The following is a 201776-nucleotide window of genomic DNA, read 5'->3' as shown; positions in this document are numbered from 1 at the left end:
GTTTTGTCATTGAACACCTCATTTACGGTGGAGACTTTACCACCTAATTTGGTGTCCGGGATCATTAAACCACTACATATGTTAAAGCTATTGTAGTAGTGTGGGTATTTTGTTCTATGGATCGCAAAAAATATAATAATTCAATGTATTTCATATGTTTTGTGAATTTCAACCGCAAAAATAATTGAGACATCATGCATGTTATGCAACTATGTGCTTGTTCAATATGCGACATTGAATGTGATTATGATTTATTAAAAGTGAAGATATCATATAAATATAAAGTAAATTCAATCAGGTATATTGTTAGTTGAAATTATATATTTGTATTCACTTTAGAATAATCATTGATTTTTATCATGCTATATAAAGGAAATAATATGTTTGATAATGTTGTAAAAATTCTGCGTCAAAAAAAATCGAAAAAACAAGATTTTAAAGTACTAAATGAAAAGGAAATTGAAGTGATTGTTGGTGGATACAATCGCAAAGATCATAGTCGCGGTGCAGGTAGAGATAAACCAGGTTTATAATAAATAAAAATCATAGGCACTATACCATAGTGCCTATTTTATGTTTTATATCTTAATGTAGAATGGATCATGAATACGGAAGTTACAACTCAAATATTTGATAAGATTCAAATTATAGTGAAGGTTTCAGAAAGGTGTAACCTAAATTGTAGTTATTGCTATTATTTCAATGGATCTGACCAAAGCTATAGGCAAAGGCCTGCCATTTTCAAAAAAGATGTCGTAGAAAAATTAATCTCCGATCTATCAAATATGATGATGTCTGGAGTAAAAATAAATAATCTAGATATTGTATTTCATGGAGGAGAGCCTCTTCTCTTAAAAAGAAAGTATCTTAAAGAGATTTTGGAAAACTTCCGTTCTAAATTTGAAAACAAGACAAACTTGACTTTTGGTGTTCAAACCAATGGAACACTTGTTGATCAATCGTTTATTGATCTTGTTAATGAATATTCTATTGGTGTAGGTGTTTCTATCGATGGCAACAAGTTTATTCATGATAAATTTCGAGTTTATAAATCGGGTCGTGGGAGCTTTGACGATGTTGTCCGAGGAATAAAGATGCTTCAGGAGGGGATTGATCTGAATAAAGCTCCAGCTGTTGGTGTAATTTCAGTAGTTTCAAATAAGGAAGATCTCCTCAGTACTTATAGCTATCTTGTTGATGAGATGGATATCGAACGTATAAGCTTTTTATATCCAGATGCAACACATGATGAGTGGACATCTGATACATTTTTTGATGTAAATAATCTTGGTGAAGCTCTTTTAGGTTGTGTAGAAAAGTGGTCAGAAAAACCTGAAATTGCGTTCAAGAATATTAATGATTATCTTGATGCTTTAAGAAACTATGATTACATTGAAGATGAAAAAACGATGACAATTGAATTGAATTCGATTTCTAAAAGTCAATTCACACCATTTAGAATGGTTATTGTAAGAAGTGATGGTGGGCTTTATCATTATGATAGATTCCTACCGGCTGAAGCAGATAAACTTCTAGCTGCTAGTGATGAAAGCAATATTAGAAATATTTATTTTCTAGACTATTTAAACTCTAATACATTTGTGGAGATAGATAGAATATATAAAAATAAACATGAAAAATGTGATGCTTGCCTTTACAAAACAATTTGTGGAGGGGGAGATCTACAACACAGATACTCAATAAAAAATGGTTTTAATAATCCCAGTATATATTGCAATGATATAAAGTATCTTTTTGATAAAACTAATGAGAAACTAATAGCATCAGGATACCCGGAAAATGAAATCAAAGAGAAACTTGGAAATAGATTTTTAATTTGAGTAATACGTAGTCAGAAGATTTCTTAAATAATTTGAGGTTATCATTATAGTGGGATAAGAATTTTCTGGTTCTTATTTCTACAGAGGGTATCATCTTGATTGAATTTTATCGATGCCAGATGGAATGAATTTCATTGGGGACAGTAATTATCGTTATACATATGTAGTAAATCATAAATGATCGCTATTGATTTGATGAGATAAAATCATTCTTTGACATAGGAAGCATTAAAAATTATTAAATCTTTTCTCAAACATGGTTTTGATTTTCAATTGTCTTATTATGATGTTGTAATCGTTCAGACGTTATTATTAGACATTGATGGTTATTTTTCTACTTTGATGGTTTTTACTGAGTAAGTTAGGCAAGGGGGTATTTTTTCGAATAATTGGAAAAATATTGTAAATTTTATCTTATTCACTTTTGAGTGGAAAATTAGAAATTTAAACAGGATTAAACATGACAGAGAAATCTTTCGAAGTATTGAATGTATGAAAAAATAACGAGATTTTTACGGCGTTTCGCTCTAATGGTTTTGCCATCGTGTCAATTAAAACTGATAATGTAAAGCAAGTAAATCATGGGATTAGATAATAAACAAGAGAGTCTTTTCAGGCCTGAAGTTTTTGAGAACGAACAGTATCGGCTATGTGGTACTATTAATTTAGCAAATTCACATAAAACAAGATATATATTTGTAGTCGTTTTAATTTTATTTATTTCGATTTTGTTTTATGTTCTATCGTTTGACTATTCTAGAAAAACAGTTGTCCATGGTATGATAGAAAGTAGCTCGGGGATTATAAGAGTTGAGCCAAGGTATAATGGGGTTGTTAATAAGATCTACATTAGAGAAGGTGACTTGGTTAATAATGGTGATAACCTTTTCTCTATCGTATCTGAAGACTATTATGATGATACCTCTTACCTAAGTTTATTATTATTCGAACTGAAACTTCAGGAGGGGAATTTAAAAAATGAAATTAAGCGTAATCAAGAGCTTCTTTTGAACTTTAAGAAGCTAATAAAAGTGAAATTGGAAGCAGCACGAACGGAAAAATTATATTTTGAATCTCGGATTACCCAACTGAATGAACAGTTAATAAATAAAGAGGAAATTATAAATTCATCATATGAATTGCTGCAGGATGGTTTAGAAAACTCTCTTGATCATTATATATTAATTGATGAATTAATAGAGTTGAAACTGAGGATAGAGGAAAGCAATTTTGCATTGCGATCATGGCAGTCAAAAATAAGCAATATTGAAATAGAATCATCTGATTATGAGATTAAAAATAGAAAAAATGAAAATATTATTCTCAATCAATTGTCGGATGTTAAAAAGGAAATATTAAAATTAAAAAATAGTGGTGAAAAAATCATAAAGGCAACTAAAAAAGGGCTGGTGAGTTCGGTCAATATCAATGTTGGAGATTATATTGATGAAGCCAGTTCTCTGGCAATGATTATACCCTATGGTTCTAAACTGATTGCAGAGTTAGAAATTAATACCCAATCGTCGGCTTTTATTGAAAACGGAGACACAGTTCAACTTCAAATTGATGCTTTTCCATATCAAACATTCGGTTTTATCTATGGTAAAATATACTATGTAAGTGATGCCGTTCATTTTAAGAAACTGGAAAGTTCATCTGAACCTTATTACATTAGTAGAGTTATGATCGATAAACCATATTTAGTAATAAATTCTCAAAAAGTATACCTGAAAAGAGGTATGAAGGTTAAGGCAGATATTATTCATGAGAAAAAGACTGTTTTTAAGTGGATTATTGATAACTTTAGCTCAATTAGATTTGATAAAAACTAAAGTCCATCGTCCTGATGGGTGGGGAAATCAGTTCCTGGATCAGTTCCTGGATCAGGTCTGGAGTATATACCATCTTTGATTTTTTCGTTATTTCTACAACAGAGGAATGAACAGCAACAAGAGCAGATATGAGAAATAATCATACGTTTTCTGGCTTTACCAATATAATATTTGGGTTTCCAAAAAAATGCTCTCACGCACTAACTGGAACATTTTCAAGTGAAGTACGTAATCGCATTTATAGATGTTTTGGTAGTTTTAGCTGTCAAAGAGTCAAGCTGAATAAATTTTGTTTATTTATTGAAAAATACTACTCAATTGCTATTTGATTTGTTAGGAACGGTTAAAGGCCGTGCGGGTATGAGGGTTTTAAGAAATTTAAAAATGTTTGAAAAAGACTTACTGAGTAATCATTTTTAGTAAAGGCTATAGTGTTGATATAGCTGGAGTTAGCTAGGAAATCATTTGGGCATACGTGAAATATCTGGAACAGGTTGAGAACCAGTAAGAAAGAACTCAATTTCTTTGGGTTTATCTTTGAGTAAATTTGTTTTTTTAGCGAGCAAACCATTGTCCCGTTTCAAGGGGAAAGCAAAACCACTTTTTGAGATGGTGGGTCTTGATCATCAATATTTTAAGGGATTTACACCTATATGGGAATAAATTTATCAATACACAGGAAACTTCCAATAATTCAGCAGTCTGAGGTTGCAGAATGCGGTCTGGCTTGTATTGCGATGATTTCATCTTATTATGGGAATCGAATGGATTTGTCCTATCTTCGTTCACATTATGCAACAAAATTTAATGGGATGAATGTACAGCAGTTGCTTGATATAACGGAGAAAATTGGTTTTTCATCGAGAGCTATACGATGTGAAACTGATCAAATTGAAGCGGTTGAGCTACCATGTATAGCTCATTGGAACATGAATCATTTCATTGTTATAAAAAAAATTGGAGTAAATAAAGTTAAGATTCATGATCCAGCTTTAGGAATAAAAACAATCTCTCGAGATGAGTTTAGTCGGTGTTTTACTGGTATAGTTGTAGAGTTGATACCGACAATTAATTTCAAAAAAAATGATTATAGAGATAAAATTAAGCTAAGTCAACTTTGGGCAAGTATTAAAGGTGCAAGAACAAGTTTTTTTTATTTAATAAGTCTTTCATTTATTATTCAAATCTGCATTCTTGCATTCCCTTATTATTCTCAATTCGTGATAGATGAAGTAATTACATCAAATGATAAAGGTATGTTGAAAACTGTTGCTTTTGGATTCGGGATACTACTTTTGTTTCAAGTTTCAGTATCCGTATTTAGAAGCTTATTGATTGTAAGGGTTTCATCATTGTTAAACTTACAATTAGCCATTAACGTTTTTAGTCATTTGTTAAAATTACCGATTAATTTTTTTGAAACAAGGCATACTGGAGATTTGGTATCAAGGTTCAACTCTTTAACATCCATAAAAGAAATTCTATCACAGCGAATTGTAGAAGTTATTGTCGATGGATGTATGGCTTTGTGCACTGTTGTTTTAATGTTTTTATATAGTCCTTTTTTAGTACTGCTAGAAGTTTCAGTCATTTCCATTTTTGTATTCTCAAGATTAGTAACAATATCCTATTTAAAGCAAAGGCTTAATGATATTATTGAATCAGAGGCTTCTGAACAAACATTTTTTATCGAAACCATACGAAATATTTCAGCTATTAAGCTTTTATCCTCCATTTCTAAAACTAAAAATAAATGGCAAAACCTCTACACCGACGTTATAAACTCTGAGATATATCGTTCTAGAATTGAAATTTTCATGAAAAGCTCTCAAGATTTAATTCTTGGCTTTGAAACTATATTGGTTATGTACATAGGAGCTGGATTAATTTCAGATGCCGAAATAACTTTAGGTATGTTTTTTGCTTTTATTAGTTATAAGTTGATGTTTACAAATTCTATGGTTAAAGCTTTTGACTCGATATTGGAAATTAGGATGATGAGTGTGCATCTTAAAAGAGTTTCTGATATCACTAATCAAGGTCATGAATTATATAGACATGGTGTTTTGCCATATGAGCCATGTAGTGGTTCTCTTGTTCTTGAAAATGTTTCCTTTCGTTACGGTAAAGACGAGCCTTATCTTTTCGAAGGTATTTCATTGTGTGTAAAATCGGGTGAATCTATGGTAATAACAGGAGAGTCGGGGGGAGGGAAGTCAACTTTACTTAAAATTATGTCAGGTATCTTACAGCCAACGGAAGGTCGAATTTTAGTTGATGGGCGTGATATTAATAAAATTGGTCTTGATAATTATCAGAATGATATAGCTGCGGTAATGCAAAATGACTCACTTCTATCTGGTACAATCATTGAAAATATTACCTTTTTTGACTCAGAACCAGACTATGAACATGTTATAAATTGTGCAAAGGTAGCCAATATACACGACCATATATCTTCCTTACCTATGGGGTATTACAGTGTCGTCGGTGATCTTGGAAGTAACTTATCAGGCGGTCAATCTCAAAGAATTCTACTCGCGAGAGCTTTATATCGGAGACCAAAAATACTTTTTTTAGATGAAGCTACAAGCGCTCTGGACATAGATTGTGAAAAATCTGTGTGTGCTGAGCTATCTAAGCTTGATATGACACGCATCATGATAGCTCATCGAGAGGAATCAATAAAAATGTCACATAAGAAATTAGAGTTGAGTTAATTGTTTTACTTCAACCAGACCTGACACTTCACTCAGAATGAGTGACTCATTTTGATTAAAGATACTAAATCTGAAATCAAATAAACTAAGAGGTAATTTTCATACATCATAGCAGAACTCAGAGATTTTTGCGTAAAGTTGGCATCCTAAATTCAGCAGAAACACTCGTAAAATCACAGCTGGTTAAAATGGATGGTATTGAACTAATTAGTCAAAATTGTAGAATATTAACTTCAAGAATCGTGCAGCTTAGAGTCAGTGTGTTCAATATTTTGTGTCTTTCCTACAGGAGCGACACATGATCGCTGAAATCATGAAGTAATACACATGTCATACACGCTTCAGACATGTGTTGGTCTTGTGGTTGATTCGATTTTCATTGATTCGACGGCGGATAAATCCGCCGTCTGGGATTGTTCTGTGTTAGTCCAGAATAATATGCGGGATAAACATCGATGTATCTTTGGTGATATAACCTACATCTTCACGAATCGTCAGGCCTGCCGGTTCATCATTAATCAGCCAGCTGCCAATCAGCATATGGTGATTCCCAAAACGCGGGAGTTGCGTGTATTGCTGAACGATGTAGCCTTCTTCCCCATAGGGGCCGGGCTCGTGTTGCAGCAGTTCACCACCGCGATGCACACTGATATTTGAGCCTTCCCGGCTGAAAATCGGTTTCTTCACGAAATCAGTCAGGCTGGCAGCCTTCGGATCATCGGAAAAGTAGGATGCCAGCAGGTTCGGATGATTCGGGAACATTTCCCATAACAGCGGCAGAATGGCTTTATTCGAACTGACGCTCTTCCACATGGGCTCCAGCCAGTTCACATTGGCCGTTTTCAGATATGCGGCATATTCTTCCCGGAACATAAACTCCCAAGGATACAGTTTAAACATCCAGCGAATGGGCGTATCGTCCAGATCGGTAAATTCGCCGTCTTCATTCACGCCGATATCTTCCACGTAAACAAACGAAATCTTCAAACCGGCTTCTTTGGCACAGTCTTCCAGATACTGAACGGTATCTCTGTCTTCAATGCTGTCGCGGCAACAGGCAAAATGCAGTGTTTGTCCCGGCTGATAGGTGCCTAAGGTAGCCATCCGCTGAATCATCAGTTCCTGAATCAGGTTAAACTGATCGGCACGTCTTGGTAGTTTGCCGGCATTAACCTGATCTTCCAGCCACAGCCATTGCCAGAAGCTGGCTTCATACAGGGACGTCGGCGTATCACTGTTAAATTCAAGTAATTTTGCCGGTTGTTTGCCATCGTAGGAAAAATCCAGTCGCCCGTACAAGCTGGGCGCTTTTTGTTTCCAGGAACTGACGATGAGATCCCACATGTTTTCCGGGATCTGGAATTTTCTCAGCAGCGCTTCGTCTTTCAGGACCTGGTCGACAGCCTCCAGGCTCATTTCATGCAGTTCAGCAGTTGGTGCTTCCAGTTCTTCTTCAATCTGTTTGAGACTGAACTGGTAGTAACGGTCTTCCATCCAGTACGGCTCACCGTCCAGCGTATGAAAGCGAAATCCAAATTCGTCGGCGAGGTTTTTCCAGTTGGGGCGGGGAGTAATGGGTACCTGAATCATGCTACTGCTCGAATATGAAAAACAGAGCGACATTATTGTGCGGCTCTTCGCAGAAAGCAAAGTCTGCTCGTGTCTGTCAAGACTGACTTAGATCCTGATCGCATTCCATTGAACGCTTTATACATTACATATACAATCCGTATATCAATCATATAATATCGAGTCAAATCATGGGAATCGTGAAAATCTCGGATGAACTGCACGAGGAAATCCGGAAAGCCAGTCAGATGATGTCACGCTCAATCAATGCCCAGGCTGAGTTTTGGATCAAAATGGGTCTGCTGGCGGAAATGAATCCTGACCTGACCTATAACGAGCTGATTCGGAAGTTGCTCCTCAGCGACGCGGAATCAGTCCGGGAATTAATGCATGAACAAAATTAATCTGAAAACGGCCGAAGAAATTGAACTGATGCGGGAATCCGGCCGGCTGCTGGCTTCGGTCTTCAAGATGCTGGATGACTATATTGCAGCGGGCGTCTCGACGATGGCGATTAACGATAAGGTCGAGACTTTTATTACGGGCGAGCTGGCTGCCAGACCTGCCAGTAAAGGTCAGTATGATTACCCATATGTGTTGAACACCTCGATTAACGAAGTTGTGTGCCATGGCATGCCGGATGAAAATCGTGTGCTGAAGTCTGGCGACATCATCAATGTGGATATCACGCTGGAGAAAAACGGATTCATTGCTGACTCCAGTAAAATGTATTGCATTGGCGAAGTTGAACCCCGTGCCATGCGCCTGGTGAAATGTACCTATGAGGCCATGTGGCAGGGAATTAAACAGGTGCAGCCCGGCGCGACACTTGGCGACATTGGTTATGCGATTCAAAAGCATGCAGAAAGCCATGGTTATTCTGTTGTTCGTGAGTATTGTGGTCACGGGATTGGTCGAGAAATGCATGAAGACCCGCAGGTACTTCACGTAGGCCATCAAGGACGCGGGCTGCGCTTACAGCCGGGAATGACGTTCACCATTGAACCGATGATCAATGAAGGCACGTTCAAAACCAAAACGAAGAAAGATGGCTGGACGGTGGTTACGAAAGACAAAAAATTGTCGGCGCAATGGGAGCACACGATCCTGGTGACAGACACCGGCTATGAAGTGCTGACGCTCAGAGCGGAAGAACAAAGCATCTGAACAATTGCTTCGACATGGCTACAAAATAATTGACCAGGCAGCCCATCGTTCTATCCGGCTGCTTTTTTTATACCGTCGAAAAACGGATCGTCTTGAAATTTATCCTTAAAGTCAGCATTGTGCTCAGAATTGAGCACAGCATCAGGGAGTACGATGATCATGTCTTTTTCATTCACCACCGAACCGGCGGATGACGATCTGCTTGCGATTCGTGAGGGATTGCGCGCGCATAATCTGCCACATCTTAGTCAGATTGAGCATCAGCCAGTGGCATGTTTTTATCAGGACGAACAAGGCCAGAAATTGGGCGGGATCAGCGGCGCGGTTTGGGGGAACTGGTTGCAGATTGATTTTCTTTGGGTGGACCCAAGCTTGCAACATCTGGGGATTGGCGGCAAATTACTGACGCAGGTTGAGCCGTATGCCAGAGCACAGGGCTGCCACTCTGTTTTGCTGGATACTTTCAGCTTCCAGGCGCGCCCGTTTTACGAGAAACAGGGCTATCACTGCGTGATGACGCTGGAGGATTTTCCGCGTCATTCGAATAAACATTTCATGATGAAATCGCTTGTGGATGAATGACATGGTATCGATTCACACAAAACGCCTGACCATCTGTCCGCTCACGGAATCAGATACAGATTTTATTTTTGAGCTGTATAACACCACTGGCTTTAAACGTTTTGTCGGAGATAAACAGCTGCATTCGGCACAGGATGCACGCCACTATCTGACAAAAAATCTGATGTCGATGTACGAAACGCCCGGGATGGGGCTGTTTCGGATTGCGTTGCAAGGCGATGATATACCGATTGGTATCTGCGGCCTCATCAAGCGAGACAGTCTGGATGATATCGATTTGGGTTACGGCTATTTACCTGCTTTTGAAGGGCAAGGATACGCCTTCGAAGCGGCAGAGGCGATGATGACCCTTGCTCGTAAGGAAATGGCTTTAAGGCGGTTGGTGGCAATCACGGATTCAGCGAATGTCCGTTGCATCAGCCTGCTGACCCGGCTGGGATTCAGTTTTGAGAAAAATCAGGAATCCTTGCCCAATGGCGGGTATCTGGCTTTATACGGTATTGCACTGTGAGAGAAGGAGGACGCGGTGTCTGAACAGATGACAGAGAAAGAAAAGATGATGGCCGGGCTGGAATACAATGCCCGGGACGAAGCATTGGTCAATGATCGCAAGCAAGCCAAAATCATGTGTCACCGCTTTAATCTGGCTGACCCGAGCGATATGGCGGCCCGGATGGCGATTCTGGCTGAGCGGGTTCAGTTTCGTGGTGATGCCCATATGGAGCCGTCTTTCTATTGTGATTACGGCTATAACATTGAGCTCGGGCCGAATTTCTACTCAAACCATAACCTGACGATTCTGGATGTGTGTAAGGTGACGATTGGTGAAAATGCATTCATCGGGCCGAATGTCATGATCTCTGCGGCGACGCATCCGATTGATCCGTTGGAGCGACTGAAAACCGAAGACGGCGCACCGGTGTGGATTGGTGATAATGTCTGGCTGGGCGGGAATGTTTCTGTTCTGCCGGGGATTCGTATCGGCCATAACTGTGTGATTGGCGCGGGGAGTGTCGTGACCAAAGACATTCCGGATAACTGCGTTGCGGCCGGTAATCCCTGCCGGGTGATCCGAACGATCACGCCTTCCGCGAAGGCAGAAGCACTGGCCGACTGACCGGAAAAGAAGCCGCTGAAACAGCGGCTTTTCTTATTGTTTCTCAGGCGTTTTCCAGCACGGTCTCGGTGCGGACTGTGGTTGCGATATGGTTCAAAATCATGTCTGCGGCTTTCTCGGCAATCGCAATCGTCGGTGCGTTGGTATTCCCGCTGATCAGCGTTGGCATGATGGAGGCATCCACCACACGCAGTTTTTCAATGCCGTGGACCCGGAGCTGGTCATCGACGACGGCCATTGGGTCGTGCCCCATTTTGCAAGTCCCGACCGGGTGGTACACGAGGCCAATATGCTGTCTGATTTTCTCAAAAATGGCTTCGTCGGATTCTGCCTCAATCCCTGGCGCCAGCTCATCTGCCCGGTACGTATCAAAAGCAGGCGCAGCCAGAATTTTACGGAGCTGACGGATCCCATTGACGAGCACCTGCTTATCTTCTTGATGGGCAAAGAAATTGAAGTCGATTTCCGGTTCAGCCATCGGGTCGGCAGATGCCAGCCTCACTGTCCCTGTGCTTTTGGGGCGCAAAACACAGACATGGCAGGAATAACCATGCTGAGACATGAGTGACAGATTGCGGCCGCAGTCATCAAACAGCAGCGGCAACATGTGCAGCTGAATATCCGGGCGATCCAGTTCATCACGGGATTTGATAAAACCACCGGCTTCAGAAATCGGGCTCGCCAGCTTTCCTTCTTTTTTCAGCATATATTTCAGAGTATCAGGCACCATGCGTAACACACCGCCGACAGAGGCGGTGATGCCGTCTTTTTTCCTGCTTTTCACCAGCACACAGGCGTCGACGTGTTCCTGCAAGTTGTGACCCACACCCGGCAAATGAAGTTTGCAGTCGATGCCGTGCTCAGCCAGATGTGCCTGATCGCCAATACCTGACAACATCAGTAACTGAGGCGAGTTAATCGCGCCGCCGCTCAGAATAATTTCTTGCCTGACGTGAACTGAATGCGTCTGACCTTTATTCAGAAAGGTAACCGCGACCGCCTGTTTATTCTCGATGGCTATGCTTTGTACCCTGGCTTCGGTGATCACAGTCAGGTTGGGGCGCGCCATTGCTGGTCGCAGATAGCTGCGTGCGGCCCCGCAGCGCTGACCGTCTTTGATCGTGTACTGATAAAACCCAATCCCTTCCTGCTCCGGGCCATTGAAGTCCGGATTATATGGAAAACCAGCTTGCTGACCCGCTTTCACAAACGCATGATTTAGTGGGAACTGCGCCGGAAGGTCACTGACATAGAGCGGTCCCTGGTCACCATGAAGTGCGTCGCTGCCCCGTTCGTTGCATTCTGCTTTTTTAAAATAATGGAGTAAGTCATTGAAACCCCAGCCCTGATTGCCGAGTGACGCCCAGTGATCATAGTCCTCCTTCTGACCGCGGACATACAACATCGCGTTCACTGAGGAACTGCCGCCCAGAACTTTCCCTCTGGGGACAAAAACAGGTTGTCCCTTTCGCAGGGCCGGGTCTGATTTGGCGTTGTAAGCCCAGTTATACTTTTTAGAAAACATAAAACAGGCAAAAGCGCCGGGCGTGCTGACCAAAGGGGTCTTTTCAGAAGGGCCGGCTTCCAGCACCAGAACTGAGTATTGTCCGCTTTCGGATAAACGATTGGCCAGTACACATCCTGCTGAACCTGCGCCAATCACAACATAATCGTAATGAGAATTCATTGTGCCTCCTTGCGAGTATCGTTTGAGAAATTATCAAAAATTTAACAAGCAGAGATATGCCACAGGCGCCAAATGATTATCTTCAGAGACGAATTGATATTTATTTCAGCCTCATGACAAAGAACCAGTGCAAAATCATGATTTTATGCGTAATCGCTTGCGTATGCACCGGATCACATTTCTGGACAGTTATTCAAAATCATCAGTGCAACATCATGCATTGGGCATTAGGATCACTTTGTCTCTTCGTAGATCACGATGTGAAAAAGGATGTCACTGTGCTGAAAGTTATTTCCAGATTCGTAGCCGCGACTTTGTGGTTACTGATCGCTGTTGCTCCTGCTTTACTTGGATTATTACTCGCCGGACCTGTGTGTCTGATATTAGGTGATTTAAATTTACCGATCGTTGCCAGCTTCACCGTGATTGGTTTCGTGGTTGGGGCTGTCTGGGCGGAACGGGTCAGAACCGGTATGGGCCTGTCAGAATTCTGGGGCAGAGTGATGGCAAATCCAGAGTTAGACCGCTATTAATTCATTCCGGGACGGATGATGAAACGTGCTCTGCTTTTCCTGACACTGCTTGGCATTGTGCTGCCTTACGGTGCTTTTTTACCTTGGCTGCTGGAACATGGCCCGGATCTTCCCCTGTTTTTCAATCAAGCGATCGCGAATCCTGTCACCATATTTGCATGGCTGGATGTCCTGATTTCAGCGGTGGCTTTACTGCTGTGGATTGTGGTCGATGGCCAGCAGCATCAGATCCGTCATCGCTGGCTGGCGGTGATTGGAACACTGACGATTGGCGTGTCCTGTGGTTTACCGTTTTACCTGTACCTGAGAGTCAGCCAGCGTCAGTAATGCTTTGAATCGTTGGTTTGCTCTTGTGCTGTCATCGGAATCAATACTGTCTGTGTAAAATTCACAAACCATGGTAAATATAAGCACAAAAACCAAAGCTCCCGGTGATTCCATTTCTTTCTGTGATGCTCAGAAATTCCTGAGTTTGCGCGCAATCCATCGTAAATGAATCTGAGTTTTCCCTTTTCCGGAGAAAGCCATATAGGATAGTGAAGATGAATTGCAGTACTGATGATTGGGTATCAACCGAAAGCAAGGAGTGAAAGCGATGTATGAAATGATCGTTGGGCTGGATGTAACCGATGATGAAGTTTATTCAAACTATCGTCATGCCATGAAACCTATTCTGTCTGCTTATGGCGGGAGTTTTGGTTACGATTTTCAAGTGTCTGAAGTGTTGTTGTCTGAGGTGACTGAACCTATTAACCGCGTGTTTACGATTCGTTTTCCCAATGAGTCCCGTAAAAACGAATTCTTTACCGATCAGGACTATGTGAAGGTAAAAGAGCAATTTTTTTCGAAGTCTGTGCGGCATACAACAATTATCGCCCGCTTTGAATCTGATGCGTTCTGATGATAATGTTTTGAGCATATTCTCTGCTGGTGAGATCTCAGCGATCCCACCAGCTTTTTATTTGAGTCGGTAAAGGGAAAGCATGGGTTCAGAGAAAGTCGTGCTGATTACGGGGGCCAGTCGGGGGATTGGCGCAGAATCAGCGAAATTATTTGCCCGGCAAGGATATGCTGTTTGTATTAATTATATTGCCAATGCAGAAGCAGCAGAAAAAGTCAGACAAGCCATTCTTGAAGAAGGCGGCATATGTATCATGGTACAGGCTGATGTTTCAAAAGCTGATGAGGTCAACCGGTTATTTGAAACGGTTGACCGGGAACTGGGGCGTCTGACGGTTCTGGTGAACAATGTGGGTATTTTACAGACTCAGTCGCGCGTTGAGGATATTTCAGAAGAACGCTTTTTGAATGTATTACAGACCAATGTGATGAGTTGTTTCCTGTGTTCAAAAGAAGCAATGAAACGGATGTCGACGAAGCATGGCGGCTCCGGCGGCAGTATTGTGAATGTGTCTTCAGGTGCATCGAAAAGCGGCTCACCGAATGAATATGTTGACTATGCAGCATCGAAAGGGGCGATGGATAGCTTTACCCGGGGACTGGCCTTGGAAGTCGCGCAGGAAGGCATCCGGGTGAATGCTGTCAGACCTGGTCTGATTTATACCGACATTCACGAGTCTGGTGGCGAGGCCGAGCGGGTTGAGCGTCTGAAATCAGTGATTCCTTTGCGCCGCGGTGGTCAGGCAGTCGAGGTTGCTGAAGCCATTTACTGGCTGGCATCAGAGAAGGCTTCATTTGTGACGGGCAGTTTTATTGACCCCTCTGGCGGGCTCTGACGGCTCAGATTCAAGCTGTGAAAAAATGTGAATCAGATGGCAAGTGGCAAAGCGGGCAAATGTTGATTATATAAAGTAGGGCAGATGATGCGATCTCACAGCATCAGGAGGTCTGACATGCAAAGTAAGAATATTCGAAACTCGTCAGCGTTATTTTTTGCCCTGATTTTAATGTTTGCAACGCCATTGCTTTGGGCGCAAGAAGAAGCGCAACCGGCAAAGCCATCACTCTATGAACGTCTGGGAGGGCTGACTGCAATTTCGGTCGTGGTCAATGATCTGATCGATCAGTTAGTGATTGATGAAACATTGAATGCGAATCCGGCAATCGATGCATCCCGGAAACGGGTCCCGCCGCCTTATCTGAAATATCAGGTGACATCGATGGTTTGCCAGGTGACAGGCGGCCCGTGTACTTATACCGGTCGCGGGATGAAAGAGGCCCACGCTCACCTGAATGTGACGGAAAAAGAATGGAATCGTATGGAAACGATTTTCAAAGAACTGATGGTTAAATATGAAGTCCCGGCACAGGAACAGAAAGAACTGCTGGAGATTGTCGCTTCAACAAAGGCCGACATAGTGACCAAATAATTGCAAGAACCCAGCTCAGGCTGGGTTCTTTTTTTGATGCGTATTTTTTGAACGTTCAGTCGCTTACGCTACTTTTGCCTCAAAATGCTTCCCGAGCAGAGCGTGATAGAAGTCCTGATCGGACAGGATCCCAACCAGTTTGTTTTTGCCGCCCTTTTTGTCTTCGGTGAGTAACACGGGCTGACCGGTCCGATAGCGGATTTCCAAGGCGTCACGCATGGAAATGTCCGGACTGGCGGTCACAATCTGTTCCTGCGTCAGCCTCTCCAGATCATCCCCCTGTCGCCAGCTCTGCAGTGCTAAATCCTGCTCCTGGCGGCTAGCTGCCAGAATTTCACCGGCTTCATTGGTATTCAGACGAGTGCCTTCATGGCGGTTCAGGATCAGCATGTCTTCCAGGCTTTCCAGTTCGCTGGTTGGCGTCATCAGTGACCGGCCGCGCAGCACATTCAGCGGATTGGTGTGGGCTACGAAGTCTTTCACATATTGAGTGTTTGGCTTCAGGACAATCTCTTCCGGCTTGCCATGCTGAATCAGTTTGCCGGACTCCATAATGGCAATGTTGTTACCAATCTTCAGGGCTTCATCCAGATCGTGGCTGACGAAGACAATGGTCTTGTTCAGTTTACGCTGAAGTACCAGTAACTCATCCTGAAGCTGGCTGCGGATCAGCGGATCCAGTGCTGAAAACGGTTCATCCATCAGCAAGATGTCGCTGTCCATGGTAAAGGCACGGGCCAGACCGACACGCTGCTGCATCCCGCCGGACAGTTCGTGCGGGAACTTGTCTTTCCATTCAGCCAGACCGACCATGTCCAGTTTTTCCATCGCACGGCGACGACGTTCAGTCTTGCTGATGTTCTGCATTTCCAGACCAAAAGCTGCATTATCCAGTACGGTCAGCCAGGGCATGAGGGCGAATTTCTGGAAAACCATGGAAATTCGCTCGGTTCGCATGTGACGCAGCGTGTTCGCATCGCAACTGGCCAGGTCGACCATGTTGTCGCCGTCCTGCACTTCCAGTGTGCCGCGTGAAACGGTATTCAGGCCGTTAATGGCACGCAGCAGGCTGGACTTCCCGGAGCCGGACAAGCCCATCAGCACACAGATTTCGCCTTCTTCAATATTCAGGCTGACGTTATCGACTCCGACCACATCGCCTGTTTCATCGATAATTTCCTGACGGCTCTTACCCTGATCCAGCAGTGCCAGTGACTGACCGGTATTTTTACCGAAGATGACGTCTAAGTTTTCAATTCGAATGGCAGTCATGTTCAGCCCTCCTGATTTTTGCTGGCCGGGGTTTTACACAAGCGGTCAAGGATGATGGCAACCAGAACAATCGCCAGTCCCGCTTCAAAGCCCTGAGAAATGTTGACCGTGTTCAGGGCGCGGATGACCGGTTTACCCAGACCGTCGGCACCAACCAGAGCCGCAATCACCACCATGGACAGTGACAGCATGATGCACTGAGTAATCCCCGCCATGATGTTTGGCATTGCCGCCGGCAGTTCTACTTTGAACAGCAGCTTGGAACGTGTTGCACCGAAGGCCTGACCTGCTTCCAGCAGTTCTTCCGGTACACGGCTGATCCCCAGATAGGTCAGTCGAATCGGAGCAGCAATGGCAAAAATAATGGTGGAAATGAGTCCCGGTACAACCCCCAGACCGAACAGCACCAGAGTCGGAATCAGGTACACAAAGGTCGGAATGGTCTGCATTAAGTCCAGAATCGGACGCATCAGGGTATACAGCCACGGGCGATGTGCCGCCATGATGCCAATCGGCACGCCGACCAGCACGGAGATCGAGGTTGCGGTCAGAACCAGAACGAAGGTCTCCAGCATTTCCTGCCAGTAACCCAGATTCAGGATCAGCAGCAGCGCTGCGACAACAAAGGCAACTAGCGAAAAACTGCGATGCAGGGCCCAGGCCAGGGCTGCGGTCATCAGGATGGGGACCGCAGGCGGCATCCACTTGAAGACATCGACCAGCATCATGATCAGAGATTCCAGGCTGTAGGAAATGGCGTCGAAGAAACCGGCCGCATTGAAAGTCAGCCAGTCGACCAGGTTTGCCATCCATTCACCCAGTGGGATCTTATGATCGGTAATAAAATTCACAATAACTCCTTAAAAGGGGTACAACAAAAGCAGTCGCAGGCACCGGCATTCAGGCGCCTGCGGGAAAATCAGATATTCAGATACTTCTTCACGGCATCAGTCCCGTTGCTGCCGTCAACGGACTTCACGTTTTTCAGCCATTGATCCAGAACTTCCGGATGTTCTTGCAGCCAGGCTTTTGCCGCCGCAGCCGGTTTCATCTGGTCATCGAGGATGTCACCCATCAGTTCGTTTTCCATGTCCAGGCTGAACTGAAGGTTTTTCAGCAATTGGCCCACGTTCGGGCAGGTTTGCATGTAGTCTTTGCGAACATTGGTGTAAACACTGGCGCCGCCGTAGTTCGGACCGAAGAAATCGTCGCCGCCATCCAGATATTTCAGGTCGAAATTGTTGTTCATCGGGTGCGGTGCCCAGCCCAGGAAAACGACCCATTGTTTGCGGTTCACGGCGCGTTTTACCTGAGACACCATGCCCGCTTCACTGGATTCCACCAGACGGAAGTCTTTCAGTTCGAAAGCATTTTTGTCGATCATGTCCTGAATCAGGCGGTTGCCGTCGTTGCCCGGCTCGATCCCGTAGATGCGGCCCCGGAATTTGTCCTCGAACTTCGCCAGATCGGCAAAGCTGTGCACACCGGCATCGTAGACATATTTGGGGACGGCCAGCGTGTATTTGGCGCCTTCCAGATTGGCCCGGATCGTTTCGACAGTGCCGTTGTCACGGTATTTGGCGATATCGCCTTCCATGGTTGGCATCCAGTTCCCCAGGAAGACATCAATGTCGCCGTTTGCCATCGAGGAGTAGGTCACCGGTACAGACAGCAGCTGTGTTTTGGTTTGATAGCCCAGACCTTTCAGGACTTCGCTGGTCACGGCTGTGGTTGCGGTGATGTCGGTCCAGCCAACATCGGAGAAGCGGACGGTGTCGCACTGAGCGGCTATAGCCGGTGTACCCGCGGTGAGTACCGTGGCAAGTGCCGTAAATTTGATGGTTTTGTTGAGTGTCGTCATGACTTGTCCTTGATCCATGTTCGTTGATGTCGCCTCGTGTCTGAATGAGGCATGAGTGAGTCGGGCCAGCCGGATGACTGAAGACAGTCCTGCGCTGGCCCTGTCGTGGTTCATTTCACCATCGACGGAGTTTCTGATTCCGGACCAGTGCTTGCCACAGCGGTTTCCGGCATGGTATTGCGCTGGCTGGTTTGCCAGTTGTCTGCAATCCAGATCGGCACTCGGGCAGCCGGCAGGGCGGGTTTGCCCAGAATCTTGTCAGCGGCTTTTTCCGCGACCATGATGGTCGGCGCATTCAGGTTGCCGTTCGGAATGGTCGGGAAGACTGAGGAATCAACCACGCGCAGGTTGTTGATACCGCGGACCTGACAGTCACGGTTCAGCACTGCCATGGCGTCATCATCGCTGCCCATTTTGCAGGTGCAGGACGGGTGATACGCACTTTCGACGTTTTCACGAACCCAGGCATCAATCGCTTCGTCGCTCTGAACGGTTTCCCCCGGCTGGATTTCCTGACCACGATACGCAGACATCGCTGGCTGAGTCAGGATCTCGCGGGTCAGACGAATGGTATCCCGCCAGTCCTGTTTGTCCTGTTCGGTGCTGATGTAGTTAAACTCAATCCCCGGTTTGGCTTTCGGATCGGCAGATTTCACCCAGACGCGGCCACGGCTTTCTGGCTTGTTCGGGCCGACATGGACCTGAAAACCATGACCGTCAAAAGCAGCCTGACCGTCGTAGCGCATGGCGGCCGGCAGGAAGTGATACTGAATGTTGGGCCACTTCAGTCCGGCACGGGAGCGAATGAAAGCGCAGGACTCAAAGTGGTTCGTCGCACCCAGACCATCTTTGAACAGGATCCAGCGTGTGCCGATCAGCCCTTTGCTGATCAGGCCCAGCTTGCTGTTCAGTGTGACTGGCTCTTTGCACTCGTACTGGAAATATACTTCCAGGTGGTCCTGCAGGTTTTCCCCGACCCCCGGCAGATCGTGTCTGACCGGGATCCCGGCATCTTCCAGCACGGCTTTCGGACCGATTCCGGACAGTTGCAGCAGCTGCGGAGAACCGACAGAACCCGCTGACAGAATGACCTCTTTGCGTGCTGAGGCTGTTTGCACTGTTCCGCCACGCTCAAACTCAATGCCGGTTGCCTGCTTGCCTTCCAGCAGCACTTTCCGGCTCAGGACACCAGTCAGAAGCGTCAGGTTGCTGCGTTTCATGGCACGGCGCAGGTAGGCATTCGAGGTCGAGGCACGTACGCCGGAGTCGACCGTCATGTGCATCGGACCGAAGCCTTCCTGCTGATAGCCGTTGTAATCGTCCGTGGCCGGATATCCTGCCTGCTGACCGGCGTCAATAAAGGCCTGATACAGCGGATTGAGTGCCATATCGTTGCCGTTGCAGGTCGCCACCGGACCATTTTCGCCACGGTAAGCATCCTCGCCATCTTTCCAGTTTTCGGCACGACGGAAATACGGCAGGCATTCACGGTAGCTCCAGCCTTCCGCGCCATGTTCAACCCACTCGTCAAAATCGCAGGCATGACCACGGACATAAACCATGCCGTTGATGGATGAGCTGCCGCCCAGCACCTTACCGCGCGGACAGTGCAGCTGACGGCCATCCAGACCAAACTCCGGCTGGGTCTCAAACTGCCAGGCGTATTTGTCGCTGTTCATCGGGTACGACAGTGCCGTTGGCATCTGAATGAAAATACTCTTGTCACTGCCGCCGGCTTCCAGCAGCAGGACCTGATGCTCTCCGCTTGCTGTGAGGCGGTCTGCCAGCACACAACCTGCTGAACCGGCACCGACAATGATGTAATCAAATTCTTGCTTCATGGCGTTCCCTTTACGTCTTTTCGCGTTGGCTTGGAGTGTTTTTTCCAGATACGTGATTACGGGTAAGGGCATTCAAGATCACCCAGCTCAATCAGCACGCTTTTGGTCTGGGTATAGTGGTTCAGCGTTTCCAGGCCGTTTTCACGTCCGATTCCGGAATGTTTGTAGCCGCCAACCGGCATTTCCGCCGGTGAGCCGCCCCAGGTATTGATCCAGCAGATACCGGCCTCAATCCGGGCAATCAGACGATGTGCGCGTGACAGGTTTTGCGTGAAGATACCGGCCGCTAGTCCGTAGTCGGTGTCGTTGGCACGGCGGATCACTTCGTCCTCATCACGGAAGCGCAGCACAGACATCACCGGCCCAAAGATTTCTTCTTTCACTTGCGGCATATCATCGGTGCAGTCGGCAAAAATAGTCGGTGCGACGAAGTTGCCTTTGTCCAGACCGTTTTCCGTGACGCGATGACCACCGGCCAGCAGGCGGGCACCGGATTGTTTTCCGGCTTCAATAAAGCCCAGTACTTTTTCCAGATGCTCCGTAGAGATCAGGGCACCAATTTGGGTGCTGATGTCGCTCGGGTCGCCGACTTTCAGCCGGGCAGTGCGTGCTGCCAGACGATTCAGAAACTCGTCGTAAACAGCATCGTGTACGAAGACGCGGGTGCCGTGAGTACACACTTCGCCCTGAGTGTAGAAATTCGCCATCATGGCAGCGGAAACGGCGTTATCCAGTTGCGCATCATCAAAGACAATCAGCGGTGATTTACCGCCCAGTTCCATCGTGACGTCTTTCAGTGAGCCTGCCGCATCGGCCATCACTTTTTTTCCGGTGCCACATTCACCCGTGAATGATACTTTGGCGATTTCCGGGTGACGGGACAGCATCTGGCCGACGCGGTAGTCGCCCTGAACCACATTAAATACGCCGTCCGGTACTCCGGCTTCGGTAAAGATTTCTGCCAGTTTCAGGGCAGTCAGCGGGGTCTCTTCGGAAGGTTTGAAAATCATGACATTCCCGGCAGCCAGTGCAGGGGCCGATTTCCACATCGCGATTTGAATCGGGTAGTTCCATGCGCCGATCCCGGCACAGATCCCCAGCGGTTCACGGCGGGTATAGAAAAACTGACCGTGGCCGAGATCCTGCTGTTGACCGGAGACACTGGCGGCCAGACCGGCGTAGTACTCAATTACATCCGCACCGGTGACGATGTCGACTTCCAGTGCTTCCTGCAGTGGTTTGCCCGTATCCTGCACTTCAAGTGCAGCCAGTTCATCATTGCGTTCACGCAGTAAAGCAACAGCTTTCATCAGAATCCGGCCGCGTTCCGCACCGCTCATCGCAGACCAGATTGCGAAGCCTTCTTTGGCTGAGGCAATCGCGCGTGCCATGTCAGCTTCTGATGCCTGACCGATCTGAGCGATCACTTCGCCGGTCGCTGGATTGCGGGTTTCGAAGTACTCGCCTGAAGTGGCTTGCGTGGCTTGTCCGTGAATGTACAGGGATGTCATCGTCATACTGCTTCTGTGCTCCTGTGTCATGTCTGACAGGCTGTTTCAGCCTGTGTTCGTGCTGTGAATACTGGTCTTACTGAGACGGTGCCAGCTGTTTTTCCAGATAATCGGTAATGATGGCCTGTGCTTGGGAAGGACTGATACCGCCCGGTGTCAGTGCGCCGCGCAGCCAGATCCCGTCAATCAGCGCTGCGGTGCCCTGAGCGACAAAAATCGCCTTATCAGCGGGCAGCACCTGCTTGAGTTCATATCGCAGATGGGACAGCAGACGCTTTTCGTTCACGCGTTGTAAGCGGTGCAATTGCGGGTCATGCATTGCCTGCGCCCAGAAGGCCAGCCAGGTTTTGACGACCTTGTTATCCACCTGATAGCTGTCGAAATTTCCGGCGACGATGGCTTTGATTCGGCCCGGTACGTCGTGTTTATCGACTCTCGCTAAGTGTTCCATCACGGTGTGAGAGAGCTGGCGCAGGACAGAGCGCATGGTTTCCTCAAGTAAGCCGTGTTTGCCACCGAAATAGTGGTTGATAATGCCGGGTGAAACCCCGGCTTTTTTGCTGATTAGAGCCACGCTCGCACCTGCCAGACCCACTTCATCAATCGCTGCCATGGTGGCGTCGACCAATTGTGGTTTGCGGATTTCCGGCATTCCGATTTTGGGCATGATCTGTCCCTAATTCTTTTTTGATTGAACGTTTAATTAAAAACAAAATGTCACATTGATTGATCAAAGTCAAAAATTGTTTAGGGTTGTAATGTTTAGTTGTGTGTTTATTTTGTTTGAGTAATCAATGTAAACCACTGTTTTTTAGCTGATAACAATGATTTAAACCGTATGAATTTTCCCGTGACATGAAAATTTGATTTGCAGTCAAATCTTTCCCGACTTTGAGTCAAATCTCGATTCTGAAAAAGTTCATAAAAATCACAAACTTTGTTTCTATTTTTGGTGATCGTGACGATTTTTAACTTAGTTTTGACAAATCTTGTCTGCCTGTTTTTGACAATACCTGCGTTTTTTTGCTGACAAAGAAGAGCACCAAAATGCAGAATTCAAGAACACGATGGAAAAAACACTGGCCGTTACTGTTTGCTTTGACGCTGGCCGGATGTGGCGGCGGTGGCAGCTCAACATCAGAAACAGCAGCCCAGGACCGGGAACCTGTCACTGAGAGCAGTGAAACCGGCGGATTACAACCGGATGAATCGAAGAGTTCAGACCCAGTTCAACCGCCAGCCAATACCGTGGCGGATCAGACCATCGAAGTTGATGGAACAACTTACACTGAGCTGGAAAAAGCCGAAGCGGCCATTCAACCTGGCAGCAATGTTGTCATTGGGAATGGTATCTATACCCGGGGTCTGGAGATTCTGCGGGACAATGTGACGGTCACCGGCAGCGGAAACACGCATTTTCGGGGGGCACAGCTGAAGGACAAAGCCACCTTTATTGTGGATGGCGATGATGTTCGGATCGAAAACATCGAGTGCAGTCAGGTTACCGTTCCGGATCAGAACGGGGCTTGTGTGCGTCAGCAAGGTCGCGATCTGGTGTTGTCCCGGGTGTTCTTTCACGACAGTGAGCAAGGGATCCTTTCGGCCCCCGGTACGGGCAATCTGACGATTGAGCACAGCCGGTTTGAACGGTTGGGCAAAGCGGGCCGTGCTCATGCGGTTTACAGTAATAACGATAGTCTGACAATTCGGTACAGCCGTTTTCACAGCTCGAAAGACGAAGGGCATGAAATTAAAAGCCGGGCGCAGCGTACGCTGATTGAATACAGTGAAATTGCATCGATTAACGGCGACGACAGCCGGCTGGTGGATACTCCGAACGGGGGCGAGCTGGTGATCCGGAACAGTGTGCTGGAGCAGGGGCCGAACTCTTCAAACCGTCAGTTAATTGGCTTCGGTCTGGAGTCTACTTATGACGCAACAAAATCGAACCGTGTGACACTGGAAAATAACGTCATTGTGCTGGACCGCCAGGCGGGTAGTCAGTTGCTTGCCCTGCCTTCAGCCGGTGGCTATCAGCAGGATGTCCGTCAAAACGATGTGGTGGGTCAGGCGCCGGTGGATAAAGCGGATTTGATGCCGGAAAATACGTTTTATGAGAGCCGCGCAAAGTATGGTGTGGATGCATTTCCGGCGTTGCCGGATATGGGTTTCTAGCGCTGTTTGACTGAGATTAAAAAAGTGCTGTGAAAATTGGCAAAAAACGTCTAATCCCGGTGAATGACCGGGATTTTTCGTCTTAAAAATCAGAAAACTCCCCATCTGCACGAATGCTACTGTTTTCATTAAGCGGAATGCACCGCCAGTTCCTCGACGAATAACAAAAATGCAGTGGTTAGGCAGGGGTGACATCATGAAAAATGCACATGTCTTTTTATGGGCAATCTCATTATTTGTGCTTGCGGGATGTAACCACAATGACAGCACACCATCGGACAGCAATGCGCCGCCAACTGCCATTCCCGGAGATGGTATCGGTGATAATCCGGGAAATGTGCCGGGGGATGGTCAGACACCCGGTGATGATAACCCGACGCCGGATCCGGGACCGGAACCTGAGCCCCGAGTGGATATTGACGGTCAGCCTCTGCCGGATACGGCAACCAATCCCGACTATGAATCTTACGTTGCCGGACAGCCGGAATACTACACCAGTCTGTCCAGTACTGAGTTCCATAACATTCGCTTCACGAGTGTCGCCACACAGGACAATACCCCGCGGGATAACGAGCTGAGTAATCCTGTGGCCAAACTGGGGCGGGTACTGTTTTATGATGTTCGTTTGTCTGCCAATAATACCGTTTCATGTGCCTCATGCCACCAGCAGGAACATGGCTTTACGGACCCGGCTCAACTGAGCACGGGCTTTGAGGGCGGTCATACACGCCGGAATTCAATGGGGCTGAGCAATGCGAGGTTTTACGATTCCGGCCGGTTCTTCTGGGATGAACGGGCTGCAACCATGGAAGATCAGACCCTGATGCCAATTCAGGATTCCGTGGAAATGGGGATGAATCTGCTCGATCTGGAGACTAAATTAGGCCAGACCAGTTTTTACGGCCCGTTGTTTACAGATGCTTTTGGTGATGAGGCGATTACCAGCGACAGAATCTCCCGGGCATTATCGCAGTTCATGCGTGCCATGGTGAGTTATGAATCGAAATTTGACCTGGCGGTACAGGCTGAGCTGAATAACGATCCGACACCGGTATTGAGTGATCAGGAGCTCAGGGGGCTGGAGTTATTCGATACCTTGAACTGTACCAGCTGCCATACAACCACAGCTTTTGTGCTCGACCGGAATCATAACAACGGCTCTGTCAGCAATAATGACCCGGATCAGGGCGTTGGGGGAAATCTGGCGGGTTTCTTTAAAACCGGTTCGTTACGCAATATTGCGGTAGGCGCACCTTATTTTCATGACGGTCATCTGCCGGATCTGATGTCGGTCGTGGAGTTTTATAACAGTGGCATTAACAATCACACGAATCTGAGCCCGGATCTGCGGGATCGTTTTGGCCGGCCAGTCCGGATGAATCTGTCCCAGGCCGATAAAGCAGCGCTGGTGGCTTTCCTGGAGACTCTGACCGACGAAGGTTTCCTGTCGAATCCGATCTTCAGTGACCCGTTCCCGCCCCCTGAAGAAACGCCGGATGCGTCAACCACGCCTTAACCAGCATGATCAGCATGGTTGAAGCAGCCCGTCCCGCAGAAGAGACGGGCTGCGCCCGGGATTGGGCCGGTATCCGTCAGCCAATCGTTAAAGGTGTTGCCGGATATCGAAGATGAGTTGTCTTCGGACTGGCCAGCAGGTAGGCCAGTGTCAGCGGCCCCAGCCGTCCGGCGAACATCATGAAAATGATGATGCACTCGCCTTCCGGTGACAGTGCTCCGGTGAGTCCCCTGGATAAACCCACGGTTCCTAATGCGGACACCGCCTCAAACACGACATCCAGAAAAGGAGCGTCTTCAGTCAGCGTCAGCAGAAAAATTGAAAGCCACACGGCAGCACAGGAGATCAGGGTGAGTGCCAGTGCTTTCTGGACGGTTCTGGGCTGAATCTGACGCTGGCACAGGTTGATGGCATCCTGCCGCCTGAGAAACTGCACCGTTGCAACCAGCAGTACGACAAAAGTGACAACTTTAATGCCGCTGGCGGTGCTGAGGGAGCCGCCACCGATGAACATCAGCAGTAGCATCAGGACTGTGGTGGCATCTTCCAGTTGATCGATGGGGAGGGTATTGAATCCTGCGGTTCTGGGCGTGACGGCCTGAAACCAGGCGGCCAGCCATTTACCGGACTCAGACAGCGGGGCCAGTGTCGCACTGTTATCCAGTTCGATCCCGTAGATGGCCAGCAGAGCAAAGAGATTGATGAATACCGTCCCCCCGATCATAATCCGGCTGTAGAGACTGAGACGTTGCCAGCGCCGTTGTCGCCACAAGTCCATCCAGACGGTAAAACCCAGACCGCCTGTAATGAAGAGTCCGGTAATCGTCAGGTTCACGACGGGGTCATCAACGTAGGGCATCAGACTGTCCGGGTGAAGCGCAAACCCGGCGTTATTGAATGCAGAAATGGTGTAGAAAAAGCCATGGAACAGGGCCGTTGTCCAGCCCAGTTCAGGTTGCCAGTGCAGGGCGAGAATCAGCATACCGATCGTTTCTGCCGTAAAAGCAAAGATCAGCACAGATTTCGCTGTTGTCACCAGCATGGACGTGTCGGTCTGATTAAATGCTTCTTTGGCGATGTGTTGCTGAAGAAAGCCGATTTTTCCGCCTAGTGCAATCAGCGTGACGACGGCAAATGTCATGATGCCAAGGCCACCCAGCTGAATCAGTAATGCAATGATGATTTGGCCGAACAACGTGAAGGTACTGCCGGTATCGACAACGACCAAACCTGTCACCGTTACTGCTGAGGTGGCCGTAAACAGGCTCTGCAGCCAGCTGATAGGCGCTGTGGTTGCGAAGGGCAATTTTAGCAGTATTGCGCCGGACAGAATCAGCAGCAAAAAACAGCCCGATAAAATCACGGGTGGCGCGGCTTGTATTTTGACGGCCGCTTTGGGTTTTCTCTCCAGCGGAGAGACAGCAGGGTGCCATTGGATCATTGTGTTATACCAGTCTGGGTGCCAGCGCTGCTAAAGCCTGACGGTGCCCGCTTAATAAAAGAATATCTTTTTCAAATAAAGCCATATCATGATCAATGACCGTAATATTTTCTTTTCCGCGTTTAATTAATAACGGTCGAATACTGTCGCCCAATCCTTTGATTAAATTTCCAATTGTAAATGTCCGGTGTTTTTCCTGAAGATGAACTTCAACAATATATTGGTCATGACCCAGAGAAATATAATTATTAATCATCGGGTAATGTAAGGCCTGCGCGACCCGGACTCCCATCTCTTCCTCCGGATGAATAATACGGGTGACACCCAGTTTTGAGACGATCGCATGGTGTGCCACGGTATTGGCTTTCACCCATAAAGCTTTGACTCCCAGTTTTTTCAGACATAAAGTGCAGAGCAGACTGGCTTCCATATCTTTACCGATCGCAACCAGAACCGCTTCACTGTTTCCTAAATTTAATTCTCTTAATGCGTTCTCATCCGTCGCGTCGCAAATCACGGTCTGGGTGAGTTCTGAAATATATTTTTCTGCAATTTTTTCATTGAGATCAATACCAGTCACGGTATGACCCAAATGAATCAGTTCCAGACTTGCAGCCACACCAAAGCGACCGAGTCCAATGACGGTAAAATGTGCCATATTGTTTCTCTTTATGTTTGGATGAAACGAAATGAATTACATGGAAGTTTCAGTTATTTCCTAATAAGCGATAACCAACCCCGGGTTCTGTTTGAATATATGTCGGATTGTCTGCATCATCCTGAAGTTTTTTTCTCAGATGGCTGACAAAATTACGTAAGTAATGGGTATCTTCTGCGTGGGTATTCCCCCAGATTGTGACCAGCAATTCTTTCTGTGTGACTAAACATCCCCGCCGTTCGGCCAGCATGTGCAGCAGCCTGAACTCTTTTTTCGATAATGAGAGCTGATTCCCGTGCAGGTAGACCTGATGGTTTTGACTGTCAATCTGCAATCCCTGAAAGTTCATCACATGAGCCTCAGTCGCCGCCTGGCGCAGCTGGCTGAAATCGCGAAGCAGAACATTGATACGGGCAATCAGGGTTCTGATGCTGAACGGCTTACACAAATAATCATTAGCCCCGGCGTCCAGAAGTTTAATCATTTCATCTTCTTCATCCCGGGCGGTCAGCACCAGTATCGGGACCAGGCTGGTTTCTCTGATCGTCTTCAGCAGCTCATACCCATCGACGTCCGGCAGTCCGAGGTCGAGAATGATCAGCTCCGGTTGAGACTGGCGGAACAGGTTTAGTCCTTCAGCACCGGTTCCGGCACCCGCGTAGCTGAATCCTTCGGCTTTGAGGGAGATCCGGATGAAACGTTGGATTTCAGGTTCATCATCAATCACCAGAATCTGTGCAAGCATGATCAGTTTCCTTCAGCCACGGGCAGAGTAATCCGGACGGTACAGCCAGTCTTCGTCGGTAGCATTTCAACGTCACCGCTGTGTGCATGGATGATCCCCTGACTGACGGTTAAGCCCAAACCTGCGCCGCCTTCCCCGCGGTCGCCTTTGCGGGAAGAGTAAAATAATTCAAAGACCCGGCGGCGATGTGTATCGGTCAGGGGGCTGCCCTGATTCTCGATATCGATTTGCAGGCTCTGATTGGCAGACCGGACTTTGACATTGACCGGCGAGCCGGGAAGTCCGTATTTCAGGGCATTATCCAGAATATTGTGGATGGCCTGCTCGAACAGGGAAGCCCGAATGGCAACTTCAGGTAACGGTGTTGCTGCACTCAGTTGAATGCGGGCCGGGTCAACCCGGTCTATCAGTGCCCGGAGCACTGGAAGGACAGGCTGAATGTCCGTTTGCATGGCAAGTTTTCCGTGCTGAATCCGTGTCGCCTGAAGCAGATTTTCGATATACCGGTGCAGGCGATGGCTTTCTTCAATGGCGGCCTGTAACAGCTCGTCCTGTTCTTCCTGTGCCAGACGTGACTGGTAATCCTTCAGCGTGCTGAGATTACCGAGAATGCCTGCAAGCGGTGTTCGCAGGTCATGGGACACAGAAAGCAGGATACTGCTTCGTAACTCTGCCTGTTCAAGCGCCTGGCGTTGCTGTCTGTATTTGATCGCCAGATGGCTGGTTAAAATGGCGATCAGCAGGAAAACCATCAGATTGAAAATGTCTGATGCATTGGACATCTGCAGTGAAAATCTGGGCTCAGTGAAAAAATAATTGAAGCACAATGCGCCTGCCAGACCAGCAAATAATGAATCAAAGCGGGTCGAGAACAGGGCTACAACTACCACCCCTAACTGTAGGATCAGCAAAATACCGATCTGAGTTGCCAGGAGGGTATTCAGTCCGTAGGCAGCACCGACCGCGAGCGTCATCACAGACGATGGCAGGAATAATTGTCTGATTTTTTCAGGTTGCAGAATCTGGTGCCAAAAACTCATAGGATAAACAGCTGATGAGGAAATCTTGTGTTCACTGTAACGAAAAATGCATCAGATTGGGCGTAAAAAAAACGTCATTTTTTCTTTTTTCTCATGTGGTTATGAAAGCGTTTCCTTGCAGGTTAATCGTGAGCTGCCTGCCGTGCCGGGGGATAACAGACGCAAAAAAACCAGCCCTGAGGCTGGTTGAATGTTTGAAAGTCAGTGAAGGCCAGTTCGAGTATTGGCTTATTTCACCAAGACTGCTTCCGGCGCCGATTCTTCCAGATCGCAGCCAATGAAGCCGCCGGTCTGATGGGCCCAAAGATGGGCGTATATGCCGTTCTGGCTCAGCAGTTCCTGATGGCTGCCCTGTTCGATGATCTGGCCGTTGTCGATCACAATCAGGCGGTCCATGGCGGCAATGGTCGACAGACGGTGTGCAATCGCGATGACGGTTTTGCCTTCCATCAGCTGATATAAGCTTTCCTGAATGGCCGCTTCGACTTCAGAATCCAGCGCGGAAGTGGCTTCGTCCATCACCAGAATCGGTGCATCTTTCAGCAGGACCCGGGAAATTGCAATCCGCTGACGCTGCCCGCCGGAGAGCTTCACGCCCCGCTCACCGACCTGTGCATCGTAGCCGACGTTGCCGTGCGGGTCAGACAGCGTTTCAATGAACTCATGGGCGTGCGCCTGACGGGTTGCGGCCAGCAATTCAGCTTCGCTGGCTTCCGGTTTACCGTACAGAATATTTTCACGAATCGAGCGGTGCAGCAGGGATGTGTCCTGCGTGATCATACCGATATTGCTGCGCAGGGAATCCTGGGTGACGTGGGCGATATCCTGCCCGTCAATGCGAATGGTGCCGGATTCCAGATCGTGGAAGCGCAGCAACAGGTTCACCAGCGTCGATTTACCGGCACCGGAGCGGCCCACCACGCCAACTTTCTCGCCGGGTTTGATGTGCAGGGATAACTGTTCAATAACGCCTTTGGCTTTATCGCCGTAGTGGAAACTGATGTTATCGAACTCAATGCCGCCTCGTGTGACTGCCAGCGGACTGGCATTGTCTTTATCTTCGATGCTTACGGGTTTAGACAGCGTTTTCATGCCGTCGACAACCGTCCCCAGGTTTTCAAACAGCGCGCCGATTTCCCACATAATCCATTTCGACATGCCCTGAACCCGCAGCGCGATACTGATCCCCACCGCGATGACACCGACGGTCACCGCACTGTTCATCCATAACGTGATGGACACCGTTGCAATGACAAACAGCAGCAGGTAGTTGATTGCATCCACACTCAGAATGAGCTTGGTCGCTAGACGCATCTGGCGGTACACGGTATCCAGAAAGCCTTTCATGCTCTCTTCAGCGTATTCTGTTTCGCGGTTGGTATGGGAAAAGAGTTTGACCGTGGTGATGTTTGTATAACTGTCGACAATCCGTCCGGTCATGGAGGAACGGGCGTCGGCCTGCTCGGTGGCGATGGCTTTCATTTTCGGTACAAAATAAAACTGAATCCCAATATAGGCCAGCAGCCAGACCACAATCGGCACCATCATCACAAGGTCCGCACTGGCCATCATCACAATCATGGCCGTGAAATACACACTGATGTAAACCAGCACATCCACCAGTTTCATCACGGTTTCCCTGACGGCCAGGGACGTCTGCATCACTTTGGTTGCCAGTCGCCCTGCAAAATCATCCTGATAGAAAGAAACACTCTGACGCAGCAGATAACGGTGTGCCAGCCAGCGGATGGACATCGGGTAATTGCCCAGCAGGCTTTGGTGCATAATTAAGGAATGCGCGAGTGCAAGTGAAGGGATCACCACAACCACCAGCAGGCCCATCGTCCACAGCTTGCCGCTTTCTTCCGTCAAAAAAGTGTCGGGAGAATGCTGAGCCAGAAGATCAACCAACTGACCCATAAAACCCAGCAGCGACACTTCAACAATGGCAATGCAGGCGCTCAGCACAGACATGATAATTAATGGCCAGCCGAACCCCCGGGTATAAAAGCGGCAAAACGCAAACAGGCTTCCCGGGGGTTGCCGGGGCATTTCGTCCGGGAAGGGAGCCGTGAGTCTCTCAAAAAACTTGAACATAAATGATTGATTCCAAATGTGTAAGTAATTCAGATGTCGCTGATAGGAATATCCGCAAGTGAGCGGAAAGTATTGAAAGTTTTGGGCTGTTCGCCCTAGTCTGTATTTGTTAACTGTTGTCAGCGAGACTTAAAAAATCAGTATTTAGATAATGATGCACGAGTTCAATGAATGCAAAGTGAATGGAACTGAAAATAATGGATAATCAGTCATTACAGATCGTTTCATTGCGGTCCGGGATGGAACATCGCAGTGACAGCGTGCTGGATATCAGTCTGCGTGGCGGGCAGCATCTGGCGTTGTCCGGTCGTTCAGGCAGTGGAAAGTCCAGTCTGCTGAAAGTGCTCGCGGGTCTGTTGCCTGCGCAATCGGGCTACTTTTCCTGGCAGAGTGAAGTGATTCAACCCGGTAATTTACGCTGGTGGCGCCAGCAATTTTGTTATCTGCCTCAGTCCCCTGTGATGGGCGCTGAAACACTGGCTGAGGCGATTCGTTTGCCGTGGCGGCTGAAAGCGGTCAATGGCGGGATGCCTGATGACAATGCCTGCTGTGAAAGTCTGCGGTCACTGGACATCCGGCATGATTTGGACAAAGCAGTGGCTGAACTGTCCGGCGGAGAACAGCAGCGGGTCGCCATCGTACGTGCGTTGTTGATGGAGCGGCCGGTCTGGCTGATGGATGAACCTACATCGGCGCTGGATCATACCAGCCGGGATATGGTGATGGCCTTGCTGGCGGCAAAGTCGCTGACCTGTGTGTCGGTTTCACATGACCCGCACTGGCTGGAACGCGCGGATCAGGTTGTCGACATGGGGGAGCGCCATGGATAGTGCGGTCAGTCTTTCTAATTTATCGCTGGCGGCTTTTTATCTGCTGTTGCTGCTGCCGTTGGGGGTGTTTTACCGTTGGCGGCTGGGTCTGAGCAAAGTGGCTGTCATCTCAGTATTGCGGATGACATTACAGCTTGCCGTTGTCGGGATATACCTGCAAACCCTGTTCAGTTTTCAGCATCTGGGACTGAATCTGTTATGGCTGAGTGTGATGGTGCTGGTGGCTGGTTTCAGTATCTGCCGCCGTTCGGGGGTGCCGCTGGGAAAAGCAACAGTTGCCGTGATCGTTGGCTTGCTGGTCAGTTTGCTGGTGGTGTTGCCCCCGATGCTGATTGGCTTGATTCATGCGGATCCCTGGTGGCAGGCGCAGTATCTGATCCCGGTGTCCGGAATGCTTCTGGGAAATGCACTGACAGCCAATGTACTGGCGCTGGAACGCTGGTATAGCAGCCTGAAAGAGAAAAATAATGAGTACCAGTTTTATCTGGCGATGGGAGCTCCGCACCCGATGCTGCCTTTTCAGCGCGAAGCCGTTAAAGCGGCCCTGACGCCGCAGCTGGCCAGCATGAGTACGCTCGGGATTGTCGCCTTACCCGGAATGATGACGGGCCAGATCCTTGGCGGCACCGAACCGATTCTGGCGGTGAAATATCAGATCGCGATCATGATTGCCATTCTGGTGGCGGTGGCGGCCAGTGTGGCTACCACCCTGAGTGTGATTCGCCGGTTCGCCTTTGATCGCTATGGCCAGCTAAAGCTTTAAGGTGCCAGCTGGTCCTCAAGCCAGCGGATAAAACAGTCAATCGCTGCGGACTGCCGGTGGCGGATCAGGTAATAACCGGCATTGGCGGGCAGCGGCGAAAACGGGGAAACCAGTTTGCCTTTACTGACGTCGTCTCCGATCAGGGCCTGCCGGGCCATCGCCACACCCAGTCCGGCTTCTGCGGCCGCCATGGCCATGTCGGTGCGGTTGAAGAAATGTCCGCGTCGGCTGTCCGCCGAAATCTGCATCGCATCGAACCAGTAACGCCATTCGGTGTCCCGTTCGGCATTTCGCCAGGGCATGGCATCATGCAACAGGGTGGCGGCTTTCCAGGCCTGCGGTTGCTGCCAGTTGAATTTCGCCTGATAGTCCGGACTCATGACCGGTAACAGGAATTCAGCCAGCAGCAGGCTGGTCTGGCTGTCCATCTGAATGTCATCATCCCGCCGATAATCAATCACCAGATCGCAGTCGGTATTCTGGCTGTCGACCAGTGCGCCGTCGGCAAAGGTCTGGACGTTGATTTCCGGAAATTGCTGATAGAAATCATGCAGTCTGGGGACCAGCCATTTGAAAGCGAATGAGGGGGTGAGTTTCAGCCGGATTTCCCCTTCAGCCTGCAGCCCTGGTTGCAGCGCATGAATGACGGCTTCTATCTCTTGCAAGCTGCGATGAACAACCTGGTAGAGCTGCTGACCCTGCTCTGTCAGGGTAATTCCCCGTGCGTGACGCAAAAACACCGCAAAGCCGAGCTGTTGCTCCAGTTGCCGGATCTGCTGGCTGACCGCGCCTGTCGTGACATGTAATTCCGTGGCTGCACGGGTGAAGCTTTGTGTTCTGGCGGCGATATTAAAGGTTGCCAGGGCAGCCAGTACACTACCTTTTACAGCAGACATGGTTTTTTCTCCGGGTTGCACTCAGATATTTTCAGCCAGCCTTGAACGATGAGTGTTTAGTTTGGCTAAAGGCTGTTGTTAATAATTATCGATTGTTAACCCGGTGTAAATACCGCAATCTGCGCTTTATTTCCTGTGACCCGTAATTGTTCAGAAAAGAGAGTAAATGATGGAAGTGATTGTATTGGGAAGTGGTGTCGTCGGGCTGACATCAGCCTGGTATCTGGCTCAGAACGGCCATCAGGTGACGGTGATTGATCGTCAGTCCCGCAGCGCCGAAGAAACCAGTTTTGCCAATGCCGGTCAGATCTCCTACGGCTACTCTTCTCCCTGGGCTGCCCCCGGGATCCCCGCCAAAGCGATGAAATGGCTGGTTCAGAAGCATGCCCCGCTGAAGATCAAACCTTCGCTGTCGGCGGATCTGTACAGATGGATGGGAAAAATGCTGGCGAACTGTAATTACGTCAGCTATCAGCGGAATAAATCCCGGATGCTGCGGGTGGCGAACTACAGCCGTGAATGTCTGATCGAATTGCGCAAACATCATGCTTTGAGTTATGAAGGCCGTCAGCAGGGCACCTTGCAATTGCTGCGGACTCAGGCACAGCTTGATGCGGTCGGCAAAGACATTCAGGTTCTGGAAGAAAGCGGGATTCAGTACGAGCTGCTGGATGTTGAAGGATGTATCCGGGCCGAGCCTGCACTGGCAAAAGTGCGGGAGAAAGTTGCGGGTGGCTTGCGTCTGCCGAATGATGAAACCGGAGATTGCTATAAGTTTTGTCAGCAATTGACTGCACTGGCAGAACAGGCGGGCGTGAAATTTGCCTTTAACACTCAAATTCATGGGCTGCGCCACGAACATGGCCTGATTGTTGCCGTCGACACCGATAAAGGTGAGTTCAAAGCGGACGCTTACGTGGTGGCGATGGGCAGCTATTCAACGGCTATGCTGTCGACCCTGGGCTTACAGTTACCGGTGTATCCGGTCAAAGGTTACTCACTGACCATGCCGCTGAAAGACAGTGACGGCGCGCCGGTTTCTACGGTGATCGATGAAACTTATAAAGTCGCGATGACCCGTTTTGACGATCGGATCCGGGTGGCGGGTACTGCGGAACTGGCGGGTTTCAACCTGCACCTGACCGAACAGCGAAAAGAAACGATCGCGATGGTTGTTGATGATCTTTTCCCGGAAGGCGGCGATCTGAACAAAGCGGAATACTGGACCGGATTACGTCCGATGACGCCGGACGGTACGCCCGTGATCGGAAAAACCCCCTTTGAGAATCTGTATACCAATACGGGGCATGGCACATTGGGATGGACAATGGCTTGTGGCTCCGGTCGTTTGCTGGCTGATATTGTCAGTGGGAACGATACAGATATCGATACTGATGGGCTGTCGATTCACCGTTATCTGCACAACACACGTTAAACCTTCTTTTCTGGTTCCGGTCAGCGAATTGCTGGCCGGATGATCCTGCCAGTTTTCTTCCTGATTCTGACAGCGGGTGGCCATTTCCCCGCATTTGCTGCCAAGCAGCCGTTCTGCAGTGAAAGACTGCTCTCACAAACTTCAGCGAATCAATCACATCGTATTGAATATAAATCGTAGATATGAGACGGGTTGTAGTATATGTTTACCGCCAACCATAGTCTTTTGCCGAATCACATGTGGGTTTCACAGGGTAAATAAAGCAAGGTTACCCGCCGCACTATTTCAGGAAGAACAGGAGTGGTGTGTTGAAAGATTACCAATGCGTGCTGTATCGAAGGACAAAGGGTTCGCATTGAAAGGTTCGGCACATTGAGAAGCCAAAAGAAAATCAGGAAAGAAAAGTCCATGAATAAACGTTACGTTATGCCTGCCGGTGTGGCATTACTATTAACCCTTTCTGGGTGCTCTGCGATCAGTGAAGAAGAGTGCCGGTTGGGAGACTGGTATCAGATTGGTCTGGTGGATGGTCAGAGCGGTAAGAAAAGCTATGCTGCGACTTACAGTGAAGAATGCGCAGAATATGGCGTCACGGTTGACTTAAAAACGTATCTGGATGGCCGAAAAGAAGGGCTGAAGACTTACTGCACTTATGAAAATGGCACGCTTGTCGGTCAGGCAAATCAGAGCTACGAGAATGTTTGCCCGGCTGATTCAGCGAAGGAGTTTCTGTCTGGGTATACCCCATACCACAATCTGGCCGAAGCCAGATCGAGACTGAGTTCGATTGAAAGTACTGTGAACAGCTACAAAGAAAAACTGGGTGACACACAGCTTTCGAAAGACGATAAAAAAATGTTCAAAGCATCCCTGAAGTCTGCGAAATCGTCTCAGGAACGTGCAGAGTTTGAAGTCAACCGCTTTGAATATGAACTGGCGATTCATAAAATTGACCGTGAGATCGGTCAGATTCATCAACAGCTGACAGTTGATAATATCTCCGATGCACAAAAATCAATGCTGAATCAACGGCTGGTGAAACTAAACGATAAACGTAAATTCTATGACACCTTGTCGACAACAGAAAACACGATTCAGAATATTAAGAACATTGCTGATATGTTCTGATCGGTTGATTGAGTCTGCACACTGAGTTTTGCTGACGGAACAGGGACCACACATATGGTTTCTGTTCCGTTTTGTTTTGAAGGTGAAACTCGCCGGGTGTGATGCAGACGGTTTGCTGAACCGGGCTCGAAACAGTTTCCCGGTCCTTAATGAATGATGCCGTATTCAGCGCAATGCGAAGGCAATTTTCGTTGCAGTCGCATCCCTGTGACAACTGTTCCCTGGCCTGATGACGCCATATTTGAGTAACTGCTTACTTTCGAATTTCAGGAGTCAGTTATGTCGAAAGATATCAACGAAGCGATTCAGACGCATTATGCTCATTCGAACATCGAGGATGTGATTTTGTCGGCACTGGAAAAAGCGGGAAAAGATATCAGCCGGCTGTCATTGGATGATTTAGCCCCGGTTGATGAGTTCCACATTCGGGGGCGTGCGGCAACGCTTGAACTTGCACAGGCAGTTGGTCTGAGTACGAATTGCCACGTTCTTGATGTCGGTAGCGGCATTGGTGGGACTTCTCGTTGTCTTGCGAAAGAGTTTGGCTGCCGGGTCACGGGGATTGATTTAACCGAAGAGTACTGCCGTGCAGCGAGGATGCTTTCTGCGAAGGTCGGGTTCACTGAACGGATTGATTATCGCCAGGGGGATGCGACTCAGCTGCCCTTTCAAGATGACACCTTTGACGTGGTCTGGACAGAACACGTGGCGATGAATATTTCCGATAAGCCCCGTTTGTACGGCGAGATGTACCGGGTACTCAAGCCGGGCGGGACAGTGGCGATCTACGACATTCTTGCCGGTACGTCCGGCCCCGTTCTGTTTCCTGTGCCCTGGGCGCGCACACCGGAGACCAGTTTCCTCGTACAGCCATCTGAGTTACGTGATCTGCTGGAGCAAGCGGGATTTGAAATCTCAGGCTGGTCAGACACAACCGAAGCCGCCTGTGAATGGTTTACTGCCTTGATCACCAAAATACAGCAAGAGGGACTGCCGCCGCTGGGATTTCATTTACTGATGGGACCTGAGTTTCAGCAAATGGCTCAAAATCAGGGGCGTAACCTGAAAGAGGGTCGGATAGTGCTGGCGCAGGTTGTTGCCAGAAAATAAATATCCGGGCGAAACAACAAGGCGAGCCAATGTGGATTGATGATATTTTTCATCACGATACCCGTATTCATTTCAGTCAGAGAGATACATGGAAGTCAAAATTGCAACGCTGTCTGATACAGCACAGTTATCGGTTCTGTTTCATGCCTACCGACAGCTTTCTGTCAGTTTAGATAACGACCAACCTGAAGCGGCTTCGAAAGACTGGATCGAAGCACGAATCCGGCATCAAGATGCAACGTTCTTTATCGCTGAAGATGCGGGAGAAATGATTGGCTTTGCCACTTTATATCAAAGTTTCAGCTCAGTTTCTCTGCAGACATATTGGACGCTGAATGATCTCTATGTTGTGGAGAAAGCAAGAGGCTTAGGTGCTGGTTCCGCCTTACTGGCTGCAGTAGACGCCTATGCACTGGCGACGCACTCAAAGGGGATCGCACTGGAAACTGCTTGCGAGAATGTCGCGGCACAGCACCTTTATGAGGCTCTTGGTTATCTGGAGAACACGAAATATAAGCAGTATTTCAAAAAGTCATTGGATAAACAGAGCTGACCTTTTGCAGAATCATTGTCGTGAATATCTCAGTCGCTTTTCTGTTTCAGGGAGCGATGTTAAAGATAAAACCTGTGTGGGTCACTTATCGGGGAAAAGCCTATCGGGTAAGTTTGCTTTCTCTCTTTATGCTGTCTCTGGAATTGGATTGAGATATCAGATTAGTGTTTTTTGCCTGTGAACAACGAAAGTGTCTCGGTACCATTCAGGCAAATATCATGACAGGATGTATAAAAACAAATGACAGAAATTAAATTGACCCGGAAACACCTTCTTGTTGGTCAGCGTGCTTTTACGTTGAAGCGAATTCAATCGGTTTGGGTCCGAAAGCTGACCTGGAAATGTCAGATCACCCGTATGTTGGCCATCATGTTTCAGTATTCTGCCGTTGGCTGGGCAATTCAGTACTGGCTGATGTTTCCTGAGGGCTGGGGGCTTATCTTGCCGTTGAGCCTGATCGGCATTGGTGCTCTCTACTATCTGGTAACCCTGAGACGTTTTGAATTAAAGGCGCTACTGACTGCAGTTGATGAAACCGGTGAGCAGCCGATTACGCTCGCAAGCTCAATGACAAAGTCTGGCTGGGCTGGGTTCAAAGATTTTGAAGCGCAGTTTCAATCAAGATCATGAATATGCCCAGTGAAGATTGAAATATTGATGGGTGTTTGTGATTGATAAATCCGTGTTCAAGGTATTTTTTAGTTTGAACGCGGTTATTCAGTCTCAATTAAAACAAATGAAAACCTGGCTGTTTTCATGAGAAATATTTATAGGTTATGGTTAGTGACTTAAAAAATGATAGTTCTTAAAAAGTAATGAATGATGGTTCATGATAAATTTTTTTAACTTCATGTTGTTTCATTAACTAGTTTCCAAGCTATGCAGTTAATTTTGTTGGAAGAATGTATAAAGGTGGCATAGCACGGCCAAATTGAAATTATTTATACTAAAATAGTTAAGTTTGAGCTGAAAATCACATCGCTTCAAAATTAACTGAAATTAAGCCATATACTCGCTAAGTTTCAGCGTTTATTATTTGATTCTTATGAATCACTAAGTGTCAATGACTCTGTTGTATTGAATGAGCCAGAGTTGGTCACATGAGGTCAGCAAAAAATAAAAATTGGTTGTTGGTGTGATTTTTTATAACAAAGTACCTTGGGGTTTTAATTCAATGGAAAATGTGCCATCAAAAACACTCGCCCATGGTGAGACGGAGCATCAAGATGACATACTCCGAGTTGGCTTGTCGCCGCTTCCTGTAACGACCGGTCGAAAACCAGTCTCAATCAATCAGTTTGTAGCAAAAAACAAGGAAGGCACTTTAGATGTCCGTTTAGTGAATGCTGATGTCCACATGATCCAATTGTTTTTTGTGATGATAATTAGTTATTTAGTGATGCTAACATGGCTCTGGAGCGCTGTTTCATTTGATATGTTATATGTGATAGCGCCAACCTTTCTTATTGTTACTGGCGTCATTTCATTTGGAATTATTGATGTTATTAAAATACAGATAGGGAAAATTTCAGAAAGGCTCCCAATTCGTTTTCATGCACAGAGGAATGAAGTGTTATTTTTTTGGGTAAAGACTAGTCATAATATACCAGAACGACCAGATTTGAATGGTGGAAGCATTATAGAATTTTATCCGATGATGACGATAATTTGTCTGATGGGCGGGTCGCTTTTTGCATTGACGGATGTTAAGCGTGGTGAATTTAGTTGGATATTTTATATTGGGGTTGCAACGTTGATTATAGGGATAATCCCTACATATATTACAATCAAACCTTGGATTCAATACTTCAAAGCCAAAAGAGGCTTGAAAACATCCGTGGAATTATTCGCTGTGCCTTGGGAGCAGGTGTCTGTTGAATATCAACGAGGTGATGGAGTGAATCCGTGGGGCATGATGAGCCTGCAAAACCTAACCTTTAGTGCGCCAATTCCCGATCATCCTGAGCAGGAAAGAGTGCTTTTCAGTATTCCGGTGTACTCCAAAGAAGAAGCCCTCAGTTTGTATGAGCTGTTCAGAGAATATATGGAAAAAGGTGCGTCGGGGATTGAGCATACCGCAGCGGGTCACATCTCGGATCATCGGGGGGAATATAGCCGCGAGGGCTATCGCCAGCTGATTCGAAAGCGCATGCGAGAGACACCGTTTATTTTTCCTTTCTGGTGGATTTTGAATGTGATCACCTTGCGTTACTTTGCTCACTGGTATCTGGAGTATCTTATCGATACATTGCAGGAAAAAGCGATGGCGCGGGAAGATTTTATTACCTGGTCACAGCCGATCCCTGAAGCTGAATGGCGTCCAATGTCTCCAGAGCTTCAGGCAGCAAATGCGCAAGTGGAAGCCTTATATGCACAGGGGCTGCGATGGGACAGTGATGAAGTGCAAGAGGTGATTCAGCAATATCATCACTGAGTTTGATTTCTTCCTTAACAGGCGATTGGCTTTTTTGAATCGCCTGAATTTTAATCCAACATAGTCTGGTTCATCTGTGACGAAAAAATTACGCCCGACCATTCCTGTTGCGGAATGGAAACTGGCAATTCATTTACAAGCGACTCTGAATCTTCAAAATCAGCCGGGAGTGCCGGCAGATAGGTGTTTGTGTGCATGGTGCGCGAGATGGAAAGCTTGCTGGCGACAGGTACTGCCCGAAAATTTACAGGCGCAGCTAAACCGGGCTGGAGTTGATTTGACACATCCGACCGATGTATATGCCTTTGGAGCGGATGAAAATGAACCGAGCATTCGTGTGATTTACCATGCTGTTGGCAAGGTGCTGAATGGTCCGAATCCGTGGCAGAGAACGGAGACGGGCAAGCGCTTCATGTATCGTACATTGCGTCAGGAACCTCATGTGGCTTTGCTGGTGTATCCGCAACGCCAGTCAGATATACAGGCTCCTGTTCTGAAAGACCGATCGGCTGGCGAATTGATTTGTTTCGACTTTCGGTTGGCCTTGCCAAATCAGGTCTCTCAGGCACCAACGGCGCGCTGATTTTTGAACGTGGTGGGTTTGATTGTACGACAGTTGGGCATTAGAATCCTGCTGCGTGATTTATTCGAAGCATACTGATGAAACTGATCCCACTGTTAAAACAACCTCGTATTCACTGACGCATGAGTCTCTGAAATAAACATACCGCCGCAGTGGAGGTTTCCCCTGTGGCTGTCACTATTTGAGCTTATGAGGTCGTTCATGAGAGAAAAACATTGGTCGAAAGTGCAGTTATTGCATGAAGTTGTCACGAATCCGAATATCACCATCAAAGGCACCCACAGTTATTACAGCGACTGTTGGGATCACGGCTTTGAAGAATCTGTTGTCCGTTACCTCCACGGAGATGAAATCAGTCGTCAGTGGGAGCCGAAATGGCCGATTGATAAACTGTATATCGGCGATTATGTCTGCATTGCATCTGAAGTCATCATCCTGATGGGTGGGAATCATACCCACAGAGCCGACTGGTTCTGCTTGTATCCGTTCATGGACTTTATCGAAGAAGCTTATGTCGGCAAAGGAGATACTGTGATTCACGATGGTGTCTGGCTGGGGATGCGGTCAATGATCATGCCGGGTGTGACGATTGGAGAAGGGGCGATTGTCGCGGCCAACAGTGTCGTGACTCAAGATGTCGAACCTTACAGTATCGTTTCTGGGGCTCCGGCAAAAATCGTAAAATATCGTTTTGAACCGTCCGTCATTGATGAACTGATGGCGTTCCGGATCTATGACTGGCCGCCGAAGAAATTTGAATCGCTGAAAAGATATTTATGTTCATCTGATCTGACACAATTAAAACAGGCTGTTGCAGCATACGATTTATCTGTTCATCATTGCTGACAATCATCTGTAACTTGCTGGGGATACGATGGTGTTCCCAGCCTTCTGAAATATTTCTGAATTTTGCTGAATCTGAACTTTGCTGAAGACAATGCTATTGCCTGCGCTTGAATTGTATTTCTGACGTTAAATCGCTTTTTCATTTTTTAGAATATTCTGATTTGAAACCCATCGGCATCTGTTCGGCAGCAGGAATACAAGAAGAAGTTTTTTCTTCACAGAAAAGAAAATAGCACACCTAAAACACCCAAAAAATAAATGTAACAACTTGTTTCTGTGTGAAGAAGGTCGTAAAGTTCAGCGGCTATTAATTTCGCAGAAATCCGCTTTGATTGATTCAGTGTCTGACATGAGTATTCAGCCATCTGGCCTGAGCTATTCAGTTGCAGCCTGTTATTTCAATGAAGGTGAGATTCATGATGGAGTAAAAATGAATATCAAACACTTTGTTGTCCCTTTGTTCCTACTTTTTTCGATGACTTCTTTTGCAAAGGACACCGCTGAACTCACTGAAGAAGAATATGTTCAGTGGGCTCAGGAAACCTGGGATTCGCTGAAACCACAAAAGGGTGACATTCCGTTATCCGCCGCAAAGGCGACACTGCATATCCCAGAGGGTTTTTATTACCTTTCTCCGGGCGACAGTGAAACCGTGCTGGTGGATGTCTGGGGGAACCCGCCAGGGCAAAATACGCTGGGCATGATTTTTCCTGGGGACATGACACCTTTCGACCCGAATGCCTGGGCTGTCACAATCAGCTATGAAGAAGACGGCTATGTGTCGGACGAAGATGCTCACAAGATTGATTATGACGACATGCTGGATCAGATGAAGTCAGACACTGCAGCAGCAAGCAAAGAGCGTGTGAAGCAGGGATATGAAGCCATTGAGCTGGTTGGCTGGGCAGCTTCGCCTTTTTACGATGCCAGTGCGCATAAATTGCATTGGGCAAAGGAAATCAAGTTTGGCAATGAGGACGTGAATACCCTGAACTACAACATTCGGGTGCTGGGTCGTCAGGGCGTTCTGGTGATGAACTTCATTGCGGCGATGGATCAGAAACTAGTGATTGAGTCAAAACTGGATGATGTTCTGGCACTGGCAGAATTTGATAACGGGGCGAAGTATGGTGATTTTGACGCCAGCATCGATAAAGTTGCCGCTTACGGTCTGGGTGCTTTGATTGCGGGTAAAGTTGCGGCGAAAACCGGCCTGATTGCTGCCGCTTTGCTTCTGTTTAAGAAGTTCTGGATCGTGATCCTGGCTGCGGGCGGTGCGCTGATCAGAAAAGTATTTCAACGCAAGTCATCTTAAGTCGTTCGCTGTTGGCGTCAGCGACTGACGGACACGGGTATCGCTTATCTTATGATGAGGCCGCTGGTTTAACAGCGGCCTTTTTTTGCCTGTCCGGGTGGGCAGAATCCACCGGTGCTGTGGCTGTGATCGTCATGATAATCGCCATTGGTAGAGGCTTTGATATTCACACCATCCACATTGCCTTCCACACGCGTCAGTTGGCAGCCAGTCAGAGACAGGCTCGCAGCCAGCAGGCCAAGCAGAGTCAGCTTTTTCATTATTGTCGCCATCGTACTGGAAAAACGGGCACTCTAATGGATTCATTCCGGAAATGTGTTAGCCGATTGTCAATTATTGGTAAAGTGCGGACTGAGTGCTTTTGGCAGGATAATATGACACTTCTTTCAAACTTTAGTTTTCTTCTTGAAGCAAAATTCCGAAAAGTCCTTGTAAACTGATAGTAACCTTCTTCATTCACTGCCTTCAGGAGGCAAATTATGAAACGGGTTTTTTATATCAGTGATGACCTGGATGAACTTGAGCTGGTTGAACATGAGCTTGAGTTAAGTGGCTTTACAGCGCCGCAGATTCATGTGCTCAGTAACAAAGATGCTGAAGTCTCCAGCCATAAACATTTGCATCCGGTGCAATCAGTGATGCGGAATGACGTGGTTCACTCCACCGAAATTGGTGCAGTGATTGGTGTGATCGCAGCTGCAGGTATTTTAATTGCGGCTTTTGCGTCTGGTGTGACGGATGCGGTCGGTTGGGCGCCATTTATTTTACTGGCAGTAGCGATGCTGGGATTCATTACCTGGGAAGGGGGCCTCTTTGGCTTCCAGGAACTGCATTATCAGTTCCGTCGCTTCAAAAATGTTCTGAAATCCGGCCAGCATGTACTCATGGTTGATGTGGAACCCGAGCAGGAATTGCAGCTGGCCAGCATTACACTGGCACACGATAAGCTGAAACCTGCGGGCACAGGTAAATCCCCGCCGCACTGGCTCGTCGTGATGCAGGAGAAATGGCAACGGATGATGAAAACATTGCCTTAAGAAGATTAACTTTAAAACATTGCCTCAGACTTCTTGCTTCAGAAACTTGCTGGCAATGCAGTCTGCCGGGCCATCAGCCGCCCGGCAGACTGAAAAACCATTCTCTTAATGCATAAATATAACTGGCCTCACTCACCATCAGTCCCACCAGGACCAGCAGCACTAATGGGGGGATGAAAATGGTGTATACCAGTGCCAGGCGTTCCCAGCGCATATGCATAAAGACGGAAGCGATCAGTCCGGCTTTGAGCAACATGAAGAGGACGATCAGGCTCCAGCGCAGTAAACCCTGCAGGTGAAAATAATCGACCAGGTAAGACAGGGTACTGAGGAGAAACAACAAGGCCCAGACTTTGAGATAAAGGCTGATGGGGTGCTGTTGTTTGGCCGGTGTTTGGGTGAGTTCTGCGTCTGACATCATAACCTCCCGGATTCTCAGTTTGGCCTACCACAGATAGAAAAATGCAAAGATAAAGACCCAGACCAAATCGACGAAATGCCAGTACAGTCCGGCGATTTCGATGATTTCATAGCGTCCTCCCTGAACACCGGCAGCCTGGGGATCGACCTGTTTCTTCTCATATTTACCCAGCGCAACCCGGATGGCGACAGTGGTCAGGTATATCACCCCGACACTGACATGCAGACCATGAAATCCGGTGATCATGAAGAAAGCCGCGCCGAACTGGGAAGCGCCCTCCGCATTTCCCCAGGGCCGGATTCCTTCTGCGATCAGTTTGCTCCATTCAAATGCCTGCATGCTGACAAAAGTGACTCCCAGCAAGGCGGTGACCAGCATCAGGAGTGCGGCGGAAAAGCGCTTGCGCTGATAGCCGCAGTTCACGGCCATAGCCATGGTGCCGCTGCTGGTGATCAGCACAAAGGTCATGATGGCGATCAGAATTAACGGAATTGAATGGCCGCCAATCGTCAGGGCGAACACTTCACTCGGCAGGGGCCAGTTTTCGGTGGTGGTCATACGCACTGACATGTAGCCCACCAGAAAACAGCCAAAGATAAAGGTATCGCTGAGCAGGAAAATCCACATCATGGTTTTGTTGGCAGAGACCTGAAATGCCGCTTTGTCGGCGGCATAGTCTTTCACCACACCGGTCCAGCCGCTTGAGGCCGCGAGTGTGGGGGCCTGAGGTTGTCGGGTTTGACTCATGACTCAATCCTCATTCGGTTGCGGGGGCAATACGCTTCAGGTGAAACGTAACAGTCCCAGCAGAAATAACCAGATGAACAACAGAAAGTGCCAGTACCGGGCGCAGAAATGTAACCAGATATGCAGGTTATCCCGATGTCCCTGCCATACCTGATACACCACAATGGCCAGCGCAATGACACCGCCAGCCACATGGATGGCATGTAATCCGGTCAGCAGAAAGAAAAAGCTGTTGGCCGGGTTCGTCTGAACGCCCTGGTGAATACTGATCAATGCCTGCCAGGCCCAGAGCTGCGCCAGAATGAATCCGACAGTGAAGCCGACCGCCAGCAGGAGCTCTGTCTTACAGGCAGCAAGTGAAGGCAATAACCGGGCTTTACGGGTGGCAAAATGCAGGGTGATACAGCTCAGCACGAGCAAAGTGGTACTCAGGAGCAACTGCCAGGGTTCATTGAGCGGTTGCCAGTCACTGACTTCATGCCGGATGTAATAGGCCAGGGTAAAGAGGGCGAAGAGTGCACTGATCACACCCATCAGAATCCACAAACCGGTGGAGGCAACGGTTAACTTGCTTGCTGGCTGGTAACGTGCATCCGGCTCCGGACTCAGATGCCCGGAAGCCAGGGTTGAAAAAACAGGTTTGTTGCGGCTCATGTTTCAGACTCCCCGGGCTGCGGCTGTACATCCGGCATTTCTTCCGTATCCGGCGGCTGATTCTGCGGCAGAAAGTCTTCTTTGGCACCGGGCACGTTAAAGTCATAAGCCCAGCGGTATACTACGGGTAACGCTTCGCCCCAGTTACCGTGCTTCGGCGGTGTGTCCGGCGTCTGCCATTCCAGCGACGTTGCCCGCCATGGGTTACTGCCGACAGCCTGCTCATGGCGATAGCTCCAGTACATATTGAAAATAAAGAGTAACTGGGCGGCACCAACAATCAGCGCCGCCACGGTGATGAAAGTATTCAGATACTGTGCGGATTCGGGAATAAAGCTGTAATCCCCGTAGGCATAGTAGCGTCTCGGCATGCCCATGATGCCCAGATAGTGCATGGGGAAATAAATAGCGTAAGTACCCAGAAAGGTGATCCAGAAATGGATATGGCCCATGGTACTGTTCAGCATGCGGCCGGTGACTTTAGGATACCAGTGATACAGGCCGCCAAAGATTGCCAGAATCGGTGAAACCCCCATCACCATATGGAAATGTGCCACTACAAAGTAAGTGTCCGACAGCGGTATATCGACGATCACATTGCCCAGAAACAGGCCCGTTAATCCGCCGATCACAAAGGTACTGATGAAGGCGAGGGCAAACAGCATCGGCAGCGTCAGATGAATATCACCCCGCCAGAGCGTAAAGAGCCAGTTGTAGACCTTGATGGCGGTGGGAACGGCAATGACTAAGGTAGTGATGGCAAAGAAGAAACCAAAATAAGGGTTCATGCCACTCACATACATATGGTGTGCCCAGACAATGAAACTCAGGGCGCCAATGGCCAGAATGGCCCACACCATCATTTTGTAGCCAAAGATATTTTTGCGGGCATGAATACTGATGAGATCCGAGACAATTCCGAATGCGGGCAGGGCCACGATGTAAACTTCCGGGTGGCCGAAAAACCAGAATAGATGCTGGAACAGAATCGGGCTGCCGCCGCCGTGGTCGCTGAGCTGTCCCATTGAAATGACCGCAGGCATGAAAAAACTGGTGCCCAGCAACTTATCGAACAGCATCATGACAGCGCTGACGAACAGAGCCGGGAAGGCCAGTAATGCCATGGCTGACGCTGTAAATATCCCCCAGACAGTTAACGGCATCCGCAGCAGGGTCATGCCCCGGGTCCGAGCTTGCAGGACAGTAGTGACATAATTCAGGCCGCCCATCGTGGCTGCAATGATGAATACAGCCAGCGAGACCAGCATCAGGACGATCCCCCAGTCTGTGCCGGGTGTTCCCGGCAGGATGGCTTGCGGTGGGTAGAGCGTCCAGCCAGCCCCGCTTGGCCCGCCGGTGACAAAAAAGCTGGCGATCAGAATCAGCGAGGCGAGCAGGTAAAACCAGTAGCTGAGCATATTCAGGAACGGGAACACCATGTCCCGGGCACCCACCATCAGCGGGATCAGATAATTCCCGAATCCTCCGAGAAACAAAGCGGTCAGCAGGTAGACCACCATGATCATGCCGTGCATGGTCAAAGCCTGGTAATAGGCATTGGCGTCGATGAAATCAAACGTCCCGGGAAACCCGAGCTGCAGCCGCATCAGCCAGGACATGACCAGAGCAATCAGGCCCATGAAAATGGCCGTCAGTGAATACTGAATGGCAATGACTTTATGATCCTGGCTCCAGACATATTTGGTCCAGAATGATTGCGGGTGTCCGTAACCGTGTGTTGTTGTTTGTTCAGTCATATCCCCTCCGCCGCGTGCACTACTGCGCCAGTGACCGGATATAAGCGGTCAGGGCCTCAATTTCCTGATCATTGAAAGTGTAGACGGGCATTACCGCCGGGTAACCTTTGACCAGCTCAGCACTGGCCTCAAGAATGGCACGTCGCAGATATGTTTCATCCACCTGTTGACGGGTATCGTCTGACATGGTTTCGGTTTTTCCGTACAGGTTCAGCCAGGTTGGCCCGATACCGGGTTTGCCGTCGTGACTGTGGCAGGCGATGCAGCCGTTCACTTCAGAAAGCTTTTTGCCCATTGCAATGAGGTCTTCTGCGGAAAGTGTGCCGGTTGCGGTTGCAGACTCAGCGGGCTGCTGTGTCTGGGCAAAGGTAGGCTGCGCTGCCAGCCAGCGGCCGAATTCTGCTTCATCTTCAACAATGACACGGCCACGCATATTGAAATGGCCGACACCGCAAAGCTCAGCGCAGAGAATATCGAACTGGCCCTGCTCAGTCGGTCTGAGCCAGAAATGGGACACTGTCCCCGGGACCAGATCCATCTTTGCTCGGAACTGAGGCACATTGAAATCGTGCAGGACGTCTTTTGAACGCAGCAGCATCTTATGCGGCGCGTAGAGTGGCAGATGCAGCTCGGGGGTCAGGATGATGCGATCGTCGGCACCCGCCGGATCATCCGGATCGAGGCCCAGCGGATTGGTCGCGGACACAAAACGCGCATCACTTTTTCCCAGCTGCTGGTCGTCGCCGGGAAAGCGAAACCGCCAGCGCCATTGCTCACCGACGACCTCAACAATGCGTGCATCATCCGGTACATTTACGAATTGCCCGTAGACCAGAAGCCCCGGTGCCAGCAAAGCTATAATCCCGACGGAAGTGATGCCGATCAGCCAGGCCTCCAGCTTTTTACTGTCCGGCTGAAAACGGGACGTTCTGCCCGGTTTATGGCGAAAACGGAAGATCAGCCAGGCAAGGATCAGATTCAGAATGACGAAAAAAGCCCCGGTGATGATGAGTGTTAAATTCAGGGCATTGTCGATTTCGCCCCAGTTTGACGCCGCCGGCGTCAGCCACCAGGGACTGAGAAAATGAAACAGAACGGAAGCAATAACAATAAAAATCAAGGTAATGGCGATAGCCATGCAACACCTTCAACCGAAACTGGTCGCATCCTTGAGAAGAACACAAATCGGTAAACCGAACCCTGGAAGTTATTTATTTCGCGCAGTTCAAGTGCTGTTCACGGTGTGGCATTCATGAAGATTGCCGTGACAGATCATTATATTGATTAAAATCTTAGTGGACTTCATCTCGCTCTGCGAGTCATGGGTGGGGAATCTTTCATTTCAGTTCGGAAATGAGAACCCCGGGCTGAACCGAAAAATGTTTTATGATGAATGTGATGACTCAGGACGAATAACCTGTTTCTCAATCAGTTAATTTCCCAAAAATGAGGAGGGGATGTGGCAGGCGCAAGTTTACTAACGTTGTTGGATGATATTGCAACCGTACTGGATGATGTTGCGGTGATGAGTAAAGTTGCGGCAAGAAAAACCGCAGGTGTGCTGGGTGATGATTTGGCTTTAAATGCCCAGCAGGTTGCCGGTGTACGTGCGGAGCGGGAGATCCCTGTGGTTTGGGGGGTCGCGAAAGGCTCGTTTAAAAATAAGTTGATTCTGGTGCCGGCGGCATTGCTGATTAGTGCCATCGCACCTTGGCTCATTATGCCATTACTCTTAATTGGCGGTTTGTATCTGTGTTTTGAAGGCGCAGAGAAAGTTGTTCATCAAATCATGCACGGTGGCGCTGAAGAAGAGCTGAGAGATCATGATGAATTACCGGAAGGTCAGAACCTGGAGGAATACGAGGCCAGCAAAATAAAGGGCGCGATCCGGACCGACTTTATTCTGTCTGCTGAAATCATCGTGATTGCATTGGGTACCGTTCAGGGCGCTTCTCTGCTGACACAGCTGACGGTGGTCAGTTTTATTGCAGTACTGATGACCATTGGTGTTTACGGGCTGGTGGCCGGTATTGTGAAACTCGATGATGGCGGTTTTTATCTGGTGAAACGCTATAAAACGGGTCTGGTCAATGCGTTCGGAAAAATGCTCATCACAGCGGCCCCTAAACTGATGAAAGTTCTGGCCGTTGTCGGTACTGTGGCCATGTTCCTTGTTGGTGGCGGTATTGTGGTTCACAGCGCGCCTGATTCTCACCATTGGCTGGAAATGCTGATGGAACGCCTGCATAATTTTCCTGGCGTGAGCTGGCTGGTTCCGATGCTGACGAACTTGTTTGTGGGTGTCGTCGCGGGTTTGCTGGTTCTGGGCGCGGTTTCGCTTTGGCAACGGTTGCGCGGGAATCGAGCAGCATAAACCTCTGAGTTCAGGTATGCTGGAGACAAACTGAAAGCGAATAATTAAGAATTAGCATGACAATGAAATCTCGCAGCAGACCTATTTCTGTTCTGAGCCACCTGCCTTTGCTGGTGGCTCTGGCGTTTCCATTCGGTGCCGCAGCTGAAAGTGAGACCGAAACACCGATCGTTGCTCAGTCCCAGACAGTTGGCCCGATTCTGGCGGATGCTTTCGAGCAGTCTGGCAGGGTGTGGAAGCGTAACGCGATGGCTTACGCCCGTTTGCCTGTCCGAAGTGAAATTGGCAAGGCAGTGACGACCTTCACATTAGATGGGGAAGGGAAACCTGCTGCCGCCTCTGAAGCTGAAATTCAGGAAAACAGTGTGATCGTTCGGGAAATGAGGCCGATTGTTGGTGCCGTCTACCGTGAATATCTGATGTCCAGAGAGGCATGGTTCGAGGTATACGGCTTAATGGCGGATACCCTGACATTCCACAGTTATCAGTCAGTCCAAACACTTCGTGTCCTCACTGTCGATGAGGCCCTACTGGCTGCTCTCGGGAGCCAGAATGGTCAATCGGTACAACTCAATTCCAGTGATTTTCCGGGAGCCGGGGCCGATTCGGGCAGTCACACTCAGGTGATAACATTATCATTAGGTGACAGGGTCACTGATTCAGGTGTCATCGTCTCACCAGAGGTTTTGGAAAAGGACTATTCCCCGCAAGACATTGCACCGGAAGCATAAATGATCACAACCAGCCCGAGCGGCTGGTTTTTTTTTGCCGTTTTCATCCTTACGGTCGATCGGTTGGAGCTATCGCTGGCAGTCTCTTACTTCTGATGGATACTTTGCTGTGCTTGAGCTGTGATCACACCGAAAGGCTGACCATGAATTTAACTAAAATGATAATTTTTACTTGAATGATAATAGTTATTATTTATTCTAGTGTGATTCACACGAGATGAGTTTTGCCCGAAGCCGGGTGAAATGAGAATTCATGAGAGTTTGGTGGACATGTCGACAGCGTTGGAAATGGATCAGAGAACGGAACATCAGAGTTTTCCTGGCATCATTGCCCGGGCGGTTCAGCCGCAGCATCTGATCCGGTTGTTCCATGACGGGGAGCGTCTGATTCCTATCATGAAAGGCGTTGAGTCACCCGACACCCTGTTCTCTATCACCCGGGACGGGCAAAATGATCAGTTGTTAGCCAGCCTCTATCAGTACTGGCAGCAAAATTATCCGGAAGCCGGGCAACCTTACTGGACAACCCGAAGCTGGTCGATGCTGACCTGGCAGCCACTGTATCTGGCTTTTGTCTGTGTCTATAGTGTGCAGGCGGTGCCGCCGCTGAGCCAGATTGTGCAGCAGTATAACAATGAAGGCTGGGTGGCTGGTTACAGCTTCAGTCAGAACAGTAAGTGGTGTGAGGGAAACACGCAAAAGCTGATTCAGTGCGCCGGGCGGGAGCTGGTGGATCTTTATGAAGAACTGCGTGAGCAGATGGAACAGCATACGCGGATTCGTCCCGGTTTTACCCGTCAGTTACTGGCTGATACCGTGATTGCAGTCCTGCTGCGTTACCACAATACCTTGCCCGAACGCTTGCCTGCAGACGTTGTACTGCAACATGCGGCTTGGTGGCTGGAAAGTCTGGGTCTACCAGGGAAACATATCAATACTTTATATTGTTCAGAAGAAGGCCAGTGGCAGCAAATGAGAGTCAGCTGCTGTATGCATTACCGTCGGGATGATGGGAAGTACTGTGCCAATTGTCCGAAGAACAGAATCTAAGCGTTAAGACATTCAGAACAGCATTAATTTTGCTGGAAATGACATAGAAAAAAGCCGGGGTCGTTCTGCAACCCCGGCTTTTTTCAGATCAACGCGACTGCATTAACCTTCAATTTCTGCGTTGTGATAAACGTTCTGGACGTCGTCACAGTCGTTCAGCATGTCGAGGAACTTATCGAATGCTGCGACATCGTCACCCGTAACCGGATGCATGGCTTGAGGTACGAAAGTGATTTCTTCAACTTCCATGGTCACGTCAGGCATTGCGTCAGACAGCGCGTTTTTCACTTTGAAGAACTCGGTGTGCGGTGCAAACACTGTGATCACGCCGTCTTCTGCTTCAATGTCTGAAACATCAACGTCGGCCATGATCAGCGCTTCCATGACGGCTTCTTCATCGTCACCCTGGAACTGGAAAACAGCCTGATGATCGAACATGTGTGCTACTGCACCCGGTGCACCAATTTTCGCGTTGTTTTTCACAAAGCACTGGCGAACGTCCATATAGGTGCGGTTGTTGTTGTCTGTCAGGCAGTCAACAATTACAGAACAGCCACCCGGGCCGAAACCTTCGTAACGTGCGGTTGAGAAGTCTTCACCGCCGCCACCGCTTGCTTTATCAATAGCTTTTTCGATCACGTGACTCGGCACCTGATCTTTCTTTGCTTTTTCCATCAGACGGCGCAGAGACAGGTTGCTGTCCGGATCTGTACCGCCGTTTTTGGCGCTCATGTAGATCTCTTTACCGTATTTGGAGTAGACCTTAATTTTTGCGCCTTGAGTTTTAGCCATTGAGGCTTTACGAACTTCGAAACTGCGTCCCATGGGGAATCACTCTCTGTAATTGATACTTTCGATAGGTGGACTGATTTTATCAGCAGCCCCAGTCCTTAGGCTAGTACCAAGTTGCAACCTTGTTCCAGTAATGCTGGCTAAGGGGATATCAGTCTGGTACTGAGCTGTGAACGGAAGCTATGTTACCTTGTTTTTGCGGTGTTTTAGGAATGCTGACTACAAAAATCAGGCCGTTAGTGATTAAAAATAGCACAAAACCATAAAAAACATTCTTTTTGGTTCAAAAAATAGACATTTGAACATCTTGGTGCTTTACAGTAAAAAAAGAGCTGGTATTATTCACCGCACTTACGGAGAGATGGCTGAGTGGTTGAAAGCACCGGTCTTGAAAACCGGCATACGTTAATAGCGTATCTAGGGTTCAAATCCCTATCTCTCCGCCAATTTCATCAGGTTGGCATCGCCAGCATGATAAAAAATTGGAGCGGTAGTTCAGTTGGTTAGAATACCGGCCTGTCACGCCGGGGGTCGCGGGTTCGAGTCCCGTCCGCTCCGCCAATACACGAAACCCGATGCGAAAGCGTCGGGTTTTTTGTATCTGGCGTTTGATGAAAAGTGCTGCGCACTTTAGTCGCGGGCCGGATTGCCGGACCATCGAGTCCCGTCCGCTCCGCCAATACACGAAACCCGATGCGAAAGCGTCAGGTTTTTTGAATCTGGCGTTTGATGAAAAGTGCTGCGCACTTTGGTCGCGTGCCGGATTGCCGGACCATCGAGTCCCGTCCGCTCCGCCAATACACGAAACCCGATGCGAAAGCGTCGGGTTTTTTGTATCTGGCGTTTGCTGAAAAGCGCTGCGCACTTTGGTCGCGGGCCGGATTGCCGGACCATCGAGTCCCGCCTGCTCCGCCAATACACGAAACTTGATGCAAAAGCGTCGGGTTTTTTGTATCTGACATTTGCTGATAAGCGCTGCGCACTTTGGTCGCGGGCCGAATTGCCGGACCATCGAATCGCGTCCGCTCCGCCAACACACGAAACCCGATGCGAAAGCGTCGGGTTTTTTGTATCTGGCGTTTGATGAAAAGTGCTGCGCACTTTGGTCGCGGGCCGGATTGCCGGACTATCGAGTTTTGCCCGCCCGGCGAACATAGGATGCTTCAGCCGAATTTCTGGAGCTTTTTGCTGAGACAGAGAATGATATCTGCCCTCCGGCTGGAAAATTCGCGGCTGTGTTCTGTAGACAAATAAAAAAGCCCCGGCTTGCTGGCCGGGGCTTTTTTGTCAGAGAGCACGTGATCATCTGCTCACGTGCTGCAAGCTGTATCTAGAGGCATTAAAGTTTGAATCGTCTTACCAGCTTATCCATCTGATCAGAGAGTTCTTGTAACTGATCACTGGAAACATTGAGCTGGTTCGCGATATCAGCCGTTTCAGCAGTTAAATGGTTGATATCTTCAATATTGCGGTTGATTTCCTGCACGACAGATGACTGCTCTTCAGTCGCAGTAGCGACCTGAATGTTCTGAGAGCTGATCTGGTCAATATACGACACAATCTGAATCAGAGACTCGGTTGCAAGGTTGGCTTTGTCAGCGACGGTCGCACCCTGTTCACGTCCCTGAGAGATAGCGTCAACCGCTTTGGTTGATTCGCTTTGCAGGCGGTTGATAACATCCTGAATTTCTTCTGTCGAGTTTGCTGAACGAGATGCCAGATTTCTGACCTCATCGGCAACAACAGCAAAACCACGACCCTGTTCACCGGCACGAGCCGCTTCAATGGCAGCATTCAGAGCCAGCAGGTTGGTCTGTTCTGAGATGCTGCGGATGGTATCCAGAATGACACTGATATCTGTCACCTGTCTCGCCAGCGCTTCAATTACACCGGTTGTGTCACCCAAATCATTGCTGAGCTCATGCATTTTTTCTCTGGCATGCTCGACAACATTGGTACCATCCTGAGCCTGTGTAGTGGCTTCTTTTGCAATATGTGCAGCTTGCGCAGCGTTATTTGCAATTTCATTCACAGTTGCGCCAAGTTCGTTGATGGCCGTTGCAACCTGAATGGTTCTGTCACGTTGTGTCACGCAGTTGTTCTGAGTGGTTTGTGCCGTGGTGGCAACGGACTGAGCTGTCAGTGCCAGGTTTCGGGAGCTCTGCGCGACTTCTTCAACAGAATGATGAATCTTGGCAAAGAAGTTATTCAGTGTATCGCTGATCGCCGTTAATTCATCTTTGCCGCCGAGATCAATACGAGTATTGAGCGACATATTCTTTTCTGCCGTTTGAATCGTCTTCTGCAAAGTCGATACTCGGGTTCTCAGATTCTGAATGATGACGAAAGAAATGAAAAATGAGATCGTGAGCGCAATAATAATTAATAAAACCAGATTGCGTTGTCCATCTTCAAAACTTTGCTGTGCTTCTTCATTTAAGTTTTGAGCCTGAACAAGCAGCGTATCCAGAATTTCATGTGCCTGTTTGCGCATCACGCCGTAAGAAACGGCATATTTACGGTAATAGCGATAAGCTTCTGATGTATTTCCAACTTCGAGCGCATTCAGCATCGGGTTTAATTCCGTCTGAATCATGGTTTCGAAGTTTCGTTGCAGCGATTCGGCAGCTTTTTTCAGTTCCGGCTTCACCTGTGCAGCAACGGACTGTTCCATCGCGGCACGCATCTCCGGGATATCTTCATCACGGGTTTCTTTAATGCGCTTGAGAACACCTTTCTGATCCTTTAAACCGTCAATTTCCTGGAACAGCATCATGTCGATGCCTACCCGCATGCGAGGGATTCGTGAGGCGGCTTCTGCCATGGCTCGCATAGGCGTGGCAGTGTTCAAATATAGGCGTTCTGAACGTTCACCAATCTGAGACATACTCAGGTGACTTAAAATACCTACAAGCAATAAAATGATGCAGGGGAGTAATACCGACAGAATTAATTTGGTTCTTAATGTTAATGTGTTGATAAACATAACTTTCTCTTTTTAATATTTATGGGGCCGCTGCAATCATCAGTATTGAATGTTCAATGAATAAGCATACCTTTTGAGCTGGTTGTTATACCCTCATCCTTCCCAGCCCGGCGAAGTAAAACATTTTCCTGTTTAGATGATGCGTCTGCTTTGTCCTGTATGAGTAAATCTGATGATAGTATTTATCATTTTTTATATTTTAATTATCTGGAATTGTTTTAAAAGATCAGTTGATTGTTACAAATAAGTAAAACATGCCGTGTTGCCAATGAATGATTTAATATTTTTATCATTTCTTCATTTCACTTGATATGCTCCAAATGTTTTATTACTCGGGGATAGATTATTTTTTATTTAAAAATAATGAAAAGTTGGCTGAAGATAACAAATTAAGATGTGTGCCGGTTTGGCTTGTCCCAGAGATGACTTGTACTCAGATTCGCGACTGCGTCTGTCAGGGATGAAAAAGTTGAGCCCGACAGGAATGTTTGTATCGACTGTTTACTTACCAATGAATGCCTGTTCTTCACTGGTGTATCCGAGACGCCAAACACGGTGTGGGCATACAACTTTCCCTTGTGGTTGCCTCCAACCTGAGAGACGCATTCGCGTTGAATGTCTGAGAATTCAACAGACATTGGACGACAGGGCCCACCTTGCGGCAGCATTCAATATTTCTATACAAAAAAGCCGTCCTTCTCAGGACGGCAAAGAACGTGCTGACAACAATTGCGATGTCGGGGTCTCCAGCAGAGTGGACAGCTGGGGGCTAGGTTATCCCGGCAAAGCCTGGAATCGGACAACAGCCGCATCCTAATGCGATGACGACTCGGCAAAACCTCATCAACACTAAAGTTTAAATTCTGTTTGCGCTGCCGCAGACTCGAATTTTGTCTTCTACGATGGCCCGCATTGCATCCATACCCGGGACGAGATACTGTCGCGGATCGTTAGCATCCGGATGCTGGTTCAGGTATTGCTTCATCGCGTCGGAGAAGGCAATTTTTAGTTCTGTCGCCACATTAACTTTACTAACCCCTAATTCGATACATTTCCGGACATCGGCATCGGGGATGCCGGATGCGCCATGCAACACCAGCGGAATATCGACACATTCCCGGATGGCAGCCAGACGAGCAAAATCCAGTTTTGGCTCAGATTTGTATAAGCCGTGGGCCGTACCAATCGCGACGGCCAGAGAGTCGATCCCTGTGCGTATTGCAAATTCTCTTGCAGAGGTAGGATCGGTGAGTTGAGCGTCGGCTTCATCAATAATCAAGTCGTCTTCCTGGCCGCCCAAGAGTCCCAGTTCTGCTTCTACACTCACGCCAAGTTTGTGGCAGAAATCCACCACGGATTTCACTCGTGCAATATTTTCTTCGAACGGGTAGTGTGAGGCATCAATCATGGCAGAGCGGATTCCTGCCTCAACTTTGGTGCGGATATCTGCGTTATCTTCGTGATGATCCAGATGCATCACCAAGGGCAGCCGATGCTTTTTCGCAGCAGACTTGCAGATAGAGATCAGGTACTCCACTCCGGCATGTTTATATGTACCGGGGGTTCCTGCCAGAATGACAGGCGAGCGAAATTGGGCTGCGGTTTCGACGACCACCTGAACGGTTTCCAGGTTATGGATATTAAATGCGGGCACAGCGTAGCCATGGCGTTGGGCATCTTGCAGCATTTCATGAGAAGAAATCAGGTACATAAAGCAAGCTCCTTGCGGCAGGGCTGACTACCGCGTGATTTGAAAAAGAAAGACCAGTTGAAATACATTTATTGAGTGCGCGTTGATTGCGGCGATGCCGTCCAGACCTGACGGCCATTGACCCAGGTTGACATCACCTGATAGTCACTGCTCAGGGCGACAAAACTGGCAGATTTGCCGGTTGCGATACTGCCGAGACGTTTGTCGATGCCCAGCAGACGGGCCGGAATCAGGGAAGCCATTTCGATGGCTTTTTCCAGAGGTTGCCCCACTTCATTCACCATGGTTTTGATGGCTCCGATAAGTGATAAGGTACTGCCGGCCAGACCACCAGCGGCAGTCCGGACCACCCCGTTCTCCATGGTGACTTGCATCTCGCCCAGTTGATATTTTCCGTCCGGCATACCTGCAGCGCGCATGGCGTCACTGATTAACACCAGGCGATCCGGGGCGCATCGGCAGCAAATGTTCATCACGGCCGGGTGTACATGGTGGCCGTCGGCGATCAGTTCGATGGCTGCTGTGTCATGGCTCAGCCCGGCTCCGGCAGTTCCGGGCTCGCGGTGATGCACTCCTTTCATACCGTTGAAGCAGTGCACCAGACCATCGGCACCGGCATCGAGTGCCGCGCGGGTGGTGTCGTAATCTGCATTTGTATGGCCAAGCATCACGTTGATACCTCTGGCTTTCAGGTAACGAATCGCTGACAGTGCACCAGGATTTTCCGGAGCCAGTGCAACCACTCTTAAACTGCCTTTGCTCAGGGTAATCAGGTGATTTAATTCATCCGGTGTTGGATCACGGAACAGTGATTCCTGATGTGCCCCTTTGTTTTCGGGGGTGAAATATGGCCCTTCCAGATAACTGCCCAGTAATTCGGCACCACCAACACCTTGTGCCTGAGACCGTACAACCTGACGAAGTGCTGCTTCAATGTCTGTCATGGGGGCTGTGATTGTCGTTGCCAGAAAAGCGCCGACCCCCTGACTGGCCAGATACTGTGAAAGCGTGTCCAGTGCTTTGTGGCTGGCATCCATCACATCCACGCCGGAACCGCCATGAACGTGAGTGTCGATCAGGGCGGGGATCAGGATTTCCGCATCCCATTCAATAGAATCTTCCGCTGAAGCGATTGGCTCGATCGCTGTAATTCGGCCTTGTGCAACATAAACCGCGGTATGTCCCAGCCAGCCTGACTCAGTCAGCAGGCGGCGTGCGCGGATTGGCTGTGCGGTTATCATCTTAAATGCCCTCATTGGCACATTCGGCGCGAGACCTGTTCGCCAGCTCATCTGCCAGACTGGTCATGCCGCGATGGCCGCATTCCAGTGCCTGAACTCTGAATTCTGCAGGAGTAAGTTCATCCCGTTCCAACATCATTTCGAGGATCATCTGTAGGTTCGCGCCTGTAACGACTTCAGCATCGTTTCGCGCCATGACCAGTGTGGATGCGACCCGAAAAGGACTGCCACCCAGCAGATCAGTGATAAACACAATGCCGTCACCGGTATCCACCTGCTCCAGTGCCGCTTTAAATTGTTGTTCCAGTAATTGGGTGGTGGACTCTGGCGGAAAATCGATAGCGATCACTTGCTCTTGTTCGCCTAAAACCTGCAGCATGGCGGCTTCCATACCGCTGGCAAATGCCCCGTGGCCACTCATAATCACACCTAACATAACGACTTCTCTCCGTTGCAAAGGGATGGGCCGCTCAGGCGGCCCTGTTTTTACTCGGGTTTACAGAAATCCGGCAAATTTTCCGGTAATACCCAGGACGACAGTGATGATGATCAGACGGATCGGACTCCAGCCGCGTTTCACCAGTGCGTACATTGCCAGGGTGTACATCAGTGGCAGGAATGCTGGCATCAGCTTGTCAATCACGCCTTCCTGAACCTTAACCACCGCATCACCGGCAGTAATTTCAAGCGTGGTGCCCAGACGGACATAAGTTGCGACCAGCGCACCAATTACGGTCATCCCCACGATGGATGCGGCGTGGCTGACTTTTTTGGTGTTGGCTTTAATCAGCGGAATTGCAGCAACCCCCATGCGATAGGCATAATGCGCCAAGCCGAATCTCAGGCCGAAGTGGACGATGTTAAACAGCAGGAAGAAGACCACTGCGCCCAATATTGATCCTTGCAGGGCGAGGTCGGCACCAATCCCACCGCAGATAGGCAGCAGAGTGAGCCAGAACATGGCATCTCCGATCCCGCCCAGCGGTGCACCAACGGCAATTTTGGTGTTCTGGATACTGCTGACGTTCTGCTTGGAACGCTCCATCGCCAGCACAATTCCCATGACAAAAGTCACCAGAAATGGGTGAGTATTGAAAAATCCCATGTGGCCTTTCATCGATTTGGCCAGATCGGCTTTATTGGTGTGGATCTTTTTCAGTCCCGGAAGCAAACCGTAGAGCCAGCCGGAGGCTTGCATGCGTTCAAAGTTAAAAGATGCCTGCAAGAGCAGTGAACGCCATGCCATTTTGTTAATGTCAGATTTCGTCAGTTCAGCACCGATGGTTTTGTCCTGATATTCATCTGCCACGGCTTCCTGTATTTGGTTCAGGTCAATATTTTTGTTAGATCCCATCTTCCAGTTCCTCTTGTTGTCCCTGTGCAGGCTCGCTTTTACGCATAAAATCAATCAGTGCCATCGCCAGTGCCGCAGCGGCAATCGCCAGAACCGGCAGTTCAAGCCAGGCTGCGCCGACAAATCCAAGAATGAAGTAAGGAATGTAGGCATTTTTCATCATGATTTTCATCAGAACCGCAAAACCGATAGCTGGCATGATGCCCCCTGCAACCCCTAAGCCATCAATCAGAGTTTTCGGCAGGGCTTCAACAGCAACTTTGGCGTGTTCTGCGCCTAAATAGATAGGCAAAAATGCCCACAGGAAGTAAAAGGTACCCAGCACGGCCAGTGCAAAGTAGTTCACCCTTTCGATGCCCTGTGTATCTGCGTTCTCGGCCATTTGGTCGCATTTGGACATCACTGGTGACATGGCTGAGAACAGGAAGGTGATTCCCATTTGCACCGCAACCGCAAATGGCACTGCGACTCCGACAGCCACTTCGGCCTCCACACCAGAGGAGATGGCAAATGCCGCACCAACAATGGTGCCGATGATGACGTTTGGTGGCTGGGCACCAGCCAGCGGAGCCAGTCCCATCCAGACCAGTTCAAGGGTACCGCCCACCAGAATACCGGTTTGCAGATCTCCGAGAATCAGACCTACCAGCGGCCCCAGGACCACAGGTCGGTGAAAATGGGTTAACCCATTGAAGAGATCCAGTCCGGCGAAAAATGCCAGGATCCCCAGCATCAACGCTTGTATCAATCCTATTTCCATCTTTCAGTTCCTTTTTATTTCTGCAGGGTCTTGCTAAAGCAGGGTGAAAATGTCAGTGGCTGGCTCTGTCGGAACCCCCTGCACTGTGCAGGTCACCCCGAGGTTTTTCAGTGCGTAAAAGCTTTGAATGTCTTTGTCATCGACGGAGACCGTTTTGTGGATCTGATTCTTTCCCTCGATGAAGTGCATATTGCCAACATTCAATTGGCTGATAGGTACGCCGCCTTCGACCAATGTGAGAAAGTCGGTTGGATTTTTCGCCACAATCAGAATCTTTTGCCGGTCAGCTGCGTTGTGAATGGTGTCGATCACTTTTTGCAGCGTCCAAAAGCGGATGCCGATTCCGTCTGCAATGACCATCTCCATGAGACTTTGCTGGAGTTCATTCCCGGCAACATCATCATTCGCAACAATGATCAGGTTGGCGTCGGTAAATCCGGCCCATTGCACACCGACTTGACCGTGTACCAGGCGCTCATCAATTCGGCTCAACACAATATTTGGCATCTTTAGTTCCTTCTAAATGAGTTTTGATATGGATAGATAGTGACTCCCTGAACCACACGGTTCACTTCACCGCTCGGACACGGGTTGTCCGGGCTGATCGTCATGTTGACCGCGCGGCTGAATGCATAGATTTGAGCCACCAGCAGATAGGGAAAGCACAGGGTTGCATCATTCGCATGGAGTGTGGCGGGGAGAAACAGGTGTTCACCCTGGCTGATCACGGGATCGGGCTGGTCGGCGATGGCGATGACCCGACGCGCCTGTCCGTCGTTACGCAATTCTGTGAGCAAATCTAAATCGTAGCGGCGGGTGTACGGGTCATTGGAGATGAACACCATCACCAGACTGGAATCGTCGATGACCGATTTTGGCCCGTGGCGAAAACCGACGGGGGAATCGAAACTGACCAGAAGCTTTCCTGCCGTCAGTTCCAGCAATTTCAATGCAGATTCCTGAGCGATACCCTGTAAACTCCCGCTGCCCAGATAAATCACACGCTGGCAAGGGTCATCGGCCAGCCCGCAGATAAAGTCCAATTGCTCCGTCAGCATGCGATCGCAAACATCAGCCACAGGCGCAAAGGATTCGGGAGTGAACTGATCCGGATGAAACACCGCCAGTGAAGCCAGCATCATGTTGGTCAGGCTGCTGGTCATCGCAAAACTGCGGTCATTGGTTTCCTCTGGCATCAGCAGCGCCAGCGTGTGGTCATCGGTCAGGCTGCGCTGATACAGAGCGCCTTCCTGATTACAGGTAATCACCAAGTGAAAGCAGTGGGGGAGTAACTGACTGGCCAGCTCGACTGCAGCCACGCTCTCCGGGCTGCAACCCGAGCGAGCAAAAGATACCAGCAGAGTCGGACAGGGTTCTGCAAAATACTCATTGGGATCCGTTACGATGTCGGTGGTTGCAATGGCTTCAAAACGGCGGCGGGTCTGACCTGACAGATAAGGGGCCAGAGCGCGACCGGCAAAAGCTGAGGTACCGGCTCCTGTCATGACGATACGCAGATCGGGCTGACTCAGCAAAGGGGTCAGAAACACATTGATCTGCTCCCGCTGCTCGCTGACACTGGCCAGCGTTTTTTGCCAGCTTTGAGGCTGTTGGCTGATTTCGCACGCGGTTGCTTCACCACCAGCGGCTTGTAGTGCTTGTATTGAATGACCTAGATACATCGTTCTCTTCTCTTTAAGCAGCATACTGTTGGGGAGAACAGGCTGCGGCGTAGACCTCAGTGACCTGCATAATTTTGTCGAGGATCAGCTCGCGCGCCTGATTTGTCAGATGTCCTTCACGAATGCGTTGATACTGGACCGGGAAATACTGACTCAGCAGGGGCAGCGGTATCGGCATTTCGTTGAGATTGCTGAGTAATTTGTCCAAACCTTCGCCGACTTTTTCATCCGGCCAGTAATAACGGATCCGATCGGAATAGCTGTAGCTACGCGCCAGGCGCTGAATGGCGGCATCACCCTGGTAGTAACCCTGCCAGTATTCCGGTTGAGCATGCATTGCCTGTTCCAGAACCTGACGCAAGCCAGAGCAATGGCGTGCCGCAACCAGCTCTTCTTCAACACAGGCCAGAGCAAACAAGGCTTCACGCAGAGCGAAGGTCAGTGCCGGACCGACTTTGAGAATGGCGAAGTGATCACGCACTAACTGGCGGTAAGCGTGTTCAGTCTGGTAATCCGTTGAATGTGCTTCAAAAATTAAATGGTCGTATTGTTCAACCATGTGACTGAGGGGCGCTGCTTTCTCTGGCTGATAGTCGATCACGCCTACGTGGTCGAATTCGACGCCGGGCTGAACGACCAGACCAATCACCCTGGACTGAACATGAGATAATCCGACGTTGGCAAAAGCTTCCCAATGTGCCTGAATGGTCCGCCGGGCAGCTTCGGGGGTTGTAACTGCCAGCTCATCCAGTGTTTCATGAGCTCCGCCGGGCACAGGAACTTCGGTGCCAATGACGTAAACGAGGTCGCTGTGGCCGAAGGTAGCGATACAGGTTTGTTCTGCGATGACTGCCAGCCGGGCGGCTCTGGCAGCAACCGTCTCATCAGTGAGTGGCACCGGATCATCTGCGCAGGACATACTGCAATCAAGGTGGATTTTTTTAAATCCTGCTGCGACGTATGCTGCTATCTGCGCTTCTGCTTTGATCATGGCGCAGCTGCTATCTTCTTTCTGCCAGCGGTTTGGTCCGAGATGATCCCCCCCTAAGATCAGTTGGTGCCTGGGGAAATTGAGCCTTTGGGCGATCGAAAAAACAAACTCTTGAAAGTCTTCAGGTGTCATGCCGGTATAGCCGCCCGTTTGATCGACCTGGTTGGACGTTGCTTCAATCAGCAATACGGAGTTGTTTTTCAGGGCCTGACGAATAGCCGCTTCGATGACAAACGGGTGCGCCGAACAAACGGAATAGATACCGACGGCTTCACCACGCTTATGCTTTTTAATCAGATCCAGCAAAATATCCATGAGCCCGCTCCATCACGAGATTGATTGAAATTGATGTATCAATGAACCTTTCGATTCGTTTCGCAATAACCTACCCCCAAACAAAACGAAAGGAAATAAAAAGAAAATGAAATTATGATCTCACGCAAATTCAACATGAAACAGAATGAGAAAGGAATGGAAATAGCTTTTCTTTACTTTTGTTTCGATTGTTCGTGCGTTTTAACTTTGCATGCTGCATACCTGATAGACTTAATGAAAAGGAAACGAAAGAAAACAAAAGGTGCAATGCTTTCTTTTTAACCACTGAAGCCGTATACTCAAGCGCAATACTTGAACTAGTCGAGAAGACCATCACCATGAAAAGCACGAGCGAAAGGCGTGAACAGACTTTGGGTATGCTCAGGAAGCAAGGAAGTGTCCAGGTTGCTGAGCTTGCTGAACAGTTCAATGTGTCAACCGTTACGATTCGCAATGATCTTGCCTTTCTGGAAAAACAGGGAATGGCAACCCGCTCTTACGGCGGCGCTTTCCTGAATGAAAGTGAAGCTCCGTTACCAGAACATTCAATTGAAGACAAAAGGCAGCTCTATCGCAGTGTCAAAGATCTGATTGGTCAGGCAGCCGCTGCGATGGTGAATGATGGGGATACGATTATTCTCGATTCCGGAACTACAACGAACTGTATCGCTGCCCATCTGATACATCATGACAATGTTATCGCCCTGACTAATGGCCTGAATGTTGCGAATACGTTGGTGGATGCAGAGGGCGTGGAAGTGATTGTGCTGGGCGGGCATTTACGCCGTAAATCTATGTCTTTTTATGGCAGCCAGGCTGAGCATGCGCTGGATAACTACCATTTCAACAAGTTGTTTCTCGCGGTGGATGGGTTTGACCTGAATAAAGGCATTACAACTCACAATGAAAACGAAGCCCGGCTGAATCGCCGGATGTGCGAAGTTGCCGATGAAATTATTGTTGTGACGGATGCCAGTAAATTTGGTTGTATCAGCCTGCACAAAATTCTTGAACCCGGAAAAGTACACAAAGTCATCACCGACAAAGCGATTCCAGAGCGTTACCTCGACGGGTTACGTAAGGCCGGAATCGAGGTGGTTCTGGTGGATGCCTGAAAACTGCTGACTGCAAGTCATTGAAATTGTTTTTCAATGCTGAATAACCCGGTGAAATGCAGAGCCGGAGACACTGCATTCAGAACGATGATATATATTTATCCTGTCCCCCTGAGCTACGGAAGTTACGGGGGATTGTTTTGATTGTCTCATTCGCGGTAACAATCCTTTTGATTTTTCAGGACTAATCATGCGGTTTGTTCTGTCATACCTTACTTCTCACAGGTTTTGATTGATAAACACGGAGAAGCAAATGAAAAACATCAAGGGCCTTACATTATTCACCACACTGGCTCTTTTCGGTGGCGGAGCCGTAATTGCACCCCAAGCGGTCGCAGCTGAGACTTCAGTACGGATTCAGGCAACCAAAGGCAGCATTGCTCGTTATCAGGTTGGTGACGCACAAGTGATTGCGCTCAGCGATGGCAGTCTGCCATTGGATGTGCACCAATTGCTGAATGGTGCTTCTGAAGCGGAAATCAACTCCCGGCTGGCATATGCATTTCGCACAAACCCGCATGAAACTTCAATCAATGCCTATTTGGTCCTGACAGGTGACCGGGTTGTGCTGATTGATACCGGGGCCGGTGAGCTGATGGGAGCGTTTGGTGGCCGGTTAACCGACAGCCTTGCCCTTGCCGGATATACCCCGGATCAGGTGACGGATATTTTGATTACGCATCTTCATCTTGATCATGCGGGCGGCTTATCTGCCAAGGGGCACAGAGTATTTCAGAATGCTACAGTGCATGTCAGTCAGTCGGATATGGATCGGTTTCTGAACCCGGCCAATCTCAGCAAAGGTCTGGAAAAAATTGATCTTGAGCGAAGCCAGAAGACCGTCGGGCTGTATGATTCGCAGGGCAAAGTCCGGCCTTTCCTGGGAGACACCGTATTGTTTAATGGCATGGAAGCGGTGTCGACGGCCGGTCATACACCTGGTCACAGCTTGTATCGATTTACCAGCGGCGGTGAAAGCATCGTGTTTATTGGCGATATGATTCACGTCGGGGCTGTACAGCTTCCCAAACCGGCAGTCACGATTCAATTCGATGTGGATCAAAATCAGGCCAGAGCACAACGACAAAAGCACTTTGCGCAACTGGCGAAAACACGTCAGCTGATCGCTGCCTCGCACTTAAATTTCCCGGGGGTAGGCTACTTAAGAACTGCATCTGAAGGATATGAGTGGGTACCCGCCGCTTATAAAAACCGGGACTAAACCGATCTAACTGTGAGCAAGTGATACTTGGGTATCCTTGCTCATCGCATTCGGAAGCCGGGTGATCAGGAAATCCAAAAATAGTCTGACTTTGGGCGGCAGCATGCGGGTATGGGGCAGCAAAGCATACAGAGAAAAGTCCGGGCCGGTCCAGTCGGGTAATACACGCTGAATCTGCCCGCTTTGGATGAATGGTTGCATGCGCATCGCAGAAAACAGACCGATTCCCTGACCGGACGTCAAATGATGGACGAGTAACTCCGGATCAGACGCAACAAGGTGCGGCTGAATAGGCGCCGCATACGTGGTGTCACCATGGGTCAGTGGCCATGCAAAGCCATCAGCGGATTTCATCAGGCTGGTTGCCAGCGCGCGATGCCGTATCAGATCTTCCGGATGTGCAGGTTCACCAGCCTGTTCGAGATAACCGGGACTCGCATAAAGATGCATGGGTAAAGGGCAGCATTTCCGGGCAATGAGTTGAGAATCCGGAAGTGCACCGCGCCAGATGCGAAAGGCGATATCCAGATCATCGGCCACCAGATCTTTGATGTCGTGGCTCATCACCACTTCCACCTGAATGTCCGGGTAGTGCTGCTGAAATTCACTGATAATCGGCGACAGCACATGATGGCTGAGCCAGTAAGTCGCTGTCACCCGAAGCCATCCCTTGGGAGCCGATTGCATCAGTGTCACCGCTTCTTCAGCAGCCACCAGTCCTTTGGCGAGGTGTGCGCAGTGTTCGAAGTACAGCTTTCCGGCTTCTGTTAAGCCGAGCTTACGCGTTGTGCGTTTCAGCAGTTGTGTACCGAGACGTTCTTCTAATTCTTTCACCTTCCGGCTGACCCGGGCTTTAGGGACATTCAGCGCCTTTGCCGCCGCAGTAAAACTGCCTTGTTGTACCACTTTGACAAATGCAAATGTATCGCTGAAATCCGGCAGCATCTTCTTTCCTTGTATAACGTCATGATTGGATTGAATCTATTGAATGTACTGATTATGAAGGAAAAACGATAGCTTTTACCTGCGATTGAACCGCAAAAGATGGATGTGAATACAGCTCTGGGAAAGAGGTGAAATGCGGTGGTTGTTCAATGCCTCAGAAACAAACCATGAAGGGTTTTAGCACCCGAAAAATCTGGTAGAATTTTGGGAGCTGAAAAAATCCTTTCAGAACAGTGAGATAAGCTTAGAGTGTTCCCCGTGAATCGGGCATGAATTGTGGTTGCTTTTGTCATTGGCAAAGTAATTGGGGCAGCGAGTTACTGGGGTTCAGTTGTTGTTGTGAGCAGGAGCTTTCAGGGATACAGCAAATATGTCGCGCATGAGTCCGGAGTTTCCTTTCTCATGGTTTGATGCGATGAAGCGCGAAGTTACTGGGATATGCATATTCCCCTGTGCTATCAGTTGAGAGCACAGGGGGGGAAAGAGAATAGTTCAGCTTGTAAATTCTTTCTAGCGCTTTGGATAAAGGTCTAGCTGAGTAAGTACATGTCTAATACTAAATGGTTCCGAATACTGGGCCTGAATTTTTAAGATTTCAGACTTTTCTATTCCCTCTAGCCGCTCGGCAAATGTCACATCCAGCGGGGTTAAAATCTCTTCGTAGTCACTTTTCAACTCAGTATTTTTATCGTGTGCAATAGCAGAGCGAAGGAGTTCGGTTTCTTCAGCTGTGCAAATTCTTTGGTTATAATTGTACAAATAACCAATGACCGATTTCTTGTCTTCCAGGGTTAGTGAATCAAACCATGCATTTTCAGGAAAATCGGCAGTATTGGCGCGTGCGATATCAGTGCAATGCTCATATTGAGCATCCCATCTTTTAGCTGCCTCTGTACTCTTGATAGAAGACTGTGCACAGCCAGTAAAACTGGTAAGCACAATAGTAATGGTAAATAAGTTACTTAGCTGCTTCTGAAACACAATTCCAAAACCTCTGTTCATCACCTGTGGTAAAGATTTCCTGTTCATAAGCAATCATAAAAACTCGGTTTCGAGTTGTTTTTCCTGCTCCTGACATAGCCTTAGCTAATGTATGCCAATCATGCTCTCTTACAGTAACTAGCTTTTCAAATGGGCTGGTTGTAACGCTTGGTGTACCAAAAATATAATAAAACGGCGTTGCAGCAAGAACTCCTGCTAATAGATTTCCTTGATCAATAACTTCACGAATGTCAGAAATAGCCCGCTTACTTTTCGGGCCAATTTTGAAGTTATTGATATCACACATACCTAATCTAGCCATATAATACCCCTGATAAAGCGGGAAGTTTAACATACTATTTTATTGCATTTTCACTAAAAAAATAGTCAAATCAACTGATTTAATAGTTAATTTTCAATGATTAAAACTACTTGGTTCTTCAGCGAACATACATGCGGGCTGATCACTTTACAGTTTTTCAGCTATTGTCAGGTAATGTCCGCATCAATTGAACAACTGCTCATCTGTGTGATTTGGAGTAAGGTAAATCTGCAGAAGTAGAATGTGGTAACCAGAATACCGTTCTTTCATCTGGGCTAGATCTTCTTGACCTTATCACCACTCACCTAGATATCGCCCACTTCAACCTGATGCAATTTCCACTAAAACAATTCACCACAATGAAATGCTATCGCCACCACAAAAATTAATTGTGTTGTGTGCTCAAATTTTTTATGCGCTGAACAAAGATGATTTTACTTGCGCGCCGCTATCATGAAGATAGCCAATCCCGGTACATCACAGCTGATATTGCCACTAGGCAATAATGAAACCATCCAGCGTATCTTTGGCTGTGCTGCTCAATGAGCAAAAGCGGAGGACGTATCATTTGGTGATGGCTTCAGTAAGCCCTCACTTGGATGAGGGCTTTTTCTTTCCGGCATGATTCAGAGAACGGCGATGCACTGGTTCACGTTAGGCTAAGCCTTGCCTTTCTGATTGTTTTCATTTTCAAGCGCTTTCCTGGTGATCTCCTGGTACAGGTGGATCATGCCCGCGGCCAGGGTTTGCCATTCGGGGTGGCGTTCCACAAGAGGCCTGATGCGCTGAGCATCATCCAGGACTTCTTTGAGAAACTGAATATCAAGCTCATTGAGGGTTTCGCCATCATCGACCCGCTTTTTCATGGCTAATGCTCTGGGTAAACGCTGGGATTCCATACGTTCAGCCAGTGCCTGTATAATCCCGGCCTCTTTCTCATTGTTATCCATAGAAGTACCTGTAAATCGACAGAACAGATGAGATGAGTGTAGTCACTGTTTTTGAGAAAGTGCATGCCGGACGAAGAAATGGCCGGTGGCAGATGGACGTTGAGATAATGACAGACGCTGAGTCGCTTTTATTTGGTAAGCTCTCTGTCAGTAAAGAAACGGGGATATATCATGAGTGAGCACGCTTTATCGCTGGTACTGGCATTGAATATTGAGTTGCCGGATCGTGATGCACAGATTAACGCGGCGGTGAAGGCGGCGGAGAAGCAGTTCCAGCCGTTGTTTTATGAACTGGCCTGGACAGATGATCCCCACATGACGATAGTGCCTGACTCGATGATGATCAAAGACATTGCGATCGAGGGTGTAAAGGTCACTGTGACCGTGGACTTTCGCTGGTCTGTTTTTCAGGCTTGTTTGCTCACCGAGCATCTGACTGAAAACGAAGCGAAACTTCAGTTTGAACTGGTGGGGGATTCACTGGTGATGAATCAGGCTTTTCCACCGCGCTGGCGTTACGATATCTGATCGCAGACCCAATTCGCTTAGAACAGGCATCTTAAATTAAAAACAGACATCTTAAAAAACACGCCTCACAAGATGAATGACTTGCGGGGCGTGTTTGCTGTTGGGTGGGCCTTTATTCCATTACGGTTTCCGTTCCCGCTTTCTCGGTCTGCGGTTGTTTTTTCGGGGTGCGGAGCAGAAACACCAGCGGCACGGCAGCCAGAGTGACCCACATCATCAGCCGGAAATCCTGCAAGTAAGCCAGTAACGCTGCCTGCTTCGTCACTTCACCATTGATGGACATCAGTCCCTGTGGTGTCGACAGATTGTATATCCCGGCATCAACGGCCTGATTCAGGGCAAAGTTGAATGGTGTGATGTAATCGGCGAAGGCGGCATGATTGGCTTGTGTCTGCTGGGACAGGTAAGTGATCACCACCGAGATGCCAATACTACTGCCGATATTTCGCATCAGGCTGAAGAGGGCGGTCCCCTCACTACGGTATTTGGGCGCCAATGTTGCAAAAGTAATGGTCGAGAGAGGCACGAAAATAAAGCCCAGCCCCAGCCCCTGAATCACACCTGTGCGGACAATGTCCCAGCCACTGATATTGAGATCAAACAGCGTGGTTTCCCACAGCGACAGGGTGGTCAGCATCAGGCCAAGGAAAATTTTGTACCTGGGATCAACCCTGCCGGCAAGCTTGCCGACCGTGATCATCGCAATCATGGTGCCGACACCGCGCGGGGCCAGCAGATAGCCGACATCCAGGACCGGATAACCCAGTAAACTCTGCATGAAGGGCGGCAGCAGGGCCATGGTCGCAAGCAGAATGATGCCGATGATAAAGATAAACAGCAGTCCAATCCGGAAGTTACTGTCGCTGAATAATCCCGGTTCGATAAAGGGCGCTTTATGGGTGAACATATGCGCGATGAACAGGTAGAAACAGCTTCCGGTCAGAATGGCTTCGATGATCACTTCCGGACTGTCGAACCAGCCCTGTGATTCACCGCGGTCGAGCATCATCTGTAAGGCACCAATCGCCAGACTGAGAATGGCGAAGCCGAACAGGTCAAATTTCCGGGATTTGTCGATAGCCGTTTCTTTCACGTAAGCGGCAATCCCGAACCAGGCCAGCAGACCAAAGGGCAGATTGATGTAAAACACCCAGCGCCAGTTGTAGTATTCGGTCAGCCAGCCTCCCAGCGACGGACCGAGGATCGGCCCCACCATGACGCCAACGCCCCACATGGCCATTGCTGAACCATGCTGTTCGGTCGGATACGTATCCAGCAACACAGCTTGCGACAATGGGACCAGGCTGGCCCCGAACACGCCCTGGAGCAGACGGAACAGCACCAGTTGCTCCAGCGACTGTGCGGCACCGCAGAGCATTGAGCTGATGGTAAAACCGACGACCGACCACAGAAAAATACGCTTCTGACCCAGCTGGGCGCTCAGAAAACCGGTTAATGGCATACAGATGGCGGCAGCCACAATGTAGGAGGTCAGGACCCAGGAGATTTGATCCTGCGTTGCCCCCATTGCCCCCTGCATGTGCGGTAGGGCAACGTTGGCAATTGTGGTATCCAGCGCCTGCATAATGGTTGCCAGCATCACTGCAAGGGTGATGAACCCCCGGTTGGCGGGCTCAGCAGATGCTGTCTGGATGTGCTGACTCATAGAGACAGTCCGAGGAATTTACGGTGGTACTCGGTATCAATTTCAACCACTGTGCTCAGACCGGCACGCAGTGCAGGGGTGTCTGCATCAGGTGTGATGGAAATACGCACCGGAACGCGCTGAGCGATCTTAACCCAGTTCCCCGTCGCATTCTGTGCCGGGATCACCGAGAACTCTGCGCCAGTGGCCGGGCTGAGGCTGTCGACGGTACCGGTCCAGCGGGTGTCCGGGTAGGTATCTACATGGATGGTGACTTGCTGACCGGGTCTGACATGTGTCAGATCGGTTTCTGTAAAGTTGGCTTCAATCCAGGGAGAAGTACTGGCAACCAGCGACATGACCGTAACTCCCGGGTTCAGGTATTGTCCCGGTTTCGGCGGCTGGCCGACGATTCCGTCAACCGAAGCTTTGACCGTTGTACGCGCCAGATCCAGTGTGGCACGGTTTAACTGGGCGAGGGCGGCCATATATTTCGGATGAGACTCGATCGGCGTCTCGAGGCTGCCGCCCATGGTCTCTGCAATGCGCTTCAGATCCAGTGACAGGGTATTGATTTCCTGATTCGCGAGGTCAACTGACTGTTGTGCCAGATCGAAGTTGGACGTCGAAACATAGTTTTTCACCGCCAGATTTTTCTGACGCTTCAGTTCTTTTTCCGCAAAAGCCAGCTTGGTTCGGGCCAGAGCAATTTCTGCCTGCTTTTCTTTGTAGCTGGCTTTCAGAGCAGCCAGATCCGTTCGGACCTGTGCCAGATCTGCCTTAGCTTTTGCGACCGACACTTCAAATGAAGCCGGATCAATGCGAAAAAGCGGCTGACCGGCAGTAACCGACTGGTTTTCTCTGACCAGGACCTGCAGCACCGGACCGGACACTTCAGCGCTCACCGGCACTTTGTCGGCTTTGACATAGGCATTATCGGTTTCGACATACCGGCCACCTTTCAGATAGAGGACACTGCCGCCGAGCAGGGCAATGGCAGGTACGACAACAAGCAGCAGAAAGCGTTTTTTGGAACGTTTGGGTGGCGGGCTGAGTTGCTCTGTTTGGGAAATGTTGCTCATGGAAGTCTCCAACTTTCGGTCAATAGCGGGCTGGTTACAGCGAGGTCATGTTATCGCGCATTTTCTGCAGGGCGGTCGCTACGGTGGTTATCTCATTCTCGGATAGCCCGGCCAGCGCATCCTTCTGAATGCTCTGAATCACGCGGAGGATTTCATCAAGAATTGGTTGTGCCGTCGGTGACGGATACAGCTGGTAGGCCCGACGATCTTTGGGATCCTGACGGCGCTCCACCAGCGAGGCATCGACCAGCAGATCAATCAGCCGGACCAGTGAGATGGGTTTGATCTCCAACATGTCTGCCAGCTCAACCTGCCGAATGCCCTGAAACCGGGCGATATAGTAAAGCGCCCGGGCCTGAACCATTGTTAATGCTTGATCTTTAAAACGCTTTTTAAAGAGTTTCCGCATCAGACGGGTCAGATCGGTCATGACAAAACCAAGGGTATTCGGGTTCATCCGCTCAGCCTCAAATAGTAAGTATTGCGTATTATGTGTAAATATTACTAAATGTTTCAATCCGTGAGCAGAAAATTGATCCGTCAGGGGATGGTTTTGGGGAAGTCTGTCCCGGGTATAACAGGGCTGAAAATGCACGCAATGATTCTGCATGCCAATCACAGGTATGACCTTGATTCGTGTGGTTAAGATGTTGTGATCAGCGGCGACGAAGAATCAGACTGCCGGTCGGAGCATGCGGCGCCAGAAACCAGGGGTGGGGGGTAACATCCATGCCGATCCGGCTCTCGTACTGAGCTTCCGCGTCCAGCAACGGGGTGTAGTCCCTCATGGCTTTTGAACTGGTATAAACCAGCAGATAGCGGACGGGCGTGCTGTAGCGCGATATCGGAATTTCCAGTTCCAGCCTGTCAGGTTCCTCTACGCTGAAAGGCTGATAGCGGTATGCGGTCAGACTGTCAATCAGCAGAAAATCTTCAGAATAAAGCTGTACCTGAGGTGGAAAGACCGTCTGGCTGACCAGGCTGGTCAGAAGAAGGTCCTGTCGGCTGATGGCCGGACTCAATTTGATAAGCTTGGTAAAGCTGCGGCCGGAAGAAAGCTCAATAATGACATCTTCATGAGTCAGCCGGAAAAGAACGGGCAGCTCATCGCAACAGGGCAGGGACGGCAGATTTCGGACTTCCGTGAAATAACGTTTTGCTGTGGCTAGTTGGTCTCTGTCCTGGCGTGCCTGGGAAACGCTGATGTTAGTGACGCCATTTACGGTGTCCGGAGAAAAGCTGTCCGTCAGCGAACAAGCTGACAAAGTCATTACCAGAAAGAGGTAAGAAAGGATTCGCATACCGCCTCAGGCTGATCTGGATTTATGTTTAAACATAGCAGTTGGCCTGAGGCTGAGCATAATTTGAGCGTTGAAGCTTAACGGGGAACGCCATCATTTCAGATGGCATTCCTGAGGCTTTTGCAAGCTGTCGCCGGAGCCTGAGGTTAAATCCTGAACGTTTGTTGACAGTTCCTGCATTTGTAGAGGGCACGGCAGGTGAGCTTTCTCCAAAGCGTTCGTTTTATCCGGTAAATTTGAGGATTGTCGCAGCACATGATTGGCTCTCATTTTTCTTTATTTTGATAATCAGCAGATTACAGCCAGACCTGTCGTGGATTTGTGACTTCGGTCACTATCAAAAAAGGGTGACATAAAGCTGACTTTATCGTGACATCATCTTGACGGATGGGTGCGAAATATTACTTTTATTGTCAGCGGTTGTCTGAAAGTTGAGCGACCAACGGGAGTTGATACTCCCTTGGGCTACATATAGACAGGTTGAAAAGAAAGGAAAAATAGAAATTCAGAACCGTTTCAGACTTTGGTTTTCTTATGGCAGCTTTTGCATAAGTAGACCGCTTTGCAGGTAATCCGTTGCCAGATCCCACGCTTTACCCTCATTAAATTCGGCTTATCGCAACACATGATTTAGTCCTTATTGTCGTGTTTTTTTGACGATATACGAATTGTAATGCAATTTGTTTACTAAATTAAAGTGATGTCTCTCGCAAAAGCCAGGGTGGTGGCAAAAAAATGTTACTAAAATCGTCGGAAATTAGCATTTTTATTCAGATGCTTACAAGGGGTGGTCAAAATATTGACTTGGTGATTGCATAAATAATCCGGGCTTTCTTCTGGCATTTTATCCTGGCGGTAGTTTTTTATTATCCCAAAGCGAGCCAGAGCCCCACACCCATCATGAGTGTGCCGGCAATCCGGTTCATGAAGCGAAGATTGTCTCCCCGGCTCAGGAACAGCCGTAAACTCCGACCGCCATTCGCATAGACCATCAGCGCGATGAACTCGGTCAGCAGGATGATACTCAGCAGACCGGCCATCTGAGGTGCAACAGGGAGTTCAATATTGATAAAAGGTGGCAGCAGAGAAATCATAAATGCCCAGCCTTTAGGATTTGCAATTGCAGTGATAAATCCCTGAGAGATGAGTTGTCCGCGCTGGGTTTCGGTTGGAGCATCCAGATTCATTGACATTTTTCCGCGATTCCGCCACATGCTGACACCCAGCCAGATCAGATAAGCGCCGCCAATCCACTTCAGCAGATGGAAAAGCTGCGGATAATTCAGCATCACTGTGGCGACACCCATAACGGCGGCAATGGCGACCAGTGCCACGCCCACCAGTTCGCCCAGCATCATCCAGAGTGTCCGTTTGACACCAATACTCATGCCCAGTGTCATTGCTAATGTCATACACATGCCGGGCGTAATGGAGACAAAGAAAAAAGTCGGTATAAATGCGCTGAGTAAGGTGAAATCTAACATATCGTCAAGTGGCCTCAAGATGCAGGGTTCAGAGCCCCGTTCGGGAAGAAACAGCGGTCTCCAACAAAGAAGATGATGTTGAAGTGGGTGATTCTTTTTCGTGAGCTGGTGATGAAGCGAGCATATTGAGGTTATCCGGCTTTATCAATCAATTTGTAAACGATTCATTCGCTCATGCTATGAGAAGGCTGACTGGCAAGTCTTTGTAAAAGAGGCTCACTGGCGCTGACAGGATTGATTCCAGATATACCGGGACATCGTGCCCCGGTCCGCTGTGTGATGGAAATATTCAGATCTTTCAGAAACAACGTTCCAGGTGAGCGTCAAAACGTGTCAGGTCGTTTTCAATGTCCGGATTCTTCAGGACGTCGTAACAGACAAAGGTTTCCAGTGGCGTCATACCAAAGAAACGAAAACTCATATGAATCGGGAAAAACAGGTCATCGACACTTTTGCCCTGAAACAGATATTCATCCGGGTTGCCGAATGCTTCTGCAGGTGCATTGAAGGTCAGTGACAACATGTATTTTTTCCCCTGAACCGTGCCGCCAGTGCCGTAATTTTTCTTCGGATCCGCCGAGGAACGGCCGTCGCCGGTACAGAGTGAGCCGTCCATTCCGGCGGTATAGACTTCATCCATGTACTTTTTAAAGATCCACGGTACGCCCATCCAGAACACTGGTGTTTGCAGAATGATGATGTCAGCCCATTTGTGGTTCTCAACTTCCTGTTGTACATCGTAATCATTTTCCATGGTCACGACGCGGGTCTGGTGGCCTTTTGCGGTGAGTAAAGTGGCAGCACGGTCCATCAGCGTCTGGTTCAGTCTTCCTTCTGAAAATGGATAGGCCTGATGGGCATTGATAATCAAAATATTGCTCATGTCACGTCTCCTGGCTTGTTCTCTGTAATCAGTGTGATTTGTGGTTTATTATGGTAACCACAAAACTTTAATCAACTAGTATACTTTTAGTAACCTAGTTGTTTCGGAGGCGTTTTCTATGGGAAGTTCAGTAAAAACAGATACTAAAGGCAGAAAAATTGTGCTCAACGAATGTAAGGAGCCCTGTTCTGTCGAGAAAGGGATGCGGCTGATCGGGGGGAAGTGGAAAGGCACAATTCTTTATCATCTGAAAGATGGACCTGTCCGGTTTAATGATCTGGCCCGGATGCTGGGCGGGGCGAGTAAGAAAATGATCGACCAGCGGTTAAAAGAACTCGAAAGTGAAGACATGGTGGTCCGCAAAGTGATCAGTGACCGGCCAATTGCTGTCAGTTACGAGCTGACCGAGTTTGGTCGTTCGGCTCTGGATATTCTTGAGCAGATCCGGCTTTGGTCTGAGAAATACAATGTCGGAAAGAAGGTAAAGCCGGTTGCGGTGAGTGCCTGACGGGACTTGCTGAGCAGCAGGGTAGGTTTTATGAGGCCTGGCGAAAGACCTTGATAAATACTTATGGCGGCATAGATATTCAATAGATTGAATGGTTCGTGTGATTTTTAGACATTTACCGCAGAGGATGGTGAAAAAATTCATACTTTGATGACAAAGTGTTCACAATTTATATCACTGTTATTATATTGGTCTGACCGAGATGTAAACGGACTTATCACTGATGAAACTTTCCATTGCAAGGAAGCTTCGGGTCAGCTTCTTATTTTTGACTGCCTTGTTTCTTGCGGCAGCCATCCTGCTTTACCTTCAGATCACCAAGGTTGAAAACCATGCCAGCTCGCTGCTGAGTGTGGATTTACCGACGGTCGATGCCAGCCGCTCATTACAGCAAAATGCCGAATTTTCGTTATCCAGTTTGCGGGCGTATATGCTGGCAGCGGATGAAACAAGGCAGGCTAAATACCGGCAGCAGCTTGATGACGCTTTTGCCAAAGTCGATGAAGAACTGGTTCGATTGCAGAGCCATGTGTCACAGGCGCAGTTTGCTCAGGTGAAAGCTGACTGGGATGCGCTCAAAACCAGCGAACTTGCCGTTGCTGAGCTCAGTCATCAGCCTGAAAACTTACCTGCGCACCATCAGTTGCAATTTGAGGCTGCCCCTTTGGCTGAAGTGGCGCTGGATCAACTTCAGGGGATGATCAACGAAGAAGAAAGCATCCCTGAAGGTGAAGCACGCAAGCGTCTGATGAAGCTGTTTACCGACGCTTATACTTCTCTGTCGAATGGCTTGGGTGAGTTGCGGGCATTCCTCATCAATGCAAATCAGGACAATCTGGACAAGTTCGAAGAATATATGCGTTCGCACAATCGCGCAGTTTCTGAAATTGAACGCAAAAAAGAAAGCCTGACAGAGAGTCAGCAAGGGCTGTGGTCGCTGTTTAAAGAAATGCAGGACTTATATTTGCCGATGGCGACAGATGTGGTGATGCAGCGGCAGGCGCAGGACTGGAATAAAGCCAATTATCTGATGGAAACTGAAACCCTGCTGGCGGTAGAACAGCTTGCACAGACGATTGAAGCGGTCGTGCGTGAGCAGCAGGCTGTTGCCGCACAAAGTGGAGAAGCCATCGGCAGCAGTGTCCAGAAAGTCGTGATGTTGCTGATCGCGATCAGTGTGATTGCCAGTTTGTGTTCTCTGGTGATCGGGACCTGGCTTGGCCGGGATATTGGGTCGCGGCTGGGCCGGGTGGTTGAGCGTGCAGAACAAATTTCCCACGGCGATTTTTCTTCCCGGGCCATGGAGAATAAAGGCTCGGATGAAATCGCAACCCTGATAGCGTCTGTGAACCGGATGTCTGTATCGCTGTCAGGGCTGGTGACCGGGGTTTCGGACAAAGCGCAGGCTGTGAATGCCAGCATGGATAAACTGCTGGTGACAAATACGGATACAGCGGGCGAAGTGACTGATCAGGCATCGCGGATCAGCTCGGTCGCAACTGCCATTGAAGAGATGACGGCGACGGCCCATGAAACCGCTCAGAATACTCAGTCAGCGTCGGATGATCTGGCACATTCTGCTTCGTTGCTGGCCAGCGGAGAAGCGGCATTGATGCGAAATCACCAGACAGTTTCTGAACTGAATACGCTGGTGGCGCAGGCTAGTGATATGGTGCTGCAGCTCAGCGCTGACAGTGACCGGATTGAGCATGTCACGGACGTGATCCAGAGCGTTGCGGAGCAGACAAACCTGCTGGCTCTGAATGCTGCCATTGAAGCTGCACGTGCCGGTGAACAGGGGCGCGGCTTTGCGGTGGTGGCAGACGAAGTGCGTTTGCTGGCACAGCGGACAACGGAGTCGACCACTGAAATCAATGCAATCGTGGATGCGATTCAGTCTTCAACTCAGCATGTTGTGAAAGTGATTGAGCAGAGTCAGTCTCTGGTCAAAGTCGGAACGGAACACACGGCAACCGCTAACGAGATGCTGAAAGATACGGTCCGGTATATGGAAGAGGTGTCGCAGAAGGTGAGTGATATCGCCGTCGCCACTGAGCAGCAGTCCAATGTGTCTCAGTCGGTGGCTGAGTTAGTCCACCAGCTGTCATCTTCTGCCGATGACGTGTCCGGTAACTGCAGTGTTGCAAATCAGACATCGCAGTCCATCAAATCTCAGGTTGAGGACCTGAATCAGGCCATGAAGAAATTTACGGTTTAAAAGATTGTGCTGCAGATGGACAAAGCCCGGCAAATGCCGGGTTTTGTGTGTTTGAAGGTAGCTGCTGCTCAGAGTTTTTTCATCCGTGAGACTTCGGTCGGCGCTGCCAGCCATTGTGTAAATTTTTGAGCGACAGCTTGTGTATGTGCTTCCTGATGATGGTTTTCCAGTGCGTTTTTACTGATCCATTCCTCGTAGAGATAAATATATCTTCCGCATTCAGACGTATGGATATCAAACCGGATACAGCCGGGTTCCTGACGTGTCGCATCCAGCATACCGAGGAGTGCTCGTTTGGCTGATTCAAAGAACGTTTCATGAGGGGTGATTTTTGCAAAGACAAATGTATTTTCTGTCGACATAGGCGCTCTGTTTTGGGTGATGAAAATGGGGCAAGCGCTGAAAATATCATGATAAAACTGAGAGTTTCAACCTGATGCTTATGCTCTCGCAACGGATTGAAGCCCTCATGGTTCACAGGAGCTGATGGTGGCAAGTTGTGTTTCAGACGGAATCTAAGACGAGCACACAAACCATGCGCTGGCGCTTGCTGTGATGTACGCTTCCTCGTGCCAATCCAGTGGCTCCAGGTAAGGGGCTGTACGGATATCGCCTTTGAATTTTTCTTTAATCAGCACTCTGACTTTTCCTTTGTCTGCCTTTTGTACGGTCCCCCGGTAGGTATAGCCCAGACTGTTTCTGTCTGGTTTTTCGTACAGACATACCCGTTCACCGATACTGGTATAAATATGTTCACTCTCTTCAGTCCAGGTCCCATTGGTGCCGGGTGCTTTGCGGGTATTGGTCAGGAGGACTGTTTCAGGAGGGAGATCAATCAGCTGACGATCGGTTGAAAAGGGCAGATAACCCAGTGCGATAGCAGACAGATACCATTCATTGTCAGGGGCGCCGTTATTTTCAATCACTTTCAGAGTAATGAAAGGGCCATCCAGACAGAGATCAGCCCATTGTTCCGTACTGCTGATGCTGGCGTAAAAGTAGGGGCGTTCATCTTTCGTGTTGGCATCGGCGACACACCAGGAGCCGGAGTCCAGATGAATCATCCGGCCGTGATTGGCGTTGCAGACCTGTTTGACCATGTTTTGATACTGGGCAATGTCTTCGTGGGCTTGTGCCGGTGTATTGCTGCAATAGCGATAGGTATATGAGTAGGCACTTTTCGGGTAATACATGCCTTTGTCGACGACTGCACCATTTTCACGGCTTTCACTCTCTGAGATAAAGTCCTGTGTGGTGCGATACATACTGTACTGGCTGCCAAAGCCCAGTGATGCGGGCAGGCTGCTGCAGCCTGAAAGGATAAGTGCGCAAGAGAATGTGCGGAGCACAAGAGAAAGATGCCTTTGCATGCCGTAACCCCTAATACACGAAACATATTCTTATTATGCTGTTTTCTAGTATAGGAAAGGTCAGGAATTTTTGAAGAATTACAGAGGGTAAGAAGTGGCACGGTCAGGGTCTGAGCCCGTGCCACATAGGCGGATTATTTTGTCAGTGCCTGATTCAGCCACTGGTCAAAGCGAGATTTCGGTAATGCGCCATTCAGGGTATCGACCAGTTGACCCTGTCTGAACACCATGATGGTCGGAATACTGCGGATACGGTACTGAACGGCCAGCTCTTGCTGCGCTTCCGTATCAATTCTGACGAAACGAACCTGATCTTTGCGTTCTGCGGCTACGTCTTCAAAGATTGGTGTGAATCCGACACATGGGTTACACCAGGGGGCCCAAAAATCAACGACTACAGGCTGCTCACTTTGCAGTAAAGCCTGGAAATTTTCTGAGGTTGCATCAACGGGTTTGCCGTCGAGCAGGGATTCTTTACAGTTTCCGCAGGTTGCTTTGTCATGAATGCGTTCAACCGGAAGACGGTTCAGTCCTTGGCAATGCGGGCATCGGGTCGTAATTGTTGACATTGTAAGTTTCCATTGTTTGCTGGGATAAACTCAATGTACTGATTTTAGGCGGTTCAGAAAAGAGGTATGCAACAATTTGTGCAATCGGGGAAATCAATGGATAAAGAAGGCGAACACAGGCTAATGCCTTTTCAGTACATTAGCCTTGATGAGTAAAACCCAGGATAAATAACCTTTGTATATACCGGGCTTAGTGGAGCAGACCCAGCTCTTTTGCTTCTTCGATGGTTAGCCCGCATTCGCGGATGTCACGGAGCATTTCAATACGTCGGCGGGCAGCAGCTTGTTGTTGTTTGTTCCCTGTAGCTTTTGCCGGGGTCGCCGTTTCGTCTTGCTGATCCCACTTGGTAGTGGCATCAGCCATGTCAGAAAAATCAAGTGAGTTGATAGACACAATTACCTCCTAAAAGCACTCTGCGTCGAGATCACGCATATCTTTATCAGAGCTTTCTCCTCGCTTCAAAGCAGATAAATCGTGCTTTGTGAGCAAAAGCGTATTTGCGAGATGAAGTCGCCTGCAGGATAAAATACTGCTTTGACAGATGATCATTTCGGAGTATCTTCCGCAATTCGGGCCTGTGATTATCGTGCTGAATAAATCGTCGGCCTGAATCAAAAGAAGCCAGTGATGAAACTGGCTCCTCGGTGTCCTGAACCCTGCAATATCAGCGCAACTGCGCCATGACCGGCCGGATAGCGGCCAGAACATCCTGACCGAAAGCCAGGCTGCGTTCCGGTGACCAGCCATAGAAGGCGTCTGGTTGAAGGTTGTGATCCTTGAACGGCATTTCCACCGTGAATGCCAGACAGTGAAATTGTTCCCCGACCCAGGCGGTTGCCATGCTCAGATTTGCCTGTCCCGGAGCATCCTTGTCATAACCATAGTCGTCCTGAAATTCCGGTGTAATGGTCAGCAGCGCTTGTTTGAAGTTGTTTTCCAGCCGGGCATGTCGTTCATCGTAAGACGGAATTCCTTCACAGCCTGCCACGAAGTTATACGGAATGGCTTCATCCCCGTGAATGTCCAGAAACAGATCAACCCCTGTCTGTAGCATCCGTTCGCGTACCAGGAAGACTTCCGGGCTTTTCTCCAGACTTGGCGACTGCCATTCCCGATTCAGGTTGATCCCAGCGGCATTGGTCCTCAGATGGCCGCGAATGCTGCCGTCCGGGTTCATGTTCGGCAAGATGTAAAAGACGGCCTCATCAAGCAGGGCGCGCCCGACCGTATCGGTTTCGTCCAGCAGGCGTTGCATCAGACCTTCCATGAACCATGACGCCATTGTCTCTCCCGGATGCTGGCGTCCAATGATCCAGATTTTCTTTTTTGAATCCCCAGGTTCGCCGATGGTCAGCAGGCTGATGTCGTTGCCGTCCAGAGTGCTGCCCAGAGTTTCCAGAGTGCAGTTGTAGTTCATCTGGGCCTGATGGAGCAGATCCTGGTGCCGATCACAGGAATAAGGCGCAAAGTACGCGAAATACATGGAGCACTGTTCAGGCATTACCTGAAAGCGCAGGGTGTCGCCATCAAATTGGGCCGGCACACGAAACCATTCTTCCCGATCATATGACGCAACGACATCGTAGTCTTTCCAGCCTTCCGGATAGGCCGATTTTGCTAAATCCAGTAATGCAAAATTGTGTTCGACTTGTGCCTGCGTTTCCAGACGGAAGTAAAACCACTGGTAAAACTCCGACTGGTTATCTTTGTTGATCTGAAGCCGGATGTCATCCGGTTGTTCGGCCTTTACGATACAGATATTGCCGCTTTCGAAGTTACTGAAAATTTTCATCACACTGAACCTTATCGGGCAAACGGATAGCACAACTATAGCAAGTCTGTAGTCAGTCTCACGCCAAGCCGTTAAGCTGTGCACACAGAGAGCAAGATGACAGGTCGTGAGAAGGTGACATTACATTATTCTTCCCGTGCACTGATTCAGGTGCAGGATAAGATACTTTTGGTCAGACGGGTTGGAGACAGGATGAGTTTTCTGCCCGGCGGGCATGTTGAACTGGGGGAAGCTGCTGCGAAAGCGCTGGCCAGAGAAATTGAAGAAGAGACCGGGATGAAAGCCAGAGTTGGCTCTTTGATCGGCGTGGCTGAAAATGACTGGCTGGAGAGTGGTCAGCAGCAGGCAGAAATCGCACTTGTATTTCAGGCTGAACTGGCTGGGGTTTGTGAGGCCATGCAGATTGATTCCAAAGAAGCGCATCTGGAGTTTTTCTGGGCGGAGATTCGCGCATTGGATGAACACCAGCTTTATCCGGTTGCCTTGCGTGAGCTGATACGGGAAGGCATGAGCCATTATCAGGGTTTTGTAGCTTCCGATCTGGATAAGTAGCCTGTTTTCCTAGCAAAAAGGTTTGATTCACAGCAGTGAAAACAGGTTTTGATGGCTTATTGAGCACTTGAACTTTTTTTACTTTACAGCCGGGCCATCACCACGTATTATTCGCCGCACTTACGGAGAGATGGCTGAGTGGTTGAAAGCACCGGTCTTGAAAACCGGCATACGTTAATAGCGTATCTAGGGTTCAAATCCCTATCTCTCCGCCACATTCGAAGAAACCGCTGAACTATCAGCGGTTTTTTTTCGTCTGAACTTCGGCACACAGAGATAGGGTGAAGAAGCCTGGTTGGGTTCAGCCGAGCGCAGCGAGACCACGTTGCCTTCAAGCAACGCCCGAAGGGGCGCGAGCTTGCGAGCGATAAATCCCTATCTCTCCGCCACATTTAAAGAAACCGCTGAACTATCAGCGGTTTTTTTTCGTCTGAATCTTCGTCAGAGCCATGATATCAACGCCATGGGTGATGCTTATACCGTATCGTGAATGACTGCCTGAAAAGCAGCCATCATTTTCATGAGGCGAATACGTTAGTCTGACATTAAGTTTTGCTCCATTGCAGCTCTGGAAAGAAAATTCAGATTCATGGCGCTGTGAGGTTTTAATGCCAAGCGTTCGTTCGCGAGAGCTTGCGCAAGATTTCTCATACCGCCTCGTAGAGCTGCCTCTGTCAATGTCAGATCGATGATATCGCGCTGAGCATGACTGCCACCGAAGCGATTCGAGATGTAACGCGTACTGTAGAGCTGCTCTGCAGCGGCTTGATAGTCCCCATTCCAAAACGCCTTAAATCCTTTCATCAGAGGCAATCCAATTTGATGAGCCCATATTGCGACCTCCTTCGACGAGCGACTCTGTGACTGGAAGAGGGTCAGGAGCCGTTCTACGTCTGCATCTCGTCCAGCCCCCAAATAGGCCATCACGGCATGCCAGTCATTGAATGGGTACAGTTTTCCATCCGCATGTTGATCCCACTGATTCGCCAGCTCCTGCCAGCGGTTACCCACCTTGCAACCCAATAATTCCAGTCGCCACAGCAGTGCTGAGGCGTCCACCATGTCCAGGGCAACACTGCTGCGATCCTCACGAACTGGTCCGTCATAGAGTGCAAGCGCTGTGTCGAACTGACCCAGATCAAGATAATAAAGTGCGAGGTGCCACCAATTATGGACTTTGAAAAAGTTATCTTCACCAGACCAGCAGGACTCTCTGGTCGTCATCCAACCGATGCCGTCCTGGACACGTCCCTGCATCTCCATGACATGGGCCACGGCATGGTGTGCCCAGCAATCAAGGGGTTCCATCTCAATCGCCTGACGTCCGGACTCCTCTGCTTGCGCATAATGACCACATTCCTCTAACCCAAAGGCGTGCATGCCAAGCAGGATGGCGTAACCCGGTATCTCAGGAGACCACTGACGTAATACACGCGCGATTCTGTCACGCAGGTTTCTGGAATTTGCCCGATAGAAATCGATCAAATGGCCAATCTGCAAGCCAATCAGGTCGCGTGGGTAGGTGATATTATGGTGATCTAACAGGGTGGCTGCCTTGCTCCAGTTGCCTTTAAGCAAATGATTCAATGCATTGATATGGGATTTTTCTCTTTCATTGACGGGTAGTGCCTGTGCTTTTTCAAGCATTCCCTGAGCGGCACTTATCGAGCTGGGCTCTGTCGCCATCGCGCACAGATACGCTTTGAGTATATAAGCCATCCCAAAACATGGCGCTTGCTCAATGGCACGGTCTAATAAATGAAAAGGATCACCGCGATAAAGGTTGAAAGTCGTCACAGCCCTGTCATAGAGCTGTACCGCTTCTACCGACGCGCCTGACAAGTTGTTACCTTGCTGATCGGATAACATAACTGAACCCCCTGGGTGGACTGCTGCTTGTAGTGCGAATCCCACCTAAGTGTAGCCAATTGCAAATCGATTCTTCCGTTGATGCCGGGGAAGATGCCGTCTGAAATCAGTGAACACTGACGTGCGGACTCTGATCCGCTCTTCTCTGAATCACTGTTCGCTTATCTGGTTTGGGCATAAGCTGTTGAGAGTCGAGCGCTTACCTTGACCGGATCTGCTGTTGATTCAATGATCGCGAATGAAAATGTCAGAGGCGGGATGTGTATAACAGCGAACGCTAAAGTATTGATATTTTGAGTGAACATTTTTGTGTTCTCTGTTTCAAATGAAAACTGTCGATTCAACAAAAAATCACACCTAATTTTTAAATTTTATTTCCATTCAATGAATTGCTTACTGTTGTCTTATATTCTCACAATTGAGATATCTGTATTTATTTGTCAGGTAGATAATTACAGGGATTGAGTGATATAGGAAAGCAGTCATGAGTCGTCATCCTCAGTTAGTGATGTTTTCAGATAAAAGCATTCATTGCGATGCACTCTGTAATGTATTGAGAAAAAGTGGTGGATTTGAGCTGTTACAAATCAGCGATGTTCAGCAATTGGAACCTCTTGTAAATCAAGGGAAGGTCATCCTGATTGTTGATACGCAAGCATCTGAAATAATGACAATTTATCATCTGATTCAAAGTCACTGGCTACGGCCAGATAAAATTGTTTTGTTTAATGTGGGCGACCATTATGATTTTCGCTACGTCTTAAAATGGCCTCAGTGCTGCGGCGTACTGACTCAGGATGTCAGCTATCATCATTGGCTGGAAGGATTAAGTACAGTTGCTTCCGGTGAATTTTGGTTTACGCGGAAGGTCATGGCAGATCTCATTGCCTCTTATCGTAACCAGGGAAACTTTGAGGCACAGAAACGAGAAAGGAAAGCGCTGAGTTTAACGAAGAGAGAAGAAGATATTTTGAAGTTAATCATTCAGGGAGAAAGTAATGCAAAAATTGCAGAATCTTTATTTGTGAGTGAAAGTACAGTGAAAACGCATTTGTATAATGCATTCAAGAAAATTGATGTGAAAAATAGAAGGCAAGCCCGGGATTGGGCACGAGAGCAATTATTGTTTGAATATTAGTTTTTTTGTTTTTTAATAAGGGAGCTTGTCTCCCTTTTTTTATGTCTGTAATTCTGTTTGTATCAAATGATTGATTTTTAATTTATTGATTTTAAAGTTTATTTTTAACGTGTAAATCACTTCGAACTTTATATTTGATGTGAATTGTTTATGAATCAGTTTGTTAGGTTTGGTCGTTATTTGTTCAGGTTTAAATCATACTTTTCTCATACTTTGTTTCGGGAACAACGATCTAAAATAAAAATAAGCGAACGGGAGATGGTGTGGGGAAGATGGCAAACATCAAAATTCATAAAAATAAGTTGGTTTTGTTGCTGTGCTTAATATCTTCAACAGCGATGTCCGGTGAAGCGGTAAAATTGAACTTGAAGGGTAAAATCAGTCAGAAATGCAGTATTTATAACATGTCAGACCTGATTGATTTGTCTAAGAGTGAAACAAAAATTGTAGCTTTTAAGTTTTACTGTAACTCACCATTTGATATTTCAGTTTCATCACAGAATGGTGGGTTGAAAAACGGGAATTACTTGGTTCGATATCACTACGCTTTGGATATTCCAAAGGCCGGAGTAAGCATTTACGGTGATAGCGAGAAAAGTGTTATCAACTCAAAGATTGTGAATGTGGAAAAAATTCCTTTCGAAAGCAGAGGAGAGATAAAGGTCAGTTTGATTGATAAGCTTGAAATGTCTGGGCATTATCAGGAAACACTGAAAATAAATTTATATCCAAAAAGTTTTTTATGAATGCTGAATGTGCTGTATCCATTGAGTATTCATAATTTCAAAGCAGTAAAAAACAATAAAATATCCTTAATGTATGTAATTAGCAGTTATGGAGTATGTTATGAAAAAGTTCATGTTATCTGCAGCAGCTGTAATCGTTCTTTCTTCTCTGTCTATGTCTGTGAGTGCTGGTGAAAGTTCACACGGTCCTCGTGGACCACAGGATGGAAGAAGCTGTAATGGTGATGTGTGTGATTTGAAAATTATCGCAGAGGTTGAAGAAAAATGCTTCTGTTCATTCGAAGGCCATGACTATGTCAACCTGGGTAAATTGAATGCATGGCACTCAACGACATCTCAGCCTAAAAAACTGCGCATTTACTGTAACACACGTAAAGCAGATGTTCAGGTCAGAACAATGAACGACGGTCTGAAAGGTCTCCATGATCACTACGGTGATGAAGATGTCGATTACGTTATCAAATCTGGTGGCTACCAATTTGATACAAACGCTGATGGTCACAAAGGTTATCAGATGTTTGCGAACAACTTCATGGGCGATTACCTGAATATCGTGATTCAAAGCAAACCATATGACTTCAAGAAAGTAAAACCTGGTTATAAATTTGATACGGCTTACTTCAAAGTAACGCCAGTGAAATACTACTAATACCGTCATGGCTTGAAAATCAGTGGGAGCATTGCTCCCACTTTTTTCAAAAGGAGGATGTATGCGTTGGCTCGTTTTGTTGTTGCTCTCTTTTAAATGCTTTGCCTTCGGTATTATGCCGGTCACTGTGGAAATTGGCGCATCAGGCAGCAAAGCACAGCAGAAATTTGTTGTTTCGAATCAGTTTGAAACACCATTACAGGTCGAAGTGGTCCCGCTGCAGTTAGAGTGGAAGGACGGCGCCTATCATGCAGTCCCTGCAGACGAAGATATTCTGATTCTGCCAGACACAGCAATGATTCAACCAGGCAGCAGCCAGGCGGTGATGGTGAGATATCTTGGCGAGCCGGATTTATCGCGTTCCAAAGCTTATGTCATTCAGTTTAATCAGGTGATGACGGAAAACAGTCAAACTGAACAAACGGACGGAAGTCTGGTTTCTATGGCTGTCAGTTATGATGCTGTGGTCACTGTTGCTCCGAATAAGGCGATTTCTGACCTGCAACTTGCCAGTGCCAAATCGTTAGGCAATGGGAAGTGGGAAGTCCTGATTGAGAATGCCGGTAATAAACATGGCTGGGCAACCAAAGCGGATTGGGTGATTCAGACGGATAAGGGACCTGTGACAATTCCGGGCAAGGAAATTGCGAATCACATCGATGCAACTTTTTTTCCACCACTGAGCTCAACCAAGACTACATTTAAGTTAAACAAAGACATAGTCATTAGTAAGCAATTATCGCTTGAAGTGAAAAACACGAATTAGCTTGCAGGGGAATGGGAATGAAATGGATTTTCATCGCGCTTTTGTTCGGTAGCGTCGCCGGTGTATGCCATGCGTTGGAAGTTGGCCCGCTGGTCCATGAAATCCAGTCCGATTCTCCGATGCGAAGCAGCAAGGTCACGGTCAGGAATAATTCTGCCAATACCCAGCTGGTTGATGCACAAGTGATGGCGTTAAATTTTGACAAGAGCGGCTTTGTGGCCGCTCCAGTCAATGGTGATGAAATTATCGTTACGCCACCAGCCTTCAAACTTGAACCCGGTCAGATTCAGTCATTTATGGTGGTTTGGGCTGGCGGCCAGTCACTGAAACAATCTCGCAGCTACAGCGTGCAACTGTCAGCGCTCAGCCAGAAAACTGGAGCGCAGCAAAACAATATTTCGATTCTGATTAATTACAATGTGATTGTGCATGTATCCAGCACCAAACATGTTGCAAATATTTCAACCCAGCCAATTCACGTCAGCAAATCTGATAATCTTGTCAATTTTACGGTTGATAACCTCGGCACCAAATATACCAAATTAAGTAATTACAACCTCCGGTTCAAAAAGAATCAAAGCTCAAAACCTTATGTGTTGACCGGCGAACAGATTGCCGGCAGTGATTACGATGTTTTTATTCCGGCGAAGCAGGCAACTGAAATTCACTTGCCGAATATTCTCTTTTCTGGCCGGCAGTTTGAGCAGGTCACACTTGAGAAGAGGTTGCCATGAGGTTGAGACTCTGTGCATGCTTCATCGCGATCATGACACTGTTTTTCAGGGTGTCCGATGTCTGTGCAGCTACGGATCTGGTCACCCCCAGAGTCATCACTTTTACCAGTCTGCTGAACTTTTACGGCCAATCCGTAGGGGAAGTCATGGTAAAGGTCACCCCCAAAAAGGAGCTGTTTATCAAGTACGACACGCTTGAACCCTTTTTGAAGCAAAAGCTGAATGAAGAGGCATTTTCAAAAGTTCAAACTTCAGTCAAAGACGGGTATGTGAACAGTGCAGAGCTTGCGACGCATCAGATTAATGTTGATCTCAGCTCAACCACTTTAGAAACGACAATTTCAATCCCGAAAGAGTTACTGAAAGACAGCGGGCTTTATCTGTTTCAGAATGATGAAGCGGTTGGGAATGCTGCGCAGGCAGATGATATCAGTGGCTTTGTGAATTATTTCTTGTCGGGCAGTTATCTGACCGGCGGAACCAATGGAGATAACTGGTTCTCCAGCAATGTGATAGAAACAGGTCTGCGTTATCAGAAATTTAATCTGTTTAATGATTTCTCACTGGACTTCGATGACGGTGAAACGGATTTTTATCGTTTATTATCCCAGCTCACTTATGACTTTCCTGATGAAGGAACGCGAATTACTTTGGGGGATTTGTCGTTTCGGGCTTTCGGATTTCAAAGTGGCGAGAGCATTCTGGGGCTGAATATCAGCCGTGACTTTGGGGTGATTCCAACGAAAAACGTCCGCCCGATAGCCAATCAGCAGTTTGTCCTGGAGCGTACGTCATCTGTCGATGTGTATATTGACGGTATCTTAATGCGCAGTATTCGTCTGGCTCCCGGCGCTTACGATATCCGGGACTTACCTTTGACGACGGGGGTCAACAATATTCAATTGGTGATCACCGATCCTTCCGGACGGCAAGAAGTCATCAATTTTAGTATCGCGACCGGGATCAGCTTATTGGCTGCAGGGGAATATGAATATTCGGCCTCATTAGGGATCGACAGCGAGCTTTCAGACAACCAATTAGAATATGAAACCGATGATTATATCTTTTCTGTCGGGGGAGATTACGGGATTACAGAATCCTGGACGGCAGGATTAAATTTTCAGGCACGAAAGAACATTCTCCAGCTCGGTGCGACAACGGGGTTTGGGACAGATCTGGGTTTGTTTGGCGTGGAAGGGGCAGTCAGCCAGCATCAGGTGCTGGACACCGGATTTGCCTTACGTTTGAAATATGATGCTTTTTTTGATTCCGATGACCATACGCTGAATGCACAGTATGAATATTTTACATCGAAATTTACGACCATCAGTGACAGCAGTATTGATAATTTTGTAGAAAACCCGAACGGTGTCGAGCATCGTTTTGATGTGTTCTATAACTATCTGTTATCAGATCGGTTGTCTGTCGGCATGTCTGCAAATGCACGATATTTGTACGGGAATAATTTTGACTATGCCCTGACGCCGTCGATGGCTGGTGTCTGGTTTGATACACCGGCTAGCTGGAATATTCGCGTCACCTATGAAGATGATGAAGATCCGGATACGGATGAGTGGCGATTTTTTGTCTCAACCTCGATACCGATTGGCTCATGGCTGAATCCCAATCATCAGATGAGCGCGAGCTATGACTCGGTCGATCAGCGTTCCCAGCTCAGGTATAGCTATAATCAGAACACCGGCACGGTGGGTGGTGTTGGTGTTTTTGCATTGGCTGAAAATAACCAGGATGAAGATTTTGTCGGCAGCCTATCGGCGAACTATACGGGGAATCGCTATCTGCTGACCCTTGATCACGACAGTCTGGTTGATATTGACGGTGAGTATTCAACCGTCAACCGTCTGGGCCTGCAAGGTGCGGTTGCATTCACCGGCAGTCATGTTGCGGTCGGCCGTCCGATCAGTGATGCCTTCGCCATTATCTCGGTCCATGATTCACTGGGGGAAAGTCCGGTCATGGTCAATCCGGAAGTGGATGGCAGTTATGCGGTACACTCTGATTTCATGGGCCCGATGCTTTTACCGGATATCGTTTCCTACCGTCCTCAGCGGATCGACTATGACGTTGAGGACTTACCCGTGGGTTATGACCTTGGTGAAGGCGGATTCAACATTAATCCGGAGCATGGCAGCAGTTATAGTTTAACCATCGGTTCTGATGCAAATATCACAGCACTGGGTTATTTGTATGATGCAGAAGGGAAAGCTGTGCCGTTAACCGAAGGTAAAGCAGTCCACCAGAATGATGCTGATTTTTCTGTGGTAGACTTTTTCACGAACAGTAAAGGACGCTTCGCCATTTCAGGACTGAAACCAGGCCGCTATAAGGTCAGTGTCTACAGTAAACCCCCGCAGGAATTTAACCTTTCAATCCCTGATGATGCAGGCAACATCATTCGATTGGGTGATATAAGGGTCAAAAGATGAAATTAAAACCGTTTTTGATGTTGTGTGCCCTTGCAGTATTTTCCGGCAGTCCATGGGCTGCACCGAACTGTAATCTTTCTCTGCAGAACATTCGGCTGGAGAACACCGGTAAGAATGTGATTTATGACATTTTTGAAGCCGGTAGTTTTTCACTGATACAGAATCATCTTATTGATATTAAAAATAATAGTAGTGATTTAACCTGCGATACCGTGGTGCTGATTCAGCCCAAGCAGAATTATTTTTCGGGCTCTCAGCGCGGACAACGGCTGGAATATCAGATTCTGGCGGCAAAAAATGCGGCTTCGATTTATGAAAATGGTTTAGCCATTGTGGTCAGAAACCTCAAGCCCAAAGAAAAAAGAACACTTTCCTATCAGCTCAGGTTTGCTTCGGGGCAGTATGTTTCCCATGGACAGTACCAGAACCTGTTTGACTATACGGCCGTTGAATACCCATTAAACAGAACCAATATTTTTGACGAGACGGAGCATGACTTCCAAGTCAGGGTCAATAAAACAGCAAAAATCAGCTTATGGGGAACCAATGACCGGCATCAGTACACCGTTGATTTTGGTGAACTGGAAACGGGAAAAACCCTTCAGATCGCCCCTCAGCTTCTGGTTCAAAGTACGGCGGATTATTCCATTGATTTTCAGTCTGAGAATTATGGTCATCTTCGCCACCGTTCCGGGGATACCAAGTGGGATGTGGACTACGACTTTTTTGTGAACAACCGTTCCGTACCCTTGGCAGCAGGCGGACACAGCGTGAGTTTCAGGCAACCGGCCAGCGCGGTTGGAGACCGGTATTCGATGATGTTCCGGATCGGAAATGTCAGATCAAAACCTGCCGGACAATATGAAGATGTCATTACGATTACCGTGACACCATCGCTTGTTCATTAGGCCCGCTTGCCGTCTGTTTAAGACAATCGTAAAGGATTCGGCCCTGTCGGGGCCGATCAACCTCAGTAACTTGCCTCCAGTCTCAATAAGGGACAGCACCAGCCCGGCGTTTGCGTTTTACTCATAAAAAGGTTGAGGAACAGGGGCCGGGTCTGGCTCCCGTAGGTGTGTCTGCGGCACCAGAATCAAGTGTTGAATCGTCGTTCGGGCGACCTATGTGAAGTCTGCGTCTGATGAAGATAATGACTTCAGATTGCTTTAGCTGATCAATTCCGAACAGCGTCACGGTGGATGCAGCGCGGGTAAAAACACAATTGGAGGCAGGTATGAGCCAGCTAGAGGCCGTATCCATTGAGAGCTTTAAAAAGCACTTTCAGGGAAAAATTGTTCTTCCCTCAGATGATGATTACGATGAGGTTCGTCAGATCTGGAATGCAATGATTGATCGAAAACCAGCCATCATTGCACGCTGTATTTCTGCGGAATGTGTTGTGCAGGCGGTCAATTTTGCGCGTGAGCATGATCTCCTGCTGTCTGTCCGTGGGGGAGGACACAACATTGCCGGGAACGCTGTCTGTGACGGCGGCTTAATGATTGACATGTCCCTGATGAATGCTGTGCATGTGAATCCGAATACACAAAGGGCGGTTGTGGAACCTGGTTGCACCCTTGGCGATGTGGATGCTGCGGTGCAAAAACATGCTCTTGCGACACCGCTTGGAATCAACTCGACTACCGGGATTGCCGGTCTGACGTTGGGCGGTGGTTTTGGATGGCTGAGTCGGCTTTACGGCATGACGATTGACAACTTACTTTCTGTCCATGTTGTTACCGCGAACGGTACCCAACTGAAAGCCAGTGAAACTGAAAATGCCGATCTGTTCTGGGGTGTGCGGGGCGGCGGCGGTAATTTTGGTGTGGTCACTAGCTTTGAGTTTCAGCTTCATCCAGTCGGCCCTGATGTGCTGAGCGGGTTGATTGTCTTTCCGTTTGATCAGGCGAAGTCAGTGCTGACTCAGTTCGCTGAGTTTACGGAGTCTATGCCGGAGGCACTGAATGTCTGGATGGTCACCCGTAAGGCGCCACCACTGCCATTCCTGCCTGAAGCAGTTCACGGTAAAGAAATCGTCGCGCTGGCTTTGTGTTATTTCGGTGACCCGGCTGAAGGTGAAAAACTGATTGCGCCTTTACGCAGTTTCGGAAGGGCATACGGTGAGCATGTCGGTGTGCAGCCTTATAGTGCCTGGCAGCAGGCCTTTGATCCTCTGTTAACCCCGGGCGCCCGGAACTACTGGAAATCACATAACTTTACCCACTTATCTGAAGGCGCCTTAGATGTTCTGATTGAATACGCCGGAAAGCTGCCGTCACCCCATTGCGAGATATTTATCGGTACGATCGGTGGGCAGACAACTCAGGTGGCAGCGGATGCAATGGCCTATTCAAGTCGTGATGCACGGTATGTGATGAATGTTCATGGCCGTTGGGAAACACCTGAAGAAGATGAAGCCTGTATTTCCTGGGCGCGAGAGTTTTTCTCGAAATCAAAACCTTTCGCCAGTGGCGGTGCCTATATCAATTTCCTGACGCAGGATGAGAGCGATCGCGTTGAATTTGCTTATGGTGAAACCTACGCACGATTGGTCGAGCTCAAGAAAAAATATGATCCAAACAACCTTTTCAGAATGAATCAGAATATTAATCCGGGCAGCTGAAGCGTCTTTAACGTGAAAGCCCGCCAAATCTGGCGGGCTTTCAGTGGTTTGTTTTGACTGAGCAAGGTGTTGCGGCCATTGTTATGTCAGCATCAACACCGCATGCAGCAGGATAACGCCTGCAGTCAGTCGGCTTCGCATCGGCTGATATGCTTTGGGGTTCTCTTCCCCTTCCGTCTGCCGAATCAGTTTTTCTGCAAACCAGACAGCCAGATAACCCAGTGCCAGGAGTCCGGCTGCTGTCACGCTATGCTTATTGCCCTGCAAAATTGCGCCCCAGGCCAGCAGAACAAACAGATTGCTCAGAATCAGGGCATTCCGGCTGAGTTTGTGGGCCATATGATCAATGGCGTTGCCCCATAAAATTCCGGACAGAAAACTCAGAATCACGGCACTGTAGGCGATGAACATCTGTTGGCCGGACAAGTTGAACAGCCTGATATCCGTCATAGCCAGCATCAGGGTGATCAGAAAAGGCAGCAGGCCGAGATAGCCAAGCTGTTTCATCAGAGAGTCAGGTGTTTGCATCATATGTCCTCAGGTGATGAATCACCGGCTGATCCGGGATGATTTTTCCTTCATAAATATAGCTTCAGTCAGTGTTTCATGCGCAGTTGCGACCGTATCGGCATCATAAGAAACAGATACAGCCGGAAACCCGAAAGTATTTATTTTCCGAATACTGACTATTCAGTTTTTTCATGCATTGGCGGGGCCTTTGAAACGTATAGTGATGGGTTTCAACGGCTGGTTGTGCTGTTGGTTCGGACGAAAGTCGCGTGATGCAGGATGCGCTGATGCTTCTCTTCGGGCATCGTTTTTCATAAAAATTGAGCCGGCCTAGCTTGGCCCGATTTCGTGACAGAAGCTTCCGCCAATGTATGAAGACTCAGCTACAGTTAGACCAGCAGAGAACGAGAATCACTGAGCAAAAGCGTATGTAACACACGGCAGGCATATCCGAACCGGTATTGCAGCTTGCCAGAGCAAGTATTTACTGATTGGAGAAATATGATGAAAGTTCTGTATTCCACAAAAGCTACATCTACTGGCGGGCGTGACGGTGCTTCGGAGACTGAAGACGGCAAACTGAAAGTGCAGTTGAGCACACCGAAAGAGCTGGGCGGAGCCGGCGGCAGCGGCACGAATCCGGAACAGCTCTTTGCGGCGGGTTATTCTGCCTGTTTCATCGGAGCAATGAAATTTGTAGCGGCACAGGATGGCATCAAATTACCGAATGAGCCCAGCGTGACAGCGCAGGTGGGGATTGGTGAAAATCCGAAAGGCGTTGGCTTTGCAATTGATGTCGAGTTACATATTTCGCTGCCGGATCTGGAGAAGGATGAAGCCAGGGCGTTGGCAGAAAAAGCGCATGAAGTTTGCCCTTACTCAAATGCGACACGTGGCAATGTTCGTGTTGAACTCGTGATCGTATAACGAACATTTCATAATTTTAACGGGCTCAATTGAGCCCTTTTTTTGTTTTCAATTTTTTGTTTTTAATTTTGGCTGGTGGCGGAGTCAGAGATGTTTTTTATTTAAATATCTGCAAGTAAATTATAATTAACTTTATTAAGTTTGAGCCATTCAGACATAAGGCGACGATGCGGAGGAAATATTAAATGCCAGTTTTTTTGATATTAAAAAAACTGCTGATATAAAAACGACTTAGCCTCGCCATTAATATTTGTGAGGAAGGTCAAATAAAGTTGAGGGTTTTCGTTCAGCCCTTTGCTGGCGTGGCTTGAGGGTGTGTTTCGTTATGAGCTTTCTTATAGTCAAAATGACTTTCTTTACCCTCAAAAAGTCGGAATTGAAATAGGCTATTGAAATGCTTTATAAGAGAATTCTAAACTCAGCGCATCGAATCATTTTATGGCTGGTATTTCCCTTTGTCTGAGTCTGATAATCAAAAAGTGTCTGCGATTGATAGTGTGATTCATCGTGCGCTGATTAAAAAAAAGAAACGTCAAAAGGAATTGGAGCTTGCAAGCAAACCTTCTCTTGAGGAAAGCCTGCGGGCCAGGTTCGATATTCTCGAAACAATGACCAAGCCCGGTCGCGGCACGGTTGTGTACAAGCTGGCCGATAAAGATGATCCCAATAAAGTCATTTGCTGTAAGTCCGTCATCGAGCGTGGAAACGAAGCAGCAGAGAATGCATTACTGAGTGAAGCAACAAAGCTTGAGGTCTGTCAGCACCCGAATGTTGTGAAATTCATTAAGGTTGGCCACGAATTTACCACCCCTTATTTTTTCATGGAGTGGGTCAGTGGCGAGAATCTGGCCCAGAAAGTCAGCCGTCACAATAACGGTGGCTTTCGTGCAGATCACATTGCCTGGCTGATTTATCAACTGGCCGGTGCGCTGGATTATGCCCACACCCAGGGTGTGTGTCATCTGGATATCAAGCCTTCGAATGTGCTGATTGGCGCAGACGATGCTGTTCGTCTGGTTGATTTTGGTGCTGCGCAATATGTCGGTGAAAGTAACGAATATGTCGAGGCCAGTCTGAACTACGCCTCGCCTGATTATGTACGTACCGGAGTCGGACAACCTGAAGATGATGTTTATTCACTGGCTGTGATGGCGTATTGCCTGTTCCTCGGGGTAACTGCCAGTGCAGATATCGGCATGGTTATTCAGGGCCAGAAGCGGCCGGTGGTGATTCCGCCGCATGCATGGAAAGCCATTAAAACCGTGATCACCAAACCCCGTTATCACGGCTATTCGCCGATTCAGTTTGCGCAGGTGCTGGGTCAGATTGATACGGATACACCGCTGTCGAATGCACCGATTTTCAATAACATGCGAAATGCCGACCTGGTTCTGAGTAAGAAAAAGGTCCATGCATTCAGTGCCATTGAGGGCTGGAAGTCGCTGGAAATTACCCTGATTGGCGCCACTTTGGTGTTGGTTGCTTTCCTGGTGCTTCGCAATGTTTTTTCTTTTGCGTTCGATATGAATTCAGGAACGCCGGTTCAGCCAGCCAGTTTCACCTACGACGGCCAGATCTTCCAGCCGGATGATACGTCCTGGTTTACCTACCAGTTTCTGAATGAGTTTACATCTGAGACACCAGAGCTTTCGAAAACGGCGGTCTCTGTGGTTGAAGCCTATGACCGGAAAAAGTCGGAACGTGAAAAACAGCTGTATCAGCACCTGAGTCCGGTGTTTGAGGATGAGCGTCAGGCTGAGACGACACGACGTGAAGAACTGAATGCGGTCAAAAATGAACTGATCACCATTCGGCGTTTGATGCAGGGCGGACAGCCGGGCGACAGTGTGCACATTGAAAAACAGCTCTCCAGTGCTCAGGCAAGGATCAATGCGCTCCTGCAAAACGAAAGTTTATACAGTGAAAATGCAGTCACGCCTGAGGAAGCCCTGAATTTGCTGGAGGTCGGCGATGCGGTGTTTGCCCGGAAAGCGTTTGAATCTGCCTGGCAGAAGGCCACGGCTCAGGCTTACTACTATTCGCACGAAGTCCGTTATGAGACGGTCGTGAAGGTACTGTCGCGCGTTTCTGTCCTGATGGATGAAAGCAAGTTCAAAGATGCCTCCAGCCTGATCGAAAGTGCACAGGAAGTATTCCCGGAAAGCAAGGATATCCGCCGGATGGGTGCCTTACTGTATGCGCGCCGCGGGGAATACATTCTCCAGCAGTCGCTCCACTCAGATTTAGTCGTGGATAAAAGCATTATTCAGCAGGCGTATCAGGACGTGAAGACGTTTGCGCCGGAACGACTGGAGCAGGTGAAAGCACAGCTGAAAGAAGAAATTGCGCAGGGGAGTGAATCCAGATTCAAAGCCGGTGCGCTGAGTATCAATGCCAAAAATGTAACGTCCATTGTTTTACCGGATTGGGAGTGGGAAGCATGAGTGATTTAAATACTCGGCTGGATGCACTGTTGTCTCCAATCAGCGCGGACCAGCCTGTGGGTGAGGATGCCCGCTATGAGCTCTGCTATGAGCTGATGGAAGCTGAAGTGAAGAAGTTCGGCTCATTGTTTGGTGAAACAGTTGACTGGATGGAAGTGGAGAAGCAGGCCGAGATTGTTCTGCTGCAGCACAGTAAAGATCTGAAAGCCATGGCGTATATCGCCCGTGCCTGGGCGGAGCATTATGGCAGTGCTGGCCTGAAAGCCGGTCTGGTCTTGCTGAAATCCGCTCTGGAACAATTCGGGTCTGCTCTTTATCCGTCTCGGGCCAGAGCCCGGGATAGCGCCATTGAATGGCTGGACAAGCAAATCGAGTTGGTCGCGCCAAAACTGAAGAACTCGTCTTACGAGGATCTGGATACGAGTTCGGCGCTGTGTCAGGACATTGGCTTCTCGATGGGCGAGGTATTCGAAGGGTCGGATGTCTCAATGGTGAGTGCCCGGGATGCTTTGGCAACCCAAAGCCGCAGTATGGGCGCTCCGGCAAAACCGGCAGTACAGTCTGCGCCTGCTGCGAAAGAAAAACCGGCAGAGCCTGTGAAGCAAGCTGAAGCGGCGCCGGAACCTGTTGCGCCGCCGTCAAAATCGGCCAGACCGGTATCCAGACCGACAGCGGCACCGAGTGTCTCGCTGAGTGGTGACACCGATAAAAAATCGCTGGAACAGATGGCTGAGCATCTGCTGCACCAGGACCCGGCATTGCCGCTGGCTTATCAGGTTGGCCGGTATCTGACCTGGATGGCCGTGGATGAGTTGCCGCCACATGACGGTGACGGAAAAACACCGCTGCGTCTGCCGGTGAGCCAGGACACCATCAGTGATTATGAGGCGGCGCTGTCAGCCAAAGCTGTGGATGAACATTATCGCCGCCTGGAGAAAAGTCTTCGCAATACGCCGTTCTGGCTGACCGGACACCGTCTGATTTCGGAGATGCTGAAGCAGATGGCGTTTGTTCAGGCAGCCGAGGCTGTCCGTGAAGAGACACGTCGTTTTATCTCCCGCCTGGAAGGCGTGGAATCCCTGTCATTTGATGACGCAACCCCATTTGCCGACGAGGCAACGAAACAATGGCTGGCTGCTGCACCTGCGGGTTCCGGCAGTGCAGTCAGTGAAGGGTTGTCTGAATTACTGGGCGATCTGGACGGCGACAATCTGGAAGGTGCTGAGCTGGGTCAGTTACTGGTTTCAGCCTCTTCTCAACTGGATGCCGCTCAGTCCGGGCGCGCCAGATTTCTCTTACATCTGCAACTGGCCAAATTACTGCACAACAATGGTCTTCACAGTCTGGCGCTGCCACATCTGGAAGTCATCTGGCCAGAAAGAGAACGGGTTCATTTGAGTTACTGGGAACCGCATCTGGATGCAGAACTGGAGCAGTTACTGTCTTCAACACTGACTCAAATTTATTCACGGGAAGAAGCCTTTCCCGGCAAGTACAGAGAATGGCTGAAAGCCGTTCATTAACATATAGCTGCTAAGTAAGGACAAGTTATGTCTAAAGATGGTTCAGTCGCTCCGAAAGAGCGAATTAATATCCGATACGTACCCGCTACCGGCGATGCCCAGGAAGAGGTAGAGCTGCCCCTGAGTATGATGGTCGTGGGTGATTTCACCGGCCGCGACAATGAAACACCGATTGAAGATCGTGATCCGATCAATATCGACAAAGACAACTTCAACGATGTGCTGAGTGCGCATGCACCGAACGTCAAAGTGAATGTAGCTAACCGTCTGAGCGATGAAGAAGGCGCACAACTGGGTGTTGATCTGACCTTCAAAAATATGAAGGACTTCTCTCCGGAAGCGATTGCCCGTCAGGTCCCGGAACTGGGCAGTCTGCTGGAACTTCGTGAAGCACTGGTGGCACTGAAAGGTCCGCTGGGGAACGTACCTGCTTTCCGTAAGCGCATTGCGCAGGTGCTGCAGGATGAAGATTCACGCAATAAACTGCTCAGCGAACTGAGCATCAATACGAACAACGAAGAATAAGCAGGTGCCGAATGACAACTGAAGCAATGACACCGGAACAGGATGCACAACTGGTTGAATCCGGTTCTCTGTTAGACAGCATTTTAAACGAAACCCGTCTGAAGCCATCAGAAGATGGTTTTGATGTGGCGAAACGTGGTGTGGAAGCGTTCATTTCTGAACTGCTGAGCAAAAACATCTCTGACAAAGTTGACCAGTCGCTGGTTGATCTGATGATTGCTGAAATCGATCAGAAACTGTCTGCACAGGTTGATGAAATTCTGCACGCAGAAGAATTGCAGGCGATTGAATCTTCATGGCGTGGCCTGAAGTATCTGGTTGATCAGACGGATTTCCGTGAAAACATCCAGATCGAAGTGATTTCTGCGAAGAAAAATGAAGTGCTTGATGACTTTGATGATGCACCGGAAGTGGTGAAATCGGGTCTGTATAAGCAAATTTATACCCGTGAATACGGTCAGTTCGGTGGTAAACCGGTTGGTGCTGTGATCTGTGATTTCAAGATGACGGCTGCATCACCGGATATCAAGCTGATGGAATACATGGCAAACGTGGGTGCGATGTCTCATGCGCCGTTCATCACGTCGGCGGGTCCTCAGTTCTTCGGTGTCGACAGCTATGAAGAGCTGCCAAACCTGAAAGATCTGAAGTCGGTCTTCGAAGGCCCGCAGTACACTAAGTGGCGTGGTCTGCGTGAACACGAAGATTCCCGTTACCTGGGTCTGTGTACCACGGGCTTCATGCTGCGTTCTCCGTACTCGGTTGCAGATAACCCAATCAAAGCATTTGATTACAACGAGAATGTGTCTGCGAGCCACGACCATTATCTGTGGGGTAACTCGGCGTACGCACTGGCTTCACGTATTTCCGACTCATTCGCGAAATTCCGCTGGTGTCCGAACATCATCGGTCCTCAGAGCGGTGGTACGGTGAACGATCTGCCGGTTCATAACTTTGAGTCCATGGGCCGCATTGAAACCAAGATCCCAACTGAAGTGCTGGTTTCTGACCGTCGTGAATTTGAACTGGCGGAAGAAGGCTTTATTGCCCTGACCATGCGTAAAGGTTCTGACAACGCGGCATTCTTCTCTGCTAACTCGGTTCAGAAGCCGAAGTTCTTCGGAAATTCTCCGGAAGGCAAAGATGCAGAAACCAACTACAAGCTGGGCACTCAGCTGCCGTACATGTTCATCATCAACCGCCTGGCGCACTACCTGAAAGTGCTGCAGCGCGAGCAGATTGGTTCGTGGAAAGAGCGTACCGACCTGGAAATTGAACTGAACAAGTGGATCCGTCAGTACGTGTCTGATCAGGAAAATCCACCAGCAGAAGTTCGTGGCCGCCGTCCGCTGCGTGCTGCAAGAGTTGAAGTTTCCGATGTTGAAGGCGATCCGGGCTGGTACCGTGTTTCTCTGGCGGTTCGTCCGCACTTCAAATACATGGGCGCAAGCTTTGAGCTGTCTCTGGTCGGCAAACTGGATCAGAACTAATTGAAGGCGAGCGGTCGCTGTCAGGTAAGCATCTCGCTTATCCGCCAGCAGGCCGCTCGATATGATTTATGGATAAAGGTTACCGGTTACTGGAACGGATCGAGCTGGGGGAACCCAAAAACAGTTACGATGCTGTGGGCTCGACGCAACACCTGATTGAATCAATTCACAATCACCTTGCAGATTTGCTCAATACCCACACGGGTAATGCCATGATTGCCAACGATTACGGGCTGCCGGACTTTAACGATGTCCTGGCGGACAAATCGAATATTGTCAGAGAAATCAGAAACAGTGTGAAAAGCACGATTGAGAAATATGAACCCCGTTTATCCGCCGTTGTTGTCCGGTATATCCCCCATGTGGACAACCCACTGCAGCTGAATTTTGCTGTCAGCGGTGAAGTGCTGCATAACGATAAGAAAACCATGATGAATATCGACTTATCCGTGGGTGTCGACGGTAAGTTTTCTGTTTAGAGACGACGAACATGACCTATAGCAAGTATTTCCAGGACGAGCTCTCGTTTCTCAAAGAAGCGGGTTCCGAGTTTTCAAAAAGTCACCCGCAATTAACCAAATTTCTCTCAGAAAGCAGTAACGACCCGGATGTTGAACGTCTGCTGGAAGGTTTCGCTTTTCTGAATGGTAAGCTGCGTCAGAAGCTGGATGATGAACTTCCGGAACTGACTCAATCCCTGATCGCTCTGCTTTGGCCGCACTATTTGCGTTCAGTGCCTTCGATGTGTATTGCTCAGTTCAGCCACCATGCGGGGAGTCTGTCGCAAAAGACGACGATTACGCGCGGGCATGAAATGGCCAGCAGGCAAGTGGATGACACGCAATGTGTTTTCCGGACCTGTTACGATGTTGACCTGTTTCCGCTGGAAATTAACTCGGTCACACAGCAAAACACACGATCGAACAGCCACCTGAATGTGACACTGTCGACAGACAGCGGCTCAGAGCTATCACGGATTGGGTTAGACTCCCTGCGTTTCCATATTCACGGGGAGTTGCACGTTTCCCGGATTTTGTATTTGTGGCTGTTCCGGTACCTGGACAGTGTTGATGTGCAGCTGGCGGGTGGCGGAAGTAAACGGCTGCCTGCATCCTGCATCAAGAAAGTGGGTTTTGCAGATGATGAAGCCCTGCTGCCATACGGACCGAATTCATTTTCCGGTTACCGTCTGGTTCAGGAGTATTTCTCAATGCCTGATAAATTCATGTTCTTTGATGTTGAAGGACTGGAATGGCTCAAAGGGGTACCGAATCAGAACACCATGAGTCTGGTGTTTAATTTCTCCCGGTCTCTGCCTTCGGAAGTCACCATTCGCGAGAAGAACCTGCGGTTGTTCTGTACGCCCGTTGCCAACCTGTTCGAGATGGACGCGGACCCGATTCGTCTGGATCACAAGCGAACGGAATACCGGGTCCGGCCTCAGTCCACGAGACAGCAAAATCATGAGGTTTATTCCGTGAATCAGGTACGGGGCTGGAGTCAGGAAAACCGCCGTCAGGTTGATTACCTGCCGTTCGAATCCTTCGAACACCAGCTGGGAATCGACAGCCAGCAGCATTACTACAATGTCAAAGTGGCGGAACATGTTTCCGGCAAAGGGCTGTCTCATTACATTTCCTTCTTTGATCATAACGCCGGAGTGGCGAATCTTGAGACGGAAACTGTGCTCATCAAGCTGACCTGTACCAATGGTAAATTGCCGCAGCGTCTGGCACCGGGTGATATTGCTTTTACCACGCACAAATCAACGAACTATGCGGACTTTAAAAACCTGACAAAACCGACGGTGTCTGTCAGCCCGCAGATTGACAGCAGCCTGCACTGGCAGCTGATTGCCAATATGTCGCTCAATTATTTGTCGTTGATTGATGCTGATGTGCTGAAAATGATGCTGAGTATTTACGATTTCCACTCGCGCAGTGACCGTCAGTCTCAGCGGGCCTCGGCCAACCGGTTAAACGGGATTAAAGCTATCAGCATGAAGCCGGTCGAGCGGATCTTCCGCGGGCTTCCTATTCGCGGGAATTTGATTGAGCTGCAAATGGATTCCTCCATGTTTGCCAATGAAGGGGACATGTATTTGCTGGTGTCGATTCTGAATGAGTTTTTCTCGCTGTATTCCAGTATCAATTCTTTTTCTGAGCTGGAAGTCGTGGATGTCAAAACCGGTGAAATCTACCGATGGAATGGCAATCAGGGTAAGCAGGCAGTGATATGATCGACAAGATTCAACAAGCCAGCCATGAGTTTGCTTTTTTTCAGGCTGTTTATCTGCTTGAAGCGAATGCCAGGAAGCAGGAGCCGGCACAGTTTAAATCGGCCGGTCTGGCGAAAACGCAGTCTGAGGAGTTTCTCCGCTTTCGTATTTCTCCTGAACTTGGATTTCCGCGCGCTGATATCGCGCAGTTTGAAACTGTGCAATGGAGTCACCGTGAGGTGCCCAGCCTGACGGTGAACTTCGGCGGACTGCACGGGACCGGTTCGCCGCTGCCAACCGCATACACGGAGAAGCTGGCCGGCAGAGACGGCGAGGATAATCCGGTCAAAGATTTCTTCGACTTCTTTCATCACCGTTATTTATCGCACCTTTACCGGATATGGAAAAAGTACAGATACCATGTGCGTTACGAATCCGGTGCCGTCGATCCGTTGTCCCGCAATCTGTTTAACCTGGTTGGGATATCCTCTGAACTCAGTGACGAAAGTGACTTTCATTTCGACAGGGCAAAACTGCTGTCTTATATCGGCCAGCTGTCCTCCAGAACCCGGTCACCCAATCTGGTTTCCGGGGTGGTGGCGCACTGCTTTAATCTGAAAAAAGTCAGCATTGAGCAGTGGGTGCCGCGCAGAGTCAAAATTGCGCCCTCACAACTGAACAGTCTGGGGCATGTGAATTGTGTTCTCGGGCGCGATTATCACCTGGGTGACCATCTGATCGATATTACCGGGAAGTTTAACCTGGTGTTTCATGATCTGAGTTTTGAGGAATACTGCCACTTTTTACCCGGCGAGCAGGGGAATATTTTGCTGAAGGAACTGATGCGTTTCGTCTTGCGCGACCCGATGGCCTGGGATTTAAAAATGGAAGTGATGAACGACGATCTGCCTGCCAGCGTGTTGGGTGCGCAGGGGGCGAACCGGCTTGGTCAGGTCAGCTGGCTGGGCAATGTACAGGGTGACAAGCAGACGGTTGTCGTCATTGGCGCTGTCTGAGTATGGATACAGCGACACCCGGCTGCCGGCGTTGAAGGGGCAGTCGGGTGTCGTGGTTTTTCTCGTCAAATCTCGCCAAACGCGAACGTTTGCCGGGATGACACTTACCGGCAGATCGGGCTGTGGAATACGACGGTTGTATGCAGCTCTTTGATACCCGGAATATTCTCGGCTTCATCACACAATTCATTCATGACATGTAATGAAGAAGCTTCCAGCAGCGTAATAATATCGAACCCGCCGCCAACGACACTGATGGTCTTGATTTCAGGGATCTCTCTCAGGCTGTCACACACTTTCTTTTTCCAGCCATTCTTACATTTAATCAGCAGGTAGCAGCTGGTCAGGTTGGCGCTTTTCTGTGTCCCGATTTTCGCCGTATACCCTTCAATGACACCGGATTTCTCCATACGGGAAATGCGTTCAGCCACTGCGGTTCGTGAAAGGCCCACACTGCGGGCCATATTCGCGATAGATTCTCGTCCGTTAATCAGCAGACTCGACAATATCTTCCTATCAATCCGGTCTACGGTGTTGCTGTGTAAAGTACTCATTATCTTTATTCTCGACTTTGATTAACCTAGGCTACCAACTTACTGAATCTGTTCTGGGACAGAGAAGTTGTATAATTCTTGCAGCAGGAATGGGTTATTAGAATTTGACGGTTTGACTTTCACCGTCATATGACGTCCTGAGACAAGAATGTCAGCATTGAATCCACCATCGGATGTTGGCTCGAGTTGTGCCTCGTTCAACAGCCGGAAGATAGACCAAAATCCCTCTTTTGCGATTCTGTGTTGTTCTCCGCTTGATGTAATGTCCTGAATGTTTACGTTCACGAAAAACTCATTACTTGCCGGTGGCCAGGCAAACTGCTTACTTTTTGCCGGACCGTGGTAGTAATCCAGTGACTCACCCCCGAAATCCAGACTCGCACGAATGGCGCTGGAATCCAGATCGATGAAGCGCGAACTGAAATCAATGTTGAACTTGTTCGAGGTCGGGTCAAACAAGACGTTCTTGATCATCGTATAGTTCTTCATCTGGGTGATCATTTCCTGCGACAGTCGCAGGGTTTCACCGTCGACACGCTTCGCCTGCCACAGGTTGGTGTCGTAAAACGGAGAAAGATTATCTTTAATAAAGCCGTCCATTGTGCCCTGTGCGGCAAAGAACTCTTCGAAATCGGTCAGTGAGATCTCTGTTTCTGCCTGCTTGCTGAACGGATACTTATTCTGTCCGACCAGGGCAAATTTGCTGTAAACGTTACTGGTCCACAGTTCCTGAATCCCCAGCTCTGACTCGGTCAGCAGTGTGGCCCAGGCCTGATGAGCAATTTCGTTCAGCCAGCTTTTCACCGGCTCCGGTGTTTTCTGTGCGATTTGTTTCAGGCGGACAATTGGATCCGCATCCGTTTCACGCATCCGGGCTTTCGCTGCCGCCAGAGCTGCCTGCTGCACATTCGGGGCATCCGTAATTTGCTTCAGGTAAGCCCGGAGGTTACTGAGCGAACTGATGACTTGATCCCAGGGGGCCTGAGAATTTTCTGTTTCACTGGTCTGCAGGTTATTGATGACGGCAAAGGTTTTTTCTACCCGGTTCATCAATTCGTAATCCGGCTCAATGGCTTTCTCAGCTGTAGCTTTCAATGCATCAACCGCTTGGTTGAGACGCTGATCTTTCGGCGCAAGTTGTGCCAGTGCAGACGTATCCGGCGAATATTTTGTATTGGTATACAGCAGATTCAGGATCGTACTCAGCGGTGATGCCGGGCCGGACATAATGTCGATGGCATTGGTCATATCGACGATATTGTCGAATTGCTTAAAGCGCAGATCACTGATGGCCGTCCGCCAGATGTTAATGTAGTCATCGGTATATTTACGGCGAACTTTCGCCTGAAATGCTTTCAGTTCTTCTTCCGACGGCTGGGTATTATTCGACAGCCCCAGCACCCAGTTATCGGCAATCAGGTCTTGCGACAGTGATTCAGACAGCGGGCGGTAGAAGGTTGTAAAACCGGTAGCGGTATAAATCTTGTTGATGTTCAGTTCATCCTGGTGATTTTTCTCCATGTCGAAAATTTCACCAAAGTTAAAACCGATTGCTCTTGGAATACTGAGCTGACCAAGGTCTGCATCCCGGCCGCTGTTCAGAATCTGGCTGTAAGCAATATCAACTTTCGACTGAGACAGCAGCTCACGGCGTGTGGTCCGCACCAGATCCCAGTTAATGTTGTGCGACGGGAAATTGGTTTTGAAATAAACTGCCAGATAATCTTTGATGTTGGCGTAACTGCCGTCTGTACCAAAATCATCAGCAACAATTCTGGAGATCGATTTCAGCAAAAAGCTGTAATCACGTTTATCACTTTCGCTCAGCATCAGATACGTCTTCAGCAGGTGCAGTTTCTCCTGATGAGACAGACGGCTCTGTGCCAGTTCCTGACTGATATGCTTTTCAATCAGGGGCATCAGTTGCAGATGAATACTGTCCAGCAGATGGCGATAAGCAATCTGAGTGGTTTTGTCGAGTTTATCGACATTGATATCAATGATTTTCTCATCTAGTAAACGACTGGCATCGACCCAGGCCTGATACAACGGCTGAATCCCGCTGGATGTGAGCGCCAGCTGCCTTTTCAGGTTGGCCTGAGCGTCATCTTCTGTCGGATTTTCTGAAACATCGAGTAGTTGGTTAATGATCGAAATGTTCTGTTGGGTGGTTGTCAGGAAATAGTAACCACTTACACCCAGCAAAGTGACACAGGCAGCCATTGTCATCCGGCTTTTGCGGATCAGTTGTTTGAGATGTCGCTTGTTCTCACCGGCAAAGTTGGCCTCTGGCAGCACCTGTTCATCAATAATAAAACGGGTGAACAGCGGCGATTCCGAAAGCTGGTCATGCTCGGAAGCAATCATCGGGACATTGAAATGGTTGCTGCAGCCTTTGGCCAGCAGGTTGTATTTCCGGCCACCCTGATGACTGGAAGTGAAATAGAGGCCACGGAGATCCACCATATGGAAGCCGTCTTTTTCCAGCCGCACTTTATTCAGCGTGTCCCGGACCAGACCATGGCAGAGCTCGAACTGTTTCGGAAAAGTGACCAGCGCACTGTTGTTGATCAGAGAACGTTCCATGGCGGCACAGTCCAGTGTGCTCTGCTCCATCTTGCTCAGAATGGCATAAAAACCATTGTCGAAGATGTCGTTGATTGTGCCCTTGGCATCTTTCAGAGAAATCGTCAGGTGTTCTAACTGGGCCTTCAGCGGGCTGAGTGAAACGAATTCCTTGAAGCCTTTCAGCTTATCAATTTTCGACAGGAACACATACGCAGGCAGGGCGCTGTAGGTTCTTTCTGTAATATCACTCAGGCGGGTATTGATGATATCCAGAATATATTCACGCTGTGTATCTTCCTGTGTGATCAGAAATTCCAGATCAACCACATACAGACAGCCAGCGAAAGGCTTTCTTGGCTTGATGCTGATGATTTTATCCAGAAATGCTTTCCAGAGCATCTGGTCGGTATTAGATGTGTCCTGATAGATCAAACGGGGGGCAGGCTTGATAAAAATCGCCTGATCAGATTCATACCAGAGGAAATAATCCGTCTGGAGCGTGTTTTTCTGATCAATGGGTTTGATCGCATGCGAACTGGTCAGCAGAGACGTTTTCCCTGATTTTTTATTACCAAGCATCAGGTAGATTGGCTTATGGCTGGACCCTTTCAGCAAAGAAGCAAGCAGACCTTTCAGCGTCTCTTCTTCGGTTTCAATATCGCTGTTTGAACGTGACTTACGTTTTTTGACCTCGTAACCGATCAAAACGATGATCGCCGCTGTACAGACCAGGGCAATCGGACCCCAAGTCAGATAATGACTGAAAGGTAAGTCCATCACGAAATAAGAGAATAAGCCGTACAATACAGAGAGCAGCACAGCAGAGAGTATAATAAATACCCTCGGTGTTTTGAGTGTTTTAATCAAGATATAACCTGCCAGTTTTTGTTATTGGTTTTGTTGTTCAAATTGATTTGATATTTCCATCAGGCGGTATTGGTAAGCGCTGAGCGTTTTTTGCGCTTTGATAATATCCTCACGCTCAATGTGACCTTTCTCCAAATAATCAAGGCGACCAAGAAACGGAAAAAGAGTATTACTAAATTTATAGGCCGCGGTGATGTTGTCGCTTTCGTCGACTAAAGCGGCGTTGGCAATAATCGTTCGTGCACGTTTGAACTGGTCGTTTATGGCCTGATAGTCACTGGCCAGCGCTGTTTTTCCTGCCTGGTACTGAGACACCGCAGTTTTAGCCGCAATGGAATCCGGATAAAGTGAATTCACATGATTCGCCAGTGCTTCCAGCACCTGATGGTTGTAAACACGTTCAGGATAGGCGGTCCAGTCCTGCATCAGTTCACTGGTACGGGTCAGTACTTCTTCCTTCAGGCGGTTTTTGAAGTATGGCTCCGCATGGATCAATTTTGAGGTGATCTTCTCCAACTGCACTGCAGAAGCCGCCGGGATATCTCGCTGATACAGATACTGACGAACAGCAGCAATTGAAAACACAAGACAGCCCAGGATAAATACAGTTGCAAGCCAGTAACACCAGGCGGGAAGTCTGGGTTTGGTTTCAGTTTCTTTCGCTGTATCCTGCGCCGGTGTTGCCTCTTCGGCTGTTTCAGCCAGTGGCTGCGCAGTACCTTTACGCTGGCGGGATTCTTCTTTCTCAGCCAGTTCTTCGAGGTGATCTTTCCACTCGGTGAATTGTTTGCGTACAGGCCCCAGCGATGGTGCCTGCTTGCCCAGCTGGTGTTGCAGTTCCTGTTCCAGACTGAGTGCAAAGCGATGTCCGGCCTCAACCAGCGCCAGGTCTTTCAGGCTGACTTTGATTTTTTTCAGCGCAGTGGGAAGCTGTTCAGCAACCCAGTCAAAAGACTGAACCCGGGCATTGGGTTTGTCGGCACTTGGAAAAGCCGAATGCCAGTACACAATGCTTAGATCGTTCAGCACATTTAAGCCGACGACGGCACCTTTTAAGCCATCGATGCGGCAGGCAGCAACACAATAGTAGCTCGCACACCGAAAGTCTTTGCTGTGTGAGGTTAACAGTGTTTCGGCCGTAGAATAGATCTCCTTCCATGGTGCAGGGGATACAAAACTACTCAGCCGGTTTACATTTCTTTTGAGATCAGAAAACAGATCCAGTGTACGCGGATCTTGGCCAACGGGCGACTGCGCCGATATTGGCCTGAGTGCAATATCAGTGAATTTCATGGTAAATAGCCAACTTCAAAAGTAATAGAAACTGAAAGTTTTACGTTTGGATAGTCCTTTCCAATCGCTTACTTAAAGTTTAATTTATTAGTAGATACTAAATTATAAGGCGGAAAAATTTGTCTTTTTGTTAATACCTTTCGTATTTAAAATTGTTCCATCATTCTGCTACAGGCGTTTTGTCGCTTTATGCAGTCCATTTTAAAATATCGAGGTTCATTTTCACGGAAACCCCTTGAATTGAGAATATTTTAAGCATAACGGGCATACGAAACTAAGTGGATGATTTGTTTACTGGCTTAAGATCACAAAAGATATAACGATAATGGTTTATCTGTTTGTTTTTATTCGTTTTATTTTGTGTTTTCTTTGTTTTTGACATTCCTCTGACAAAGTGAAAAGGCATTTTGTGTCTTAATTAAATCCTTGTTTTTTAAGAGGTAAAATATTATTGTGACTTTTGTTCCATATGTGAGGGCTTATATTTAGTGTTAACAACTTGAGTGTTTTGGGAATAATTTCACATTAATTAAAAACCATAATTTCTTTATCAGTTTTGAATGAGCTCATTTCCGGATGCGAAGTGGGTGTTAAATCGACAACAATCTCAGTCAAAATGAAAATATCCATAGTTAAATTAACTGAATTTCATGACGGCACAATTGAGCCCTTGAATTCATTATTTCATGCGTTTATCTTTCAGATGTTTTTAATTTAGTGAACGCGAACATTATGAATCGTCTTCAACATTCAGTCTGTTTATTCATCGGTTTGATACTTTCTGCTCCGGCTTTATCCAAAGGCGAGCGTTTTGGTGTCACGGCTGCTTATTATGATTTCACTTCAAGTGCCGAAGAGGGCGAGTCAGGTGAAAACCAAAGTATGCGATGGGGGCTTGTGCATACCCGGCCCATTGATGATAACAGCGCACGCTGGCGCTGGTGGTTTGGCCTGAATTATCTCTCCGACAATATTCCTGCACCCCAGAATGGTATCTATCAGGAAGTGGACAATTATGAATTCAGGGTATTGCCTCAGTATGCGTTTCCCGTCACCAGCTGGTTAACGCCTTATATCGGGGCGGGCATCTCACTGGCATACAGTGAGTATTCAGAGCGTTGGTATGTCGATTCCGATGAGTTCAAATATGGCACCCAGTTGCAGGACAATAATGCCTTTGAGGCTGGGTTGTTGCTCAATGCAGGGACCGTCCTGAAAATTGGCAGTAATCCTGATGCACATTTGCAGTTGGTACCTCAGGCAACGCTGATCATTCCCGTCAATAATGGCTTGGGCGGCGTTGAATTTTCCTTATCGTTTCTTTTCTGATTTTTGCTTATGACGCATAAAACGCTCATTCTCACCGTGAACAGCGCCCCTGACGAGTATACAGGGGTCAAAAAAATGGAATTTGACAGTCTTGGGGGCAGCATCGGCCGCAGTGCTCAGTGCTTTTTCCATCTGGAAGATCATAACAAGTATCTGTCTGGTACTCATGCGCTCATTACCAGCTATAACGGTGAGTTCTACCTGAATGACATCAGTACCAACGGGACTTTCATTAATGACAAGCGAGCCCTGAAAAATCAGCCTTCTGCGTTGCAGGAAGGGGACACGGTGTCATTGGGGCGTTATGAGCTGACGGTCAGCTTCGAGAATGAAATCCAGCATATCAATCTGGCAGAAGACATTATGCCGGAGATGAAAAGCAGCGACCCCGTTGAATCACTGAATGTCGTCTTGCCGCCCAAAGCCGAAGAGTTTGCTGAAGGGACCGTAGAAGAGCTCTTTTTTCCGCCGGATGAAAAGGCTGACACCACCGAGCCCTTGTACCATCTTCAGGAAGAAGAAGATGAAGCGGAAGCGCTGATTGAAGATGAGATCCCTAAACCTGAAGTGGATTACACACCACCGCACCGGCAGATGCTGGATGACAGTGAAAGTATTCATTCCGAAATGGACGTGCCGAACCTGATTCCGGAAGACTGGAATTTTGGTGGTGAACCGGTAGTGTCCGTGCCGAAACCGGTTCAGAGACCGGTACAGCGACCAGCACCACCTCAGCCTGAAATGCGTGCCGAGCGCATCCCGTCCCATCCGCCGAAACCTGAAAAACCAGCCCCGATTGCTGAGCCGGCTGCCCTGGGTTTACTGGCTCACACTGAAATGTCGCCCCTCTCTGGCAGGCAGGCTGAATCTGCTTTTCTGGACGGGTTGGGGATGTCGCCGGAGCAAAGACAGCTTTGCGATGAAAACTGGTACCGGCAGATGGGATTATGTTTGCGGGGCTGTCTGGATGCGATGACATCCGAGCTGCGCCAGTCACTGGCACTGGCTGGTGAGGCCGATGAGTCTCAGGCCCATTTGCTGGACAGCATGCTGTCGCTTTATCAGCAGTCCATTCTTGAACCGGTTGAACTTGTTGAGCATATCCATGAAGAGCTGGACACGCATCGGGCTCGTCTGAACCAAGCCAGAAAATCGCTGTTCATGCAGCAACTGACGTCACTCTCCCCTGCAGCTTTCGAAGCAGAACAACAGGAAAAAGGCGGCGGCTGGCTGAAGAAGCAGCGTCTCTGGAGTGCGTATCAGGACCATTTTGCACAGCAGCAGTCGGATATGCAGTCTGAAACGCAAGAAAGCGCTGATGCGAATCTGGCAACCAAGTACAGGGAATTATTACAGGGGCAAAATGCGTAATTTATTGTTGGGTTTAATGGTTGCACTGTCTTTGTCTGGTTGTGCAGTGTGGGAACAGTTTAAAGATACTGCCGGATTGATTCCGGAAACGGCTGAAATTGAAGTGCACATCACAACGGACAAGAGTCTGAATGTCCGGCCGAACGGATCATCGTCACCGGCAATCTTGCGGATTTATGAACTGTCTTCGCCAGTGCTGTTTCGCAGCCTGGATTTCTTTTCGCTGTTTGAGAATGACAAATCTGCGCTGGGTGATGAGTACATCAAACGCTACGAATACCAGTTAGAGCCGGGACAGGAACTGACCGAATTTCTGAAACTTCAGCCGGAAACGCGTGCGGTCGGATTTGCGGTCGCATTCCGGGATATCAACGGCACCAGCTGGCGCACCATTCACACGATAGAAGAGCGTAAAAGCTATTTTCTGGACGTGAATCTGGTGAATAACGTGTTGTCGGTAGAACGCACGAAAGGTGTAGAACAGATTTATTTCTAAGGAAGTTATTATGTCATTGTATAACCCTGTGGTCTGGCAAGACGGCATGTTTATGAAACCGCAGCACTTCCAGCAACTGGACCGGTTTCATTCCCAGCAGATGAGTTTGTGTACGGCGTTGAGTTCACCGCTGAGCTGGGGCATCAGCCGGCTGGAGATCAACCACGAATTGCTGAAAATGGGCAAAATTGGTGTAACGGTTGCAGAGGGGATTCTGCAGGACCGTACGCCGTTTGCGTTACCGGCGGAAGCGCCTGCTCCGTCAATGCTTGAAGTGGACTCGTCGACTGTCGATAAAGTTGTGTATCTGTGCTGCCCGCTGCCTTCTGAACAGGGCGAACTCTATACCAATGCCGGGGATGGTGCACGTTATTGCCTTCAGGAACAGCAGGTCGTGGACTGCCTGTATGACAGTGAAGACACCACTACGATTCACGTCGGCAGTCTGAATTTCCGTCTGATGCTGGAGAGCGACGATCGCTCGGCATACACGTCAATTGCAATCCTGAAAATCTCTGAAGTGAAAAGTGACGGGACAGTCGTTCTGGATGATAAGTTTATCCCGACTTGTCTGGATATCCGCGCCTCAGCAGTACTGACTAAATTTGTGACTGAATTTGCATCACTGCTGAAGCACCGGGCTGAATCCATTGTGGCACGCCTGGGTGTGGTTGATCAGCAGGGCGTTTCTTCTGTTGCTGACTTTATGTTGCTGCAGGCGGTGAATAAATTAGAGCCGCTGTTCTGGCATATCGGCAGTCTGGAAGGTGTTCATCCTGAAGCGCTGTATCGTGTATTGCTGCAGGCAGAAGGTGATCTGGCAACACTGTGCTCATCCTCACGTCGTCCTGAAGCCTATCTGCCTTATAACCACGGTGATCTGACCGAATGTATGTGGTCGCTGATCAGCCGGAACCGCAGCAGCCTGACCGTCATGTCTGAGCAGCGTGCCATTCCGCTGGTGCTGAAAGAGCAGGGCTATGGTGTTCGGGTGGCCAATATCGCCGATCGCGACATCATTGAAACCACCACCTTCATTCTGGCCGTGAAGGCAGATGTCACGCTGGATGTCCTGCATACACGCTTTGTTTCTCAGGTGAAAGTGGGCAGCCTGGAAAATATCCGTGATCTGGTGAACTTCCAGTTGCCGGGCATTGCAATTAAGCCAATGCCGGTTGTGCCGCGACAGTTGCCTTATCATGCCGGCTTTACTTACTTCGAACTGGACAAGGCATCTGAAGAATGGAAAGCGCTGTCTTCTTCTTCAGGTATTGCGATGCATGTTTCGGGAGACTTCCCGAATCTGGAACTGCAGTTGTGGGCGGTTAGATTATGAGTCCGGCAGACGATGATGTAACGGTCGTATTATTTCAGTCGGAGCCGGGCAAACCGATGGAGGTCATGCCCGCTCCGGAAGTTCCGCGAAATATTGCAGTGAAACAGCTGGAAATCAAGAAACTTGGTATTAACCAGCTGGTGGATGAATTCACCTGGGTGCTGGCTTGCCTGACCTGCATCCCATCGATTCCCTGGCTGGATGACCCGACAGCTTTGCGGGAGCAAATCAGCCGTGAAATTCAGGACGCGGAAAAACGCCTCCTGCTGGCGAACACGGATCGCGCTTCATTGCTGGTGATGCGCTACTGCGTGTGCTCGGCTGTGGATGAGGCCGTATACAGTCAGGAGTGGGGCGAGAAAAGTAACTGGAGCACGCACAGCCTGCTGGCTGAATTTCATAATGAAACGTCGGGCGGCGATAAGTTTTACACCATCCTGGACAGACTGCGTCAGGATCCGAAACGTTACCGGCATCTGATAGAGTTTTTGTATTTTCTGCTGCAGGTTGGTTTTAAAGGCAAGTTTGGTCGTGTCGAACGAGGCAATGAAAAAATTGCCGATATTGCTGATACGGTTTACCGGCTGATTAAAGAAGATCGACTGGTTGATCAGGAAAAGCTGCAGTTAGTGAATATGAAGGCGGCCTCCATCAGCCGACCGCTACGGCGAGTGATTCCCCCCAAACTGATTGTCGGGCTGACCGTCACTTTACTGGCAGCGATGTATGCCGCAACGTACTGGGTGATTGACTTTAAGTTTAATCAAATCCTGAGTTAAACCGATTCATTGATGTTCAGAAGACTGTTTGCTGAAGCGCGACTTGTTCGCGCTTTTTGTTTTTATAAATAATTGATTTTGTTCATTTTATTTGAGCTTTGGTCGCATCTGACCATGGTCTGATCTTCTAAAGAATCTTGAAACATGGAAAGCAAAATGATCGAACATGTACACACGAAAAAGTCCGTCGCCAAAATCGTTGGGGGTGTTCTCTGTCTGGCTGTCATTGCGGGCATGGTTAATAGTTCCATTTTAATGACGGATGCGGGCTATACCTATGTTCATCAGAACAACCTGACGGGTGAGCTGGATGTTTTTACCACCCCGGGTATTCATTTCAGAACGCCGTTTCTTTCTAAAATCACCATGTATGATCAGGTCATTACGGTCTCATATGGTAATAATCTAGGTGAAGATTCCCGGCAGAGCTTACCTCCGGTACGTGCAAGTTTTGCGGACACCTATGTCGGAATGATTCCTGTGACATTCAGGTTCAAACTGTCGCAGAATCCAGAAGCGATCAAGAAAATGCACCGTGAATTCAGAAACAACACCAATCTGATTGATGCACTGCTGGTCAAAAACGCAAGAAACGTGACCGTGATTACGGCGACACAGTACACGGGCGAGGAATTTTTTCAGGGCGGTCTGAACCAGTTTAAAACGCAACTGGATGATCAGCTCAGAAACGGCATTTATATGACGGAACGACGCAAAGTCGAAGTTGAAGAGACTGATCTGGCACCGGTAGGTGCGAGTCAGAGTAATGCAAATCAGCTCCAGCGCACAAAACAACTGGTCTGGAAAACGATCCCGGTTCTGGATGAGAAAGGCGTTCCGCGTCGTCAGGAAAACCCGCTGCAGCAATATGGGATTGCGGTTACGCAAATCACGATTGGAGATCCGAAACCGGAAGAGCAGTTAGAGAAACTTCTGGCGGATAAAAAGCGTCTGGTGGCGGAGCGCATTCGTGCCATTCAGGAGCAGGAAACCTCCAAAGCGCTGTCTGATACAGAGCAGCTGAAAAAAGAGATTCAGCGGACACGCGCAGTTCAGGATGCCGTGCGTAACAAAGAGTTAGTGACAATTTCTCAGCAGAAAGAACTGGAAATTGCGAAGGGGGCCGCTGACCGGAAAATTCTGGATGTTCAGAAGAAAAAGGAATTAGCCGAAGTCGAAAAACAGAAAGAACTGGCGATCGCGAAAGCGAATCTGGAAATTCAAAAAGCCAATGCTCTTGCGGCAGAGTATGAAGCGAAAGCAATCCTTGCAAAAGGCCGTGCAGAAGCTGAAGTCTTGCAGGCGAAGTATGATGCACTGGGCGCCAATAAAGCTGTTTATCTGGCGGAATTGAACAGGGACGTATCGACCGCTCTGTATCAAAACCTGAAGAACTATAAAATTGAAATGCCAAAAAACTACTTTGGCGGGAATGACAGCGGTAAGCTGACGACCAATCTGGATATCATCACCGGACTGGGTGCGCTGGGTATTTTAGATAAATCTGAACAATATGCGGACGGTGAAAGGAAAGAGAAGAAAAAACCTTGATGGTTTGAATCACAACTTTAACTTTCGCTAAAATTCAGGGCACGACGAACAGGGTTCATTTCTGTTTAGTCGTGCTTTTTTATTTTCAGCCAAAGAACCATCCTTGTTTTTGTGAATCAATATCACACATGCATATCTGGCCGGAATGAAATCAGGCAAACTCAAACAGATTGATTTCGCTTAATGGACATTGCACTTTGCGTTGTAGTTTTACCTAAATTAGGGAGTATTACTGTCGCTTGGTTGCATGTCACAAAAATTAGATTTATACGTTACTTTTTCGTGAAATCCATCTGAGGAAAAGCGTCATTTTGGCCTTTTCAGGTTCAGGTCTGGCTGTTTTTATGAATGAAATACCTGTCATTGTGACGGTTGATCCAGTGAAAGTGAAAGTATAACTTGTTGTTTTTACTGGATTGTCTTGTTTTCTGGAGTGAATATAATGTCAGGTTATTGACCTATAATTCAGTGTGGCTATTGTGTTTAGACGAATCACTCTATTTCTGCTTATTGTATTTCTCTCTGCGTGTGGCGAAGAAAAAACCTATCCGGAATATCCGAAAGATCGCCAGCAGGGGATTATCAGTGGTGTGGTGTTTGATGCTGCGGTATCGAATGCCAAGGTGAGCGTCTATGAATTTAACAATGGCAAACTGGGCCGTTTATTAGCGGCCACGAATACCAATCCGGATGGTCGCTTTTCAATTGCTCTGACCTCCAGTTCAGCGCCTCTGTATATTGAAGCTGCAGGTGGCGGCTATTTAGATCCCCATTCAAAAAATGTGGTTGTTGTGAATGACCGAGGTCCGCTGAAATTTCGTGCGTATGTCAACTTTGTTGAAGGACAAAGCCGAAATGTCATGCTGACACCTTTAACGAACATTGCCGCAGGTCTGGCTGAATATAATATTCAGCGTTTAGGTCAGCAGACTGCAGCAGCAATTGATTCGGCAAACGCAGCGGTCAACAGCCAGTATGGATTTGATGTGTTTTCTGTGGAGCCTCTGGACATCTCGATGGGGAATTGGAGTGCGACGGCCACGCAAGGGCATCAGTATGGTGCTTTTTTGCTGGCTTACTCTTCTCTGGCTTATGAGATGCTGCAGAAATCGGGCGGCAGTGACAGTGAAAAGGTCATTTATACCTCCTTTAATCTGGCAGATTTACAGTATCGCGACATCAGAGCAACCGGTCAGTTGGATGGCTGGTCTTTAGATGAGATTTCTGCACTGCCGACGGCGCTGTCTTTCGGTCTGCAGCGACTGACCGTCGATTACTATACCAACACTTTGGCACAGCACTTACTCCGTGTTGTGAACAATACGGACCTGAACGTCTCGGGTACCCCTTCCAGTGATTACAGCCTGCTGGTCAACCGCCTGAACAATGCTTCGGGTGGTATTTATGCGCCGCGTGCGCCTGTCTCTATTGATGATGATGCACCGGAAGTGGCTCGCTTTGGCAATGAAGTGCTGTCCGGCGCTGGTCTGGTTTCTGTGAAGGTGACTGATTTCATCGGGATTGAGTATGCAGAAGTCTTCTTACAGACCAAAACGGCAGAAAACGGCTGGGGAGAGCCTGAGAATTGTAAGACGGGTGTGTCTGCATTGTGCAGTGTGGAATCGGAAGCGATCGAGAGCGGTGTTCGTGAAACGCTGGTAGTGACAAAAGTCAACACGCGGGAAATCGATAAATTGTCGGCGGAACCGGTTGAAGCCCGTCTGGTCCTGAAAGTGGCGGATGTTCTGGGAAATGCCGATGATGCACAGTACGTGCCATTCAAATGGGACAATATTGCTCCGGTGATTCATGTAACTTCACCGGCGACGTTTAACCCGGTCAACAAGGCATTCTATACCCTGACCGGAACCATCAAAGATGCAGGTTCAGTGATTTCAAGCGCGACGATCGCTGTGAATGCCGGAGCGCCGGAAGTGTTGAACTGCACGATGCAAAAAGATCCGGACACTCAGGAAGATGTTTGTGCATTTACGCAAAACTTCGATCGGGGGTTGTTCATTGGCGGACAGACCACTTTCTTCCTCACCGCAACGGATGGGAATGGGAATAAAAGTCAGGAACAGCACCTGATTTTGTCGGATACAACAGCACCCACGCAAAGCGTCGCGTTTCCTGAAGTCGCAATGAAGTTCTTCGACGCAGATACCGGCGAGTATCAGGACAACCTGACGCAAGAATATTTCCAGGATCTGTACGGAAAACAGTACCTGAACTTGAATTATGCTTATGCCCAGCAAGGGCTGAAAGGCGTCCATCCGGAAGTCGATTTTGCAGACTTTACGACGCTGGTCCTGGATCAGAATCAGATTCCCTATCTGACGCTGAGTGTTTCTGACGCAACAGGCAACTCAGAAGTGACCAGTTCTTCGGCTGAAGAACTGAATGTCATCGTGACTTATGAAGCCGGTAAGATTGGCGAATCGGCGAAAATCACCCGAACGGTGAAAAGTAGCCTGAACCAGATTCCGCATGAAGTTTACCCGGCACCAGACGCTGACGGGCGTATCAGTGAAGCTCACTATTTTATTCCGTTCGTCAAAGAAATTTTTGGGGCAGATTTTGCCCGGGTTGATGAAGGCTATGCGCAAACCATCACCATTGTGACAGAAGACGGGTCTGGCAATACCTCAGTCCCTTATAAATTCCAGTTTAAATCAACCTTCAATCTGCCTACGATCAAGGTGACGTCACCGTATATTAACGCAAATGCGATCGTCGAACGTTTAAATGGTTCCGGTCAGTGGGCGTCCGTTGCGTCGTGCACCATGCTGGCTGAACCCGCGAAATCAGGCGGCGGTACACTGAAAGATACGGCCAGCTGCCAGATGCACTCACAGTTTTCAGGTGAAATTCACCGGGTCACGGTGACAGGCAAAGCTGATTTCTACAAATGGAACAAGAAGTCGCTGACTCAATTGGATCTGACAGTTGATCATGGTTTGCGCAGTTATGGCATTGTTGGCGGCGAGTCTGGTGACCGTGAATTTATCGTCACGGAGCTGTCGGTCTTTCAGTCCGGATTCTTTGATTACCTGTTTGATAAATCAAATAAAACACAAGGGACTGCTCAGGGTATTCTCTCGGATGTGAATGCCATGTTTGGTGAGCAGACCAGTCAGTTCTTTGGCTTCAACCCAACGACAACCTATTACGCGAATAATGATGAGTTGCTGACGATTCCAAACCCGCCGTCCAATAAATATCTGTACCGTTTCCTGCTGGAAGCCATGGGCGATATTGCCAACGCGAGTGCGGTTCAGAACAGCACGGATCTGGCAAAACTGTATTACACCGATATCGTCGGAGACGGGAAACCGGATGGGAAGAATGCTGCCGGTCAGCAGCTGTATTTTGCCAATGACCCATTGGGCGAAAGTTATTACCGCGAGAAACTGGGCGAGCATTTCTACGACTTTGTGAAAACAAACTTTACCGGCAAAGTCGATGATAAAGTGGCGATGTACTACGCCAACCGCTTCGCGAAAGCAGACCCGACGCTGCAAAGCCAGAAGGTCTTTAACTCGCCTGTGGAAGCGGTCGATCAGGAACCACCAGCGGTCAGTTTGGATCCGCTGGCCAGTAATGCCATTCAGTTATTCAATAAGTGGTATGTGAGTGGGGATCTGAGCGCGATTGTGAATGTGACCGATCCTTCCGGCCTGGATAAAAGTGCACAACCCACCAAGCTGGAATTGTTTTGGGGGTTGGACACGGAGACGAATGCGACCACGCCAACCGGGATCACGGTCAATAAAATTGATAACGATGCTTACACAGAGAAGCATCAGTTTGGTTTAGACACGGCCAACGATTATCCGGGCATTGCCCGTTTGGATCTGCTGCTGAGTGCGACCGACCGTGAAGGCAACAGCCATGGCTATAATGGCCAGGCGAAAAAAGCGACCATCTTTATCATCGATAACGATCCGCCGAAATATACCTTCATTCCGCCGTTTAAAGCCGACAATCTGCCGGACAATACCTATATCAACACCAACTTTAAACAAACCCTGAAGTTTGAGGTGGATGAAAGAGTGGGTGAGGATCCGGCCAAGCGTCGTTTCATTTTCCGTAACGGGACGAAAGAGCGTGTGGTGACGCAGGAAGAATCAAAATCTGAGAGTAACACCGTCACCATGTACCTGTGTCTGGATACGCAGTGTGCCGATGATCTGGAAATTCCGAAGCCGGTACATCTGGATGCCGGTTCGTGGACGCTGATCACCGAAGGTGCGGATAAACTGGGCAATTTCATTCCTGCCACCGATCCGAATGTCGGACGTTTCCGGGTGAATGTCGATTATCAGGCACCGGAAGTGCTGGATTCTGATGTGGAACTGCTGGGCGGTAACAGCGAGTGGTCGCCACTCGCAGTGCTGAATAATGGTATCGGTAATGTCAGTGCATTGGGGGATATTGAACTCAAACTGCATACCGGTGCGGGACTGATTGATCTGGCGCCTTGTGGCACGGATTGCTCAACGGTGCCGGCCTATTTGCTGGGTGAGAAAGCCAACACCAAAATGCAGCTGGTCGCAAAAAATCTCGAGCATGGTAAAACCTACACGCTGTATATCACAGCGAGAGATACTGCTTACCCGCCGAATCAGGGTGAGGGCACTTTTGCATTCAAGATTGACAAAATGGGGCCAGCGATCGCGACGCCTACGCTGAAAGACGGTACAGCACCTGAGTTGTCCGGCAATATCATGGGCACGAATTTCATCGCCAATATTGCCAGCATTACCGATGATTCCAGTGTGGAAAATATCAGCTTCTGGCAGGAACTGAGCGCCAGTGACGTCAAACTGGTGGAGCCGTTCAAGCCGGAAGGGCTGACCAATATCAATATTGATCTGCAAAAGGCGAATACGTCGCTGATCAATATCAGCGAAGGTCATCAGATCAAAGTCTTTGTCAAAGCAACGGATAAATATGGCTTCGAGAGCCGCTCAAATGCGGTCTCAACTTACTTCGATAATGAAGGCCCGGCAATCACACTGAACAATTTTGATGAAGTGAATGATTATGTTGAGCCAGGCTATGTGTTCGGTATTTCCGTTCAGGACGAGGGCACAGATCCAATCAAACCGGGTTCAGTCGTTTACTGGACTTACACCGGTACAACGCCACCGCCGGGTGTGGCTGGCACGCAGCCAACCAATCCAAATGAGATTGAAACCAATATGCAGCAGGATTTCACCCTGAAAATCAATGCTGAGGATATTCGTGGCAATCTGCAGGATAAAACAACCTTTGCCATTCAGGTCGATACCACACCGCCTGATGCTTCGCTGACCGCGCGCTATCAGAGCGATAATAAAGAAATTTCTCCGGCGCAGACCATTACTGAAGCCGGGACGATTGATCTGTACCTGGATGCGATCGATCCGGAAAGTGGCATTGATAAAGTGGAAGCAACGCTGTTTCGCGTGGGGACTGAACAGGGAGAAACGATTGTCTTCAGTCCGGTTGCAGGCAACGAAACACAGCGTAAAGCCAGTCTGAATACCCAGATTGCCAACGATGGTAAATATAATCTGGTGGTGGATGTGTACAACAAAACGAAGGTGAACAAAGGCAGACCACGTCAGAAAAGAACCGTAGTACGACCACTGACCGTTCAGCGTGAAGGTTACAGCCTGACCGTTCTGAAACCAGCGAACTTCGGTACGTCTACGTTTGGTCAGAGCCTGAAAGCTGAATTTGGCATTCAGAATGCAGAAGGTGCAGTCCTGAATAAACTGGAATGCTGGCTGCGTGAAAATTACACCAGCGACAAAGCTCCGGAGAACGATACATCGGGTTACTACAAGGTATACACCAATACCGCTACGCCAGTGTGTCAGTTCGACAACATTGATCGCAATATGGCGAATAATCCGGTATTGATTACGCTCACCACAGCGAGTAATAACGCCAAAGTTGATCAAATCTTCTCGTTCAATATGGTGGATATTGATGCGCCAGTGATCGCGAATAAAGACAACTTTATGCTGAAGAAAGAAGCTGTGGATACGGTTGATGGTGTGAAAATGCTTTCTTTGAGTATTACGGTCACTGATACCTTATCTGGTATGGATGACACCGCATCTGTGAAGCTTTTGAAAGGCTTGAAAGAGTACGAGCCGACGGCTATTCAGCGCAGTAACGGCAATAAGACGATTACATACACATTTACTGGCAAATATAATGATTTAGTCCGTGGTGGTGATATTGAACATTTTGTGAAAATCAATGGCCTGAAAGATATAGCAGGGAATGCAGTTCTGGATGTGGATTCAACCATTAAATTGTATGTACCAGATACAATGCCAACAGTCGTGATCACGGATATGAAAAACGATGATTATATTAACTCTAAAACATTGATATTCAGCTTGAAAATAGGTTTAGGGCCTGAGGCAGGACTCGGCAATGTCGTAGTTGAATTAGGCGGAACTAACACGGGTAATACTAAAACTGACTTCAATACTGAGCCAGGTAATTTTGGCAGCAATGTAAATGAATGTGTTGATGATCCTAGTTATCGATGCACTACTTTTACGGGACAACTTCCAGCAGATTATGTAGCGACTGATGTACCAGTCTTGGTAACGGTGAGTGACTCTTGGGAAAATCTAGCTGTGGCTAAGCTGTCACTAGGCATCGATCAGGCTCCTCCAGTCATTGAAGATGCATATAGTATTGGCTCTGATAGCAATGGTAATGTGTTAATGAGATTCGATGTTTCCGACGAAGCAAGTGGCCTCAGTCAGGTGAAATATGCAATAAAAGGACTTGGTGATACTATCGTTGTAGATAAATACTCTGGAGATGACACTATTGAGCAACTGACATTTGACCCTGCACTGCTGGGTAATAATGACAGTTTCCGAGTTACTCTCACTGCATACGATAAAGTGGGTCAGAAGGCATTAAAAGATTTCACCGTCAATATTATCAAGCCGCAAGCGACGCTGGAACTGCTGGGTGCGCAGAAGAAAGATTCGAATATAGTGCTGGCGAACAATACGCAGACATTCAACATCAGCACAGTGACAGATCCGAATTCACGTGCAGAAGTGAAAGGCTACGTGGTGACACTGGATCCACAGGCTGCGGGCCTGAGCCCAATTACGCTGACCGGCACATTCAATGGTCTGACAACGGCGACTGAGATTGCGACTCTGACAGAAAGTATGCAGGGGCCGTATCACCTGAAACTGTCGATTCTGGATAATCTGGGCCGTTCACTGCCAAGCTATACCCTGAAGGGGGAAAGCTCTCCGGTGACCATCTCGCCACTGATTGTTGATATGGCAAGACCGAATATTCTGAATGTTCAGGTAGTGCAACAGGCTGTCATGCCGACTGTGGATGGCAAATACACCATTCGCTTAACAGCCAATATTCAGGATGCGAACCTGAACAGTACCAAGGTGGTGGCAACACTGAACGGTGGCACGAACCCGTCTGATTACACCAAGCCGTCGGAAGCGAGCGGCGTGTACACCTTCGACTTTAAGGCAGCCGTAGGCACACATGATCTGATGATTAAGGCCACTGACTATGCAGGCAATGAAGTCAGCACTCCGTACTCTAATTTTGTTGTGGAGCCGTGGACAGTGCCTGAGGTTGAGATCACTCTTGATGACAGTAATCAAAGCGAAGTTGGTGGAAATAAAGTTGTTTGGTTTTATCTTAATTTCACAGAGTCTGTGAAAGAGCTAACGAAGGACGACTTAATCATTACCTCTTCAGCAGGAGGTAGTGTCGGTTATATTGATGAATTTTATTCGAATAGTAGAAACGACACTTGGACAGTGAAATATATAACACCTAATGGTGTTGATGCAGATATTAATATCACCTTGCCGGAAGGTAGTTATGCTGCTGCAGATGATGGAATGGTTGGTAAATCTGACAGTCTTGGAATTAAAGTGTTTAGCTCTCCATTGGTCGCACAAATTTCATTCCCGGATGGTAGCACTACAGTTACAAAAGGGCAGAAATTGAAAGTTAAATTTACATTTAATCGCTCAGTTCCGGGTAGTATTACACCAACACCTGAAAATGCTATATTATCTAAAAAGTGGACTATCCTGCAGACTAATCCAGAACGGACTGAGTTTGTATACGAATTAGATTCAAATAAATTAAATCAAGGCGTTCAGAGCATCGGTGTTCAGGCTGGCTATGAAGATAAATACGAGAATTACGGCCAAGGAAAAACAGCTAATATAATTGTTCAGTAAGTAAAAAAATCACCGCCATCCGGCGGTGATTTTTTTTCTCCCCCACCAACAGCACCCGAATCTCCCTTCAATTAACCCTTAAACTCACTGGATATTTTTTCGCCGCTCCCGTGCCTCATCGGTGATCTTCAGCCAATGAAAACTACATATGTGTCTTGGTATATTGAGTTCATGTGGCCATCAGTATATGCACTGTTGCTCATATTGGTTTTACATATTCGAAGAGATGAACAAATGAATAAAAAAACGTTGCTCGCCTCACTCATCATTACATTTTCTGGTCATGCATATGCTGATAATGATTATTATGAAGCGCCAATTTCATCCGGAGAATTCAGTACTGCGTCAGGTTCATCGACTGTTGCATCGGGGAAAGGTAGTACGGCCTGGGGGAATATTTGCCAAAGCGACCGGTGACTATTCGACAGCCTGAGGGTTTGGTGCACAGGCGAAAGGGGATTATGCAACTGCTTGGGGTAGTGGTCATGCAAAAGAGAAGCTCTCTACGGCTTGGGGGGATGGCGCGCATGCCATCTGAATCAACTCAACGGCAATAGGTACTAATATGGTCGTCACCGGAGAGAACTCGGTCGGTATCAGTGTGGGTGATCCTGCTCGAGGCCATGATATTCATGGAGAATAAGTGGCGGAGAATAATACCTTTGCTGTTGTGGGGGGCAAAATGAAGCTATGCAATGGTGCCGTTGTATTTCCGGATACATGTATTGATAATGTGCAACAGATGATGGTCGATAATGAAGATGCCGGTAAATATAATCGAAAATTGATCAATCAGCAGGCGGAGGAAATTAAACTCTTAAAAGCTCAGCTCCAAACCCTGACGCAACAAGTCCTGGCCCTGAAATAAAAAACTGCCGTCTTTGGTTTTGATGTGCAAAGACGGATAAGCATAGGGTGAGTGTCGAGTTCTGAAGCGCTGCGAGTCACTTCACCCTTCCTCAAGAAATATATGCACTCGTGTGCTTATTTTGTTCTGGCGTTCTATACCTATAGAGAAATCCACAAACAACGTCAGGTGACTTATGAATCAGCCCGTTTCGAATATTAATCAATTAAAACCGAAACATGGATATGTCATTAACCCGCCGTCTCGCGGTGCTTATGCGGTTGAGCAAGGCTGGTGGAATTTAGGGGAGTGGCATGTTGTTGAACTGGAAGGCGGTAAAAACTTTCCTGCGCAAGAAGGTGGTGCCGCATTTTATGAATCGACCGATGTCAATAGCTTTCAGCCTCCGGTTGATGGTCTGATTTTGAGTGGTGGTCATGAAGATGTTCGCCAGAAACTGAACTATACAGATCAGCAATTGCTCGCTGAAGGCAAAACGCCCTGGCCGCGCTTGACGGTTCCGGCTTCGAAAGTGATTGATATTGAGTGGCGTTATACCATGGCGCATAAAACCCGTGGCTATGTTGCTTTTATTACCAGAGACGGCTGGGATTCAGATCAGGTGATTACCCGCAACCAACTGGAGTCAAAGCCATTTTTTGAAGATATCTACCCTGAAGCACCTTATTGGGAGCATGATTTACCTGCGAAAATTCATCATCAACTGGTGTTACCTGATCATAAACAAGGTCACCATGTGGTGGTTCTGCTTTGGCTGGTTGCTGATACAGGCAATGCCTTTTACCAGACATTTGACTTTGATTTTGGCTGAGTCTGGAACCAGCTAAAGTCAACTATATTCAGGATGGTTTTATCCTGAAAAATCGAGGAGATGAATGTTCATCTCCTTTTTTTGTCAGTCTGGTATGAAGCAGAATCCCGGACTCTGCGGGACCACTCCCTTTCGGGAGCAGACTAAGGCATGATTTCATACTTTTTAATCTTATGGCTCAGGGTGCTGAGCGGCACCGCCAGAGATTCTGCAGCTTTACGGGTTTGCCAGTTGAAGCGTTCCAGCGTTTTCATGATCACCGTGCGCTCATACTGAGTGACGGAATCTTTCAGGGAAGCCATATCCACTTCAGGAAGCGTACTGTCGAACACACTGTCATCCGGGATGTCTGCCTGAACGTCCGGAATAAAAGTGTCTCCTTCACCGAGCTCAATGGCATCGACGGTTTCGAAATCAGATAACAGCACAGCCCGTTCAATGATATTTCTCAGTTCACGGACATTGCCCGGGAAAGGATAATCCATCAGGCTCTGTCGGGCTTTTTTGCTGATGACCGGTTCGCTGTCCAGTCCCAGTTTCTGGCTGGTGAGAGTAATAAAGTGTTCAGCCAGCGGCAGAATGTCAGCCGGACGCTCCCGCAGTGGTGGCAGAGTGATCGGAAAAACATTCAGACGATAAAACAGGTCGGCGCGGAACTCGTTCTTCTGAATTTTCTCCTTCAGATTACAGTGAGTTGCTGCCACAACACGAACATCGATGCTGCGTTCTTCACTGCTGCCGATAGGGCGAATTTTACGTTCCTGCAATACGCGCAACAGTTTTGCCTGCAATAACAATGGCATATCACCAATTTCATCCAGAAACAGCGTGCCGCCGTCGGCAGCTTCAAACAGACCTTTTTTGTCTTTATCAGCGCCGGTGAATGCTCCTCTTTTATGACCGAATAGCTCTGATTCCAGCAGCTGTTCCGGGATTGCCGCGCAGTTCTGCGCGATAAAAGGCTTCCCTGCCCGGTCCGAATTTTCGTGAATATAGCGGGCAATCACTTCTTTTCCCGCTCCGGTTTCACCCCGCAGCAGGACATCAACCGGCAGGGCCAGAATACGCTGTAAACGTTCAAGCACCTGACGCATGGGATCACTTTCGGCAATCGGGCCATTGTAGTCGGCTTTCTTCCGGGCTTTCAGCTGCTTGTTTTCACGGTTCAGGGCCGCGTTATCAGCTTCCAGACTCCGCAGACTGGTGTGATAAGTATCCAGCAACATTGCCTGACGAATACTGGTGCCGGCGAGTTTGGTAAAGACAGACAACGACTGTTCATCTTCAATCAGACACAAATCGAACAGTACCAGTAGGCCGACCGTCAGATTCTGGTGATCTTTCAGTGGCCAGGCCAAGAGATTGGCGCTGTGCAAATCCATTGCTGTTTCGTTCTGGTAGATCGCATCGCAATTGTAGCCGGAGTAGGCATACAGATCGTTGATCAGAACAATTTCGCCCGTGGTGATGGCATAGCCAAACGGATCATTTTCTTTCAGCAGTTCCAGCTGCAACGGTACCCAGGGGTGTTCCTGCAGTGGCTGTTCGTGCTTGTGCACGCTGAGGGGAACCAGTGCCTGTCCGGTCTGGTCCAGCACGTACATGATACCGTGCCGGGCCTGTGTCAGCTGACGCGCCGCTGCCAGGATGGCGTCCATGGTGGACGCCAGCTGGGTACGATCGGCCAGAGTCTGACTGATGGCCAGTAACAGGTTACTGAGTTCTCCAGAATTAACTGAAGGCATACTCGATCATTCCTTGTTCATCGACGGAAATCGTCAGTGTGGTATGGGTGCTTTCCTCACCCTGATGCGACAGCAGCTCGGTCGACAGCTGAGGCAGTAACTGACGGTTAATGACCGCATCAATGTTACGGGCACCCGTTTCGCTCAGGCGGCAGTGGCCCAGTACGAAATCGACCAGATCCTGTTCGAAGGCCAGTGTCAGATCATGGTGTGTTTTCAGGCGCTCGCCCAGTTTGCCCAGTTTATGCTTGATGATGTCGGTCATCGCGTCATCAGCCAGTGGCAGATAAGGGATCACATTTATTCGGGCCAGCAGAGCTGGTTTGAAGTAGCGATTCAGTGTCGGACGAATCGCTTCACCAATTTGCGACGCCGTGATGTCGTCACTCTGCTGAGACAGTGCTTCAATCTCCTGTGTCGCCAGGTTACTGGTCATCAGAATCAGGGTGTTCTTGAAGTCAATCGCACGGCCTTCACCGTCGTTCAGCACCCCTTTGTCAAAGACCTGATAGAACAGGTTCATGACTTCAGGATCGGCTTTTTCGACTTCGTCGAGCAGGACGACGGAGTAAGGACGCTGGCGAACGGCTTCCGTCAGCATGCCGCCTTCACCATAACCGACATAGCCCGGAGGTGAGCCGATCAGCCGGGAAACGGTATGTTTCTCCTGGAATTCCGACATATTGATGGTGGTCATAAAGCGCTCACCACCGAATAACTGATCGGCAACCACGCGTGCGGTTTCGGTTTTACCCACACCACTCGGGCCGACCAGCAGGAATACACCCATCGGTGCATCCGGGTTCATCAAGCCGGCTTTCGCTGCACGAATCCCTTCACTCAGGGAATCAATGGCGAAAGGCTGCCCTTTGATGGCGCCAGACAGAGAATCGCTCAGATTCAGCACAGAGGCGGATTCATCTTTCAGCACTTTCCCGACCGGGACGCCTGTCCAGTCTGCGATGACCTGACTGATTTCAGCCGGACCAACTTCAAAGTGAACCAGTGCTTCATCACCGCGGCATTCGTCGAGTGCCCGCTGACAGCGTAGAATGGCTTCGCGGATCGACGCTTCGTCCATGTCCACGGTTTCCTCTGCGGCTTCGGTTGCTTCAGAATCAGCGTCAGCCTCTGCTTCACCGGTCGCGATATGTAGCTTTTCGCGCAGACTGATCATTTCATCAATCAGCGCTTTTTCTTCTGCCCATTGTGCGGTCAGTTCGGCCAGTTCTTCTGTCAGTTCGACAATCTGGCTTTCGATGTGCGGGATCAGCGTGGCATTTTTCTTATCACCGGTTTGCTGAATTTCGTCACGTTTCAGACCGTCCAGTTCACGTTGCAGTGAGGCAATCTGTTGTTGCAGACTTTCAACCGGGGCCGGCGTTGAGCGCAGGCTGATGTTTACACGGGCACAGGCCGTATCCAGAACATCAATTGCTTTATCCGGGAGCTGACGACCTGAAATATATCGGGAAGACATTTCTGCCGCACAGGCAATTGCATCATCACGGACATAAATATTGTGCGCTTTTTCGTAAGCCGGACGCAGACCACGGATGATCAGTGCGGCTTCTTTCGGAGAGGGCTCATCCAGTTTGACCAACTGGAAACGGCGGGCCAGAGCCGGGTCTTTCTCGAAATACTTCTTGTATTCCGACCAGGTCGTGGCAGCAATAGTTTTCACTTCGCCGCGGGCTAGTGCTGGTTTGAGCAGGTTGGCTGCGTCACTGCCGCCAGCCTGGTTTCCGCCGCCAACCAGTGTGTGTGCTTCATCAATAAACAGAATGATTGGCGTGGGTGAGTTCTTCACTTCTTCCAGCACACCGTTCAGGCGTTTTTCAAATTCACCTTTCACGCTGGCGCCAGCCTGCAGTAAGCCCATATCCAGGCCAAACAGCTCTACGCCTTTCAGAATATCCGGCACATCGCCTTCAACAATCTTCAGGGCCAGGCCTTCAACCACGGCAGTTTTACCAACGCCGGGCTCACCAACGGCAATCGGATTGTTTTTACGGCGACGGGCCAGAATATCAATGATCTGGCGGATCTCGCGGTCACGGCAGAACACAGGGTCAATTTTGCCTTCGCGTGCTTTACCTGTGAAATCAATGGTGAACTTGCTCAGTGCCGAACCTTCCTGACGCGGCTCACTGCTTTCTGTGCTGGCAACCTGAGCCTCAATCGACTCCGCGGTAAACTGGTTGAAGTTGCGTTTCAGGGTTTCACTGTTAATCGGTTCGAACAGTTCCTGAATGTCATGTTGGCCGTAGCGGACCGGGTTTTTCACCAGTGTCAGCAGCAGAGCGCCGGTACGGATTTGCTGATGGCCCAGATCAATGGAAGACATCAGCCAGGTTTCCTGCAGCCATTCAATCAGCAGGGCAGAAAACACCGGTTTGCCGCCTGCGGCTTTTGCACTGCGCTGTAAAGAAGCATTCAGTGACTGGCGAATTAAATTTTCAGAGCAGTCAAAACTCGCCAGAATACAATCAAAGTCACTGTTCGGGCGTTCAAGCAGGCTCAATAAATAATGTTCAATCGATACTTCTGTTGAACGTTCAGACACAGCAAGTGCGGCTGCATCTTCCAGAGCAACTTTTGCAATGGGATGCAGACGCTGAATCAGAGAAGCTAAATTTACGTTAATCATAGGTCCATCAAATTCGAGTCGTGGAAAGCCTTGATTATAATCAGATTCAAAAATTGCTGACGGCGGAGACAAGGGCTCTAAGTGGCTGTATTAGTGACTATTTCATGGCTGAATGACATTCCGCATAGGGACATTCCAATCAGGCGTTTCGAAGTGAGCTTTCTTGTAGGAGAAATGAAAGTTTGTCCTGTGAAATTCACGGATATTCAAAAGTGTGGCAGGGGTTTCAGAATTTACTAAATAAGCGTGTTCTGTCGGGAATTTTTAAAAATGGATAGTAATAAAAAGAGAGGAAGAGTAAAGGAGAATATGATGTTCATATTTAAAAATGAATTTCTGAAAAATGAGAAAATATTCTAATAAGTTAGACGGATTTCTTGGGATTATCGTAATGATTAATTGTAAGTTGTTGATTTAAAATAACTAAAATAGTTGGCACAGTGCTTGCTTTGATATTGGCATCGCAATGATTAGCGATATGTTCAAACTAATCAAAACAATTGAATTTGAAACTGAAAGGAAAGCGATATGCCAACTCCAGCTTATATGTCGATTCACGGTGAAACTCAGGGCCACATCACGAAAGATGCTTATACTGCAGATTCTGTAGGTAACACCTGGCAGGAAGCACACGTCAATGAATTCCTGGTACAGGAACTGGACCACGTGCTGACTGTACCACGTGACCCGCAAAGTGGTCAGCCAACGGGTCAGCGTGTTCACCGTCCGATTATCGTGACGAAGCAACAAGACCGTACTTCACCACTGCTGTTCAACGCACTGGTCAGCGGTGAGAAGCTGCCAGAAGCTTACATTAACTTCTACCGTACTTCGACTCAGGGTAAACAAGAGCATTACTACACCATCAAACTGATCGATGCGCTGCTGGTTGATATGCAAACCCGCATGGCACATTGCCAGGATGCAGCGACTTCTGACCGTGTGGTTGAAGAAGTGCTGAAACTCACTTACCGCGCAATCGAAGTGACGCACGAAGTGTGTGGTACTGCGGGTAACGACGACTGGCGTACGCCGCGCGAAGCTTAATCACGCAGATTGGAACAGGGGCCTTGTCGGCCCCTTTTGTTTTAGGTTAACCGCCCAAGTTGCATCAGGTAAAAGCAATGAGTAATCAGGTTCAATTTTCGTTTTCAATCGAAGCTGCAGAACACGAATTCCGCGTAGAAAGTTTTGAAATTAAAGAGCGTCTGTTTCAGCCTTTTGAAATGAAGGTCTCATTACTTTCACGTGATGCAGATATTTCACTCGATGATCTGGTCCGTAAAGCCGGCGTACTGAAACTTTTTGGGCAGGGACGCGATGTTTCCCGTTTGTTCCACGGTATTGTCAAAGAAGTGCGGTTTCTCGGAACCGGCCGCCAGTTCAGTCGTTACGAGCTGATTCTGGTACCAGAATTGTGGTTCCTGACCCAGCGCCAGGACTGCAGGATCTTCCAGGACCAGACAATTAACGAGATCATCGAATATGTGCTGACCGATGCGGGTGTGACGGCATTCCGGATGCTGGCTGATGTCGGTGAGAAGCAGGAATATATTCTGCAATACCGCGAGACCGATCTGGCATTTATTCATCGTCTGATGTCTCAGCACGGCCTGTGGTATTTCTTTGATCATACGGAAACCGGCCACGAGCTGGTGATCGTCGATAAAAATGAACTCCTGAGTGAACTCCCCAGTACAGCAGACAATGCAACACTGGTTCCTGATGCCGGGGAACATACTATTCTGTTTCATGGCGACTCTGGCGGTGTGCCGGATCGCGAGCATATTTTTGATGCGGATTTTGGCAAACGTGTCCACACAGGCTCGGTGTCGCAGTCAGATTATAACTACCTGACGCCGAGAACGAATCTGATGACCAGTGTGGCACAACTGGATGAATCAAAAACGTATACGGATCTGGCCATTTACAATTACCCGGGCCGGTACGACCAGCAACCACACGGTAAATCGCAGTCGGATTATCGTTTGTCTGCGCATAGAATCTCCGGGACCGAACTGAAAGCCACGGGCTGTGTGATGCGTTTTCTGCCCGGTTACAGTTTCCTGCTGGAAGGTCACCCGCGTCAGTCGCTGAACCGTAATTTCATCCTGCTCGAAGTGGAGCACATCGGCCATGATCCCCAGGTTCATGCCGAAGAAAACAGCGGCGAACCTACCACGTATTACAACCAAATCATCGCATTCCCGGCAGAAATGACATACCGGGCGCCTGTGTTGTCACCCCCCGTCGTGGATGGCCCGCAAACGGCTGTCGTTGTGGGTCCGGCGAACGAAGAAATTTACACCGATAATCTGGGACGGGTGAAAGTGCAGTTTCACTGGGATCGTCATGGTGTTTTGGATGAACATTCAACCTGTTGGGTTCGCGTCAGTCAGACCCTGGCGGGCCCTGACTGGGGCGCCGTGGTATTGCCGCGAATCGGCCATGAGGTCGTGGTGACATTTTTGGATGGTGATCCTGACCGACCGCTTGTCACCGGCACTGTATACAATGCGCTGCACCTGCCGCCGTACCCGTTGCCTGAACATAAAACAAAAACCGTTCTTCGTACACAGACTCATAAAGGCACCGGATTTAACGAAATCTCGTTTGAAGATGAAGCCAATCAAGAGGAAATGTACTTCCATGCGCAGAAGAACATGTGTACCCGAGTGCTCAACGATCGGTTTGGCGAAATCGGGCAAGATGAAGAATTGATTGTTGGCCATCAGCAAACCAATCAAATTCTGGGGAACCAGAAGGAAACCATCGGCGGGAATAAAACTTCGTTGATTGAGCAGACGTTTGTCGAAGATGTGGCAAAAGATGTTGTCATCACTTACAACGCGAATGAATCTGTCAATATTGCTCAGGATCAGACAAGAAAAGTCCTTGGTCATCAGGATAGTGAAGTCGGTAAAGACGATCGGTTAGAGATTAGTGAAAATCAAGTGACTACGGTTCATGCATCCCGCAACCTCAACATTGGGGGGAATCATGGGTTCAATGTGGATAGTCAGTTTGCACTCAGTGTCGGGAAAAATGTATCAGTTACTTCCGATGGTCAGACAACCATTATCAGTGCGGATGAAATTCAACTGCTCACAGGATCATCGGGTATTGTTTTAAAAAGTGACGGGAAAATTCTGCTCTCTGGCCTCAATGTGACCCTGGATGGGGTGGATAAACTGAATGTTCAGGGTGGAAATGTAAAGATAAATCCGGGCCAGGAAACACCACTGCATACGGATATTCCAGTCGCAGCAGCGGTACTTGCTCAGTTTAATGATGAAACCCACCTTCTGGAGTCAACTTATGCGATTGAGCATCTTCAAGGGCTCACAACAGTTTTTGATCGTGAAAAATTTGCTATGTGGCTCAGTGGCGTGTTTGGGTACAATATTCCACCTGAAGCTTATCTTGGCTTATTTGAAGACCTGCAAAATGGAGCATTCGAGAATCCGCCAATTGAAGTGACTTTAGGCAACATTGCTTTTTATGACAATCTTCAGCAAACGATTTTTGTCGGGAAGGGACTGATTCAGGATGCGATAGAGAGTCAGGATCAACAAAGTAAAGGAAAGCTGCTGGCCATTCTCGTTCATGAGTTCGGACATCACATCGATTATTCTCTGAGAAATGTTTACAGCACATTGGGCGGTGATGCGATGCTTGATGAGGGAGCAGCATTCGCAGCGATTCTTGGCAACCTGAATATGCGGAAACAATCATCAACCCTCATTGCGCAGTACACGGGTTCGCTGGGAACACAATCAATTTCGTTGGAATATCCAGCACTGCATGCGGCGCTCAAAGAGCAGAGAAATTATATTGAAAATGATCAGAAGAGCCAGAATGGCGATCGTGAATATTTCTCGGCAGGCGGCACAGCTGAGCAAGCACTGAAAGGTAAATATGGCCACCAGTCTGTCGAGTTGGTTTTACTGGAATATTTTACTGAACAAGAAATTAAGGCAATTTACTATGGAAACTGGCTGCGGGATTACTCACAGGTCGTCGATCCCAAGGTATTAGACCTGAATCTTAACTTACTCATACAACAGGCGGTAGAAACAGATCTGGGTCTGGACAAACTTCGCAATGAACTGTCATCGTATTTAAAAACAATCGCAGACACGACAGAATCACTGAAAAAAAGTGCAATTCAAGGACTCAATACCGCTCGGGTATATACACAGCGATTCAGTGATGGTCTTTCTGATTTTGCAGATGATGTATCCGGCAGATTGTTTGGATACTCAGAAACATTGAAACAGCAAAATGAAATCCTTGAGAAAAAGCGGTCAGATTTAGAAAAAACAAAGGATAATTTATCTGCTGATAATGTGAAAAGCCGTGTGAACATTGAGCATGCGATTGAAAGCAATCGACAGCACCTGGAATTAATGGAGTCTCTGCAGGCTAAAGTTAAAGCTGGCAATACTCAGCAAAAATCTGCGAGTCAAAGTGCGCAGGTAGGGCTGGACAAATCTTCACAGGAAATCTCCCTGCTCGAGACAGAAAAGTTTTTTGCAGAGCAAGAAAAGCATATTCCTGAGGCTCAGCAGAAGATTCAGGCATTGGAAGATCATATCGATTCCGCATTCAATGCAACGAAGGAAATTGCAGCCCAAGAGGTCGATGATCCATCAGGCCTTACCGGTGGTGGTAAAACGATTGGAAGTAAAGGCATCTCTCATGAGGCACTGACCCAAATTGTTGAAATTTTGGCAAGAAAAGAGTTTCCAATGCTCTTTGCTCAAGAGGATAATTCTCCTTATCGATTAACCCCAGAGAAACTGGGTGCTTATTTGCCTAAAGAACACTTGGATAATCCTCGAGGCGTTACAGCACCGGAAAATCCTGAGTATGCGAATATTTTCAGAGGGGATTATCAAGCGATCGAAGGCGAGATTGACTCTGGGAAGTGGTATAAAAACTACTTTAAACAGTCAATTGAATATGCCAAGAGTCAGCTTAGACTTGCTGTTTCATCGGGAAGAACACCGGAAGGTATGATTCATTTTGGTCAGGCGCTTCATGTGATGGAAGATATCTTCGCGCATTCTAACTTCGTGGAACTGGCACTCAACCGAATTTTGAAGGAACTTCCCGGTTTATCCGAAGATGAGCGGCGGCATGTGAATGATTGGGTTCAGGCTGTACCAGTCCAGAGTGCCGATCAGACGGCTCAGAACATTCGTCCTCTGACAACCGGTGTGTTTGGTGCCTCCGATACTTTAGTGAGTTTGCTGTCGGTGGTTGAAAAAACGAAGGATCACAGTCCGGAAGTGGAAGAGGCACATTTTCAAACTCAATTAAGTATTGCATTAATTTTAATGCAAGATTATGCGCCAAATGCCGTTGAAATGATTTATGATGCTTTCGGCTTGGAATATTCAAGCGAGGATGAAAGAAAAACGGCTGAGCAAGCCCTTGAAAATGCCAAAAAGCTCGATGAGTTATCTTATGATTTCAGAGAAAGTTATCATGCGGTGATGGAGGCAATGTTTGGCTTTATTAATCGATTGACTGCTTTGCTGGCTCGTCAGGCGATGGAAGCAATGAAGAATGCACAGGATGATAGTTCCCCGACGGACCCGACTCACACACAATTGGCAAAAGATCCGGACGATCATCCATTGCATACGATTGCAGCAGAAGCTGCCCGTGAAATGGTGCGGACTTTTGGGGAGATCATGAGTGAAGTTTGGGATGGTGAAGAAAATAGTAATATGCTCCTGTCATTAGTCGATGATTTCTTTGTTCACCCTGAGCATATTTCGCCAAAGAGCCCGGGGCATATACAAAATGTATATCATGTGATTGCCGAATGGGCTGCATCAAGCCCCGTTCAGCTGAATCAGGCGAGAAGCTATCAGGGCCATCTAGAGCATGAGTATCTTAAATTGAAACAGCTTGCTGAAATAAATGATTATCAACTGAAATTTACGACGGATCTGATGAAAAAGGTGAACCCATGATATCAACACATCCTTGTTCTTTTTTTGCAAAAATATTGGCGGTTGTGGCTGTTTTTTTCTCAGCAACGTCTTATTGCCAAACAGGGATCACGAACACCAGCGATCAACCCGTTCGTTTGGTGATTACTCCAGAATCCATCACCTTTGATGGTAAGCCATTGCGTTTTGAAGAGCCCCTGAAAGATTGGATTCAGGTACTGGGGGACAATTATATCCAAGGTGAGCGCGATTCGGTTGCTGCATTTAAATCTAAGAGGTTTATCTACCCTGAGTTAGGGATTGATCTTGAAGTGCAAAGAAATACAAAATCGCCTAGTTCTGACTGGGTAAATGGACAAGTAGGTACGCTGAATGATCCCATGAATCGATATATTGTTGATGTGAGGATCAGACTCAATCCAAAGAACCAAATTGATCCTCCTCGCATTAGCGAGGAGAAATTTAAAAACCATCCATATAATACGATGTTTGCAGATTATGCAATCAATTTTTATGGTGCAATTGTTGATCGAAATATTCAGAAAGAACAAGTGCTTAAGTATGGTTCAGGAACTCAAATGGATCAGCACTTTAATTTAGTTGGAGCCAGTGCTTCTGAGACGCATGATGCATCGATCGCGTTTCATCATTTCTGGGGACAAAAGCCTGAATTAGCCGTTATGTTAACTGTTTATCCATCTTTGACGTTAAAACATGAAAATGAAGTGAAGTACTTTGGCCAGATTGTTTCCCGGTAGTCTATTTGGCGGTATGGAGGAAAGGGTGATCATGATATCAGGCACAGGTTTTCATGTTCGCCTAAAAGTGTTCTCTCCCCAAATATTGTCTGTGGTGTGTATGTTGCTCTCTGCAATCTCTGTTTGCAAAGCAGAGAGCGTGAACACCAGCGATCAACCTGTTCGATTGGTGATTACTTCAGAAACTATCACTTTTGATGGTAAGCCACTTCGTTTTGAAAAGCCCCTGAAAGATTGGATTCAAGTACTTGGAGACATCTATATTCAAGGCGAGCGTGATTCGGTTGCTGCATTTAAATCTAAGAGGTTTATCTACCCTGAGTTGGGGATTGATCTTGAAGTGCAAAGAAATACAAAATCGCCTAGTTCTGACTGGGTAAATGGACGGATAGGCATATTGCAGGATCCAATGAGTCGGTACATCACTGATGTGAGAGTTTACCTTACCCCTGAAGTGAAGATGAACCCAGATGCTATTGAACTTAAATATAAAAATCATCCATTTAATACAATGTTTGCAAGTTATGCCATCAATTTTTATGGTGCGATTGTTGATCATTCAGTAAAAAAGGAAAATGTCATCCGATATGGTGAAGGTGTCGCCATGGATCGGCACTTCAATTCGGTTGATGCTAATGTATCTGCGACACATAATGCTACTCTTTTGTTTGATGATTTCTGGGGAAGAAAACCCGAAGCTCCAGTGATGTTAGAGATTTATCCATCCTCAAAATTAAAATACGAAAATGAAGTGAAGTACTTTGGCCAGATTGTTTCCCGGTAGTCTATTTGGCGGTATGGAGGAAGGGTGATCCTGATATCAGGCACAGGCTTTCATGTTCTAGCTCCCCAAATATTGGCTGTGGTGTGTATGTTGCTCTCTGCAATATCTGTTTGCAAAGCAGAGAGCGAGAACACCAGCGATCAACCTGTTCGATTGGTGATTACTTCAGAATCCATCACCTTTGATGGTAAGCCATTGCGTTTTGAAAAGCCCCTGAAAGATTGGATTCAAGTACTTGGAGACAACTATATTCAAGGCGAGCGTGATTCGGTTGCTGCATTTAAATCTAAGAGGTTTATCTACCCTGAGTTGGGGATTGATCTTGAAGTGCAAAGAAATACAAAATCGCCTAGTTCTGACTGGGTAAATGGACGGATAGGCATATTGCAGGATCCAATGAGTCGGTACATCACTGATGTGAGAGTTTACCTCACCCCTGAAGTGAAGATGAACCCAGATGCAATAGAAATTAAATATAAAAATCATCCATTTAATACAATGTTTGCAAGTTATGCCGTTAATTTTTATGGTGCGATAGTTGAACATTCAGTAAAAAAGGAAAATGTCTTCCGATATGGTGAAGGTGTCACCATGGACCGGCACTTCAATTCGGTTGATGCTAAAGTCTCTGCGACACATAATGCCACTCTTTTGTTTGATGATTTCTGGGGAAGAAAACCCGAAGTTCCGGTGATGCTAGAAATTTATCCATCCTCGAAGTTAAAATATGAAAATGAAGTGAAGTACTTTGGCCAGATTGTTTCCCGGTAGTCAATTTTTCGGTATGGAGGAAGGGTGATCATGATATCAGGCACAGGCTTTCATGTTCGCCTAAAAGTATTAGCTCCCCAAATATTGGCTGTGGTGTGTATGTTGCTCTCTGCAATCTCTGTTTGCAAAGCAGAGAGCGCGAACACCAGCGATCAACCTGTTCGATTGGTGATTACTTCAGAAACTATCACTTTTGATGGTCAGCCACTTCGTTTTGAAAAGCCCCTGAAAGATTGGATCAACGTTCTAGGAGAGAACTATATTCAAGGCGAGCGTAATTCAGTTGGATCATTTGATGCTTGGCGTTTTATCTATCCTGATTTAGGGACCGACCTGGAAGTACAGGGAAATAATAAAGCACCCCAATCTGACTGGGTGAATGGACAAGTAGGTACGCTGAATGATCCCATGAGTCGATATATTGTTGATGTGAGGATCAGACTCAATTCAAAGAACCAAATTGATCCTCCTCGCATTAGTGAGGCGAAATATAAAAGCCATCCATACAATACGATGTTTGCAGATTATGCAATCAATTTTTATGGTGCAATTGTTGATCGAAATATTCAGAAAGAACAAGTGCTTCAGTATGGTGCAGGAACCCAAATGGATCAGCACTTTAATTTAGTGAGAGCCAGTGCTTCTGAGACACATGATGCATCTATCGCGTTTCACCATTTCTGGGGACAAAAGCCTGAATTAGCCGTTATGTTAACAGTTTATCCATCCTCAAAATTAAAATACGAAAATGAAGTGAAGTACTTTGGTCAGGTTGTTTCCCGGTAGTGATTGGGTTTGTTCGGGTACAAAGAAGGAAACGTGATATCACAGTAATCAATGTAACGAGTCCAAATTAACCGGCCAGAGTTTTTTTGAAGCTCAGTCACTGCAATCATCACCAAGTTTGCAGTTATTGCAGATGCGGGCAGTATGTCTATATTCCTCATTTCTACCCGTCCTTTCTTAAATGATGTCGTATGCTTTTCGGGTTTTAGAATATTTTGATTGGAGACCTGATCTCACTTTCTCTTCAACCTCTCTAACCAAGCGCCTTTTCTCTTTCTCAGCCCCATTTTCTTTGAACCGACACCCCATCACGAAGCACCGAACCTCACATTCAATGATGATTCGGGTAAAACCACAGGTTTCCAAGAATTGAGAAATTTTTCTAAGAAATTGGATGCCAGGACGGCTTACTGAAATTGCTGTTATTATAAGTGATTGATTTTTATGTTAATAAAAGTTGGCATGGCAGTTGCAATAATAAAATCATCGCAACGTTTAGCGATATGCTCAAACTAATCAAAATAATTGAAATTGAAAGGAAAGCGATATGCCTACTCCAGCTTATATGTCGATTCACGGTGAAACTCAGGGCCACATTACAAAAGATGCGTACACTGCTGACTCTGTTGGTAATACCTGGCAGGAAGCTCACGTCAATGAATTCCTGGTACAGGAGCTGGATCATGTACTGACTGTACCACGTGACCCGCAAAGCGGTCAGCCAACGGGCCAGCGTGTTCACCGTCCGGTTATCGTCACTAAACAGCAAGACCGTACTTCTCCGCTGCTGTTTAACGCACTGGTCAGCGGTGAGAAGCTGCCAGAAGCTTACATTAACTTCTACCGTACCTCGACTCAGGGCAAACAAGAGCATTACTACACAGTGAAGCTGATCGATGCGCTGCTGGTTGACATGCAAACCCGTATGGCTCACTGCCAGGACGCAGCAACTTCTGACCGTGTAGTTGAAGAAGTACTGAAGTTTACTTACCGCGCAATCGAAGTGACGCACGAAGTGTGTGGTACAGCAGGTAACGACGACTGGCGTACACCACGCGAAGCGTAATCACGCTGATTGGAAATGGGGCCGCGTTTGGCCCCTTTTGTCTTAGTTGCATCAGGTAAAAGTAATGAGTAATCAGGTTCAATTTTCGTTCTCAATCGAAGAAGCAGAACACGAATTCCGCGTTGAAAGTTTTGAAATCAAAGAGCGTCTGTTTCAACCATTCGAAATTAAGGTGTCATTGCTTTCACGTGATGCAGATATTTCACTCGATGATCTGGTCCGTAAAGCCGGTGTACTGAAACTTTATGGCCAGGGACGCGATGTTTCCCGTTTGTTCCACGGTATTGTCAATGAAGTTCGGTTTCTTGGTACTGGCCGGCAGTTCAGTCGTTATGAACTGATTCTGGTACCAGAACTGTGGTTTCTGACTCAGCGTGAAGACTGCCGGATTTTCCAGGGTCTGACGATTCATGAAATCATTGAGTCAGTGCTGGAAGGTGCAGGTGTGACGGCATTCCGGATGCTGGCCGATGCGGGTGAACAGCAGGAATACATTCTGCAATACCGCGAGACCGATCTGGCGTTTGTTCATCGCCTGATGTCTCAGCATGGTTTGTGGTACTTCTTTGATCATACGGAAACCGGCCACGAGCTGGTGATCGTGGATAAAAATGAACTCCTGAGTGAGCTTCCAAGTACTGCAGACAATGCGACGCTGGTGCCGGGTGCCAGCGAGCATGCCATTCTGTTCCAAGGTGATTCTGGCGGTGTGCCGGATCGGGAACATATCTTTGAGGCTGACTTTGGTCAACGGGCACACACAGGCGCGGTGTCGCAGACGGATTATAACTATCTGACGCCGAAAACCAGCCTGATGGTGAATGTGCCAGAGTCTGATGAGTCAGAAGCGTATACCGATCTGGCGATTTACAATTATCCTGGCCGTTACGGCCAGCAGCCCCACGGTAAGTTGCAGTCGGATTATCGCCTGTCGGCGCTGAAAATTTCCGGTACTGAACTGAAGGCAATGGGCTGTGTGATGCGTTTTCTGCCGGGTTACAGCTTTGTGATGGAAAGCCATCCGCGTCAGTCGCTGAACCGGGATTTTATCCTGTTGGAAGTGAAACATGTCGGTCGGGATCCTCAGGTTCATGCAGAAGAAAACAGCGGCGAACCGACCATTTACTACAACGAATTCAAGGCATTTCCTGCCGAAATGACCTACCGCGCGCCTGCATTGCCTGCGCCTGTGATCGAAGGCCCGCAGACAGCCGTCGTGGTAGGTCCCGAAAACGAAGAGATCTATACCGACAATCTTGGCCGGGTGAAGGTGCAGTTTCACTGGGACCGACTGGGGAGCATGAATGAGCACTCGACCTGTTGGGTGCGTGTCAGTCAGACGCTGGCTGGACCCAACTGGGGGGCAGTATTCCTGCCGCGTATCGGTCATGAAGTGGTCGTGACCTTCCTCGAAGGCGACCCGGATCAGCCATTGGTGACCGGCTCCGTTTATAACGGGTTGCACCGCCCGCCTTATGATCTGCCGTTGAAGAAAACACGAACCACACTGCGATCTAAAACCCATAAGGGTGAGGGATACAACGAAATCAGCCTGGATGATGAAAACAATCAGGAAGAGTTGTATCTGCGGGCACAGAAAGACATGTCCGTAAAAGTGCTGAACGACCGTTTCGAACAGATTGGCAACGATGACATGCTGACAGTAGCCCGTCATAAAACCAATGAGATTGGTCAGAATCAGAAAGAAACTATTAAGGGCACGAAAACGACTGAAGTGAAGGGTACCTTCACGGAAACTGTCGATGGTGATGTCACGGCCACATACAACAGTAACGAATCTGTGACGGTTGTGAAGAATGCCAGCCTGAAGGTGAACCAGAACCGCACGACGGAAATCGGAAAGAACGATGAACTGACGGTGATGGAAAACCAGACGCTGACGGTGCATGGCTCACGTCAGACGCAGGTTGATAAAGACAACAACCTTAATGTTGACGGAAATTCGACGCTCACAGTCACTGGCAATATTACTTCTGAGTCAAAGAGTACGACCCAGATTATCAGTAAAGACAAAATCGTCCTGAAAGCCGGTCAGTCGCAAATTGTGCTGAACAGTGATGGCACGATCCAGGTGACGGGCGTGTCCATCACGATTAATGGTTCAGATAAAGTTGTTGTTCAGGGCGGAAAAGTATCGGTGAACTAATGCAAAAACAGCAGACGCAACGAAGTCAGTTCTTTGAAACAGGTGCCGGGGAATCCCCGGCGTCTTTGCATCCCCGCTTCGGCCGGATTCTGGCGATTGAGGGGGACTGTGTCCGTGTGACTTTCGATGGCTGCGACATGCCATCGGGCATGGCTGCGCGACTCGGTCGACAGTTCTCGGTTGCTGAGCTGGAACTGGCGAGGCAAAACGCGTTGTCCTGCCGGGTTGAGTTTGTTGGTCAGGATCCGAATTTACCGCTGATCTCGGATATCTTTTTTTCGATCATAGAACAGCGGGATGAGCTGGTTCTCAAGGCAAAAAATATCCGGATTGAAGCCGAAAACGAGTTAGTTGTCGCCAGCGGCGAAGCACAAACCCGTTATGAAGCCAGGCAGAAACGGGTCACGACGGAAGGTAAGTATATTCATAGCCAGGCCGAGAAATCCCAGAAGATTCAGGGTGCAATCATAGCGATTAACTGACGGATGCTGACATGATGAACAGTCTGATTAAGCCGGAAACGCCGGGGTTTGCCAAGTTAAAGGATGAGGATATCCAACAGCTGGCCGCCCGTATGAAACAGGCGATTGAACAGGCCAATGCGACGTCGCCGGGGATTCTGCGTTTTGCCAGAGAAAAAGCAGAAACGGCTGCAACAGAAATTCGCTTTTTACTGATGCAGCAAGACCGTGCTTTCAATGCCGGGCTGCCGGATACATGCAGTCATTACTACCATTTGGTGAACCGGAAACTGAACCGGTATCTGGCGGTATTGATTGCTTTGTACCGGGTAGAGCCGGGCTATATCCTCTGGCTGGCTGACATCTACCCTCAGGTGTTGCTCTGGGTACTGACCTCAGCTGATCTCGAATCACTTGATGCGGAAGCTTGCGAACTGGCACTTTTGCTGACGGAGAAAATGCCGGCGAAACAGTGGCAGCAAGTGGTGACCCTGGCGACTGCTACAGGATTGCCGCTGATATTGCAGTCGGCTGCGATCAGCGAACTCAATCAGGCCGAGCCTGCGATGCAGGCATTGATCCGGCGGAGTGAACTTACTGAAACATTTGCCTCACTGTGTATTCGTGAAGGAACGGACAAAGTCAGTTTGCTCGCTCGGTATCATCTGGCCCGGATGGGGCAAGAGGCGGGGATCAATTGGATCAACGAGCACGGTCATCCGTCCAAATCACTTTTCACCCATCTGCTGGTCCGCAAAGACAAAGTCGCCTGGCTACGGGGTGAATTGCTGCCGCAGGCGGACTATCTGACCGACGTGTCAATATATGCCATTCTCAATCGCCTGCCGGAATCGTTTGAACAGCCTGATTTTCAGCAGGATGAACGGGCTTATCTGAAGGCTGCTCTGGCAGGGGATCCGGACACCGTCCAAACCATGATTGAAGCGATCCGGCAGGAAGATGATGACACGCGTCTTGAAAACTGGGTCCATGCGCTGACCCTGATCCTGGGGGAGCTGCTACCGGTGCGGGTGTCTGAGTTAGGTGTGAAATATGACGGCCAGCAAGCGGCAGACATTCTGGCGTACTGGTGGCAGCACAACCATGGCGGGTACACCTTGTCTCCGATGATGCGGATGGGCAGCGCACTGAGCTACACCAGCAGTATTGATGCATTGCGCAGCCAGTCGTTACCGGCTGAGTTCCGGACCTGGGTCTGGAAAGAACTCTGTCTGAACGGTGGTATTTATGTGGCTTACGATCCGATGAGCTGGCCGGAACGTCAGCGCCGCGCGATTTACACACTCTCCAATAACACGACTGCCGCAGAGCGGTATGACCTGAGGATACGCGATGCAGCTGTGGGACGTTGAATCTTCTTTGCCTTATGCCACGAAAGGGCAGTTCGTCCGGGATCATGACGGACAATCTGTGTGGGTCGTTTGCATGAAGACCGGCTGGCAGCTGGTGGGCGGACAATGGCAGCCGCTCAAATCTCAACCGGACATCTACTCCACACCGGTGTTTGCAGGAGAGCCCGGATTTTCTGCATTGCTGGCTGATCAGGATTTTGTGGTGACCAAAGCCAACACGGATGTGCTTGTCAGCGGCCATGCCAGAAGTTATGGCAAAACGCCCGTCACGAAAATGAATTGCCGCCTTTTAATCGAAGGGCACATTGATAAAACGCTGCTGGTGCTGGGGACACGTCAGTGGATCACTCAGGCCGGTCAGGTGGGCGTGACCGTGCCCGCTGCCTTTATCGAACAACCTGTGTCTTCTGCACAGACCATAGGCGGCGAAGATGAAAGGAACCGTGTTGGCTGTGGTGTCGCGCAGAAAACTCAGAATTTGTTGACGCAGCCGGTCCCGTCTGTCTTTTACCCCGGGCAGGACTGGCAACTGGAAGCGTCGAAAATCAAGCCTGCCAGTTTCGGTCCGATCGCTGTGTTCGATATGCCCCGGTCCAAACTGGCGGGTACCTTTGATGATGCATGGGAAGAGGAGCGCCGCCCGCTTTATCCGGTGGATTTCAATCCGGCGTTTTATCAGTCTGCACCTGCTGATCAACAAACCAAGGGTTTGTTAGAAGGGGGAGAACGGCTGATTGTCTCCGGCTTCAGCCACGAAGAAACGCTGTATTTCACCGTGCCGAGACGCAGTTTTGAAGCGCAGGCCGTTTTTGGTGAAAACAAAGAAAAGCAGGCCATGGCATTACACACGTTATCGGTGGATGCCGATGCACTGATTGTTACGGCAACCTGGTCAGCCGCTTTCCCGTGTCAGGGACGGGAAGCGCAGCTCATCAATACTGTCATTTCTGAAGAGAAGGCCACTGTATGAGTGCTACATCAGCAAGATATGTGCTAAGTGCAGACGCAGTAACGGCTGCCGGATTTAATCTGGATGTGTCTGTTGCTGTGGCGCAAGCCAATCTGGATATGTATGAAACCCGCATTTTGGGCGAGGGCGATGAAAAGGCAACGGTCGCTCCCGTCTGCTATCTGGATACAGAAGAGAGCGTGACCGACCGATTGCTGTCGCTGCTGACTTTGCTGGTGAATCAGCTGACGGTTCAGCTCCCGGGTAGTCTTTCGTCGGTGCCCCTGTATGTCCGGATGCCGGATGCTGTCACGCAGCGCATGCTCGATGAGTGGCTGGCGCAATTGCAGCAGGATGAAGATTCCCAGAAAACAATTTCCCGTGTGGTACTCAGCCATGTCTCCGGCCATCAGCATTTTTCAGAGGTACAGAAGGCACTGAATGATGAGGAAGTTCTGATTGCAGTATCCACCGATTCCCCGATTGCCAAACTGGATGAATTGTCAGAACAACAGTGGCTGCAAACGAATCGTCAGCCGTGGGGCGTCATTGCCAGTGAAGGTGCAGCCGGTGCAATACTGGCCAGCCGTAGCTTTGTCGAGGCCATGAAAATCAAACCGCTGGCTGTGCTGGACAGCTGGTGCCATGAGCCGGGTGAGGACTTCCGCCTGATGTCCCGGGTTTTACGCAGGCAATGTAAAACCGTGGACGACTTTGGTTTGCTGTTCAGCGACATGACTAACCTGAGACAACATCAGGAAGATTATGGTTTTGCGATTGGCGCCCGAGGCGAACGGCTTGTGAATCCGGAGCAGATCATACTCAGCCATTCTCTGTGGGGCTATCTCGGCGATGCTTCCTTGTTCGCCACGCTCGCGCTGGCTGCGCATCACAATAGCCAGCAACTGATCCGAAGTTTGTTTCTGTTTGGTGCGGTCAGCAGCCGGGCGATGCTCACCCTGTCCTTAACTGAAATACCGAAACCTGCCTGATAAGCAGGGAACTTATTGTGTGTGAAGAGAAAAACTGAATTTTTTGTCCCAATGCCACAAAGTCACGTAATGAATACGGGCAGAGTATTAAATCAGTTGATTAGGTCTTTCAATCTGTTAGGTTTTTTCGCTGTACGTCTGGATGATGGTACACATTGTTCTTTCAAGAACGGAAAACCAAAAGTGAATCCTGGCTGGTGTAATTCTGAATCTGGCATTAGCACCCGCAGCCAGCAAGATTGCATGCAAACAACGCTGCGGAGACTGTCATCTCGATGTGCTGTCTACAGAGACTGAATGACCAATCAGATTGCCGAAAACTCTTCTCACACCATATAACACGTAGCCTGATGTTCTGTGAACTGAATAACAGGCCTGTTTCCCTCATGTTGTCTGTCAGAATGTCTGTCGTTTTGTGCACAGTATTTTCCGGCAAACAATATGATTCTGCTTCGCCATTGCGATAAAAAACGAGAAGATTCATATGGAAATAGTGAGATATGTAAAGGCGAATTACACGCCACTTGAAGACATCACCCCATTGCCGCGTAATGTCGTGACTCAAGCTGTTGAACCTGTGCCGGATCATAAACTGGTGGTTGAACTGGCCGGGCAGTGGCAGGGGAACTGGGCTCACTTTCAGTTAGCGAAAACTGAAAAGCAGGCAAAAAAAATTACCCGAGCCGTAGCCGACGTAAAAAATGGACACCGAACCCTTGCAACGTTTCAGGGACTAGAAAATGAACCGAAGAACTTGTATCTGGTATCGCCTTTGCGAGGGATGCCAAACCCGCTGACATTCTTATTGGCTGAGAACCTGATGCCAGTTGAAAAGGAAGCAGAAATGGACGAATGGGACACCGTATTGATACCCGTTCGTGCACTGGCTTATCTGGATGGCAGTAAAGATAAAAACAAAGCAGCAGAGCTGAAAGGCGGCTACTTGTATGTATTTTGGAAAGGCAAACTCTGGCGAGAGCTGAAGGTCAATGAGAGTGGTTATTATCAGGATATTGATACTGAGTATTACCGGGCCAGAGACAAACAGGAACGCCAGAACCAACAGCCTGTGATTGAACACCGGGAAGCTGACGGATTTGATATCCCTCAATTTTGGGTGCCTTATAAAATTGCGGGTGAGGTTCAGGAAGGGGAAAGTGGACTGAACGTTGTCTATTCACCAAGACAGATGAGTTTCAGAGAGCTTGAAAAACTTGAATCTTCATCTGAAGAACTCACGAAGAGAGCTACATCATTAGATGAGTTAAGCATTTACTCTGATTCTAAAGGGTTTCCAGAGCAGGAAAACTCGCAATCAATAAATTTGGCAAAAGTTTCATCTGAAAAATCTAAGAGAACTTGGATTAGTTCCTCAGATGCAATTATTAGCCAATATCAGGATAGTAATACGCCAGTCATATTTTTAACTGGCTGTTCAAGTTATGGGAATGGGATTGTTCTTCAGGATCAGTATGGAAATCCATATTCAGACTCTCAGTATGAGATTAAATTTGGAGATGAAAAAGTTTCAGGGAAAACTAATGAATTTGGATTTGTTCCATTCAATTTTGAAACCGATGAACAGCAGGTGATTGTTTCATTTTCTCCAGATAAAGACGTCGAACATATACAACATAGAATGGCTGTTAATTTAAATCAGATGGCGGATGATAGCGAAGTAATTGGATTGCAGCAAAGGCTTTCAAATTTAGGTGTTTATTATGGGAAAATTGATGGGGAATTTGGAGAAAAAACAAAAAATGCAATTAAAGAAATTCAGTTCTCTCATCAATGTAAAATAACCGGTGAGATTGGAGACGAATTAAATAAAATTATAAAAGACATTGAGTCTTACTAAATAGGGTTTAATTATGAGCTTAGAAATTTATCAAGTGAATTTTGACTTATCACTTAAGGATGTTGAATATAAAAACATCCTACTAGTTAAGGTTGAAGATAAAATAAATGAATTAATATCAGCTGGGTATGATAATAATGTTCTTATTTTTAGGGCTGAGTATTTTTGTAAAATAATAAAAGAGGAAATTATATCTATCGAAAGATATATTAGAAGAACTGTAGAAAAACATAAAGGTATTAATCCATACGAATATTATCAGCAGGATTTAGAAGAGAATATTGATATTTTAGAATTTCGTAGTGGTGTTTATAAAAAAGAGTTTGAAAAATGTCCATTGATTACGGATAAAAATGGTGAAATTTTAGACCCAAAAGATTGGTATCTTGACACTAAAAATGCAACATTTCCTAAATGTTTTGTGCCTAAAGTAACAAAGACTATTACACAGCATAAAGAAGTTGATGGTGTTATTCCTACAACAGTTGCATCATTTGAAAAGAAATGGGACTACAGCCTCACACAATTTTATTACGCTGATGATGAGACCATAATTAAAGACCGTTTTATTTTATATTGGCAACTTGATGATGATTACGGACTCAATTCTGCTGGGTATAATACATCAAGATTAAATACTGCATATATAAATAGCAATGGTGAAGCGACAAAAATAAGCGCTGAATCATCATTCTTAGTTACTGAAGAAACCTCAGAATCAGATTGTTTTATTTTGAAGAAATTAATGCATCCAAAACATTTGTTAAAGGAAAAAGATCGCTATTACTATAACCTAACAGAAAGTCGTATTAATTTGAGTAATCGGACTGCATTCATATTATATCCATTGGATCAAACTGTTTTTAAAACAAAACCACTTCATGAATTATCAAAAATAAAAGCACCAAGTTATGTGAATGATAAAAATCTTCAAGACAGGAAAGTTATTTTTGAGGGTGAATCTGAAAGAGCACCAGCAAGAATATATTTGCATTGTACTTTGCCTGAATGGAATCACCGACTTCGTAAAGTGTTAGGTGAATTACAAATGCAAATCAATGAGTATAATTTAATTTGTGCGCCACACTATAGCAAATTGAATGCACTCAGTGATATGGAAGATCTACTAGAACTGCATCAACGGTTTGGTACAAATTACGATCCGAAAAACAAGAAAATTGAGAAAGAACTGATAAGTTCTATTAATAAACTAAGTTCAGCGATTAGAACTGCTATAGAATGTCCTGAAGATAAACATCCAACTTTTGAGTATTATACGCAGAAGAAGCATATTGATCTGAAAGCAGAAGAGCTGTTCTACCTCATAAAGTCACCAGCTCTGTACGCGGAATTAAAGAGTTATATTGAAAGTTCTGCAGATGAAGAATCATCTGAAGTGAAAATGCACACTGGTCCATATATGGAAGAGGAATATGGTTGGCATGCAATTTTTGAAACAATTGCCGAGTGCTATGCTGCATTGTCTCATTCGGAAATATATGGAGATAAAATTTGGAATGAAGATATCAATTTTGGAATAGAAGTTCTTGCAAATTTTTCAGGAGATAAATCCTATAAAGAAATTTGTGATCTCTGGTTTGGTGTTTTAAACGCAAGTTATGTAGAAAATGATGAAGATATACCCGAGTATTTAAGTTCACAATATGAAAGCTTAAATGAATTCGAACCAGATAATTCAAATAATCATGACTCAATATTTTCTTTGATAGTGTCAAATTATGAATCACTATTAAAACCTTATCTCGGTCATGTAGTTCCAGGTCCGGGGGCACCTTGTACTCTGCAGGTTGTATTAAGCTGCTATCAGCCTTTTATCTTTAATAAAATTAAACAAGCATTAACTAATGATGCTACTTATCATATCAGACTTTTAAGAAGTGTATTATGTGTATTCAATGTTTTAAATCCTAGAGATGGTAAAACAAAGTTAGCAAATGGCTTGATGACAGTCACAGATTTTTTTAAAGCATTTGTTGTAACTCGATCGATAAAGAGATCTAATCTTCGTGCATCAGATACCTTGAGAGAAATTAAGGTTTTTATTGAGAAAGCAAATGAGAGCGAAGGTAATAGTAAAGCTTTCTACGATGCTATTAACCAAAAAAAGCCAGTAGCAACTGCAGTTGGTAAATCAATTTACACTATGTTTAATTTGACCCTGAGCATACAGTCTTTGCAAGCGCTCTCGGAGAAAGCTAAACTTGAGGGGTGGCCATCTGAACGGATATATTTAGAGTACCTTAATGGATATTTAGACATTACAAATGCAGTTGGATCGTTTAGTGGATCGACGTCTATGGCTATAGCTGCAGTAATTGAGAGGGCAAAATTTAGTGCTTACACGGGGGGGCTCGGTAAAAACTTATTAAAATTTGGAAAAAATATATCAGCATTATTAGATAAATTAGCAATACCTTTGGGAATCGTTCAAACCGTTGTTTCTTTGTATTATGTGGCTGAACATTTAGAAAATGGTGAATATAAGGAAGCTGTCCTAGCAGCAGGTAGTGCCGCTTCAGGTTTACTCTTAGTCTCTGGTTTTATATTGAGAACAGGCGTTTTAATACCTGTAGCCGCCATATTGGGGCCAGTTCTCGGAACAATACTTATTATTGTTGGTACAATTGTAAGTGTTCTTTTATTAGCTATTGAAATAGCTGAGTTATCTTGGAATCTCTTATCAACCAATTCACAATCATTGCTTGAAGAATACTGGGTTAAGTTTCAATCAAAATTACCAATGTTGAAAGTAGATGTTTTAAGAAAATATGAACTTTTACCAGTTTCAATTGACATGAATAATGGAAATATCGTTAGCATGCGAGCAAATGAATTATATGACACAGAGTATGACATAATTAAAATATATAATTCAAACCCATACGAGATGTATAAGTTATATGGATTAACTAAAGATTTGATTAATATTGTTGATGATCTGCATGTGAAAGAGATAATATTTGATGAAGGTGTTAATCTTGGGGATTTGAGATGGCAGGCTGTTATACCTCTTTATATTAATAACAAATATGACATTGAAGAAATCAGGAATCTTGTTGATTTTGAAATAAATGATTTTGATGGAATAAATAAAATTGATAAATTGATTGAATATTATGAATCTGTAAAATCAAACGAAGAGATTGATCAGCTATTATATATTGATGATAATGGAAATGTGTTTAATACAAAAATATCAACATTACTAGAAGTTGGAGCCTTCAATCCAAAGAACTATGAAGATTTCTATGGATCAGAACTTTGGTCTCATAAATATTTCTTCCGCGAAATTGATATTGTTGCAAAAAAAAGAAATGTAATATTCGATATATAAATATTCTATTATCATAGATTAATTTCCTATCAAAAGGTGGCTCATGCCACCTTTTCCATTGAATTATCTTTTAATATAAATTTATTTATGCCATAATGGTTATTATTGAAAGTATTGGTGAATAGTATGAGTTTATTAAAACGATTGATACCTTTATTTATTTTGTTTTTATCTCCAGTCGCAATTTCAAATCAATTAGATTTATCTAATGTTATTAATTCTAGTGGTGTTATTAATGGAAGTGATGATATTAAGTTAGTTAAAGATATTATTTCAAAAAAAGATTATTCTGTTTTCATTGATGGAGAGAGTATTAATATAGAAAGATTTATGTCTAATTATGGTGATGCTAGGTTTGAAAAATTTCCCAAAGTAAAACCTCAAAGTTATAAAAGAACAGTTTCATTTCAGAGTCTAAAAAATACTATTGTACTCAACAGAAATGGGCAAGTCATAATGCTGAGTATGAAAAATCCAGATTTATCTGAATTTTTACAAATAAGTAAATTTAAAAGTCTAGAGTCTTTGTATATTTATGGGATAGATTTTGACAGGCCTCTAGATTTGTCTCAATTGCAAGAATTAAAATATTTTGATTTAGCTAAATCAAAATCGACAAAGATTATTTTTTCTAAGAAAAATAACTTGAGAACGGTAAGTGTTTCATATTCTGAAGTTAAAAAATTAGTTGGTCTGGAATCTTTGTATGGTCTTGAATCTCTAGAGTTGACTTATACAAATTTAAGACATTTAGATGGTTTGGATAACTTGAAAAACCTGAGAAGAATTAATGTTTTCCGTATTGGGAAAGATTTCCATGATAAAATTTCTTTTGACAATCATAAGAAGATGGAATATATAGCTGCACTTGGTGTAAATATATCAAAAATAAAACAGGTTGAGAGTCTGAAAGAGTTAAAATATCTAACTTTACTTGAAGTGGATAATATGGATGACTTTGAACTTCCTAGAAAACTGGAGTCGTTGTTAGTGAGAGGATTGAATTCAAATATTTTTCCTCAAATAGAAAACTGCAAAAATCTGAATTTCTTAATGATCACTGATGCGAAATTTTCTTCGGTACCAGATTTGAAATGGTTAAGTAAGTTGAAGGAAGTTAAACTGGAAAATAATCAGCTGACTGATATTTCTGGTTTAGGAAAGTTAGAAAACTTAGAGGAGTTACATCTTAAAAATAATAATATCACTAAAGTATCATATCTTTCTGGACTTAAAAAACTGAAACTTCTCGATTTGGAGGGTAATCAAATTAAATCTGTTTCTGGATTTAGAGAAATGCCTTCGTTAGAAGTGGTGAACTTTGAAAATAATCCTGTTGAAAGTGTAGATTTCGAGATGGTGGATCAATTTAAAGGTGTAACATTTAACATCTCAGAAACACCATTCTACGAATCTTCTACGCTGAAACAGAGGAAAAGACTTGGTATGTATTATTAATTTTACTAAATGTTTCAGTAAGGGTGTTTGTAGTTCTGTGCCAGCGTAAATTACAGATCTACATATTGCTCACCCTGCCCGGGAAGTGGATGCTCAATTGAGATTACGTTAGGTTCCTTTGCACTGGATGCGTCCACTTCTCAGAGGCCCCCAACACATCCGAATTGGTCGTGTAGATGGTCCGCTGGATCTGCTTGGGAAATTTCAAGTATTCCGACAGATTTGGCTCTGGATTTGATGATTAACGGGAACAGCTACCCCCATTTCACTCCCTGTTCATCAAGCGCTTAGCACGTTGCGTTCTGTGTTGCTGCCATGCAGACACACTTGAGATCCGACATAAAGCTCTTATGTTTTTGCTGGCGACAAGCTTCATGGATTCGCGGATCTTGTAAATTTTAGACCTGCACTTCTGTCTTGGGAAAGTTGGTTTCAATGGCTTTCGGGAAGCCTTTTAGACCATCTACCGTGGTGATCCGGGACGTGGTTTTTCAAGTCGTCAGAACACTGAGCCAGCAATATGGGCCCTCATTTTCAGAACGATACAATCTCAGCTGCTACTTTTCTGTTTTCTCATTCCGTTGGAAAGCCCAGATTGTGTAGTGCTTTCAATTGAAAGGTGTCTCCCTCTTGGCTGAATGCAACGATGCCAGCTTATTCGATGGGGAAACATTGATGAAAAAGGTGAGGCTATCATGGAAATCATTGTGAGAGTGAATGGATGTCATCAACACTTTGCTGTTGTAATGAGATCAGGTCTGAATTGGAAAGCAAAGTCCATAATAAATCGATTGCGTACGTGTGTCTGACCAATTCAGGCGGCTCTGATGATTCATGTAGCTGGTTGGTCAACAGCATGCATCGGTGATTACTGCGCTATTGAATGCTAACCGTCAGTTCGGCGCTTCTTTAGTATTACTGCAATGGCGATGGTGATCCGAATGAGCGAAGATAGGACGGCTGCTATCTATTGGGGCATTGGATTGGTGTTCTTGGCTCACCTGTTTGCCTTTCTTTTGACGGGTATTCTGGCTAAACGTCAATTTTTTAGCCGGACAAATATTACATGGGCACGATTTTTCGGGGGATATATTTGAGGAAATAGTTGTAATGATATGCAGTATATCACTAAATTAAACCATCAAAATCCAGTATACATATCTATAGCTGTGTGGAATCGTTATATTGAGATGATTTAAATTGATAGGTATATTGTTGATTCAAGATATTTATTAGAATGTTGACATGGGTCTGAGCGGACCATAGAAATTATTTGAAAAATCCGTAAGGATGAGAATGAAAAATTTATGATATTTCACAACAGACATTCTAAATAAACAATGTCAAGAATAAGAGGTTGAACCTGCTATTCTTCTGGTAATACATACCGTCGAATAAAATAACAGCGCGAGTTTAGATACCTTTGAATAGCATAGAAAATGTTTAGGGAAGTCTCCATGAAAAATAAATTATTGGTTTATGGTTTGGTTGCTATCTGCCTTGGGTCAATGGCATACCCAGCCTGGAAGATGATTGAAGAGAAGTTAGCTTATGATGAGGATTATCAGAAGCAGCTGGATTTAATTGTCAAGGCAATTGAATTAAAGCATTGGAAATCAAAAGGTGATGTCATCTCTTGGAGCCTAAGCGTAAATATCCCTAAAGAATTAGGGTATGAAAATTGGGATGAAAATAATGAAATCCCAAGAGTTTTGTTTAAAGCAAGAAAAAATGGAGATGATTATTATAATATTTATTCGATGGGAGTGGATGGAAAGAATGTCAAACTTATTGCAACTCATGATGACTTTGGATCAAGTGTTTTACCCTTTGGCTATTTTACTGAACCTAATCGCTCTCCTGATGGAAGATATATAATTTCCACATCATATAAAAATGGGTATGGTTGCACTCTTTATGATTTGAAGCTTAGAAAAGGTAATGAGGTTACCTCGGGACGATGTTTTGTAGAGTCATGGGATGACGATAGAAAAATAGCGTTAATTAATAATGATGGTGAGACAGCACAATTGACACTAGAATCGCAAGAGGTTATATATTTTAAAGTTTTATATAGTTATGATTTTGATGATGCAAATAATAGATTTTTCATTATAAATAAAGAAAATAAGGCTATCGCAAAAGTAAAAAACAACAACGATTTTTTACAGTCTGTACAAGGTGATGGAGATCAGATTATTTACGATATGCCTGGGTTCAAAAACCCCAAAAGAGGGAGTTATCTTTCTGCTGAGTGCAAATCTGGTGGATCTTTTGGAGTGAAAGATACTTTATTTACCTGCAACTATGATAGACAGAATTTGGTTTACAATATATATGATTCAAATGAACCTGAAAAAATTTTAGGGAAAAGCTTAGGTTTCCGAGTGATAAAATCGGGTGCCTGGGGAATGCAGGATGGAAGCATATACCGAGTAATTCAAAAGGAGGAAGATACACCTCTCACGAAAATAAATTATATATATGATGCCGGTGAAAACTATGAAATAAAAGTTTATGATGATTTATATCTGCCTAAAGCTATGCAGGATAAATTTGATGAAGTCAATTTGTCAGACTATTTTCCAAAGTTGCCATCAGAAGATGATTATAAAAAAACGCTATTATATTTACTGTATAAATAAATTTATCCAAATATATGATTTGGATGGTTTTAATTTTAAAAATATCAGTATTAAATAATGTAAATGATAGAATTTATTGACTGAGTAAGTTGAGAGAAAATGATAAAAAATATAATATTGAGTGTTTTAGCTGGGATACTGATATCCGGTTGTGAACAAGAAACGATGACATCTTCGAATGCAGAGCATAGTTTAGCAGAGCAAAGCACGACACTTGATAGTAAGCCTTTGAAACCCATGAGTATTGTCGAACAGAAAAATGCGCAGCACTGGGATGATGGCCGAATCTATATCACGGAACATAACTATATTAGCTATCAAGATAATAATGGTAAGCCCAAATACTATGTTTTTAAAGCCAAAGAATGGCCGCGTGAAGACTTAAGTAATGAAAGTTCATATGATTTACCTCGTGTTGTTTTTCGCTGGGATAATGGTGAGGGTGAAACAGATGATTACTATGAAAGAAAAGATAAAGTCTGGAGTATCAAAACGGATGGGACTGATTTGCGTCTCGTCGCTGATGAGTTTGATGGAAACGTTCGTTTGATGAGGATGTCACCGAATAATCGATATCTTGCTTTAGCGTATGCCAATAGTGATGGTATGTTTAAAGTGATTAAAGACCTGAAAACGGGTGAGTATATTGAGTTAGGTAAATCACGTGGGTACCCAGAGTTTTTATGGGCTGAGGACAGTAGTTATCTGTATTTCACAGATCAATGGCAGGATTGGAAATATAACCTGAAAACATCTGAAGTAGAAGAAGTAGAAGTTCAATATAATGAATACTCCGTCATTTATGATGGGAAAAGATATGTTGTGAATGATTATGGTGTCGTTGTTTATGATGAGAAAACGAACGAGTGGTTATATGCTGTTGGCGTAAATCCGGATGAGAAATCACTTGGTAAATATAAATTTATAAAAAAATCAATTAGTCCAACAGGCCGATATGCATGGGGGGAAAGTGGTCGGAAACGTTTCCTGATTGATATGCATACTAAAACATTTAAATATGAAGATATAGAAGATAGGAAAATGGGGAAATTCAATAATTTCGAGATCATTGGATTAAATGCTAATTATGTAAGGTATGGCGCGGCAATACTATTTAAATTAAACGACAAGAAAGAAATTGACAATAACTATAAGTCTTGGGTACAAATATCTACTGGCCGTAGTGCTACAGATGCTTCACTTTATAATGCTTTTGCAAATAATGGCGAATTTGTAAAAGATGACGAGATCTTTCAATAAGCCATGAGTGAGCACTCCCTTCAAATGCTTTTATTTTTTGGGGTGCTGATTCACGCGCGCGAATCGCAATGACTGGTTTGCACAGTTTCAGCCAGATTCCTTGTATCAACTTTTTGTCGCGGTCGAGAATCAAACCGTGACGGGTTTTGCTTGCAGCCAGCAGTACCGGCCAAGTCCGGCTTTTTCGGAAACGGTTGAAGTGACCATTTATCTCCATCCGGATGCAAAAGGAAAAGGCACAGGCAGTGCACTCATGGCTGCTTTACTGGATACGCTGGCAAGCCAGCCGGTGCGTTGTGTACTGTCGGGGATTGCTCTGCCAAATGATGCCTCTGTGGCTTTACATCAGAAGTTCGGATTTAAAGAGGTCGGTATTTTTCAAAATTACGCCCAAAAAAATGGTGAGTTTATCAGTTCGCTTTGGATGCAAAAAACTGTTTTGAAATCGACGCATTGTGAATGCTGAGTTGTAGTTTCGTTGCCAAGCTATACTCAATCCGATTGCATCAAGCAGTCGCCGTCCGACTTCAGAATGAACCTGACGAGGGGAAAGAGCATGAAATATACAGGTAGCTGCCACTGCGGAAATATTGCGTTTGAGGCCGAAGGCGAGATTGAGGAAGCTTTGGCATGTAACTGTTCTATCTGTCGGCGTAAAGGATCGTTATTGTGGTTTGTCCCTCGCAGTCAGTTTCGTTTACTCACGCCCGAGAGCGCAGCAAGCACTTACACCTTTAACAAACATGTGATTCAACATCGGTTCTGTCCGACCTGCGGAATTCATCCCTATGGTGAAGGCAAAGACCAGCAGGGAAATGCTATTGTCGCTGTGAATATCCGATGCCTGGATGAGATCGATTTAGACGTCATTCCAGTGAAGTATTTCGACGGTCGTACATTGTAATCCATATTGGCGGATGTGATGATGTGTCCCATTGCACAAGGAAGATGGGGCAAATGATGAAAGCAATTGAGTCCATTTCCCGTTGGTTTGAGGCGGTGAGGTAACCGCGATGCGGGAAAAACCACAGAAAAAGGAATTTTCAAAACTCTGGCGTCCGGCACGGATACCAGAGGTTGAGCTATTGTCGGCTTCGTTTCAGCAGTTTGAATTTTCACGGCACTGGCATGATGAATTAGCGATTGGCGTGATTGAATCGGGTGCTGAAGGTCTTTTTTATCGGGGTAACAATATTGTTGTCCCTCAGCACCACGTGGTCGCAATTAACCCTTCCGAGGTTCATACGGGGTTCGCCGGATGCGAGCAGGGATGGCGTTACCGGATGTTCTATTTCCCGCCTGAATTTATCTCGGGCTATTTTGATGCCAGCGAGAAGCACGCAGAGCCTGTGATAAATACCTCTTTAATCGATGATCCTGCTTTATTCGGGCGGCTTTTGCAGTGTCATATTGCACTGGAAGTTCCCAGTCTGAATTTAACGCAGTCGTCGTTGCTGACACTCGCTCTCGAGCATTTGTTCACTCAATACGGCACGGCGAAGCCCGCACATGAACTTGCGGGTCAAGCGCAGAACCGGACAAAACAGGTCAGAGATTATCTTCATGACCACTGGCAGGAGAATGTTTCTTTAGAAGCGCTTGAAGCCGTCAGTGGCCTGACAAAATATCAACTGATCCGCTATTTTAAAGCGCATTACGGGCTGACACCGCATCAGTTTTTGCTGCTGCTGAAAGTGCAGAAAGCCAAAGGGTTGCTGATGAGCGGACACAGTTGTGTCGATACGGCACTCAGCTGCGGCTTCTTTGACCAGAGCCATTTCACCCGCAACTTCAAGCGTGCTTTCGGGGTACCGCCGAAGCATTATCTCGTCTGACGCCTGGCCTGCAATTTTGTACAAGAAGGAATGACCGGCACGCAATACCATGCATTCACTGTTGAATCTGGAGGTGAATGAATGAGTTTTTTATTGCTTTGGTTAGGGGTGATGTTTCCTTTGGTCTTTAGTCCGGGGCCGGCCAATATTGTGTTTGCGGCATCGGGGGCCAGTGTCGGTGTCCGGCGTTCCATACCTTTGTTACTGGGAATTGATACTGTTTTCCTGATGAAGTCGCTGTTGATCGGTCTGGGATTAGGCGCACTGATTCACGAAAATCCGCTGGTTTTGCAACTGTTACAGGTTGTCGGGGCCTGTTACATCATGTATCTGGCAAAGGGATTTTTAAAAACCAGTTTGCACACGGCGAATGGACAAGTGAAACATCTGGGATTTACCGATGGGGTGCTTATCCAGTTGCTAAACAGTAAAGGCTGGTTGCTGGTGTTGCTCATGTTCTCCCTGTTTTCGGAGAAAGCGCAGCAGGAGTTCGGCGAGCATGCGATTTGGGTGCTGGTTGCATGGCTTGCTGTGCTGAATATATCGATGCATCTGGTCTGGATTTGGGCGGGCGGTTTGCTGGCGAAACTTTCCGGGAACCGGAAAAACCAGAAAATTCAGGGACTCATCTATTTTGCTTTGATGATGGTTGTCGCGTTCTGGCTGCTGGTGGATAACCCGCTTTGGCAGCAGCTGATCCCAGTGGGCTGAGCGTACTAATAGTTCATTTCATCGCAATCGGATACGCCAATTGCATCCGTGCTCAAACCGTTTATAGTGCTGTGAAACAGTAAGAACTCAGTCGGTTGAAGGGGAAGGGCTATGTTTGCTGATTACGGCGTATTGAATTTTTGGGCTTATGTGGTCGGGGCCATGTTTATCGTCCTTTTGCCTGGCCCTAATTCATTGTTTGTACTGAAAACCGGAATGACCCAAGGAATCCGCCCGGGATATATGGCGGCCTTGGGTGTTTTCATCGGAGATGCGGTGTTGATTTTCTGCGCCTATGCCGGCGTCGCGACCCTGATTCAGACCACGCCGATCCTCTTCACACTGGTACGGTATCTGGGGGCAATCTATCTGTTGTTTCTTGGCGGCAAGATTGTCTACAGCGCTTTTCAACCCGGTGAATCTGAGGAGGCCTTACCTGCGACAGTCGGAAAGCGGGTTTTTCGAAAAGCCCTGATCCTCAGTCTGACCAATCCGAAGGCCATTTTGTTTTACGTGTCTTTCTTTGTGCAGTTTATCGATATGACGTACGACAGCCCCGCAATTCCATTTATGATTCTGGCGGCGGTGCTGGAGGTGTTCAGCCTGATTTTCCTCAGTGTCCTGATTTTTGCCGGCTCGTATGTGACCCGGTTGGTGAAAGCCAGCAAGCGGGCCCGACAACTCGGCAATACGCTCATGGGGACACTGTTTATCGGTTTTGCTGCAAGGCTGGCATTATCGAACGCGTGAGTATGTGAACGTTTGAACGTTGAATTCAAGGCTCAGGTGCAATCCCCCTGAGCCTTTTTTATTTGTTCTGTTTTGCGATAAGCAGGCGCTTATCTTTCTGAGGACTTGTCGGCCTGGATATCGTTTTGACGCTGTTTGCCAAAGAACAGCTGTTTGAGCCAACTGTGACCGCTGACCAGCACAATTCCGGTGATGACCATGGTTGCGCCGTACACAAATCCGGGCTCGATAGCTTCGTCCAGCAGCCAGGCCCCCAGTACAACCCCATACAGTGGTGTCATGAATGACAGCACCCCTAAACGGGAAGCGATGTAAGTATTGAGCATCCAGAACCACAGCAGTAATCCGGCAAAGGAAATGATGAACGTCTGAAATGCGACGCTCGCGATTGCCAGCGGCGTTGGGTTGATCTGAGTCTGTCCCATGATGAATGCGGCGCCAACCAGAATCACAAAGGCCATGGTCAGCTGATACAGCAGAGTCTGTTCTGAGGAGATCCGGGCCAGTTTAGTACTGCGGATCAGAACTGTCGTCGCGCCCCATGCCAGCCCGCCAAGCAAGGCAAGAAAATCGCCCCAGAGCTGGTCTGGCTGTGAGACAGCCACACGCGCTTCCGAATGCAGAAGAAACGCAATGGCAATACCGCCAAAGGCCAGCAGAATCCCTGCCCATTGTGCTGGTGACAGGCGCTCTGAATCGATCAGGAAATGGAGCATCAGCGCACTGAATACAGGCGATGTGTACAGAAACACCACCGCGTGAGCGGCTGAGGTGTAGCGCAGCGCTTCTCCGAGGAACAGGTATTCCAGTGCAAACAAGGTGCCGACCAGAAGACCCGGTTTCCAGTTGCCATCGGCGAAAAACAGGCGCTTGCGCCGTAGTACGACATAAAGACAAACCAGAACGGCGGCAATGCCAGATCGGATGCCAATCTGGAGGAGCGGTGCAATGTCGTCGCCGGTAGCTTTCAGGAAAATTTGCTGCAATCCCATGACAAAACAAAACACCACCATAATACTCACTGCGGTGGTGTCGACTGGCTTCCGCTCGTTCATGCAATCCTCTACTGCTTCTTAACATCCTGTTCACAGTATGCGTTGTCGTGATTCAGGGATATAGCTAGAATACGACAACTGATAACGATGAAATGACAGAATGATTGATGAGCATTCCCGGAAAGCAATTTCACAGCCCGCCATTCAGCACAGAATTACCCGCGCCGGTAGTGTTCCGGACGGCCTGCATGCCGGCTGATGCCGCGTATCCGGTTCATCGACACCCGTGGGGAGAATTTGTGTATTCCTTCAGTGGTATCATGGAAGTGAAGATCGGGAATCGTCAGTATCTGACGCCGTCTCAGTACGGTCTCTGGCTGCCGCCTGACGTTGAACATCAGGGACTGAATCGCTACGAAGTGACGCATTGTTCTCTTTATATCGATGCAAGCCTGTGCGGGCGCATGCCGGAAACGACCTGTGCGCTTGAAATCAGTCCGCTCATTACAGCGATGCTGGAACATCTTCGCCAGACCCAAACCACTTTGCCTTATTCCGAGGCACAAACCCGGTTATTAACTGTACTGGTGGATCAGCTCGGTGACGCCACGCCGCTGGGCAGTTATCTGCCAACCTCCACGGATACGGCGCTGAGTAAAGTACTGAGCTGGCTGGAAGCAGATCCCGGCAGTAATGCCTCACTGACAGAATTCGCCCGGCAGGCGCACACGACGGAACGTACCCTGATGCGGCGTGCGCAAAGAGATCTCGGAATGCCGCTGTCGGAATGGCGGCAGCGATTACGCGTGGTCAAAGCCATGCCCATGCTGGAGGCTGGTGGGAAAGTTGAAAACATCGCTCACGATCTCGGCTATGCCAGCGCCTCAGCCTTTATCGCAATGTTCCGTCGTCTGATGGGTGTGACCCCGGACGAGTACCGGCGAAACTTGTGAGTGGAGGAATTGGGGGGACTCTGCTGGTTCTTCTTTGATCATATAGCTTTCACGATCACTTTCACCTTGCTCTCGCTTTTGTTTGGCAATTGCCAAGACTTCATTCATAATTACTTAAAATTACTTAAGCGGTTGTGGGTCAATGACGCAGGAAGAACGTCTGATTCACTTAACTTCGCTGGTCGAACAGCGAGGCAAAGTGACTTTGAATGATATTTGTGAACAGTTTTTAGTGTCGCGCGATTCCGCACGCCGTGATTTGGTGAAGCTGACGCAGCAGCCGGGCATTCAGCGGATTCGTGGCGGTGCAGTCCGGGCTGCGGTCAGTGCTCATCTTGAGCCCTATGCTGGAAAAGTGCTCAGTGAAGCGAAGCAGCGTCTCGCGCGATATGCGGCGACACTGGTGGAAGCAAATGACACTTTACTGCTGGATACCGGTACGACACACACTGTACTGGCAAGTCATCTCAGCCAGCCATCGACTGTTGTCACGAACTCCGTCGATATTCTCCAGCAGCTCGCCGGGAATCCGGACGTCAGTGTCCATCTGCTGGGCGGGCAATTTGATACCTTCCACCGTGCCATTTTGGGGGCACAGGCAGAAAAACAGCTTGCGGAATACAGAGTGAATAAAGCCTTTATCGGCGTCTGCGCATTGTCTGAACACGGGCTGTCGACCAACAATGAACAGGAAGCTTCGCTGAAGAAAGCCATGATGGCTCAGGCCCAGCAGGTCATTCTGGTCTGTGAACAGCACAAAATCGGGCAGGACAACTTTCACCATATCTGTGCACTGGATGTGATTGACGTACTGATTACAGATCAACCCCTGACCACCGCTTATGCCGAACTTTTTGATCACCATGAGATTCAGGTGATTGTGGCAGGCACAACACAAGGACAACGCTGATATGTTTGATGCTCCCGTAAAAACGGCCGTTGTTGGCTATGGATTTTCTGCAAAAACCTTCCATTTGCCTTTTATTCAGGCGCTGCCGGCGCTGGAACTGACCGCAATCAGCAGCAGTCAGCAGGTGGCAGTCCAAACCGATTTACCGGGTATCACCTGTTACAGAGATGCCGACACGATGCTGGTGGAAAGTGATGCGGAGCTGGTGATCATTACCGCGCCGAATGACGTTCACTTTCGCCTGGCAAAACTGGCGCTTGAAAACGGCAAACATGTGATTATTGAAAAGCCTTTTGTCACGAAAGTGGAAGACGGGGAAACGCTGATCCGACTGGCGGAAGAAAAAGGGCTGGTGCTGAGTGTGTTTCATAATCGCCGCTGGGACGGTGATTTCCTGACGGTGAAAAAGCTGATCGATGAAGGCAAGCTGGGGGAAGTGAAACATTTCGAATCTCATTTCGATCGTTTCAGGCCGGTTGTTCGCCAGCGCTGGCGAGAGCAGGCGCAAGACGGCGGTGGGATATTGTTCGATCTGGCGCCGCACCTGCTGGATCAGGCGCTGGCCTTATTTGGTGCACCGCAGGCATTGACCGCACAGTGTGAAATCATGCGCCCGGGTGCAACAACCATCGATTATTTCAATCTGGTGTTGCATTACCCTGAGCATTTTGTGCATTTGCATGCCAACCTGTACAGCCCGGAACCAAACCTGCGATATAAGGTGCTGGGTACGCATGGGAAATATGAAAAATACGGATTGGATCCGCAGGAAGAGTACTTGAAAGCTGGCGTGAAACCTGAGTTGCCAGCCTGGGCTGAGGAACCCTCTTCACACTATGGTCAGTTCCATCAGGAAACGGGCTCACAGGTGATTCCAACCGAGCTGGGCGGCTATCAGCATTTCTTTGCTGGTGTGGCGAATGCTATCCGGCTGGGCGCTGCGAATCCGGTACCGGCGGAGGAAGCTTTGCTGAATATCAGACTGATTCAACTGGCGCTGGAAAGCAGCAAGCTGGGTCAAACCATGAAGGTGGACGCATGAGCCTGACACTGGAAGTTCTGGCGGAACAAGAAGTCAGTTTACAGCTGGATTATTTCAGCCATGAAACAGCCTGGGCGTTAGGCTGTTTGCTGAAAAGCAGTGCGGAAGCGAAACAGGCTGCTGTGGCCATCGAAGTCTATGGTTTCGGGCAGGTGTTGTTTTCGTATGCGATGCCGGAGACCAGCGGCGATCATCAGGACTGGATTCGCCGGAAACGGAACAGTGTGCTGCGGTTTGCCAAAAGCTCTTACTATCTCGGGCGTTATAATGCTCAGAAACAGCGTGAGTTTGAAAGTCAGCCGCACATTGATGCGAGTGAATACTGTGCCCACGGCGGCTCCTTTCCGATCCGTGTGAAAAACGGCGGACTCCTTGGGGCTGTGACGGTTTCCGGTCTGCCCCAGGAAGACGATCACCAACTGGTGACGGAAGCCCTGCGATCGATTCAATTGCAACAGCACCCTTGATCATCATGCCGCTCAACCGGGCGGCTTTTCACTGGCAGACAATTCTGCTTTCTTGTTCCTGTATCACAGAATCATGACTTATGAGTCAATTTGCCTATCGGTATCAGTTCGGGTGAATGTAATATGTATCTGAAATTAATGAGAATAATGAAAGGAGTTTCGAATGCAGTGTCCGAAGTGTCATTCGAATTTTGAACATGTAACAACCCCGCTGGGCGATATTGAGCGTTGTACCGCTTGTAAAGGTTTGTGGCTGGATGCCTATGAAATTGAAAAAATGAAACCTCTGGCGGATACCGTGGACATTGGTGATGCGAATATTGGAAAGTCATTCAATAAAATTGATCAGATTGAATGTCCGGTGTGTCCCAACAATCAGTTGCTGAGGTTAGTTGACCCGAAGCAGCCGCATATCTGGTTTGAAAGCTGCCCGACGTGTAAAGGACGTTTCTATGATGCGGGTGAATTTAAAGATCTGGCAAAAATTGATTTGTCGGACTTCTTCAAGAAACTGTTCACAGAAGAACGCCGTTAATGCAAATATTGTAACGATTATCAGCAAAGCCAATGGCTTTGCTGATTTTGATCCGGAGGCCGGGAATGGACATTCATCAGGAAACAGCGCTGACAGCTCACATCATTCATGCTTTTACCGGCCGTGCTTTCCGTGAGAAATGCGCGAAAGGGAACCCCGCGGCTGTCGTAATGCTTAAGAACTGGCCTTCTGCGCAAGCTTTGCTCCGGATCAGCCAAATTTTAGCGCAGCCTGTGACCGCGTTTCTTGTCGAACGTGCTGAGGGATATGACATTCGGTGGTTCAGCCCGGATGCGGAAATTAACTTGTGCGGTCATGGCAGTCTGGCTGCTGCTGTGTGTATTTTAGAGACTGCAGAGGAGGACACCGTGTCCTTGTTCAGTCCGCATGGCAATGTGGTGATTGAGCGTGCAGCCGATCGTGCAGACGATGATATGCGGAACAGTTACCGTATGAAAATGCCAGCCTGGCAAGGGACACGCAATCAGCAAAACTGGCAGGATGCTCAGAGGCTGGGGCTGACGCCTGCAGATGTGTTCTCGACCCGCGATTTAGTCATCGTGCTGGACAGTGAACAACAGGTCCGGGATTATCAGCCAGACTTCACTCTGATAAAAAACCTGAAAAACCATCATGCTGTGATACTCACGGCATCTCAGGGCAAAAGTGGGTATGTGCTGCGAAACTTTGCCCCTAAGATTGGCATCAATGAAGACACAGCCACAGGCTCGGCACAATGTTCGCTGGCCCCTTATTGGCTGGAAAAACTGGGACAGGAAGATTTGGAAGTTCATCAGCTCTCATCCGATGGCGGGTATTTTCGGGTCTCGCCAGCACAGGAGGGCCTCCTGTTCACGGTACAGGCTGAGAAGAAAGCGACGGTGAGTATTGCTTAGCGATATCAGATGCCCGCTTATTGATTTGGAAGACGCGACAGGAGGCTGAATGCAAACGCTGGAAAATAAGATCCCCCCGCTTTTGGTGATGGGGATAATCGCGATCATCATGGGTTTGCTCGCACCATATCTGCCATCAATGGCGTTGGGCACCGTCCCATCGACGAGCATTGCTTTGCTGATTGTAATCTTTGGCTGCTGGTTCGTCGTTTCTGGTGTCAAAGAATTCAGAAAAAGTCAGACGACAATGGATCCACGACAGCCGGAAAAAGCCTCTGAGCTGGTTGTTTCTGGGGTTTACCAGCGTTCCCGGAATCCGATGTATGTTGGATTTGCAAGCCTGCTGGTGGCACAAGCCGTTTTCCTTCAGTCACCTTTTCTGATTTTCGGGGTGATCGCTTTTATTCTTTATATGAATCGTTTTCAGATCCTGCCTGAAGAGCGCGCGATGATTCAGTGCTTTGGAGAAAAGTATTTACGATATCAGATGACGGTCAGACGATGGCTGTAAGGGGAGTGCATGATGACTGGAAAAATGCTCTCTGGAGATAGGGCTGTATTTCAGCAGCCCTGAATATCAGTTCGCTCAGTTTTGAATGCTCAGAATTGTGATTGGTTTAAATCCGGAATTACCACACCAGGTTTCAATGGGTTCTTTGGGGAAAATATTTGCGGTTTTCTTTCCGGTCGACATCATGTACATCGATAAAGAGAGAAAGTGGTCAAACTTCTTTTCACCCACAACGCTTTTTTGAACCAGATACCAGTCGCCCCCGCTCATTTTTAATGCGAAGTCTTCAGCACAATAATAGATTTGTTCGATGGTTTGATTCGCCCAGGTATTTGCATAAGTAAGTGGGGAAAGAAGGCTTAAAGCTATCGCGAACGTCATTTTTTTAAATAGAGATAACCTTGATTGTCCTTTGTCTGTAAATATTGATTTGAGGATATTTCATGAGTCAGCTTGTCTGAAAAAATTTGAATGATAAACGACTATTTTGATTTCATGAATGGAGGTTCGTCATACCATGATCAATGATTTAATATTCTTGAAAATGAGGGAGGAGAGTTACAGTTTATTTTTGGCTGTCGTTTTTATTACATGACCACTTTGAATATTATCAATTACAGGTGCATACAATCTAATTTAAATCGACTCGCAATTTTTCAGACATCTCTCCGGTTTGTTTCTTACCCTGCCAGACTCCTTAGTGCATATCATGCAACTGGAGAAAAAATAATCATGAAAAAGTTAATCACGCTAGTGGCTTTATCTTATCTCACAAGTCAGGCTGCATTCGCACACGACTTGTATCCGGCGGTTGCGGGTTCATCCGTACCGCAACAAATCAAACAACAGGGTATTCAGGTTCAGACGGTGGTATCTGATGCCGATTTTGTGTTCAGACCTTATCAGCATCCATTTGATGCCAGCACTTTCTTTGAGACTTATGCGCCGAACTGGTTGTCGCTGGAAGAAACGTTAATGCATTGGAGTGGTGCAACGGGTGTTGATCCGCGAGTCATTCTGGTGACTCTGCAGTTATCGGAACACTGGGAGCCGGAGTCTGAAATCACTGACGCTGAAGTGACGCATATCAAAGCCGCAATCAAACGAATCGCGAATTACCTTTCACAGTATTTTTATCGCTATGCCGCAGACACGAAGTTGCCCGCGAATGCTTCGACACTCTCGATTCTCAGCACTCTGAACGACAGTCAGCTGGCGCCGGCATGGTCAAAACAATATATCGCATGGTTTGGTGAACCAGCACCAGCGCTTGAGAGTCAGGCCAGCCATGCTGAAGCAAGGACGCTGAATGCGGTTGCGCCTCCTTATGGTTTCATGCAAATGCCCTGGCGCCAAGGGTATAACTGGGTGCCGAATGGCCCGCATGCGCACAGCGGTTCTGGCTTCCCGTTATCTTCGATTGATGTGTCCTACGACTGGCCATCCTGGGGTGGGGCAACCTACAGTGTGACAGCCGCGCATGATGGATACGTCACTGTGCTGTCCCGTTGTCAGGTCCGTGTAACCAATTCCAATGGCTGGGGAACCAACTATTACCACATGGACGGGATTCAGGTCTCGAACGGACAGTGGGTGAACAAGAACACCAAACTTGGTGTCTATGCCAGCCAGAAATCGGTTGCGCTGTGCGAAGGCGGTTCATCAACCGGACCGCACCTGCATTTCTCACTGCTATATCAGGGACGTTTCCAGTCCATGCAAGGCAGCAGTTTCGGGCCGTATCAGGTGCAAACCGGACGTTACAGCTACGACGATAATTGTAACTACAGCTGGCTGGTGGATAAGCGCAGCAACCAGAAAGTGTGCTTCTGGAATCGGATTGATAACCCGGCGATGTGACAGGCTATTTCAGCTATCGTGGCAACAAAACGGGCATCGGAATATCTTGAAGGTGTCTGTACGTCAGATAGACGGGGCGGAAGTCGTGCCCCGTTTAAGTCTTTTGCTACAGACAGGTGATGTACTCTCTCGAAGAGAAAATCAGAGGCAGAGATTTAGATAAGAGAAAATGGCGTATCGTCGATTGTTTTGACCGGAAAACCAGCTTCATCCATCCGTATTTTTATCTGCGACCCAGACCCCTGCTTTTGCGGATTTCACCAGCTGTGACACAGGTAATGGCTTAAGGCGATTTAGTTTTCGTCGAAAAACCCAACGCATCAGAAAATAAGGCCAGAAAATGAAAAGTGAAGGGGTATCCCCTCGGGACCAAAATAGGTTTCGTTAACCGGGCTCAGACCTACGTTAAATCGCAAGGAATATGCATTGAGTCATTCAGCGCCTTCGTTTCCATCGACGCTTAAATCAAAGTTAATGAAAGTGCAGGGAGAGATTTTTCTGCATCGACCGAAGTAAACTCAGCAATGAAATGGATAACCTCAGACTCTGTATTCATGTCATATCTCCCTGCTGCCAGACCGGAAAAGTGTAGTTCAGTTTACCGAGGGCGATAAAGAATATGAAGTCGCAGGTGGGCTGTTTTAGTCTGATTACAAGAGGTGATAACGGTGATTGAAAATCAGTCTGGCGGTTTGACAAATGACGCCGAAATAAAATCCCCCGGCATTGCCAGGGGATGTATTGCTTATTTTTTCAGAGTTTTCGGTGCGCTGGTCCGGTTACGGATGGCACGTTGTAAACGCATCCGGCGCTCAGCAGCAGACTGATCCGGGTTGTTGGTACGGCTTTTACGATCCCGGTATGCCGCTTTGGTGCTCAGTTTTTCGATCAGAGCATCGCGTTTCGCCGGCTCGTAGCCTTCCAGAAGCACCCGGCGGATACGTTGCTTGATAATCTTTTCTACCTGCAACAGAGTCAGTTCTTCTTCGCGGCTGACGAAGGAAACCGCATGGCCCTGCTGTCCGGCACGTCCGGTCCGGCCGATCCGGTGGACATAGTCTTCCGCCAGGAATGGCATGTCATAGTTCACGACATGCGGCAGACCCTGAATATCCAGTCCACGGGCAGCAACTTCTGTGGCAACCATCACCCGGGCCTTGCCTGTGGTGAATTCTTCCAGTGCACGGCGGCGGGCACTTTGCGCTTTATCCCCATGACAAATCACGGCTTTGATGCCGTCCAGTTTCAGTTCCTGGACCAGCTCATTGGCTGTTTCTTTGTAGTTGACGAAAACCAGAACCTGCTGCCAGTTCTTTTTACCGATCAGTTCAGACAGTAATTCGCGTTTCCGATCTTCATCAACCGGGTAGACAACATGCGCAACAGTTTCTGCGGTTGAGTTTTCCGGAGTCACCGAAATACGTTTTGGCTTTTGCAGAATTTCTCCGGCCAGCTTGTTCATCATGCCGGAGAAGGTTGCGGAGAACAGCATGGTTTGCGGGTGTCCCTGAATACCGCTCATCATGGTGCGAATATCGCCGATAAAGCCCATATCCAGCATCCGGTCGGCTTCGTCAAACACCAGAAATTCCAGGTTCGCCAGCGACACATTACCCAGCTCGATATGTTCCAGCAGGCGGCCAGGTGTGGCAACCAGGATATCGACACCAGTTTCCAGCAGTTTTTCCTGGCTGGACATCTTTTTGCCGCCAAAAACAGCAAGTACTTTTAAGTCGAGGTACTGACTGTAATCAGAAATATTGCGTGCAATCTGTTCTGCCAGTTCACGGGTTGGCGCAAGCACCAGTGCCCGGGTACTGAATCCTTTACGTGGTTTCGGCTGGTCCGCAATGCGCTGAATGATTGGCAGAGAAAAGGCAGCCGTTTTGCCCGTACCAGTCTGGGCATTCGCCAGAATATCTTCGCCGCGACGGGCAGCAGGAATCGCTTTCTGCTGAATTGGGGTCATTTTTTCATAACCGCACTCATCCAGTGCGCGAACAATTTCCGGAGCAAAATTTTGTGAAGCAAAAGACATCTTAGATTCCTACAGACGGTATACCGAACGAAACAACCTTCAGGTTAGATGATTCCGTTTGGTATGACAGACCAAAACCGGGGATTATAGAGCAATAATTATCGTCTGTGGCAGCAGATTTGCGTATTGGCTGAAAATTTAAGCGGAAGTCGTGAAAACTGGCCGGGCATCCCCCGGCCATTATCAGGCTTGCAGCAGCAGAGGAGGATTGTCTGTAATGATGATATCAACGCCCCATTGATAAAACTGATCAACGAGCTCTGGCTGATTCATGGTCCAGATATGCAGATCCAGCCCCGCTTGTTTAATCTGGTTCGCCAGCGGAGCATTCAGTAAATGGTAATCCAGATGCACGCTGAAGAGTTCAAGCTGATCGGCTAAAGCAAAGAGATTCTTGGGCAGCTTCTCGCAAATCAATCCTCTGCGAATATGCGGCATCAGTTTCTGACAATGTGATACGGCATCTGCAGAAAAACTGGAAAGCACCAGTTCATCGGCTGAAATACCATTGCTGGCAATGGTATGTGCGACTTGCTGAACCAGAAGTTCAGTTTCATGGTCGTCGTGAACTTTGATTTCAAGGTTCAGATTCAACCCGTACTCATGGCAGGCATTGAGCGCTTCGTCCAGCGTCAGAATCCGCTCATGGGTAAACTGAGGTCCAAACCAGCTGCCGGCATCCAGCGCTTTCAGTTGGGCAAGATCGAGTTCCCGCACTTTTCCGCGGCCATCGGTGCAGCGGTTTACTTTTGCGTCATGGAACATGACCGGAATAAGGTCAGCACACAGTTGGGTATCCATTTCAACCCACTGAATGTGACTTCTGGCTGCTTCCTGCAGCCCGGCAAGTGTATTTTCTGGAGCCAGCGCAGCGGCTCCGCGATGTCCGGAAATCATAAGTATTCTGTACCGTTGAAATCAATAAGGCCGGAGAAACAGGATCATTGAACCTGAAGTATGCGCCTGAAATATAACAGTTCGATGACGAAATGGAAGTGCGTGTCTCAGCGCCCGACCGTGGCGCTGCCCACATAGCTTCCCAGTTTGACAAAGTATCGCTGGTTACAACTGCTGCACTGAAATTTGTGGCTGTTTTTGTGGACAATTTTGTCGAAAAAAGACCGGCGAATTCGCTGAGGCACACTTTTGCTTTTGCAGTGAGGGCACATAAGCATCACCTTTTTTATGAAACGATGGTCGCATTTTAGGTGACCAATTGAGATTTTATGAGAGATGAATCACAAAACATTGTTGCATATTAAGCATGATGTTATTTAAATACCTGCATACCGAGCAAATAGTATTCAGGTTGTCAAAAGAGCGTCAGGCATTATCAAGATCTGTGAAAGCGAGTCAGGAAGTGTGATACGATGCGCCCACTTGATGACTGCGGCAGCCTGCCCCCTGTGAACAGCGGTTCCCCGGCTTGCGCAATAATGATGAAAAAATGAGGAATTTCAGTATGAAGCTGACTGTGCTGGATCAGGCATTGTTTGACCACTTGTATCGTGACATTCGAGAGTTTCGCACGACGTTTGATCTGGACATTGAGAGTCCGTCGACTCTGAATGAGCAAATGGATCAGCTGCATACTTCACTGGCAGTGGAAGAGCTGACCGAACTTGCAGAAGCAGATTCTCTGGTTGAGCAGGCTGATGCAATTGTGGATTCAGTTTATGTACTGATGGGTCGTCTGGTGCATCTGGGTCATGCACAGCTCGAAGAAAACCTCGGTGTCAGTTATATGATTGATTTGCTGCTGCAGATTGCACAGCGTCTGAATATTGATTTTGTACCATGCTGGGATGAAGTTCATGCCAGTAACATGAGTAAAGTCTGCCGGAATGAGCAGGAATTTTCTGAAACTCAGGCTTACTATGCCAAGCAGGGCGTTGAGATTACGGGCAGTCAGAAAGGGGATTACATCATTGCGAAGTGCGCAAAAGATGTTGAACTTGAAGATAAAGTGATCAGAAAAGGTAAGGTATTGAAATCTGTATACTATCGCCCGGCTAATCTGGTGAAAATTGTAACTAACTAATAACACTTTTTCATTATTCCTTGATCCCTGCGGCATTGCGGGGATCGTCTGAAAGACTCCTGCTGGACAGGCTTCGCACTGTTGACCGAACGCTTTACACTACCTTTTTTAATCTGATGAATGTTGCTTATGCTCCGACGAAATGCCGCTGATCCTCAGCACTCAGGCGCGCTGTCGCGACAGCTTTTTTCCATGACCTGGCCGATGATGTTCGGCGTCCTTTCCCTGATGAGTTTTCAGCTTGTCGACAGTGCCTTTATCGGCCAGTTAGGCGTTCTGCCACTGGCGGCTCAGGGTTTCACTCTGCCGATGCAGATGATCATCATCGGCCTTCAGGTCGGATTGGGCATTGCGACAACAGCGGTGATTTCCCGGGTGCACGGCAGCGGGGATGAGAGACGTGCCCGGCAACTGGGTGGTCTGGTTGTCCTGACTGGCGCTGCCATTGTTGCTTTGATAGGGGTTTGCATCTGGCTGTTGCGTGGCCCGATTCTGACACTACTGAGCGCCCCAAGTGATGTATGGCCTTTGATTGACGCCTACTGGCCCTCATGGCTGATCAGCAGCTGGTTTGGCGCCATGGTGTATTTTGCATACAGTTTGTGCCGGGCGAATGGCAATACTGTGCTGCCCGGTATCATGATGGTTGTGACCAGTGTGCTGAATATGATTCTGGATCCCATTTTCATTTTCACCCTGGATTTGGGGCTGGTTGGAGCTGCACTGGCAACGATCGTGGCATTTGGGATCGGGATGCTGGTGATGTTTCCGGCTGTGATTCGCCGTCACTGGATGACGTTCAACTGGTGCGGGCTGAATATTCTCAGTTCCGTCAAAGAACTCATTCACATTATGGCACCGGCCATGCTCAGCCAGTTGATGCCGCCACTGGCTTCCATGCTGGCGACAAAACTGGTGGCTGGTTTTGGGGCCGCGGCGGTTGCTGCCTGGGCTCTGGGCTCCAGACTGGAATTCTTTTCGATTGTTGTGGTTCTGGCGTTAACCATGTCTTTGCCGCCCATGGTTGGCAGGTCTCTGGGGCGTCAGGATATGCCTGCCATCACAACGCTGATCAGACTGGCGGTGAAGTTCGTCTTTATCTGGCAGCTAGGGATTGCGGCTGTTCTCCTTGCCCTGTGTTTCTGGTTACCGACATTACTCAGCAGTGACCCATCAGTCCGTGAAATACTTACGCTTCACCTTCAGTGGGTGCCCGTGAGTTTGGGGCCTCTGGGAGTCTGTATGCTGATGGTTTCCGTCAGTAATGCGCTGGGCATGCCAATGCGTGCGCTGGTGATTTCCTGCCTGCGGCTGTTTGCCTGTTTTCTGCCGTTGATCTGGCTGGGAGCATCAATGGGCGGTATCAAAGGTCTGTTTATTGGCGCGATGTTTGGTAATCTTGCCGCCGGGATCATGGCCTGGCTCTGTTTCCAGCAGGGCATGCAGCGGGTGGTGGCGAAGTTCACACCGCGGGTGATGGCAGAATCAAACGGATAAAAACGAATCTAACCTGGAGTAATCATGAGCGGTATTTTTCCGGCAAACAGACAGCGTTTTCAAGGGATCAGTTATCTGGATATCGGACAGGGGCCAGTGCTGGTTCTGGGGCATGCTTTTCTTTGGGACAGCGGGATGTGGGCACCTCAGCTCGAGCGTCTCAGCCAGAATTTCCGCTGTATTGTGCCGGACTTTTGGGGGCATGGTGAGTCAGAACCGGCGCCTGCGGCCAGTGCGACTTTAGCCGATTATGCGCAGGTGGTGTGCGGGCTGCTGGATCATCTTGAAATTGAAACGGTTGGTTTGATTGGCCACTCAATGGGTGGCGGCTGGGCCATTGAACTTGGAGTTCAGGCACCGGCCAGAGTCAGGATACTCGTCCTGATGGACAGTTTCGCTGGTCTGGAACCGGAAGTCGCGAACCTGAGATATCAGGCGATGCTGCGTGAGGCCGGGGACAATTTAAGTTTCAGTTCCGCAATGATTGATACATGGACATCATTGCAGTTCGGTCATGATGCAGAGTATTTACATCCAGAGCTTGTTGCATCGTTTCGCCGCAGGCTGGAAAGCTGTCAGGGAGCGCAGGTGACTGCTTTAGCGCAGGCGGGGAGAATGTGGTTTGGCCGTCGGGACAGCTTTGAGGATGCAGAAATGTTTGCGCTCCCTTGCCTGCTGATGGTCGGAGCTGAAGATCGCATTCGCACTGTGCTGGAGTCCAATCTCATGCATGACGGAATTACAGGCAGTCAGCTTCAGGTCATTCCCCGTGCCGGGCATTTATGTCCGCTGGAGCAGCCTGAAATCGTGACAGAAGGGCTGTTGAACTTTTGTCAGAAAGTGATGGCATAACAAGATCATACAAAGGAATGAACATGCTAGGGATGGTCATCCGGCTTTTTCCGCTTTGGGCCGTTTTGTTGTCGGGATATGCCATGGTATATCCGGCTTTTTTTATTGAGATGAAAACGGCAATTGTGCCCTTGCTGACGGTTGTGATGCTGACCATGGGGTTAACGCTGAAGCCGTCAGACTTTCTGGATGTGGTGAAGAAAAAGCGGGCGGTGAGTGTTGGTGTGTTGCTTCAGTTCACTGTCATGCCCATGGTGGCTATCGTGGTCAGTCTGGCGTTAGGGTTTAATCCTGAACAGACCGTGGGCATGGTACTGGTGGGCAGTGTTGCCGGGGGAACCGCATCCAATGTTATCTGCTATCTTGCGAAAGGCGATGTCGCGCTTTCGATCTCCATGACCGCGATTTCAACTTTACTGGGGGTGTTTCTGACGCCTGTGCTGACCGGCGCTCTGGCCGGGCTGAGTGTTGAAGTTCCCATGGGGGCGATGCTGCTGAGTCTGGTGAAAATTGTCCTTTTGCCTGTTTTGGGCGGGGTGCTGCTGAACTGTTATGCTTCAGGTGTCACGACCCGGCTGGCTCCGGCGCTTCCTTTGCTGTCTGTATTTGCAATTGTGGTGATTATTGCGATTGTGGTGGCACTGAATGCAGGTAGTCTGGTACATGTCGGACCGGTGATGGCACTGGCTGTCGTTCTTCACAACAGCATTGGTCTCGCTGCTGGTTATTTCGCTTGCCGCCTGCTGGGTTTTAATGAAACCATCAGCAGGACGATTGCGATTGAAGTGGGGCTACAGAATTCTGGTCTGGCAACTGCATTGGCCATGAAGTTTTTCAGTCCGGTTGCAGCGATTCCGGGAACCCTGTTCTCTATCTGGCACAATATTTCCGGTTCTCTGCTGGCGGCATACTGGTCGAAAAGCAGGGCGGATAAATCTGCCGGGCAACTCGCAGGTTAAAATTGCGGGATAAAATAAGACGGGCATCGCGGATAATGTGGCAAATGGCAGGATAAATCTCTCCGTTGTGCACTGACATCGTCAGTGCACTCTATTTCCTTTCTCGTACTGTAAGCTCCAGATTCTTCTTGAATGGTATTGTGATGCCGCTCTGGCACTCATTGATCCTGAAATTGGGTCTCTGGCAAGCGACAGATATTTCGTACTGTTCGTCATTTCGTTATTCGCAATGCTTTCCAGCCATGAATTCCGCCTTCTATTTTATGTTGTGATGTACGAATGCGTACAGATGACAGCTGGTACTCTGAAATCAGATAGGGTAGAAAGACATCCTGTATCGATAATCTATGTGACAGCGTCACTATTTAATGTGGGGAAGATCTGGAAATGCAATCGACACATCGCGCTCTGATGGTTCAGGGGACAACTTCAGATGCAGGAAAAAGTGTATTGGTTGCCGGTTTATGCCGGGTTCTGGCCAGAAAAGGGATTCAGGTCGCGCCATTCAAACCACAGAATATGGCGCTGAACAGCGCTGTGACGGCTGATGGCGGGGAAATTGGCCGAGCGCAGGCGGTACAGGCGTTTGCCTGTGGGATTGAGCCTACGGTGGATATGAATCCGGTCCTGTTGAAACCAAACACGGATACCGGCGCCCAGGTCATTGTTCAGGGCAAAGCCGTACAAGACATGGATGCTATCGGCTATCAGGGTTACAAAAAGTTTGTGCTTCCCTCGATTCTCGATTCGTTTTCCCGTTTACAGCAAGATTTTGACACCGTCCTGATTGAGGGGGCGGGCAGTCCGGCAGAAATTAATCTGCGTGAAAATGATGTGGCAAACATGGGGTTTGCTGAAGTGGCGGATGTCCCAGTCATCATTGTGGCGGATATCGATCGCGGCGGGGTTTTCGCGCATTTGTACGGGACGCTGGCATTGCTATCTGAGTCAGAACAGGCGCGGGTGAAAGGCTTCGTGATTAACCGCTTCCGGGGGGATATTTCGCTGCTGCAGTCCGGACTGGACTGGCTGGAGGAGAAGACCGGGAAACCGGTGTTGGGTGTTTTACCTTATTTACACGGTTTAATGCTTGAAGCTGAAGATGCCATTACGGTCGAACAGGTGACTAAGGTTGCCAGGCCGTTGCAGGTTGTTGTTCCGGTACTGACTCGGATCAGCAACCATACTGATTTTGATGTGCTGCGGATGCACCCGCAGGTGAATGTGCATCTGGTGGGCAAAGGGCAGCCTTTACCAGCGGCTGATCTGATAATTATTCCCGGCACAAAAAGTGTCCGGAGTGATCTGGGTTACCTGCGTGAACAGGGCTGGGATCGGCAGATTGAACGCCATTTGCGCCTGGGCGGCAAAGTAATGGGGATCTGCGGGGGTTATCAGATGCTGGGTGAACTGGTTGCAGATCCCAACGGACTTGAAGGCGATGCGGGTCAGAGCCCGGGGCTGGGTTATTTACCGGTTCAGACAGTGCTGGAGCCGGAAAAACAGCTGAAGCAATCCCGGGGCACGTTAACGTTGCCGGGGCAGGCGCCGGTTCGAGTGTGTGGTTACGAGATTCATGCCGGGGTAACTTCGGGTGTCAGCGCTGATGCTGCCCCTGTCCTGCTGGAGACGCAATCAGGATCTGTGATTGAGGGGTCTGTGGGTTTACAGGGACAGGTCTTCGGAACTTATCTGCATGGCGTATTTGATTTGCCGGAAGCCTGCAATGCGATCCTGACCTGGGCCGGGCTGACTGACAGCCAGACACCTGATATGGCGCAAATCAAGGCTGAGAATATTGAAAGGCTGGCTGATGCCATTGAATCGCATATGAATTTGGCCGTAATCTGGCCGGAGTGGCAATCTGTTTTTGAAGCAGCAGAAGAGTGAATCAAATCAATCTGCTGCATATGCGTGAAAGCTTAGTAAATCATGAGGATGAACAGAGAAAAATCTGCACAGAATTCCAGGTTTGTATGCTCAGTCGTCTGGGACATACAAAATCAGGCTGAAAGTCAGCGACTCAGGCTGTAATTCATTTTCAATTACCGTTTGCACATGCCGGTTGAAGGCGATAAGTTAAATGGCTGTTGGAGTAGATGATCGGCCTGATACTGACCATATCAGGCCAGCACATGTTATTTGGAAGTAAGCAGTATGCATAAAACAGACGACGTAAGAATTAAAGAAATTAAAGAATTATTACCGCCAGTGGCTGTGCTGGAGAAATATCCGGCAACTGAAAATGCGTCTGAGACCGTATTTCAGGCCCGTCGAGCGATTCATGATATTTTGAATGACGAGGATGACCGCCTGCTTGTCGTTGTCGGTCCGTGTTCAATTCACGATCCAAAAGCTGCGCTTGAATATGGCTCCCGCCTGAAGGAACTTCGCGAAGAACTGAAAGATCGTCTGGAAATTGTGATGCGGGTTTATTTTGAAAAACCACGCACCACGGTCGGCTGGAAAGGTTTAATCAACGACCCATACATGGATGACAGCTTCCAGCTGAACGATGGCCTGCGGATGGGACGTAAACTGCTGCTTGATCTGACCGATATGGGCATGCCGACGGCGGGTGAGTTTCTGGATATGATCACGCCACAGTATATGGGCGACCTTATCAGCTGGGGTGCGATTGGTGCCCGGACGACTGAGTCTCAGGTGCACCGCGAGCTGGCTTCTGGTCTTTCCTGTCCGGTTGGCTTCAAGAACGGAACGGACGGAAATATTAAAATTGCCACGGACGCGATTGGCTCTGCCAGCGCGCCGCACCATTTCCTGTCAGTGACGAAGTTTGGCCACTCTGCGATTGTATCTACAGCTGGTAATGAAGATTGCCATATTATTCTGCGGGGCGGGAAAGAACCGAATTACAGCGCATCGCATGTGAATGCCGTGATTGAACAGCTGGAACAGGCAGGTCACCGCCAGAAAGTGATGATCGATTTCAGCCATGCCAACAGCCTGAAACAATACAAACGTCAGATGCTGGTTGCTGAAGATGTCGGCGAGCAAATTGCTCAGGGTAATCAAGCAATCTTCGGCGTCATGATTGAAAGCCATCTGGTGGAAGGTCGTCAGGATATTGTTGACGGAAAAGTCGAGACTTACGGCCAGAGTATTACCGATGCCTGTATTGGCTGGGAAGATACTGAGCAAGTTCTGCGTGAACTGGCTGATAAAGTGGCGCAGCGTCGTCAGAGAGCCTGATCTGATTTTGTGATTGTAAAGCGAGGAATTGACCGGTTCCTCGCTTTTTTATTGTTGTCAGCCCCGCGATGGCGGGTATTGTGCAAACATTTCTCCGACCTGTTCCTGAATAAAACTCTGCCGTGCTGACGGCGTCATGCTTTCTGACAGTTGTCGACGGGAAATCGAACGCCAGATCACTTTATTTGTTTTATTATCAATCAGCTCGACGATCAGTTTGCCGTAGGTATATTCACGAAAACGTACCGGCGTTGAATAGGCAATACTGCTGTATCGGTAACCCACACCAAATCCGACGGATGTGCCGTATGAATCGAAATCCGTCATTTCCCGGATGTAAGGATTTACGGTTAGATCAGCCTTTCCCTCACCCTCAGCAGGTTGCAATCCTTTATAACGTAACTCTCGTTTGATGGTTTCTTCCAGTCGATCCTTATCAAGGCTGACAATCGAGGATTGAGGCACTTCGGCGAACTGATAAGTGTGATACTGGCTGAAGTCCACGCTGGCATTGTAATCAGTCGCAACTTTAGCGCTGCATCCGCCCAGCAGAATCAGGAAACAGGGAACAAGGCTCAGTAAGGCTCGCATATCATTGTCCTCGTTGTCCGAAGGTTATCTGAACGGTACCCGCCGGATATCCGTACAGTTATCGTTTGTTTTGAGTATAGCGTTTCCGCCGATTCTATAATCAAGGCACTGAGACAGTCGTGACAGGAGTAACGCATGAGATGCGCTTTCGTTTGCCTTAGCGTGGCACTGTTCATGGCTGGGATACTGGCGCATCAGCTGTTTGCGGCTGATGAACGGCACCATCACCCGCCGATGAATATCATCAGCCTTTCCCGTGATTTCATCCGGCAGACGACTGTCATACCGCCAAATTCCCCAAAAGAGTCACCACAAGATTCTAGTCGAGAGTCCTGGCGAGAGTCACTCCGGGCAGATGCGCATGAAGATTCCCTCATCCCTGGAGTGCTGATTCATCCGGTGGAGGGTTATATTGAGTTTGAGCGTGCCTGGTGTTTTTCAACGCGATACTCAGATGAAGACTATCAGGCGCAGATCAGCGCACTCTGCCATCAGCTGGATGGACGAATGCGAGGGGAGTGGTGTACGGAAAACGTATCTGAGAATGCGCTTTTCAGTGCATCGTTCGGGACAGAGGGCTCAGTGTGTCAGGCTGGCGGCATCATTGCTGTGATTCATGCGTATCGGCCATTGTACTCATCACAGGACAAAAAATGGCAGTCTTTTGCAACCATCATGGGTTATCAATAATCGCATTGGGCTCAGAAGCTGAGTTTGTGAAATACCGGGATGTTTTTTTTCATTCTGTCTGTACACTTAACTGGACTGACCAGATATTTCACAAGGATGTAACATGACAAACTGGCAACGCCTGAAAATCACAGAAAGTGAGGGGATTGTAACGGTAGCACTGAACCGGCCGGAAAAGCTGAATGCACTGGATATTCTGATGTTCCAGGAGCTGGATAAAGTCAGCCGCTTGCTTCGGACACGCAAAGACATCCGGGCCGTGATTTTGACCGGAGAAGGCGGAAATTTCAGCAGCGGGCTGGATGTGAAAAGTGTGGCAACTTCGCCGAAAAAGGTACTTGGTTTGCTGAAAAAATGGCTGCCGGGGAATGCGAACCTTGCGCAGCGTGTGTCCAGAAACTGGCGACTGATTCCTGTGCCGGTTATTGCGGTGATTGAAGGACGTTGTTATGGGGGCGGTACACAGATTGTACTGGGAGCCGATTTTCGGTTCACGACCCCGGACGCAGAGCTTTCGATTATGGAAGTCCGCTGGGGGCTAGTGCCCGACATGGCCGGTTTGTTGTCGCTGCGTGAACTGGTTGCCAAGGATGTCGCCATGAAGCTGACCATGACCGGAGAAATTATTTCCGGGGAACGGGCACAGCAGTTAGGTCTGGTGACAGAAATCCACAATGATCCCTTGAGTGCAGCGCAGACATTTGCGTATCAGCTGTGTCAGGCATCCCCGGATGCCATTGCAGCCATTAAGTCCACGACAAACAAGAGCTGGGTCCGGAGCGAACGAGCTTTGCTTGCCAAAGAAACCTTCAGTCAGCTACGGCTGATCCTGGGGAAAAATTTCAAAATTGCCGGTATTCGTCAGCGCAATAATCCTGACAGGGCTTATCAGAAGCGCCAGTCTTTTTGGTAAATCAACAACTTTTCCTTATCTTGTGATATCAAGAGGCTTATACTTTTTAAATGAAGATATGGAGGAAAGCCTGTTGGATCAAAGTGATAAAGATGCCATCAATTTTATTGGCGCTGTCGTTGTTGTCTGTTTTGTTGTACATGTCCTGAATATGCTGATGGGCGGATATCTGATGGATTACGGTCTTCTGCCCAGACATGTCACACATTCTATTGGTCTGGTGGCTTATCCGTTCATTCATGGTTCCTGGGCGCATTTATTCAGCAATATTGTATCTTTTGCGGCGCTGGGATATCTGGTGTCGCGTTCAGGTGTTTCCCGGTTAATGGCCGTATTTCTGATCAGCTGGGCCATCAGCGGAGCCGGCGTCTGGTTATTCGGACGAATGCACTATCATATTGGTTTAAGTGGCATTATTTACGGGCTCTGGGCATATTTACTGGTGTACGCATTATTACGCCGAAGCATTAAGTCGATTGTCATTGCGATCATTGTGATGTTTTTTTACGGTTCGATGCTCGCGGGGATCATTCCGGCACACAGCTGGATCAGTTACGAAAGCCACTTGTTTGGTGTCATCGGTGGTGCATTTGCAGGTTACGTGTTTGCCAGACGTGATAAACAACGTGCGCTGGCAAATGTAGAACAATGAGGGGAAAAGATATGTTGATTACTTTTCACAGCAAAGCCAGTGCCAACATTACGATGTTTGGTCATGTCGCGAAACAGCTGCTGCATATGATGGGGTATTGCGAAAACGTCCCGGGCATTATTGATGTTGAAGACGTGCCCAAAGCCCTTGAAAACCTGCAGAAATCGCTGGTGGTGGCAAAGGCACAGGAAGACGCGCAACATGCCGCGGAAGCGGACAAAGAAAAGGATCCCTGGGATGATGCTGAGCCTGATGTCAGTATGCTGACACGGGCGAGACCTCTGATCGAAATGCTCGAGGCAGCAATTGAGGAAGAATGCACCGTGATGTGGGAATCGGACAGCTAAGCGATTCAGTGGCTAAGCATTCAACGGCTAAGCATTTAACGGTATAGCTACTCAATGACTTAGTTACTCAACGACATGAAGCGGAGCAAACGGATCGTCATCCGGATCATTTCGCCAGAGATATTCGGCATCGATTGCCACTTTCCGGGCCGCTTCTTCGCCAACGAGGAAAGTGATCAGTCCCAGCGTCATATCAAGTCCTGCCGCCGTACCGGATGAAGTAAAGGTATTTTCATCCTGTACCCATCGGGCGACAGGGCGCCAGAGGACACGGCTGTTCAGTTCACTTACCCAGTGATACTGATGTTTATTTGTTGTTGCTGATTTCCCATCCAGTAATCCAGTCTGTGCCAGCAGCGCGGAGCCGGTACAGACAGCACAATGGATCCGGGTCTTTCTGCCCTGATGCCGCAGCCACTGAATGAGCTGCGCATTTCCCAGCCCGGCTTTGACACCACTTCCGCCCGGCACCAGGAGCACATCACAGAACATGTCATCTTTGAAGCTGGCATCCGCAACGACTTGTACCCCCTGCTGACTGGCAACAGCTAAACCATTTTGTGAGATCACGGTAATACTGACATCATCTTCAAGTCCGCATAACAGGGTAATCGGCCCACTGACATCAAGCAGGTTAAATCCGGGAAATAAGGGAATCACTATACTGAGTCCGCGTTGTTTGTCAGGGGCAAGGGCTTTTGTCATTACTTTGCTTCTTTCATTCAGGGTTTACTTACCGTAAAGCATAGTTCTTCAGCCGCTTATTCAAAAAATTCGGTTCGTGAACCGGGTGATATTCGTTAAGCTGAGACTGACTTTTGAGCCAACTATACGGAAGACGAAGATGGTCCGACTCTCGATTCGAAGCTATTCTCTGCAAATGCGTGCTCACGCGCATGACTATCATCAGCTGGTGTTTCCTCTGGCGGGAAACATCACCATGGAAATGTCTGATTTCAGGGGAAAGGTTGGGCCAGGGCAGTGTATTGTCATTCCGGCAACAAGTCGCCACGGGTTTAAAGCGGATGAAAAAAGCCGTTTTCTGGTTGCAGACACAGAGCGCCTGCCAGCAGAGATGTTGCAATTGCCAAGACCGCTTTTTACGGTTTCTCCGGAGTTAGCCGCGTATTGTCATTTTCTGGATTTACAACTGTCTCGGTCTGCACAGCCGGAACTGGTGCAAAGTCTGTCGGTCTTGTTTACCGGCTTATTGGCGGATCAGAAGATGAATGTCGTTCGTGACCTTCGTATTGCCCGGGTTGTTGAAGCGCTGAACCGGGATATCAGTCTGTCTCCGCCACTGAGCGAACTGGCTGCTTTGGCCTGCCTGAGCCTGAGTCAGTATAAGGCATTGTTTAAGGCGCAGCTCGGGATGACAACGGGTCAGTATCTGCAACAGCAACGGATGCAGAAAGCCAGAGCACTGTTGTCTCATTCTGATTTGCCTGTTTCGCATATCGCAGAGCAGGTTGGCTTCAGCGATCTTTCTGCGTTCAGCCGCCGCTTTTCTGCGCACTGGGGCGAGACACCGCGACAGATCCGTCACCGTTAGGCCTGCAGATACTTCTGATTCAACTCCGGCTTTTCAAAAGAGTGAATCGGCTTTTGGGCAAAATCTGAAATACCTGTCTGCGTTATGCTGTTGGCAGTTAACAACATAGAAATCAATACGGAGTGGTGATGTTGATTGAATGGCAGGATTTTGAAAAAGTCGATTTACGGGTAGGGCAGATCGTCGCAGTAGAAGCATTCCCTGAAGCCAGAAGGCCAGCATATAAGCTTTTTCTGGACTTCGGTCCGGATATTGGTCAGCGAAAAAGCAGTGCTCAGATTACAGACTTGTATGAGGTAAACGAATTGATTGGCAAGAAAGTCATGGCAGTCGTGAATTTTCCGGCCAAGCAGATTGGCCCGTTTATGTCGGAATGTCTGGTCACCGGTTTTTATCGGGACGATGGTGCTGTGGTTCTGGCAGTGCCGGATCAGGACATTCCGGTTGGCGCGCGGCTGGGCTGATGTGCGTTGCCGTTCGGCGGGCAAAGCTGCCCGCTGATGGTGGAAACTTACTGAGAATGAATATGGCCAAGGTAAAGCTGTGTGTCGTATTCAAATGCGATGCGCCCGTTGACCTGATAAGTCTGATGTAATTGAGTGAGTGAACGGATAAGTTGAGTGTAATGGGCGGAGCCTTCCTGAGTGCAGTATGAAACCGAACGGACTCGGCCAATCAGTGCCTCCAGATCCATGCATTGGCTGTTGTCAAAGGAAAGGCGTTTCATTTCACCCGCCGCAAAGAACTGACTGATATCGTTATCGCTCAGGTTCATGTGGTTCACCCGGGCATAATCTGGACTGAATTGCCGAAGCATGGCGTCGTATTCTTGCTGAAGTGGCGATGTCAACCGACGCCTGTTCCAGATCAGAGCCAGATAAGCATCCGGTTTTGCAATGCGCTGAAATTCCAGCCGGGTTTCTTCGTTACAAAACCAGTGAAAGGATTGGGCGGCAGTAATGAGGTCAACCGAGTGATCCGGTAAGCTGATATGTTCCGCTGGCGCTTTGAGGCTGGTGTAACCGGGTTCTCCGGACAATAACTCGTCCGCAGCCTGTCGCATGGCATCATTGGGTTCAACAGCACAGACCTGAAGCCACCTGTCCAGTAAGAGGCGGGTGAGGATCCCTGTACCGGCTCCGATATCTGTAACTGTAGACCGTTGTTCTACCCCTGTGATTGTCAGAAGTGCTGTGATCATCTCCTGAGGATATCCGGGGCGGTACTTCTGGTAATCGTCTGCTCTGTCTGAAAAGCGTTCTGTCGGTTGCGTCATTCTTCTCGTCCCTGATTGATTCTCATGTTACTGATTCAACTGTAGTATTTGCTCCGGACGGTCAAACAGATATTCAGGGTGTTCGAGTTCCAGTTCTTTCTGCGAGCCATAACCCCAGAGTACCCCGGCCGATTGCAGGCCATTGTGATGGGCTGCGCTCATATCTACGGCCCGGTCACCAATCATGACGGCGTGCTGGGTAATGGTGTACCGCTGCCGCAGCCCTTCCAGTTGTTGCCACTTTTCAATGCCGATATCACCGCCGTTAATGAATTCGAAACAGCTGTCCAGTTCAAATAACGTCAGGATTTTTTTTGCAAAGTCGGCACGCTTGGAAGTACAGATCCCCATTCGGACGCCCTGATCGTGCAGGGTCAGCAGCGTTTCTTTGACGCCGTCATAGAGGGTATTTTCGGCATATCCCATGTCTGCGTACCGCTCACGATATTTAGCGACCAGGCTGGCGATAAATGGTTTCTCGTGCGTTTGCGTCAGTGCGATGAAGGTTTTATCCAGCGGCGGGCCAATGTGAGCCGCAATTGTTGCTTCCGGCAGCTCGGGCAGATCATGATGGGATAAGGCGTAATTGAATGATTTGACGATTCCCTCCCTGGGGTCACTGATCGTACCGTCCAGGTCGAACACCAGATGGTCGTGTTTCATGTTCATCTCCTTGATAGGTCTGTTAAGAACCGGATGTATTTAGTCCCAACATGAGGGTCAGGCCAAATAAGGTCCAGTCATTGATAATATGAGCGCCTGTGGATACCCAAATACTTTTGGTTTTTATGTAAGCCAGTGATAAACAGAGTCTGGCTGTTCCAATCACCAGCAGACACTGTACGAGATTCCAGTCATAGGTTGGTAAATGGGCCAGACCAAAGCACACCGCAGTGATAAACCATGCCAGGATCACGGACTGGCTCCGCGATAGTGCGCCATGCGTGTAAAAGGCATACATCAGCGCAAGAAAAGGCAGGATGGTAAAAACTTCTTCTCCAAACAACTGGGGCAGCGTTTTGAGAAAAAACAGAAATCGTTCAAAGGTGCCGGCATCTGCCAGGTGAGTCATCGCCTGATTGGGGTTGGCACCGTAGAGTTTCAGCACAAGCAGCCCAACCACCACACTGACGATGACGTTGAGGAAGCCGATGAGGAGCATCCACTTCAGATGATTACGGGTCACAGGCCGGAAAATAGCACGCCAGTGCGTTGGTGTGATTTTGGACAGACAGAACAGAGGTATGGCGAAAAACAGGATTGCAGGGATAAATTGTCCGAAGGGTGTCGAGAATAAAGGCAAAGGCGCGATGAGCACAGCAAAACCGGCTAACACGGACAGTAGGATCATCCCCCATAATACCGGCCGGATCGCTGTCGGCTGGTTATTGTAAAAAGGAAAATCATCTTTGGATGAGCCATTGAAAGCCTGATTCATCGCTGTCCTTCTTATGAGTTTGAGTGCGCATGATTGTAGATGAAAAGAGAATACTGGTCATGAATCCGTGTAATGGGCTACAGTGGCAATACATTTGATTCATCAGGATATTCTCATGCCTCTTCTCGACTGCGTGGAAGTGAACCCCAGAGTAAAACCAACAGCGTCGGTCATCTGGTTACACGGGCTCGGCTCGAACGGACACGATTTTGAAGCCATACTGCCTGAATTAAAGTTACCTGCAAATGCACCGGTTCGCTTTATTTTTCCACATGCCCCTTCAATGCCTGTGACAGTGAACGGCGGCATGGTGATGCCTGCCTGGTACGATATTCTGGAAATGGGCATCGGTCGTAAACTGGACAAAGCCCAGTTGCTTGAATCATCACAAAAGATAGCCGGATTGATTGATCGCGAGCGTGCCCGTGGGATTGCCAGTAACAGAATCATCCTGGCCGGATTTTCTCAGGGCGGCGCAGTGGCATATCAGACCGCGTTGACGTATCCGCACCCGCTGGCAGGTCTGCTGGCTCTGTCGACGTATTTCCCAACGTCCAGACGCATTGAAGTTTCACCTGCCAATCAGCATCTGCCTATCGAAGTGATGCATGGCAGTTATGATCCGGTTGTATTGCCGTCGTTAGGGAAAGATGCAGTTGATGATTTGGAAGCGCTTGGATTTCATCCGCACTGGCGTCTGTACCCGATGGAGCATCAGGTATGCATGCAGCAAGTCAAAGACATCGCGGCCTGGCTGAAGCATACCCTGCAGATTCAATAAAGATTGATGTAGCACCGGCTGTCGCTATGGCAGCCGGATTATTTTCCTGCCACTTTGCCAGCCAGTAATCCTTGCAGCTTGTAGATGTTGGTTTTGCTGCCAAATTCCATACCTAATGGCTCATGCTGGCCCGAGACCCAGATTTTCAGCTCTGCATCCAAATCAAAATTCCCGGTTGATTCCACCAGGAACATGGTGATGGATTTGTACGGAATTGAACGGTACTCCACTTTCCGGCCTGTCATCCCTTGTTTATCGATCAGGATCAGGCGTCGGTCAGTCAGGATCAGCATGTCCCGAATTAGTTTATAGGCCAGCTCGATCTCCTCACCGGGGCCGAGGATGGCACTGAGTTCTTCAGTGGCTTCCTGATTTTCCATTTCACCTGCATTACCAAGTAGCTTATCCAGAAGTCCCATGTCATTTTCCTTAAATATCAGTGTGCTCACGCGAGGTGAGGAATATGTGACGTGGTTTAAACAATACGCGCCTTTGTCAGAAGATGCCAGAGTTGCGAATTGACAGAAAGGCATTTGACTGTATATTTAAACAGTATTTTAGTGCTTGGATTTGACGTTTCATGGAGGAGGCTCATTGGCTGATTTTTCGGTTTCGATGCTCTCGGTGCTGGGCCTGAGCAGCATCGCGATTCTGACCTCAGTGATCGCCGCCATCCTGGGTTTTGGCGGTGGGATGCTGCTGATTGCGTTTATGCCGCTGTTTCTGCCGGCTGCTGCAGTCATTCCGGTCCATGGTGTCACGCAAATGGTCAGCAACGTCAGCCGGGCTGTTTTCTCCTGGCGTGAAGTTGCATGGTATTTGTTGCCGGCCTACTTCATTGGTGCAGCAACAGGTACCTTGCTGGTTGGGTTGACTGTGGTGCATTTAGCCACCAATTACCTGCCGCTGTTTATCGGCAGTTATATTTTGCTCAATGTCTGGCACAAAGGATTCATGGGCTGGATCAGCCGGTTTGAGTCTATGTTTATGGCAGGTTTTGTCTTGAGCGCTTTGGGGTTGCTGGTTGGGGCTCCCGGGCCTGTGTTTCATCCGATGGTGATGAAAAAACTCGGGAATAAGCATCAGCTGGTGGCAACGACGGCCATGATGATGACTATTGCGCATGGCCTGAAACTGCTGATGTTTGGCTGGATTGGATTTGCTTATCTTGAGCAGTGGCCATTGCTGCTCGTCCTGATGCTTTCGGCCATTCTGGGTTCCTGGCTGGGAACCCATGTTCGCCGACGAACAGATGATGAGATGTGGATTGTTGCCATGAAAATCTTACTGAGTGCACTGGCAGTCCACATGATGATCTCAGTGGCTACTGAGCTCTGATCACAAGCAGTGACTGCAAGTTGATGACATAAACTTGGAATGACATGAATAAGGGAGAGAACACATGGAAAAGGAAACTTTGGCTGCCGCCTGGCTGGCCTATGTTGAGGTGACGGGTCCGTATGGCGAGAATTATGAGCCGGCTTTACAGACCCTGTTTTCCTGGACAGGTCAGCACGGAGTTGAAGACGGTCAGTGTATTTTTGTTTATCTGGATGACGTCGAAACGACCCCTGCGCAGAAATGCCGGACCCGGGTGGGGATGACTGTTCCTGAAGGAACGGTAACGGGTGGTGCAGTTGCGCTGATGCATTTACCGGGGGGTGAATATGCAACCCTGCGGGAAAAAGTCACAGATAAGTCTCAATACGGCGCTTACTGGCAGCAACTGAATCAGGAATTAGCGGCTGTTTCCTCGCTGAGTTTTGATGGAGAAAGACCTTGCTTTGAGCTTTATCACAGTGTGGATGAAGAAAAGGATATCTGTGATACCAGCTTTTGCATGCCGGTGAAATAGAATTCGCAGCAAACAGACTCTTATGTTGTGCCTGTATTCAGTCTGTTTGCTGCAAAGGTAGTGCGAGGTTAATCCTCTGATAAATCCAGATATTCCTGTAACTCTGAGAGCTGCCGGATGCGTTCGGCAGCTAATATCCCAAGCCAGTCTTCCTGCGTCAGGTTTGGATTCAGTGATGTCAGCAAAGCTGCCGTCTGATCGCGATAACTTCGCCAGGCTCGCTGCACGCTCTCAAGATCTTCAGCGCTGACCTCAAGATTGATATCTTCAATGGGTTCAGCTTTTAATCGTTGCGTCAGGTTGCTGAAAGTCTGTTCCAGCGTTAAATCTGCTTCCTCCAGGGCCGGAATATCTTCAGGTTCTGAACCAGACAGTGTGTCGATAATTTGTGAGAGATACCTGTCATTTTGTACGGAAACGGACTCAATCCGAAAAGCGGAATGGCTGCTCCCGCTGTGTAATTCTTCATGCCTTGCTTTGTGTTCAAAAAAATCATTCGCCATTTGAACCGCATTTTTGATGGCAGTTTGTTGCGAAGGTGAAAGGTGGCGGATGGCCCCTTCCTGACGATTATTTCTGGCCAGTTGTTGTTCGCCGGCAAAGCGATTGGTACAAAAGGCGGTGCCAACTCCGCTGGTCACGTACTGACATAAGTCGAATTGAAACGGTTTCTGATGCTGCCAGTGATCGTAGGCATCCAGAACGGCATATTTCACTTCAGCCGGGGCAAAACCGCCCTGACAGATCAATTGCAGTGTCTGTTCATTTTTTGGTTGTTGCAGGTATCGGGTATTGCGGGATATCTGTTCTGCCACTTCCCATATCTGATAAAGCGAATTGTCTGAAACAGCTTTGTTGTAGGCCATTCTGTCGGCTTCTGTCAGGTTTTCTGGTTTCAGATTTCTGGCTTGTGCGCACAGTTGTTTCGTGCCGGGATCGAGATTGACATTTACCGGCGACTGATTGGCCAGAGAGGGCAGAGAAATAAATAGTGTGATCAGGGAAAGGGCTGAAGCCTTCACAGAGAAACCTTTAATGGCGTGTCCTGACATAGTCGGGTGTATGGTGAATCGGAAAGTGTGCCGATACGATCGCAGGTTGTTCGTGAAAGAACAAGGGGTATGAAGCAATAATCCGGCCTGTTGCGAGTTATCTCGTCAAAGATAGCTGAAACAGGCCAGAAGCCAAATTGTTAGCGTGGCTGAGTCAGCAGTCGCTCAATGCTCTGAGTCAGTTTTTTATCGTCCGGTTTGGTGGTGCTGGCGAAGACGGTCACGACTTTGCCCTGACGATCGACCAGATATTTATAGAAATTCCATTTTGGTGTGACACCTGAGTCTTCGGCGAGTTGCCGGAAGACCGGATTCGCATCACTGCCACGCACTGCGCTCCGGGTCATCATCGGAAAAGTAACGCCGTAGTCCAGGTAGCACACTTTGGCGGTATTTTTTTCAGTGCCTCTGTCCTGAAAAAAGTCATTGGAAGGAAAGCCGATGACAGCAAACCCTTGATCTTTATAGGTCTTGTAAAGTGCTTCTAAACCTTCAAATTGCGGCGTGAATCCACATTGACTGGCTGTGTTGACCAGGAGTAATACCTGTCCCTGATATTGCTGACACAAGTTAACGGTATCCGTACTGTTGAGTTTGCCAATTTCATAATTCAGCAACGGGGGGCAGTCTGAACGAGCTGCCTGAGCCGGAACAACGGCCATCAGTGACGAGGCGAAAAGCGTTGCTTTAATGAGATATCTGGCAATTGAGCGTTGCATATGCATTTCCTGTCCATAGCGGCCAATTCAGATTGATGACCATTCATATCAGTATTGTGTTCAATTTAAGCACTGAATGATAGTCACGGAGTAAATTCAGCAGATTTTTCTGATGTGGCTGTCTGATTCACAGGCAGTTTGTGCGTGATTTACTGTGAAGCGGGTGTGTCTTGACTGCGCCAAGAATGAAGACTGGTATTTTTCGTGTAAGGGACTCATACGGAATGTCTACGCTGTTCGGGGACATAAAATTCTCACTTTTTGCTCAATGCAGATGAAATTTATCGATTTTTTTGTTTAAAACGACGCTTGTGTTTTAATCCGCCTCTAAACAAAAGTTTAGCTCATTCAATAAAACAGAATTCCTTTTAAAGGTGCGCATTAGCGCACTTTTTTGTTTTTCATTTGTTAAAAATTGTCATGATATTGATCAATTTATTTAACATTTGTATGTAAAAAAATGCTCGAGTTGGCAAATACTCAAGGCGTGCAATGAGGTGTAATGCACATCATGTTTCCCAAATTGAGCAGATGAATAATTAAGAAGAATGACGATGATGAAGAAACATCCAATCTACCTTTCGTTGGCAGCAGTCCTCATGACAGGCTCTGCGCAAGCGGCACTAAACGATTATGCCATTGTACTGGTGCATGGCTTCCAGCCTGACCAGTTAAAATCGAAACCCGACCGGGATCAGGTTGGTGTGGAAGGTGCAGAATACTGGCAGGATTTTTGGCTTGCCCATGCAGATGCCCGGATCGACTGGCCGTCTCATGAGCGGATCGAAGGGAAAATTTCCACCGATTACCTGTGGCCGAAACTTAAGGAACTCTCACAAAAAGGGACGTGTAAGCCCGGGTGTGTTTTTGTCACCCATTCCACGGGTGATCTGGTTACACGCTATTTAATTGATAATCAGGCGAACTGGCTGACGAATGCGGGGCTGGAACCTTTAAATATTGTTGCAACGTATGACTTTGCCGGTGCCGGCGGCGGCTCTGAGTTAGGTGACCTGGTCGTGAATGTCGCCGAAGGCGGCGGAGCCTGGAACACAACGCTACGCTATGCGCTCTCGCTCTGGCTTGGTGAGTTACCGGACAGTCAGAATACCGGGGTGCTCAACGATCTGCGTGTTGCAAATGCCCGTCAGCTTGCAGCACTCCCCGACAGCCGGGTGCCGCGATTACGCTTTGCCGGGGACAGCAGTGACTACCTGGGGGCGACATCAGGTTTCCTGCCGGGCAATGATGATGGCGTGGTTGCCAGCCATTCGTCCTGCGGAGCCAGCGAAGCCAGGGATTTCAGCAGCTGTTCAGTGCATGTGGCGTACAGCGGCAAGCTGGCAACCCAGCCGAAAGGCGTGAGCCGTTTCATGCCTTATCACTATCCGCTGCTTATGGGTGAGGACTACAGTCATCGGGGGGTGATCAGTTCTCAGCATGAGGGGGAGGTAACGACCGCCGCAGCTCAGGCCACTTTATTGGACGGCAAAGTGATCCGGGTGAACTCGACGGATGAATGGTACTGGCTCAATGGCCACTACTATCGTTACGTCGATGGTTCAGACTCGAAAACGATCTCTGAAATTGCATACAACTTTTAATCATGTCTTTTTCTGGCTTTGGTTCTGACCAAAGCCTTTTTTCGTGAATCGTGACTATGAAGAAAAGGAAAATCGCTGCCGCACTGACCGGGGGCTGCGTGCTGTTATGGGGTGCTGCGGCGTTGTGGCCGGAAAAACAATTTCAGACTCAGATCACTCCGGATGAAACACCTGAGCGTACGCCGGAAAAGATGAAGCAGGAAGCAGGACCCCAGGGGGAAACCATGAACCGGGGTGCGATTTCGGAGAATCATGAACACAGCGAATTGAGCACTGAACCAGAGTTGCGGTTGCCGGTTGAAATGAAAACCCAGTTTGCGGTCTTATCGAAGGTTTATGCGGCTGAGCTGGCCTATCCGGCATATTCCCGGCCGATCACGGCGCAAGACAAACAATGGCTGGAACCCAACCGGTATATGCCGGTGAAGGCTCCGGTGCTGGACGGCGAGGATTCAGCGGCAATAGTGCTGAAAAAGTAACGGCATTTTTTTCCTGAGGATATCCGGCTCAGTATTCAGAGTGGTTTACCTGTGGCCGCCATGACGGTGGAACTGTTTGATCTGCAAACACATCAGCGGTTGACCGGGAAGAAGACTTTGGGGAATCAGGTTGTTTTTCCGTCTGAGGAGCACTGGCCGAATGAAATCAGAGCGAAAGCCACCGTGGATTTTTCGACCGGGACAGACATTCTGACCGCAGACTTTCAATTCTTTGTGCCCGTTGCTGAAGTGACCCAGGTGGCCAAGCCTGTCATTTCCGGGGCCAACGTCGAAATTCCTGTCATGTTAACCGTGAAGAAAGCCGGGATTTATCGGATTCGGGCCAACCTGTTTACGGCCAGCGGTCAGCCGGTTGCTGTGTTAACAGCAAAGCAAACACTGGCTGCAGGGGAACAGACAATGACTCTGCAGGCTTATCATCAGGTGTTTGCAAGTGCTGATGAATTTGAGCTTCGGACGTTTCAGGTCGAAAAAATGTCCGGTTTTCCCGGTGAGAAAAGCCAGTATGGCATCAGTCAGCAGCCGGACTGGCCTTTGGGCTACATTGACACCTCGCTGCTGTCGGATGAGCCTTATGTACCAACAAAAGCAGAACAGCAGCGGATGAGTTTTCTGGGAAGTGCTGCGTCAGGTTAATGCCTGTTGTGACACATCACTGAGTATCCAGTCGAACAGTAGCGTCAGGGAAGGGTTCGGTGCGGTGTTTGGCCGAACCAGATAATAACACTTTCCTGACGGTACACGCTGCGGGTAAGGCAGGATCAACCGGCCTGCATTCAGGTCCTGCTGCGCCAGCGTCACATCACCCACCGCAATGCCAAACCCCTGGATTGCAGCACTGACGGCCAGATCGAGCGTAGCGAAACGCTGGTTCTGGACCGCAACCTGTCCCTGATACCCGATATGTTCGAGCCACAATTTCCAGTCAGAGTGCTGAGGGGTTGCATGCAGCCAGGTGTATCTGTGCAATGCGTCCAGTTCGACGGGGAGTGACTCCCGGCCGAACAGCGAAGGGGAGCACATGGGGGATAAATACTCATCAAAGAGTCTGAATGCTTTCGTGTCTTTCTGCGGGGGCTGCTCTGCATAACAGATCGCCGCGTCAAAAGGCTCAGAGGCAAAACTGACACTGTGCATGATGGCGGAAGTCAGCTCCACATCAATCTCCGGATGCGCCTGCTGGAATGACATCAGTTTGGGTAACAGCCAGGCGGTGATACAGCTTGGTGCTTTGAGCTTGATCTGTTGCTTCTCATTCGAAACCTGATCAACGGCTTTTTGCAATTGAGTCAGGACTTGCTGGACCAGCGGCAGAAACTCGAGTCCTTTGGGGGTCAGGGTGAGGCCGCGGGCATGTCGCTGAAAAAGGCGGACTCTGAGCTGTTCTTCCAGGGTCTGGATCTGTCTGCTGACCGCACCCTGAGTGACGTTCAGGTGTTTTGCCGCCGCAGTAAAGTTTAAGTGTTCTGCTGTGATCAGAAAGGCGTGGAGCTCTCGGGTTGAAGGCAATCTCATCGGTGACACCATTTCGGTTTAGCAATGCATTTTTCTCATGGCTAGTATGCCGACTTTTCGATTCTTATTTCAAATTAATTTGTTTAATTTATGTAAAAGAAAGATATAAAGATGATCAGGTTGAATTTTTAATCGAAATAAAGCGCTTGAGTTTGATATTCATGCATTGCGAAGAGGTGTGCTGTGATGTCGTTAGCTACGAAACTAGTTCCAGAGGTGGTAAAAAATCTCATACCCTATCAGTCTGCAAGACGCATTGGCGGTCAGGGACATATCTGGCTGAATGCCAATGAACTCGAGCAGAGTGAGCGCTATGGTGAATCAGCAAGTTACAATCGTTACCCTGATTTTCTGCCTCAGATCATTGAGCAGGCTTACCTGGAATATAGTGACAGCGCTTTCTTCGGCGCCCCTGCGTTGCAGTGTGAAACGATGGCCGTGCGCGGGGCGGATGAAGCCATTGATTTACTGATTCGTACTTTTTGTCAGCCGGGACACGATCAAATCGTGATATGTCCGCCGACTTATGCCATGTATGAGTTTTGTGCGGATTCAATTGCGGTGACGACGGTGAAGGTACCTCTGACGGATGATTTTGGTCTGGACGTGGCAGCCGTTCAACCGCACCTGAAAAACAGTAAAATTCTGTTTCTGTGTTCACCGAATAATCCAACAGGTAATGTAATCCCGCAGGAAGACATTGTCGCTCTGCTTGAAGCCGGCAAGGACTCCACGCTGGTGGTCGTTGATGAGGCATATATCGAGTTTGCCCCTCAGACCAGTGTGTCGCACCTGATTGCAGACTATCCCAATCTGATTGTGATTCGTACACTGTCAAAAGCTTTTGGTCTGGCATCGATTCGGGTCGGTTTTGTGCTGGCAGACAAGAGTGTGATGGATTATGTGGCCCGGTTAATTCCGCCATATCCGATTGCGGATCCAAGTGCACTGATTGCTAGAAAAGCGTTGCAGGAAGAGGGTCTTGCAGCCATGCGCAGACAGGCCGACACCTTGATTACAACAAGAAACTGGTTTGCAGAAGCCGTATCTGCCTTACCTTTTGTGGCGCAGGTTTATCCGTCTTCGACCAACTTTGTGCTGGTCAGGTTTAACACGGATGACTGCCTTTACGATTATTTGCTGCAAAAGGGTATCGTGACCCGTAATCAGGCTCATGATCCACGATTGGCTCGCTGTGTGCGGATTTCAATCGGAACGCAGGCCAGTATGGCGGAAACACTTCAGGCGTTAAAAGATTATCCATTTGATCCAACAAAGATAACGACGGTGTAAGAGGGAATGAGAATGAAAAAACAACTGGGAATGGGCCTGATCCTGGCGACAGCGCTGATCAGCAATGTTCAGGCAGCAGACAGACCCGTGCGTCTGGCATCTGACTTTACTTATCCGCCATTTAACTACAAAGACGAGCAAGGTACACCGAAAGGGTTTGATATCGAAATCGCGGATGCACTGTGTCAGGAAGCGCAGCTGGAATGTGTGTGGGTGTCACAAAGCTGGGATGGATTGATTCCTTCATTACTGGCCCGTAAATCAGATGCCATCATGGCTTCAATGCGCATTACGGAAGAGCGTAAAAAGCGCGTCCTGTTTACCGATAAGTATTACCAGACACCTGCCCGTTTTGTGGCCCGACAAGATGCGGCACTCAGTATTGATAAAACCGGGCTGGACGGGAAGCGGATCGGGGTTCAGTTAGGGACGATTCACGATCGTTACGTGACTGATATGTACGGCGATGTTGCGAAAATTCAGCGATATACCGGACAGGATGAAGTCTATTTAGATCTGGCGTCGGGCCGGTTGGATGCCGCTTTTGGTAATTCCGATCAGTTGGCACTGGCGTTTTTGGATAAGGAGCAAGGGAAAGGCTTCGAATTTGTGGGCGCCGCTGTGACGGATAAAGCTTATATCGGTGAAGGGACGGCACTGGCATTACGGAAAACTGATAAACAGCTGGCCGAGAAATTTAACAAAGCGATTCAGACGATTCGTGAGAACGGAACCTATGATCGGATCGCCGGCAAATACTTTAAATTCGACATTTATGGCGAATAATCGATCAGGTTGATTGTCTTTTTCATACCGGAGCAGAAACGCGGGTCAGATGACCGGCGTTTCTGCTTTCTGTGCTTCACTGCTGTTCACACAGCGCAGTGTCCGGAAAACTTGCCATTGTCTTTATATGAGCACTTCGTACTCAGCGTTGAATCTGCTTGATTTATTTTTTTGATGTCGTAGTGTTGCTCCCTCTGTTTCATATTGTTTTGTGAGGTCTCATGCATTACCCATCTCCATTGCAACCCGGCAGTACGGTTGCGGTGACAGCATTCTCCGCGGGTGTTCCGGCAGCTTGTCATGAACGTTTGGATCTGGTGATTCAGGGCCTGCGGGACCGCGGGTTTAAAGTGCTGGAGGGGCAATGCCTGCGTGACAGTGACGAGCATGTCAGTGCGCCTGCAGCAGTCCGTGCGAATGAGTTCATGAACTTTTTACTGGATGACCGGGTCGATGCGATTTTTCCGCCCTGGGGCGGGGAACTGGCTATGGAGATTCTGCCGCTGCTGGACTGGGATCTGCTGCGTCACGCCAAACCCAAATGGCTCGTCGGATTTTCAGATATCAGCACCATTTCTGCAGTACTGACGGCCCGGTGCGGCTGGGCCAGTTTGCACAGTGCTAATCTGATGCAGCTTCATCCGACGCAGGATGACGTGCTGAATAGTGCGGTTTTTTCGTTGCTGGGCTTACCTGCAGGAGAATCCCTTACCTTAACTCAGTCAGATTACTATGAGGCCGCCGCACCAGATTATTCGAAGGTGCCAGACGCGACACTGTCACTGACCCAACCGACACAATGGCAGGTATTGTCGTCAGGACAGACTGCAGGGGCGGTGCAATTCTCCGGGCGCTTGATCGGCGGATGCCTGGATACATTCGGTCTGCTGTCAGGCACGTCTTATCTGGATATCCAACAGATGAAATCAGCGTATGCTCATGACGGACTGATCCTGTTTCTGGAAAATGGTGAATTGTCCCCGACGGCGATGGCCCGGTTGTTGTTATCCATGAAATTCAATGGCGTCTTTGATGCGGTTGACGGCGTGCTGTTTGGACGGGACGGTCTGGCTCAGGCGCATGATAAAGCGATTTCACACGCCCAGGTCATTGCCAAAGTGCTGGGGGATTTACCGGTGCCGATCTTGACGGATACGGATATTGGACATGTGGCACCGAACTTGCCGCTGGTGAATGGGGCGTACGCCGAAGTGATGCTGTCTGACGGAAAGGGGCAGGTCATTCAAACATTCAGGTAACTCATACTGTGGCAAGTGATTGATACGAATTGGCTTGCCAGAACGTCTATACTCTCAGGAAATGCGTCTCGGCGACCGCAATCGCTTCGGATAAGTACTGAGTTATGAGAGATGACAATACGGCAGTGCTGTATCAGCATGTGCGTTCAGCGCTGTCAGATGAGCAAGGCTATGCCCGTCACCTGGATGAGAAAGCGGCACATCTGCTGGCGTTGCACTCTGCTGTGATTGCGGGCTTCACCATTCTGGTTTTCATGGCATCCTCACTCTTTCTGCCACCACAACATGCGATTGGCTGGTTGGCCGGCATCTTCGTTTTGCTGACTTATGTGGGGCTGATATCCGCCTGGAGTCTCCTTTTTCGTCTGCTTCGGCCATCCGACGCCTACGGTGTTGAATTGCCGGAAACCTGGCTTGAAGATATGAAACAGCAGGGTGCGAATCAGAATGCACATCTGGCAATCGTTCGGTGTTACTCCGTCTGGCAAAAGCTGAATCAGAACAATCAGCAGAAAAATGCGCTGCTGAAAAAGGCATATCATGAGATTGTTTTCTCCGCCTGGTTAATTGCAATCGCGCTGTTGTTTCTGCTGGCAGCAAAATATTTAGGAACGGACTGATAAACACGCGGGTTGAGTGAAATGTTTTCGATCCTCAGGCGGCGCCTTAGTGATACAGTGTGCGAATGTGACAGATTGTGTGAGCATCAGGAGGGAAGATGCAATTCGTTCACTGTACTTTTGAAAGACACGGCGCAGCCATTCAGGCAATTTTCAACGATGCGATTTGTAATACCACGGCTTTATATGAATATCAGCCTCGCTCCATGGAAGTCATTCAGACTTGGTTTGCGACTAAAACAGCAAATGAATTTCCGGTGATCGGAATAGAAAATGAAACCGGTGCACTCATGGGATTTGCCAGCTACGGTACATTCAGGGCCTGGGCAGCTTTTAAATATTCTGTTGAACACTCGGTTTATATTCATCCGGAACATCAGGGGAAAGGATTAGGCAAAATGCTGATGGAAGCGTTAATCCAATCTGCCCGGGCACAGAATTATCATGTCATGGTTGGCGGCATTGACGCCTCGAATACAGGCAGTATTGCTTTACACAAGAAATTAGGCTTTGAATATTCAGGTACCATCAAGCAGGCAGCCTATAAATTTGACCGTTGGCTGGATTTGGATTTTTATCAGCTGACGCTCGACACTCCGCTTAAACCAGTTTCTGGTTGATGTAATTTTTGGGAAGGACATTGGATGTTATTTAATAACCCTTACAGCTTAGAAAAGGCCGAGCGCCTGATTCATATTTTAAACCTCACGCCAGACAGTAAAGTGCTTGATATCGGATGTGGTGATGGTGAATTTCTGCTCCGTTTGAGTCAGGCGACAGGGGCCCAATGTCTCGGGGTAGATATTTCCGGTGAAAATATTGAGGCGGCAGCCGTCAAAGCAACTCAGTTGGGCCTGACTGAGCGTGTTCGTTTTGAAGTTGCAGATGTGAACCAGCGTCAGTTTGGCGCTGAGTTCGACGTCATTATTTGTTTGGGGGCTGTCTATGCGTTTGCATCAGGTCAGGCAGCTTACCCGGAAGCATTGACTCAAATGCAACGCTGGCTGAAACCCCATGGTCAGCTTCTTGTCGGTGAAGGCTACTGGAAACAAACACCAGCTCAGGCTTATCTGGACTTTATTGGTGAGCCCGTGGGCATTTATCACAGCCATCAGGGTAATGTTGAAGTGGCAGAGTCTCACGGTTTCATCGTGGCCTATACTGCCACCAGTAATCAGGATGAATGGGATCATTTCGAAGGCAGTTTTCGTGTAAAAGCAGAGCGTGCTGCCATGGCCAATCCGGAAGATAAAGAAGCAATGAAAAAGCGTGATGCGGTGAGAGCGTGGAATACTTATTACCATCGCTATGGCCGTGAAACGATGGGTTTTGGTTTTTACCTGATGTTCAAAGTTCAGGATGAAAGATGAGGCGTGAGCAACCTGCCAGACGTTGGATATGCTGCATTTTGAACTGAATGTAATGAGATGGCCGCCGTGAGGCGGTCTTCATCGTTTCGATATAGGAAGTGGCTTTATCGAACGTGAAGTGAAAACGGTGATAAGGAGACTGTCATGGAACACAAAGGCACGAAACGCGCTCTGGTGGTCGAAGGTGGTGCGATGCGCGGAATATTTGCGACGGGCGTGCTGGATGGGTTTCTGGAAAAAGGTTACCGGCCGTTTGATTTCTGCATTGGTGTTTCAGCCGGTTCAACGAATCTGGCTGCGTGGCTGGCAAACCAGCATGGACGTAATTATCGGGTGATTACCGACTATTCCTGCCGACCTGAATTTATCAGTCTGCGCAGGTTCGTTCGGGGCGGGCACTGGCTGGATCTGGACTGGCTGTGGAAGATTACCATCAACGAAATTCGTTTGGATCTGGATGCGTTCGCGGCACAGCCTGTCCCGTTATATGTGGTGACCACTCAAGTCACAACGGGTGAAGCGGTTTATACCCGGGGAACTGCGGGAAATCTGGAGCAGCTCCTAAAGGCGTCTTGTTCGGTGCCGGTTGCCTATCGGGATTTTCCTGAACTGAATGGTATTGCCATGACCGATGGCGGAGTGGCTGATT

At 48.0% G+C, this 201776-nt stretch carries 181 protein-coding genes, 3 tRNA genes, 1 other RNA gene and 3 pseudogenes (1 of these 188 running past the window's edge); 123 read left to right on the top strand and 65 right to left on the bottom strand.

Going from position 1 to position 201776, the window contains the following annotated elements; genetic code table 11:
* Positions 1-380 precede the first annotated feature (380 nt).
* From ACYP03_RS05765 to ACYP03_RS05750, 4 genes are all read left to right on the top strand, one after another.
* Positions 381-533, top strand: coding sequence for a hypothetical protein (locus ACYP03_RS05765; RefSeq protein ID WP_459778807.1), 153 nt, complete (start codon positions 381-383; stop codon positions 531-533).
* A 69-nt stretch (positions 534-602) separates the two neighbouring features.
* Positions 603-1841 carry a radical SAM protein gene (locus tag ACYP03_RS05760; RefSeq protein WP_459778806.1) on the top strand — a complete coding sequence of 413 codons (1239 nt, stop codon included), beginning with the start codon at positions 603-605 and terminating at the stop codon, positions 1839-1841.
* Between the two features lie 581 nt (positions 1842-2422).
* Positions 2423-3673, top strand: a complete 1251-nt coding sequence (locus tag ACYP03_RS05755; protein WP_459778804.1) for an HlyD family secretion protein — start codon at positions 2423-2425, stop codon at positions 3671-3673.
* A gap of 653 nt (positions 3674-4326) precedes the next feature.
* The gene (locus ACYP03_RS05750) at positions 4327-6393 is read left to right on the top strand and encodes a peptidase domain-containing ABC transporter (RefSeq protein WP_459778802.1); all 2067 of its coding nucleotides are present in this window, start codon (positions 4327-4329) and stop codon (positions 6391-6393) included.
* 423 nt (positions 6394-6816) lie between these two features.
* On the opposite strand, the gene ACYP03_RS05745 is transcribed toward ACYP03_RS05750, so the two are convergent.
* Positions 6817-7983 (bottom strand): glutathionylspermidine synthase family protein, encoded by a 1167-nt coding sequence (locus ACYP03_RS05745; RefSeq protein WP_459778801.1) that lies wholly within the window; start codon positions 7981-7983, stop codon positions 6817-6819.
* 170 nt (positions 7984-8153) lie between these two features.
* Between ACYP03_RS05745 and ACYP03_RS05740 the strand changes: the two genes are divergently transcribed.
* The 5 genes from ACYP03_RS05740 to ACYP03_RS05720 all read left to right on the top strand — a co-directional run bounded on the left by ACYP03_RS05740 (position 8154) and on the right by ACYP03_RS05720 (position 10828).
* Complete coding sequence (locus ACYP03_RS05740) at positions 8154-8366, top strand: ParD-like family protein (protein WP_248142817.1); 213 nt, start codon at positions 8154-8156, stop codon at positions 8364-8366.
* Entirely contained in the window at positions 8353-9129 is a 777-nt protein-coding gene (gene map / locus ACYP03_RS05735; RefSeq protein WP_248142816.1) for a type I methionyl aminopeptidase, read from the top strand. The genes ACYP03_RS05740 and map overlap by 14 nt, the downstream gene beginning before the upstream one ends.
* 159 nt (positions 9130-9288) lie before the next feature.
* Complete coding sequence (locus ACYP03_RS05730; RefSeq protein ID WP_459778800.1) at positions 9289-9711, top strand: GNAT family N-acetyltransferase; 423 nt, start codon at positions 9289-9291, stop codon at positions 9709-9711.
* Position 9712: 1 nt separating this feature from the next.
* Positions 9713-10222, top strand: coding sequence for a GNAT family N-acetyltransferase (locus ACYP03_RS05725; RefSeq protein ID WP_459778799.1), 510 nt, complete (start codon positions 9713-9715; stop codon positions 10220-10222).
* A 27-nt stretch (positions 10223-10249) separates the two neighbouring features.
* The gene (locus ACYP03_RS05720) at positions 10250-10828 is read left to right on the top strand and encodes a sugar O-acetyltransferase (RefSeq protein WP_459778828.1); all 579 of its coding nucleotides are present in this window, start codon (positions 10250-10252) and stop codon (positions 10826-10828) included.
* A gap of 43 nt (positions 10829-10871) precedes the next feature.
* Here ACYP03_RS05720 and ACYP03_RS05715 read toward each other — a convergent pair whose 3' ends face one another.
* A complete protein-coding gene (locus tag ACYP03_RS05715) occupies positions 10872-12515 on the bottom strand; it encodes a GMC family oxidoreductase (RefSeq protein WP_459778798.1) in 1644 nt (547 codons plus the stop codon).
* Between the two features lie 278 nt (positions 12516-12793).
* Here ACYP03_RS05715 and ACYP03_RS05710 point away from each other — a divergent pair, with 278 nt between their 5' ends.
* The 5 genes from ACYP03_RS05710 to ACYP03_RS05690 all read left to right on the top strand — a co-directional run bounded on the left by ACYP03_RS05710 (position 12794) and on the right by ACYP03_RS05690 (position 15378).
* A complete protein-coding gene (locus tag ACYP03_RS05710; protein ID WP_248142812.1) occupies positions 12794-13048 on the top strand; it encodes a hypothetical protein in 255 nt (84 codons plus the stop codon).
* An 18-nt stretch (positions 13049-13066) separates the two neighbouring features.
* Entirely contained in the window at positions 13067-13375 is a 309-nt protein-coding gene (locus ACYP03_RS05705; protein WP_459778797.1) for a DUF2834 domain-containing protein, read from the top strand.
* A 268-nt stretch (positions 13376-13643) separates the two neighbouring features.
* Positions 13644-13949 carry a DUF1330 domain-containing protein gene (locus tag ACYP03_RS05700; protein ID WP_459778796.1) on the top strand — a complete coding sequence of 102 codons (306 nt, stop codon included), beginning with the start codon at positions 13644-13646 and terminating at the stop codon, positions 13947-13949.
* Positions 13950-14031: 82 nt separating this feature from the next.
* Positions 14032-14784 (top strand): SDR family oxidoreductase, encoded by a 753-nt coding sequence (locus ACYP03_RS05695; RefSeq protein WP_459778795.1) that lies wholly within the window; start codon positions 14032-14034, stop codon positions 14782-14784.
* Positions 14785-14901: 117 nt separating this feature from the next.
* Positions 14902-15378 carry a group I truncated hemoglobin gene (locus ACYP03_RS05690; protein ID WP_248142809.1) on the top strand — a complete coding sequence of 159 codons (477 nt, stop codon included), beginning with the start codon at positions 14902-14904 and terminating at the stop codon, positions 15376-15378.
* Positions 15379-15441: 63 nt separating this feature from the next.
* Here the strand turns inward: ACYP03_RS05690 and choV are convergent, their stop codons facing one another.
* The 6 genes from choV to betI all read right to left on the bottom strand — a co-directional run bounded on the left by choV (position 15442) and on the right by betI (position 22530).
* Positions 15442-16650: a choline ABC transporter ATP-binding protein gene (gene choV, locus ACYP03_RS05685; RefSeq protein WP_459778794.1), complete on the bottom strand. Its 1209-nt coding sequence runs from the start codon at positions 16648-16650 to the stop codon at positions 15442-15444.
* A gap of 2 nt (positions 16651-16652) precedes the next feature.
* Positions 16653-17501 (bottom strand): choline ABC transporter permease subunit, encoded by an 849-nt coding sequence (gene choW / locus ACYP03_RS05680; RefSeq protein WP_036747973.1) that lies wholly within the window; start codon positions 17499-17501, stop codon positions 16653-16655.
* 68 nt (positions 17502-17569) lie between these two features.
* A complete protein-coding gene (locus ACYP03_RS05675; protein WP_459778792.1) occupies positions 17570-18511 on the bottom strand; it encodes a choline ABC transporter substrate-binding protein in 942 nt (313 codons plus the stop codon).
* A gap of 110 nt (positions 18512-18621) precedes the next feature.
* Positions 18622-20352 (bottom strand): choline dehydrogenase, encoded by a 1731-nt coding sequence (betA, locus tag ACYP03_RS05670; protein WP_459778791.1) that lies wholly within the window; start codon positions 20350-20352, stop codon positions 18622-18624.
* A 56-nt stretch (positions 20353-20408) separates the two neighbouring features.
* The gene (betB, locus tag ACYP03_RS05665; protein ID WP_459778790.1) at positions 20409-21869 is read right to left on the bottom strand and encodes a betaine-aldehyde dehydrogenase; all 1461 of its coding nucleotides are present in this window, start codon (positions 21867-21869) and stop codon (positions 20409-20411) included.
* A gap of 70 nt (positions 21870-21939) precedes the next feature.
* A complete protein-coding gene (gene betI, locus ACYP03_RS05660) occupies positions 21940-22530 on the bottom strand; it encodes a transcriptional regulator BetI (protein ID WP_248142803.1) in 591 nt (196 codons plus the stop codon).
* 380 nt (positions 22531-22910) lie between these two features.
* Between betI and ACYP03_RS05655 the strand changes: the two genes are divergently transcribed.
* Positions 22911-24038 (top strand): right-handed parallel beta-helix repeat-containing protein, encoded by a 1128-nt coding sequence (locus tag ACYP03_RS05655; protein ID WP_330961031.1) that lies wholly within the window; start codon positions 22911-22913, stop codon positions 24036-24038.
* 196 nt (positions 24039-24234) lie between these two features.
* Entirely contained in the window at positions 24235-25554 is a 1320-nt protein-coding gene (locus tag ACYP03_RS05650; protein WP_459778789.1) for a cytochrome-c peroxidase, read from the top strand.
* 76 nt (positions 25555-25630) lie between these two features.
* Here the strand turns inward: ACYP03_RS05650 and ACYP03_RS05645 are convergent, their stop codons facing one another.
* The 5 genes from ACYP03_RS05645 to ACYP03_RS05625 form a co-directional block, all read right to left on the bottom strand.
* Entirely contained in the window at positions 25631-26995 is a 1365-nt protein-coding gene (locus tag ACYP03_RS05645) for a TrkH family potassium uptake protein (RefSeq protein ID WP_459778788.1), read from the bottom strand.
* A gap of 4 nt (positions 26996-26999) precedes the next feature.
* Positions 27000-27653 (bottom strand): potassium channel family protein, encoded by a 654-nt coding sequence (locus ACYP03_RS05640; protein WP_248142799.1) that lies wholly within the window; start codon positions 27651-27653, stop codon positions 27000-27002.
* Positions 27654-27702: 49 nt separating this feature from the next.
* Positions 27703-28398: a response regulator transcription factor gene (locus ACYP03_RS05635; protein WP_330961034.1), complete on the bottom strand. Its 696-nt coding sequence runs from the start codon at positions 28396-28398 to the stop codon at positions 27703-27705.
* A gap of 2 nt (positions 28399-28400) precedes the next feature.
* The gene (locus ACYP03_RS05630; protein ID WP_248142797.1) at positions 28401-29438 is read right to left on the bottom strand and encodes a sensor histidine kinase; all 1038 of its coding nucleotides are present in this window, start codon (positions 29436-29438) and stop codon (positions 28401-28403) included.
* Positions 29439-29666: 228 nt separating this feature from the next.
* Complete coding sequence (locus tag ACYP03_RS05625; RefSeq protein WP_248142796.1) at positions 29667-31535, bottom strand: ABC transporter ATP-binding protein; 1869 nt, start codon at positions 31533-31535, stop codon at positions 29667-29669.
* Positions 31536-31717: 182 nt separating this feature from the next.
* On the opposite strand from ACYP03_RS05625, the gene ACYP03_RS05620 reads away from it, so the two are divergent.
* Positions 31718-32365, top strand: a complete 648-nt coding sequence (locus ACYP03_RS05620) for an ABC transporter ATP-binding protein (protein ID WP_330961036.1) — start codon at positions 31718-31720, stop codon at positions 32363-32365.
* Positions 32358-33128, top strand: coding sequence for an ABC transporter permease (locus ACYP03_RS05615; protein WP_459778787.1), 771 nt, complete (start codon positions 32358-32360; stop codon positions 33126-33128). The genes ACYP03_RS05620 and ACYP03_RS05615 overlap by 8 nt, the downstream gene beginning before the upstream one ends.
* On the opposite strand, the gene ACYP03_RS05610 is transcribed toward ACYP03_RS05615, so the two are convergent.
* Positions 33125-34024: a LysR substrate-binding domain-containing protein gene (locus ACYP03_RS05610; protein ID WP_330961038.1), complete on the bottom strand. Its 900-nt coding sequence runs from the start codon at positions 34022-34024 to the stop codon at positions 33125-33127. The two genes, ACYP03_RS05615 and ACYP03_RS05610, sit on opposite strands and share 4 nt — an antisense overlap.
* 169 nt (positions 34025-34193) lie before the next feature.
* Here ACYP03_RS05610 and ACYP03_RS05605 point away from each other — a divergent pair, with 169 nt between their 5' ends.
* From ACYP03_RS05605 to ACYP03_RS05565, 9 genes are all read left to right on the top strand, one after another.
* Positions 34194-35459, top strand: coding sequence for a D-amino acid dehydrogenase (locus tag ACYP03_RS05605; RefSeq protein ID WP_459778827.1), 1266 nt, complete (start codon positions 34194-34196; stop codon positions 35457-35459).
* 408 nt (positions 35460-35867) lie between these two features.
* Positions 35868-36587, top strand: a complete 720-nt coding sequence (locus ACYP03_RS05600) for a DUF2799 domain-containing protein (protein ID WP_248142792.1) — start codon at positions 35868-35870, stop codon at positions 36585-36587.
* A gap of 279 nt (positions 36588-36866) precedes the next feature.
* Positions 36867-37697 carry a class I SAM-dependent methyltransferase gene (locus tag ACYP03_RS05595; RefSeq protein ID WP_459778786.1) on the top strand — a complete coding sequence of 277 codons (831 nt, stop codon included), beginning with the start codon at positions 36867-36869 and terminating at the stop codon, positions 37695-37697.
* An 88-nt stretch (positions 37698-37785) separates the two neighbouring features.
* Complete coding sequence (locus ACYP03_RS05590) at positions 37786-38250, top strand: N-acetyltransferase family protein (protein WP_459778785.1); 465 nt, start codon at positions 37786-37788, stop codon at positions 38248-38250.
* A 240-nt stretch (positions 38251-38490) separates the two neighbouring features.
* Entirely contained in the window at positions 38491-38880 is a 390-nt protein-coding gene (locus tag ACYP03_RS05585; protein WP_459778784.1) for a DUF6232 family protein, read from the top strand.
* A gap of 493 nt (positions 38881-39373) precedes the next feature.
* Positions 39374-40684 (top strand): hypothetical protein, encoded by a 1311-nt coding sequence (locus tag ACYP03_RS05580; protein ID WP_459778783.1) that lies wholly within the window; start codon positions 39374-39376, stop codon positions 40682-40684.
* 76 nt (positions 40685-40760) lie between these two features.
* Positions 40761-41267: a hypothetical protein gene (locus tag ACYP03_RS05575; protein ID WP_459778782.1), complete on the top strand. Its 507-nt coding sequence runs from the start codon at positions 40761-40763 to the stop codon at positions 41265-41267.
* Positions 41268-41468: 201 nt separating this feature from the next.
* Positions 41469-42113: a CatB-related O-acetyltransferase gene (locus ACYP03_RS05570; RefSeq protein WP_459778781.1), complete on the top strand. Its 645-nt coding sequence runs from the start codon at positions 41469-41471 to the stop codon at positions 42111-42113.
* Positions 42114-42543: 430 nt separating this feature from the next.
* Entirely contained in the window at positions 42544-43428 is an 885-nt protein-coding gene (locus ACYP03_RS05565; protein ID WP_459778780.1) for a DUF2167 domain-containing protein, read from the top strand.
* 68 nt (positions 43429-43496) lie between these two features.
* Here the strand turns inward: ACYP03_RS05565 and ACYP03_RS05560 are convergent, their stop codons facing one another.
* Entirely contained in the window at positions 43497-43688 is a 192-nt protein-coding gene (locus ACYP03_RS05560; RefSeq protein ID WP_248142784.1) for a hypothetical protein, read from the bottom strand.
* A 219-nt stretch (positions 43689-43907) separates the two neighbouring features.
* On the opposite strand from ACYP03_RS05560, the gene ACYP03_RS05555 reads away from it, so the two are divergent.
* Complete coding sequence (locus ACYP03_RS05555; RefSeq protein ID WP_459778779.1) at positions 43908-44465, top strand: NAD/FAD-utilizing enzyme; 558 nt, start codon at positions 43908-43910, stop codon at positions 44463-44465.
* 73 nt (positions 44466-44538) lie between these two features.
* Here the strand turns inward: ACYP03_RS05555 and ACYP03_RS05550 are convergent, their stop codons facing one another.
* From ACYP03_RS05550 to ACYP03_RS05530, 5 genes are read right to left on the bottom strand one after another with little or no spacing between them, the layout of a single operon-like run.
* Positions 44539-44883: a cytochrome C oxidase subunit IV family protein gene (locus tag ACYP03_RS05550; protein WP_459778778.1), complete on the bottom strand. Its 345-nt coding sequence runs from the start codon at positions 44881-44883 to the stop codon at positions 44539-44541.
* Positions 44884-44910: 27 nt separating this feature from the next.
* Positions 44911-45633, bottom strand: coding sequence for a heme-copper oxidase subunit III family protein (locus tag ACYP03_RS05545; RefSeq protein ID WP_459778777.1), 723 nt, complete (start codon positions 45631-45633; stop codon positions 44911-44913).
* Positions 45634-45669: 36 nt separating this feature from the next.
* A complete protein-coding gene (locus tag ACYP03_RS05540; protein ID WP_459778776.1) occupies positions 45670-46287 on the bottom strand; it encodes a cytochrome c oxidase subunit 3 in 618 nt (205 codons plus the stop codon).
* Entirely contained in the window at positions 46284-48044 is a 1761-nt protein-coding gene (ctaD, locus tag ACYP03_RS05535) for a cytochrome c oxidase subunit I (protein WP_330961047.1), read from the bottom strand. The genes ACYP03_RS05540 and ctaD overlap by 4 nt, the downstream gene beginning before the upstream one ends.
* Before the next feature lie 19 nt (positions 48045-48063).
* Positions 48064-49182 carry a cytochrome c oxidase subunit II gene (locus tag ACYP03_RS05530; protein ID WP_459778775.1) on the bottom strand — a complete coding sequence of 373 codons (1119 nt, stop codon included), beginning with the start codon at positions 49180-49182 and terminating at the stop codon, positions 48064-48066.
* Between the two features lie 321 nt (positions 49183-49503).
* Here ACYP03_RS05530 and ACYP03_RS05525 point away from each other — a divergent pair, with 321 nt between their 5' ends.
* The 3 genes from ACYP03_RS05525 (at position 49504) to ACYP03_RS05515 (ending at position 52199) form a co-directional block, all read left to right on the top strand.
* Positions 49504-50418: a DUF808 domain-containing protein gene (locus tag ACYP03_RS05525; RefSeq protein ID WP_459778774.1), complete on the top strand. Its 915-nt coding sequence runs from the start codon at positions 49504-49506 to the stop codon at positions 50416-50418.
* A 56-nt stretch (positions 50419-50474) separates the two neighbouring features.
* The gene (locus ACYP03_RS05520; protein WP_459778773.1) at positions 50475-51149 is read left to right on the top strand and encodes a hypothetical protein; all 675 of its coding nucleotides are present in this window, start codon (positions 50475-50477) and stop codon (positions 51147-51149) included.
* A gap of 270 nt (positions 51150-51419) precedes the next feature.
* Complete coding sequence (locus ACYP03_RS05515; RefSeq protein WP_459778772.1) at positions 51420-52199, top strand: siderophore ferric iron reductase; 780 nt, start codon at positions 51420-51422, stop codon at positions 52197-52199.
* 102 nt (positions 52200-52301) lie between these two features.
* Here ACYP03_RS05515 and ACYP03_RS05510 read toward each other — a convergent pair whose 3' ends face one another.
* The gene (locus ACYP03_RS05510; RefSeq protein WP_248142774.1) at positions 52302-53024 is read right to left on the bottom strand and encodes a YebC/PmpR family DNA-binding transcriptional regulator; all 723 of its coding nucleotides are present in this window, start codon (positions 53022-53024) and stop codon (positions 52302-52304) included.
* 322 nt (positions 53025-53346) lie between these two features.
* Here ACYP03_RS05510 and ACYP03_RS05505 point away from each other — a divergent pair.
* From ACYP03_RS05505 to ACYP03_RS05495, 3 genes are all read left to right on the top strand, one after another.
* A tRNA-Ser gene (locus ACYP03_RS05505) sits at positions 53347-53437 on the top strand.
* A gap of 38 nt (positions 53438-53475) precedes the next feature.
* Positions 53476-53552, top strand: a tRNA-Asp gene (locus ACYP03_RS05500).
* 168 nt (positions 53553-53720) lie between these two features.
* Positions 53721-53921 (top strand): hypothetical protein, encoded by a 201-nt coding sequence (locus ACYP03_RS05495; RefSeq protein ID WP_459778771.1) that lies wholly within the window; start codon positions 53721-53723, stop codon positions 53919-53921.
* A 409-nt stretch (positions 53922-54330) separates the two neighbouring features.
* On the opposite strand, the gene ACYP03_RS05490 is transcribed toward ACYP03_RS05495, so the two are convergent.
* The 9 genes from ACYP03_RS05490 to kbaZ all read right to left on the bottom strand — a co-directional run bounded on the left by ACYP03_RS05490 (position 54331) and on the right by kbaZ (position 64031).
* Positions 54331-55977, bottom strand: coding sequence for a methyl-accepting chemotaxis protein (locus ACYP03_RS05490; RefSeq protein ID WP_248142773.1), 1647 nt, complete (start codon positions 55975-55977; stop codon positions 54331-54333).
* An 856-nt stretch (positions 55978-56833) separates the two neighbouring features.
* Positions 56834-57688 carry a tagatose bisphosphate family class II aldolase gene (locus ACYP03_RS05485; protein ID WP_459778770.1) on the bottom strand — a complete coding sequence of 285 codons (855 nt, stop codon included), beginning with the start codon at positions 57686-57688 and terminating at the stop codon, positions 56834-56836.
* 68 nt (positions 57689-57756) lie between these two features.
* Entirely contained in the window at positions 57757-58929 is a 1173-nt protein-coding gene (gene nagA / locus ACYP03_RS05480; RefSeq protein ID WP_459778769.1) for an N-acetylglucosamine-6-phosphate deacetylase, read from the bottom strand.
* A 1-nt stretch (position 58930) separates the two neighbouring features.
* Complete coding sequence (gene agaF / locus ACYP03_RS05475; RefSeq protein ID WP_459778768.1) at positions 58931-59365, bottom strand: PTS galactosamine/N-acetylgalactosamine transporter subunit IIA; 435 nt, start codon at positions 59363-59365, stop codon at positions 58931-58933.
* 60 nt (positions 59366-59425) lie between these two features.
* On the bottom strand, positions 59426-60283 hold the full coding sequence (gene agaE / locus ACYP03_RS05470; RefSeq protein WP_330961065.1) for a PTS N-acetylgalactosamine transporter subunit IID: 858 nt from the start codon (positions 60281-60283) through the stop codon (positions 59426-59428).
* Positions 60273-61043 carry a PTS N-acetylgalactosamine transporter subunit IIC gene (agaW, locus tag ACYP03_RS05465; protein WP_248142768.1) on the bottom strand — a complete coding sequence of 257 codons (771 nt, stop codon included), beginning with the start codon at positions 61041-61043 and terminating at the stop codon, positions 60273-60275. The genes agaE and agaW overlap by 11 nt, the downstream gene beginning before the upstream one ends.
* A gap of 33 nt (positions 61044-61076) precedes the next feature.
* Positions 61077-61550, bottom strand: coding sequence for a PTS N-acetylgalactosamine transporter subunit IIB (agaV, locus tag ACYP03_RS05460; RefSeq protein ID WP_459778767.1), 474 nt, complete (start codon positions 61548-61550; stop codon positions 61077-61079).
* A 2-nt stretch (positions 61551-61552) separates the two neighbouring features.
* A complete protein-coding gene (locus ACYP03_RS05455) occupies positions 61553-62725 on the bottom strand; it encodes an SIS domain-containing protein (protein ID WP_459778766.1) in 1173 nt (390 codons plus the stop codon).
* A 13-nt stretch (positions 62726-62738) separates the two neighbouring features.
* Positions 62739-64031, bottom strand: a complete 1293-nt coding sequence (kbaZ, locus tag ACYP03_RS05450) for a tagatose-bisphosphate aldolase subunit KbaZ (protein WP_459778765.1) — start codon at positions 64029-64031, stop codon at positions 62739-62741.
* A 338-nt stretch (positions 64032-64369) separates the two neighbouring features.
* Here kbaZ and agaR point away from each other — a divergent pair, with 338 nt between their 5' ends.
* Both agaR and ACYP03_RS05440 read left to right on the top strand, forming a co-directional pair.
* On the top strand, positions 64370-65146 hold the full coding sequence (gene agaR / locus ACYP03_RS05445; RefSeq protein ID WP_459778764.1) for a transcriptional repressor AgaR: 777 nt from the start codon (positions 64370-64372) through the stop codon (positions 65144-65146).
* 253 nt (positions 65147-65399) lie between these two features.
* Positions 65400-66368: an MBL fold metallo-hydrolase gene (locus ACYP03_RS05440; RefSeq protein ID WP_459778763.1), complete on the top strand. Its 969-nt coding sequence runs from the start codon at positions 65400-65402 to the stop codon at positions 66366-66368.
* Between the two features lie 6 nt (positions 66369-66374).
* Here the strand turns inward: ACYP03_RS05440 and ACYP03_RS05435 are convergent, their stop codons facing one another.
* The 4 genes from ACYP03_RS05435 to ACYP03_RS05420 form a co-directional block, all read right to left on the bottom strand.
* Positions 66375-67313 carry a LysR family transcriptional regulator gene (locus ACYP03_RS05435; RefSeq protein ID WP_459778762.1) on the bottom strand — a complete coding sequence of 313 codons (939 nt, stop codon included), beginning with the start codon at positions 67311-67313 and terminating at the stop codon, positions 66375-66377.
* A gap of 510 nt (positions 67314-67823) precedes the next feature.
* The gene (locus tag ACYP03_RS05430; protein ID WP_459778761.1) at positions 67824-68294 is read right to left on the bottom strand and encodes a hypothetical protein; all 471 of its coding nucleotides are present in this window, start codon (positions 68292-68294) and stop codon (positions 67824-67826) included.
* A complete protein-coding gene (locus tag ACYP03_RS05425; protein WP_459778760.1) occupies positions 68272-68616 on the bottom strand; it encodes a hypothetical protein in 345 nt (114 codons plus the stop codon). The genes ACYP03_RS05430 and ACYP03_RS05425 overlap by 23 nt, the downstream gene beginning before the upstream one ends.
* A gap of 659 nt (positions 68617-69275) precedes the next feature.
* Positions 69276-69566, bottom strand: coding sequence for a hypothetical protein (locus ACYP03_RS05420; RefSeq protein WP_248142759.1), 291 nt, complete (start codon positions 69564-69566; stop codon positions 69276-69278).
* A gap of 171 nt (positions 69567-69737) precedes the next feature.
* Between ACYP03_RS05420 and ACYP03_RS05415 the strand changes: the two genes are divergently transcribed.
* The gene (locus ACYP03_RS05415; protein ID WP_459778759.1) at positions 69738-70094 is read left to right on the top strand and encodes a hypothetical protein; all 357 of its coding nucleotides are present in this window, start codon (positions 69738-69740) and stop codon (positions 70092-70094) included.
* Positions 70095-70206: 112 nt separating this feature from the next.
* Here the strand turns inward: ACYP03_RS05415 and ACYP03_RS05410 are convergent, their stop codons facing one another.
* The 6 genes from ACYP03_RS05410 to ACYP03_RS05385 all read right to left on the bottom strand — a co-directional run bounded on the left by ACYP03_RS05410 (position 70207) and on the right by ACYP03_RS05385 (position 76489).
* On the bottom strand, positions 70207-71760 hold the full coding sequence (locus ACYP03_RS05410; protein WP_248142757.1) for a DHA2 family efflux MFS transporter permease subunit: 1554 nt from the start codon (positions 71758-71760) through the stop codon (positions 70207-70209).
* Entirely contained in the window at positions 71757-72821 is a 1065-nt protein-coding gene (locus ACYP03_RS05405; protein ID WP_248142756.1) for an HlyD family secretion protein, read from the bottom strand. Before ACYP03_RS05405 ends, ACYP03_RS05410 begins: the two co-directional genes overlap by 4 nt.
* Positions 72822-72855: 34 nt before the next feature.
* A complete protein-coding gene (locus ACYP03_RS05400; RefSeq protein WP_459778758.1) occupies positions 72856-73278 on the bottom strand; it encodes a MarR family winged helix-turn-helix transcriptional regulator in 423 nt (140 codons plus the stop codon).
* Positions 73279-73477: 199 nt separating this feature from the next.
* Entirely contained in the window at positions 73478-74122 is a 645-nt protein-coding gene (locus tag ACYP03_RS05395; RefSeq protein WP_459778757.1) for a MalM family protein, read from the bottom strand.
* Positions 74123-74988: 866 nt separating this feature from the next.
* A complete protein-coding gene (locus ACYP03_RS05390; protein ID WP_248142752.1) occupies positions 74989-75606 on the bottom strand; it encodes a LysE family translocator in 618 nt (205 codons plus the stop codon).
* 298 nt (positions 75607-75904) lie between these two features.
* A complete protein-coding gene (locus ACYP03_RS05385) occupies positions 75905-76489 on the bottom strand; it encodes an NAD(P)H-dependent oxidoreductase (RefSeq protein ID WP_459778756.1) in 585 nt (194 codons plus the stop codon).
* Positions 76490-76607: 118 nt separating this feature from the next.
* On the opposite strand from ACYP03_RS05385, the gene ACYP03_RS05380 reads away from it, so the two are divergent.
* Together ACYP03_RS05380 and ACYP03_RS05375 are read left to right on the top strand one after the other, a co-directional pair.
* Entirely contained in the window at positions 76608-76997 is a 390-nt protein-coding gene (locus ACYP03_RS05380; protein WP_459778755.1) for a winged helix-turn-helix transcriptional regulator, read from the top strand.
* 223 nt (positions 76998-77220) lie between these two features.
* A complete protein-coding gene (locus ACYP03_RS05375) occupies positions 77221-79215 on the top strand; it encodes a methyl-accepting chemotaxis protein (protein ID WP_459778754.1) in 1995 nt (664 codons plus the stop codon).
* Between the two features lie 68 nt (positions 79216-79283).
* Here ACYP03_RS05375 and ACYP03_RS05370 read toward each other — a convergent pair whose 3' ends face one another.
* The 5 genes from ACYP03_RS05370 to ACYP03_RS05350 all read right to left on the bottom strand — a co-directional run bounded on the left by ACYP03_RS05370 (position 79284) and on the right by ACYP03_RS05350 (position 82947).
* On the bottom strand, positions 79284-79577 hold the full coding sequence (locus tag ACYP03_RS05370) for a putative quinol monooxygenase (protein WP_248142748.1): 294 nt from the start codon (positions 79575-79577) through the stop codon (positions 79284-79286).
* A 153-nt stretch (positions 79578-79730) separates the two neighbouring features.
* Positions 79731-80585, bottom strand: a complete 855-nt coding sequence (locus tag ACYP03_RS05365; protein WP_248142747.1) for a hypothetical protein — start codon at positions 80583-80585, stop codon at positions 79731-79733.
* A gap of 134 nt (positions 80586-80719) precedes the next feature.
* Entirely contained in the window at positions 80720-81154 is a 435-nt protein-coding gene (trxC, locus tag ACYP03_RS05360) for a thioredoxin TrxC (protein ID WP_248142746.1), read from the bottom strand.
* Between the two features lie 190 nt (positions 81155-81344).
* On the bottom strand, positions 81345-81548 hold the full coding sequence (locus ACYP03_RS05355) for a hypothetical protein (RefSeq protein ID WP_248142745.1): 204 nt from the start codon (positions 81546-81548) through the stop codon (positions 81345-81347).
* A 271-nt stretch (positions 81549-81819) separates the two neighbouring features.
* Positions 81820-82947, bottom strand: coding sequence for a M14 family metallopeptidase (locus tag ACYP03_RS05350; protein WP_459778753.1), 1128 nt, complete (start codon positions 82945-82947; stop codon positions 81820-81822).
* Positions 82948-83043: 96 nt separating this feature from the next.
* Here ACYP03_RS05350 and ACYP03_RS05345 point away from each other — a divergent pair, with 96 nt between their 5' ends.
* The 3 genes from ACYP03_RS05345 to ACYP03_RS05335 all read left to right on the top strand — a co-directional run bounded on the left by ACYP03_RS05345 (position 83044) and on the right by ACYP03_RS05335 (position 83888).
* Positions 83044-83499 (top strand): NUDIX domain-containing protein, encoded by a 456-nt coding sequence (locus ACYP03_RS05345; protein WP_459778752.1) that lies wholly within the window; start codon positions 83044-83046, stop codon positions 83497-83499.
* 124 nt (positions 83500-83623) lie between these two features.
* A tRNA-Ser gene (locus tag ACYP03_RS05340) sits at positions 83624-83714 on the top strand.
* Positions 83715-83760: 46 nt separating this feature from the next.
* Positions 83761-83888: non-coding RNA, RtT sRNA (locus ACYP03_RS05335), on the top strand.
* Positions 83889-84033: 145 nt separating this feature from the next.
* On the opposite strand, the gene ACYP03_RS05330 is transcribed toward ACYP03_RS05335, so the two are convergent.
* Positions 84034-85368, bottom strand: a complete 1335-nt coding sequence (locus tag ACYP03_RS05330; RefSeq protein WP_459778751.1) for a tetratricopeptide repeat protein — start codon at positions 85366-85368, stop codon at positions 84034-84036.
* A 484-nt stretch (positions 85369-85852) separates the two neighbouring features.
* Between ACYP03_RS05330 and ACYP03_RS05325 the strand changes: the two genes are divergently transcribed.
* From ACYP03_RS05325 to ACYP03_RS05290, 8 genes are all read left to right on the top strand, one after another.
* The gene (locus ACYP03_RS05325) at positions 85853-86506 is read left to right on the top strand and encodes a LuxR C-terminal-related transcriptional regulator (protein WP_248142741.1); all 654 of its coding nucleotides are present in this window, start codon (positions 85853-85855) and stop codon (positions 86504-86506) included.
* 272 nt (positions 86507-86778) lie between these two features.
* Positions 86779-87252: a hypothetical protein gene (locus ACYP03_RS05320; protein WP_459778750.1), complete on the top strand. Its 474-nt coding sequence runs from the start codon at positions 86779-86781 to the stop codon at positions 87250-87252.
* A 100-nt stretch (positions 87253-87352) separates the two neighbouring features.
* Positions 87353-87901: a hypothetical protein gene (locus ACYP03_RS05315; RefSeq protein WP_248142739.1), complete on the top strand. Its 549-nt coding sequence runs from the start codon at positions 87353-87355 to the stop codon at positions 87899-87901.
* A 61-nt stretch (positions 87902-87962) separates the two neighbouring features.
* Entirely contained in the window at positions 87963-88667 is a 705-nt protein-coding gene (locus ACYP03_RS05310; protein ID WP_248142738.1) for a fimbrial biogenesis chaperone, read from the top strand.
* Positions 88668-88684: 17 nt separating this feature from the next.
* Positions 88685-89401 carry a fimbria/pilus periplasmic chaperone gene (locus ACYP03_RS05305; RefSeq protein WP_330961079.1) on the top strand — a complete coding sequence of 239 codons (717 nt, stop codon included), beginning with the start codon at positions 88685-88687 and terminating at the stop codon, positions 89399-89401.
* Positions 89398-91848 carry a fimbria/pilus outer membrane usher protein gene (locus ACYP03_RS05300; RefSeq protein WP_459778749.1) on the top strand — a complete coding sequence of 817 codons (2451 nt, stop codon included), beginning with the start codon at positions 89398-89400 and terminating at the stop codon, positions 91846-91848. Before ACYP03_RS05305 ends, ACYP03_RS05300 begins: the two co-directional genes overlap by 4 nt.
* Positions 91845-92756, top strand: a complete 912-nt coding sequence (locus ACYP03_RS05295) for a hypothetical protein (RefSeq protein ID WP_330961081.1) — start codon at positions 91845-91847, stop codon at positions 92754-92756. The genes ACYP03_RS05300 and ACYP03_RS05295 overlap by 4 nt, the downstream gene beginning before the upstream one ends.
* Before the next feature lie 326 nt (positions 92757-93082).
* Positions 93083-94471 carry an FAD-binding oxidoreductase gene (locus tag ACYP03_RS05290; protein ID WP_459778748.1) on the top strand — a complete coding sequence of 463 codons (1389 nt, stop codon included), beginning with the start codon at positions 93083-93085 and terminating at the stop codon, positions 94469-94471.
* An 81-nt stretch (positions 94472-94552) separates the two neighbouring features.
* Here ACYP03_RS05290 and ACYP03_RS05285 read toward each other — a convergent pair whose 3' ends face one another.
* Positions 94553-94999 carry a DUF3429 domain-containing protein gene (locus ACYP03_RS05285; protein ID WP_330961190.1) on the bottom strand — a complete coding sequence of 149 codons (447 nt, stop codon included), beginning with the start codon at positions 94997-94999 and terminating at the stop codon, positions 94553-94555.
* A gap of 486 nt (positions 95000-95485) precedes the next feature.
* Between ACYP03_RS05285 and ACYP03_RS05280 the strand changes: the two genes are divergently transcribed.
* From ACYP03_RS05280 to tssG, 8 genes are all read left to right on the top strand, one after another.
* Positions 95486-95908 carry an organic hydroperoxide resistance protein gene (locus tag ACYP03_RS05280; protein WP_248143344.1) on the top strand — a complete coding sequence of 141 codons (423 nt, stop codon included), beginning with the start codon at positions 95486-95488 and terminating at the stop codon, positions 95906-95908.
* 455 nt (positions 95909-96363) lie between these two features.
* Complete coding sequence (locus ACYP03_RS05275) at positions 96364-98352, top strand: serine/threonine protein kinase (RefSeq protein ID WP_248142733.1); 1989 nt, start codon at positions 96364-96366, stop codon at positions 98350-98352.
* Positions 98349-99875 (top strand): type VI secretion system protein TssA, encoded by a 1527-nt coding sequence (tssA, locus tag ACYP03_RS05270; RefSeq protein ID WP_459778747.1) that lies wholly within the window; start codon positions 98349-98351, stop codon positions 99873-99875. The genes ACYP03_RS05275 and tssA overlap by 4 nt, the downstream gene beginning before the upstream one ends.
* 27 nt (positions 99876-99902) lie before the next feature.
* A complete protein-coding gene (tssB, locus tag ACYP03_RS05265; RefSeq protein WP_248142731.1) occupies positions 99903-100400 on the top strand; it encodes a type VI secretion system contractile sheath small subunit in 498 nt (165 codons plus the stop codon).
* Positions 100401-100411: 11 nt separating this feature from the next.
* Positions 100412-101890: a type VI secretion system contractile sheath large subunit gene (tssC, locus tag ACYP03_RS05260; protein WP_248142730.1), complete on the top strand. Its 1479-nt coding sequence runs from the start codon at positions 100412-100414 to the stop codon at positions 101888-101890.
* Positions 101891-101958: 68 nt separating this feature from the next.
* Positions 101959-102369, top strand: coding sequence for a type VI secretion system baseplate subunit TssE (gene tssE / locus ACYP03_RS05255; protein ID WP_248142729.1), 411 nt, complete (start codon positions 101959-101961; stop codon positions 102367-102369).
* An 11-nt stretch (positions 102370-102380) separates the two neighbouring features.
* Positions 102381-104129: a type VI secretion system baseplate subunit TssF gene (gene tssF / locus ACYP03_RS05250; RefSeq protein WP_248142728.1), complete on the top strand. Its 1749-nt coding sequence runs from the start codon at positions 102381-102383 to the stop codon at positions 104127-104129.
* A complete protein-coding gene (tssG, locus tag ACYP03_RS05245) occupies positions 104126-105124 on the top strand; it encodes a type VI secretion system baseplate subunit TssG (RefSeq protein WP_330961085.1) in 999 nt (332 codons plus the stop codon). The genes tssF and tssG overlap by 4 nt, the downstream gene beginning before the upstream one ends.
* 104 nt (positions 105125-105228) lie before the next feature.
* On the opposite strand, the gene ACYP03_RS05240 is transcribed toward tssG, so the two are convergent.
* The 3 genes from ACYP03_RS05240 to ACYP03_RS05230 are packed head-to-tail and all read right to left on the bottom strand — an operon-like array spanning position 105229 to position 110406.
* Positions 105229-105681, bottom strand: a complete 453-nt coding sequence (locus ACYP03_RS05240) for an Lrp/AsnC family transcriptional regulator (protein WP_371929434.1) — start codon at positions 105679-105681, stop codon at positions 105229-105231.
* Between the two features lie 36 nt (positions 105682-105717).
* Positions 105718-109113 (bottom strand): type VI secretion system membrane subunit TssM, encoded by a 3396-nt coding sequence (gene tssM, locus ACYP03_RS05235; RefSeq protein WP_330961086.1) that lies wholly within the window; start codon positions 109111-109113, stop codon positions 105718-105720.
* 21 nt (positions 109114-109134) lie between these two features.
* Positions 109135-110406, bottom strand: coding sequence for a type VI secretion system ImpA family N-terminal domain-containing protein (locus tag ACYP03_RS05230; protein WP_248142724.1), 1272 nt, complete (start codon positions 110404-110406; stop codon positions 109135-109137).
* Positions 110407-111138: 732 nt separating this feature from the next.
* Here ACYP03_RS05230 and ACYP03_RS05225 point away from each other — a divergent pair.
* The 9 genes from ACYP03_RS05225 (at position 111139) to ACYP03_RS05185 (ending at position 127205) form a co-directional block, all read left to right on the top strand.
* Positions 111139-111735 (top strand): porin family protein, encoded by a 597-nt coding sequence (locus ACYP03_RS05225; RefSeq protein ID WP_248142723.1) that lies wholly within the window; start codon positions 111139-111141, stop codon positions 111733-111735.
* Positions 111736-111744: 9 nt separating this feature from the next.
* The gene (gene tagH, locus ACYP03_RS05220) at positions 111745-113106 is read left to right on the top strand and encodes a type VI secretion system-associated FHA domain protein TagH (RefSeq protein WP_459778746.1); all 1362 of its coding nucleotides are present in this window, start codon (positions 111745-111747) and stop codon (positions 113104-113106) included.
* On the top strand, positions 113099-113602 hold the full coding sequence (tssJ, locus tag ACYP03_RS05215) for a type VI secretion system lipoprotein TssJ (RefSeq protein ID WP_248142721.1): 504 nt from the start codon (positions 113099-113101) through the stop codon (positions 113600-113602). Before tagH ends, tssJ begins: the two co-directional genes overlap by 8 nt.
* Before the next feature lie 10 nt (positions 113603-113612).
* Positions 113613-114938, top strand: coding sequence for a type VI secretion system baseplate subunit TssK (gene tssK / locus ACYP03_RS05210; RefSeq protein ID WP_459778745.1), 1326 nt, complete (start codon positions 113613-113615; stop codon positions 114936-114938).
* Positions 114935-115717, top strand: coding sequence for a type IVB secretion system protein IcmH/DotU (gene icmH, locus ACYP03_RS05205; protein ID WP_248142719.1), 783 nt, complete (start codon positions 114935-114937; stop codon positions 115715-115717). The genes tssK and icmH overlap by 4 nt, the downstream gene beginning before the upstream one ends.
* Before the next feature lie 156 nt (positions 115718-115873).
* Positions 115874-117268, top strand: a complete 1395-nt coding sequence (locus ACYP03_RS05200) for an SPFH domain-containing protein (protein ID WP_248142718.1) — start codon at positions 115874-115876, stop codon at positions 117266-117268.
* 479 nt (positions 117269-117747) lie between these two features.
* Positions 117748-125526 carry a hypothetical protein gene (locus ACYP03_RS05195; protein ID WP_459778744.1) on the top strand — a complete coding sequence of 2593 codons (7779 nt, stop codon included), beginning with the start codon at positions 117748-117750 and terminating at the stop codon, positions 125524-125526.
* A 643-nt stretch (positions 125527-126169) separates the two neighbouring features.
* Positions 126170-126394, top strand: a complete 225-nt coding sequence (locus ACYP03_RS05190) for a hypothetical protein (RefSeq protein WP_459778743.1) — start codon at positions 126170-126172, stop codon at positions 126392-126394.
* 175 nt (positions 126395-126569) lie between these two features.
* Positions 126570-127205 (top strand): lytic polysaccharide monooxygenase auxiliary activity family 9 protein, encoded by a 636-nt coding sequence (locus tag ACYP03_RS05185; RefSeq protein ID WP_330961092.1) that lies wholly within the window; start codon positions 126570-126572, stop codon positions 127203-127205.
* A 143-nt stretch (positions 127206-127348) separates the two neighbouring features.
* Here the strand turns inward: ACYP03_RS05185 and ACYP03_RS05180 are convergent, their stop codons facing one another.
* Together ACYP03_RS05180 and tssH are read right to left on the bottom strand one after the other, a co-directional pair.
* Positions 127349-128950, bottom strand: a complete 1602-nt coding sequence (locus ACYP03_RS05180; protein ID WP_459778742.1) for a sigma 54-interacting transcriptional regulator — start codon at positions 128948-128950, stop codon at positions 127349-127351.
* Entirely contained in the window at positions 128937-131600 is a 2664-nt protein-coding gene (gene tssH, locus ACYP03_RS05175) for a type VI secretion system ATPase TssH (protein WP_459778741.1), read from the bottom strand. Before tssH ends, ACYP03_RS05180 begins: the two co-directional genes overlap by 14 nt.
* Positions 131601-132128: 528 nt before the next feature.
* On the opposite strand from tssH, the gene ACYP03_RS05170 reads away from it, so the two are divergent.
* The 23 genes and pseudogenes from ACYP03_RS05170 (at position 132129) to leuE (ending at position 161545) form a co-directional block, all read left to right on the top strand.
* Entirely contained in the window at positions 132129-132647 is a 519-nt protein-coding gene (locus ACYP03_RS05170; protein WP_036753264.1) for an Hcp family type VI secretion system effector, read from the top strand.
* Positions 132648-132724: 77 nt separating this feature from the next.
* Positions 132725-134824, top strand: a pseudogene (locus tag ACYP03_RS05165) (type VI secretion system Vgr family protein); the annotation flags it as partial.
* A 150-nt stretch (positions 134825-134974) separates the two neighbouring features.
* Positions 134975-137587 carry an HET-C-related protein gene (locus ACYP03_RS05160; RefSeq protein WP_459778826.1) on the top strand — a complete coding sequence of 871 codons (2613 nt, stop codon included), beginning with the start codon at positions 134975-134977 and terminating at the stop codon, positions 137585-137587.
* Positions 137584-138324, top strand: a complete 741-nt coding sequence (locus ACYP03_RS05155) for a DUF7738 domain-containing protein (RefSeq protein WP_459778740.1) — start codon at positions 137584-137586, stop codon at positions 138322-138324. The genes ACYP03_RS05160 and ACYP03_RS05155 overlap by 4 nt, the downstream gene beginning before the upstream one ends.
* 31 nt (positions 138325-138355) lie before the next feature.
* Positions 138356-139108: a DUF7738 domain-containing protein gene (locus tag ACYP03_RS05150; protein ID WP_459778739.1), complete on the top strand. Its 753-nt coding sequence runs from the start codon at positions 138356-138358 to the stop codon at positions 139106-139108.
* 24 nt (positions 139109-139132) lie between these two features.
* Positions 139133-139879 (top strand): DUF7738 domain-containing protein, encoded by a 747-nt coding sequence (locus tag ACYP03_RS05145; protein ID WP_459778738.1) that lies wholly within the window; start codon positions 139133-139135, stop codon positions 139877-139879.
* 30 nt (positions 139880-139909) lie between these two features.
* Positions 139910-140665, top strand: a complete 756-nt coding sequence (locus ACYP03_RS05140) for a DUF7738 domain-containing protein (protein ID WP_459778737.1) — start codon at positions 139910-139912, stop codon at positions 140663-140665.
* Between the two features lie 547 nt (positions 140666-141212).
* A complete protein-coding gene (locus ACYP03_RS05135; protein ID WP_248142708.1) occupies positions 141213-141731 on the top strand; it encodes an Hcp family type VI secretion system effector in 519 nt (172 codons plus the stop codon).
* 64 nt (positions 141732-141795) lie between these two features.
* A complete protein-coding gene (locus ACYP03_RS05130; protein ID WP_459778736.1) occupies positions 141796-143898 on the top strand; it encodes a type VI secretion system Vgr family protein in 2103 nt (700 codons plus the stop codon).
* Positions 143898-144380: a hypothetical protein gene (locus tag ACYP03_RS05125; protein WP_459778735.1), complete on the top strand. Its 483-nt coding sequence runs from the start codon at positions 143898-143900 to the stop codon at positions 144378-144380. Before ACYP03_RS05130 ends, ACYP03_RS05125 begins: the two co-directional genes overlap by 1 nt.
* An 11-nt stretch (positions 144381-144391) precedes the next feature.
* Positions 144392-145732, top strand: a complete 1341-nt coding sequence (locus tag ACYP03_RS05120) for a hypothetical protein (protein ID WP_459778734.1) — start codon at positions 144392-144394, stop codon at positions 145730-145732.
* Positions 145713-146702, top strand: a complete 990-nt coding sequence (locus ACYP03_RS05115) for a DUF2169 family type VI secretion system accessory protein (protein ID WP_459778733.1) — start codon at positions 145713-145715, stop codon at positions 146700-146702. Before ACYP03_RS05120 ends, ACYP03_RS05115 begins: the two co-directional genes overlap by 20 nt.
* Positions 146699-147673 (top strand): hypothetical protein, encoded by a 975-nt coding sequence (locus ACYP03_RS05110; protein WP_459778732.1) that lies wholly within the window; start codon positions 146699-146701, stop codon positions 147671-147673. Before ACYP03_RS05115 ends, ACYP03_RS05110 begins: the two co-directional genes overlap by 4 nt.
* Positions 147674-148157: 484 nt before the next feature.
* Complete coding sequence (locus tag ACYP03_RS05105) at positions 148158-149531, top strand: peptidoglycan-binding protein (RefSeq protein WP_459778731.1); 1374 nt, start codon at positions 148158-148160, stop codon at positions 149529-149531.
* Positions 149532-149544: 13 nt separating this feature from the next.
* Complete coding sequence (locus ACYP03_RS05100; protein ID WP_459778730.1) at positions 149545-152886, top strand: hypothetical protein; 3342 nt, start codon at positions 149545-149547, stop codon at positions 152884-152886.
* A gap of 126 nt (positions 152887-153012) precedes the next feature.
* The gene (locus ACYP03_RS05095) at positions 153013-154344 is read left to right on the top strand and encodes a leucine-rich repeat domain-containing protein (RefSeq protein WP_459778729.1); all 1332 of its coding nucleotides are present in this window, start codon (positions 153013-153015) and stop codon (positions 154342-154344) included.
* 1457 nt (positions 154345-155801) lie between these two features.
* Positions 155802-156989: a TolB-like translocation protein gene (locus ACYP03_RS05090; protein ID WP_459778728.1), complete on the top strand. Its 1188-nt coding sequence runs from the start codon at positions 155802-155804 to the stop codon at positions 156987-156989.
* A gap of 99 nt (positions 156990-157088) precedes the next feature.
* The gene (locus tag ACYP03_RS05085; protein ID WP_459778727.1) at positions 157089-158249 is read left to right on the top strand and encodes a Tricorn protease domain-containing protein; all 1161 of its coding nucleotides are present in this window, start codon (positions 157089-157091) and stop codon (positions 158247-158249) included.
* Between the two features lie 70 nt (positions 158250-158319).
* Positions 158320-158715, top strand: a pseudogene (locus tag ACYP03_RS05080) (N-acetyltransferase family protein); the annotation flags it as partial.
* A gap of 90 nt (positions 158716-158805) precedes the next feature.
* Positions 158806-159153, top strand: coding sequence for a GFA family protein (locus ACYP03_RS05075; protein ID WP_248142696.1), 348 nt, complete (start codon positions 158806-158808; stop codon positions 159151-159153).
* A gap of 109 nt (positions 159154-159262) precedes the next feature.
* Complete coding sequence (locus tag ACYP03_RS05070) at positions 159263-160084, top strand: helix-turn-helix domain-containing protein (protein ID WP_459778726.1); 822 nt, start codon at positions 159263-159265, stop codon at positions 160082-160084.
* Positions 160085-160165: 81 nt separating this feature from the next.
* Positions 160166-160795 carry a LysE family translocator gene (locus tag ACYP03_RS05065; protein WP_459778725.1) on the top strand — a complete coding sequence of 210 codons (630 nt, stop codon included), beginning with the start codon at positions 160166-160168 and terminating at the stop codon, positions 160793-160795.
* Positions 160796-160906: 111 nt separating this feature from the next.
* Positions 160907-161545 carry a leucine efflux protein LeuE gene (gene leuE / locus ACYP03_RS05060; RefSeq protein WP_459778724.1) on the top strand — a complete coding sequence of 213 codons (639 nt, stop codon included), beginning with the start codon at positions 160907-160909 and terminating at the stop codon, positions 161543-161545.
* An 89-nt stretch (positions 161546-161634) separates the two neighbouring features.
* On the opposite strand, the gene ACYP03_RS05055 is transcribed toward leuE, so the two are convergent.
* Complete coding sequence (locus tag ACYP03_RS05055; protein ID WP_459778723.1) at positions 161635-162600, bottom strand: DMT family transporter; 966 nt, start codon at positions 162598-162600, stop codon at positions 161635-161637.
* Positions 162601-162707: 107 nt separating this feature from the next.
* On the opposite strand from ACYP03_RS05055, the gene ACYP03_RS05050 reads away from it, so the two are divergent.
* The 7 genes from ACYP03_RS05050 (at position 162708) to ACYP03_RS05020 (ending at position 167854) form a co-directional block, all read left to right on the top strand.
* On the top strand, positions 162708-163493 hold the full coding sequence (locus ACYP03_RS05050) for an AraC family ligand binding domain-containing protein (RefSeq protein WP_459778722.1): 786 nt from the start codon (positions 162708-162710) through the stop codon (positions 163491-163493).
* A gap of 142 nt (positions 163494-163635) precedes the next feature.
* Positions 163636-164403: a DeoR/GlpR family DNA-binding transcription regulator gene (locus ACYP03_RS05045; protein ID WP_459778721.1), complete on the top strand. Its 768-nt coding sequence runs from the start codon at positions 163636-163638 to the stop codon at positions 164401-164403.
* 1 nt (position 164404) lies between these two features.
* Positions 164405-165445: an oxidoreductase gene (locus ACYP03_RS05040; protein WP_459778720.1), complete on the top strand. Its 1041-nt coding sequence runs from the start codon at positions 164405-164407 to the stop codon at positions 165443-165445.
* Positions 165442-165912 carry a heme-degrading domain-containing protein gene (locus ACYP03_RS05035; protein WP_459778719.1) on the top strand — a complete coding sequence of 157 codons (471 nt, stop codon included), beginning with the start codon at positions 165442-165444 and terminating at the stop codon, positions 165910-165912. The genes ACYP03_RS05040 and ACYP03_RS05035 overlap by 4 nt, the downstream gene beginning before the upstream one ends.
* A 163-nt stretch (positions 165913-166075) precedes the next feature.
* A complete protein-coding gene (locus tag ACYP03_RS05030; RefSeq protein ID WP_330961116.1) occupies positions 166076-166447 on the top strand; it encodes a zf-TFIIB domain-containing protein in 372 nt (123 codons plus the stop codon).
* Positions 166448-166512: 65 nt separating this feature from the next.
* A complete protein-coding gene (locus ACYP03_RS05025) occupies positions 166513-167343 on the top strand; it encodes a PhzF family phenazine biosynthesis protein (RefSeq protein WP_459778718.1) in 831 nt (276 codons plus the stop codon).
* Between the two features lie 49 nt (positions 167344-167392).
* Positions 167393-167854, top strand: a complete 462-nt coding sequence (locus ACYP03_RS05020; RefSeq protein WP_459778717.1) for a methyltransferase family protein — start codon at positions 167393-167395, stop codon at positions 167852-167854.
* 75 nt (positions 167855-167929) lie between these two features.
* On the opposite strand, the gene ACYP03_RS05015 is transcribed toward ACYP03_RS05020, so the two are convergent.
* Entirely contained in the window at positions 167930-168235 is a 306-nt protein-coding gene (locus ACYP03_RS05015) for a hypothetical protein (protein WP_459778716.1), read from the bottom strand.
* Positions 168236-168586: 351 nt separating this feature from the next.
* On the opposite strand from ACYP03_RS05015, the gene ACYP03_RS05010 reads away from it, so the two are divergent.
* On the top strand, positions 168587-169714 hold the full coding sequence (locus tag ACYP03_RS05010; RefSeq protein ID WP_459778715.1) for a M23 family metallopeptidase: 1128 nt from the start codon (positions 168587-168589) through the stop codon (positions 169712-169714).
* Between the two features lie 745 nt (positions 169715-170459).
* Here the strand turns inward: ACYP03_RS05010 and ACYP03_RS05005 are convergent.
* The gene (locus ACYP03_RS05005) at positions 170460-171752 is read right to left on the bottom strand and encodes a DEAD/DEAH box helicase (protein WP_459778714.1); all 1293 of its coding nucleotides are present in this window, start codon (positions 171750-171752) and stop codon (positions 170460-170462) included.
* A 183-nt stretch (positions 171753-171935) separates the two neighbouring features.
* Complete coding sequence (locus ACYP03_RS05000) at positions 171936-172649, bottom strand: glycerophosphodiester phosphodiesterase family protein (RefSeq protein WP_248142681.1); 714 nt, start codon at positions 172647-172649, stop codon at positions 171936-171938.
* Positions 172650-173214: 565 nt separating this feature from the next.
* Here ACYP03_RS05000 and ACYP03_RS04995 point away from each other — a divergent pair.
* From ACYP03_RS04995 to aroG, 6 genes are all read left to right on the top strand, one after another.
* Positions 173215-173793: a nucleoside triphosphate pyrophosphohydrolase family protein gene (locus ACYP03_RS04995; protein ID WP_248142680.1), complete on the top strand. Its 579-nt coding sequence runs from the start codon at positions 173215-173217 to the stop codon at positions 173791-173793.
* Positions 173794-173922: 129 nt separating this feature from the next.
* The gene (locus ACYP03_RS04990; RefSeq protein ID WP_330961123.1) at positions 173923-175290 is read left to right on the top strand and encodes an MATE family efflux transporter; all 1368 of its coding nucleotides are present in this window, start codon (positions 173923-173925) and stop codon (positions 175288-175290) included.
* A gap of 24 nt (positions 175291-175314) precedes the next feature.
* Complete coding sequence (locus ACYP03_RS04985; protein ID WP_459778713.1) at positions 175315-176142, top strand: alpha/beta fold hydrolase; 828 nt, start codon at positions 175315-175317, stop codon at positions 176140-176142.
* A 23-nt stretch (positions 176143-176165) separates the two neighbouring features.
* On the top strand, positions 176166-177101 hold the full coding sequence (locus tag ACYP03_RS04980; RefSeq protein WP_459778712.1) for a bile acid:sodium symporter family protein: 936 nt from the start codon (positions 176166-176168) through the stop codon (positions 177099-177101).
* 387 nt (positions 177102-177488) lie between these two features.
* On the top strand, positions 177489-178991 hold the full coding sequence (locus ACYP03_RS04975) for a cobyric acid synthase (protein WP_459778711.1): 1503 nt from the start codon (positions 177489-177491) through the stop codon (positions 178989-178991).
* Between the two features lie 267 nt (positions 178992-179258).
* A complete protein-coding gene (gene aroG / locus ACYP03_RS04970; RefSeq protein WP_248142675.1) occupies positions 179259-180314 on the top strand; it encodes a 3-deoxy-7-phosphoheptulonate synthase AroG in 1056 nt (351 codons plus the stop codon).
* A gap of 57 nt (positions 180315-180371) precedes the next feature.
* Here the strand turns inward: aroG and ACYP03_RS04965 are convergent, their stop codons facing one another.
* Positions 180372-180905, bottom strand: a complete 534-nt coding sequence (locus tag ACYP03_RS04965; protein WP_248142674.1) for a DUF4136 domain-containing protein — start codon at positions 180903-180905, stop codon at positions 180372-180374.
* A gap of 135 nt (positions 180906-181040) precedes the next feature.
* Here ACYP03_RS04965 and ACYP03_RS04960 point away from each other — a divergent pair, with 135 nt between their 5' ends.
* The 4 genes from ACYP03_RS04960 (at position 181041) to ACYP03_RS04945 (ending at position 183507) form a co-directional block, all read left to right on the top strand.
* Entirely contained in the window at positions 181041-181595 is a 555-nt protein-coding gene (locus ACYP03_RS04960) for a hypothetical protein (RefSeq protein ID WP_459778710.1), read from the top strand.
* A gap of 103 nt (positions 181596-181698) precedes the next feature.
* Positions 181699-182508, top strand: a complete 810-nt coding sequence (locus ACYP03_RS04955; RefSeq protein ID WP_330961126.1) for a crotonase/enoyl-CoA hydratase family protein — start codon at positions 181699-181701, stop codon at positions 182506-182508.
* Between the two features lie 73 nt (positions 182509-182581).
* The gene (locus tag ACYP03_RS04950) at positions 182582-183160 is read left to right on the top strand and encodes a rhomboid family intramembrane serine protease (protein WP_248142671.1); all 579 of its coding nucleotides are present in this window, start codon (positions 182582-182584) and stop codon (positions 183158-183160) included.
* 11 nt (positions 183161-183171) lie between these two features.
* Positions 183172-183507, top strand: coding sequence for a DUF1840 domain-containing protein (locus tag ACYP03_RS04945; RefSeq protein WP_459778709.1), 336 nt, complete (start codon positions 183172-183174; stop codon positions 183505-183507).
* A 63-nt stretch (positions 183508-183570) separates the two neighbouring features.
* On the opposite strand, the gene ACYP03_RS04940 is transcribed toward ACYP03_RS04945, so the two are convergent.
* Positions 183571-184212 carry a DJ-1/PfpI family protein gene (locus ACYP03_RS04940; protein ID WP_459778708.1) on the bottom strand — a complete coding sequence of 214 codons (642 nt, stop codon included), beginning with the start codon at positions 184210-184212 and terminating at the stop codon, positions 183571-183573.
* Between the two features lie 139 nt (positions 184213-184351).
* Between ACYP03_RS04940 and ACYP03_RS04935 the strand changes: the two genes are divergently transcribed.
* Both ACYP03_RS04935 and ACYP03_RS04930 read left to right on the top strand, forming a co-directional pair.
* On the top strand, positions 184352-185059 hold the full coding sequence (locus ACYP03_RS04935; RefSeq protein ID WP_459778707.1) for a helix-turn-helix domain-containing protein: 708 nt from the start codon (positions 184352-184354) through the stop codon (positions 185057-185059).
* 128 nt (positions 185060-185187) lie between these two features.
* Entirely contained in the window at positions 185188-185523 is a 336-nt protein-coding gene (locus tag ACYP03_RS04930) for a tRNA-binding protein (protein ID WP_459778706.1), read from the top strand.
* Between the two features lie 47 nt (positions 185524-185570).
* On the opposite strand, the gene ACYP03_RS04925 is transcribed toward ACYP03_RS04930, so the two are convergent.
* The 3 genes from ACYP03_RS04925 to ACYP03_RS04915 are packed head-to-tail and all read right to left on the bottom strand — an operon-like array spanning position 185571 to position 187773.
* Positions 185571-186335 (bottom strand): class I SAM-dependent methyltransferase, encoded by a 765-nt coding sequence (locus ACYP03_RS04925; protein WP_459778705.1) that lies wholly within the window; start codon positions 186333-186335, stop codon positions 185571-185573.
* 27 nt (positions 186336-186362) lie between these two features.
* Positions 186363-186998: an HAD hydrolase-like protein gene (locus ACYP03_RS04920; RefSeq protein ID WP_248142665.1), complete on the bottom strand. Its 636-nt coding sequence runs from the start codon at positions 186996-186998 to the stop codon at positions 186363-186365.
* Positions 186999-187020: 22 nt separating this feature from the next.
* Positions 187021-187773 (bottom strand): CPBP family intramembrane glutamic endopeptidase, encoded by a 753-nt coding sequence (locus ACYP03_RS04915; protein WP_330961129.1) that lies wholly within the window; start codon positions 187771-187773, stop codon positions 187021-187023.
* A gap of 115 nt (positions 187774-187888) precedes the next feature.
* Between ACYP03_RS04915 and ACYP03_RS04910 the strand changes: the two genes are divergently transcribed.
* Entirely contained in the window at positions 187889-188554 is a 666-nt protein-coding gene (locus tag ACYP03_RS04910) for an alpha/beta hydrolase (protein ID WP_248142663.1), read from the top strand.
* A 38-nt stretch (positions 188555-188592) separates the two neighbouring features.
* Here ACYP03_RS04910 and ACYP03_RS04905 read toward each other — a convergent pair whose 3' ends face one another.
* Positions 188593-188973 (bottom strand): PH domain-containing protein, encoded by a 381-nt coding sequence (locus tag ACYP03_RS04905; protein ID WP_248142662.1) that lies wholly within the window; start codon positions 188971-188973, stop codon positions 188593-188595.
* Positions 188974-189148: 175 nt separating this feature from the next.
* On the opposite strand from ACYP03_RS04905, the gene ACYP03_RS04900 reads away from it, so the two are divergent.
* A complete protein-coding gene (locus ACYP03_RS04900) occupies positions 189149-189892 on the top strand; it encodes a sulfite exporter TauE/SafE family protein (protein WP_248142661.1) in 744 nt (247 codons plus the stop codon).
* 64 nt (positions 189893-189956) lie between these two features.
* Positions 189957-190409 carry an AraC family transcriptional regulator gene (locus ACYP03_RS04895; protein WP_330961130.1) on the top strand — a complete coding sequence of 151 codons (453 nt, stop codon included), beginning with the start codon at positions 189957-189959 and terminating at the stop codon, positions 190407-190409.
* A 68-nt stretch (positions 190410-190477) separates the two neighbouring features.
* Here ACYP03_RS04895 and ACYP03_RS04890 read toward each other — a convergent pair whose 3' ends face one another.
* Complete coding sequence (locus ACYP03_RS04890; RefSeq protein ID WP_459778704.1) at positions 190478-191431, bottom strand: hypothetical protein; 954 nt, start codon at positions 191429-191431, stop codon at positions 190478-190480.
* A gap of 170 nt (positions 191432-191601) precedes the next feature.
* Positions 191602-192180 (bottom strand): glutathione peroxidase, encoded by a 579-nt coding sequence (locus ACYP03_RS04885; RefSeq protein WP_248142657.1) that lies wholly within the window; start codon positions 192178-192180, stop codon positions 191602-191604.
* 557 nt (positions 192181-192737) lie between these two features.
* Between ACYP03_RS04885 and ACYP03_RS04880 the strand changes: the two genes are divergently transcribed.
* From ACYP03_RS04880 to ACYP03_RS04870, 3 genes are read left to right on the top strand one after another with little or no spacing between them, the layout of a single operon-like run.
* Positions 192738-193784 (top strand): hypothetical protein, encoded by a 1047-nt coding sequence (locus tag ACYP03_RS04880; protein WP_459778825.1) that lies wholly within the window; start codon positions 192738-192740, stop codon positions 193782-193784.
* Positions 193785-193840: 56 nt separating this feature from the next.
* Positions 193841-194263 carry a hypothetical protein gene (locus ACYP03_RS04875; protein ID WP_459778703.1) on the top strand — a complete coding sequence of 141 codons (423 nt, stop codon included), beginning with the start codon at positions 193841-193843 and terminating at the stop codon, positions 194261-194263.
* Between the two features lie 60 nt (positions 194264-194323).
* Positions 194324-194920, top strand: coding sequence for a hypothetical protein (locus tag ACYP03_RS04870; protein ID WP_459778702.1), 597 nt, complete (start codon positions 194324-194326; stop codon positions 194918-194920).
* Here the strand turns inward: ACYP03_RS04870 and ACYP03_RS04865 are convergent.
* Positions 194912-195799, bottom strand: coding sequence for a LysR substrate-binding domain-containing protein (locus ACYP03_RS04865; RefSeq protein ID WP_248142655.1), 888 nt, complete (start codon positions 195797-195799; stop codon positions 194912-194914). The two genes, ACYP03_RS04870 and ACYP03_RS04865, sit on opposite strands and share 9 nt — an antisense overlap.
* 186 nt (positions 195800-195985) lie before the next feature.
* Here ACYP03_RS04865 and hisC point away from each other — a divergent pair, with 186 nt between their 5' ends.
* The 7 genes and pseudogenes from hisC to ACYP03_RS04830 form a co-directional block, all read left to right on the top strand.
* Positions 195986-197092 (top strand): histidinol-phosphate transaminase, encoded by a 1107-nt coding sequence (hisC, locus tag ACYP03_RS04860; protein WP_459778701.1) that lies wholly within the window; start codon positions 195986-195988, stop codon positions 197090-197092.
* A gap of 30 nt (positions 197093-197122) precedes the next feature.
* Complete coding sequence (locus ACYP03_RS04855; protein WP_371929436.1) at positions 197123-197878, top strand: ABC transporter substrate-binding protein; 756 nt, start codon at positions 197123-197125, stop codon at positions 197876-197878.
* 221 nt (positions 197879-198099) lie between these two features.
* On the top strand, positions 198100-199137 hold the full coding sequence (locus ACYP03_RS04850) for a S66 family peptidase (protein ID WP_248142652.1): 1038 nt from the start codon (positions 198100-198102) through the stop codon (positions 199135-199137).
* A gap of 104 nt (positions 199138-199241) precedes the next feature.
* Positions 199242-199757 (top strand): hypothetical protein, encoded by a 516-nt coding sequence (locus ACYP03_RS04845; protein WP_248142651.1) that lies wholly within the window; start codon positions 199242-199244, stop codon positions 199755-199757.
* 98 nt (positions 199758-199855) lie between these two features.
* Positions 199856-200377, top strand: coding sequence for a GNAT family N-acetyltransferase (locus tag ACYP03_RS04840; protein ID WP_248142650.1), 522 nt, complete (start codon positions 199856-199858; stop codon positions 200375-200377).
* A gap of 12 nt (positions 200378-200389) precedes the next feature.
* A pseudogene (locus ACYP03_RS04835) lies at positions 200390-201127 on the top strand (SAM-dependent methyltransferase); the annotation flags it as partial.
* Positions 201128-201271: 144 nt separating this feature from the next.
* Positions 201272-201776: the 5' portion of a patatin-like phospholipase family protein gene (locus ACYP03_RS04830; protein WP_248142648.1), read on the top strand. 335 nt of this gene lie beyond the right edge of the window; only the first 505 of its 840 coding nucleotides appear in the window; the start codon lies at positions 201272-201274; its stop codon lies beyond the right edge, outside the window.

This window comes from Photobacterium sp. R1 (assembly GCF_054600795.1).
The sequence above is the reverse complement of the archived record's forward strand: the minus strand, read 5'-3'. Positions and strand labels throughout refer to the sequence as shown.

Bases quoted from the DNA above. Each gene is read 5' to 3' on its own strand.
- ACYP03_RS05610 (WP_330961038.1), bottom strand. From the start codon at position 34,024: ATGTCTGCTGTAAAAGGTAGTGTACTGGCTGCCCTGGCAACCTTTAAT.
- ACYP03_RS05350 (WP_459778753.1), bottom strand. From the start codon at position 82,947: ATGAAAATTTTCAGTAACTTCGAAAGCGGCAATATCTGTATCGTAAAG.
- ACYP03_RS05405 (WP_248142756.1), bottom strand. From the start codon at position 72,821: ATGAGCAACATTTCCCAAACAGAGCAACTCAGCCCGCCACCCAAACGT.
- tssH (WP_459778741.1), bottom strand. From the start codon at position 131,600: ATGATTAACGTAAATTTAGCTTCTCTGATTCAGCGTCTGCATCCCATT.
- ACYP03_RS04905 (WP_248142662.1), bottom strand. From the start codon at position 188,973: ATGGGACTTCTGGATAAGCTACTTGGTAATGCAGGTGAAATGGAAAAT.
- betB (WP_459778790.1), bottom strand. From the start codon at position 21,869: ATGACGATGACATCCCTGTACATTCACGGACAAGCCACGCAAGCCACT.
- icmH (WP_248142719.1), top strand. From the start codon at position 114,935: ATGAGTCCGGCAGACGATGATGTAACGGTCGTATTATTTCAGTCGGAG.
- ACYP03_RS05180 (WP_459778742.1), bottom strand. From the start codon at position 128,950: ATGCCTTCAGTTAATTCTGGAGAACTCAGTAACCTGTTACTGGCCATC.
- ACYP03_RS05000 (WP_248142681.1), bottom strand. From the start codon at position 172,649: ATGATTTCCGGACATCGCGGAGCCGCTGCGCTGGCTCCAGAAAATACA.
- choV (WP_459778794.1), bottom strand. From the start codon at position 16,650: ATGACTGCCATTCGAATTGAAAACTTAGACGTCATCTTCGGTAAAAAT.
- ACYP03_RS05295 (WP_330961081.1), top strand. From the start codon at position 91,845: ATGAAATTAAAACCGTTTTTGATGTTGTGTGCCCTTGCAGTATTTTCC.
- ACYP03_RS04850 (WP_248142652.1), top strand. From the start codon at position 198,100: ATGCATTACCCATCTCCATTGCAACCCGGCAGTACGGTTGCGGTGACA.
- ACYP03_RS05560 (WP_248142784.1), bottom strand. From the start codon at position 43,688: ATGAAAAAGCTGACTCTGCTTGGCCTGCTGGCTGCGAGCCTGTCTCTG.
- ACYP03_RS05105 (WP_459778731.1), top strand. From the start codon at position 148,158: ATGGAAATAGTGAGATATGTAAAGGCGAATTACACGCCACTTGAAGAC.
- tssB (WP_248142731.1), top strand. From the start codon at position 99,903: ATGTCTAAAGATGGTTCAGTCGCTCCGAAAGAGCGAATTAATATCCGA.
- ACYP03_RS05315 (WP_248142739.1), top strand. From the start codon at position 87,353: ATGAAAAAGTTCATGTTATCTGCAGCAGCTGTAATCGTTCTTTCTTCT.
- ACYP03_RS04920 (WP_248142665.1), bottom strand. From the start codon at position 186,998: ATGAAACACGACCATCTGGTGTTCGACCTGGACGGTACGATCAGTGAC.
- ACYP03_RS05070 (WP_459778726.1), top strand. From the start codon at position 159,263: ATGCGGGAAAAACCACAGAAAAAGGAATTTTCAAAACTCTGGCGTCCG.
- ACYP03_RS05345 (WP_459778752.1), top strand. From the start codon at position 83,044: ATGACAGGTCGTGAGAAGGTGACATTACATTATTCTTCCCGTGCACTG.
- ACYP03_RS04995 (WP_248142680.1), top strand. From the start codon at position 173,215: ATGAAGCTGACTGTGCTGGATCAGGCATTGTTTGACCACTTGTATCGT.
- ACYP03_RS05530 (WP_459778775.1), bottom strand. From the start codon at position 49,182: ATGGCTATCGCCATTACCTTGATTTTTATTGTTATTGCTTCCGTTCTG.
- ACYP03_RS05305 (WP_330961079.1), top strand. From the start codon at position 88,685: ATGAAATGGATTTTCATCGCGCTTTTGTTCGGTAGCGTCGCCGGTGTA.
- ACYP03_RS05110 (WP_459778732.1), top strand. From the start codon at position 146,699: ATGAGTGCTACATCAGCAAGATATGTGCTAAGTGCAGACGCAGTAACG.
- ACYP03_RS05285 (WP_330961190.1), bottom strand. From the start codon at position 94,999: ATGCAAACACCTGACTCTCTGATGAAACAGCTTGGCTATCTCGGCCTG.
- ACYP03_RS05320 (WP_459778750.1), top strand. From the start codon at position 86,779: ATGGCAAACATCAAAATTCATAAAAATAAGTTGGTTTTGTTGCTGTGC.
- ACYP03_RS05565 (WP_459778780.1), top strand. From the start codon at position 42,544: ATGAATATCAAACACTTTGTTGTCCCTTTGTTCCTACTTTTTTCGATG.
- ACYP03_RS04940 (WP_459778708.1), bottom strand. From the start codon at position 184,212: ATGACAAAAGCCCTTGCCCCTGACAAACAACGCGGACTCAGTATAGTG.
- ACYP03_RS05135 (WP_248142708.1), top strand. From the start codon at position 141,213: ATGCCTACTCCAGCTTATATGTCGATTCACGGTGAAACTCAGGGCCAC.
- ACYP03_RS05490 (WP_248142773.1), bottom strand. From the start codon at position 55,977: ATGTTTATCAACACATTAACATTAAGAACCAAATTAATTCTGTCGGTA.
- ACYP03_RS05750 (WP_459778802.1), top strand. From the start codon at position 4,327: ATGGGAATAAATTTATCAATACACAGGAAACTTCCAATAATTCAGCAG.
- ACYP03_RS04870 (WP_459778702.1), top strand. From the start codon at position 194,324: ATGACGGTGGAACTGTTTGATCTGCAAACACATCAGCGGTTGACCGGG.
- ACYP03_RS05695 (WP_459778795.1), top strand. From the start codon at position 14,032: ATGGGTTCAGAGAAAGTCGTGCTGATTACGGGGGCCAGTCGGGGGATT.
- ACYP03_RS05395 (WP_459778757.1), bottom strand. From the start codon at position 74,122: ATGCGAATCCTTTCTTACCTCTTTCTGGTAATGACTTTGTCAGCTTGT.
- ACYP03_RS05330 (WP_459778751.1), bottom strand. From the start codon at position 85,368: ATGTTATCCGATCAGCAAGGTAACAACTTGTCAGGCGCGTCGGTAGAA.
- ACYP03_RS05290 (WP_459778748.1), top strand. From the start codon at position 93,083: ATGAGCCAGCTAGAGGCCGTATCCATTGAGAGCTTTAAAAAGCACTTT.
- agaR (WP_459778764.1), top strand. From the start codon at position 64,370: ATGAAAAGCACGAGCGAAAGGCGTGAACAGACTTTGGGTATGCTCAGG.
- ACYP03_RS05675 (WP_459778792.1), bottom strand. From the start codon at position 18,511: ATGACGACACTCAACAAAACCATCAAATTTACGGCACTTGCCACGGTA.
- ACYP03_RS04885 (WP_248142657.1), bottom strand. From the start codon at position 192,180: ATGCAACGCTCAATTGCCAGATATCTCATTAAAGCAACGCTTTTCGCC.
- ACYP03_RS04875 (WP_459778703.1), top strand. From the start codon at position 193,841: ATGAAGAAAAGGAAAATCGCTGCCGCACTGACCGGGGGCTGCGTGCTG.
- ACYP03_RS05390 (WP_248142752.1), bottom strand. From the start codon at position 75,606: ATGTTAGATTTCACCTTACTCAGCGCATTTATACCGACTTTTTTCTTT.
- agaV (WP_459778767.1), bottom strand. From the start codon at position 61,550: ATGCCAAATATTGTGTTGAGCCGAATTGATGAGCGCCTGGTACACGGT.
- ACYP03_RS05100 (WP_459778730.1), top strand. From the start codon at position 149,545: ATGAGCTTAGAAATTTATCAAGTGAATTTTGACTTATCACTTAAGGAT.
- ACYP03_RS05765 (WP_459778807.1), top strand. From the start codon at position 381: ATGTTTGATAATGTTGTAAAAATTCTGCGTCAAAAAAAATCGAAAAAA.
- ACYP03_RS05400 (WP_459778758.1), bottom strand. From the start codon at position 73,278: ATGAACCCGAATACCCTTGGTTTTGTCATGACCGATCTGACCCGTCTG.
- ACYP03_RS04990 (WP_330961123.1), top strand. From the start codon at position 173,923: ATGCTCCGACGAAATGCCGCTGATCCTCAGCACTCAGGCGCGCTGTCG.
- map (WP_248142816.1), top strand. From the start codon at position 8,353: ATGAACAAAATTAATCTGAAAACGGCCGAAGAAATTGAACTGATGCGG.
- ACYP03_RS05550 (WP_459778778.1), bottom strand. From the start codon at position 44,883: ATGTCAGACGCAGAACTCACCCAAACACCGGCCAAACAACAGCACCCC.
- trxC (WP_248142746.1), bottom strand. From the start codon at position 81,154: ATGTCAACAATTACGACCCGATGCCCGCATTGCCAAGGACTGAACCGT.
- ACYP03_RS04845 (WP_248142651.1), top strand. From the start codon at position 199,242: ATGAGAGATGACAATACGGCAGTGCTGTATCAGCATGTGCGTTCAGCG.
- ACYP03_RS05095 (WP_459778729.1), top strand. From the start codon at position 153,013: ATGAGTTTATTAAAACGATTGATACCTTTATTTATTTTGTTTTTATCT.
- tssF (WP_248142728.1), top strand. From the start codon at position 102,381: ATGACCTATAGCAAGTATTTCCAGGACGAGCTCTCGTTTCTCAAAGAA.
- ACYP03_RS05150 (WP_459778739.1), top strand. From the start codon at position 138,356: ATGATATCAGGCACAGGTTTTCATGTTCGCCTAAAAGTGTTCTCTCCC.
- ACYP03_RS05485 (WP_459778770.1), bottom strand. From the start codon at position 57,688: ATGTACCTGATTTCTTCTCATGAAATGCTGCAAGATGCCCAACGCCAT.
- ACYP03_RS05410 (WP_248142757.1), bottom strand. From the start codon at position 71,760: ATGAGTCAGCACATCCAGACAGCATCTGCTGAGCCCGCCAACCGGGGG.
- ACYP03_RS05075 (WP_248142696.1), top strand. From the start codon at position 158,806: ATGAAATATACAGGTAGCTGCCACTGCGGAAATATTGCGTTTGAGGCC.
- ACYP03_RS04895 (WP_330961130.1), top strand. From the start codon at position 189,957: ATGGAAAAGGAAACTTTGGCTGCCGCCTGGCTGGCCTATGTTGAGGTG.
- hisC (WP_459778701.1), top strand. From the start codon at position 195,986: ATGTCGTTAGCTACGAAACTAGTTCCAGAGGTGGTAAAAAATCTCATA.
- agaW (WP_248142768.1), bottom strand. From the start codon at position 61,043: ATGGAAATAGGATTGATACAAGCGTTGATGCTGGGGATCCTGGCATTT.
- ACYP03_RS05740 (WP_248142817.1), top strand. From the start codon at position 8,154: ATGGGAATCGTGAAAATCTCGGATGAACTGCACGAGGAAATCCGGAAA.
- ACYP03_RS04915 (WP_330961129.1), bottom strand. From the start codon at position 187,773: ATGAATCAGGCTTTCAATGGCTCATCCAAAGATGATTTTCCTTTTTAC.
- ACYP03_RS05185 (WP_330961092.1), top strand. From the start codon at position 126,570: ATGAATCAGCCCGTTTCGAATATTAATCAATTAAAACCGAAACATGGA.
- tssC (WP_248142730.1), top strand. From the start codon at position 100,412: ATGACAACTGAAGCAATGACACCGGAACAGGATGCACAACTGGTTGAA.
- ACYP03_RS05380 (WP_459778755.1), top strand. From the start codon at position 76,608: ATGGGAAGTTCAGTAAAAACAGATACTAAAGGCAGAAAAATTGTGCTC.
- ACYP03_RS05440 (WP_459778763.1), top strand. From the start codon at position 65,400: ATGAAAAACATCAAGGGCCTTACATTATTCACCACACTGGCTCTTTTC.
- ACYP03_RS05230 (WP_248142724.1), bottom strand. From the start codon at position 110,406: ATGAAATTCACTGATATTGCACTCAGGCCAATATCGGCGCAGTCGCCC.
- ACYP03_RS05065 (WP_459778725.1), top strand. From the start codon at position 160,166: ATGAGTTTTTTATTGCTTTGGTTAGGGGTGATGTTTCCTTTGGTCTTT.
- ACYP03_RS05630 (WP_248142797.1), bottom strand. From the start codon at position 29,438: ATGAGTTTTTGGCACCAGATTCTGCAACCTGAAAAAATCAGACAATTA.
- ACYP03_RS05655 (WP_330961031.1), top strand. From the start codon at position 22,911: ATGCAGAATTCAAGAACACGATGGAAAAAACACTGGCCGTTACTGTTT.
- ACYP03_RS05370 (WP_248142748.1), bottom strand. From the start codon at position 79,577: ATGTCGACAGAAAATACATTTGTCTTTGCAAAAATCACCCCTCATGAA.
- ACYP03_RS05640 (WP_248142799.1), bottom strand. From the start codon at position 27,653: ATGGCACATTTTACCGTCATTGGACTCGGTCGCTTTGGTGTGGCTGCA.
- tssJ (WP_248142721.1), top strand. From the start codon at position 113,099: ATGCGTAATTTATTGTTGGGTTTAATGGTTGCACTGTCTTTGTCTGGT.
- ACYP03_RS05540 (WP_459778776.1), bottom strand. From the start codon at position 46,287: ATGAGCCGCAACAAACCTGTTTTTTCAACCCTGGCTTCCGGGCATCTG.
- ACYP03_RS05125 (WP_459778735.1), top strand. From the start codon at position 143,898: ATGCAAAAACAGCAGACGCAACGAAGTCAGTTCTTTGAAACAGGTGCC.
- ACYP03_RS05130 (WP_459778736.1), top strand. From the start codon at position 141,796: ATGAGTAATCAGGTTCAATTTTCGTTCTCAATCGAAGAAGCAGAACAC.
- ACYP03_RS04910 (WP_248142663.1), top strand. From the start codon at position 187,889: ATGCCTCTTCTCGACTGCGTGGAAGTGAACCCCAGAGTAAAACCAACA.
- ACYP03_RS04865 (WP_248142655.1), bottom strand. From the start codon at position 195,799: ATGAGATTGCCTTCAACCCGAGAGCTCCACGCCTTTCTGATCACAGCA.
- ACYP03_RS05705 (WP_459778797.1), top strand. From the start codon at position 13,067: ATGAAACGTGCTCTGCTTTTCCTGACACTGCTTGGCATTGTGCTGCCT.
- ACYP03_RS04925 (WP_459778705.1), bottom strand. From the start codon at position 186,335: ATGACGCAACCGACAGAACGCTTTTCAGACAGAGCAGACGATTACCAG.
- ACYP03_RS05690 (WP_248142809.1), top strand. From the start codon at position 14,902: ATGCAAAGTAAGAATATTCGAAACTCGTCAGCGTTATTTTTTGCCCTG.
- ACYP03_RS05010 (WP_459778715.1), top strand. From the start codon at position 168,587: ATGAAAAAGTTAATCACGCTAGTGGCTTTATCTTATCTCACAAGTCAG.
- ACYP03_RS05020 (WP_459778717.1), top strand. From the start codon at position 167,393: ATGCAAACGCTGGAAAATAAGATCCCCCCGCTTTTGGTGATGGGGATA.
- tagH (WP_459778746.1), top strand. From the start codon at position 111,745: ATGACGCATAAAACGCTCATTCTCACCGTGAACAGCGCCCCTGACGAG.
- ACYP03_RS05040 (WP_459778720.1), top strand. From the start codon at position 164,405: ATGTTTGATGCTCCCGTAAAAACGGCCGTTGTTGGCTATGGATTTTCT.
- ACYP03_RS04855 (WP_371929436.1), top strand. From the start codon at position 197,123: ATGGGCCTGATCCTGGCGACAGCGCTGATCAGCAATGTTCAGGCAGCA.
- kbaZ (WP_459778765.1), bottom strand. From the start codon at position 64,031: ATGGATATTTTGCTGGATCTGATTAAAAAGCATAAGCGTGGTGAAGCC.
- tssK (WP_459778745.1), top strand. From the start codon at position 113,613: ATGTCATTGTATAACCCTGTGGTCTGGCAAGACGGCATGTTTATGAAA.
- ACYP03_RS05545 (WP_459778777.1), bottom strand. From the start codon at position 45,633: ATGAGTCAAACCCGACAACCTCAGGCCCCCACACTCGCGGCCTCAAGC.
- aroG (WP_248142675.1), top strand. From the start codon at position 179,259: ATGCATAAAACAGACGACGTAAGAATTAAAGAAATTAAAGAATTATTA.
- ACYP03_RS04880 (WP_459778825.1), top strand. From the start codon at position 192,738: ATGAAGAAACATCCAATCTACCTTTCGTTGGCAGCAGTCCTCATGACA.
- ACYP03_RS05030 (WP_330961116.1), top strand. From the start codon at position 166,076: ATGCAGTGTCCGAAGTGTCATTCGAATTTTGAACATGTAACAACCCCG.
- tssG (WP_330961085.1), top strand. From the start codon at position 104,126: ATGATCGACAAGATTCAACAAGCCAGCCATGAGTTTGCTTTTTTTCAG.
- tssA (WP_459778747.1), top strand. From the start codon at position 98,349: ATGAGTGATTTAAATACTCGGCTGGATGCACTGTTGTCTCCAATCAGC.
- ACYP03_RS05615 (WP_459778787.1), top strand. From the start codon at position 32,358: ATGGATAGTGCGGTCAGTCTTTCTAATTTATCGCTGGCGGCTTTTTAT.
- ACYP03_RS04935 (WP_459778707.1), top strand. From the start codon at position 184,352: ATGGTCCGACTCTCGATTCGAAGCTATTCTCTGCAAATGCGTGCTCAC.
- ACYP03_RS05715 (WP_459778798.1), bottom strand. From the start codon at position 12,515: ATGAATTCTCATTACGATTATGTTGTGATTGGCGCAGGTTCAGCAGGA.
- ACYP03_RS05645 (WP_459778788.1), bottom strand. From the start codon at position 26,995: ATGATCCAATGGCACCCTGCTGTCTCTCCGCTGGAGAGAAAACCCAAA.
- ACYP03_RS05225 (WP_248142723.1), top strand. From the start codon at position 111,139: ATGAATCGTCTTCAACATTCAGTCTGTTTATTCATCGGTTTGATACTT.
- ACYP03_RS05625 (WP_248142796.1), bottom strand. From the start codon at position 31,535: ATGTTCAAGTTTTTTGAGAGACTCACGGCTCCCTTCCCGGACGAAATG.
- nagA (WP_459778769.1), bottom strand. From the start codon at position 58,929: ATGATAACCGCACAGCCAATCCGCGCACGCCGCCTGCTGACTGAGTCA.
- ctaD (WP_330961047.1), bottom strand. From the start codon at position 48,044: ATGACTGAACAAACAACAACACACGGTTACGGACACCCGCAATCATTC.
- ACYP03_RS05605 (WP_459778827.1), top strand. From the start codon at position 34,194: ATGGAAGTGATTGTATTGGGAAGTGGTGTCGTCGGGCTGACATCAGCC.
- ACYP03_RS05600 (WP_248142792.1), top strand. From the start codon at position 35,868: ATGAATAAACGTTACGTTATGCCTGCCGGTGTGGCATTACTATTAACC.
- ACYP03_RS05090 (WP_459778728.1), top strand. From the start codon at position 155,802: ATGAAAAATAAATTATTGGTTTATGGTTTGGTTGCTATCTGCCTTGGG.
- ACYP03_RS05595 (WP_459778786.1), top strand. From the start codon at position 36,867: ATGTCGAAAGATATCAACGAAGCGATTCAGACGCATTATGCTCATTCG.
- tssE (WP_248142729.1), top strand. From the start codon at position 101,959: ATGGATAAAGGTTACCGGTTACTGGAACGGATCGAGCTGGGGGAACCC.
- ACYP03_RS05515 (WP_459778772.1), top strand. From the start codon at position 51,420: ATGTCGACAGCGTTGGAAATGGATCAGAGAACGGAACATCAGAGTTTT.
- ACYP03_RS05455 (WP_459778766.1), bottom strand. From the start codon at position 62,725: ATGTATCTAGGTCATTCAATACAAGCACTACAAGCCGCTGGTGGTGAA.
- ACYP03_RS04840 (WP_248142650.1), top strand. From the start codon at position 199,856: ATGCAATTCGTTCACTGTACTTTTGAAAGACACGGCGCAGCCATTCAG.
- ACYP03_RS04930 (WP_459778706.1), top strand. From the start codon at position 185,188: ATGTTGATTGAATGGCAGGATTTTGAAAAAGTCGATTTACGGGTAGGG.
- ACYP03_RS04985 (WP_459778713.1), top strand. From the start codon at position 175,315: ATGAGCGGTATTTTTCCGGCAAACAGACAGCGTTTTCAAGGGATCAGT.
- ACYP03_RS05725 (WP_459778799.1), top strand. From the start codon at position 9,713: ATGGTATCGATTCACACAAAACGCCTGACCATCTGTCCGCTCACGGAA.
- ACYP03_RS05375 (WP_459778754.1), top strand. From the start codon at position 77,221: ATGAAACTTTCCATTGCAAGGAAGCTTCGGGTCAGCTTCTTATTTTTG.
- ACYP03_RS05280 (WP_248143344.1), top strand. From the start codon at position 95,486: ATGAAAGTTCTGTATTCCACAAAAGCTACATCTACTGGCGGGCGTGAC.
- ACYP03_RS04945 (WP_459778709.1), top strand. From the start codon at position 183,172: ATGTTGATTACTTTTCACAGCAAAGCCAGTGCCAACATTACGATGTTT.
- ACYP03_RS05050 (WP_459778722.1), top strand. From the start codon at position 162,708: ATGAGCATTCCCGGAAAGCAATTTCACAGCCCGCCATTCAGCACAGAA.
- ACYP03_RS05085 (WP_459778727.1), top strand. From the start codon at position 157,089: ATGATAAAAAATATAATATTGAGTGTTTTAGCTGGGATACTGATATCC.
- ACYP03_RS05170 (WP_036753264.1), top strand. From the start codon at position 132,129: ATGCCAACTCCAGCTTATATGTCGATTCACGGTGAAACTCAGGGCCAC.
- ACYP03_RS05555 (WP_459778779.1), top strand. From the start codon at position 43,908: ATGAAACGGGTTTTTTATATCAGTGATGACCTGGATGAACTTGAGCTG.
- leuE (WP_459778724.1), top strand. From the start codon at position 160,907: ATGTTTGCTGATTACGGCGTATTGAATTTTTGGGCTTATGTGGTCGGG.
- ACYP03_RS05435 (WP_459778762.1), bottom strand. From the start codon at position 67,313: ATGCTGCCGGATTTCAGCGATACATTTGCATTTGTCAAAGTGGTACAA.
- ACYP03_RS05520 (WP_459778773.1), top strand. From the start codon at position 50,475: ATGACAATGAAATCTCGCAGCAGACCTATTTCTGTTCTGAGCCACCTG.
- ACYP03_RS05755 (WP_459778804.1), top strand. From the start codon at position 2,423: ATGGGATTAGATAATAAACAAGAGAGTCTTTTCAGGCCTGAAGTTTTT.
- ACYP03_RS05745 (WP_459778801.1), bottom strand. From the start codon at position 7,983: ATGATTCAGGTACCCATTACTCCCCGCCCCAACTGGAAAAACCTCGCC.
- ACYP03_RS05200 (WP_248142718.1), top strand. From the start codon at position 115,874: ATGATCGAACATGTACACACGAAAAAGTCCGTCGCCAAAATCGTTGGG.
- ACYP03_RS05510 (WP_248142774.1), bottom strand. From the start codon at position 53,024: ATGGGACGCAGTTTCGAAGTTCGTAAAGCCTCAATGGCTAAAACTCAA.
- ACYP03_RS05325 (WP_248142741.1), top strand. From the start codon at position 85,853: ATGAGTCGTCATCCTCAGTTAGTGATGTTTTCAGATAAAAGCATTCAT.
- agaF (WP_459778768.1), bottom strand. From the start codon at position 59,365: ATGTTAGGTGTGATTATGAGTGGCCACGGGGCATTTGCCAGCGGTATG.
- ACYP03_RS04955 (WP_330961126.1), top strand. From the start codon at position 181,699: ATGACAAACTGGCAACGCCTGAAAATCACAGAAAGTGAGGGGATTGTA.
- ACYP03_RS05160 (WP_459778826.1), top strand. From the start codon at position 134,975: ATGTGGCTCAGTGGCGTGTTTGGGTACAATATTCCACCTGAAGCTTAT.
- ACYP03_RS05045 (WP_459778721.1), top strand. From the start codon at position 163,636: ATGACGCAGGAAGAACGTCTGATTCACTTAACTTCGCTGGTCGAACAG.
- ACYP03_RS05385 (WP_459778756.1), bottom strand. From the start codon at position 76,489: ATGAGCAATATTTTGATTATCAATGCCCATCAGGCCTATCCATTTTCA.
- ACYP03_RS04960 (WP_459778710.1), top strand. From the start codon at position 181,041: ATGAGATGCGCTTTCGTTTGCCTTAGCGTGGCACTGTTCATGGCTGGG.
- ACYP03_RS05650 (WP_459778789.1), top strand. From the start codon at position 24,235: ATGAAAAATGCACATGTCTTTTTATGGGCAATCTCATTATTTGTGCTT.
- ACYP03_RS05055 (WP_459778723.1), bottom strand. From the start codon at position 162,600: ATGAACGAGCGGAAGCCAGTCGACACCACCGCAGTGAGTATTATGGTG.
- ACYP03_RS05700 (WP_459778796.1), top strand. From the start codon at position 13,644: ATGTATGAAATGATCGTTGGGCTGGATGTAACCGATGATGAAGTTTAT.
- ACYP03_RS04975 (WP_459778711.1), top strand. From the start codon at position 177,489: ATGCAATCGACACATCGCGCTCTGATGGTTCAGGGGACAACTTCAGAT.
- ACYP03_RS05425 (WP_459778760.1), bottom strand. From the start codon at position 68,616: ATGGCTAGATTAGGTATGTGTGATATCAATAACTTCAAAATTGGCCCG.
- ACYP03_RS05495 (WP_459778771.1), top strand. From the start codon at position 53,721: ATGAAAAGTGCTGCGCACTTTGGTCGCGTGCCGGATTGCCGGACCATC.
- ACYP03_RS05620 (WP_330961036.1), top strand. From the start codon at position 31,718: ATGGAACTGAAAATAATGGATAATCAGTCATTACAGATCGTTTCATTG.
- ACYP03_RS05760 (WP_459778806.1), top strand. From the start codon at position 603: ATGAATACGGAAGTTACAACTCAAATATTTGATAAGATTCAAATTATA.
- ACYP03_RS05590 (WP_459778785.1), top strand. From the start codon at position 37,786: ATGGAAGTCAAAATTGCAACGCTGTCTGATACAGCACAGTTATCGGTT.
- ACYP03_RS05025 (WP_459778718.1), top strand. From the start codon at position 166,513: ATGGACATTCATCAGGAAACAGCGCTGACAGCTCACATCATTCATGCT.
- ACYP03_RS05115 (WP_459778733.1), top strand. From the start codon at position 145,713: ATGCAGCTGTGGGACGTTGAATCTTCTTTGCCTTATGCCACGAAAGGG.
- betA (WP_459778791.1), bottom strand. From the start codon at position 20,352: ATGAAGCAAGAATTTGATTACATCATTGTCGGTGCCGGTTCAGCAGGT.
- ACYP03_RS05585 (WP_459778784.1), top strand. From the start codon at position 38,491: ATGACAGAAATTAAATTGACCCGGAAACACCTTCTTGTTGGTCAGCGT.
- ACYP03_RS05365 (WP_248142747.1), bottom strand. From the start codon at position 80,585: ATGCAAAGGCATCTTTCTCTTGTGCTCCGCACATTCTCTTGCGCACTT.
- ACYP03_RS05015 (WP_459778716.1), bottom strand. From the start codon at position 168,235: ATGACGTTCGCGATAGCTTTAAGCCTTCTTTCCCCACTTACTTATGCA.
- ACYP03_RS04980 (WP_459778712.1), top strand. From the start codon at position 176,166: ATGCTAGGGATGGTCATCCGGCTTTTTCCGCTTTGGGCCGTTTTGTTG.
- ACYP03_RS05570 (WP_459778781.1), top strand. From the start codon at position 41,469: ATGAGAGAAAAACATTGGTCGAAAGTGCAGTTATTGCATGAAGTTGTC.
- ACYP03_RS05310 (WP_248142738.1), top strand. From the start codon at position 87,963: ATGCGTTGGCTCGTTTTGTTGTTGCTCTCTTTTAAATGCTTTGCCTTC.
- agaE (WP_330961065.1), bottom strand. From the start codon at position 60,283: ATGGGATCTAACAAAAATATTGACCTGAACCAAATACAGGAAGCCGTG.
- ACYP03_RS05120 (WP_459778734.1), top strand. From the start codon at position 144,392: ATGATGAACAGTCTGATTAAGCCGGAAACGCCGGGGTTTGCCAAGTTA.
- ACYP03_RS05155 (WP_459778740.1), top strand. From the start codon at position 137,584: ATGATATCAACACATCCTTGTTCTTTTTTTGCAAAAATATTGGCGGTT.
- ACYP03_RS05005 (WP_459778714.1), bottom strand. From the start codon at position 171,752: ATGTCTTTTGCTTCACAAAATTTTGCTCCGGAAATTGTTCGCGCACTG.
- ACYP03_RS05300 (WP_459778749.1), top strand. From the start codon at position 89,398: ATGAGGTTGAGACTCTGTGCATGCTTCATCGCGATCATGACACTGTTT.
- betI (WP_248142803.1), bottom strand. From the start codon at position 22,530: ATGCCCAAAATCGGAATGCCGGAAATCCGCAAACCACAATTGGTCGAC.
- ACYP03_RS05415 (WP_459778759.1), top strand. From the start codon at position 69,738: ATGAGTGAGCACGCTTTATCGCTGGTACTGGCATTGAATATTGAGTTG.
- ACYP03_RS05720 (WP_459778828.1), top strand. From the start codon at position 10,250: ATGACAGAGAAAGAAAAGATGATGGCCGGGCTGGAATACAATGCCCGG.
- ACYP03_RS05730 (WP_459778800.1), top strand. From the start codon at position 9,289: ATGTCTTTTTCATTCACCACCGAACCGGCGGATGACGATCTGCTTGCG.
- ACYP03_RS04965 (WP_248142674.1), bottom strand. From the start codon at position 180,905: ATGCGAGCCTTACTGAGCCTTGTTCCCTGTTTCCTGATTCTGCTGGGC.
- ACYP03_RS05140 (WP_459778737.1), top strand. From the start codon at position 139,910: ATGATATCAGGCACAGGCTTTCATGTTCGCCTAAAAGTATTAGCTCCC.
- ACYP03_RS05420 (WP_248142759.1), bottom strand. From the start codon at position 69,566: ATGGATAACAATGAGAAAGAGGCCGGGATTATACAGGCACTGGCTGAA.
- ACYP03_RS05035 (WP_459778719.1), top strand. From the start codon at position 165,442: ATGAGCCTGACACTGGAAGTTCTGGCGGAACAAGAAGTCAGTTTACAG.
- ACYP03_RS05635 (WP_330961034.1), bottom strand. From the start codon at position 28,398: ATGCTTGCACAGATTCTGGTGATTGATGATGAACCTGAAATCCAACGT.